This is a genomic window from Pseudarthrobacter sp. KH_020_B (assembly GCF_057840185.1).
Genome location: NZ_CM174506.1, coordinates 2,057,552 through 2,288,237 on the forward strand (window position 1 = coordinate 2,057,552; position 230,686 = coordinate 2,288,237).

Consider the following 230,686-nt stretch of genomic DNA (forward strand, 5'->3'; position numbering starts at 1 on the left):
ATCACTTCCAGCAGCAAGCAGCCCGAGGCTGCATGGAAGTTCATCTCCTGGGTCACCAGCCCGGAATACATCAAGCTCGCCGGTGAAAAGGCCGGATGGGATGCCATCCCCCCGGGTTCACGCAAGTCGACCTACGAACTCCCCGAGTACAAAGAAGCGGCAGACCAGTACGCGGATCTGACGCTGAAGTCAATCGAAGCGGCGAACCCGAAGCAGCCGACGAAGGACAAGGTGCCCTACACGGGCGTCCAGTACGTACAGATCCCTGAATTCGTCGACATCGGTGACTTCGTATCCCAGCAGGTCGCGGGCGCCATCAGCGGCACTCAGTCTGTAGAGGAAGCTCTCAGGAAGAGCCAGGAGTACACCACCAACGCGGTGAAAACCGCAGGATATCTCAAGTAGTAGGACAACTGCGCCGTCCGCGGGAATTCCCTCCCGGAGTTCCCGCGGACTTCGCTTAGCTACGATCGGACAATACCAAAATTGGCTAAGACCATCACCGCCCCCCGCCCCCCGGCCTTCGTCCGCGAGCTCACCCGGGGCGAACGCTGGAAGGTGCGCGGCCCGCTTCTGCCGGCTCTCATCTTCACCATCCTGCTCACGCAACTCCCGTTCCTGCTCACGCTCATCTACAGCTTCCAGAGCTGGAACCTCCTCAGCAACCAGCCCGCGCGCTTCAACGGTGGAGCGAATTTCCTGACCACCGTCCAGGACGAACTGTTCTGGCGCTCCATCGGCAACTCCGGACTCATGACCGGCATCTCCACGGTGGCTTGCATTGTGATCGGTCTGGGCCTGGCCATGCTGCTCAACCACTCCTTCCCCGGGCGGGGAATCGCGCGGACCCTGGCGATCACGCCGTTCTTTGTCATGCCGGTCGCCGTCACGCTGTTCTGGCGCTCCGCCATGTTCGACCCGGGCTTCGGGCTTCTGGGCTGGTTCTCCCGCCTGATCGGACTGCCAGCGGTTTCATGGCTCAGCGAATACCCACTGGCAGCACTGATCATCCTGCTGACCTGGCGGTTCACTCCTTTCGCTCTCCTAATTCTGATCGCCGGACTGCAGTCAGCTCCCCAAGAACAGCTGGAAGCGGCACGCATGGACGGGGCGGGACCCCTTCGGCAGTTCGGGTCGATCCTGCTCCCGCACCTGCGCCCCTACATTGAGCTGACCGCGCTGCTCCTGGCCATGAACCTCATCCAGACCTTTGGTGAGATTGCGCTGCTGACAGCTGGCGGCCCGGCATATCAGACCACCAACATCACGTATTACATCTACCTCAAGGGCTTCAACTCCTTCGACTTCGGCACCGCGTCCGCCCTCGGTGTGGCCGCCCTGCTGATCACCATTGCGCTTGTCCTGCCTGCACTTCGCCTACTCTCGGGCATCTTCCAGAAAGAAGGTCGTCGATGACCGCCACAACAACCCGGGCGGACGCGGGATCCCGCGCCGGCGGTCCTGTCGTGATCCGCCGCCGCCGACCCGCGAAACAGATTAAGAGCTCTCTCATGGGATTCGGGGGATGGCTGGGCAGCCTGATTTTGTTCCTGCCCATCGCGTACATGCTGCTCAAAAGTTTTCAGACCGAGCAGGATGCTGCCGCATCCACACCGAAACTGATCTTCACGCCCACGATGGAGAACTATGAGGGGGTCTTCCAGGCGGGATTCTGGGCGTATGCCATCAACTCGCTCATCGTCGTGCTCGTTTCTACCGCCGTGGTGATCATCCTCGCGGTCCCTGCCGCGTACGCCCTGTCGGTAAGGCCGGTCGAAAAGTCCCAGGATGTGCTGTTCTTCTTCATCTCCACGAAAATGATGCCCATGGCAGCGGCCATAATCCCGGTTTACGTCATTGCGTCCGCGCTCGGTGTCCTTAACACTCTGGGTATCCTCATCGTGATGCACATCGGGATGAACCTTCCGCTGGGCATCTGGATGATCCGTTCCTTCATGCAGGAAATCCCGGCGGAAATCATGGAAGCTTCCGCCGTCGACGGCGCGTCCCAGTGGCGGGCGCTGCGGTCGATCATTCTCCCGCTGATCCGGCCCGGCCTGGCCTCCACGGCGCTGTTGTGCGCCGTGTTCTCCTGGAACGAATACTTCTTCGCCCTGAATCTGACCAACTCCACCTCGACACTGCCGCTGTTCCTGCAGAAGTTCCTCAGCTTCGGCGAGCTCTACACCGCCCAGGTAGCCGCAGCAGCCACGCTCCTGAGCATCCCTGTCATTATCGCCGGCTGGGTCGCCCAAAAGTCCCTCGTCCGCGGGCTCCTCTTCGGAGCAGTGAAGTAGCCCGCCCGGCAAAGGAGTCGCCATCGCAATAGGGACTTACACCCCGGCCTACCGCCGGGGTGTAAGTCCCTTTCGCGGTCCGGGGGAGGCCCTGAAATAAACAGGCATAACCCCTCTATTGTACGTACTGTACGTCCGGTATGGACATGTGAGACGAATTACAGTACGCTTTGGATTCAACAGTCGTCTGCTCCGCCTTCCGGAGCATGAATCAGCCCTCACGGTCGAGGATATTCCTCCGCCGTAGGAAAACGGAGAGGAGCGCACATGCGCGCAGTAGTCCTGGACGGTAAAGGCTCAATTGAGGTAGCGGAGCTTCCCGCACCGGTCCCCGGCTCGGGGGAGGTCGTCATCGCCCCAGAAGCTGTCGGCATCTGCGGAACGGACATCCACCTCGCGTCCGGAGACTACCCGACCGGCACGTTCCCGGTCGTCCCGGGCCACGAGTTCGCCGGCACGATCGTGGAGGTCGGCCCGGACGTCGACGGCTTCCGTGTCGGTGACCGCGTCTGTGTGGACCCCAACGTGGCCTGCGGAACGTGCGACCAGTGCCTTGCCGGAGCCACCAACCTCTGCCGGAACCTCGTTCCCATCGGAGTCACCAGCAACGGCGCCGTCGCCGAACTGGTCAAAGTCCCGGCCTCGGTGGTCTTCGCCCTGCCAGAAGGCATCGACTGGACCACTGCCGCTCTCATTGAGCCGCTGGCCTGCGTCCTTCACGCCCTGGGCCGGGTCGCACCCGTCGAGGGACAGCGTGTCCTGATCTACGGTGCCGGGTCCATCGGCCTGCTGGCGGCTGCTCTGGTGCACGCCCGGGGCGCAGCGGCCATCGACGTCGTCGAACCCAGTCCCGTCCGCCGCGAAGCCGCCCTGGAATTCGGCGCCAACCACGCCTACGCGCCGGGGGAGCGCCCCACGGAGCGGGATGTGGACCTCGTCATTGAGGCCAGCGGACACCCCTCGGCCGTGTCCGATGCCATCGCCAAGCTCGCCGAACGCGGCACGCTGCTGCAGATGGGCGTCGTCAGCCCTGCATCGCACATCGACCTGTTCCCCTACGACCTGTTCGACCGGGAGCTGACCTTCGTCGGCTCGCAGTCCCTGGCCACCTCATACCCGGCGGCGGTTGAAGCAATCCGAGACCTTCCGGACCTCGCCTCCCGCATGGTGACCCACACCTTCGGCCTGGACGACTACGCAGCCGCGCTCGAAGCGGCACACTCTGAATCCGCCCGCAAAGTCCACATCCTGCCGCAGCGCTAGACCGACCAACCCAGCCAAGAAAGCACCCATGTCTGCATTTCATCCCCGCACACTTTCCGGACGCCCACCCCTGCTGGAGAGGCTCGGCCTGCCCAAGCCCCTCGCCTGGGGGTTCGTGGGCCTCCTGCTGTTCATGGTCGGAGACGGCGTCGAATCCGGCTACATCGCCCCATACCTGGCCGCCAATGGCGCCGGTACGGAAACCGGCGCAGCGGTGATTATCACCGTCTACGGCCTCATCGTCGCTGTCGGCTCCTGGCTGGCCGGGGCCCTCTCCGACGTGTGGGGTCCCCGCCGGGTCATGCTGTCCGGCCTGGCAGTTTGGGTGATCTTTGAAGTTGTGTTCCTCGCCGTTGCCGTGCCATCTCAAAACTTCACCCTGATGCTGATCTCCTACGGAATCAGGGGATTCGGCTACCCGCTGTTCGCCTACGGATTCCTCGTCTGGATCCTTGCCGGAAGCCCCGCCAACCGTCTGGGGTCCGCCGTCGGCTGGTTCTACTTCGCCTTTACCGGCGGCCTTCCCACCCTCGGTTCACTCATGGCCAGCGGCACACAGCCGATCATCGGCGAATACCTGACTCTCTGGGTCTCACTCATCATGGTCGTGGCCGGCGGGATCGTCGCCCTCGTCGGCATTCGCCACGCTAAAGGCGGCGGCCGCCTAGCCGCACCGGGAGTAACCGCAAGGCAGAGCATGCTCAGCAGCGTCGCCATTGCGTTCACGAACCCGCGCGTCGGTCTGGGCTGCCTCATCCGCGTGGTCAACACCGCCCCGCAGTTTGGTTTCCTCGTCTTCCTGCCGACGGTCTTCGCCACCGGGCTCGGCTTCGGCACGGCCGGATGGCTCCAGCTGATCTTCACCATGGGATTCGCCAACATCTTCGCCAACCTGTTCTTCGGAGTGCTCAGCGACCGTCTCGGCTGGCACCGCACCCTGCGGTGGTTCGGCTGCATCGGTTCGGCCGTCAGTTCGCTGTGCCTCTACTTCGTTCCACAGCTGACCGGCTCGCAGTACTGGGTCGCCGTTGCGTGCGCTGCCTTCTACGGCGTCACCCTTGCCGGGTTCACTCCGATCTCGGTGCTGATGTCCCTCATGGCGCCTGGGCAGAAAGGCAACGCCATCGCCCTCCTGAACCTGGGCGCCGGCGCAGCAACGTTCGTCGGGCCACTGATCGTCGCTGTCTTCCTCGGTCTCGTCGGACCGGGAGGAGTCACGATCATTTTCGCGTCGCTGTATCTCGCGGCCGGTGGGGCAGTCCGGTGGCTTCGGGTGCCCGATGAGGCGGAGGCCCTCAAAAGTTCAGCCCCTGCATCGGAACTGGCCGGGGTTTAGCCGAGCCCCGACTTTCCAAAACATGAAGTGCCTCCGTTTCAGTTTGTGAAACGGAGGCACTTCCATGCCCGGCTTCAGCGGCCGGTGCTGAGGTCCACGGTGCTGACGTTTACCTCGATGGGAACGATTTCGCTGCGGACCCACGTCTCATAGACATCGAAGCGTTCCCCGCCCGTGGTCCAGGACGTGGAGTGGATCCGGAGCAGGGGTGAGGAGTCCGTGACGTTCAGTGCTTTTGCGATTTCCGGCGTAGGGTTCACCGCCCGGATGGTCCGGTTGGCACCGCCCAGACCGTAGCCGGCACCTGTCAACAGCCCGGACAGGGAAGCCTGCCCGGCCAGGACATCGTGCGCGCCGGCGATGACCGGCGCTACGGCCGGCGGGCTGTAGTTGATGCTGTACAGGGCAGGAACGCCATCGAGGGACCGCACGCGGACCAGCTCGAAGCCCCTAGTCCCCTCAGGGAGTTCCAACGAACGGCAGGCGCTCTCGGGCAGGACGACCGGGCCTGAGCGCAATACCTGGGTGGTGACGGGCCTGTTCTGGTGGCCAATGGCGTTCTCCAGGAATCCCTGCTGGCCTTGAATCACCCAGCCCCGGTCCGCTGTTGGCTCGCTGGCAAAGACCCCTCTGCCTGGAATACGGTGGGCCAGCCCGCTGGATTCGAGCAGCTTCAACGCCTGGCGCACCGTCGCGCGGGACAATCCGAACTCTGTGCAAAGCTCATTCTCGCTCGGCAACCGCTCGCCGGATTCGATCTCTTTGGAGGCCATCCTTCGTTCGAGGACGTCGAACAGTTGGCGGTAGTAAGGTGTCGGGGACTGACGGTCGATCGCCTCAGAAGCTGCTAGTGACACGAGGCCCTCCTTCGTTGAGGTCTCAGCGTGGATACATTGTCTGGCTCATTATAGACCGACCGTACAGTACAGTCAGCTGAACCGCACACTTTTCTAAGACGTGAAGCGGTATATCTCGAATCGAACCCTCACCCTGCCCCAGTGCCCCTCACGATACGGCTGCGACGTCCGCATGACGATGGGGGAGTGAACGCTTCAAGAACGGGGACGGTCGCCAACTGGGCCTAATTTGCCCACTGGCGACATGGGGCACCAACCTATCTTGTGCCGTACTCGGCGCATGGCTCGGTCGCCGCGGGACTTGACGGCGTCCAGTGTCAGCGAATAGAGTTCATCCGTCCATACTGTACGTACAGATCGTGCAGGACGGCTTGGATCGACAATGGACGCTATTCATGTAAAAGCTCTTCGACAGCAACGTGGCTCGTCTACAGAAAGCAGGCTTCAATGTCCATGGTTTACCGTATGCGCCGTACGCTGCCGAGCAATCGCGTCGCAATCATCATGCCTGTTGACCACGGCCTGATTTTCAACCGCATCGAGGGCCTTGAAACCCCCTCGGCTCCGTTCGCCGCATGGGCTAACCAGGGTGTCACAGGTTTCATGATGACCCCGGGCCAGGTCAAGCAGACTGAGCGGTTCTTCGCTCAGAACCAGCATCTGAGCCGCGTGCTCACCCTCGATACCTATTACGACTACCGGGACATGGACGGCAACGGCGCACACGGGCTTGTCACCACGGTTGAAGAAGCAATCCGGATGGGCGTCGACGCCGTCAAGATGCTCTTCCCGTGGAACATGTCAAACGCCGAGAGGGTCGCCATGTGCACCCGAGTCGGACAAGTCGTGTCAGCCTGTGACCACTGGGATATTCCACTGGTTCTGGAGCCGGTTCTCATCGGTGCCCCGCGGACCGAAGAGGTCGCCGCCGAGGAGGAAAAGGTCGCCCGTATCGCCTACGACCTCGGCGCCCACATCATCAAGATTGCTTTTCCCGGTGAAGAGCGCACCAAACGCCTCGTCGATGAACTCGGTGTGCCCCTCGTCATCGCCGGCGGCCCCCTTGCTGGCGAGTCGGCAGATACTATCGACGCAGTTGCAGGAACCATCCGCGCCGGCGCTCGAGGTGTTATCGTCGGCCGGAACATCTGGCAGCGTGAACGCATCGTCGCCGAGAAGACTCTCGCCGAAATTTCTTCCCTGACCAAGAGCGTTTCCTTCAACGACTAGGCCGGCAACCTAATACCGCATCAACCAGGAGGATGGCGAAATATGGGCGGATCGAGCGAACGTACAGAGGTCGTCTGCGGCATCGATATCGGCAGCACGAACCTCAAGGTCGTCGCACTCGACCGCACCGGCCGCGTCGTCGCACGGGCACGGCAAGCGACACCTCGCAATCCCACCGACCTTTCAATCGACGCGCAGGGAATCCTGGACGCAATTGAAGACATGATCCTCGAGGCCTGCGGCGCCGAGTACATCGTTGCCGCCGTGGCATCAGCCGGCGTGGGAGAAGATGGCATTCTCGTGGACAAGGACCGCCAACCATTGGGCCGAGCCCTGGCATGGTTCGACCCACGCCGGACCCGCCTCTTCGAGGGCCTGGAGCCGCGTCTTCCCTCCGCGGAAGGGCTCGGTGTCAGCACTAATCCTTCCCACACCCTCACCGGCTGGCTCTGGTCCAGCGAACAGGACACCAGCGGCAAAGCCGCATCATGGGCCGCCATCGCTGACTACGCCTCGAGCTACTGGTCCCGCAGGTCGTTCATCAGCGACAGTCTCGCAGCACGCACCGCTGCCTGGGACGGACGGACGCGGACCTGGCTGACAGAGCGCGTCGAGATGACGCTCGGTTCGACCGAACTACTGCCAGAAGTCATTAGAACCGGAGAACTGATCGGACCACTGCATTCCCCTCGCCTGAGCCGCGCCGGAGTCCTCGCACCTCACGCCACCGTCGTCGCCGGCGGCCACGACCACCCCATCGGCGGGTGGGGCGTCGACCAGCTACACCCCGGCGCGATTCTTGATTCCATGGGCACCGCCGAAGTGGTGGTGGCCCAATCCCCGACCGCGAACGTACCCCGATTCGGCAGGTGCGATACCGCGCCAGGCATACTCAGCCAAGGAAGCACACTCCTGAACGTCACCGAGCTGGCCCGCAACGTCCACTGGACTTCACAGGACCCCGCCGTTGCCGCCGCGTTTCAGGCGATCATTGCCGGAAGCCAAAAACCGGACGAATACCTCCATTCAGAATGCTTTATTCCAGGCGGCCAAGGCGGCGTGCGGCCGCGGTATGCCAGCGACGCCCCAGCTGCCCCCTTGTCGCGCGCTTCGGCGGCGGCAGGTGCCCTGGCCCGGATGGGCGGGGCTGCCATCCGGGCCGTAGCTTCCAAAATGCCCCCCGGCGCTCCGGTTTATGTCGCTGGCGGCTGGGCCAGATCACAGGGCTGGATCGACATCAAAAAGACCGTCATCGGCACCGACGTGCGCATCGTACCCGAGCCGGAGGTCACCGCCGTCGGCGCGGCGCTGCTGGCAGCACGTGCCATCAACTGGCCCGATTCCGCCCCGACAGCCCTTTCATTGAAGGCCACCAACATCTAATCCCGCCCACACCCCTCAGCCAAGACGCCTTTCGGCGAGCCGCAGCAGGACTGCGCTAAGGAAATACATGACTGAAAACACTGAGTCCTCCTTCCTTCTGGAAGTCAGGGGCGACCAGCCACTCCACATCCGTGAAGACCTGAACGGCGCCGTGGACCGCGCAGTTAGCCACGCCCTGGAAATCGGTCGTCACGGTGTGCTGGTAACCCAACACTGTTACGCCTTCTACACGGTCGCCCTCAGCAAGGAAGTTCCATACGGACAGATCCAGGAACGGCGGCTGACGGAATCCGTAACTTCGGACTCAACCTGTCGTGATTGACCCAAATTGCACCCGACGAAGTGACCGGTCAGATGTCGTGGGATGAACTTGAGCTCCTGGTGCTCCTCTCCCCAGGAGACGCGATAGAGGCACAGGACAACGATGGAAGGGAACTACCCGGTTCGTGGGGTCGGCGGTTCTGTGGCTGGTCATGTGAGTCTGTACCGCCCGGCTCACAATCCGTCAGGGCAAAGAACAACCGCGCCCCTTCGTTGCGGGGAGCGGTCGTTGTCTAAAGAGCTTTGAACGGCGAAATCGGGGTGTGGACAGTGTCCACACTTTGGGCCTCGGACTGGGCCGTATAGGGGTCGGATCAGGCCGGATTCCGCAGGTTTCCGGGAGTTCCCAGTGTTCGCAAGGGCCGGAATACAGTTCGAGTCCCACCTCGGGCACGTGTTTCCCCTGTTCAGAGGCTTGTGAGCCTCTGAGTGTGCACAAATGTTCACATGTGGGCCCCTTCGGGGTCCTTTGCTATGGCCGAGCAGCTCCGTTCTAGGTGTGGCTGATGGTTCCGCGCTCTTTCCCTTTCATGGCCGGGTGGGGTCGCGGCTACATGACTTGTCTCAAGTTGGGGACGTGCGCAGTTGGCGTTCCTGCGCATACCAACTTCGTTGGATGACTTTCTTCTGGTTTCGGCATGGTGGCTTCCGCCGACCACAATGGAACAGTGATTGAAGACACTCCTGAAGCTGGTGGTCAAACTGCGTTGCCGGGCCTTTCCGCCGCGGCAGATAGGGCGCTGAGACGTGAGCTCGACGAATTGCGCCTCGATAATGCCAGGCTGCGGAAACTCTTGGAACTCACGGAAGGGGAATCAGAGGCAGCACACCTGGCCCAGGCAGCAATTCCTTCGGTGGTGCACCATGGTCCGGTAACCATGGAATCGACTCCGGAAGCGAAAGTCCGTCTGTTCCAGGACTTGTTCAGGGCGCGCAGGGATGTCTACGCAGTCCGGTGGGAAAACTCGCGGGACGGCCGCTCCGGCTGGGTTCCTGCGGTCGTCGGTGGTTGGCGCAAGGGCGCGAACATCGCGGGTGCCAATTTCCTGCCGCTTACTCCGTTCGTTGTTGCGGATCATTTGCGCGGAGTGCAGCACATTGGCCTCTATCCCTTGACTGAACAGGACACCTGTTGGTGGGTGGCGGCGGACTTTGACGGCGGCGCCGCAATGCTGGATGCGTTGGCGTACGTTAAGGCTGCTCGCTTTCGGGGAATTCCTGCAGCGTTGGAAGTGTCCCAGTCCGGACGTGGCGCCCATGTGTGGATCTTCTTCAGTACCGCCATACCGGCGTCCGCAGCACGCCAGCTTGGCACTGGTCTGATCCACGAGGCGATGGCATTGCGTGGCAGCATGAGTCTGGCCAGCTATGACAGGCTTTTTCCTGCCCAGGACGTTCATTCGGGCAAAGGCATGGGCAATCTGCTTGCTGCGCCGCTGAACGGCAAGCGCCGCCAGCACGGCACTACGTTGTTCCTCGACACTACGACTCTCGAACCATATGAGGACCAATGGGCGTACCTGTCCAGCCTGGATCGGCTTTCGGAGCGGGAAGTTAGTACCCACGTCCGAAGGCTGCCTGCCGTCAAGTTGGGACAAGAGGTTCGCCGGCTCGAACTGCCGCTATCGTCCAAGATCGTTCCACGCCCCTCTCTGATCGTCCGAGTCGCATTCGCATCACGCCTTACTATCAAGGCAGCAGACCTTGGACCAGCCATGATCTCAGCCGTCAAGCATGCCGCTTCCATGCCGAACCCGGAGTTCTATGAACGCCAACGCCAGAGGCGATCCACCTGGAATATTTCCCGATACCTGCGCAACTACGACGAAACCCTTGACGGCGACCTCATCCTGCCGCGTGGGTTGTTGCCCTTCTTGAAGCTACTGGTCGAATCAAGTGGCAGCGCGCTGCGCATCGATGATCAACGGTCGGAAGGCACTGCCCATAGCTTCGAGTGCTCGGCCCGCCTGCGCGGGGAACAACAAGATGCCGTGGACGCCGCTACTGCCGCCGAGCACGGAGTCCTGGTGGCCCCGCCCGGCACCGGAAAGACCGTTATGGCGTGTGCTGCGATGGCACTTCGTGGCGTCTCAACGCTCATTCTGGTTGATCGCAAGGCTTTGGCGGAGCAATGGCGCAGCCGCATCCGTGAGTTCTTGGACGAGAAGTGCGGCCAAATCGGAGGTGGCCGTGCCAAAACGACGGGTCGGGTCGATGTCGCGCTTTTGCCCACGCTGGCACGGCGGGAAAATGTTGCCGAGCTGACCGCCGGCTACGGTTTCGTCATCGTGGACGAATGTCACCACGTCCCGGCGGCAGCGTTCACCCACGTCCTGAACCAGATCCAGGCCCGGTACTGGCTGGGGCTGACGGCCACACCGTACCGGCGGGACAAGTTGGACTGGCTGATCTACCACCAGCTCGGCCAAATCTCACACACGATTTCCCCAGCTGTTCCGCAGCAGCTGCCAACGCACGCACAACAGATTGCCGAACCGACCCTGACTTTGGAACTGCACCGGACCTCATACGCGTACGACGGCGCCGCCGACCCCAGCGAACCAGGCGGGATCGCCGCCATCTACAAGGACTTGATCGCCAATGAGGAACGCCTACAGCAAATTTACGACGACGTCATTGAAGCTTACGAACGGAACTCCCGAATCCTTGTACTGACTACGTGGAAAGCCCATCTTGAGTCCCTGAGGTCCCGGTTTGAGGCGGCTGGTCTGAAGCCGGTGGCTTTCACTGGGGCGATGAAAGCCAAGGAACGACAGGCCGCCGTCGACCTTCTTGCCACCACCGATGATGCGCAGCCTCTGCTGGTCTTGGGCACCGGCTCATACATCGGAGAAGGCTTTGACTGCCCCAAACTGGATACCCTGTTCCTTGCAGCGCCTGTGTCGTTCAAAGGCAGATTGGTCCAGTACGTCGGCCGGGTAATCCGGCCATACCCAGGGAAAACTGTGGCGACAGTTCACGACTACTACGACGCATCAACACCCGTACTGGCCGCATCCCTGAACAAGCGGGCTCCGGGCTATGTCTCGCTCGGGTTCCCTGATCCGCGCAAGCTCATAAGCAGATGACATCGTTCTCAACATGCCGGCGTGCGATGAACGATTGCGTGAGTCCCGGGGCGAATTTGATGAGATCGTCCGCATTGCGGGCCTTCTCGACGGGCAATACAACACTTGAGTTGTAGCACCCGTGAGTTGTATGATGAACTCGATGTGGAATGTTGACGTGGGACTCGTGGAGCCGTGGCTGTTAGGTCTTGACCAAGACTCGTATGAGCAGATTGTTGCCGCATTAGAGCTGCTCGCCGATCGCGGACCTCAACTTGGCCGTCCATTGGTCGACACTGTGGTTCGTTCACGGCATAAGAACATGAAGGAGCTGCGGCCGGGATCGAGCGGGCGGTCGGAACTCCGAATCCTATTTGCCTTTGATCCGGAGCGGCGGGCGATCCTGCTTGTCGCGGGGGACAAGGCAGGAAGCTGGGCCAAGTGGTACAAGACGAACATTCCGGTTGCGGATGATCTGCTTGAGGATCATCTGAGGATTCTGAAAGGAGAGACGTAATGGCGAAGTCCATTGAGGAACTATTGGCCAAGCGTCCTGTTGACCGGATTGCTGTTGATGCCCACAAGAAGCGCATGGTCGATGAGGTCCGGGCCTACCGCCTCCGGGAGCTCCGTGAGGCCTCTGAGCTGACGCAGGTGGAGCTGGCTGGGCGCCTGCATGTCAGCCAGAACAGGGTGTCCCGCATCGAACACGGTGACATCGATCGTGCTCAGGTAGACACCTTGCGAAAATACGTCGAGGCGCTGGGTGGCCGGCTTCGTGTCGAGGTTGAACTCGGCGACGAACGAATCCAAATCGCCTGACATAGCGACTCGGCACGTCCGCCACAGCGGTCGTTTTGCCATGCCGACAGGGAGGTTCAAATGCGGGAGGAAGGGTGTCACGATGAGCACACCCCGGGCTTCCCCGTCCTGCTGCCCGACGGGTCCGGATTCCGCGTGTTTCCTGCAGAGTCCAGTGTTTTGAGTCTGGAAGCCCGTTCGAGTCCAACCTCAGGCACATTGTCTCTGCAGGTCAGGGTCGTTTCTTGCTGCTATCGCAGTAGGTTTGTCTTATGACAAACACGGAGGTCTTGGCCAACTGTCGACCCCCGGCGGTCATGAAGCAGGCTCGAGGAAACTATGAGGAGAGGTTTGGCATCGTTGCCAAGTTTCCCGGTGTCTGCGGAATTTGCGGAGGGACTGTCGTCCTAGGTGACAGGATATTTCAAGTTGCCTGAATCGCGCCGTTCTAATGTGAACCCCTGGGTCTGCCGCGGCTGTCGCTACCCGGAGAACCGCTCTGAGCCAACGCTCGAAGAGGTATTCGTTAAACTGAACCACCGCAACCACACCGGGCGGACACCTGGACTCAACCGACACGACGTTGGACATTTGCTCGCCCTGCACGGCACCCTCACTGTCGAAGCCGCGTCCACCTTTGAGGACATGCCGGCAATGCTTAAACTCCGACGAGCGCATGCAGAACGAGTCTCGGCGAACCTCAATCGCGCTGAAGTCCTGGATCTCCTCGAAGGCTTTGTCCGTCACGGCCTCATTAAGCGCGTCGGACGGAGTCGTTACTACAGCATCCCTTCGAAGGTCGGGTTGGCAGGTTCCTAGAATGGCCTTGGCAATTCGCCGCCGAGGTGGGTGGCGCCGTCATTGGGCTTGTGCTTCAGGGGCCGAGGCAGAGCTAGATCTGTGTGGCGTTGAGTTCTCCGCCGCTCATGCGTTAGCCAGGCTGCGTTCGCGGATGAAGACGTTCATGGCGGCGAGTTCCGGGGGTGTTTCGGAGATGGTGAGTTGCTTCATAGGTTCGCGGATGCCCCGGTAGGACTCGGCGGGCATCCATGCTGCGTTCAGGGGTTTGATGCGTCGGGTCCAGGCCGGCGCGGGCTGGCCGAGCCGGTGTGCGGTGTGGTTGGTGATGCCGGCCAGGGCTGCGGACCAGTGTGGTTCTTTGAGTCGGGGGCTGCGCTGAAGCAGCGGTCGGCCGGCCCGGAGGGATGCGGTGGCGTAGTCTGCGAGCATCTTGATGGCGAACTCAAAATCCCGTTCGCCGATCAATTTGGTGAAGGTCTGGGCGTAGTCGCGCCGTGCCGGGTCGTGGTCGCTGCCGCGGGGGATGGGGTCAGCGGCTTCCAGCGACAGGCCAAGGGCTGCCAGGATGGCCAGGGTCTTGCCGAGTTCGGCGCGTTCGTGGCCTGCTTCGAGAGCTATGAGGAATTTCCGTGAGACGCCCGTGGCTTCGGCGAGGGACTGCTGCGACAGTCCGCGGTCGTGGCGCCGGGCACGGATAATTGCGCCAACTGCCGCGGGCGAGTCGATACGGACTTCCAATGACATGGAATCCTCCCTTAATGACTCCATTATGTCACCGAACGGTGACAGGAGTACCGCTTTTGGCAGAGCCTCTGCATTTAGTCGGGCCGGTCATGTCTTCCGCCCTCGAATGACCGATGAAGAGGGAGATCGTCGACGGGTGAAAGGGAGGAGATGATGAACGTGGTTCCTCGATTCGTGCCCGAAAGTCATGATCCTGGCGAATCCGGATTGGTGACTGGTGTGGTGTCGCTTCTGCGGTCGGTATCGTCTGCTGCTGCCACTTCCAGCGAGCCGGTGTTGCCGCCGAAAGGCAAAAATGGGGGTGTGCACAATGTGCACACCCTGGGCTTCGGATCGGGTCGTACTGGGGTCGGTTCGGGACGGATTCCGCATGTTTCCGGGGGAGGCCAGTGTTTGCAAGGGCTGGAATGCAGTTCGAGTCCCACCTCGGGCACGTATAACCCCTCGTCAGAGGGGATTTTTGCTCTAACGTGTGTACAAATCATGTGGTCAGGTCCCTCTGACACTGGCCGCGGGCTGTGCCTGGCGCCGCAGTCGCCTATGAAGTTTTGTGGGTGGCGGGCTCATGACCCGGAGTAGGCCCTCCGCTTGCTGGGATGTGGGGGCATTTGTGTCTCCTTTCCGGTTGCTGTGGCGGCCGTAGTTGGTCTGTCACCTATTCATCTCTCGCGGTTGCGCTGATGACATGACCTGGACGAGATTTCTTGAGATCCTTTCCCTAGTTTCGCTCCATCTTGGAGTCTGGGGGAGCGGGAATGTGGCCGTTTGTCCGGCCAAAGGGGTGTGGACATTGTCCACACGGTGTCCGCGGGCGGTTGTTCACCTTGCATTACCGCCCGTTCCTGCAGGTTCTGCCAGCACCACTTCATGCGTCCGGACGTTCCATGCGACATGACCTGGAGAAAAAATCGGTGTCCCTCGCCTCTTGACGGTTTGATCGGCTGCCCAAGTGGCCATCTCGTTAGTCCTTTCCGCTGCTCGTCCGGTTCTGATGATACGTATCCATGTTCTGCGACGACGATTCTGATGTGACCCGCGGAGGAGACCGGGCGTGGAAGCCTGTCGTGGCCGCGGCGAGGGTGCCGTCGAGGGCGCCGGCTGGAACGGCGCGCGTGCCGGCGGCGGGGAGTTCGTAGCTGCCGTGCCCCGTTCGGATTATGCTCCGCGACCTCACGCTGTCACCTCTCCATGCCATCCGCCCGCGGTTCCGACATGACCCCGCGACGAGATGTTCGCGAATCTCTGCTCTGAGTCCGCAGGGATTTAGCGGAGAACGCGGGTTCGCAACGCACGGGTAATGGTGGTGTGTGGGGCTGCGACCCGCCAACAGGATCATGTTGTCGCAGTTCAGGGGCGTTTTGGACCAGAGTGTGTCGACAAGTTTCCGATAAAGTGTGGACACGCGCACACCTCTAATTCAAGTCGCCTCACGGGGGTGGCGGGACAGGCCTGTTCCGGTTGGCGGATCGCCTACATCTTGGTGTGGGACGGGGCAGGCTGGCGCGTAGCCGGGACAGCCCTGCCGCATGGCGACCGGCAAGCCTGCACTTAAGCCGGCGACCGGCGGGCGGTCCGAATAGCCGTACCGATCGCCACCTCGCCGTGAAATCGGCGGGGTGGATCCACCCCAACAGGTGGGGGCCGAGCATGCTTTCGAGGACGATCTCGAAGACCACGATGCGCACTTTGACCACCCGGTCAAGGAAGCGCGCCGCGGAAGCGCTGCGATGGCCAGCAAGGCGATCAGAATTAGTGACGTGGACAAGCCCTGCACCAGCGGTACCTCCGGTATTTCGGCTGCTTCGATGGAAAAGTAATCCGAAGCTACCGCCACCATTGGTGCTGGCGCCATAACAGCCAACCTCCCAAAAGGGGAACTCCCAGGGGTAGGGTTTGCCCTAGCCAACGAAGGGGTCACGATGAGCTACAAATATCGAACTGTTCGGGTGCGCGGTACCGAGCTGGTTGGAACAATTGCCAGGAAGCACGGGAGTGCGGCTGAGATCTACGAAACGTCCAAGGACCCGAGTACATCGGTGGTTCCGGTGTTCTTCGAGGCAACGGGTGAGGTCCGTTTTTTCGACAGGTCAGTGCTGGAGGACGTGGTGGCGCCAGCCAGGTGACCGCCCAGGCACACGGGCGCCGGCCACGCCGGACTGCCTGGTGGGACGGGTGGTCAGGTTGTTGACTGCCGCGCACGCGCGCCAGCCATTCGACAACGAGTGCGTGCACCAGGCCGGGTTGCTCGTGCAGCAGCGCATGGCCGGCGCGATCGAGCATGGCAAAGGTAGCGCGGGGGTAGTGGTCAAGCAGTTCCCAGGGGTCTGTGTACCCGGCCGTGGCATCCTGGCGTCCGGCAAGGATTAGCACTGGATGGGGATAGGATTTCGCGGCTGCCGGCCCGTCCGCCAGCTCCCAGTGGGAAAAGATCCGCATCAGGCCTTCTTCGTCAACGAGGGACGCAGAGGGAGCCACATCCTCCTGGAACCGGCGCAGTGTTTCCGCCGTTTGCACCACGAAGTAGCTGCGGTACGTGGCTTCGAGATCCGGGTCCAGTTCGCCGGCCGGATCGGCCATCGAAACAAGTTCTTGGTGCTCGGGCACGTCACGCGTCCGCGCGCCAACGCGGCAGATGAGCGCGAGCCCGAGGGCCCGGCCGCGTCTCCGGTTGGCGATCGCCCGGGCCAGGTACCCACCGTAGGAATGACCCAATACAAGAAATGGCTCATCACCGATGGTGCTGTCGATCAGGCCCAGCAGAGCGTCCAGCACGTCATTGTTGCTCTTGACCGTCCCGGGCGCGGGGGTGCGGCCCATCCCCGGCAGGTCCGGATACAAGCGTGAATTGGCCTGTCTGTGCTGATTTCGCAGGCATCCTTTTGCCTCATAAACGAGCACATCACGCCACCGATCCACACTCCTCCGGGAGTCGGGAAGAGCCTGCTGGCCGAGAAGGTCGTAGTACAGCCATCTGCACGGATTGTGTTGAGAGTGTCCTCTTGGCAGAAAGGGTTTCCGCCCACGAACAGGCACGGGCGATTGTATCGTCTCGGCGCCCGATGGTGATCCAAACGTTGGGGGCCAGGTTGGGGCGCTTTCTGGAAGGCGGATCCGGCAAATTAATCGTCGGGTTCGAGGGTGGTGGCTGCGTCGAGTGCGTCGTCGACGACGATGAGGTAATTGTCGCGGCCTGCTGCCAGGGGGATGGAGTGTTCGCCGTATTTGTTGTAGGCGAGGGTGACGGCGTCGTTGGCGTTGGTGATGTTCAGGCGGCGCAGGAGACGGGCGATGTCGAGGGTGTCTTTATCGCGTTCGGCGGCGATTTTCATGGCCAGGAGCGTTTCGGTGTCGGCCGCCTGGATGGTGAGTCCGTCGAGTTGTTCGAGTTCGACCCAGGTCGCGTTCTCGGGCACGAAGGCTGCGGCGTTGGAGCTGAGCCAGTCGGGCGCGAGGTCGTACTCCGCGGCCATTTCAGTGACGACAGCGTCGACGGCCGCTTGGTCGGCGTAGCTGGCATCGATGTCGGCGGTGGGGCGGTTGCCGATGCCCTGCAGGATGAGCGCGGCACCGCCGACAAGTTTCACGTCACCATGGACGCCTTCGGCGTGCAGACGCCGGCCGAGTTCCTGGAGGAGAGCACGAATTTGTGCGGCAGTGAGTTCTCCGCCGCTCATGCGGTGGCCAGGCTGCGTTCGCGGATGAAGACGTTCATGGCGGCTAGCTCCTCGGGTGTCTCGGACATGGTGAGTTGCTTCATGGTTTCCCGGACGTGCCGGTAGGACTCAGCCGGCATCCAGGCCTCGTGGAGGGGTATGATTCGTCGGGTCCAGGGTGGTGCGGGCTGGCCTAGCCGGTGCGCGGTGTAATTGGTGATACCGGCGAGGGCGGCGGACCAGTGGGGCTCCTTGAGCCGCGGACTGCGCTGGAGCAGGGGCTTGCCGGCTTTGAGGGATGCGGTGGCGTAGTCGGCGAGCATCTTGATGGCGAACTCGAAGTCCCGGTCAGCGATAAGCCGGGAGAAGGTTTGGGCGTAGTCGCGTCTTGCCGGGTCGTGGTCGCTGCCGCGGGGGATTGGGTCTGTGGCTTCCAATGACAGGCCCAGGGCTGCCAGGATGGCGAGCGTCTTGCCGAGTTCGGCGCGTTCGTGGCCGGCTTCGAGTTCCATGAGGAATTTCCTTGACACCCCGGCCCTGTCAGCAAGGGTCTGCTGCGACAGTCCGCGGTCCTGGCGCCGGGCGCGGATGATTGCGCCGACTGCTGCGGGCGAGTCGATACGGGCTTCAAATGACATGGAATCCTCCCTCGCTGGACACCATTATGTCACCGAACGGTGACAAGCGCATTCTTTGGCTGGCCGAAGCCCTTGGGCCTGCTCGTGTAGATCATGTCCTGTTCCTTCGGAAACGCGATGAACGGTGAGAGAGATCGTCAGCGGATGGAAAGGGGAGGTGTGGCGTACGTGGTTGCTGGTGAGCGACCTGACTTCCGGCTAGTCGCGACGTCCTCCTGAGAGCGGTAGGCGCTAGCTGTTGGAGGCCGGGGCGGTTGAACCGAAATAGCGGTTCAGGCCCCCACCGTGGGAGCCTGCTTACGGATACCTGGCCGGTCACTGCAGTCGCGAACTCAATTCCATTTCCGCGAGCAAGGGTTCCCGGATGCAGCCCGCGAATCCTTCAAGGAGGCCCTGCGTATTCGGTCCCGTCCAGCGGAGCTCCGCCAAAGGGCGTTGATTGAGCGGGCTCTGACCTAGCTGAATGGAGGCCAGCGGTCCCTGGCCCGCAAAGAATTCGAAAAGGTTCTCGCGGAGAACAGCAGCTACCCTGGCCTGCGGGAGCACCTGGCCAACTTCGAGGACTGACCAGGTCGCTGATGGCTGGCCTGCCGGATGCGTTCCGTCCGCCTATGCTCTGGCGATTGCCAAGGCTGCGGCAAGAAAGACCCGGCTGGAACGTTGTGCTGTCTGTGACCACGGCGCCCGCTCCAAGGGAATCACGGTTATCCGCATGAACCATCCACCCCCCGCGACGCACTCTTTTGCGGCGGGTTTGCCAACGGCAGCACTGCATGCCGGAGAATTCTCCATCAACCCATCCAACCTCGCAGAAATACGGCCGGGAAACAAAGAGGGACTAATCCGTTTCCGGACCCTCGCAATAGTGGCAGTTTTCTTCGCAACCACTTTGGGGATCGGTACTGGATCCAGCCGCTTGGAGAGGGCCGTCCCGGCTCGTTGTCTGCTGGTGGGTAACGCTTGTCATCATAAGTCCTCGGATGCTGGCCGTTTGGTTGCCGCCCGGGGGTCGGCGATGGCGACCTATCAAGGGATAGATCGCCCGCGATGCCATGGGAGCTGTGCTTTACGGCCCAGGCGAATGAAGCTGGGCTCGGGGTGCTGTGTGCGGAGCCTGCTGCTAGATGATCAGGGCCGTTGGGCCCGGTCGTGCTCACGGATGAGTCCGAACGGGACGTCCGGCGACAGAGCGACGGAAATATGGTGGAAATCGTGACGCGTCACGAGTACACCATGCGCTTTGTCGGCGAGACTCTTGTGGGCAGTTTCGACTGCGGCGTCTATCATCTCGTTTCACTCCGCCTTGTGCGCGACCCGGAATTCGGCGATCAGCTGCGTCATCGTATTGCGTCCTCTCGGAGATGTTCTGGGATTTCAGTTAGCTGGTGTAGGGGTCTGCGATGCCGATGTATTGGGTGGTGGTGTATTCGGCGATGCCTTCGGAGCCGCCTTCGCGGCCGAGGCCGGATTGTTTGACGCCGCCGAAGGGGGCTGCGGCGTTGGAGATGATGCCGGCGTTGAAGCCCACCATGCCGAACTCGATCTGCTCGGCCACGCGGAGGAGGCGGTTGAAGTCGCGGCTGTAAAGGTAGGAGGCGAGCCCGTATTCGGTGTTGTTGGCCAGCCGGATAGCGTCTTCCTCTGTTTTGAAGGTGGTGACGGGGGCGACGGGGCCGAAGATTTCCTGGCCCAGGATCGTGGCGTCGTTCGGGACATTGCCGAGGACGGTGGGCGGGTAGAAGTAGCCCGGACCGTCCGGGAGGGCCCCGCCGGTGACGGCGGTCGCTCCGGCGTCGACGGCAGCACTGACGAGGGCGTGCACGTCATCCCGGGCGTCTGCGTCGATCAGGGGCCCGACCTGGGTGGCGGGGTCGGTGCCGCGGCCGGTGGCCAGGGCGCCCATCGCGGCGGCGAACTTGGCGGTGAACTCTGCGGCGACGGATTCCTGGACGAGGAAGCGGTTGGCAGCCGTGCAGGCTTCGCCCATGTTCCTCATCTTCGCGGCCATGGCGCCGTCGACGGCGGCGTCGAGGTCCGCGTCGTCGAAGACGATGAAGGGTGCGTTTCCGCCGAGTTCCATCGAAGTCCGCAGCACGTTGTGTGCGGCATCGGCCATGAGGCGTTTGCCGACCGGGGTGGAGCCGGTGAAGGAGACTTTCCTTAGGCGGGAGTCCTTCAAAAGCGGTCCGGAGATCCCGGCCGCGGACGAGGAGGAGACGACGTTGAGGACTCCGGCGGGCAGGCCGGCTTCCATCATGGTTTGAGCGAACAGCTGCGCGGTGAGCGGCGTGAGTTTGGCGGGTTTGAGGACCATGGTGCAGCCGGCGGCAATCGCCGGGGCGACCTTGCGGGTGGCCATCGCCAGCGGGAAGTTCCAGGGGGTGATGAGCAGGCAGGGCCCGACCGGTTTGTGCTGCACCAGGATCTTGTTCTTGCCCTCGGGCGTCGTGAGATACCGGCCGTAGTCGCGGACGGTTTCCTCGGAGAACCAGCGGAGGAACTCGGCGCCGTAGGTGACCTCGCCGCGGGCCTCGGCCAGGGGTTTGCCCATTTCCAGGGTCATCAGCAGGGCGAAGTCCTCGGCGCGTGCGGTGACCAGGTCAAAGGCCCGGCGCAGGATCTCGGCCCGCACCCGCGGCGCGGTCCGTTCCCAGGACGCCTGCGCGGCGTCCGCGGTATCCAAAGCGGCAACCGCGTCCGCGCTGGTGGCGGAGGCGAGGGTGGCGAGCACCTCCCCGGTGGCGGGATCATGCACATCGAACGTGCCGCCGTCGGATGCGTCCACCCACCGTCCGCCGATGAGCAGACCGGTTGGCACCGAAGCAAGGAGCGTGGCCTCGCGGCCTGATAAGACGGCAGACTGGCGGGCGAAGGAAGTAGTCATGAAGTGTCTCCTAGAAATAGTGGCTTACGGTGGTGATCCTCTAAGGAAGTGAGGACCACCACCGTCGGCCCCGTGGTGGTTGTGCCGGGACGAGGTGGTCCCCGAATTAGGCGGTATTATCGCTGATAAATCGGGCGACTTCGGCAACTGCTTGCTCGCCACGACGGATCCGGCCGGCCGAGGTGAACAGCCCATGGGCGTAGCCGGGGAGGTGCTGGTACCGGACTTCCGTTCCTGCCTTTGCCAACGCCGCAGCGAAGTGCGCGCCTTCATCGACCAAGGGATCGTTGTCCACGGTGATGACAAAAGCCGGTGGAAGCCCTTCCGGGAGCTGAGCCAAGCCCGGGCTGATGTTGGGCGCGGCACGGTCGGCGTCCTCTGGAAGGTAGGTGTCGGCGAACCAGGCGATGGTGTCGGCGACCAGCGGGAAACCCTCCGTGACGCGTGCATATGAGGGCGAGGACATGGTCAGGTCGAGCATGGGGTAGATGAGAACCTGGCCTGCGACCGGCAGCGGATCGGTCCTTGCCGCGTTCTCAATTGCCAGGACGGCGGCGAGCTGCCCTCCCGCGCTGTCGCCGACCAGCACAGCCCTGGTTACGTCCAGGCCATGCTCGGTTCCGGACGAGAACAACCAGTTCAGGGCCGTGCGGCTGTCGTCGATAGCTGCGGGATGGGGGTGCTCAGGGGCAAGCCGGTAGTCCACAGCGACGACTGGCAGCATGGTGAGGGCGGCCAGACGCCGGCACAGCCCGTCATGGGTTGAGAGGCTGCCCATGACCCATCCGCCGCCGTGGAAGAAGACAACGACGGCGGTGGGTCCGGCGTAGGACCGCGGGTCATAAATCCGAACCGCGAATTCCTCAATATCGAAGTCGGCAACCGACGGCAGTGAATCACCGCTGAGGCCGTTCGCTGCGCACGCGCGCTCATAGAGCTCCCGGACCTCTTCGATCGGGTAGGTGTGGAACGGGCGCCCCCCGGACGCCCGGAACTCTTCCAGCGGAGGTGACGCGTCCGACGCGACCGGCCTCCGGCTGAATATATCGGGGGTGGTCACTTCCCGGGCCCTGATTCAGCCAGCTGCAGGTAGTCGTTGAGCTGAAGGTCGTGGGTGTGGGCCCGGTATTCTTCAACGGTTCCGCACCAGTTGTTGATGACGCGGCCATCCTCGTTCTTGTACCAGGAAGAGCATTCGGAGGAGAATGCGGACTTTCCAAGTTCTTCCTGGACGTGCGCGTTGAACTCTTCGAGCACTCCGCGGTCTACTTCCAGCAGCCGTGATTCGTCCGCTGCGATGTATTCCACTGCCTGGGAGATGTAGCGGTGCTGGGCCTCCAGCATCGAAACGACGGAGTTGTGGTTCAGGTTGGTGTTTGGCCCGTAGACCAGGAAGAGGTTGGGGAAGTTGTCCACGGTGATGCCAAGGTAGGCCTCGGGGGCGTTGCCCCACCTCTCGTCGAGGCGGATTCCGTCGCGTCCTGCCACGCGCATGGAACCTTGGAAAGCGTGGCTCTTGAAACCGGTGGCGTAGATAATCACGTCGAACTCGTGCTCGACGCCGTCTGCTGTCCGGAGGCCGCGTGGTGTGAACTCAGTGATTGCTTCTGTCACGAGTTCTACGTTCTCGCGGGTCAGAGCAGGGTAGAAATCGTCGCTGCGCAGGATGCGCTTGCAGCCGAAGTCGTAGTCGGGAGTGAGTTTGGCCCGCAGTTCCGGATCTGACACCTGGGCTTCGAGGTGTTCGCGCGCTTGCTGCACGCCTTCCTCTGAGGCTGCCGTGTGGCGGCGGGTCCGTTCGAATCCGGCTTCGCGGAATTCATGGATTTCCTGGCGGAGTTGCCGGTACGTGTCCGGATTTTCCTGGAAACCGGCGCTCTCTTCATTGGTAAAGATGTACTGGCCGCGGGGGAGGATGTAGTTCGCTGAGCGCTGGAACACAGTGAGGTTCGCTGCAATCTTGGCGACCTCCGGCACGTACTGGACAGCGGTGGCCGCTGAGCCGATGGATGCGACCCGCTTGCCCGTCAGGTCCAGGTCGTGGCGCCACTTAGAGGAGTGGAACGCGACCCCCTCGAATGTCTCCGCACCGGGGAAATTCGGGATGCTTGGATCGTTCAACTGACCCCACGCGGCCACCAGGGACCGGGCCAGGAACTGTGAGCCGTCTGCAGTGTGCACAGTCCAGAGGCGGCGGTCCTGGTCCCATTCGGAATCGGTGATGTTCTGGCCGAAGTGGATGTGCTGGCCAAGCCCGAACTTCTCGACCAGGGAGCGCAGGTAGCCCTGGAGTTCGTCCTGGCCGGCAAACATCCGGGAAACCTTCAGGTTGAGGAAGTAGCTGTAGCAGTATACGAGTGCCTGTGTGTCACACGCGGCGCCGGGATAAGTGTTCTCCCGCCAAACACCTCCGACATCGTTGCCGCGCTCGAGGATCAGGAAGTCCTCGATGCCTTCCTGGACGAACTGGGCTCCCTGGCCCAGGCCGCCGAAGCCGGCGCCGATGATGATGGCGCTGTAAACATGGTCATTTGTGGAAGTCATGATGTTCTCTCTTTAGAGCTGGAATATGGGTGAATCAGGAAAAGGTGATGATCTGGCGCAGCGCGTGGCCGCCGTCGAGCGTGTCCATGGCGCGGTTGATGTCTTCGAGCCGGATGGTGTCCGAAACGAGGCCTTCAACGGCGAGCTGTCCGGTTCGCCACAGCTCTTCGTAAATCGGGATGTCGTGTGCGGGAACCGCTGAACCGAGGTAGCTGCCAACGATGGAGCGCGCCTCAGCCGTGAGGGTGAGGGGATCGATGGTGACCGACTGGCCCGGCGCAGGCAGCCCGACGGTGACTGTGATGCCACCGGGCCTTGTCAGCGCGATGGCAGTTTCGAGGGCTCGCGGATGTCCTGCCGCTTCGATGACGGCGTCGAACTTTTCCCCGCTTGCAAGGGCGTCGGATGAGGTCATGGCGTCAGCGGCACCGAGGTTCCGTGCGGCTTCGAGCTTGGCCGGCAGTGTGTCGATGCCCACGACGTGTTCGACTCCGACAGCGATGGCCGTAATGAGCGCCGCCATGCCTACCCCTCCGAGCCCCACGATCGCTACCCGGGACGAGGGGCCTGGCTTTGCGACGTTGAGGATGGCTCCGCCTCCGGTAAGGAGGGCACATCCCAGGAGCGCTGCTATGTGCGCGGGGACGTCGGCGCCCACGGGCACAACGGAGCGGCGCGACACAACGGCATGGCTGGCGAATGCCGAGACTCCGAGGTGATGGTGGACCGGCTGTCCGCCACGGGAGAGCCTCCGGCTGCCACCAAGCAGGGTTCCTTCGGTGTTGGAGGAGCTGCCTTCCGCACAGGGTGTCTTGCCATTGGATAGGCATCCGGCACATTCCCCGCAGCGGGGGAGGAAGGTCATGACGACGCGCTCGCCCAGTGAGAGGTCATCGACGCCCTCGCCGAGTTCCTCAACGATGCCAGCCGCTTCGTGACCGAGCAACATCGGAACCGGCCGCGGTCGGTTCCCGTTGACAACGGAAAGGTCCGAATGGCAAATACCCGCGGCCTCGATGCGGACCAGGATTTCGCCTCGTCCCGGCCCTTCCAGTTCAAGGTGTTCCACACGGATGGGAAGTGTCTCCGCGTAGGGCCGCGCTGCCCCGGTGGTTTCAAGTACCGCACCGCGTATGGTCAGGGTGCGGGCGGCCCTTGTGATTGTGGTTGTGTCCTCGATGGTCACGGCTGTCCTCTCAGTGATCCAGTGAAGGTATGCAGGGAAGGGCGATCCGGGAGACTCTTGGGGTGCTGAGTGCCTTGGCGCCTGCCATGGGTGCAATCCGCTGCAGTAGTTGTCAGTCCAGCCAGGGAAATGATTGGTTCGGTGATGGACTGTCCATTGAGATTAGGCAGCCCCATAGAGCAAGTCACCGTGCAGAAAGTCGAATTAGGCTGGCTCGCTTGTACGATTCGCCAAATACGGCGTGCTTCAGTTCAGGGGAGAAGGCGCGTGGTGCGGTGTGGACCCGAGGCAGAGCGGTCTGGAGCCCTCGGGGGCGAGGCTGCAGGGTCTATTTTTTCTGGGTCGCTTGGGACTGGCTGCGGAGGGCAAGCCAGAGCTGCGCTGCAACATCAGGGTCGTCAAGGTCGACGCCGAGCAGTTCCTTGGCCTGGGTAATTCTGTAGCGTACGGAGTTTCGATGCACTCCGAGTTCGCGGCCGGCCGCTTCCCACTGCCCGCGGTGAGCCAGGTACGCGCGGACTGTCTCCAGGAGTTGGCCGGTGTGCGCCCGCAGTTCATCCACCCATTCATCGGCAGGGAGATCCAGGCCGTGCCCTACGCGGATGAGCTGCCCTGCCGGTGCCGTGGCGGCCACCTCGGTGACCTGGGCTGCAATCTCATGCAACCGACGAAGCGGCATCGGGCCACCCCACGCGCCGCGGACACCTTTCGGTAGCTTGGGGTGGGGGCTGGACGCTGCCTGCAGCACAAACGTGGAACCATCACGTTCAAGTACGAGGCCGGACAGTGGAGTTTGCCCTCCTGACTGGTCAAGATCCGGCAGAACGGCCACAAAGGCTGTTTCTGGCAGCGGCTCAGAGTCCATCTGCTTGGCAAGGACGCGGGCGGCATCGTCATGTCCTTCCAAGACAAGTGCCGCAAGCATGCCTTCGGCCCGGCGCCGCTCAGCTGCCGCCCGACGTTGTCCGGCCGCTCTGGCAGCAAGGAGCGTCGAGGCGGTCAGGAACAGATGGCGTTCCGCCGCAGCCAATTGCCCGCTTCGGCCCAGCGCCAGGTAGCCGGAGGAAGCCTGACCGTCGGATACGGGGTAAAGCGAAGCCGTGCCGGAACCAAGTTGAATATTTCCCGTGGCGCCTCTGCGTGCAGTGCGCAAGATAACGGATTCCCGCGTAAGTTCCGCCAACAGCCCGGACGGCAGTTCACCACTGCTCGCCGCGGACGAGGGAGTGCCGTCACCTTCGGGAAGGTAGGCAACCCAGGTACCCAGAGCGCGGGAAAGTTCACGGACGATCTCTGGCTCCGCGTCATCTTGGGCGGCCGCCCGTGTTAGAGCCACCTGGAGCCCCAACAAGGCGGTGAGTTCGGCCTCGCCGCCTTGCCTGACAAGCTCCCAGTATGCCCGCGAGACGGCCAGGAAGGGTGATTCCCGGGGTACTGTCAGAAGCGGAAGGCCAGCTTCGATGCAGGCGGCCCGGAGTTCGTCGGGAACCATGGCATGGCCTGAACCCAGGCCAAGGCCCAGTGCCGCCACTCGTCCTTCAACAAGTCGGCGCACATAATCTCTGGCCGCTTTTCCCCGTGCCTCACTATCGAGGCCGGTGAGCTGCATCCCTACGGTCAGGAGAAGCTCACCCCCATAGAGGAACGTCGTAGGATCCTCCAGTTCGGAGACGTGAACGCCCGTCAATTCGACGCGGGGGAGAGGGGTCGGCCAGAAGGGCGTGAGGTCCCGCCTTGCAGCCTCCACGAGCCTTGCGAGGGTGATCATGGGTATAGCATAGGGCACGGGACTTTGTACGTTGCGACCCTGAGGCGCCGGAAATTGGATAGATCATCCAACGACGCATGCTGGACCCTTCCCTATCGTGGAGTTCACCACACGAGGAGGACCCATGACAGTCATACCAGAACTTGCCACGAACCCGGCCAACCACCCGGCGAAGGTCAAAGCAACAGCGCGTCGCCTGCTGACCGAGCTCCCGGGCCCGCGCTCTCGGGAGTTGGAAGCTGAACGCCGCCAGCACGTCACCGACGCATTCGGCATCGTCATGCCGGTATTTATCGAGCGCGCGCTGCACGCGCTGCTCGTCGACGTTGACGGCAACCACCTTATCGACTTCGCCTCAGGTATCGCCGTAACGAGCGTCGGTGCGGCTAACCCCAAGGTCGCCAAGCGCGCCGCAGCCCAGCTGGAACGGTTTACGCACACGTGCTTCATGGTCACCGAGTACGCTTCCTTCGTCGACGTTTGCCGGTGGCTCAATGAACACACTCCGGGCGACTTCGAGAAGCGGACCGCATTGTTCACTACCGGTGCAGAAGCGGTTGAAAATGCCATCAAGGTCGCCCGGGCCGCCACCCGACGCCCGAACATCCTCGTCTTCGATGAGGCCTACCACGGGCGCACCCAGCTCACGATGGCCATGACGGCCAAAGAGAACCCGTATCGGCTCAACTTCGGCCCTTTCCCGGGTTCCGTTTTCCGTGGTCCGACGGCGCCAGCGCACTCATCGCCTGATGGACCTGGAAAGGCCCTCGAGCAGATTGAAGAACTCCTCGCCGAAAACGGGGCGGAGACGTTCGCCGCGATGGTCATCGAACCAATCCAGGGCGAGGGCGGCTTTATTGTTCAGGCGCCCGGATTCCTCAAAGGGCTCCGGGAAATCGCCACCCGGCACGGAATCGTTCTGGTCATCGACGAGATCCAGTCCGGCATGGGTCGCACCGGCACCCTGTTTGCTTCCCAGCAGGAAGGAATTGCCGGCGACATCACACTTACCGCAAAGGCCCTCGGCGCCGGTTTGCCGCTCTCAGCCGCAACAGGACGCGCGGAGCTCATGAATGCAGTCCACAGGGGTGGGCTTGGCGGAACCTACGCCGGCAATCCGGTGGCCTGCGAGGCCGCGCTGGCCGTATTTGAACTCCTCGAGGAGGGCTCCCTTCTCGAGAACGCCGCAAGCATTGAAGCCGCCGTGCGCCGCCGCCTGGAGCCTCTCGTGGTTCTGGACGGCGTCACGGATGTCCGCGGCCGGGGCGCCATGATGGCGATCGAGTTTGGTGACAGCTCCGGCCCCAGGGGAGACCTCGCCGCCGCGGCCGCGCAGGCAGCGAACGCTCACGGTGTCCTGACTCTGACCTGCGGTACCAACGGGAATGTCATCCGGCTGCTGCCACCTCTTGGGATCGAAGCTGACGTCCTCGAGGAGGGCCTGGCCGTGCTGGAGGCCTCCATCCGGTCTGTACTGTCATGACCGGACGGGGACGGTGGGCCGATCGGAGTCAGCCATGACACCGGCAGCGAGAGCCGGCGCGCCGCTGGAGGGGATTCTCGTCGCAGACTTCTCCCGTGTCCTCGCCGGCCCGCTCGCCACCATGACTCTGGCCGATCTCGGTGCACGCGTCATCAAGGTGGAGCGGCCGGGGACCGGGGACGACACCAGAGAATGGGCGCCGCCGTCCTCAAAAACAGGGGCCACCTATTTCGAAAGCGTCAACCGGAACAAGGAGTCCATCGCGCTGGACCTGACCGATCCTAAGGACCTGGAGCTCGCCCGGGAACTCGCACATCGAGCCGACGTATTGGTTGAGAACTTCAAACCAGGGGGGCTCGCCAAACTAGGGCTCGGATATGAATCGCTCGCTGAAGTAAACCCCGGACTCATCTACGCCTCCATCTCCGGATTCGGCTCGGAAGGGGGCCGTGATCTGCCGGGCTACGACTTTATCGTCCAGGCCGTCGGCGGGCTTATGAGCATTACCGGCGACGCAGAGGGTGGCGCTTTCAAAGTTGGTGTTGCGCTGGTCGATGTCCTGACGGCGAAAGATGCCACGATCGGTATCCTCGCCGCCCTTTCGGAGCGCCACTCCACGGGGCGGGGCAGGCGGGTTGAGGTCAATCTTCTCTCGAGCCTGCAGGGCGCCCTCGTCAATCAGGGTCAGGCGTATCTGGGAGCCGGTGTTCTGCCAACACGGCTGGGAAATGAGCATCCTTCCATCGTCCCGTACCAGCTTCTGGCTACCGGTGATGACCCGCTCGCCGTAGCCGTTGGTAACGACACCCAGTTCGCCAGGCTCTGTGAGGCGGTCGGGAAACCCGAGCTGGCCGCAGATCCACGGTTCGGCACCAACTCAGCACGGGTCAAGAACCGTCGGGAACTTGTCCAGCTGCTTGAAGCCGGGCTCGCAGGGGCCGGGGCGGAAGCATGGCAGAACAAACTGGTCGGCGTGGGCGTACCGGCGGGCCGCGTGGCCAGCATTGGTGAAGGCATTGCCTACGCGGAGTCATTGGGTTTGTCGCCGACCATTAAGGTCCACGACGCCGATGGGTTGGTGGTGGGATGCCAGATCCGCCACCCGATCACCTGGAGCCCCCCGCTGCCACCGCGCACGCACGCTCCGCCCGCTCTCGGTGAGCACACCCAGAAGGTCCGGGACTGGCTGCGGCAGCCCCGAAACTCAAGCTCTACCGACACCGATTCCATGCAGCAAACTACCCAAATCATGCACGCCCAGGAGGGACCACATCATGACCCTTGCTCCTAGCACCGCAGAGACCGAGGCGACCACCACACCGGACCCCTCAGACCTCATCTCCTTCGATACGCTCCTTACTGCTGAGGAAGTCGCCCTGCGTAACCGGGTCCGGAAGTATGTGCGGGAGGAGATCAAACCGAACATTGCGAAATGGTATGAAGAAGGCCGGTTCCCGCTCGAGATCGTTCCCGACCTGGCCCAGCTCGGCGTGCTCGGGATGCACCTGAAAGGCTACGGATGTGCCGGCGGAACGGCAGTTGACTATGGGCTCGCCGCTGCGGAACTCGAGGCCGGTGACTCAGGAATACGCACGTTCGTCTCCGTCCAGGGATCTCTGGCCATGTCTGCGATCTCAAAGCACGGTTCCGAGGAGCAGAAAGAGGAATGGCTTCCGCCGATGGCCGCTGGGGCGGCCATCGGATGTTTCGGTCTTACTGAACCCACCGCGGGGTCCGACCCTTCCTCCATGGCCACCTTTGCCCGCCGGGACGGCAGGGACTGGATTTTGAATGGGACTAAACGTTGGATCGGACTTGCCAACGTGGCGCATGTAGCAGTGATCTGGGCCCAGACCGATACCGGAGTTCGCGGATTCGTAGTGCCCACCGAAACGCCTGGCTTTACGGCCACACCCATTGAGCCGAAGCTGTCGATGCGGGCCTCGGTCCAATGTGAAATCACGCTGGATGACGTGCGCCTGCCCGGCGACGCGGTCCTGCCGGATGTCACCGGCCTTCAGGGCCCTTTTACCTGCCTCAACGAGGCCCGGTATGGCATCGCCTGGGGAACTATGGGCGCCGCACGGGATGCTTTTGAAGACGCCTTGGCCTACTCAAAGGAGCGGCTCCAGTTCGACAGGCCGCTGGCTGGGTACCAATTGACTCAGCAAAAGCTCGTGAACATGGCGCTGGAGATCAACAAGGGATTTCTTCTGGCTCTCCACCTGGGTCGGCTGAAGGATGCCGGAGAGCTGCAAAACCACCAGATCAGCGTGGGCAAGCTGAACAACTGCCGTGAGGCGATCGAGATATGCCGTGAAGCGCGCACCATCCTAGGGGGCAACGGGATAACCCTCGAACACTCACCCCTGCGCCACGCCAACAACCTGGAATCAGTGCGCACTTACGAGGGCACTGACGAGGTTCACACACTCATCCTTGGTCAGAAGCTGACGGGCCTGGGAGCATTTCGCTGAATTTCGCCGGTGGCCGCTTGGGCGCGTCTGGTGCAGGTCCCAATGGGAACCGGTGTTAGGCGTCGCGTTATTTGACGATGGCGGCGTCGGTTTTTGTGACGATGGGCCGTGCACGAAAACGCCCCGCGGGCTGTTTCCGGCGGGGCGTTCGTCGTCGGCCTGACGTGGTGGCCGTCATTGGTGACGGCGGGTTTTACTCGCTGTTCTCGGTGATCGCGGACTGCGTGGCGGAGAGGTCCACGATGGCCTTGTTGCCGGCATAGGTCGCGATCAGGGCGGAAACGGCGAGGTTGTTGACCGCCCGCGGGTAGCCGCGTGATGCCTGGTGGATCGCGGCGACGGCGTCGTCGGAGAACAGGGTGTCGGATCTGCCGGCGAATTTGAGGTGGTGGCGGATGTAGTCCGCGGTCTCGGCCAGGTCCATGCCGTTGATCGCGAACCTGGTGGAGATCCTTTGGTCCAGGGCGGCCAGGACCGCGAGTTTGAGCCGGCGGCGCAGGGTGGGCTGGCCGACGAGCAGCAGCGCGAAGTGCGAGCCGGTGTCCATCCCGGTATTGGTGAGCATCCGCAGGGACTCCAGCTCGGTGTTGCCGAGCAGGTGCGCCTCGTCGATCACGACCACGGGCAGGCGGGCGCGTTCGTCCAGTTCCCCGGCGAGCAGGGACGCGGTCTGGTGCGCGAGGACTCCGGAGTAGAACGCTGGCTGCCCGCCCAGGGCGGTGACGATCTGGGACTGGATGCCGCGCATGCCGATCGTGGGGTCCGCGATGTAGATGACCTGGTGGCGGGATGCTTCGAGTTGTGCCAGGGCTGCTCTGACGGCGACGGTCTTGCCGGCGCCGACCTCGCCGGTGACCACGCCCATCTGGCGCTGGGCGACGCACCATTGGATCCGGGCGACCGCCTCGCGGTGCCCGGGGTGGGGGTGCAGTGCCTGGACCGGGATGGAGCGGCCGAAGGGCATGGCTGTGAAGCCGTAGTGGGATTGCAGGTTTGAGATGCTCATTGGGGTCCTCCATTGGTTCCGGTCGCGCCGACGCCGGCGGCCATTTTCTCGAAGCTGATCGGGGCGCCGGTCAGGGTGGTTTTGTGGCGGGTTTCGACCAGGCGCAGGTAGTCGATCCCGGAGCCTGCGTTCCTCGCGCCGGTGTCGGCGTCTTTGGCGGCGTTGACGGCTTTGGGGTGGACGTGTCGGCGGATCTCGAGCAGGACCGCTTCCCCGGCAGGGATCCCGCCGGCGGCGGTCACCGCGACCGGGCCGGTCAGATCGAACGGGTCATAGACCAGCTCGATGCGGGTGCCGGCGAGCATGGGGTCGACCTGGTAGGTGTTGCCCTGCAGGGACACCGTCGCGGTCTTGGTGACCTTGCGGGTCACGGACCAGCGGAACGCTTCGGCGATCACGTCCGGATCCCGGCGGTCCGGGCGCCGGTTTTCCCAGCCCGCGTCCCAGCGGGCCAGCGGCGTCATCGCGGTGGTGGAGTGAACGGTGCGGTGGTAGACCATCTGCACCCAGGAGATGAATAAGGCGTTCAGCTCCGCCAACGAGGTGATCGCGGTCCCGTCGGGATCCTCTCCGGGGTTCCCGACCGGGCCGGTGCCCGGAACTTTCGTCTGGACCGGGGCGTCGATCACGGTGATCTCGGAGAGGAACTGGGAGCTCACGGTGTTGAAGAAGCGCTCGATCTTGCCCCTGCCCTGGGGCCGGTAAGGCCGGGAATGGATCAGCTTCATGCCCAGCCGGGCGCAGATCCTCGCCAGTGACGCGTCGACAAAGGCAGACCCGTTGTCGACATTGTGCCGACGTCGGCACAATGTCGATTATGCCGACCTTCGCGTTATGCCGATGTTTTCTCGTTGTCCCTGTTCAGCGGGGTGAGATTTCGGGAATTGTCGGCATAATCGCGAGGTCTGCGCGATCCTTCTTGCATCGATATCCGGATGAAGGAGGAAGTCATGGCCATGCCTGCAACCAAGGTCAGCAAGGTCCGAATGACGGGGCCGTTGGCCCCGTTCGCGTCTGCTTTCAGATCCAAGTTGAAGGACCTGGGCTACACGCCGTTAACGATCGCCAGTGAACTGAGGATGGTGGCCGACTGGAGCCGCTGGCTTCAGGAACGGTCAATGACAGCTGTGGATGTGACGGGCGGGTGCGTCCGCCAGTTCGTCGCGGCCAGACACTTCGCGGGGCGCATTTCGCCGTATCCGCCCCGCGTTTTCAACACCATGATCGAGGTCCTCGTTGAACAAGGCGTGGTCCAGGCCGAGATCGAGGCGCCTGTGCCGGGATCGCCGATCGATGTGCTCCTGTCCTCGTTCGAGAAGTTCCTGCTCTCCGAGCGGGGACTGGCCCAGTGCACGGCGGCCGCCTACGTGCTGCGGGCCCGCCGATTCCTAGCCCAGCAGACGCCAGCGGGCGCCCTGGCCGATCTGAGGACCAAGGATGTGACCGATGCCGTGCGCACCGAAGCCGCGAAGGTCTCGGTCGGTTCCACCCAGTTCTTCGTAGTGGCCGTGCGCTCGTTCCTGCGCTTTTGTTTCACCGAAGGACTGGTCTCCACCGACCTCTCGGGAGCTGCCCTTGCCATTACCGGACGCCGCCGTTCACCGTTGGCTGCGGGAATCAGCGCCGCGGATGCCCGAAGGCTCCTGGATTCCTGTGACCGGCGGGAAAACGAGGGCCGGCGGGACTATGCCATCCTGGTCATCCTCCTCCGCCTGGGCCTGCGGGCCAGTGAGGTCGCCGCGCTGAGCCTCGAGGACATCGACTGGCGCGCGGGGCTGGTCGTGGTCCATGGAAAGGGCCGCCGTGATGACCGGCTCCCGATCCCCGTTGATGTGGGCCAGGCGATTACCTGCTATCTCCGGCGGGGACGCCCGCGAACCTCTCATCGGGCGGTCTTCCTGCGATCGTTGGCGCCCGTTGAGGCCCTGGGCCGGGGCGGGATCTCGTTGGTTGTGCGCCGAGCCTGCCACCGGGCCGGACTCGCCCCGGTCGGTTCACACCGTCTGCGCCATACCCTGGCCTGTGAGATGGTCAACTCCGGCGTTCCCCTGCCCGAGATCGCCCAGGTGCTCCGGCATGGGAGCCTGACGAGCACCGCCCTCTACGCCCGTCTGGATATTGATGGGCTCCGGGCCCTGGCCCGGCCATGGCCGGGAGGTGAACGGTGATGGGAGAGCTCCTCGGCCATGCCAATGACTACCTCAGACTCCGGCGGGATCTGGGCTACAAGCTCAGGCAGGAAGGCTATGACCTGCCCCGGTTCGTGGCCTTCCTCGAGGCGTCCGGCGCCACCGTGTTAACGAGCGAGTTGGCCATTGCCTGGGCGCGGGACTGCCAGGGCGTCCAGCCCATCACCTGGGCCCACCGGCTCGGCTCTGTCCGCGGGTTCGCTCGCTACTTGAAAAGCATCGACCCTGCAACGGAAATCCCGCCACTGGATGTGTTCGGTGCCCGCCAGCAACGGCCCACCCCATACCTTTGGTCAGCCGAGGAGATTGGTGCCCTGCTGGACGGGGCGGGGCAGCTCCGCCCGGAACTGCGGGCCGTTACGCACGAAACCCTGTTCGGTCTCATTGCCGTGACGGGGATACGGCTCGGGGAAGCGCTCGGGCTCAACCGCGAGGACGTCAACCTCAGCACCGGCGTGCTCACGATCAGGCATGCCAAATTCGAATGGGCAAGGCTGGTTCCGCTGCATCCGAGCACCACGGCAGCTCTGGCCTCCTACGCCCAACGCCGGGACAGGCTCTGCCCCACGCCCCGGACCGCGGCATTCTTCCTCACGCCGGCGGGAACCGGTCTGAGCACAAGCAGCGTTGAGCACACCTTCAACGACATCATGACCGGGATCGGGCTGCGTACCGCCACCGTGAAGCCACGCATCCACGATCTAAGGCACAGTTTCGCCGTCCAAACCCTGATCGATTGGCACCGGGCCGGAGCCGATGTTGGCGCCGGCATGGCTGTTTTGTCGACCTATCTCGGCCATGTCAGCCCAGCGGGGACCTACTGGTACCTCTCAGCCGCCCCGGAACTGATGGTGTTGGCCGCCGAACGGCTGGACCGACGATTCGGGGCGCGGTCATGACCGCGCTGGCCCCCACCCTGCAGGCCTTCTTCACCGACCGGCTCCTTGGCCAGCGTGGCGCCAGCCCCCACACCATTGATGCCTACCGAACGAGCTTCCGGCTCCTGCTCCGCTACGCCAGCGATAAGCTACATAAACCACCCAGCGGACTCGATATCGGCGACCTCGACGCCCCTCTCGTGGCCGCCTTCCTGACCCATCTGGAAGCGGACCGGCACAACAGCGTGCGGACCCGCAACAACCGGTTGGCCGCCATCCATTCGCTCTTCACCTATGCGGCCCTGCGGCACCCGGAGCACGCAGCCTCAATCCAACGTGTGCTCGCTATCGGGCCCAAACGCTTCGACCGGAACCTGGTGACCTTCCTCAACGAAGCCGAGGTCGACGCACTCCTGGACTCGTGCAGCAAGGACACCTGGACCGGGCGGCGCGACCACGCCATGATCCTGCTGGCCATCCAGACCGGGTTGCGGATCTCGGAACTCGCCGGGCTCACCTGCGCCGATGCGTCTCTGGGTGCCGGGGCGAACATCCACTGCATCGGGAAGGGACGGAAAGAGCGGCGCACCCCGCTCGTGCCCTCCACCGTTAGTGTTCTTCGGGCGTGGCTGCGTGAACGCGGAGGGTCGCCTGCGGATCCGCTCTTCCCCGCAAGCACCGGCAGGAAACTCAGCCGTGACGCCATCGAACATCGGATCACCCGTTACGCCGCCACGGCAGGAACAACTTGCCTATCGATGAGGACGAAGCACGTGAGCGCCCACACCCTGCGCCATACGGCGGCCATGCGGCTTCTCCTCGCCGGGGTGGACGTCACGGTCATAGCGCTCTGGCTGGGCCACTCGCAAGTCTCCTCGACCAACGCCTACCTGCACGCGGACATGTCGCAAAAGGAACGAGCCATCGCCCGCGTCACGCCAGCGGACACCGCCCCGGGCCGCTATCGTCCTCCGGACCCGATCCTGGCCTTCCTCGAGGCCCTCTGATTATGCCGACAAATCCGCCCCTCTCACCTCGCTGAACAGGGACAACGAGAAAACGTTGGCATAACGCGAAGGTCGGCATAATCGACATAGGCCGCGTCGGGGATTCCGTGGGTCTGCAGGGCCGGGCGCAGCGCGGCCGAGAGCCGGACGGCGTCTTCGGCGAACGCCCAGCGGGCCGCGGTGACCAGGCGGGAGTGGTCGTCCAGGAACGCGAACAGGTAGGTTTTCCGGCCGCCGATCCGGGGACCGTGGAGCCCGTCACCGACCCAGATCTCGTTCGGCCGGGTTGCTTCGAACCGGCCGGTGGCCTGCGCGGGCGTGCCGGTGGGGATCTCCAGGGTGCGGAAGTGGCGCAGCAGTGTCGACTCGGACGGCGCGTCGCCGAGGGTCTCGGTCATGATCCGCCGCACCTGGGCCGCGGTGCGGTGCGGACGCTCCAGCTTCAGCGTCGCTGCCAGTGACAGCACGGTCTCCGGGGTCACCGGGCCGGCGGCCCTTTCCCGCGGCTTGAGTCCGTCGAATCCCTCGCGCTGCCAGGCGCTGATCCACCGGTCCAGGGTCTCGCGGGAGTAGCGCACGGCCTGCCCGGACGGGCCGGTGTGCTCTGCGGCAGCCAGGGCACGGACCATGGGCCCGCGCTGGCGGGAAGTCAGCGACGTGTCCGCGGCATCGCGGATGAGCTGATAGCGGAACAACGCGATCTTTTCCGCCCGGTCCTTGCGGGCCAGGGGACCGCGCTGCGGCTCGGATTCCGTCATGGGTCATTGTCCTTTTCAAGAGGTCAGGAAACGATGGCCCCGGCAGGATCAGCCGGCGCTCCTCCCACCCTTACCGCCCGGGGAACCAGGCATAAGGGCCAGCTCGTGTTGCTCCCGGTCCTGCCATCGGCCGGCGCTGAAGAAGAACGGACCCGCAACGGCGAGCCCTGCCGTTTGCCACGCCACGGTGGCGACGGAAAACCGGGCCGCGAGCACGCCCGCATACGCCGCCACCGCAGCCAGCGCCCGGCCGGCCGGTGCCGGGGCGGCCGCGGGCCAGAGTCCGGCCGCGTCCGCGCCGTCACGGTGGGAAAGGGCGGTGAACACTTCGGCGATCGGGCCGGCGGAAGCGGCGAATGCGCGCAGCCAGCCGCGCACCGTGGACGCCGGTCGGCCCAGCCGCGCCGCGATCACCCGGTGCCCTGCCCCGCTGACAGCCTTGGCCTCGATGGCGGAGGCGATCACTTCGGCCGTATCGGCCCGCCGGGCCGCCAGATCCACGCCCAACAGCACATGCGTGGCCGAACAATCCGCGCATCGCCCCCGGCGCGGACGCCCGCGCACCAGGGCCAGGTCCGTGCCGGTGCCGTGCCGGATCAGTCGTTCCCGTGCCCAGCCCCACGGCCGCAGCCTGCCCCTGCACCCCGGACAGGCCAACCGCCCGCCAGCCAGATCCGACTCGACAGAGACAGCCTCATGACTTACCGTGAGCATCGGCGCGGCCTTTACGCGTCAGAACGGCCGGCGTGGTGCTTCGAAACTCCCACACCGGCCGTTCGCCTTATCCGGACATCGTCAGCCTGACGCCGCCGACGGCACTAAATCAAGACACCACCGGAAAAACCTGCATCGTCATCGCCAGAGACGCCCCCACCGCCAAACACTGCGACGCGCAACAACCGGGTGGAGCGGCCAGCGACTTTCCTAAACACACGACAAGGCCTGCCTCAGGGGGTGGGAACGGAAGCAGAATCAGATGCCTTACAACTCGTCAGCAACAAATGCACTTACATCATCGCCGACCACTCCACCGGCACACCCCAAGGCCATAGAAGCATTGGGCGTCGTCGGTGCCGGCCTCATGGCAAGCCAACTCGCCCTACTGATCGCGGAGAAGCTCCGCATCCCGGTCCTCCTAAGCGATCTTTCAGCCGATAGGGTCTCCGCTGCTCTCAACCGAATTCGCGGGCACCTTGATCGGCAGGAAGTCAAGGGCCGGCTCCTGCCCGGAGAGGCGACAGATATCGCAGGACTGATCCGGGGCACGACGGATCCAGCACGCTTCAGCGACTGCGACGCGGCAATTGAGGCTGTATTCGAGGACCAGAAGACTAAACGGAGCGTATTTCGGCAACTGGAGGAGTCCATCGCTCCGGAAGCACTCCTGTTCACCAATACGTCCTCGCTCTCCGTTACTGGCATGGCACGCAATCTCAGGCACCCAGGGAGGGTGATCGGGTTCCACTTCTTCAATCCGATAGCTGTCCTGCCGCTCGTCGAAATAATCCGGACTCCCTTCACCACGGATACCGCTCTCGCGACGGCATGGAATCTCGCCGGAGGTCTGGGCAAGACCGCCGTAGCCGTCGCTGACACACCAGGCTTTGTTGTCAACCGTCTTCTCACTCGCCTCTTTTGCGAGATACTGGCTGAGATCGACGAAGGTTCAGACCCTGTAGCCGTTGATAACTCCCTGTCCCCATGGGGGCTGCCTATGACGCCCTTGAACCTGATCGGATACATCGGCCCCTCGGTGCAAAGGCACATCTCAGACAGACTTCACCGCGCGTACCCAGAACGTTTCGGCCGGTCAGCTGCTCTCACTGCGATCGCCGAAGCCGGACTTCCCGGCTTCTTCGACGAAAACGGCAATGTTCCATCCACTGCCCGGATCCTGCCTGCGGAACCGCATGGGGTGGATCCGGCCCAGCTACGAAGGCGTGTCCGCGAAGCCCTGGCGAAAGAAGCCCACCTCATGCTGGATGAGGGGGTGGTCGAAACCTGGGAGGACATTGACCGGTGCATGACCCTGGGCGCCAACTTCCCGGTAGGCGGTCTTACTCGCCTGCTGGGGGCATGATACATAACGGCCGAGACGTCCAGGGGACACAGCCGCAGGTGATCGGGTCGAGGCCAGTGATTCCATTGCCACTGTGTCGCCCCTTCCCTTGGTGCGGGACTGGCACTGGAGGATAGGGGGCAGTTTCTAGGGGCGTTGCCGCACGTAGACGCTCGGCTGGGTTTCCTGGCCGAGCGTTTTGCGTGGGGTCCGTTGACCTCTTGGGGACATGTTGGCGGTCTTAGGGTCCGTAGCGGGCAGGTCGGTGCCTTCGGAGAGGTACCGGCGCAGCAGCCCGTTCCCGATCTTGTTGCAGCCGCGGAGCCACGTGCTTGCCGGATTGCAGAAGTAGACCTTCGTGTCGGTGGCCGACGTGAAGGAACTTGTAGGCGGCATTTTCCTGCCCTGGTCCCGGGGCAGGGATTCGCAGGTGCGCCGGAAGGGTGGCCGTGTTGTTGACGGAGTACGTCGCGGAGTGATCCGGCGGTGTCGTCATTTGGCAGGTTGTCAGCCGTGAAATAGCGGGTCCTGCGTTCGACCAGGGTCGCGACAGCGTCGGCGGGCATTGAAATGACGGACGGCTTCCGATGTGGCTGGCAGCCAACGGCGCAGGCCAGAAGGCCTACTTCCGTCGGGGCAGGCGTAGAACTTTACGGGCCGGGACTAACTACGGCTGGCGCTGGTCGGGGTGATGCCTCCGCATTACTCTGTGAGCCGCCAGATGACAGGGGCCAGTGCTTCAGACGCTGAGCCGCGACCCGCGTGGATTCCATTCCATGCGCCAAACTCCACCGGACAGGTTGTCCGGTGGAGTTTGGCTGCCATTGCACTCTTGCGCTCACCTATTGCGTGATTGCAGGATCAAGATCCTCTGTGACCGTGTCAATACTCTCTTCGGAACTGACCAGAAGCGGCGGCGACAACTTGTAGGCGCCGTAGTAGGTGCCGGCGGCCAAGGCCATGGTGATCAAAGGCGTCAGCTGCGCCACGACCGGCCACATTGTTTGTTCAGTGAGGGCGATCCCGACTGCTGAAGCGAACACCCAAGCGACTGCTCCCGGGCTCATTGCCTTGAGATTGGCCGGTCGGATGTCTGGGACGAGGTGGGGCCTCTTCCAGTTCTGGCCAATGAATACCAGTGCGATGGCTACCCATGCGGTCACAAACACACCTTGCCAGGCCAGCGCTTTGAGAAGGTAGCTCAGAACGTCCGTAAGCATGAGCAGGAATGCCAGAACGCCACAGACAACGACCCAGATGGAGCGGGAGAGGTTGAGCTTGAAGACCCGGCTTGCAAAGGCGGACAGGTTTTCTGATGCCAGGAAGTAGTTTGCAGTGTTGATGCGTGTCTGTGAAACGAGGATGATGAGCAGCCCTACAAAGCCCAGGGAGGAAATGAAGGCCTGTACTACTCCAGTCTCGGAGGCTTCAAGCTTCCAGGCGCTCATGATGTAGATGCCCACGAGCCCGTTCAAACCGAAAGTGAAGGCGTAGAAGACCCAGCCGAAGGCCACCGTGCCCAGAAACTTTTCGTCTTTCTTGCGTCCCATCCGTGCGTAATCGAAGGTGTACATCATCATGATGTAGACGCCCATGTAGATAAGGTACGAGGTCAGCCAGCCGGGCAGAGCCGAAGAGGCGGCTGCATTACCGATCCAGTCGGTGGGGACGCCTTTGAGCATGGTGGCGGCCACGACAACGGCGATCAGGCCCGCCAGATAGAGCGGCAGCAAGAGTCCGTTGAGCTTGTCAAGCCAGTTTTGCACGCCGCCCAAAGCCAGGGGAACGGCGTAGATCACTACGACGCCGTACCAAACCACCATGCTGCCGCCGAAGAATTCATGGAATGCCACGGCGATAATGGAGCCTTCGAACACGGCGTAATAGATTGCCGTCGCCGCGAAGATCAGGGAAGCCAGGGCAGAGCCGCCCAAACCAAAGAGTGTGCGCGAGAAGAGGCTTACTGTAAGTCCCGTCCGCGCCGCATACCGGGAAAGCACAAGGTTAATGGCGCCGTAGGTCACGATGGTCAGGACCATTCCGATGATGGTGTTCACCACCCCTACTGCGCCTGCCGATGCCACAGCAACGTAAATCCAGAACATCGCGGAAAACACTGCCCACCATGCCATGGTGAGCGACCATTTTCCGGCACGTTTGGTGTCAGGTAGAACGTAGTTTGAATAGGACATTTTGGTGCCTTTCAGGTCTGTTCAAAGAAATTGGATACAGGCGGGCCCGCCGGCGCGATCAGCGCCTGCGGGCCCGGTGTTGGTCAGAATGCGCTTAGTGCCAATGGGACGAGGAACGCTTCTCCATGCTTCTACGGAACTCGTTGGTAGTTTCGGGGAACAGTTCGCCGGTGCCCCAGTCGAGGATGACGCCGTGGCGGCGGATTACGTCGAGCATGTCCACCTCTCCGGCTCGGTACTTTTCAGCTACGGCGACCGGGTCGGCGCTCAGCCATGAGGACCGGTCGCCGCGGATCTGTTGGCGCAGCAGGGTGCTGCCCGCCTCATCGATCTCGAACTGGTCCAATTCACGGTCGATTTCGCGGATGATGACGCCGTAGTCCTTGGCTGCCCGTTCGATAGACACGTACTCGTCGATCACGTCATCGAGTACTTCGTCGAAGGGGCGTTCCAAGGGATCGCCGTAGCCGCCGCCGCCAGCAGACGGGCGTGTGAATGAGTCCCCGGAGTGCAGCGGAACTGCCGAGAAGTTGGAGCCGAGGAACTTCTCCTGGTCGGTGCCCTTATTCATCCAGACCCCGTGCGGGATAGAAGGCAGACCGCCTTCGATGCCCCAGGTGATGGAGCGTGCCCGGTCGCAGCAGTAGCTCATGACAGTCTTCGTTGCATCGACCAGTGTTCCGCCCTTTTCGATGCCCAGTCCGCCGCGGAACCTGCCGGGTCCGCCGGAGTCGGTGCCGATCTGGTGCACGGTGGTCAGGACCGGCGAGAGGCGCTCCTGACCTTCAATGGGCTGGACCGCCAAACCGGGGCCGAAGACCGGGGCTGTCGCGCTGGCTCCGTCCTTGGACGCCCGGCCACCCCATCCGCCAGCCATCCAGTCGTACCACATGAAGTAAGGGTTGTCGTCGGTGCGGCCGTCGCGTCCGCCCACCAGGAGGTACTCGAGGTTGAACGCGCACGCCATGGCACGCTCGGGCATGATCTGGGACCACAGTTCGAAGATCCCGTTCATCAGCTTCTCGTAGGGACCGGAGCAGAACCCGGTCACAGCGTACGGCCATCCGGCATTGACCACGGTGCCCTCGGGGCCGATTTCCGCGTCGACGGCGGCGTAGAAGCCCGAGTTAAGGGGAACGTCGGGGAAGAACGTCTTTGTTCCGGCGTAGATGGCCGAGTGGGTGGTGCCGTAACCGGAGTTCAGGAACGTTTCGACGGCGGGGGCCGAACCAGTGAGGTCGTAGTGGATGCCCTTGCCGTCCAGCGTGAGCTTGATTTTGATGGGCACCAGGCCCTCGCCCTTGCCTGGATCGAAATCGATGTAATCGGTGGTCTCCCACACACCTTGTGGCAGGGATTCCAGCCGGCGCAGGACGATCCGTTCCACGTAGTCCTGGGTTTCCTGCATCGCGGCGACGACTGTGGATTTGGAGTACTTATCCACAAGCCGGAGGACTTCGCGCTCGCAGACGGCGGTCGCTTCCGACTGTGCTTGGAGGTCACCCATGGCCTGGCGCGGTGCGCGGGTGTTGGAGACCAGGAGCTGCGCGACGTCGTGGAGGAAGACGCCTTTGCTCCAGATTCGGACCGGCGTGATCCGCAGGCCTTCGCCAAAGTGTTCCTTGGCGTTGACATCGAATGAACCTGGGACGTTCCCGCCGATGTCCGCCCAGTGGCCCTTGTTTTGGGCGAAGGCGATCACCTCGCCCTCGGAAAAGATCGGGCGGATGAAGCTGACGTCGTTGAAGTGTGTGCCGCCCCGGTAGGGATCGTTGATGGCGAACACATCGCCTGGGTGGATGTCACTCTTGAACTCGTCGATGACGGCCTTGCACTGAAAATGCAGGGTGCCCACGTGGACTGCGATGTCGCCGCTGCCCTGCATAACGGTGTTTCCGTTCGCGTCACAGAGGGCGGAGGAGAAGTCGCGGGAGTAGATAACGAAGGAGTAGCAGGTCCGGAGGATCTGCTCGCTCATCAGGTCGACGCTGGTGACGAAGGCGTTTTTCAGCACTTCGAAGGTAACAGGGTCAAGGCCTGAGCCCTGCCGCGCACTGGTGTGTGCGACATGGAGATCTGGCATGGTGATCACGTCGGTCATGATTAGGCTTCCTGCTCGTCTTTGAACTCTGTGAGGTGGATCCGGATGTTGAGCCATTCATCGATCTCGGCGGTGGTCCGCGGGGGCACGACCGTAGTGGAGTCGAGTTGGTCGATGATGGCGGGACCTTCGAACGTCGCACCGGCGCCAAGCTTGGTGCGGTCGTAGACGGGAGTCTCGAGCCAGCCGTCATTTCCGAAGTAGACCTGGCGGAACGAATCGGGTTCTCCGGGCTCCGAGACACGTTTCGTGGCTGGAGCAAAGGTGGGCTTGGGTGTCTTGCCGATCGCGGACAGCTGGAGTTGATAGATCTCCACGGGCTGATCATCCTGGCGGAACGCGAATTCGCGTTCGTGCTGCTGATGGAAACTCTGGATGGCTTCTGCGAGGGCGCTGTCGCCCGTTCCCATGTTGACGGCCAACGAACGCCACTGGCCCTGGTAGCGCATGGAGATGATGCGCTGGAGGATGGAGTTCTCTTCGGACACGCCTTCGTGGCGGAGCCGGGCGGTTGCCTCCGTTTCGAGCGTCTTGTACTTGCTCTCCAGGTCATCGGGATCGGCGTCGGCGGCAACAGCCGTGTACATCGCCGATAAGTCGTGCCGGATGTCCACCAGGAGGCAGCCCAACGCGGACGTGACGCCGGGGTTGGGCGGTACGACGACGGTGGGAATGTTCAGTTCCCGCGCTACTTCTGCGCCGTGCAGGGCGCCGGCCCCGCCAAAGGCGATCAGAGCGAAGTCGCGGGGGTCATAGCCGCGACGGATCGAGATGAGGCGGACGGCGTCGGCCATGTTGGCGTTTGCAACCTGCAGGATGGCGTGGGCGGCCTCCGCTTCGCTCATGTCCAGGGGTTCAGCGATCGCACGCTTGATCGCCGCCTGCGACAGTCCGCGGTCAAGCGTCTTCGCCCCTCCGGCCAGCGTGGACCCAAGCCTGTTCAGGACCACGTTGGCGTCGCAGTTGGTGGGGTCCTGGCCACCCATGTTGTAGCAGGCGGGTCCCGGGTCTGCACCGGCCGACTGCGGCCCGTTGCGAAGTGAACCGGCAATGTCAATGTGCGCAATCGAACCGCCGCCGGCACCGATCGTCAGCACCTCGATGCTGGGGAACACGATGGGGTGGCCGTATTCGACCTGCCATTCCTTGGTGATGCGGAGCTCACCATCGGAGACCAAAGCGATGTCGGTAGACGTCCCACCCATATCCAGGCCCACGGCGTTCTCGAAGCCACACTGCTGGGCGATGTGCTTCGCCGCGATGGCCCCGGCCGCAATGCCGGAGGCCGCGAGGCGCACCGGGTAACGCTTGACCATGCGCGGGGTCATCGACCCGCCGCCGGAGTGCAGGAGCAGCAGGTCGCCGTCGTAACCGCCGTTCTTGAGTTCATCGGCGAGACGGCTGACGTAGCCGGAGACAAGGGGTCCCAGCACAGCGTTGGAGACGGCGGTGTTAAAACGATCGTGCTCGAAGATTTCGGGCAGGATCTCTGCCGAGGTGGAGACCGTGGCTTCCGGAAGTTCCTCTTCCAGAATTTTTCGCATCCGGATCTCGTGCTCGGCGTTGGCGTAGGAGTTGATGAAGCAGACAGCGATGGTGGTGACGCCGCGCTTGCGGAGCACGCCGGCCAGACGGCGGGCTTCTCCTTCGTCCAGAGGAGAGACAATGTTGCCGGCGTAGTCGATGCGCTCCGAGACTTCAAACCTGTCGCGGCGGCGGATGTAGGGACCGCTTACGTCGTTGTAGGCATCCCAAAGGTCGTCTTTCGTACCGTCCCGGATCTCGATGACATCCCGGAATCCCTTTGTCGTTACCATCGCTGCAGGGGGGAAGTTCCGGGTGATCAGGGCATTCGTTGCCACCGTGGTGCCGTGTGAGAACAGCGACACGTCTGCGAGATCGATCTCGGCGCGTTCGACGCCACTGAGTATCGCAAGCATAGGATCCGCCGGCGTCGACGGGACTTTGGTGACACGCATACGCTGTGTTTCTTCGTCGAATATGCAGACGTCAGTAAATGTGCCGCCTACATCGACGGCGACTCTAACATTGGACATCTTTGTTCCTCCAGGAAGCTGCTGATTGGGTACCACCAACCATCCGCTGTGACGTGAGTCTCTGTCACTGGCGAAACTAAAATTAATGGGAAGGTCCTTTGTGAGATTTACAATCAGCAGTTCTCCTGGCCTCCCTTACCCTCTTACTAGGAGGCAAGATGCCCGACAACTCACCCGTCACCCTCAATGACGTGGTTTCCGAAGCGCCCTTAGGCTTGGCCCCGGTTGTGCCTGGAAACCCCGGTACGGTCATCACGGGAGCCCACACGAGCGACATCCACCACCCCGCCGACTGGTTGGAGCCGAATACGGTTCTGCTCACAACGGGGTTGAGGTTCGTAAACGCCGAACGGGACGAACTGCTGGCCGTGAGGCTGGTGGAAGATCTGCGGAAAGCCCGGGTGGCGGCTGTGTTCTTCGGGATCGGAGTCTACTTTGACCAGGTGCCGGCCAAGCTGGTCTCGGCCTGCAAAAAGGCTGAATTTCCGTTGTACACCGTGGCCGCCGATGTCCCGTTTTACCGCATAGAGAACTTCATCAACCATTCGCAAGCAGCGCCTGATGCCTACGTCCAGAAGCGCGCGTTGTGGCTCAGCAATGACCTGCTGCAGAGCATGTCCGCCGATGACCCTGTGAAAGCTCTCATCATCAGGCTCGCGTCCGCCTGCCGGGGTACAGCTGTTCTATACGAAGAGTCCGGGCGGATTATTGAAGCCTCGGGAGATGGCCCGACTCACCTGATTTGGAAGGAATTGCATAACCGAAAAAACGAATCCGACGCCATCGTGATCGGCCGGTGGGAAGTCATGGCGCGGCCGCTGGTACTCCGAGGCGATGGCTATACATTGGCGGTGGCGACGAAAAACCACCGGGTTCTCCGGGACCTTGGTGAGGTGCTGCTTGAAACGACGCAGCGGCTTTTGGCGGCAGTTAACGGCATCGCCCAGTTCTCAAATACCAGAGAGCGGCATGAAAACACGCAGCTGCTGACCATGCTCCAAGACGGTGTTCCGGTGGCTCGAGAGTTCAGGCATTGGGAACGGATGCGCGTCTTCCGCTTTACTCCTTACGAGCAGATACGCGCCGTCGTGTCCGCAAATTTAGAGCAGGAGCCGCTGGACCGTTCATTTTCTGAACGGCTTTTGCGAGGCGCTGAAAGCAGCGGATTGGGACTCTTGCTGGCAGAGAATGGCCGGACGCCCGAGAGTCCCCCCGGCTTTCATGCCGTGGTCTCGAACTCGTCCGCCCTGGACGCCTGGTTAGATCTGACCGACAGGTCGGTTTTCGTCGGACTGTCTGAACCCTATTCCGACCTGGCTTCCACCCCCGACGCTTTTCGTGAGGCAGAAGCAGCAGCAGGAATTGCCCGCAGGCAGATCCAAGCGGGTGCCCCGGATAGCTCGGGAACCTACCGTGGCATCGTCCGGCTGGATGAGGTGGACCCGTCCACATGGCTCCTGGCACGCCGTCAGTCTCCACAAGACAAGGACAAGCTCAAAAAGTTTGTTGAACCTCTGAGCGGCGACAGCGAACTAAAGCAGACGGTCATCTCCTACCTCGTGAATGACCTGGATGTTGCCAAGGTCGCCAACGTGCTCTTCGTCCACCCAAATACCGTCAGATATCGTTTGAAAAAGGTGGAAGCCCTGGTAGGGGGATCCCTCTCCAGTTCCAGGATCATCGCCAACCTTTACCTCGCGTTCCACGACGAGATAGTTGCATCAAGCCAGTCCACCACCCAACTGCCGGATTAGTCAGACCTCTCAACAATTCGTACAAATCGACCCTCACTTCTTGACGTTCTGCCTCAAGACGGAGGCTTCGTGGCTGCCTACGCTTTTCATCAGGAACCGCATTGGGTTCCGGTTCCCCACTAGGACGCCTTCGGAAGTGCAACGAAGCACACCGAACGTTTAAAGAAGAGGCCCGAATGGAAATCTTGGCAGACTACCGCCGCGGATCGGATGTTAGAGCGGTTACGGGTCACCACGCCCCCACCAGTGGTTGGTGGCGACCCGAAGGCGACCCGCAACCATTCCGCTACCTTCAGCGGGGAGAAATCATGCCCCCATTTGAGGGGGCGCAGGCGCGGTGGGAACTCGTTTACGAAGTTGATCCCTCGCGGCGAGCCCGCATCCGGAACTAGCAGAGCTAGCCCTCAACCACATAACAGTCCATGCGGGATCACGCGCACCTCACAGACAAGGAAGTCCATGAAACGCATAACGCTCGTAAAGAGCAAGAACGAGAGCCGGCTGGTCGGCATGCCTGAGCATGGGCGGCATCCGCTGGGCGATCGGCAGCCGGCAATCTGGCAAAGCCCTGTTCATGAACAGGGCAACTCCGAAGCCCGGTCCGCAGGTTTGGCCTTATCGTCAGCGGTCCCTCGCCCGACTGAATGAACAGCCAGCAGGCCCCACGGGCCCCGCGTCTTTGAGCGGGAGGGCAACGCCCTGCGGCCGAGTGCCCTCCGGCGGTCAGTCTGCATAGTCAGGAACCCCCTTTCTGGACGATTCATCTAAGGCCTTCCAACCTCCCGTCCCGCACACTTACATCGGTTGTGCGTCACATCACACATACTTCAACCCAGGAATGGAGACCCGTATGCAGGATCCTGCGACACTTGCCACGCCCGCCCGCACGCCGGGAAAAAGGGACACATCGACGACGGCTTCGGCCCACGGGGGATCCCTCCGTCCACGGCATCTCACTATGATCGCTCTCGGCGGCATCATCGGCGCAAGCCTTTTCGTAGGGTCGGGAACGGTGATCCGTTCAGTAGGCCCCGCAGCGCTGCTCTCATACGCGCTCGGCGGAATCCTAGTCATCCTCGTCATGCGTATGCTGGGCGAGATGTCAACAAACCGACCTATCGTCGGTTCTTTTATGGAGTATGCCCGTGAGGGGCTGGGGGAGTGGGCCGGATTCACGATCGGCTGGCTCTATTGGTACTTCTGGGTGGGCGTCGTCGCCTTCGAAGCGGTAATTGTAGGCCGGATCCTCCACGAATGGATTCCCATCGTGCCGGACTGGAGTTTTGCACTCGCGGGCATGCTGATTCTGACCATGACCAACCTTCTGTCGTTGCGTTCCTTCGGCGAGACGGAGTTCTGGCTAGCGTCCATAAAAGTATCAACCATCATTGTTTTTCTGATCTTCGGTACGCTCTACGTCCTCGGTTTGCTGCCAAACTCCACGGGCTCCATCACTAACCTGACCTCTCACGGCTTCATGCCCAACGGATGGACGGCGGTCTTCAACGGTGTCACCGTGGTGATATTCAGCTACTTCGGAACTGAGATCGTCACAATGGCCGCAGCGGAATCAGAGCAGCCTGCGAAATCGGTCGCTAAAGCCACAAACACCATTGTTTGGCGAATTCTTTTCTTCTACGTTGGCTCGATCGCACTACTACTTATGATTGTTCCCTGGGACGAACTGCCTACCCAGACGAGCCCCTTCGCCTTCGCCTTTGGCCTCTTTGGTCTGCCAGCAGCCGACCAAGTGATGAATGCAGTGGTACTGACTGCTGCGTTGTCTGTTCTCAACTCAGGGTTGTACTCCGGATCTCGAATGCTATTCGCGCTCTCAAAGCACGGCTATGCGCCCCGCTGGGTTGAGGACCGCAACCGGTCCGGTGTGCCCTGGAAGGCCATTCTCCTCTCTACCGTGGTCGGCTACATTGCGATCGCTGCAAATTACGTCGCTCCAAAGGTGATCTTCGACTTCATCATGAATTCGGCCGGTTGCGTGGCCATGTTTGTCTACGCGTTCGTGGCCTTGACACAGTGGCGGTTACGCAACCGAATGAGTCCGGCTGAGCGGGCCACCTTGGAGCTCAAAATGTGGCTACACCCTTGGCTCAACATCGTTGTGCTTGCAGCTGTCGTCTTCATCGTTGTCCTGATGGCAACCAATCCAGCCAACGCCCCGCAGGTGTGGCTGAGTCTCTCTGCTCTTGCTGTGCTGCTGGTCGTCTACCCCTTCGTACGACGACGAGCGCTCACGAGGGTCCACATCACGACCCCTCACTGATGCACGGATTAGGGCAAAATATTAACAGCATGGATGCCAGCTCTAAGGTGCAAGCGGAGACTCGGCGGTAGCGAGAGTCGTGCGCGTGGGCAGCATCGAATCGCTGAGAGTCCGTCGGGGTCCTCCCCGACGGACTCTTTGCCTCCTGATAGGAATACGGGCTGCAGCTGAGCGAGGGGATGTAATTCCTTTAGTCAGGGCAGCGACACCCGGCGACCTGGACCTTTGTTTTGAGTTTTCGGTCCGAAGCGGAACTGATTCCTCCTGTACGGGTGACGACGCTGATGCTTTCAATGCAAGCTACGGGGAGGTTCTTGGGGTGTGGACAATGTCCACACTTTTCGCTTCGGACTGGGTCGAACACCGGCCGGACTGGCTCGGATTCCGCGTGTTTGTGGGACTTCCCATTGGTGGCAAGGCTGGAATGCAGTTCGAGCCCCACCTCGGGCACAGTGTTTTCCCTGGTCAGAGGGGGTCTTGCATTTAATGCGTGCACATTGACCCTCCGCGGGCCCCTCTGACACCGGCCGCGGACTGTGCCTGGCGCCGCACTCGCCTATGAAATTATGTGGGGTGGCGGGTTCAGAGCCCTGGCTCGTGGCCCTCCGCCTGCTGGGATCTGGGGTGATTGGGTCTCCTTTCTAACCTTTTTGGTGGCCGTGGTTGGCCTTCACCTATTCATGTCCCAGCGTGAGGTGAGGACATGACTTGACGGAATTTTATTGAGTATCATTCTCTTCGGTTGGCCTCTTTCTGTTGCCGCAAGGGGAGGGCTTGGCGCCGTTTGTCCGACCCAAGGGGTGTGGACAGTGTCCACACGTGGCCGCCGAGCCAAAACAGGGTGTGCACAATGTGCACACCCTGGCGCAAGGATGACCTCGAAGCGGGTGCGGGCCCATTCCAGGCCGCTGATGTCCCGGCCGTGCGGCGCGGGGTGCCGGCGGGCCGGGGTCCGAAGCGTTTGACCAGGGAGTCCATGACGCCGAAGACGGAGTCGCGGATCAGCCACCGTCCGGGTGCGGCGTGAAACCTGAAAGGTCCGGCATGGGTCCGCTTGAATAATCCCCGGTCATCCCCGCGGAGCCAGTCAGTGGCAGCAGGAATCGGCCATGGCTAACCTTGTGGCATTGGGACAGCCAGACACCATCACCTGCAGAACCTCCGTGGCGTAGTGGCAGCAGCACAGAGCGAACGACGTCGTTGGCCGGGACTTCACGCTTGCCGGCTTCGGGACGTGTTGGAAGCGACGACACTGTGGCGGGTGCTCGACAGTGCCGGGGGCATTGTCGCCGCCGGCAACCTTCAGGGCGGGGGAGCTTGGGGTTATCGGCGACTGCGGCCATCAGGTTTCCCGGGGGTGCTTCACGGCCCGCGCTGTCCACCTGATGCCTCAAGTCTTCGGCTAGGACGCGTCCGAAATCCATCCACCGGGGACAGATCTGAACGTCGTCCCGGTTACCGAGTTCACGGGGTATAGGGCTTCAAGCTCTACGACGTGGTTAGCGGTGGCAACCTCACCAAAGTCGCCAGGGAGCAGGGACAAAACACCACGGCCGACAAATATTTTCCAAGCCAACCGGGACCGAACCGGCAAACTGAACCTGATCTTTCCGGCCAGGTCTTCGGTATTCCACTCCGTGCCTATCCGCCGGGGAGCGCACCCGCTGTTGCCGACGACGGCGGTTGTCCCGCCGTCGTCGGCTCTTCGATTCGCTACTTGCGACCGAGTAGGTGAAGGGGCGTGCGGAACGTTTCTTTGGCAGTAGCGGCGGCGATGGCAGCCAGCACGCAAACTACGGCTGTGAAGGCTGCCACGGGAATCCAGTTGGATTTGTCTCCTCCGTTGAGCCAGGTGGCGATGGCCGGACTGAAGCCTGCGATGAGGAGGCCGAGCTGCAGGCCGATGGCGACTCCGGTGTAGCGCACCTTGACGTCGAACATCTCGGAGAAGAAAGCCGGGTAGAGGCCGTTGGCCGCGCTGTAGAACAGGGAAGTCGTCACCAGACCCGCAAGAAGGATGAGCGTAAAATTGCCGGTTGAAATGGCCTGGAAGTAAAAGAAGATACCCACGGCGCTGCCGAGGCAGCCCGTAATGAACACCGGCTTGCGGCCGATTCTGTCGGACAGCGCTGCGGTAAGGGGTTGCGTGAGTAGAGCGGCCACGTTGGTGCCGATGGTCACCCACAGCATGGCCGCCGTTGGGATTCCAACCGTCTGCGTGGCGAAGGCCAGAGCAAAGACCGTGACTATGGTGTTGGCAACGGTGAACAATGAGGCGAAGCCGACCCTGACCACATCCCAGCCGTGGTCCCTGACGACGGTGACCAGCGGCAGTTTGGCGGTCTCATGGTTTTCCTTGGCTTCTTCAAAGATCTCCGGTTCCTGTAGGGTCCGGCGGATCACATAAGCCAAAACCAACACCGCCAGTGAAGACCAGAACGGGACGCGCCAGCCCCAGCTCAGGAGGTCCTTCTCCGGCAGCGCGGCGATGGGGAGAAACACGAGGCTGGCAAGGATCAGGCCCGTGACGATGCCGTTAAGCGCCCACGAACCGTAGAGGCCGCGGCGGCCTTCCGGGGCCTGTTCGATGGTCAGGGTGCTGGCACCTGCCGTCTCGCCGCCGGCCGAAAGGCCCTGACAGATACGCAGGACCACCAGCAGGATGGGGGCCCAGATGCCAATGGTGTTGAAGTCCGGCAGGCAGCCGATCAGGAACGTCGATGCGCCCATCAGCACCAAGGTGAACACCAGGACGTTTTTACGTCCCAGTTTGTCGCCGAAGTGGCCCAGGATGATGGCTCCGAACGGCCGTGCCACATAGGCCACGCCGAAAGTTGCGAGGGAAGCCAGCGTAGCTGCGCCTCCCGCCGTGGGGAAGAAGATCCGTCCGAAGACCAACGCCGCGGCGGAGGCGTAAATGAAGTAGTCGTAGTACTCCAGTGTTCCGCCGAGGTAGGCGGCCGCGGCCGCGCGTTTGGCCTGGTTGGGGGTACGACGGCGCGCTGCCGCACCGACGGCGGGCAAAGTCTCCATTGACATTGTTGCCCCTGGTTGTGGGTAAGGAAGTTCAGGCTGGGAGATAGGGCAGGCTGCTCAGGCACGAGCGGGCAGCGGCAGCGCGGAAGGAACGAGGGTGGCAGCAAGATGTTCACCGACGGCGAAGGCCCGGGTGATGGCCGAGCCGAGGGTCGCGCCGCCGCCAGGGTAGTTGTTCCGGAAGACGCCGGCCGACACGTTGCCTGCCGCGTAAAGCCGTCGTATCGGCTGCTGGTGTCGGTCCAGGACCCGGCCATCGAGATCCGTCGAGAGGCCACCGGAGGTGCCCAGCACGCCGGCGTGGATGGGCACGGCGTAGAACGGAGCCTTGAGGAGCGGCGCCAGGCACGGGTTGGGCGTGTTTTCGGCGTCGCCGAGGAACCGGTCCTGCGGTGTGGCACCTCGCTGGAACTCCGTGTCCACGCCGGTGCCGACGTCGGCGTTGAACCTTCGGACCGTTGAGGTCAGCCCGTCGGGATCGACGCCGATGGCCTGTGCCAGCTCTTCCATCGTGGCTGCGCTTGCCATCCACTTCGCAGGCTGCCCCGGCGTGGACCCGGCCACGGGGTACTTCGCCAGGTAGGCGGCATCGAAGACCAGCCAGGCCGGGTTGTTGGCCTGCTGGCCGGTCTGCGGATCGATGGAGGCGAAGACCCGGCTGGCGTCGTGATAGTTGAGTGCCTCGTTGACGAACCGGCGCCCCGTGGCATTGACGGTGATGGATCCGGGGAGGGTCATTTCCACGTTGCCCATGCGGCCGGATTGCCCGCCGTCGTACTGCTGCTCCGGCGTCGAAATCACCGGCACACCCCAGACGGCGGACATGTCCGCGACGGTGGCCCCGGCCTTCAGCCCGAGCTCCAGTCCATCACCTTCATTGGAGGGGGCGCCGATGGGTGTCACGGGGAAGGGGATAAATGCTTTGCGGAGCCTGGGGTTCCATTCGAATCCGCCGGAGGCAAGCACCACGGCTGCAGCAATGATCCGTTTCCCGGCGGCCTGGCCGCCAAGGTCAACGGCCCATTTTCCTTCCGTCTCTTCGAGGCCCTCCACCGGGGAATTGACGGCAAGCTGCACTCCGCGGTCCAGTGCGCTGGCCAGCAGGCTGCCTACCAGTGCGCCGCCCATGGTCCTGACGCCCGTCGCGGCGCGCCCGGCCAGCAAGGCCGGGTCCGCGGCGCGGCCGTTCAGGTTGTCCCGTTCGGTCATGGTGAGCAGGGGAAAGTACGACGACGGCCGGATCAGGTCTGACAGGCCCGGATGGTCGGCGGGATCAAAGGGGCTGTTGTCCAGCCCACGGCCGCCGGGTGCGGAGCCTTTCCATTCCAGGTGGTAATCCGGGCGGGAGATAGGAACCATGGACACCTTGGTGCGCTCGTTCAGGTAGCTGACTGCCCGAGGCGCCGTGGCCACGTACCAATCGATCTCCTCCGCGCTGAGCACGTGCCCGGCCGCCTCGGTAAGGTAGGCGACGCCGTCGGCATGGCTGTCGGTATAGCCACCGGCCCGGGCCAGATGGTTGTTCGGCGCCCACATCACGCCGCCGCCGGCCGCCGTGGTTCCGCCCAGCAGTGCCGCCTTTTCGACGACGACGACGGACAGTCCGGCGTCTGCCGCCCGGACGGCTGCCACGAGTCCGGCCGCCCCGGTGCCCACCACCACCACGTCGCAGGCGCCCGACAGTCGGGCTGCAGGAGTAAGGATCGTTCCCGGGACGCCGTTCATGGCCGCGATCCTGCACCTACAGGCACGGCTGCGGTGCCTTGCGAAGCAGATCTTGCCTGCTGTGCGGCTGGCATCGCAATGACGATCTTGCCGACTCTTTCCGTGCGGTCCTGCATCAGCCGGAAGGCCTGCTGAAGATCCTCGAAGGCGAATCGGTGAGTCATAAGAGCCCGGGCCTGGTGCGGGTACTTCGCCAGCAAGGCGAGACCGTCCGGGATGAGATTGAGGCTGTTGCGGCTGCCCAAGAGGTCGAGTTCCTTGAACGGGAGGTCTTTCATAGAGACGGCGGCCTGCCGGGGAGAGATCCCCACCTGGACGATCCTGCCGGCGCTGGCAACCAGCCTGATGGCATTTTCCAGTGAGGAGGGAACACCGGTGGCCTCGATGACGAGTTGCGGGCCATAGCCATCGGTCAACGCGGCGAGACGGGATGCCTGGTCTGCATCGGGGAAAGGGGCGCCGGGGGTCACCAGAAGGGTGTCCACGGCGCCGAACCCGGTGGCAAGCTCCAGCCGGTCAGCTTCGGTGTCTGCGCAGATTACCTGCACTCCGAGGTCGGTCAGGTAGAGGGCGGCGAGCAGGCCGATGGGTCCGCTCCCTAGCACCAGGGCAACTTCGCCGGTGGCGGGGCGCCCGCGATTCACGGCCTGCATGGCGATGGAGGTGGGCTCACCCATCGCGGCCAGGTCCAGGGGGAGGGCTGCGGGGACAGGGCACAGCTTCCCCAGCGGCACACTGAGTACTTCCACCAGCGCGCCGTCGGAATAGCAGCCGATGCAGCCGATGTTCCGGCAAACGTTGGGACGCCCCATGCGGCACTGCCGGCATTCCCCGCAGTAGGTCATGGGGCTGACGGCTACCCGGTCGCCGACACGGATGCCGGCGTCGTTGGGCCCTACAGCTTCGATAACGCCGGAGAATTCGTGGCCCTGGACGATGGGAAGGTCTGTGGGGTAATCGTCCTACCAGATGTGAAGATCGGTGCCGCAGAGTGTGACGTTGTGGACTCGGACCAGGGCGTGACCCGCCACAAGTTCGGGGTGGGCCGATTCGTCGTAGTGGATGGTTTCTTTGGCGACGGTGCGGGCGGAAATCACGGCTGGCCTCAGTTCTTTTCGGCGTCGAAGAAGATGTTCCATTGGCGGATAGTCCGCTCCTGGATCAGGCCGGCCTGGTGGAATGGGTCCTGGTCCATGAGGTTTTCCACGTCGGCCCTGGACTCGCCGGCAATGATCAGCAGGGCACCCGGTGTTTCCTCCGGTCCGAACGGGCCGCTCTTGAGTAGGCGGCCGCCGTCGAACTGGGTCTCGAGAAATTCAACATGGGCAGGGCGGGTCTCATCCCGCTGGGCGGAACTGGAACCGGAGTAGGCATAGGTGACGGCAAACGTGGCCATGGGTAGTCCTCATCATTGAGTGGATGGTCTTGGGAGACTCCGACCCGGTTTCCAGCCAAGGGTCCGGAATCGTTCTGTGGGATTGATTACGTCCCCCACTGCTCAATGGTGGCTGCACTATTAGGACAAGTCCAATACGTAATTGATCAAGGACTGTGTGTTTTTGACACACAGTCTGGCGTGGGGAATTACTGTGCAGGCGTCGGCAGGATTTCCTGGGCGACGTCCAGCGCCACCCTCAGGGCCGGGGACATAGCGGACGGATTCCAGGCCAGACCCGAATACAGGGGGATGGTTCCCCCGGAGATCGGCAGGAAGACGGTGCCGCCAGGCATGATGCCGGCGATGGACTCGGGCATGAGGCTGACGCCGACACCCCCCGCCACCAAGGAGAGCGCCGTGTAGGGGTCAGCCACCTCCTGGCCGATGTGCGGCCGGAAGCCGGCGGCGTTGCAGGCCGCCACCGTTGTTTCCCGCAAGGTGGAGCCCTGGGCGGCGGGCATGGTGATGAACGTGTCGCCTGCGAGCTCGGCCAAGTCGATCGAAGCCTTGCCGGCCAGGGGATGGTCCACCGGGACTGTGGCGCCGAGCCCTTCTTTGGCAATGGCCCGGGTTTCCAGTGAAGGTGCGTCCACCGGGAGACCGATGAACGCCAGATCCAGTTGCCCGTGGACAAGCTGCTGCAGGGCTTCCTGGGTCAGGAGCCCGCCCTGCAGCGTGACATCAAGCTGGGGGTGGCGGTGGCGCAGTGCACGGGTCAGCGGCGGAAGGGTGCGGTGGTTCAGTGCACCGGAAAAGCCGATGCTCAGCCGGCCGTAGACCGTACCGCCGTCCGCGCGGACTGCCCGCTGGCCGAGGTCCACTTCCTCGAGGATCTTCCTGGCGTGGGGCAGGAAGGAGTGCCCGGCGCTGGTGAGGGCGACGGTGCGGGTATTCCGTTCGAAGAGTGCGGCGCCGAGGTTCTTCTCCAGTTTCCTGATGGTCTGGCTGAGGGGCGACTGGGCCATCCGGAGCCGTTCCGCGGCGCGGCAGAAGTGCAGTTCCTCGGCCACCGCCAGGAAGGCCTCAACCTGCCTGAACTCCACGTGCACTCCTTCGCCGCCCACCCGCTCGCGGCCGTCCGGCCGTGATACTGCAAGGCTATATTGGTTCTGGGATCCGCGGATTCCGGCCGGCAAAGGCATTGTTCCGGTCCTAGCTGCAGGAGGCATCGTGGCAAACTCGGCATCGGGGGAGTCCGTCATCGAGCGCGTAGTGAAGATCATGGAGGCCTTCTCGAAGGGCCACCCGCGCCTGCCGCTGCGTGAACTTGTCCGCCTGACCGGGATGTCCAGCAGCACCGTCCACCGGCTGGCCAATGATCTTGCGGCCAGCGGACTCCTGGAGCGGGATGCGTCCGGAGACTACGGCGTTGGTGTGCGGATGTGGGAACTGGCCTCCCGCAGCAACCCGCTCGAAGAATTCCGCCGGCGCGGGCTGCCGTTTTTGGAGGGTGTCCATGCCGCAGTTCGTGAGCATGTGTCCCTGTCCGTGCCGGATGTCGATTCCCGGAGCGTGCTGTACCTGGAACGCCTGGACCGGCACGGAACCGTGATGAACCTGGCCGAAGTCGCCGGCAGGCTCGATATCCACAGCACGTCTTCCGGTATGGCGATGATGGCCCATATGCCGGCCTACGTCCAGGAGCATTTCCTCGCGGGACCCCTGCAAAAAACGACGCCGGCCACCGAAACGGACCCGCTGCGCCTCCGGAAGCAGCTGGCCCTCATTCGGGAGCGTGGCTACGCGCGCCTGGCGGGCGTGCTGGTGGCTGAAAACACCGCCTATGCGGTTCCCGTCTTCGGCGAGGGCCACTCGGTGATCGGTGCGATCGCCGTCGTGGTCCCGTCACGCGAGGAGAATCCCAGCCTGATCCTGCCCGTCCTGGTGGCCGCGGGCCGCGGACTGTCACGCACCATGGGGGCCGAGCGCCGGCCTTACGGGACGAGGCCGTGGCTGGAGTCCCCAGGGGCCTGACCGGGCGGCTCGAGCGCCGATAACTAGTGGTATCTCGTTCAACGGGATGCCTGGCTCTGCGGTGTGATTTGCGTCCTACAGTCGATTCAAGAGGAACAACCGCTTATGACCTGACGCACACACCGTCAGAAGGCTTTCCATCATCGACGGATGTGGAGGTGGCGCTGACCGGCCGCCAGCCAGCGAACGTAACTCGGGCAGAAACTTTCAGGCAGGCCGCACCATGGCGGTGCCGGCCGCCGCTCTCAATGAGGAGACACTATGGGACACGTGCACCAGCACCCGCCCACGGACGTTCGCAACGATCCGACAGTACCCGGCGAACACATCAAGATGCCGAAAAAGGCCGCCCTGGCGTCCTATCTTGGATCCACCTTGGAGTACTACGACTTTTTTATCTACGGCACAGCAGCAGCACTGATCTTCCCCAAGATCTTCTTCCCTGCGGGGGACCCAGTGGTTGCCCTGCTCGGAGCCATGGCAACCTTCGGAGTCGGCTACCTTGCCCGCCCCCTGGGCGGTGTTGTTATGAGCCATTTCGGTGACAAGTTGGGCCGCAAGCAGGCGCTCCTGATCACGCTGGTGATCATGGGCGTCGCGTCGATCGGGATCGGTTTCCTGCCCACCTACGGGCAGATCGGCTATTGGGCCACCGCGCTGCTCCTGGTGGGACGCCTCGCGCAAGGCTTCTCCGCCGGGGCCGAGGCCGCCGGCGCCTCCACGCTGACCATGGAACACTCACCGGAAGGCCGGCGCGGGTTCTTCACCAGCTTTGTGATGACCGGGTACGCCTCCGGCATGGTCCTGTCCACGGTGGTGTTCATCCCACTGGCCGCCCTGCCCGAAGACCAGCTGCTCAGCTGGGGCTGGCGCATCCCGTTCTGGCTGTCTGTCGTGGTCCTGGGCGTGGCGTACTGGATCCGCACCAGGCTGGAAGAACCGCCCGTTTTCGAGGAAATCCTGGAACATGACAAACCGCGCGCCATCCCCGCCGCCGCCGTCCTCAGGACCCAGTGGCGGGATGTCCTGCGCGTCGCCGTTGTGATGCTGTTCTCCGTTATGCAGACCACGTTCACCGTCTATGCGTTGGCCTACGCCACCGGGCCGGCCGTCGGCCTGGACCGGACCCTCATGCTCACGGTCAATGCAGTGACGATCGGCCTGTCGATGGTGACCATCCCGTTTGCCGGTAGTCTCTCGGACCGGATCGGCCGCAAAAAGGTGCTCCTGGTGGGGGCCGCAGGATGCGCCATCACCTCATTTGGCTACTTCTGGGCCATCAGCGAGCAGAACGTGGCACTGACCTTCCTCTTCGGCTTCCTGAACATGTCCGTGTTCTACTCCTGCTGGAACGGGGTGTGGACCGTGTTCTTCCCCGAGATGTTCCCGGCCGCAGTCCGCTACTCCGGCATGGCGATCGGCAGCCAGGTAGGCCTGATCCTCACCGGGTTCGCCCCCGTGATCGCAACCCTTCTGGCCCAGCCCGGGCCCGGCGGCTGGATCCCGGTGGCAGGCTTCACCGTCGTCTGCCTGTTGGCGTCGTCCATCGCGATCATGACCGCCCGCGAAACCTACAACGTCCCGCTTGAGGAACTGGGCCAGCCCCGCCGATAGCCGGCGCCCTCCAGCAGTACGGGCTCGACGCACTGCGCCCAGCCGCCACACTTTGCAAGCGAAGCACAACACAGCGCTCACTTTTGCGCTCAGCACCGAAAGTTGGAACCGCCATGACCCCCTCAGCAGCAGCCCCCCGCATCTTCCATGTAGGAATCGCGGGCTGCGGCGCCATCTCCCGCAACCACCTCGAGGCCTTCGGGGCGTTGGATAACGTCCGGATCGTGGGCGTCTGCGACGTTGATCCGGCGCGCGCGCGGGCTACTGCTGAGGCGTGGGGTATTCCCAACACCGTCACCAGCGTGGAGGAGCTCCTGGCGCTTGACCTGGACATCATCTCCGTCTGCACTCCGCATCCCACCCACGAAGAAGTGGTGGTGAAGGCGGCAGCGGCGGGAGTCCACGCCCTCTGTGAAAGCCGATCGCCACCAAGCTGGATGCCGCCGAACGCATGGTGGACGCCTGCGAGAAAGCCGGGGTCCAGCTGGGCGTCCTGTTCCAGCGCAGGTTCTGGCCGGCGGCCCAACGGATCCGGACCGCGATCGACGACGGCACGCTGGGCCGGGCGATAATGGCCCAGTGCTCTGTGATGCTGCACAGGGAGCCGGACTACTACTCCCGTGACGCCTGGCGCGGCACCTGGGAGACCGACGGCGGCGGCGTGCTTATGTCCCAGGCCGTGCACCAGATCGACCTGCTGCAGTGGTACCTCGGCGATGTCGCGGAGGTCTACGGCAGGGTTAACACGTTCCGGCATGGCGACTACATCGAAGTGGAGGACTCCGCCACGGCAGTCATTACCTTCACGTCAGGGGCCATGGCCACCGTGGAAGCTTCCACTGCAGTCTCCCCGAACCTCGGCATCCAGCTCAGGATTACCGGTGAAACGGGGGCGTCGGCATCGCTGACAGAGTTCCCCGAAGGTAGCGACGGCCGGCTGGACCTGTGGGCCGTGGGCGGGACGATCGTCGAGGAACCCGTGCACCCCGAAGGTGTGGAGCCGAACGTGGACCTGTCCACCATCAACGGCCAGCTGATTCCCCACCACAAGAGCCAGGTGAAGGACTTTGTCCGGGCATTGGAATCTGGCGGGGAACCTGCCATCACGGGCAAGGATGCCCTGAAGTCACTGCGGATCCTCCTGGCAGTCTACGAATCCTCGCGGACCGGCCAGCCTGTCCGCTTCGTCCCTCGAGCGGGGAACGAGTCGTTGGTAAAGATTCCCGTCATGGCTTCGGCCGGAATTGGAGCCTAGGCGAATGACCACCGGACATTTTGCAGCCCGTCCCCTGACCCTCGGACGCAATGGCCGCACCCCTGTGACCCTCCGGAACCGGCTTGCTTCTGCACCGATGGAGCGGAACTATGGCACCGCCGAAGGGTTCATCACGGAGCAGTACATCGACTACCTGGTCACCCGGGCCCGTGCGGGGCTTGGGATGGTCACCACGGAAGCGACGTTCGTCCGGGCGGACGGAAAGGGCCGGACCCACCAGCTGGGGCTCCATACCGATGAGATGGTTCCCGGCTTGCGGCGGCTCACCGATGCCCTGCACGCCGAAGGTGCGCTGGCCGCCGTCGAACTTAACCACGGAGGCCGCACCGCGCAGACCGCAGTGTCGGGATTCAAGAACGTGGCACCCTCACCGGTTCCGTGTGACGTGGCGGCGGCGAGGTTCCGGACGAACTGACACGCAAGGGCTGCTTGGAATTGGTTGCAGCCTACGCCCAGGCCGCCCGCCGTGCCGTCGCCGCAGGCTTTGACGTCATCAACATCTGAAGGAAACGCTCTCACGCATGCAGGACACGGGCGTGACCGTTGAGGACATCGAGTTCCTGCTCCTGGACGGCAGCAACCAGCGGGAAGCCTGGCTGCAGATGATGGAAGCCGGGCAGGTCCTGGGCGCCCGGACCCTGACAGTGGCCTGCGCGGACCCCGACGCGTCCCGTTTCGGGGACACTTTGGCCCAGCTGACCATGGACGGACGAGGCTTCGGCATAGTCCCTACGCTGGAACCGATTTCCTACCAGATGGTCAGGTCCATCCCGGACGCCGCGGAACGCGCGCGCCAGGCAGGCTGCTGGATCGTGGTGGACTCGCTGCACTTCAACCGCTTTGGCGGCACGCTGGACGAACTGGAAGCCTGCACTGCGCAGGTGCCGCTCCTGCAACTGTGCGACGGCCCCGCCGAACGTCCTGCCGGCCGAGAGGGCCTGGTCCTTGAATCGCGCTCGGAGCGGCAGGTTCCCGGCGAGGGGGAATTCGACCTCGCCGCGCTCGTGGCGGCCCTTCCGGCAGGTCTTCCCGTGAGTGTGGAAACGCCGTCGGACCGCCGGGTTGCAGAACTTGGCGAAGCAGGGTGGGCGCGGATGCTCAAGAGCGGTGTTGACGCTATCCTGGCATCGGCGGCCGAACTCCAGAAAGCAAGGACGCGATGAGCGTCCTATTTCACGGTACGACGGCGGAGATCGCCCCGGGAGTCCACGTTCCACTGATCGGGCTGGGCACCTGGCCGATGGTGGGTGAGGAAGCCGCGGACGCTGTGGCACGGGCCATCGGTCACGGGTACCGCCACATTGATACCGCCGAAAAGTACGGCAACGAAGGGGCCGTGGGAGAGGGTATCCGCCGCAGCGGTGTTGCCCGTGATGAGATCTTCCTGACCTCCAAATTCAATAAGGAATGGCACAGCAGGGACGGCGTAGGGGAAGCCTTCGAAATTGCTGCCCGCAGATTAGGTGTGGACTACCTAGACCTGTTCCTGGTGCATTGGCCAAACCCCGTGCAGGGCCGGTTTGTGGAGGCGTGCGAAGGCCTCCAGCAACTCGTGGACAACGGCAGGATCCGCGCGTGGGGGGTATCCAACTTCACCGCGGAGCACTTGCGCCACGTTCAGGGCGCCGGGCTCGAAATCGCCCTCAACCAGATCCAGCTGGATCCCGAGACCGGCCAACGGGAACAGATTGCCTTCCACCGCCGGCATGGCATCGCCACCGCGGCCTACAGCCCACTGGGCCGCAACGGCGCATTTATGGAGTCGCAGGCCATCGTGGGTCCGGCTGCCGAGCTGGGTGTAACACCTGGCCAGGTGGTGCTGCGCTGGCATCTTCAGCATGGCCGCGTGGCGGTCCCCAAATCCGCTGACGACCAACGCCAGCAGCAGAACCTGGATGTCTTCGGGTTCTGCCTGACAGACCAGCAGATGGCAGGCATTGACGCCCTGGACCGGAACCTCCCGCCACGCCTTAACCCGGACGAATACGGCCACTGACATGACACCGACGGAGAGTCAGATGAATAACAGTAAGAACACCATCGAATGCGACGTGCTGGTGGTCGGTTCAGGGGCCGGCGGGCTGTCCGCAGCAGTCACCGCCGCCTACCACGGACTTAAGGTCATCGTGGTGGAAAAGGCCGCAGTCTGCGGCGGGGCGACCTCCTGGTCCGGCGGCTGGGCCTGGACCCCTGGCAGTCCCTTCGCCAAGGCGGCAGGAGTCAACGAGGACAAGGAAGTCTTCCGCACGTACCTTCGCCATGTCCTCGGCGCTGACTACCAGGCGGAAAAAGTTGAGGCGTTTCATGAGGCGATCCCGCACATGGTGGGATTCTTCGAAAACAAGACGTCGCTGCAGTTTGTGCCGGGGACCAAAATCAACGATATCTACGGCGACCAGCCAGGCGCTGGGACCGGCAACCGTTCAGTGGGCCCCAAGCCGTTTAACGCCAGGAATCTCAAGCCGGAGCTTAGGGCAAAATCCCGCCACCAGCTGTACGAAACGTCGTTCCTGGGTATGGGCATCATGGCAGGACCGGACCTGGCCAAGTTCCTCTCGGCTTCCCAGGGAAACCCGAGGGGACTCTTCCACGCGGGGTGGCGCTTCGGGCTCCACCTCCTGGACCTGCTGACCCACAGGCGGAACATGCAGCTCGTGAACGGAACGGCGCTCACCGGCCGCCTGATGAAGTCCGCTGACGATCTTGGCGTTGAGATCCGCGTCTCCAGCCCGGCCACCTCGCTGCTGACCGACACCGACGGAAAGGTGAGTGGCGCCGTCGTAAGCTCTCCGGAAGGCGAGGTCACCATTCGCGCTGCCCGCGGCGTGGTGCTGGCCACCGGTGGTTTCCCGCACGACCTCCGGCGGCGCAAGGAACTGTTTCCCAAGACCCCCACCGGGCGCGAACACTGGTCCCTCGCCCCGGAGGAAACCACCGGCGACGGGATCAGCCTGGCCCAGTCCGTGGGGGCCCGTTTCAAAACTGCGGTTAGGTCCCCGGCCGCCTGGTGCCCCGTCTCGCTGGTGCCGTACCGCAACGGGCGCACCGGCGTTTTTCCGCACATCATGGACCGCGCCAAGCCGGGCAGCATCGGGGTCCGCAAGGACGGGAAACGGTTCGTCAACGAAGCGAACGGATACTACGACTACGTCGAAGGGCTGCTGGCCGCCACCCCGGAGGGTGAAACGGTTGAGTCGTGGCAGATCGCTGACAGCAGGTTCGTCCGCAGGTTCCCGCTGGGGATGGCTAAACCCCTGCCCGTGCCGCTCTTCCCCTACCTCCGGTCCGGATACCTGAAGAAGGGCGAGACGATCGAGGAACTCGCCGAGGCGTGCGGCATAGATCCGGCAGGCCTGCGGGAAACGGTGGCGCGCTTCAACGAAAACGCGCGCCAGGGAGTCGACCCCGATTTCGGACGAGGCGGAACCGCGTTCAACCGCTACGGCGGCGATCCCACCCAGAAGCCCAACCCGTCCCTCGGCCCGCTCGAGAAGGGGCCCTTCTATGCCGTTCGTGTGGTGCCGGGCAGCTTCGGGACCTTCGCCGGCCTCGACGCTGACGGACGCGGCAGGGTGCTGTCCGAAAACGGCGAGCCCATTCCGGGTCTGTACGTCGCCGGGAACGATCACTCCAGCATCATGGGAGGCCATTACCCCGCCGGTGGCATCAATCTTGGTCCTGCCCTCACGTTCGGCTATATCGCCGGCCGCGATCTGGCCGCTGCAACGGCATATGAGGACGACGGGACGCTGCCTGAATCCCCGGAATCGCAGGCAACCGAAAGGCCACTCCCGGTCCGTCGGAGTTGACCCGCCACCGACACGGGTTCCGCACTCAAGCTGAAGGGCCCCCTGCAACGAGTGAATTGTTCCGCGTTCGACGTCGACCACGTCGATTCCTTGAAGGTTCATTCGTCGGTTTCGGGTTGGAGAACTGTGGCCGCGTCGAGGGCCGTCGACGACGATGGGTAGTTGTCCCGGCCGGCTGCCAAGGGGCATGGAGTGCTGTCCGTATTTGTCGTAGGCGAGGGGCAATGTTCATGGCAGCGTAATCGGCGAGCGTCTTGATGGTGAACTCAAAGTCCCCATCAGCGATCAGGCGCGTGAAGGTTTGGGCGTAGTCGCGGCGTGCCGGGTGGTGGTCGCTGCCGCGTCCGTGGCTTCCAGTGACAAGCCGAGGGCTGCCAGGATGGTACAGGTTTTACCGAGTTCGGCGCGTTCGTGGCGCCGAGGGTGGGTGATTGTGCCTACGGCCGCAGACGAGTCGATGCTGGTTCCCGATGTCATGGCTGGCGTCCTCCTTGCTGTATGAAGACGACGGCAGTCCAGGGCCCGAATCAATTACGGGAAATGGCGGCACCGCGGATACACACCTTGTCTCCGTGTGAATAGGAAAAACCCCTGGAAGCGAAAGCCTCCAGAGGCTCTTCTGGGTTCCTGCACCAATATCGCATGCTCGGAATGGGAAATATGATCCGTGTTTGTTAGTAGGACCATGCCTAAGACCGCCGATCACCGTAGTTCCTTGGGATGCGCCCGGTCATAATCATTGCTTTGAAGCTGACCACCAGTGGATGACCTTGCCGATATTGCAGCCAGGGTGAGCTCACCGGCGTCGGCCCGATCTCTGCTACACGCTCTGATGGAGCCCGCTTACCGCCAAGACCCCGGCTCCGGTCACCGCCATTTAGCAACGGACCGTGCGGTGGCCGGGACTTCGCTTAGTTGGCATGGGCGCCTGTCTGCACGACCGGTTAGGGGCCGGCCAGCTCGGTGTACGCGCAGGCACCCCGGAGTCGCGAAACGACCCCGGGGTTGCGACTCGTATTAGGGGAGTTGGATGGCTGCCTCGTGTCCGGTGTGCTGTTCCAGGCGCCGTGCTGTGCCTTCCAGGTAGGGGGCGCCCAGTTCCTCGATGGGGGTCTTGAACGTCTCACGGGAGAAGTACACCGAGACGGCCGCGATGAGCATGCAGACTGTGCCGAAGACGGCCACAGGAACCCAGCCGTTGACGCCCGGGGTCAGGAGCAAGCCTGCGATCATTGGCGCGAAGCCTGCCAGGACCAGGCCGAGCTGGTTGCCCATCGCCATGCCGGTATACCGTACCGGTGCAGCGAACTGTTCGGCGAAGAAAGAGGGCCAGATGCCGTTGAATCCCGAGTACAGCACCGTCATGTTCAGGAATGCGGCCAGGAAGACCAGCACGATGTTGCCCGAGGACAATGCAAGGAAGTACACGAAGATCGTGATCGAGCAACCGATTGCTGCCGTCAGCAACAAGGGGCGCCGCCCGATCCGGTCCGAGATCTTCGCCGCCAGCGGCATGGCGAACATCGACAGGCCGATCGCCACGGCGTTGACGGTGAGGATGGAGGCCCGGTCAAAACCAGCCGTGGAGGTCGCGTACGCCAGGCCGAAGACCGTGAAGATGGTCTGCATGACGGACATGATGGACATTCCCACAACGCGCAGCACATCGGGACCCTGGAACTTGAGGACTTCCTTGACCGGCATTGGGGTGACCTGATGCTGTTCCTTGGCCTCTTCAAAAACCGGGGTCTCATCCAGGTGGGTCCGCACCCAGTAGGCGATGCCTAAGACCACGATGGACAGCCAGAACGGGACGCGCCAGCCCCAGCTCATCATTGCTTCCTGCGGCAGAGCTGTGACCGGGATAAAGACCAAAGTGGCCAGTACCATGCCAGAGGCGTAGCCGGTCATCACGAAGCTGGTAAAGAAGCCGCGCTTGCCTTCCGGGGAGTGTTCCAGCGTGAGCGTGGATGCCCCGGCAGACTCGGCGCCGGCGGAGAAGCCCTGGGCGAGGCGCCCGGCCACAAGCAGGATCGGGGCCCAGACGCCGACCTGTTCGTATGTGGGCAGGAATCCGATGCCGAGCGAGGCCAGTCCCATGATGCCGAGGGTGAGTAGCAGGATCTTCTTGCGCCCCAGCTTGTCGCCGAAGTGGCCCATAACCAGCCCGCCCACGGGCCGCGCCACGTAGGCGACTCCGAAGGTGGCGAAGGCTCCGATCAGACCAATGGCAGGGTCGGCGGAGGGGAAGAACAGGTGCGGGAACACCAGGGCGGCGGCGGTGCCGTAGATGAAGAAGTCGTAGTATTCCAGGGTGCTGCCGAGGAACGATGCCAAGGCTGCCTTCCGCGGGGTCTTGCGTGCGGCCAGGTGTGGGGCGGGTGCGGTGTGCATGGGGATCTCCTTAAGACAACGATGTCTTAGCGGCAGCCGGCTGGGAATCCCCGAGGTGGAAGTCCACCGAAAGGATTTGCTGGCTATTGGGGAATGAATAGGCTTTGAGCGGCTCGTGCAGCGGATGGGTGTTGTACCCCGCGATGTCCTCGACTTTTTCGAAGTCCGCCACGATGGCGTAATCGAAGGAACGCTCGGTGTTGAGTATGTCCGGGCCGTGGGTCAGGCTGATCATGCCGGGGATATTCCCCGACATCTTGTTGAGTCCGGCGATCCAGGCCTGCTTGTCGGCGGACGGGAAATCCGGTTTGAACTTGAAGAGTACGGTGTGGCGGATCATGTCAGGCTCCTATCAGTTCAGCGGTGGCGTCGGCGGCTGCTTGGCCGGCGGTCGCGGAACCGGCGAAGTCTGGGTCCTGGCCGGCGATTGTGCGTCCGGCGAGGTAACCCATGGTCATGATCGGGCCGAGCGTTGCGCCGGCGCCGGGGTACCCGGCGGCGTAGGCATTTTCCGTCGTGTTGCCGGCGGCAAAGAGCCCTTCGATGGGCTCATTGTCCACGTCCAGGACGCGGGCGCGCCCGTCGGTGGCGATTCCGCCGTTGGTTCCGAACGCGCCATTGACCACCTCCATGGCGTAGAACGGCCCGGTCTGCAGCGGTGCCAGGGACGGGTTCGGGAAGGGGTTTCCGTCGTCGCCCCAGTATTTGTCGTACGCGCTTTCGCCGCGGCCGAAGTCGGGATCCTCGCCCCTGACGGCGAACTCGTTGAACCGGGACACCGTCCCTATGAGGTTTTCGGCGGGAACGTTGATCTTCGCGGCGAGCTCGCCAAGCGTCGCCGCCTCGGTCAGGTACCCGGGGGTGGGCTGGCCAGCGCGGTGGGCCAGGATGCCGTAGTGCTCCAGGTAGGCGTGGTCGACGATGACGTGGGCCGGGGTGTTCAGGGCCTGGTTTCCGGCGGAGTCCCAGGAGTGCAGGGAGCGGGCCAGGTCGTTGTAGTTCTGGGATTCGTTGGCGAAACGGTGGCCGTGCCGGTTTACCATGATCGATCCCGGGCCCTGGCGCTCGAAGCGGAGGAGGGTGCCCACGGGCTGCCCGTCGCGGGTGTCCCCGGTGATGGACATCGGGGCCCACCAGGCTTCGCGAGTGCCGCGGGTCTGGCCACCGATGCGCTGGGACATCCGTAGCCCGTCGCCTGTATTTGAGGGTGGCGAGCACATCGTGTACAGCCGCGATGCCAGCATCGAGTCGGCCAGTGCCTTGTCCCATTCGAAGCCGCCGGTGGCCAGCACAACGCCGTCGTTCGCGTGGAACACTTCGCCGGTTTCCAGTTCGACGCCGGTCACCCGGCTGCCGTCAGAGACGAGGCGGTGTCCGCGTGCCCCCGTGATGAGAGCGGCACCGTCCCGGACCAGGCTGGCCAGGAGCATGGACACAAGGGCCTGGCCCTTGGCCACGAGACCGTCGGCCTGGCGCCGGTTCAAATCCTCCCAGGGGAAATTCGTGAACGCGCCCCAGTTCTCGTACTCCTGCATCGTGAACGGCGCGCGGCCGTCAGTGCGGACGTGCGGAGTGAGCCCGCCCAGGGCTTGCCTGCTGTTGAACAGCTCGGGTTCCACCGTGCGGCCGCCCGGCAGGGCGCCGGGCAGGTCCTGGCGGTAGTCCGGGAATTTGTTCAGGAAGATGAAACGGACGCCGCATTCCTCTTCCACGAACTGAAGCATCTGGTCCCCGTACTCCAGGGCCGCGTTCAGGAGTTCCTCACGGCCGCGCCCACGGGCGACGGCGCGCACATATTCGGCGGCTGCTTCCTTCGAATCGGCGATTCCTGCTTTGCGGGCGTGGTGGTTGTCGGCCACCCAGAGCATGCCGCCGGAAACGGCCGAGGTTCCGCCCAGCAGGTCGCTTTTCTCGAGGACGACGACGGACTTGCCGGCACGCGCGGAGGTGGCTGCCGCGGTGAGGGCGCCTGCCCCGGAGCCGACGACGATGACGTCGTAGCGGTCCGATCCGGTTCCGTTAATAAATTTCATAGTGTGTTGCCCTTTCGAAGAAGAAGTTCCGGTGCGGCTGCGAGGCAGCCTCGCCGTGGAACAGATCCGGGGTGCGGTTAGACGGTGGGAGATCAGACTGCGGTGTAGCCGCCGTCGATCACGAGTTCCGAGCCGGTGGTGAAGCGGGATTCGTCCGAGGCCAGGTACAGGACGCCGTAGGCAATTTCGTCCGGTTCGCCCTGCCGGGGCAGCGGGTTGGAGCCGACGAGCTGCTTGTAGTATCGCTCTGCGCCGATGTCGGACTGTTCGGCGGAACGGCGGCTCATCCGGGTGTTCATCGAGCCGGGATGGATGGAGTTCACCCGGATGCCATGTCTGCCGTAGGCGGCGGCGTCCGACTTGCTCAGCAGCCGGACGGCGCCCTTGGTGGCGTGATACAACGGGACGTTCGGGCCGCCGGTGAGCCCGTGGATCGAGGAGAAGTTGACGATGCTGCCGGCGCCTTTCTCGATCATTCCGGGGATAACGAATTTGGTCATCAGCCAGACGCCCTTGACATTGACGTTGAAGAGGATGTCGAAGTCCGTGATGGAGGCGGTGTGGGACGCTCCGGCCGGGCCGATTATTCCGGCCGCGTTGACCAGGATGTCCGGGGTGCCGAGGTCCTCGGTGACCCGGCGGATCGCGTCCGCGACGCTCTCCTCGCTGGTTACGTCGACGTCGTATTCGCTGATTTTTTCGTGGGCGACGGCGGCAGGAATGCCTGCCACGTCCAGACTTGCGACCTTGGCACCGTGCTCGGCAAGCAGCGCGGCGGTGGCGCTCCCGAGGTCGCCCCGGCCGCCCGTGACGACTGCCGTCTTGCCGGCGACGCGGTTGTGTGCGCTGTTCATGTTCTCTGCTCCTCGTAACTCCAGCGGCCTCTTTGCCGCGTTTAGTCAGAGTGACAGGGGGGCTGTGAGCGGGACCACGTCATTGCCGATGAACGGGAACAGAAACTTAGTGGCTCTGGCGGAGGGCACCCTTGAGTTCCCCGCGCCAGCCCAGGGCGCGGGAAATGCCGCGGGCGGCCGCCATCAGGACCGGCACTCGGGCGGCCGTGTATTCCTCGGTCCGGGGCACCACCACGCTCAGTGCCGCGACAGCGGTATTCTCGGGTCCGAAGACCGGCACGGCAATACCTGCAGATTCCGGCACGATCACCCCGGGCATGGCGGCAAAGCCCCGCTGCCTGATTTCGGCCAGATGGCGGCGCAGCACCGCTGGATCGGTGAGCGTGGATTCGGTGTACTTGGTTAGGGGCCGGGCCAGGATGGTTTCCTGGTATGCGGCCGGTGAATGGGCCAGCAGTATCAGCCCGGACGACGTCGCGTGCAGCGGGAGACGGCCGGCAATTTTCGTGATGTCCACAATGGTCGCAGCGGAGCCGATGCGCTCGATATACAGGACTTCATCGGAATCGAGTATGCCAAGTGTGGTGGAGTGCTGGACCACGGCCTGGACGTCCTCCATGAACGGCAGTGCGGCTTCCCTCAAGCCCACCATCGTCGACCCGCGGGACACCAGCTCCCACATCCGGGTGCCGATACGCACGTTCCCGCCGGGTTCGCGTTCGAGGAGGCGCTCGAGCAGCAGGTCGTTGACCAGCCGGTACGTGGTCGTAACCGGAAGGCCGGTACGGCGGCCGAGTTCGGCGACGCTCATGGTCTTGTGGCGGTCATCGAAGGCGCTCACGATCTTGACGAAGCGTCCGATGATCGACTCGCCTGATGAAGAGTTGGCCACACATCCTCCTCCAGATTCCCACTCAATGGTAATCCTCCTCACGCCTGACCCGATCACCGGCTGTACTGGGGGTTTAGCCTTTCCCCACGGCTGCCGCGCTGATGCGTGCGGCCGACTGAACGGAGCAAGAAGCATGAGTAAAAGCGTCGCCTGTGATGTCCTCGTCATCGGATCCGGTGTGGCCGGCATGGCCGCAGCGTTGAAAGCCGCGTCGCAGGGATTGAGCGTGATCGTTGCCGAGAAGGACCAGTACTTCGGCGGCACGACGGCGATTTCCGCCGGCTGGGCCTGGGTCCCCGGCAACAAGCAGGGAATGGCGCAGGGCGACACCCGTGAGGAAACGGAAACGTACCTAAAAAACCTGGCGCCGGAGACGTTCAACGAGGCCGGCGTCCGGACCTTCCTGGACACCGTGCCCGAAGCCATTTCCTTCTTGGAGAACGAGACCGAGGTGAAATTCACCTACCCGGAGAAGTCCCCGGACTACAAGATGGACCTGCCCGGGGCAAAGCTCTCGGGCCGGGCGATCCTGCCGCGAGACGTTGACGCGCGCATCCTCGGGGACAAGCGCCTGTTGATGCAGCCTTACATGAGTTCCTACACCGTCTTCGGCTACATGCCGCAGGTCGGCCCGGACATCAACGAGTTCTTCCATGTCAACCAGTCGGTCAAGTCGTTCGTCTACGTGGCCAAGAAGCTGCTCCGGACCTGGGTCGATGCGGCCCGCTACCGGCGCCCCGTGCTGCGTTCCAACGGCAATGCGCTGATGACCCGGATGGTCAAGAGCGCCGACGACCTGGGCGTGCGGCTCTGGAATTCCTCACCGGCACTTTCCCTGACCCGCGACGACGCCGGCACCATCACCGGAGCGGTCATCGGCGGAGACCATGCCGCCGCCGTAACGGCACGTCTCGGCGTCATCCTCGCCGCCGGCGGTTTCTCGGGGAACAAGGAACTCCGGAAGCAGTACTTCCCCCACGACGCCGAGGGCGACGACCACTTTACCCCGACCCTGGGCCACGGCGGGGATGCCGCCAACCTGGCAATCAGCGCCGGCGGACACATCGACAACTCAGTGTTCAGCGTTGGCTCCTGGGCGCCGGTGACCGTCTTCAAGTACCTCAACGGCAAAGAGCGACTCTTCCCGCACCTGCGCGCCATCGGTCTGCCGGGGCTGATCGCCGTCGACCGTCACGGCAAACGCTTCGGCAACGAAGCCCTGAGCTACCACGACTTCGGCGGGGCGATGATCGGGCACAACAAGGACGAGGACAAAACGTTCGGGTTCGTGATCGGCGACGCGAAGACGATGCACAAGTACGGCATCGGCTACGCCAAGCCCTGGCCGATGCCGCGCGGCTACTTTTACAAGACCGGCTACCTGGTCAGGGGAGACACCCTGGAAGAACTGGCCGGCAAGCTCGGCATCGACGCCGAGGGCCTTAGGGCGACCGTCGCCGGGTTCAACCCGGCAGCGGAACGCGGCGAGGACCCGGCGTTCGGCCGCGGCTCCACCCTGTACAACCACTTCCGCGGCGACATGGAGCACAAACCGAACCCGAACCTGGCCCCGGTCGGCAAGGGCCCGTACTACGCGGCCAAGATCCAGATGGGCGATCTGGGCACCTTCGCCGGCATCGGCGTCAACGACCGCTCCGAGGTCATCACCGCTGAGGGCACCGCGGTTCCCGGACTCATCGCCGTCGGCGCGGCAGCCGTCAGCGTGTTCGGTGGCGGCTACCCGGGCTACGGCTCACACATCGGCCCAGCCCTCGTGTTCGGTTACCGGGCGGGGCGCGACATCGCCAGGCTCGCCGCCGAACGCGGCCTTAAGCGTGCCGAAGTGGTCTAAACGTGCGCATCAGGACGTGTCCCCGGAGAATCGAAAGGCAGGAAGAGACAGCATGCTGATTGGAAAGTCCGCGGTCGTGACAGGTGGAGCTTCCGGAATCGGGGAAGCCCTACGTGTCAGGCTGGAACGGTACCAAGGGCTCATAGCAAGTCCGCTTAATCGCGTGGGGCGAGAATCAGGAATCCAGTAATCATGTCCAGTCCAGTTTTGAGTGCCGTAGGCCAAGATGGTCCTATGAACAGTCCCGGACCGCGTTCCGGTGGACCGACCCCTCGCCGGTCGTTCACCCCAGTGCAGAAGCTCGAATATTTGGCCTCGTACGAGGCGGCGTGCCAGGGCAATGAAGGCGGTGCGTTTCTGCGCCGCGAGGGCCTTTATTCATCCCAGATGACTGAATGGCGCCGGCTCCGTGACGCCGGTGTCCTCGCTGGCAAGAAGCCTGGGGAGACAATCGGGAAACTGTCGTCGGACCAGGCTGAGATCGCGCGTTTGCGCCGCCAGTTGGAGGTGAGTGAGAGCCGGTTGAAACGATCCGAGGCAGCCTTGGGAATCATGGAAAAACTCTCGGCGTTCTTAGAGAACGCCATTCAGGAATCACCGGACGAGCCGAAGTCCAAGAAGAATTGATGGCCGCCTACCACGGCCTGCGCCAACAACAGGTCCCCACCCGGCAAGCGGCGGCCCTGGCCGGGGTCTCACGCACCACGGTGTACCGCAAGCCGGCCCCGCCCCGGGACCAGCCGGAGGCAGCTCCACCGAACAAGCTCAGCCCTGCCGAGCGGGCTGCGGTACTGGCGGCGTTGAACGCCCCGGAGTTTGTGGACCTGGCACCGATGCAGGTCTATGCGAAGCTCCTGGATCAAGGCGTCTATCTGGGCTCGTTGTCAACATTTTACCGGGTGCTGGAGGAGAACAAGCAGGTCAAGGAACGCCGCCGCCTGGCCAAACACCCTCCCCGGACCGTGCCCGAGCTCGTCGCCACCGCCCCGGGCCAGGTGCTGAGCTGGGACATCACGAAGCTGGCCGGGCCCGTGAAGGGCAAATACTTCGACTGCTACATGATGATCGACATCCACTCCCGCTTCATCGTCGGAGCGCACGTGCACGCCAGTGAATCCGCGGTTCTGGCAGTGGAGATGATGAGGGAAATCTTCGGGATCCACGGCATCCCGCAAGTCGTGCACGCGGACAGGGGCACGTCGATGACGTCTAAGACAGTGGCCGCGCTGCTCTCGGACTTGGAGGTCACCCGGTCACATTCCCGGCCCCGGGTGAGCAACGATAATCCGTACTCAGAAAGCCTCTTCAAGTCCATGAAATACGGGCCCATGTTTCCCGAACGCTTCGCTTCCCTTGGCGATGCCAGAGCCTTTATCAACGAGTTCATGGACTGGTATAACCATCACCACCAGCATTCCGGAATCGGCTTCCACACTCCCGCCAACGTCCACTACGGATTCGCCGTCGGCATCGCCAAGCAACGCTCGGAAACCCTCGCCGCGGCGAGGGCAAAACACCCCAACCGCTTCGCCAAAACCACCGACCCCAAAATACTGGCCCTGCCCGGGCCCGCATGGATCAACCAACCCAAGGAAAACACCGAACAGTCAGCCGCCTAACTCCCGTTGGTACCGTTCAGCTTGAAAAATTCCGAAGCCATAGCCCGCAAACTGGCGGAAGCCGGGTCTGCAGTCACCATCGGCGATATTGGGAGCAGCGGCTCTCACGTTGTGGAGGAAATAACAGCTCGCGGGGGCAGAGCCCAATTCATTCGCACGGATGTGACCGACGAATCTTCGGTACGCCGCCTCATGGACGGAGCAGCGCGCACATTTGGCGGCTTGGACGTCCTGGTAGCTAACGCTGGAATTCCCGAGGTAAAGACACCGCTTCATGAACTCGATATGTCCAATTGGCGACGTGTCATCGACGTCAACCTCACAGGTGTTGCCATATGCAACAAATGGGCCGTCTCGACGATCCTGGCCCGCCGCGGGGACTACACAGAACCTCGTACCGCTTCTGTAATCAACATGGCCTCGATTTTGGCCCACGTCGGCCAGGCCAACAGCAATGCCTACTCTGCAGCGAAGGCCGCCGTCGCTAACTTCACGCGTTCAGCTGCGCTTACGTACGCCCGACAGGATATCCGCTTCAACGCGGTGTCACCAGGCTACGTGGACACGCCGTTGCTGGCTAAACTCCCGGAAGAGACCCGCTCCCAGATGATTTCCAGACAACCCATCGGACGACTGCTTCGACCGGAGGAGATCGCTAGTGTTGTTCTGTTCCTGGCCAGCGATAGCTCGTCGGCACTGACGGGATCTATTATCAACGCCGATGGCGGATACACCTCTATCTAAGATCTACCGGGGCCAGAATCGTTTTCCTGGTCGGTCTTGCAGATTGCTGCACAGGCCGTCCATCCCCATGCCTGGGAACCCTGATCGCCGCGAGGTGCAGTGCGGGTATGGCGGAATTGCACTGGTCACTCCCTGATGGAGGCCGGCAAATTCCCGTAGATAAACTGATCAGCACCTATAAGTTGGAGGAGAATATCCAGGCCCTTGCGTACTGCCGCCGGTCATGTGGCTGTCCGCCGATCGGACCCACGAAAGGGCTGAAGGGAGGTGGAATCGCTATGAAGACACCACAGACCAAGAATGCCGCGTGGCCTGCACTGGCATCTGGAAACGAGCGCGGGCATGACCTGTTGCCGCCAAGCGTGGACCCTCCGGTCGGATCGTTTTTGTCAGGACAAAGAAGAAGCGCGCCCCGTCGACGCGGGGCGCGCTCGTTGGTCTGGGGACTTTGAGCCGGAGAATTGGGGGTGTGCACAATGTGCACACCCTGGGCTTCGGACTCGGTCGTACCGGCGCCGGACTGGGTCGGATTCCGTATGTTTCCGGGGGAGCCCAGTGTTTGCAAGGGCTGGAGTCCCGTTCGAGTCCCACCTCGGGCACGCATAACCCCTCGTCAGAGGGGTTCTTGCTTTAATGTGTGGACATTGACCCTCCGCGGTCCCTCTGACACTGGCCGCGGTCTGTGCCTGGCGCCGCGATCGCCTATTCGGTTGTGTGGGTTGCGGGTTCAGGGCATTGCCTGGTGGGCCCTCCGCGTGCTGGTATCTGGGTTTATTCGCCCTCTTCTCTGGCTTGTTCCGGTGGCCGGTGTTGGCCATCACTCATTCATGGCTGCGGGTTGTGTGGACGACATGACTTAGCCGTGATTTTCGACGACTTTCCGCTACGCGCCCAGCCGCCGTCGGTGATCACGTGAGCGGAAATGTGATCGGTTGTCCGACCAAAAGGGTGTGGACACTGTCCACACCCTGTACACGGTCGGGTCCGTCGACCTGCATTTGGTCCCTCCCTGGTTCATACCAGCGCATGGGTCCGAACGCTCTGTGCGACATGACGTGCGGGAAGCTCCATCGCCTCCGTCCCGTCAGATAGTCGGCTCTGCCGGTTGCCATCGTGTGTCTTCTCGGCCGCTTATCCCTTTTCTGATGACTTCCATACATGCTCCGCGCCGGCCCTTCAGACATGACCCGCGGGCAACCCAAGCGCGGCACGCCCGCACCGACGCGGCCAGAACCACGTCGACGGCAGAAGCCCTGATGGTACGACGTGCGAGCAAGCGGGGCTGAGACTGCTGGTGTGTGGGACTGATGACCACCTCGGACCGAGTGTTGTCGAAGGTCAGAGGCGTTTAGGGCCCAGTGTGTGTACAAACTACCCACGAAGTGTGTACACGTGTGCACATGGCTCTTAAGTCACTGCACAAGCCGCGTCAGGAAATTCACGGTGTTGTCCCTGTGAGAATTTGATCTTGGCCGACTACTCCGACAAAATGTTGAAGGGTGCTCATGGTTTGGGGACGGTGGATCGGCGGCCCGGTTCTGTTCTCTGCTCTAATGAGAGTTAGCAAGAACTGGGGTATTCATCTGAGCGGACTTACGCAGGTTAGGAGCCTCTCCATGGGTGAGCCGCCCGTGGCCTGTCCATGGTCGGCGGATGGCCTCGTCTTCCTGGCGGTGGGGGCGGGGTCTTCTTCGGTTGGGGGTCGGCGACCAGGTCGCGGTAGCGCACGGGAGCGTGGGCGACGGCGAGTTGGAGGATGCGGTAGAAGACCATGCCTCGGCTGCGCGATTGGCGTCGGTTGAAGCGGAAGACGAACTCGTCGAGGTAGCTCTGCAAGTGCGCTTCGTCGACCGAGCCCTGGTGCGTGCCCAGCAGCCAGCGCTTGACCAGCGAGGCCACCCGATGGACGCCGGGGAGCAGGTCGCCGGGGTCCTCTCCGCGGGCGCGGGCGGCGCGTTGGCTGTGCGGTTCGTAGGTGTAGCCGAGCTTGTCGATTCCGCGGTAGCCGGCCCAGCCGTCGGTGATCACCCGCGTACCCGGCTCGACGTGTTCGGTGACGAAGGCGTGCAGCGAGGCGGCCGACCCGTCGGCCAGGATCGCCATCCGGGCCCGCCCGAACCCGTGCGGTTCCTGGACCTCAACTGCTATGCCTACCAGTGCCTTCTTGCCCTTGGCGCGTCCGCCGCGCAGCCCCGGCTCCTCGCCGCCGATGTATGTCTCGTCCACCTCGACGGTGCCGGCCAGTCGATCTCGCCCCGGCCGCACCAGTACTGAGCGGAGTCGATGCAGCATCGCCCACGCGGTCGGGTACGAGCCGATCTCCAGCGACCGTTGCAGGCTCAACGCGGACATGCCGTCCTTGCCCGAGGCGAACATCCAGCAGGCCTCGAACCACACCGTCAGCGGTGTCCTGCGGCGGTCGAAGATCGTGCCCGCCGTGACCGACGTGCGGCCTGCGCAGGAGGCGCACCGGTACCCGCCATCGGCGACCGCCCAACCACCTGTGTGCCCACACCGCGGGCACACGAAGCCGTTCGGCCAGCGCAGCCAGTCCAGATAGTCCAAGCAGTCCGCGTCTGTGCTGAACCACGATCGAAACTCTCCGGCCGACCTCGGATAGTGCACCCCTGCCCGCGGTTGCACCAATTCCACGCACTCAGGATACTCCGCTCAGATGAATAGCCCAGAGCAAGAAAACTGTCGATATCGAAGTTGCGTGGGTAGTCGGCGGAAGTGGTCATAGACGTGTCTTTGATTACGGGGGAGGGGTCGTCCTCACCGTTGGCCCATAGACTGCGCATTTAGAAAAACGGGGATCATCCTTCCGGGCCGGCTAACAGTAGCAAGCGTGTAACCGACTTTCTCTCGGAATGCAAGCGGAGCCGGAATCGCGCTTGTGACAAGAGGTCGGGCGGATTCCGCTACGCGGCGGCAGGGGAAGCCTCAATTGCCGGGCCCAGGTGTTCCCTGAGTTCAGTGATGAATGCCTGGAGGTTGGCTGAGCGGCAGTCCCGGCGCCACATCAGCCAGGTTTCGGCCGTGCCGAGAGCGCCTGGTATCTCGTGGGCGTGGACCCGATTTGCGCCGGGAAGCGTCTCCAGAAGCGATTTGGGCATCATGCAGATGCCGCCGCCGGCGGCGACGCAGGCGAGCATGCTGTAGTACGACGAAATCTCGACAATCCGCCCGGGGACGATTCCTTCCGAATCGAGCCAGTCCTCAAAGCGCTGGCGGTAGGAGCAGATGGTGCCGAACATGAACGCCGTCGGGTGGGACGCCTTGAAATCGTCGTTGATCTCGTTCACCGTCTGCGGAGTGAGGATCACCAGTTCCTCGCTGAAAGCCCTGACGCCAGTTATCGATGGTACGGCCGGTTTTCCATCGGAGAATGCTGCCGTGAGTTGTCCGTTGAGCAAATGGTCAAAGAGTACTCCCGAGGACCCTGCTTCGAGTTCAACGTCGACCGCCGGGTAACGGAGGTGGAAGCTGGCAAGTATCGGCGGTATTCGAACGGCCGCGGTGCTTTCGAGGGCACCGAGACGGAATTTGCCCCGAGGTTCACCCTGTGCCGTGAAGGCTTTGGCGTCGTTACACAGGTCAATGATCTTTTGGGCATGTTCGCGAAAGGCCTCCCCATCCGCGGAGAGGGAGCTTTGGCGCTTGTCCCGTACCAGCAGCTTGACTCCCAGCTCGCGTTCGAGCTGCTGGATCCGCGTCGATACGTTTGAGGGAGCACGAAGCAGCTTGGCGGCTGCTTTAGTGATGCTGCCGGTCTCCGCTACGGCTAGAAAAATTTCGAGCTGTGAGATCTCCATTGTCCTCAGTTCTTCATTAGTGAAGCGATGCAGTCGAAGCATCACTCTCACAGAAGGATGACAGCACTCGGGGTGCTTTTCAACCCGTTTAGGTCAGCCGGCCGTATGCACGCCGATTTGAACAGAGCCTGATCGTTCTCTTTCAGAGAAGTGACACTTCGGAAACTTCTTATTTATCAAACTGTCCGTTGCTTCTAGAGTCGTTGTTAGCCCCATCACACGAACTTGAAGGAACACACTATGGGCACCATCGAAGTTGCCGTCGCGAAATCGACGAACCCGGCCACCGGCGAAGACGTGGCCACCTACCCTTACCTGGATGAGCAGGGCGTCTCAGACGTCGTCCGGTCCGCAGCCGAGGGTTTCGCCAGCTGGCGGGACACGTCCCCGGCCCGGCGCGCTGAGGTTTTCCGCCGGCATGCAGAACTGCTGCGGCGCGATACCGCGAAGCTGGCCGCCGTCATCACTGCCGAAATGGGCAAACCGGTCACCCAAGCCCAGGCCGAGGTCACCAAGTGCGCGAACATGCTGGACTGGTACGCCGAACACGGGCCGGCCATGTTGGAGGACACGGCAACGGCCATCGGCCCGGAAGCCTACGTCTCCTATCTGCCCACGGGTACCGTGCTGGCGGTCATGCCGTGGAATTTCCCGGTCTGGCAGATCTTCCGCGGGGCCGCCCCCATCATCCTGGGCGGCAACGGTTACCTCCTGAAGCCGGCTTCCAATGTGGTCGGGTGCGGGCTGGCGTTGCAGTCTTTGTGGGAGGAGGCCGGACTGCCGAAGGGGACGTTCGCGGTCGTGAACTGCGACCGCGATGAGCTCCCTGCCATCATCCACAACCCGGCGATCACGGGCGTGGCGGTGACCGGCGGCACCGTCGCCGGGCAGAGCGTCGCCGCCGAGGCGGGCCGTGCGCTGAAGAAGGTCATCCTGGAACTTGGGGGATCGGACCCGTTTATCGTCCTTGCCGACGCCGACCTGGACAAGGCCGTCGAGGCGGCAGCCACCGGGCGAATGGTGAACGCAGGGCAGGTGTGCATTTCGGCCAAACGGATTATCGTCGAACGCTCCGTGTACGCGGAATTCACCGAAAAGCTCACCCGCCGTGTGGAGAGCTTGAAAGTCGGGGACCCGACCGATCCGGAAACCTTCGTCGGCCCGATGGCCAAGGAAGAGGGCCTGCTCGACGTCGATGACCAGGTCAAGCGGTCCGTCGCAGAGGGTGCAGAGCTCCGCACCGGCGGCTACCGGCTCTCCGGACCCGGCTCGTTCTATGCCCCCACGGTCCTGGCCGGTGTCACCGAAACCATGACGGCCTTCAAAGAGGAAATTTTCGGTCCTGTCGCAACCGTCATCGCTGCAGAGGACGCCGACGATGCGCTGGCCAAGGCGAACAACTCCGAATTTGGCCTCAGCGCCGCGATCTGGACCGCCGACAGCGCCAAAGCCCGTGCCATGGCCCGCAGGATCGACGCCGGCGGCGTCTTCATCAACGGTCTGTCCGTCTCGGACCCCCGGATTCCCATTGGCGGTGTCAAGAAGAGCGGCTTCGGCCGTGAACTTTCCTACCTGGGCGTCCACGAGTTCACCAACATTCAGGCGGTCTGGGACAAGACACCCCTCAACGCCGCCGAAGAAGCAGCAAAAGGAGAGTAATCCAGTGAGCACCACAACCATGAACCAGGACCTGTTCGACAAAGGCCTCGCCACCCGCCGGGAAGTCCTCGGCGACGCGTACGTCCAGCGCAGCCTGGACAGCGCCGACGAGTTTTCGATGCCGATGCAGGAACTCGTCACCCAGTACTGCTGGGGTGATGTCTGGAACCGGCCCGGTCTGGAACGCGCCCAGCGCAGCCTGATCAACCTGGCCATGATCAGTGCCCTGAACCGGCCGCACGAGCTGAAGGTCCACGTCCGCGGCGCCATCCGCAACGGTGTGACCAAGGAACAGATCAAAGAGGTCTTCCTCCAGGTCGCCATCTACTGCGGCGCCCCCGCGGCCCTGGAAAGCTTCCGCCTGGCCCGCGAGGTCTTCAAGGAAATGGAGGCGGAAGCATGAGTACCATCGGCTTCATCGGCCTGGGCAACATGGGCTTCCCCATGGCCGCACGCCTCGCCGACGCCGGCCACCGGCTGATCATCAGCGACCGGGACCAAGGCGCCGTCCAGCGCTTCCAGGACGAACATCCGGGCGCCCGGACCGCCGCAGACGCGGCCGCCTGGCAGGAAGCCGATGTCATCATCACGATGCTGCCCAACTCCGACATCGTCGAAGGAGTGCTCACCAACGGCGTGGCCGCGGCCGCGTCCCTGAACACCCTGTTCATCGATATGTCATCTTCCGAACCCATCCGCTCCCGCGACCTGGGCAAACGGCTGGAACGGCAGGGCATGCGCTACCTTGACGCACCGGTTTCCGGCGGCGTCCGCGGAGCCCGGAACGGACAGCTCGCGGTCATGGTCGGCGGTCGCTGGCACGACCTGGACCAGGCCAAGGACATCTTCGACGTCCTCGGAAAATCCGTCATCCACGTCGGCGACGCCGGCTCCGGGCACGCGGCCAAGGCGCTGAACAACCTCGTCTCCGCCGCATCCGTCGTCGCCACCGTCGAGGCGCTGCGTGTGGGAGAACGCTTCGGTATCGACCCCGCGACGATGACCGAGGTCCTGAACGCCTCCTCCGGACGGAGCAACACGTCCGAAAACAAGGTCGCCCAGTTCATGCTCAGCGGAACCTTCGGCTCCGGGTTCCCCATCGGACTGATGACCAAAGACATTAAGATCGCCACGGCCCTGGCCGATTCCCTGGGCATTGAGGCCCCGTTCAGCCACGACTGCGAAACCGTCTGGCAGTCCGCCCTCGACGCCGGCCACGGCGCCGAGGACCACACGAGGATGTATGAATACCTCGCCACCACCACTCAGGCTTTCAACGATGAAAGGCAAATCCATGCATGACTTCGCAGAGGTGCTGCACACCGCGACCGAAGACTTCGAGTTCAACCGCGAGATGCGCTACTACACCGGCAAACTCCACGTCGCCATCGGCGACAATGCCTGGCTCGCCGCCTACGACGACGGCAAACTCCTCACGGTCGAACCCTCCGGCACCGACCCGCAGGATGCCGCCATCTGGATCAAGGGCACCGACGAGCAGTGGAAGGACATGACCGCCGAGCACCCGCGGCCGTTCTTCCAGTCCCTGCAGAGTTCCTCCGCTAAGCACGGCGTGTTACTCAGCAACACCAACCAGCTCTACGCCTACCTGCCGGCACTGAACCGGCTCATGCAAATCTTCCGCCAGCTCAACGTCGAAGGAGCGTAAGTCATGGCAAAGTTCGAACCCATCAAGGGCGGTTACGTCTACCTCACCGTCGAGGACATTGAATACCGGGTCTACTACGAAGAAGCAGGCCAGGGCATCCCGCTGATCGTCGGGCACACCGCCGGCTCCGACGGCCGCCAGTACCGGCACCTGCTCAACGACCCCGAGGTCACCAGCAGGTACCGGGTCATCTCCTTCGACCTGCCCTTCCACGGCAAATCCCTGCCTCCGCACGGGGACAAATGGTGGACCCGTGAATACAACATGACCAAGTCACGCATGATGGCCTTCCCCAACGCCCTCTCCGAAGCCCTCGAGCTGGACCGCCCCGTCTATCTGGGCAGCTCCATGGGCGGGCACCTCGCCATCGACCTGGCCTCGAACTTCAACGACCGCTACCGCGCCACGATCTCCGTCGAAGGCGCCCTGCGCTCGGCAGCCGAATACGTGGAAGTCGGCATGGACGGGATCCGCCGCGAGTTCGATAACCCCAACGTCTCCCGCAACTCCATCGGCGCGGCCATGCTCCTGAACATCTCCCCCTACTCCCCGGAGGCGAACGTCCGCGAGATCCAGTGGGAGTACCAGTCCGGCGGCCCCGGCGTCTTCGCCGGCGACCTGTACTACTACTACTACGATCACAACGTGTCCCCGGAAGAGGCCGCCGCGATCGACACGAGCAAGTGCATGCTCTACTTCCTCACCGGCGAATACGACCCCAACACTTCCCCGGCCGACACGAAGGAAGCAGCGAACCTGGTCAAGGGTTCCAAGTTCTGGGAGATGCCCAAGCTGGGCCACTTCCCGGTCACCGAGAACTACGACGAGTTCCGCAAGTTCCTCCTGCCGATCCTCGAGGAAATCGAAGGTAAGTCCGCCTAGGACCCACCTCACGGCGGGCCGGGCAGACCGGCCCGCCGGACACGGTGCCACCTTTCCCGGCGCACCATCGCACTGCAGGGCCCTGCTGCCGCCAAGTCCGTAGGCAGTCACGCCCAAAAACAGTTGTAATCCACATCACATTCCTCCGCACCCATCAATGGAGCTGGATCATGTCCTCAATAAACAGCACGGCTTGGCGGCCGGCGCACGTCACCAACCGGCAGATCAAATTCGCGACCATCCTGGCCTTCCTGGCCTGGGCATTCGCGGTCTACGATTTCATCCTCTTCGGCACACTCCTGCCCGAACTTGGCAAGGAACTCGGCATGAACGAAGCCGAGCAGGCCACCATGGTCACCTGGATGTCCGTCGGCGCCGTCGGCATGGGCCTCCTCGCCGGGCCCGTCGTCGACAAGTTCGGCCGCAAGGCCGGGCTCGCCTTCACCACCGCCGGAGCAGGCATCGCCTCGGCCCTGACCGCGCTCGGCGGAGTCGTCCCGGTCGCCGTCCTCGTTGCCATCCGGTCCCTCAGCGGCCTGGGCCTGTCCGAACAGGGCGTGAACGGCGCCTACCTCAGCGAGCTCTACGGCGCGTCCGATGACCCCCGGATCAAGAAGCGCCAAGGCTTCATCTACTCCCTCGTCCAGGGTGGCTGGCCCATCGGCGCCATCCTCGCCGCCGCACTGACCGCTGTCCTGCTCCCCACCATCGGCTGGGCCGGCTGCTTCGTCTTCGCCGCCGTTCCGTCCCTGATCGTCGCGGCGCTGGCCCGCAAACTGCGCGAATCCCCGCAGTTCGAATCGATCCAGAAAATCCGGCAACTCCAAAAAGCCGGCCAGCATGACGATGCGGAAAACCTCTCCGCCGCGCTCGGGATCGAAGAGCACGAAACCCGCAGCACCCTCGCGGACGTTTTCCGCGGCCGGAGCCTGCGCACCACCCTGGCCCTGGGCCTGGGCCACATCCTGAACTACTTTCCCGTCCAGGTCTTCAGCGTGCTCGGCACCACCGTCCTGGTCAGCGTCCACAACGTCTCCTTCACCAACTCCCTGGCCATCCTCTTGATGTCCAACCTGATCGCCTACCTCGGTTACCTCACGCACGGATTCCTCGGCGACAAGTTCGGGCGCCGCAACGTCATCGCCTTCGGCTGGATCACCGGCGGCATCGTGTTCACCGCCATGATCTTCGGACCCAGCGACTTCTGGACCGTCGTCGCCCTCTACAGCCTCGGAACGTTCTTCCTCATCGGACCGTACTCCTGCGTGCTGTTCTTCGTGGGTGAAAGCTACGACACCCGCATCCGCGGCCGCGGCGCAACCTTCGTCGCAGCGGTCGGCCCCATCGGCGCGATCCTCTCCAGCGCACTGGCCGCCACCCTGCTCTCCAACGGCGGCAACTGGGCGATGGCCGCGTTCCTCTTCGGAGCTATTCCCTGCGTCCTGTCCGGCGTCGCGGTCCTGTTCTCCCGCAAGTACCAGCACGTCGCGGACCCCGTCCACATCCCGGCCGCCGCGGGGGGATCCCCGGCCGACGAGACAGCTCACTAACAACCCCACGACCAGGCAGTTGCCGGGGCGCCGACGTGCCCCCGGCAACTGCCTTCCAACGGAAAGAGACCCTCGATGCCTGACACCGCCTACGGCCGCGTGGCCGTCATGACCAGCCCCCGGGAACTCGATTACGCCGAGTATCCCCTCCCCGCCCCGGGTCCCGGTGCGATCCTGATGAAAGTGACCCGCGCTAACGTCTGCGGCTCCGAACTGCACATCTGGAACGGCAAGCACCCCGTGAAGAAGAGCGGAGGCCTCGGCCACGAAATGGTCGGCACTGTCGCCGCCATCGGCGAGGGCCGCCCCACCGACAACGCCGGCCAGCCCCTCAGCCCCGGAGACCGGATCGTCGCCACCTACTTCCAGACCTGTGACCGGTGCGCCCGCTGCCTGGGCGGGCAGCCGAACCTTTGCGACAACGCCTACGAATTCTTTGGCAAACAGCCGTCCGAAGCACCCCATTTCCACGCCGCCTTCGGCACGCACTATTACATCCACCCTGTCGTAAACGCCAACCCAGCGCCTGACTCTCGCCCAGCCCCGCCGGCCGGACTTTTCGCACCAGCAGGAAGTGACGTTCTAGACTGCCAGACGGGTAATCTACTGGTAGTCGGCGAGCCACAGGTCCGGACCGAAGACTTCGTACTGGATGTCCTTTGGCGGAACACCGCGTGTGATCAGAGCTGTGCGTACGGACTGCATGAAGACCACCGGCCCGCACAGGTAGTACTCGGCGTCCTCGGGCAGGTCGACTTCACGGACGTCCATGAAACCCGAGAACACGTCGCGGTCGCCGGCTGCCGTTTCGATCGGACCGGGCGCGGTCAGGAGCCAGGTGGCCATGTGGGCGTCCGGCAGCTTCTTCAGGTCCTGTGTTACCTGCTCCTGCAGCGCGAAGGACTCGGCGGAGTCGTCGGCATGGAGGAACAGGACCCTTCGCTGCGCACCCGCTTTCGCCAGGTGGGACAGCATGCCTGCCATCGGCGTAATGCCGATTCCGGCGCTGGCGAGCACCACGGGACGGTCGGTGTACTCCAGGACCACGTCGCCAAACGGTGCGGAGAGAACCACCTCGTCTCCAACGTTCACGGAGTCGTGGAGGAGGTTGGACATCTCTCCGTCGGGCGCACCGGGCGTCCGGACCCGCTTGACGGCGAACTGGCGGTGGAGTCCGTCGTCGGCTTTGGTGAGGCTGTACTGGCGGGGCTGTTGGACGCCGTCGGGCATCTTCATCTTGACGGTCACGTACTGGCCCGGCAGTGAAGGCTTGACGTCACGTTCATCCGTGCGTTCAACGATGAAGGTGGCCACGTCCGCGGTTTCCTGGATTTTCTGCGCTACCCGCCAGGTCCGCCAGATAGTTTCGGGGCTGAGCCGGAGTGCGCTGTAAAGGCCGCGCTCCTTGTTGATCAGCATGTTGGCCATCAGCCAGTAAACCTCATCCCAGGCCGCCGCGACTTCGGCAGTGACAGCATCGCCGAGCACGTCCACAATGGCCCACATCAGGTTGTCGTGGACTACCTGATACTGTTCCGGGTGCAGGCCCAGGGATGCGTGCTTGTGGGCGACCCGGGACAGCAGATGGTCCGGAAGGTGGGTGGGGTCGTTGACGAGGAAACCGGCGAAGGCTGCAATCGACCCGGCCAGAGCCTGCTGCTGGCGTCCGTCGGCCTGGTTTCCGCGGTTGAACAGCCCGTCCAGCAGTTCCGGGTGCCCTTCAAACATGTGGGTGTAAAACCGCGAGGCTATCTCCTGGATGTGCTCGCCCACCACCGGAAGGGTGGCCTTGATGACGGGAAGGGACGTATCAGACAGCATTTCCTGGCCTCCTCCGGCGCGGGGACAATGACGGCGGGTGGCGCCTGCTTCAACCTAACATCGGACCGGCAGGGCGAACAGGCCTTGAAATTTCCGACCAACGGTACCCGGTACATGTTAAGACCGTGTCGCCTGTTGGAAGGCACCCGACTTCCGCCGGGTGGCGACGCTGGCGAGGGCCGGCTTCGCTCCGAAGCTCCTGGCCGGGGCGGCCAGGTCCTGCCGACCACCGCACAGGCACGACGTGCCCTCCCGGCGATGAGGCTCCAACCGACGCGCTCCTTGCAGCGACGAGGAGCGCAGGGCACTGCGACGCCTGCGTCATGGCAGCGGGTGATCGCGTGGAAGTTCTCGCTGAAGGTGGCGACCTCGCCTGGTTGTGAGAACTGCTGGTGGGGCCACCGGGACGGTTATAGCTGGCCCCTGCGCTTAGACGATATGAGGTGAGGGTGGTTGGGTTTCCTGTCCGTCCGGGGCGGCCATTGTCGCCGGGCCGGTCCTGCGGCGCCGGCTTGATGCTGGCGGGTTTCCGTCGTGTTGGTGGGCGGCGCCGCGGGGCCTATCGCCCGGCGGAAATGTCCTTGTATCCGGACGACAGGGAGCCGACTCCCGGCTGGTGAGGGCCGGGGCCTTCTGTTTCACAGCGTCCGTGGGTTGCCAGTGAACAACCTCTTGGCTTGAGGCCTTCGTGAGAGTTGCATTGGTAGTGCCACATGTGAGTTTTGGGAGGTCCCGGCTATGTTTCAGCATACGTTTATTGGGCTCGATGTTCACGCAGTTTCCGTTGTCGGCTGTGCCCTGAATCCTGACACCGGAGAACTGGTCCGGATGCAGATGGACTCGGACCCGGCGGTCGTTTTGGATTGGGTCCGCCGCTTCGAGCCGCCGGTGAAGACCGTGTACGAGTCGGGCCCGACCGGGTACTTCCTGGCCCGTTTCCTGCGGGAGGCCGGCGTTGACTGTGTGGTGGCTGCGTCCTCGAAGCTGCTGCGTGCACCGGGAGACAAGATTAAAACGGACAAGCGAGACGCCCGGCTTTTGGCGGAAATGCTCGCCCTGGGCCAAGTCACGGAAGTGCGGGTCCCGACGCGGGAGCAGGAGGACCTGCGGGATTTGTCCCGGCTGCGGGCCACGGCAGCGAAGAACCTCGCCCATGCCCCCGCCAGCACGTGAACGCGATCCTGCTCCGCCACGGCATCCGCTACCCGAAGGAGACGAAGTGGACCCAGGAGCACCAAGCGTGGCTGCACCGGCAGCGTTTCGACTCCCCGGTGCTGCAGTTCACTTACGAGGACAACGTGGAACAGGCCGAACTGCTGGCCGCGCACCTCAAGCGCATCGACCAGCGCGTCGCAACGGTCGCCAAGGACTGCCACTACACGCCGGTGATCAACGCGTTGATGTGCCTGCGCGGTATCGAGGTCACGACCGGGTTCGGGCTCGCCGTGGAGATCGGCGACTGGACACGCTTCACCGGCGCCACCATCGGCTCCTACCTGGGTCTCGTGCCCAGCGAGCAGTCCTCGGGTCAATCCCGGCACCAGGGCCCGATCACGAAGGCCGGCAGCAGATACGCACGCAAGCTCCTGGTGGAGGCAGCCTGGCAGCACCGGCGGCCCTATGCCAGGCCGGGGCTGCGCCTGCTGCGGCAGCTGGACCTGGTCGGCCCGGCCACCCGGATCCGGGCCCTGGAAGGCAACCACAGGCTCCACCACAAATGGGAAGTCTTCGACGCCCGCAAGAAAAGAACCGTCACGGCCAACACCGCGATCGCCAGGGAACTCGCCGGCTGGTGCTGGTCCCTGGCCGCACCCCTCCAGCAAGGCGACCACGCGCAGGGGGAGCGCATGAACGCGGCGTAAAGAACGTGCCCTCCGGACGCGTGGCGGGCGTGACGTGGCAGCATTTTGGGGCTAACTCGAGACCCAACTATGAGCACACGGCCCATGGTGTTACGCGTCGCAGTGTTTGGCGGTAGGGGCGTCTCTGGCGATGACGATGCAGGTTTTTCCCGCGGTGTCTTGATTTAGTGCCGTCGGCGGCGTCAGGCTGACGACGTCCGGATAAGGCGAACGGCCGGCGTGAGAGTTTCGAAGCACCACGCCGGCCGTTCTGACGCGTAAAGGCCGCGCCGATGCTCACGGTAAATCATGAGGCTGTCTCTGTCGAGTCGGATCTGGCTGGCGGGCGGTTGGCCTGTCCGGGGTGCAGGGGCAGGCTGCGGCCGTGGGGCTGGGCACGGGAACGACTGATCCGGCACGGCACCGGCACGGACCTGGCCCTGGTGCGCGGGCGTCCGCGCCGGGGGCGATGCGCGGATTGTTCGGCCACGCATGTGCTGTTGGGCGTGGATCTGGCGGCCCGGCGGGCCGATACGGCCGAAGTGATCGCCTCCGCCATCGAGGCCAAGGCTGCCAGCGGGGCAGGGTACCGGGTGATCGCGGCGCGGCTGGGCCGACCGGCGTCCACGGTGCGCGGCTGGCTGCGCGCATTCGCCGCTTCCGCCGGCCCGATCGCCGAAGTGTTCACCGCCCTTTCCCACCGTGACGGCGCGGACGCGGCCGGACTCTGGCCCGCGGCCGCCCCGGCACCGGCCGGCCGGGCGCTGGCTGCGGTAGTGGCGTATGCGGGCGTGCTCGCGGCCCGGTTTTCCGTCGCCACCGTGGCGTGGCAAACGGCAGGGCTCGCCGTTGCGGGTCCGTTCTTCTTCAGCGCCGGCCGATGGCAGGACCGGGTCCAACACGAGCTGGCCCTTATGCCTGGTTCCCCGGGCGGTAAGGGTGGGAGGAGCGCCGGCTGATCCTGCCGGGGCCATCGTTTCCTGACCTCTTGAAAAGGACAATGACCCATGACGGAATCCGAGCCGCACCGCGGTCCCCTGGCCCGCAAGGACCGGGCGGAAAAGATCGCGTTGTTCCGCTATCAGCTCATCCGCGATGCCGCGGACACGTCGCTGACTTCCCGCCAGCGCGGGCCCATGGTCCGTGCCCTGGCTGCCGCAGAGCACACCGGCCCGTCCGGGCAGGCCGTGCGCTACTCGCGCGAGACCCTGGACCGGTGGATCAGCGCCTGGCAGCGCGAGGGATTCGACGGACTCAAGCCGCGGGAAAGGGCCGCCGGCCCGGTGACCCCGGAGACCGTGCTGTCACTGGCAGCGACGCTGAAGCTGGAGCGTCCGCACCGCACCGCGGCCCAGGTGCGGCGGATCATGACCGAGACCCTGGGCGACGCGCCGTCCGAGTCGACACTGCTGCGCCACTTCCGCACCCTGGACATCCCCACCGGCACGCCCGCGCAGGCCACCGGCCGGTTCGAAGCAACCCGGCCGAACGAGATCTGGGTCGGTGACGGGCTCCACGGTCCCCGGATCGGCGGCCGGAAAACCTACCTGTTCGCGTTCCTGGACGACCACTCCCGCCTGGTCACCGCGGCCCGCTGGGCGTTCGCCGAAGACGCCGTCCGCCTCTCGGCCGCGCTGCGCCCGGCCCTGCAGACCCACGGAATCCCCGACGCGGCCTATGTCGACAACGGGTCTGCCTTTGTCGACGCGTCACTGGCGAGGATCTGCGCCCGGCTGGGCATGAAGCTGATCCATTCCAGGCCTTACCGGCCCCAGGGCAGGGGCAAGATCGAGCGCTTCTTCAACACCGTGAGCTCCCAGTTCCTCTCCGAGATCACCGTGATCGACGCCCCGGTCCAGACGAAAGTTCCGGGCACCGGCCCGGTCGGGAACCCCGGAGAGGATCCCGACGGGACCGCGATCACCTCGTTGGCGGAGCTGAACGCCTTATTCATCTCCTGGGTGCAGATGGTCTACCACCGCACCGTTCACTCCACCACCGCGATGACGCCGCTGGCCCGCTGGGACGCGGGCTGGGAAAACCGGCGCCCGGACCGCCGGGATCCGGACGTGATCGCCGAAGCGTTCCGCTGGTCCGTGACCCGCAAGGTCACCAAGACCGCGACGGTGTCCCTGCAGGGCAACACCTACCAGGTCGACCCCATGCTCGCCGGCACCCGCATCGAGCTGGTCTATGACCCGTTCGATCTGACCGGCCCGGTCGCGGTGACCGCCGCCGGCGGGATCCCTGCCGGGGAAGCGGTCCTGCTCGAGATCCGCCGACACGTCCACCCCAAAGCCGTCAACGCCGCCAAAGACGCCGACACCGGCGCGAGGAACGCAGGCTCCGGGATCGACTACCTGCGCCTGGTCGAAACCCGCCACAAAACCACCCTGACCGGCGCCCCGATCAGCTTCGAGAAAATGGCCGCCGGCGTCGGCGCGACCGGAACCAATGGAGGACCCCAATGAGCATCTCAAACCTGCAATCCCACTACGGCTTCACAGCCATGCCCTTCGGCCGCTCCATCCCGGTCCAGGCACTGCACCCCCACCCCGGGCACCGCGAGGCGGTCGCCCGGATCCAATGGTGCGTCGCCCAGCGCCAGATGGGCGTGGTCACCGGCGAGGTCGGCGCCGGCAAGACCGTCGCCGTCAGAGCAGCCCTGGCACAACTCGAAGCATCCCGCCACCAGGTCATCTACATCGCGGACCCCACGATCGGCATGCGCGGCATCCAGTCCCAGATCGTCACCGCCCTGGGCGGGCAGCCAGCGTTCTACTCCGGAGTCCTCGCGCACCAGACCGCGTCCCTGCTCGCCGGGGAACTGGACGAACGCGCCCGCCTGCCCGTGGTCGTGATCGACGAGGCGCACCTGCTCGGCAACACCGAGCTTGAGTCCCTGCGGATGCTCACGAATACCGGGATGGACACCGGCTCGCACTTCGCGCTGCTGCTCGTCGGCCAGCCCACCCTGCGCCGCCGGCTCAAACTCGCGGTCCTGGCCGCCCTGGACCAAAGGATCTCCACCAGGTTCGCGATCAACGGCATGGACCTGGCCGAGACCGCGGACTACATCCGCCACCACCTCAAATTCGCCGGCAGATCCGACACCCTGTTCTCCGACGACGCCGTCGCCGCGATCCACCAGGCATCACGCGGCTACCCGCGGGCGGTCAACAACCTCGCCGTTTCCGCCCTGATCGCGACCTACGCCGGCAACAAGGCCATCGTGGACCTCTCCGCCGCCCAATCCGCGATCACCGAGAACAGCGAGTAGGGAAACCCGCCGTCACCAATGACGGCCACCACGTCAGGCCGACGACGAACGCCCCGCCGGAAAAGCCCGCGGGGCGTTTTCGTGCACGGCCCATCGTCACCGAAACCGACGCCGCCATCGTCAAATAACGCGACGCCTAACACCCATGGGGCCGTTGCTGCCCGAGCTTAGACAGCGATACGCCCCAGCCGAACAATCGTCATGCGGTAACCCAACCCGCGAATATCAGTCTGACACTGCCAGTCGAATACAAGACTCGCCAGCACGACCGCCACACCCGGACGGGCACCCCAACCAGCGGCCCCCACCAAAGAAGTTGGGAGCCGCTCACCACTGCCCCTTGACAAACCTTCCTACATATCAGTTGATGAGGGCGGTGGTGTCCGCCAGATGGTGTTTGTTACGTGGCGGTGTTTGGTGTTTGCTGTCCCTCAGCAGTTCAGCTCATTTTGGCTCACACCATCGTGAACGACCCGGACACGCCGGGGGCAGGCATGTGGGCTTCGCTCCTGGTCGTGCCCGTGGCGGTGGTCCCGAGCGAAAGGGCGTCTGGAAGGACCGGGCGGTCAGTGTCACTCCGTCTGGTGTCCCGCCACAGGGACATAGCCGCGGTCGAGCCGTGCCCTACCGCGTTCGGTGCCGCAGTCCGGGGCGCACGAGTGTGGCCCACAGGTGCCAGAGCATCCCGGCAAAGGTGGCGAGGAAGGCGGCGCCAGCCACCCACAGCCCGGCGCGGCCGATCACAGCGACAATGGGCAGATGCTCCGTGCGCCCCAGATAGATGCCTGCCACGGCGTACATGCCAAGGGGAAAGATGACGCTCCAGAGCCCGGGCTCGAAGGCCAGCGGCACGCGGTGGATCACATGCCTCCACCACCCCGCCGCGACGAGCACGGGGAGGAGCCACGAGGCGAAAGACCAGAACACCACGGACGAACCGGCCACGAGCCCCCGCGTCGCGTCCACCATGGGTGCGCCGGCCATCTCGACGATCCGCGCGCCGGCGAGGACGCTGATCGCCATGGCACCCATGGCCACGAAGTACTGCGGGCGGAGGTCTTCCGGCCTGATGGGGTAGGTCTTGAGCCGCAGCGAGACGAAGATCCCCGCAGCAGCGTACAGGATGAGCCCCACTGACCAGGCCACCACGGCCACGAGCGCCAACACCGCGCGCCAGTGCGTCCCGGAGAGGGGCTCGACGGATGCCGCCGCGACCGCCACGGACTGGCTCGCCACGCACCAGATGAACCACGTGCCGTTGGCGTCCTTGACCACGGGCCTCTTGTCCCGGCCCAGTACAGCCGTCCACGGCACGATGTAGCCGAGCACCACCCAGGCGAGCACTGCGACAACGAGGAGCAGCGCTGCCGCAGCCGGCCACCCCGACATCCCGAGCCGCACGCCGAGCACATTCGTCCCGGCGATGAAGGTGAAGAAGCCGAACGCACGGCCGGGGTCCATGAAGTCGCGGCGCATATCCTCGCGGAACCTGACCAGACGCACCAGGCTGAGCACGAGAATCACTGTGTAGGAGACCGCGCAGACCACGAGGAGTGCGGCCGAGAGCGCATGGAAGCCTTCGAGTTCGAGCCCCACCGAAATGATCCCGCTGGCCATAGTGAGGGCGAAATACCCCGGAGTGAGGGTCTGCACTGCCTCGGCGACGCGGGAACCGAAGGAACTCGGGGCGTGTGCGGCCGGGGTCATGGCCCCAAGCTTAGGTGGCATCCCGCATGTGTGACGAGGCCCGAGTCCCGTCGTGTCCGGGCTGCCACGTAGCCTTGGAGCACCACCGGAAAGCCCCCATGTCCACCCCCGGCGATCTGGATCATCAATGACAGGGCGGGAAATTCCCCGAGGGGACAGTGGAAACGGCGGTGTGTCCGGCCCAACATGATCTCAGACGAAGAACTGGGCCAGGTTGGTTGTCGACTGTTGGTGGGCCTTTCGGGATGGGTATATGCGGCCCTCCGTGGGAATGCTAGCCGCCGGCCGGCAGTGTCGGCTCACTGGGGCGGGGAATGGTATGGGACCCATGGTTGCCTACTCAGTGGCTGAGCGCTTGGCGCCTTCATTAGGGGTCCACCACATGCCGGGGGGCGCGACGGTAAATCGGCGTCCTGAGATGGAATGCGGCACCACACGCACGAAATGGTCCTTCTTACCGGCTTGCCATGGAAAGAGAGGCAGTGAGAATGTGCTGAGAACATCATCCGTTGTTGTCAGAAGCTCGGCCTTTCCACGGATCACCACGCTCCAGGCCACTCCTGTCTCCGGATTAACTCCGTCAGCTTCCATGGCCACCGGAAAACCAGCCAGAGCGGCATTAAGCTTTGTCCCCGTCCCTGTCCGGAAAATTACCGTTCCATGATCAACGGTGTAGTTGACAGGAAAAATACCCGGTCCGTCGTCAAGCCACACTGCCAAGCGGCCCACGGACACCTGTCGCAAGAGTTTCAAGCACTCCTGATTTTCCAGCACCTCTGTCATCGGCGCCGCCTGCTCATTCTCCATACCGTCGATCCTAAGCTCACTAGCTCCGAAGTGACAGGGCGGAGAATTGACTGTTCGGGGGGCGGGGTATCCTCGAAATCAGGTATCCAATCCGGCCGGCCCCGAATTCCCCGGGTGCGCAAATCCTGCGCTTTTAGTGCTGCTTACCTCGCAGAGTGTGCTGCTCCGAATGGGATACCACGGAATCTATCTGAAGACGCCGGGACGGAGGTCGCGGTGAAGCTGAAGATCACTCAGAAAACCGGGCAGAACATCCAACACGGAGCGGGGCAGTGGTGCGGGTCAGATGCGTTCTGGCTGTTCACCTAGGTTGAAGTGCCGCCCGCTGACATGCGACGGCTTGATTTCCACATAGAAGTCCTTGAGCGTTGGGATCCATGTCTTGAGGTTCAGTGCCTCTGCGGCGGCAATGTCCGAACTGTGCTCAAGGACCCGGGCTCGTCCCTTGACTACTACGCTCCAGGCTTCGTCAGAGGTGATGCCATCGGCCTGGAATACCACGTTCTCGTTGATGGTCAGCTCGGCAAGCTTGGTGCCAGGTGCCGTGCGCAGCAGCAGGAGGCCGTCATGTGCGCGGTAGTTGATGGGAAAGATATCGGTCTCACCGGCGGCGTTAAGGACCAGGCGCCCGTGCTGGGTGTTCTGCAGCAGCTTCCAGCACTGCTCATCATCAAGGACAAGGACGGGGTCTTCATTGGAGAACATCATGGTTACATCCTTCTAACCTTGGCCGAGCAATGTAAAGGAAAATGGTGCTTCCACTTACACTTTCTCCTTCGGCTACCGGCACGTGTTTGTATTTGTTGTCCCCAAACCGTGGCACTCCGGCCCGGTTGCCCCTAGGGTGTTGGCATGGTTGCCGAAGACGTTGGGGCGGGGTTGGATGGACCCGCATCGGATGCATTGCTGAAGTTCGGCCGTTTTTTCACGAAATGGGATGAAACCGACGATGGCCGTGCCGTGTTCCGCCAGGGCGGCCGGAAGGGCGATATCTTCTACCGCGACCGGTGGAGCCACGACAAGGTGGTCCGCTCCACCCACGGGGTGAACTGCACGGGCTCCTGTTCCTGGAAGGTGTACGTCAAGGACGGCATCATCACCTGGGAATCGCAACAGACCGACTACCCCACGGTCGGGCCGGACAGCCCTGAATACGAGCCGCGTGGCTGCCCGCGCGGGGCGGCGTTCTCCTGGTACACCTACTCGCCCACCCGCGTCCGGTTCCCCTACGCCCGGGGCGTCCTCGTGGAGATGTACCGTGAGGCCAAGGCCCGGCTGGGTGACCCGGTGCTGGCCTTCGCCGACGTCGTGGGTGACCCGGAACGGCGCCGCCGCTACCAGCAGGCCCGCGGCAAGGGCGGCCTGGTCCGGGTCTCCTGGCAGGAAGCCATTGAAATCGCCGCCGCCGCGCACGTGAACACCATCAAGGCCTACGGGCCGGACCGGTGCGCCGGCTTCTCGCCGATCCCCGCGATGTCCATGGTCTCGCACGCCGTCGGAACCCGCTTCATTCAGCTGATCGGCGGGGTGATGACGTCCTTCTACGACTGGTACGCCGACCTCCCCGTGGCCAGCCCGCAGGTCTTCGGCGACCAGACCGACGTCCCGGAATCCGGCGACTGGTGGGACGCGGGCTACCTCATGATGTGGGGCTCCAACGTCCCCGTGACCCGGACCCCCGACGCGCACTGGATGGCCGAGGTGCGCTACCGCGGCACCAAGGTGGTGACGGTCAGCCCGGACTACGCGGACAACACGAAGTTCGCCGACGAATGGCTCCCCGCACAGGCCGGCACCGACGCGGCGCTGGCCATGGCGATGGGGCACGTCATGCTCAAGGAATTCTTCATCGACCGTGAGGTGCCGTTCTTCTCCGACTACGTCCGGCAGTACACGGACCTGCCGTTCCTGGTCCGGCTGGAACGGCGCGACGACGGCTCCCTCACGCCGTCGAAGTTCCTCACCGCCAAGGACCTCCCGGCCGAGTCCGGGGCCGAGGACGCGGCGTTCCGCACCGTCCTGTTTGACAAGAAAACCGGCCTGCCCGCGGTGCCCAACGGCTCCATGGGGTTCCGCTACTCCGGCAGCGGGGAGGGCAAATGGAACCTGGACCTCGAGGGGATCGAGCCCGCACTGTCGCTGCGCGAGGTCTCCGGGGAAAGCGCGGAGATCCTGTTGCCGTGCTTCGAGGACGCCGGCGGGGCCGGCAGCGTGCTGAGGCGCGGAGTGCCCGTCCTCGAGGTCGAGGGCCGGCTTGTCACCACCGTGTTCGACCTCATGCTGGCCCAGTACGGCGTCGGCCGCGAAGGGCTCCCGGGGGACTGGGCCGCCGGTTACGACGACGCCTCGACGCCCTACACCCCGGCCTGGCAGGAGGAGATCACGTCCGTCCCGGCGCAGGCCTGCATCCGGGTGGCCCGCGAGTTTGCCCGCAACGCCGAAGAGTCCAAGGGCCGGTCGATGATCATCATGGGCGCCGGAATCTGCCAGTGGTTCCATGGCGACACGACCTACCGGGCGGTGCTGGCCCTGGTGATGCTGACCGGTTGCATGGGCCGCAACGGCGGCGGCTGGGCGCATTACGTGGGGCAGGAAAAGACCCGGCCCGCCACCGGCTGGGTGTCGCTGGCGAACGCGCTGGACTGGTCCCGGCCGCCGCGGACCATGATCGGCACCGGCTACTGGTACATGCATACGGACCAGTGGCGCCAGGACGGCTACTCCGCGGACGCGCTGAAATCCCCGCTCTCCACGGGAGCCCTGGACGGCATGCACACCGCGGACGCGCTGGCCCAGTCCGCGCGGCTCGGCTGGATGCCGTTCTACCCGCAGTTCGACCGCAACCCGCTGGACCTCGCGGACGAGGCGGAGGCCGCCGTCGCCGCCGGCACCGCGAAGGACACCCCCAGCTACATCGCGGACGCGCTCAAGAACCGTAGCCTGAACCCGGCGATCGAGGACGTGGATGCCCCGGAGAACTGGCCGCGGACCCTCGTGCTGTGGCGCTCCAACCTGTTCGGCTCCTCGGCCAAGGGGAATGAGTACTTCCTGCGGAACCTGCTCGGAACCCACAACAACGTCCTGGGTAAGGACCACGCCGAAGGGCTCAAGCCCAAGGACGTGAAATGGCATGAGCAGGCCCCGGAAGGAAAGCTGGACCTGCTGGTCTCCGCGGACTTCCGGATGACCTCCACCACGCTGCTGTCGGACGTCGTGTTCCCGGCCGCCACCTGGTACGAGAAACACGACCTGTCCTCCACCGACATGCACCCGTTCGTGCACGCCTTCACCCCCGCGATCGACCCGCCGTGGGAGACCAAGACGGACTTCGACATGTTCCACCTGCTGGCCGAGGAGTTCTCCCGGATGGCCAAGATCCACCTGGGTGTCCGGCGGGACCTGGTCAGCGTGCCGCTGCAGCACGACACCCCCGGCCAACTCGCCCAGCCCGGCGGGATCGTCCGGGACTGGCGGGACACGTCCATCCCTGCGGTGCCGGGGCAGAACATGCCCATTTTTTCCGTGGTGGAGCGGGACTACACCGCCATCGCGGACAAACTCGCCGCCGTCGGGCCGCTCGCCGACAAACTGGGCTTCACGGTCAAGAACGTCACCTACAAACTCCAGGGCCCGTTGGAGAGGCTCAGCCGCTCCAACGGGGTGATGCTCGGCGGCGCCGCTGACGGCCGACCCGCGATCGACACCGACGCGAAAATGGCCGAGGCCATCCTGGCGTTCTCCGGCACCACCAACGGCGCGCTGTCCGTGCAGGGCTTCAAGGACCTGGAGCTCCGCACCGGCCGGAAACTGGCGGACCTGTCCGAGGGCTCCGAGGAAAAATTCATCACCTTCGCCCAGACGCAGGCCGGCCCGGTCCCGGTGATCACCTCGCCGGAATGGTCCGGCTCCGAGACCGGCGGCCGCCGCTACGCCCCGTTCACCATCAACGTCGAACGGCTCAAACCCTGGCATACCCTGACCGGGCGGATGCACTTCTTCCTGGACCACGACTGGATGATCGACATCGGCGAGGCCCTGCCGATCTACCGGCCGCCCCTGGACATGCACCGGCTGTTCGGTGAACCCAAACTGGGCCAGGACGGGGCCATGGAGGTGGTGGTCCGCTACCTGACCCCGCACTCCAAGTGGTCCATCCACTCCGAATACCAGGACAACCTGCTGATGCTTTCACTGTCCCGCGGCGGCCCCACCGTCTGGATGAGCCCCGCGGACGCCGAGGCCATCCAGGTCAAGGACAACGACTGGGTGGAGTGCCTGAACATCAACGGCGTCCTCGTGGCCCGGGCGATTGTCAGCCACCGGATGCCCGCCGGCGTGGTCTACGTCCACCACGCGCAGGAACGCACCATCGACGTGCCGAAGTCCGAGGCCACGGGACGGCGCGGCGGCATCCACAACTCAGTGACCCGGCTGCTGGTCAAGCCCTCGCACCTGATCGGCGGCTACGCCCAGCTGGCCTACGCGTTCAACTACCTTGGCCCCACCGGAAACCAGCGCGACATGGTTGCCACCGTCCGCCGTCGTTCCCAGGAGGTGCAGTACTGATGCGTGTCATGGCTCAAATGGGCATGGTCATGAACCTGGACAAATGCATCGGCTGCCACACCTGTTCCGTGACCTGCAAACAGGCCTGGACCAACCGTGCGGGTACGGAATACGTCTGGTTCAACAACGTCGAAACCCGCCCCGGGCAGGGGTACCCACGCCGCTACGAGGACCAGGACAAGTGGCAGGGCGGCTGGGAGCTGAACAAGCGCGGCAAGCTTGTCCTCAAGGCCGGCGGCCGGGTCAAGAAGCTCCTCGGGATCTTCGCCAGCCCGGTCCAGCCCGAGCTCAAGGACTATTACGAGCCGTGGACCTATGACTACAAGACCCTCGTGGACGCGCCGCTGGGCGACGATTTTCCGGTGGCCCGGCCCAAGTCGCTGATCACCGGCAAGGACACCAAGATCACCTGGTCCGCGAACTGGGACGATGACCTCGGCGGCTCCACCGAGAACGGCCACCTGGACCCGATCGTGGAGAAGGTCCGCCGGGAGTCCGAGGACAAGATCAAGTTCGCGTACGAGCAGACGTTCATGTTCTATCTGCCGCGGATCTGCGAGCACTGCCTGAACCCCTCCTGTATGGCCTCGTGCCCGTCCGGCGCGATCTACAAGCGGGTGGAGGACGGGATTGTCCTGGTGGATCAGGACAAGTGCCGCGGATGGCGCCAGTGCGTCACCGGCTGCCCATACAAGAAGATCTACTTCAACCACAAGACCGGCAAGGCCGAGAAGTGCACGTTCTGCTACCCGCGGGTGGAGGTGGGACTGCCCACGGTCTGCTCGGAAACCTGCGTGGGCCGGCTGCGGTATCTGGGGCTCTTCCTGTACGACGCCGACGCCGTCACCGCGGCGGCGTCCGTCACGGACCCCCAGGAGCTCTACGACGCCCAGATGGACGTGCTGCTGGACCCGAACGACCCCGCCGTCCAGGCCGAGGCCCGGGCCCAGGGTATCCCGGAGGACTGGATCGACGCCGCCCGGCGCTCCCCGGTCTATGCCCTAGCCAAGGTCTACAAGGTGGCCCTGCCGCTGCACCCCGAATACCGGACCATGCCGATGGTCTGGTACGTTCCGCCGCTGTCCCCGGTGGTGGACCTGCTGCGGGACCAGGGGCACGACGGCGAGGATGCCGGCAACCTCTTCGGCGCCATCGACGCGCTGCGCATCCCCGTGGAATACCTCGCGGAACTCTTCACCGCCGGGGACGCCGACCGGGTCACCGCGGTGCTGAAGAAACTCGCGGCCATGCGCTCCTTCATGCGCGGCATCAGCATGGGCAACGATCCCGACGACTCCATTCCGGAAGCCGTGGGCATGGACGGGCAGACGATGTACGAGATGTACCGGCTGATGGCGATCGCCAAGTACGAGGAGCGCTACGTCATCCCGAAGGCACACGTGGAACAGGCCCACGACCTAGAGGAGATGGGCTGCTCACTGGACTTCGACGGCGGCCCGGGCATGCAGGATTCCTCCCCGTTCGGGGAAGCCAGCGGCAGGCCCGTCCCGGTGGCGGTGGAAACCTTCAACGCGCTGCGGGACCGGCAGACCTCGGGCTCCGCGACCGGCGAGACAACCCTGCGCGGCAGGGTGAACCTGCTGAACTGGGACGGCACTGGGGCTCCGGCCGGGCTGTTCCCGGAAAAACCATTGCCCGTGAATCCCGGCAGCCCCGCGGCGACCCCGCCGGCCGGGGGACAACCATGACTCGGCGCCAGCAGGTCGTCTACCTCGCGGCGGCCTGGTGCCTGTCCTACCCGGACGACGAACTGATCGGCAGGGTGCCGCTCATGCGAGCCGCGCTGGCCGAGTTCCCCGGGGCGGTGGCTGACTTCGCGGAGGTCCTGGACCGGCTGGAGTCCACGCCGCCGATGGAGGTCCAGGCCCACTATGTGCGCGAGTTCGACCTCGGCAAGCGGCATGCCCTGCACCTGTCCTACTGGACGGACGGTGACACCCGGCGCCGCGGCGAGGTGCTGGGCAACTTCAAGAAGACGTACCGGCAAAGCGACATCCTCGTGGACACCCACGGGGAACTGCCCGACTACCTGCCGATGGTCCTGGAGTATGCGGCCGTGGTGGACCTCACGGCCGGCCGCGAGCTGCTGACCCGTTTCCGGGCGAGCCTGGAGATGCTCCGCTTCGGACTGCTCCGGGACGAGCTGCCGCACGCACGGATTCTGCAGGCGATCTGCGCCACCCTGCCCGGGAAGTCGCCGGCGGACGAACAGGCCGTGATGCGGATGGCCGGCTACGGGCCGCCCACCGAAGCGGTGGGGCTGGACCCCTACGATCCCCGCCTGCTGCCCGTGAAGGGGGCCTGACCATGCTCGCGTCCCAAACTGAAGCCGCCGCCGTCGAACTCTCCGCTCTGGACATCGTGCTCTGGGGCGTCCTGCCGTACGTCATGTTGGTGGTACTGGTTGGCGGGCTGGTCTGGCGCTACAAGTACGACCAGTTCGGCTGGACCACCAGATCCTCCCAGCTGTACGAATCGAAGCTGCTGCGCATCGCGTCGCCGCTGTTCCACTTCGGCCTGCTGGCGGTCATCGCAGGGCACTTCTTCGGCCTGGTCATCCCCATGGCATGGACCCAGGCGGTGGGGATGAGCCAGGACTTCTACCACTTCAACGCCCTGTTCGTGGGCGGGATAGCGGGGGTGGGTACGCTGGGCGGCATCATCCTACTGATCTACCGCCGCCGCACCACCGGGCCGGTCTTCATGGCCACCACCAAAAACGACAAACTCATGTACGTCGTGCTCACGGCGGCGATCATCTTCGGGCTCTGGACCACCCTGGCCAGCGTGTTCCTGGGCGGACACGGCCACAACTACCGCGAAACCGTCTCGCCCTGGTTCAGGTCCCTGTTCATCTTCCAGCCCGACATCGCCGCGATGGCCGCCGCGCCCTTCTCCTTCCACCTGCACACCCTGGTCGGCATGGCCCTGTTCATGATCTGGCCCTTTACCCGCCTCGTGCACGCCTTCACCGCACCGCTGCACTACCTCTTCCGCCCCTACATCGTGTACCGCACCCGGGACGCCGGCAGCCCGGCGAGCACACCGGTCAAACGCGGCTGGGCACCCGTGGGCACCAAGGACCGCGACTCCCGGGGAAGGTAAGGGACCGCAACCATGGCAGACCACACCTCCACCAGCCAGACACGGACCGGCAAGGGCCGGAACCTGGCCCTGGCCACGGGCGCCTCAGTGACGGCCTTCTGGGCCTGGAACATTGTCGCTCCGCTAAGTGCCCGCTACACCCAGGAACTGGAACTGGACCCCACGTCCACGGCCGTTCTCGTCGCCATGCCCATCTTCGTCGGTTCCCTGGGCAGGATAGTGATGGGGGCCATGACCGACCGCTTCGGCGGACGGATCATGTTCACCCTCGTGCTGCTGGGCAGTGTCCCGCCCGTCCTGCTCGTAGCCCTCGGCGGCATTCTCGGCTCCTATGCCGTGGTCCTGGGCGCCGGACTGCTGCTAGGGATTGCCGGTACCGTGTTTGCTGTTGGAATCCCCTTCGTGAGCGCCTGGTACGAGCCTGCCCGGCGCGGCTTCGCCACCGGCGTTTTCGGCGCCGGGATGGGCGGTACGGCCCTCGCGGCCTTCCTCACCCCACGCTTGGTGAACTGGATCGGCTACCTGGCCACGCACCTCCTGATTGCCGCACTTCTGGTTGCCATGGCGGTCCTGGTCTGGTTCAACCTGAAAGAGGCCCCGGACTGGCACAAGAACACAGCCCCGGTGCTGCCCAAACTCAAAGAGGCGGCAGGGCTGGCCGTCACCTGGAAACTGTGCTTCCTGTACGCCCTGGTCTTCGGCGGCTTCGTCTCCTTCGCAACCTATCTGCCGACCTACCTGCGGGACATCTACGATTTCGACCCCACCGCCGCAGGCACCCGCACCGCCGGTTTTGCCCTGGCCGCAGTCATCTTCCGCCCCGCAGGCGGCGTCCTGGCGGACCGGTTCGGATCCAAACCTGTCGTTCTCGTCTCACTGGCAGGCGTCGCCGTCCTCGCCTACATCGTGAACCTCAGGCCTGGCGGGGAAATCCCGGCCGGCCTGACCTTCGTCGCCATGGCCGCCGCCCTCGGTCTGGGCGCCGGCGGCGTGTTCGCCTGGGTGGGAAGGCTCGCACCACCGGGCAAGGTCGGCAGCATCAGCGGCATCGTCAGCGCCGCCGGCGGCCTGGGCGGCTACTTCCCACCGCTCATCATGGGCGCCACCTACAACGCCCAGGACAACAGCTATTTCATCGGACTCATGCTGCTCGTCGTGACAGCCCTGATCGCGTTCGCCTTCACCATCGTCAGCGTCCGCTCCCCGCCTCCACCCGCAACCGCGGAGGGTTTGAAAGGCGCCGGCGGCCGGCGACAATAGGGGATCGACAGCGCAACCGAGGCACGACTTCGAACATCGGGGTCATTCATGACCTGCTTGACCGATGATTCAGGTGTTAAAAGGCGCCGAGGTCCCAAAGCAATTGAACTCAGATCCATGATTGCCTGAATTCTCTCTCTGCCGCAGATTTCCATGGGCGGGTGCAGGTATCGTGGCATTCATGGAGACCCGTAAGCCCTCGGAGGGCAACCTTAGCTACGACGATTGCTGGGAGCTGTTGGCGGCCGGCATCGTCGGGCGGCTCGCTCTGATTGTCGATGATCACCCGGAGATCTTCCCTGTGAACTACGTCCTGGAGCGACGGAGCATCGTTTTCCGAAGCGCCGGCGGTACCAAGCTATGGGGTGCAGATGCAGGCAGGCCAGCAGCTTTGGAGATCGACGGCTACGATTCCCGGAACGAAGAGGCCTGGAGCGTTGTCGCGAGGGGCGAAACGGAAGTTATCAGCAGCCAGGAAGAGAAGGCAGCGGTGGACGCACTCCACCTTGAGCCGTGGCAACCCGGAGCCAAAGACAACTACATCCGGTTGACGCCGCGGGCACTGACCGGACGCCGCTTCAAGGTGAAAAAGCCCGACCTGTGGAACACGCGACAGAACGATTCCCGGCGCTCCTCCTTCGAATAGGGGACAGGAAGCCCTCCTCCTGCCGGGGCTGCCGTGCTCCCGGCCAGGCGGCGGTATCGGCGCCCGTCGGACGATCGGGCCGAATGAGCTCGCCAACGTTGTCCATGGCATCATCCTGCCCGACATACATTTATCGCCCCGAAACCTGAGGCTGGGGCCGCATCATTACTTGCTGACGGGCTATGAACCGAATGCCAACCTCGGAGAGCACCTGAAACGTTGAACAGCTGCACCAGGCATTAAGGAGTGGCTGGGCCGGGACTGCATCGGCGGGCCTCGCGGGATGCATAGTAGATGATGAAGGCGCCGGTGAACAAATCGGTGGTGTAGGAGCTTCGCGGCTGGCCCAAGGGATCAGGCGGCGCAGCACGAGAGCTTGGAGACATCGGTAGTGAACGACTGCGCGGTGATTTTGATGCCTTCGGCCATGGTCAGATAGGGGCTCCAGAGGTTCGCGACGTGCTCGACGGTCATTCCGGCCTCGAGGATGTAGACCCCTGCGGCGGCGATGTCCCCGGCTTCCTTGCCGACGGCGGTGATGCCGAGGATCCGTCCGGTATCGGCATCGGCGACGATCTTAATGAAGCCTCGGGTGTCACGGTTCACCAGGGCGCGGGGGACATATTCCAGGGGCAGGACCTGGCAGGTGCACCGGATGCCCGCCTGGTTGGCTTCCTTGTCGGTCATCCCCACGGCCGCAAGGGCGGGGCCGGTGAACGTAACCCTGGGCAGATGCCGGTAGTCCACCTCGCGGCCGGCATGGCTAAACGCGTTCTCCACCATCAAGGTTCCGTGGGCGGCGGCGACGTATACGAACTCACGGTGGCCGGTCACGTCGCCGGCGGCCCAGATCCTGGCCCCGGTCATGAAACCTCCAGTTGTCCTGACGCCGGCTGTCCGTGCGATGCCCGACGCTGCCCCCGGATACTTTTCGCCCCCACCCTCAGCCGAAGGCAGATGCCTGCCTCTCATTCTCAACCTTCCCCTACACTGGAATGTCAAGGCAGGCAGGTTCGCGGCTCCACGGACAGAGGTCCATGATGCGTATAGGTGAGGCGGCGGCAGCGGCCGGCATGACGGCGAAGACTCTGCGTTTCTGTGAAGAAAGCGGCCTGCTGCCTGCCGGAAAGCGCTCCAGCAACGGATACCGGGACTACAGCCAGGAATCCTTGACAAGGCTTGAATTCATCCGCCGCGGGCAAGCAGCAGGGCTGGCCCTGGCGCAGATCCGGGAGATTCCGGCCCTCCGAGACGCCGGAGAGACTCCGTGCACTCACGTCCAGGAACTGCTCGCCGGGCAGTTGGCCGACCTTGATGACCAGATTACCGAGCTGAGGGCGCTCCGTTCCGCCGTCGCCGGGCTCCAGGCCAGCGCCGCGGCCGGGACCGCCGCAAGCTGCGATCCCGGCCGCATCTGCAGCTACCTCTGAGAACCACCTCCACCGCCTGTCAGTCGGCCGGGACAGTCTGCGACCGCACCAGGGATTTCGCTCCACTCCTCGGTCGGGGTACTCGGACTGCGAGCTGGCAAGAATAGTTGCTGCCGCTCGGAGGGAGGTTGCTGCCCTGCGGGACCGGCTCGCCGCCCCACCGCCTGACCTCAACGAGGAGGAGCGGCGGCTCATTGAAGTTGCTCGCACGACAGGCAGAGTTCCATTGCAGGACGTTCCAGCGCCGCGGCTAACCGAAGCGAGGAGAAGGGTCGCAGAGCAGGTCTTTGTCACCCGCAGGGATCTAACTCCTCTCCTCGTCCTGTTGGTCGCGATGACGGGCTGGAACATCGAGGTGATCAAAGACCTCCCGGCGCAGCACCGCATCATCGACGGGCTTGCGGTGGAGGTAGAAGTAACAAAGCGCCGGCGTGGCGCTGGGCGCTGGCACCAGACCGCGACGTGGGAGATCGGGCCACCCCGGAAGGAACTGACCACGCCCGGAGGGGTATACCTCCTTCTGCATCGACTGATGGCCCCAGCGCGGGAACTCATCGATGAGCATTTGTCGTTCTGGGCGGTCTGGTACCACCACGGGCCAGGCGTTGGAGAAGGCTGCCGCAGCCCATTCGCGGCGGCCTTGGATGCCAGCCTGCGACACCAGCGTTGGGTGCGCGAGCTGGGCATCAAGGCAGACCCGGCAATAGGTGACGCGGCAGAAGAGTCTCCGCTCCTAAGACTGGACTTCAACCGGCTCAAAACGAGCGTCGATGTCCGCCGCACCCGACAGATGGGCGGCCACTTGCCCTCGGCCGCGCGTACAAATACGACAGGGGTGCTGTTCAGCAGCTACCTCGCCGGCGACCACAGCACGATCGATTGGGCCCGCGACCTCGTCGCAGAGACCCTTGTCGAAGTCGAGCAGGCTGCGTGGTCGGCACATCGGCGCGCACTGGCTGCCCACGGCGCGACGACCTTGCAGATTCGCGTGAAGTCGGTCGACGGCGATCAGCAGTCTGCTACGGATGGGGTCGGTACCGCGTGGACAAGCTGTTCGGACCATGAGCACCACCCATTGACAGGGAGGCGCTGCGGAGCATCGTTTCTGGATTGCTTCCATTGCGGCAATTGTGTGGTCACTGACGACCACTTACCGAGGCTGCTCAGCCTTCTCGATGCCCTTGAAACTCGTCGCAGTCAAATGAGCGAGGATGCTTGGTGGAAGCGATACGGATCGAGTTGGGCGGCGATCCGCTATGAGGTGCTGCCGAAGTTCACCGAGGCGGAGGTCCACCGGGCCGAACAGTCGAAACCCAGCGACAGCCTCCTCGATCTCGTCGAGCCCACATGGGAGCATCCATGAGTACACGCACCAATCTGTCACCCGCACGCACACCACTGGACGGCACGTTAATACTGCGAAGTCGTCAACTGCGCCCGGGCGCGAAATTGATCGAAACAGCCCGGTTCGAGGACGACACTTGGCCACTGGCGCCAGCCGCACTCCAAGGACAAGAGCGCGGCCTAACCCTCCGCTTCGATAGCGTCCCCTCCCGGCACCGCCACATCAGTATCCCAATCAGGTTGACGGAAGAAGCGGACGACGGCGGGAGGCCCGCCGTCGTCCGCTTCTGTCTGGAGACGGGTGCCCGGGCGTCAGGCCAGGGCGGCGACCTCGTTGCCAAGCTCAGCGGCTTCACCGGCGTCGGTAGCCGAGGCGGTCAGGCTGACGGGACGGGCTCAAATCCGTCAGCGCTGATGTGCACGGTGATCGCGCCCGCTGCGGTGGGCCTGACCACGGCCAGCAGTCGGCCGTCGAAGGAGGTGTGGCTCGCCGCGGTGTAGCTCCCTCGTGTGTCGGGACGCGCACTGCCAAGGCCCTGCAAAACCCCAGCGCCATCCACCGTCACCGTGACAAGGCGATCCACGTGGCTGGCGAGGTTGCCGTCGCCGTCGCGGAATTCGATCTCAAGGTAGCTGAGGTCCGAGTGGTCGGCCCGCAGTTCCGAACGGTCCGCTGCCGCAGCCAGGCTGATGGCACCGGCCGCCGACTGGAGCATCGTGCGGCCCTTTCCGACACCGTCCACGTAGACGACGGCGAGCAGCTCACCGGGTTCGTAGCAGAGCTCGAAGTCCGCACGGAACGAGTGTTCGCGGCCAGCGGGCACACGGCCGATGGTGCGTCCGTTGAGGCGAAGCTCCACCTCGTCTGCGTCGCTGTAAACCTCCGCCCTGACGGGGGGGGGGGGGGGGGGGGGGGGGGGGGGGACCCTGCAGGTACGTCCCAACTCCAAGTGGCGATGGAGTCGGTCCAGGTCCAGGGTCCTGAGTTGTACTCGCGGTCGTAGTTCTGGGGGCGCTGGACTGCGATGTAGGGCTCGTTCCGGAGGCCGAAGACCGTCTCGCGGTAATAGGAGGCGGGTCGACGGTGGCCCGTAATGTCGATGTCGCCGCACCACGCCGCCAGCCACGGGTAGGGCGCGCAAAACGAGGGTTTGCCGTCACTTTCGTCGGCGTAGCTCACCCGGCCGATGCCGGATTCGCCGAGGTAGTCCCAGCCGGTCCACGTGTAGTCGCCGATGACGTGCGGGTTCTCTTCGACGAGCTTCCAGTTGACGTCGATGTGGCTGGGGTAGGTTTCGGTGCCGACGATAACCCGGTTGGAGAACAGTTCCTTGTCCATGACGTAGCGACCGTCACCGTAGTTGATGCCGACAAGGTCCACGATCGCGTGGGATTCGGCCGTCCGTTCCGTGACGAGGGGAGATGCCGCGATCCGGTCGATAGCTGCCATTGCCTGGCTCATCATCGCGTTGACGCCTTGTCCGTCGTTGCGTGCGCCGCCCTGTTTCATCATGGCGGCCGCATCCGCGAGGACGGAAACGAACCCGTTGATCCCGTTGGTGGTGTAGCGGGTGGCGTCCATGGACCTGATCTTTTCGGCGTTCTGCCGCCCCCCCCAACTGGAGCCGAGCCCGCTACCCGTCTCGGGGATCTCGTTGCCGATGGAGTAGAGCACCACGCTCGAGTGGTTAAAGTCTTTGGCCACCATGGCCTCGACGTCGCGTTCCCACCACTCAGGGAAGGACAGCGAGTAGTCGAAGGACGACTTTCCTTCGGTCCAGACATCAAACGCCTCGTCCATGACCAGCAGGCCGTGCTTGTCGCAGGCGTCCAGCATGGCCTGGCTGACGGGGTTGTGGGCACTGCGGATGGAGTTGAAACCGGCGGCCTTCAGCAGTTGGACCCAGCGCCAAGGATTCCGTTGTCGTGGTGGATGCACGCGCCGCGGAGCTTGACGGTCTCGCCGTTAATCTGCGGGGCGGTAGGTCTGCCTGAGGTCTGCGATCCCGCGGGAATTGCCGCGTCGTGCGGGGCAATTCAGGACCTTTGGCGCACGGTCTGCGGGAAAAGTTTGCGGACCTTGACGGCTTGCCTCGGGCTTGGCATTGTGGAAGTCGGATCGAGGAGGCGGGCACCATGCAAGAGAAAAGTTGGTCGGTGAACATCGTTATCGACGAACATGAAAATCAAACGCGGGCCACGGCGCGATTGAGGGCCGAGAACCGGGCTGAACTGGAAGGTGTCGGGTTGGCCAGGCTGAATCCGGTAGACTCCGACGTCCCCGAGATCGGGGACGAGTTGGCGACCGCGCGCGCCCTGGCGGACTTGGCGCATCAGCTGATCGAAGTCACCGCGGCCGACATCGAGAAAATTACCAAAGAACCTGCGCATCTCCGCCCTTGAGCCCAATGCCGTTCGGTTAGTTGTCTGGGTCGGGTGTCAAGATTCTCGTGGTGAGTGTTGCGGGGTAGGTTCGGCGGTCGACGTTCCGTTCCTTGGCGCGGTATTTGGAGATCGCGCGTTTGATCACGCGGGGCCGGGTGCGTGTGCGGCGGTCGGGGATGAGGTCGGCCCGTAGCGCGGCTCCGATATGGCCGACCAGATCGACCGTGGTAGCGGCGATGATCCCGGCGGCTTGGATGATCTGGTCGCGGGCGGTTCTCAGTGCGGTGGTGAACGATGCCCGGTCGGGATCGATGTCGGGGGTGTCAAGGAGCGCGTCGGCCATCGCTGTGCGCAGCACCTGGTAGGCCGTCAGCAGAGCCCAGACTTCCTGCTCAACCCCGGCCGGGTACCGGCTGCGGAGCACGCGCCCGCCCAGGATCGTGGATTTGAGTTCGCAGTACGCCGTCTCGATCTCCCACCGCTCGTGATACAGGCCCATCAGCTGTTTCGCAGGAGCTTCGGCGGGGTTCAGCAGCGTCGTGATGAGCCGATACTCGCCGGTGCGGGTCGATGCCTCGGTCGTGATCGTCACTGCCGCGTCGATGACTCGAACCGGTACCCCGGCAGCGACGGAGAGGAACGAGCCATCGCGCAGGCGGGTCAGGATGGGAAGGTTCATCGCACCGTTTCCGTTCTTGGCCCGGATCAGGAATTCCGCCCCGGTGCCTGCGACAGTGGTGAAGAACTTATAGGTGGCGAAGTTCCGGTCCCCCAGCAGCAGCATCCCCGGCCGCAGCGCGGTAGCGACACGCTCTGCATAGGTGAGCTCGCCGATCTTGTCGGTTCCGAAGACAGCCTCGATGATCTGGCGGGTACCGGCGGTAACGATCGCGACCAGCCGGATCATGGGGTATCCCGCTTCCCCGTTCGGGCCACCGCGCGGTTTGGGAAACATCACCCGGTTCGCTTCGGTATCGGCGACCGGGATCTGGGTGCCATCGATCGCGACCACGAGGCGCCCTGCGAACCTGACTCTCTGATGGGCGCACGTCACCGCGGAGCCCCTGAAGAACGTGAACAACTCGCGCAATGGTTTCGGCCCGACGCGGCGCATCGCCTCGGTGATCGCCGCACCCGAAGGCCGAACCACCGGGCCGGGAAGGCCCGCGGTCAGGCGCGAGAAGACATGCCGCCATCCCTGACCGGCGAACAGGGCCCCGGCAAGGAGGACATACACCACCACCCGTGAGGGCAGACGCCTGAGACGTTGTTCCTTCCCGCCAGCTGTTGCGAGAGCGGCATCGATCATCTCGGGCGGGACGATCTGGGTGAGTTGCCCAAGATGCCCGGGCGCGAAGACATCCGACGCCGGTGCGGACGAGTTGGTGGCAGAATGAGACATCGCAGCCCTTGTTGTTGAAGCGGAATCAAAAGTCCGGCAAGACTTGATTCACTTCTAACAAGGGCAGCGCCTATTCACCTGAACGCAACGCCGGGAAACGGGTTGACATCACCGTGCAGACCCTAACCGAACGGCATTGGGGCTATTCCTCGGCAGCCAATACTGAGGTGGTGCTCTCGAGCAGGCGCGATATGCCATAGCCAACGACCACGCCCCAGAACGCGGCATGGATGTTGAAGAGATCCAGGCCGGAGATCGTGACGACGAAAGTCACCAGGGCTCCCAGAGTGAAGTTCGTGGCGAAGGCGGTGACGAAGGCCTGTTGGAGGGCACGCAGCATGGCGATTCCTCCCAGGGCCAGAACGAAAGCTTCGGGGGTGGCCAGCATGAGGCGGGTGAGCATGGGAGCCAGCAAAGCGCAAAGCAGGGACAGTAGTCCGTAGATCACTGCGGCCGTGTACTGGCGCTTTTTCTGCCCGGAGGCGGTCAGGAGGGCGTTGGTAGGTCCAGTGACGCAGGCGGAGACAGCGCCGAGTGTGGCATTGAGCAGTGAGAAGACGCCCGAGCTCATCGCGAAGACATTGATCGGAGGCTGGTGTCCTGCGGCCCGGAGCACAGCCGCGCCTTGTCCGTTCTGTACCACGAGGACTGTGAGTGCCAACGGGATCACCAGTTCCAGTTGGGCGGCCCAGGTGAACTGGGGCGCAGTGAACACGGGCACCGCCAGGATCGGTCCTCCCTGGGACATCGCGAACCGGCCGCTGATCGCGACGGCGACGACGCCTACCGCCAGGGTGCCGAGTACCGGCGGGAGGCGTTTGCCCAAAGCCGGCACGGCGGTGAGCACAAGGAACGCCAGCACCATGGGTGCCGCCACTGCGGGGTCGCCCCGTGTGGAGGAGACAATGTCTGTCCCGAACCGCAGGAACACGGCGGCAACCATGGCCATGACAATCGGAACGGGAATCGCGGCCATGATTGGACGCACCACTCCGGATAAACCGAGGGCGAGAATCAGAACCCCGGCGGAGAAGAACGCCCCTACCACCTCAGGAAACGACAGATGCTGCAGCGAAGGCCCCAACAGCACGGTCCCTGGAATGGACCAGGCGAAGCCCAACGGCTGGCGATAAACCAGAGACATGAGCAGCGTCGCTGCACCGGCGGAGAGGAACATGGCGAAGACCCACGACGCGAGCTGGGCCTCTGTCAGACCGCCCACCGACCCGACGGTAAGAGTGACCGCTACCGGCCCGGATGCGGAGAAGGCCAGTCCGACGACGCCGTTCGAGGCGTAGTGTGGGCCGATGTCCCGCAGGAAGTCGCGCGGGCCGGCCGGACGGAGCGTGGGCCGTTCGAAGCGTGGTTGGGCTCCATGGCCCGGGCCGGTTCGCGATCCGGTGGTCACAGATGCGGCCATTCGGGCGCGGGGCATGATGTCTCCTGAGCTATAGCGGAGGTGGGATCCTGGTGACTACAGAGGTCGCCCCAGTGGATGTCTAGATTCCTCAGCGGACGGAGTTGGGGTGCTTGGCCAATGGTGTGACCTTGATTTTCATGAAGGGGTACATCGGGAAGCTGCTCAGGATCTGGTGCAGTTCGTCGTTGGATTCGACGTCGAACACCGAATAGTTCGCGTACTCGCCGACCACTCGCCAGATGGAGGCCAGACGGCCGTCCTGTTGCAGGGCCTGGGAATACTCCTTCTCCAACCTCTGCATGCGGGTGACGTCCTCGGCGGAGAGGTGCGCCGGAAATTGCACGTCCATGCGGGCCAAAAACAACATTATTCTCCTTGATGGTCGGGCTAGGACAGACGGTAGGCCGCGAGCTTGTCTTCGTCGATCTCCGCTCCGACCCCCGGCAGATCGCGCACGCGGATCGTGCCGTCGATTATCCGGAGCGGATCAGCCAGCAGGTCGTCGGCCATGTCGAGGAAATTCGACAGTTCCCCTGCCCGGCGGCTCGTGGCCTCGTGAGCGGCGCCGAAGGTGACCGTCGCAAGCGAGCCGACCTGGGTGTCGATCTGGTTGCCCATGGTCACATCCACACCGAGACCGGTGCACAGCCCCAGTATCTCGGTGGCCTCGGTAAAGCCCGAACGGGCGGTTTTGATACAGATGGCATTGCAGCCACCGGAAAGCAGTTCCCGGGATACGTCCCCCGCCGTGGGGACGGATTCATCGCCCACCACCGGGATTGACGATTTATCGACCAGGCGGCGACGGCTCAGCGTTTCCTTGGCATCGCATGGTTCCTCGAGCATGGTCAGCCCAAGCCCCTCAGTCCTCCGGAGCACCTCAAGGGCCTCGTTCGCAGTCCAGCCGCGGTTCGCGTCAAGGTATAGCTCCACGTCTTCGCCCAGTCCCTCGCGCAGCACATGGCAGGCCTCCACATCCAGCGACAGCGGACGACGGCCCACTTTCAGCTTGAAGGTGGTGATGCCGTACTGCTCGCCGAAACGCAGGGCCTCGTCGAGGAGTTCCTGCGCCGGCCGGAAGCCGAGCATGTGACTGACCCGCATTCGGTCGGTATACCCACCCAGTAGCTTGTGCACCGGAGTTCGGAGTGTTTTGCCGATCGCGTCCCACACCGCGATGTCTACGGCGCCTTTCGCCACCTGGTTGTGAATGGTCCGGCGCATCACCGCATGGATCTGCTCCCGGTCCACAATTTCTAGGCCGATCAGCTGCGGGGCGAAGGTCTTCTCGATGATCGTCCCGATGGACTCTTGTGTCTCGCCGTAGGTATAAGGACGGGGAGGTGCGTCCGCAACTCCTACGACGCCGTCGTCGGTGTACACGCGCACCAGAATGTGGTCAGCGTTTGCCACCTCGCCGCTGGCGAACTTCAGGGGGTGCGTGTACGGGATGGAGTACGGGATCACTTCGATCCGCTCGATCTTCAACGGCTCGGTTCCTTTCGATTGTGCCAGGCAGTCCAGTAGTGCTGGGAAGAACGGTGCCCCAGGGCTCATTGCCCTGGGGCACCTATTGGACGGAAATCATGAACCCGCCATGTCAAGGAACCTCTTACTTGGACTGTCCCACTTTGGCGAGGACGTAGTCATAGGAGGCTTCTTCGCCGGCAGCGCCGTCTGTACGCGGTGTGGTGTTCAGCATCAGCTCCGGCTTGACAGCCGAAGCAATGTCGTCCGCATTGTGCGGGTCACCGGGGAAGTAAAGCTGCTGGGTCACAGACTGGTAGCCGGGAGCTGAGACCTTGATGTGAATGTGGGCCGGGCGCCAGGCGTGCCAACCCGCAGCACTGATCAGCTGTCCACAGGCTCCATCAGTGGGAATCTGGTACGGAGCCGGGCGCATGGTGTGGAGGACGAATCGTCCATTGCTGTCCGCCCGCACGTTGGCGCGGAACAGCCAGTCCGGCAGACCCGGGGCGTACTGGGAGTAGAACCCCGCCGAGTCCGCATGCCAAATCTCGAGCTGTGCACCCTGGATCTGGTTGCCGTCGGTGTCGGTGAACCGGCCGCTGAACTGCAGCGGAACGCCATCTTCGTCATCACGCATCTCAACCGTGGCGGGGGAATCCAGCACAGGGGAGTCCGGGACGTAATAGGGTCCCTCGATGGTGCCTTTCGTACCGGGCCGGTCCTGGGAGTTGACATCCTCAACGGTGTGCTCAAGCCACACGTCGAGGAACAGCGGCCACTCGCCATCGTTGCCCACCTTGATCAGCCACGCTTTCAGGGCGTTGTACTCCTCGTAGGTGACTTCGTGTTCGACGACGATGTCGTTGGCCGCTTTGATGAGGGCACCTGCGAGCAGGCTCACGCGCTCCTTGGGAACCCCCGCGCCCGTGGGCTTGCCCGACGCGGCGAAGCGCTCGGTCGCCTTCGAACCGGCCTCCACAGCCGTACCCTCATTTTCCTGCCGGGTGTCCAACTGATTCTCAGTCATAGTGATCTCCACACTCCTCTGTGCAACGGGAACGGGAAATGTTCCGTTCCCTGAAACGCGCCGGCCGCAGGCTGTGCACCCGCAGGTTCACCGGCCTTCACGTGACGTCCATCTCATGCTAATCAGTCGATAAGGACGAAACAAGGACTCATATACCGCTGATTATGTAGTCCCATGTACATAAAAGCACCCTTGGTTCATACTAGGGTTTTGCCTGATGTGAGCGTTGTCACCCTGCGCCACACTTGGTGGGACACAATCATTCCGCCCGAGGGGTTGAGCGGAGCCGCACAGTCGCTGCCCGCCCACCCTCACCCTCTCCAAAGAAGGAGCACACCATGACCGAGAATCTGACACGTGTCCGTGAAGTCCTGGCTGACGCCGTCGTCGATGATCGAGAGAACGGCGTTATTCGGGCGAAGCGTGAAATCTTCACCGACCAGGAAATCTTTGAACTGGAGATGAAGCACATTTTCGAGGGCAACTGGGTTTACTTGGCCCATGAATCCCAGATCCCCAACGTAGGGGACTACTTCACCACCTACATTGGCCGGACTCCCGTCGTCCTTACCCGGGACAAGGACGAGAAGATCAACTGCATCGTCAACGCCTGCTCCCACCGGGGCGCCATGCTGTGCAGGCGCAAGACCGATAACAGGACCACTTTCACGTGTCCATTCCACGGCTGGACATTTAAGAACTCCGGCGAGCTCCTGAAGGTCAAGGACTCCCGCAACGCCGGATACCCCGAGACCTTCAACAAGGAGGGCTCACACGACCTCACCAAGGTAGCCCGCTTCGACTCCTACCGGGGCTTCCTGTTCGGCTCCTTGAACGCTGACGTCCTCCCGCTGGAGGAACACCTGGGAGATGCCACCAAGGTCATCGATTCGATTGTGGACCAGTCCCCGGAGGGGCTTGAAGTCCTGCGCGGATCGTCCACCTATACCTATGACGGGAACTGGAAGGTCCAGGCGGAAAACGGCGCCGACGGCTACCACGTCACCGCCGTGCACTGGAACTACGCTGCGACGACAGCCCGCCGCAGCGCCGGTGATTCCGCCAACAAGACCAAGGCCATGGACGCCGGCAAGTGGGGCAAGGTTAAGGGCGGCTTCTATTCCTACGATCACGGGCACCTGCTGCTGTGGCAGGAGTGGACCAACCCCGAGGACCGTCCTCTGTGGGACCGCCGCGATGAGCTTGTCGAAAAGTACGGCGAGGAGATGGCGAACTTCATGATCAACATCTCGCGCAACCTGTGCCTGTACCCGAATGTCTACATCATGGACCAGTTCTCGTCGCAGATCCGTCACTTCCGTCCCATTTCAGCGGACCAGACCGAGGTGACGATCTACTGCATCGCGCCAAAGGGTGAATCGCAGGAAAACCGCTCAAAGCGCATCCGCCAGTATGAGGACTTCTTCAACGCAACCGGCATGGCCACACCGGACGATCTCGAGGAGTTCCGGTCGTGCAATAAAACCTACTGGGCCACGTCCGCGCCGTGGAACGATATGACGCGCGGCTCCACCCACGAGATTGCCGGGCCCGACGAGCAGGCCACAGCGCTGGGCATGACGCGGGTGATCGCCTCCGGTGTGCGTACCGAAGACGAGGGGCTCTACCCGATCCAGCACGGGTACTGGAAGGAAGTCATGGACAAGGCCCTTGCCGACGCGGAATCCGTTGCCCAGGAATCCATGCCGGTCACGGCGTAATCGAAACGTCCGTCCATACAGAGAGTGCTGAAAACCCATGGCCAACCTTATTAATTCCGTGACCGCGCTCAAGAGCGCCGATGAAATCGCAACCCTTGAGACAGTTCGCGCCTTCCTTTACCGGGAAGCCCGGCTACTGGATGACCGCCAGTTCGACGAGTGGCTCGAGTGCTACCACCCGGACTCCGAGTACTGGATGCCGGCGTGGGACGTCGACGACCGGCTCACGGTGGACCCCCAGAACGAGATCTCGCTCATCTATTACGACAATCGTGGCGGCATCGAGGACCGGGTTTTCCGGATCAAGACGGACCGCTCCTCCGCTACCTCGCTCCCTGAGCCGCGCACCGGGCACAACATCACCGACGTTGAAGTCCTGGAGCACGACGGCGGGCAGGTCAAGGTGCGCTTCAACTGGTTCACCCTGTACTTCCGGTACAACACCACCGATACCTATTTCGGCACGAGCTTCTACACCATCGACCTCTCCGGCGAGCAGCCGGTGATCCTGAAGAAGAAGGTTGTACTGAAGAACGACTACATCCACCACGTGGTGGATGTCTACATGATCTGACGGCTCGGCATCCCGGCATCCCGGCATCCCGGCATCCCGGCACGCTCACGGCGCCGCCAGGAGCGGCCCGCCGCTAGATCTGCTCCCAAGAGATAACCGCACTAACTTTCCGGGGGTTGCGAGGATGCGACCCCCAACCAGGAGGAATCATGGGCCATCAGGTAGCCCTCAGTTTCGAAGATGGCGTCACCAAAGTCATCAAAGTCGGCGACTACGAGACCGTCATGGACGCAGCGTACAAGGCGCGCATCAACATTCCCTCAGACTGTCGGGATGGCGCCTGCGGTACGTGCAAGGCGTTTTGCGACTCCGGCTCGTTCGACCCCGGAGACTATATCGACGACGCAATGACAGAAGAGGAGCTTGAGAAGGGCTACCTCCTCACCTGCCAGGCCGTTCCGGAATCGGACCTCGCCATCCAGATCCCGGCCACCTCCGAATCCGCGAAAACCTCAGCCGCCACTTTTACTTCCACGCTGAAGGAACTCAACAAGCACTCGGAGTCCACCATCTCCTTCGCTCTGGAGGTGCAGAACCGGGAAGCCCTGGCTTTCCTGCCCGGCCAGTACGTCAACATCAAGGTCCCTGGCACCGACGCGGAGCGCTCGTACTCGTTCAGCAACGGCCCCGAAGTGATGGACGCGTCCTTTATGGTGCGCATAACGCCTCAGGGCGAGATGTCTGAGTACCTCCGTGACCGCGCGGCGGTCGGGGACGCCATCGAGTTCACAGGCCCGTACGGCTCCTTCTTCCTTCGCGAACCCAAGCGCCCCCTGCTCTTGCTGGCAGGCGGAACCGGCCTGGCCCCGCTCCTGTCTATTCTGGAGAAGTTGTCCGAGAACCCGCCGGCCACGCCGGTCCACCTGATTTATGGTGTGTCCCGTGAAGCCGACATTGTGGGACTCGACTGGCTGCGCACCTACGAAGCGACGTTGCCGACCTTCACCTGGGATTACATTGCCTCTGAGCCGGGGACTTCGGCACCGCACACGGGATACGTTACGCAGATTATCCAGCCGTCCCACCTCAACGATGGCGATGTCGATATCTACCTTTGCGGCCCGCCGCCCATGGTCAATGCCGTCTCCAAGTGGCTGGACACCGAGGACATCCAGCCGGCCAACTTCTATTTCGAGCGTTTCGCCCCCAAGGAAGCTACGGGTGGAGACGCCGAGACGGGTGCGCCCGCTTCCGTGGAGACACTGGAAAGCGCGGGCGACACAATCAGCCGCGTGGAAGCCATTTCGTCCATGGAGACCGGCCGGCTCGAGTTCCGTAAGGAAGACAGTTTCGCACACCTGGACGCCCGCATGGGCCTTGAACTTGCCGTGACCGAACTGATGTTGGACCGCCTTAGCAAGGAGCAGTTACACCAGTTCCGTCGTCTTGCCGAAGCGACCACACGTGCGGTGGACGCTGGAAGAGTTCTTGACCCCGAAGAGTATGTCAGGACCAACGAAGAGTTCCACGAGTACCTGTTTGTACTCTGCGACAACCCCATGCTGCTGGAGTCATACCGCCGGCTCGACGTCCACGCCCAAATGGCCGCCACTTTTGTGGTCGGCACCCGGATCTTTGAACGGGTTGCCCAGGACCACCTGGACATCGTGGATGCGTTTGAGCGCGGCAATAAGGAGCGGGCCCGGGACATCATCCTGGCTCACGCCCGCGATGCGAAGGGCACCATGGCCGAAGCCATAACCGCTGTGGAAAAGGGGTTGTAAGGGTGTCGGCGTACGCAGGGCAGTACATCACGCCCGGCCGGTTCGCCGGCAAAGTGGCGGTCGTCACAGGCGCGGCCCAGGGAATAGGGCAGAAGGTTGCGGAGAGGATCGGGGCGGAAGGCGGCGCCGTGCTCCTTGTGGACCGCGCCGACGTCGTCCAGGAAGTTGCCCGGGAAATCCAGAAAGCCGCGCTGCAGACCGGCTCCGGCGGGTCCGCCAGCTACATCACGGCTGACTTGGAACGCTATGCGGGAGCCGAACAGGCAGTGAACGAGGCCCTGGCCCTCCACGGAAGGATTGACGTACTCGTCAACAACGTGGGAGGGACCATATGGGCCCGCCCCTACGAAGAATACGACGAGGAGCAGATTGAAAAGGAGATCCGTCGTTCGCTCTTCCCCACCCTGTGGTCATGCCGCGCCGTCCTCCCGGCGATGCTGGCCCAGGACTCGGGCACTATCGTCAACGTCTCCTCAGTGGCCACTCGCGGAGTGCACCGTGTCCCCTATGCCGCGGCGAAGGGAGGCGTCAACGCCCTGACCCAGTCCCTGGCCATGGAGGTTGCCGGGCGCGGCATCCGGGTTGTCGCTACCGCCCCAGGCGGCACGGAAGCTCCGCCCCGAAGGGTCAAGCGCGGACCGGAGGCCGAGTCCACTACCGAAAAGGCGTGGTATCAGGCCATTGTGGACCAGACCGTTGAATCGTCCTTTTTGAAGCGGTATGGCACCCTGGACGAACAGGCTGCGCCGATCGTTTTCCTGGCATCCGACGAAGCATCGTATGTCACTGGCAGCGTCCTTCCGGTAGCAGGCGGAGACCTGGGTTGAGCCTGCTGTGACTGATAACCGCCGGCGGGGCCGGGATGTGCGGTCGAGTAAGCTTGCCAGCATGATTCCGGGCCAGCACCGCGGCAACCCTGAGGAAGATCTGGCGCTGCTCGGCCGTGCCGAGGTTTTCGAGGAGTTACTGGAGACGCTCCGCACTGTTCGTAAAGGCAACGTGCGTACGGTGGTACTGAGCGGCCCGCGGGGATCCGGGAAGACGGCGGTGTTGGATCTTTTCCTGGAGCACTGCCGTGGAGTCGCGCGTGGCGTGCGCGTGTTGTCCGCCACTGGCGACGAATGGGAAGCGCAGCTCCCGCTCGCCGGCTACTCCCAGCTCATGGTCTCCCCGCCGCTGCGCTCGGCAAAGGACCCTGGCAAAGAGGGCGGCCGTTCCGTGGACCTGGCCGGTACACTCAACCCCTCCCAAGCCGCCAACTATGCGTCTACCCTCGGTGCGCACCTCGACGGGCTTCAATTGCACGGGAGCGTGGTGGTTGCCGTTGATGACGTCCAGCATCTGGACGCAGAAACTCTCCACATCCTTGTCTTCGTCATGCGCCGGCTGCGCAGCAAGAGAATCCTGTTCCTCGTCACCCTGGATCCCGCACAGGCCCGGCTCGTGCCAGCGGGTGTGTTGGCCTTCCTCACCGGCCATCAGGTTTCCCGCCTTCCACTGGACCCCCTGTCACCGCAGCGGGTCCAGGAGCTCGCACGACGGTGGTTCGGCATCGACCTGAACGCGACGGCCGCCCACGAGATCGTGCGGCATACCGGGGGATGGCCCCAGCCGGTTGTCGAACTTCTCGGCGAGCTTCCTCCGGAAACCTGGCAGACATGGTTCTCGTCCCTGCCTCCGAGCTCACGCGTGCGGGCCCAAGTGCGAAGTCTCCTCGGAGCCGCCTCACCCGATCTGGTAGCTGTGGCTGAGGCCACGTCCGTGCTCGGCCGCAATGCCGGGGTAGCTGAGGTAGCCCGTGTCAGTGGGGTCGAATCCGTGATGGACGCCCTCGACGAGGGCCACAGAGCCGGACTGCTGGGCCTGTCAGTGGACCAGGCCCACTCGCTGGTGAAATTCTTCGAAGCGGGATCCACCGAGTCCGTCTACGAGCAGATTGCACCCGGCCGGCGCATTCGCCTGCACCGTAGGGCTGCGGACTCGGTTCAGAATGAAGGCGACCGCCTAGGTCACCGGGTGTCGGCTACTCCGGGACCGGACGAGGCCCTTGCCGAGGAGCTTGAGGAGTACGCGCGGCAACAGGCCCTCGTAGGTGCCTGGCACGATGTATCGACCGCACTGTTTTCCGCGTCCCGGCTCTCGGGTGAGATCCGCGTCGGAAACGATCGCCAACTGAGGGCAGTAGATGCCCTCGTGGGCTCCGGCAACATTGCCGAGGCACAGATGTGGGCTGCCGCCGTCGACGCCATGGCGCCCTCGCCGCTGCGTTCCTCGGTTCTGGGCTACCTCTCGACGGCGTCCGGACAGAACCACAGCGCCCAAACCCAGTTGGAAATGGCCTGGAGAACAAGCAACCCGCAGCGGGACCCGGCGGCTGCCGCGCAGGTTGCCCAGCGCTTGGTCCTGCACGGGGTGGCCTCCTGGGATGGTCCCGTCATCACGCGTTGGGCGGAGCAGGCTATGTCACTGACGCAGGTGGGTACGCCTGCGTACATCGAATCGGAAGCCATCTATGGGTTGGGGCTTTACGCCCAGGGCAGGCTGTCGGAAGCCGAGGCCTCTTATCGCCGGGCTTTCGAACACGCGTCCGAGAACGCCCAAAAGCAGCGCGTGCAGATTGGTGCGGGATGGCTGGCTCTGCGACTGGATGACGCAGAGACGGCGCTGGTGAATTTCGAAGCCGCTGCCCCGACTGAATTCCGCGGAGGCTCGTTGCGGATCTCGCTATGGGCAGAGGCGTGGTTGGCTCGCACGCAACTTGTGCTCGGCAACTGGGATGCGGCAGCGGCTACGGTTGCACGCGCCTCGGTTCGGCTCGAGACCTCCCGGATGCCGCTGATCCGCCCCTTGTTGTATTGGACCGCCGCAGAGCTGTGGTCCTTGCGTGGGGATTGGGACCGTGCACGGTACTACGTCTCCCAAGCGGCAGTGCAGCCGGGCACCTATCGCGCCATGCAGGTCCCTGCCAGCCTGGCCCGGGCGCGCTTCCATGAGGCACGGGCGGACTATGAAAGCGCATTGGCTGTGCTGCAGCCGCTGACGGAGCTGGACCCCTGGACAGAGAACAGAGTGTCGTTTTGGCCGTGGCAGGACTCCTACGTTAATGCCCTCGTCATGACCGACCAGCTGGATACCGCCGACGCTTTCCTTACCGCCTTCGAGCAGGTGCCGCGGGAGCGGGCCGTGCCGTCAGATCTAGCAAGAATGGCGTGGGCGCGGGGCCGCCTCGTTGCCGCCCAGGGGTATCCTGATACCGCCCGGGAGCATTTCGAGACGGCACTGGGTCATCTGCGCGGGCTCAACCGTCCATATCTGCGGGCCAGGGTGAGCTTCGCCTTCGGGCAAAGCATGCGGCGTGCCGGCAAGAGGCGCTTGGCATCCTCAGTGCTTCGCGTGGCCAGGGATCTCTATGATTCCCTGGGCGCTGCCACATATGTCGACAGATGCGATCGGGAGCTGAAGGCGACGGGCCTTGATGTCGGCAACATGTCCGACCCATCTGACGCGGTCCTCGCAGCCGTGACGGGACCGCAGGTCCAGCTCACGGCCCAGGAGCAGTCAGTGGCGGAACTCGTGGCGGCCGGGGCCACCAACAAGGAGGCGGCCCGTGCACTTTTCCTGGCCGACAAGACGGTGCAGTACCACCTGACCCGCGTCTATGCGAAGTTCGGAATCCGCTCCCGCAGCGAACTGGCCGCACGTTTCCGTCCCACGGACTAAGGCGCATACCACCTGGCACTGCACCGCCGGCGGCCCGTATCAGGTTCCGGGAGGGCTGGGATTACGGTTGGGTAGGTTTTTGGTCGCGGAGTCCACGACATCCAGGAAGCTTTGGAGCAGTGATGAGCGGTCCTCACGCCGCCAAGCCACGGCCAGCTCCACTTCGGGGGCCTGTTCGATATCGCGGTAAACGACGCCCTCGAGCTGCAGGGCACGGACGCTCGCTGGAAGGATGGCAACGCCACTACCGGCTGCCACAAAGGAGAGCATCGTGGACGTCTCACTGATTACTTGGGTGATGCGTGGCTGGAAACCTGCCTCGCGGCAGAGTCCTGCGGTTGTCCGGTATAGCACCGACTCCGGCGGGTAGGAGACAAATTCCTGGTCCTGGAGTTCGTGTACGGCCACTGGCCGGTCCATGGCCAGAGCGCTGAAGGACGGCAACGCCAAGATGAGCGGCTCGCGTGTAACGATGCGGTATTCGATGTCCTGGGAGGCGATGGGCGGGCGCAACAGGGCCGCATCCAAGGTGCCATCCCGCAGGCCGGCCTCCATCGCAGGGGTGAGCATCTCGCCGTGTAGATTCAGCGACAGCCCAGGGAGTACCTGCTTGGCGCGTCGGACGATAGGGGGCATGACTCCGTAGGTCGCTGAGCCGGAGAACCCCACGCGAAGAACACCGGATGCGCCTTGTCCGACCTGGTATACGTCAGCACGGAGAGTTCCGACCGCATTAACGATCTGCCGCCCCCGGTCCAGCAACGCCTGCCCGGCGGCCGTAAGTTCCACCCTCCGGGTGGTGCGGTTCAGCAAGCGCACACCCAATTGCTCTTCCAGCTGCCGTATCTGCTGGGACAAGGGTGGCTGGGCCATGTGCAGGCGTTTGGCCGCACGGCCGAAGTGGCGTTCCTCCGCAACGGCAATAAAGTAGTTCAGCTGCCTGATCTCCATTGGTTTGCCGTCCCTCCGTATGGCGCCTCCGGTCAGGCGCGGACCCCATTGATTCCCGAATCAAGTATAAAGCCGACCACTCTTGTATTCATCAGACATAATGGCAGGCTCGGCACGCCTGCCCAGCACGAAAGCAACGGAGAGGGTGCCCAGACCTGGCCTGGGCACCCTCTCCGTGGACCTCGACTTTTTTATGGCAGCGGCCGGCCGCGCTGGGTCAAAGGCGGACCGGGGGAGTGGCGGAGCTGAGCTCCCCTTCGGCGGAGTACTCCACAATCTCTTCGGCCTTGTGCTCTGCTTCTTCCAGCTTTCGCTGACGGGGGACCAGAACCGTGACGACCGCTCCCAGCAGGGCGACGCCGCCGTAGATGTAGAACGCGGTGGCGCCTCCGATTCCCGCCGCTGCCAGCCAGCCGCCGATGATTGGTCCGAGAATGCCGCCCAAGCGGCCCACGCTGGCACACCAGGCCACACCGGCCGCCCGGGCGTTGGTGGTGAAGTAGTTGGACTGGAAACCGTAAACCAGCACCTGGGTGCCGAGGGTGCCCACTCCGGCGATGGCGATGCACAGGAACAACATCGGCAGTGGGAAGCCGAAGGTCATCAGCACCAGGGTGATCGTGGCCAGCACGAAGGTGCTGGCTATGACCCGCTGGGGACCCGCCTTGTCAGCGAAGCGCGAGAGCAGCAAACCTCCCGCCACAGCGCCGAGGTTCAACGCCAAGGGGAAGAAAAGTGCGTATGTCCGCCCGTAGCCGTATCCCTCCATGATTTTCGGCAGCCAGGTGTTCAAGCCGTAGGTCAGCAGCAGGCCGGAGAAAGACATCAAGCCCAGAAGTACGGAAGCCACTGCGAACTGTTTGGAAAACACCGCCGCGAAGCCAGACTTCTGCGGGGCTGCGCCTAGCTGCCGAATGACCTGTTCTTCAAGGAGCGAAACGCCGGTCCGCTGCGCAGCAGCCAGGGCCTCATCCTCACGGCCGCGGGCCAGCAGCCAGCGAGGGGACTCCGGAAGCTTGAACCAGGCGATGGGCACGAGCAGGACGAGGGGGAGCGCGCCGATCATGAACAGTCCGCGCCATCCAATGTTATTGAGGAGCAGAATGCCCATGACGGAGGCGAACACACCGCCAGCGGGGACACCAGAGTAGACGATCGCGTTGTAGAACTGTCGCCGGCCGGCTGGCGCGAACTCTGCCATGGTGGCGCCTGCGGTGGCGATGACGACACCGAGGCCCACGCCCGTGATGAAACGCAAAGCGCCGAAGGACGCTACGGTTGTGGTCAGCGCCGTGACGAACATCCCAACCGAGAACCAGGCGATGCCTAGGAGCATGAGTCGGCGGCGGCCGAAGAAGTCGCCGACCGCGCCGCAGATCAATGATCCGACCAGCACGCCAACGAGCGCCCACGATCCCAAGAGACCGGCGGTAGCGGCATCGAAGGCACCAATCTGGCTTGGGTCGGCGAGCAGTCCCGGCAGGACCGTGCCGTACACAACAAGGTCGTAGCCATCGAATAACAGTGCGGTGCAGATGACGAAGGCCACCCAGTTTGCGGTGCGCGCCTCTTTGCGCGGGTCTTCGGCGATGACGGTGTGGAGCGTAGCCATATGCCTGTCCTCTCTGACGGAGCATGGAAGTAATGCCGTGGGGTGAACCTGCATCCCTTGGCTTTGCTCCAGTGTTCCAGAGGTGTGACGGCCGCCATATGCGGCAAATACCCGGGATTGGGCCGGGGTGTGATCCATACTTTCAAGATATCAATCAGATATGTCTAGCCATATTTCGGAAAGAGTAGGTGCTGCTGCCAGCGAAAGACTGCGTCTACAGCGCAGATTCGCTGTTTGTACGCGCCACGAAGGCTTTGCGGAACTCCGACGGCGACATACCGAACTCGGATTTGAAAGCCCTGGCGAGCCACTGGGCGTCGTGGATGCACCATCTCGCAGCTACTTCTGCGATGGTGATGTGGGTATTGCGGTAATCAGCAAGGTCGCGATGGACGGACTGCAGGCGACTCTTGCGGATCAGCCCGGTCAGCCCCGTGCCGCTTCCTGCGAACAGCCGCTGAACCGTACGCACGGAGACGTGATGCGCGGAAGCGATCTGCTGCAGGCCCAGGTTCGGGTCCTGCAGGTTTCGATCGACATAAGACTCGATTTCATGCCGGAGGAACTCAGCCATGTCCTCGGAGCCGGGTTCATAATCCTGCAGGACTACACTGGCCAGCAGTGCTTCACCGGCCGAGGCCAGGTGGTTCCACGCTGCCGGTGCGGGGACAGTCATGGACGTGCAGGCACTGATGAACTGCGCCAGCACCGTCCCGGCCCCCGTCATGGCCGACCAGGGGTGCGACCGTGCTTCGTCAACGGCTGCACGTGGCGCGCCCAGGGACGCTGAAGGAGCCGTCATGACCTCGCATTGCCAGACGTCTTGGAAGGTGAGGCGGTAGGGCACCGCCGTGTCGTAAAGGCCAAATTCCCCGGGTGCGACCGTCAGCTCGCGTCCAGACTGCTCGATGATGCAGCGCCCGCGGCGCATCGCGCACACCTTGAGTAACTCCGTTGGAGACTGGCGTACTGCACGGGGTGACCGGACGAGTTGCTGTGGGGTGCCCGAAATTCCGTATATGCCGACCTTGCCCAGTTCCTTCGCCGCCAGCGCACCGGAAACCTGCCCAGCGGAACCCCCAAGAGCCACCACCTCAAGCCCGCCGAACGTCGACTCCATGTCGTGATACCACGCGTCAGCTATCAAACCCACCGTCATGCACGGCACCTCCTTGTGTGCGGCGAGGATGGCGTCAATCGACAACCTGCATGTCGCCTGGGGACAACCCCGCCCGTTGTGCTACGTGTCACAGTATAGGCACCGCTCCGGATACACGGACTCTCTGCGGCAACCGAACGCTTGACGACTGCAAGGCCCAGCGTCGGGTCCTTGGCCCCGAAAGCCGCTCACCGCCGTCGACCCAATCCCGTGCGCCGCACGTGTCAGCTTCCGCCTATTCAAGCCTTACCCCTGAGGAGCCATTCCAATGAAGGTCACTGCTGCCCTCGCTACCGCGCCCAAAGCCCCTTTCGAGATCGTCCAACTCTCCCTGGATGAGCCCCGCCCCGACGAGGTCAGGGTGAAGCTCGTCGCAACCGGCGTCTGTCACACCGACGCGATCGTCCGCGACCAGGTCTACCCCACGCCGTTGCCGGCGGTTCTCGGGCACGAGGGGGCAGGGGTTGTAGAGGCGGTCGGCTCCTTGGTGACCTCCGTCGCCGTCGGAGACTCTGTGGTTCTTTCCGCCAATTCCTGTGGAGTATGCGGGCAGTGCCTGACGGGGCGCCCCGCGTATTGCAGCGAGTTCTTTGGCCGCAATTTCGCCGGCGCACGTCCCGACGGTTCCACCGCCTTGAAGGACGGCGAATCCGCCGTCTCCTCGCACTTCTTTGGTCAATCGTCCTTCGCCACCCATGTCAACGTTGCTGTCCGCAGCGTCGTAAAGGTGGACAGGAACCTTCCGTTGGAGTTACTCGGACCACTTGGTTGTGGCCTGCAGACGGGGGCTGGCGCTGTTATCAATTCTTTGGACGTTCGCCCCGGTTCCAGCATTGTTGTTTTTGGCACCGGTGCTGTCGGCTGCGCAGCTCTTATGGCCGCCGCCGCTCTGGGTGCGACAACCATTGTTGCGGTCGACATTGTTGAGTCCCGGCTTGCCACCGCAAAGGAGTTGGGGGCCACCCACGCCATCAACAGCCGCTCGATGGACGTGGCAGCGGAGATAGCCCAGATCACCGGCGGGCTCGGTGTCGATTATGCCCTGGACACAACTGGTATTCCCGCCGTCCTGCGCCAGGCTGCAGACATCCTGGGGACCGGTGGAACGGTTGCGCTCGTTGGTGCCCCGGCACCGGGAACGGAGGTGTCCTTCGAAATTGGTGGTTCGTTGCTCAAGGGATGGAACTTCCGCACCATCATCGAAGGAGACTCCGTGCCCCAGGTGTTCATTCCCCAGCTCATCCGGCTCTGGCAGCAAGGAAAGTTCCCGCTCGAAAAGTTGACCAAAACGTTTGCATTTGCCGACATCAACGAGGCTTTTGACGCCTCCGAATCCGGCGAAGTCATCAAGCCTGTCCTGGTCTTCTGACCAGCGGCGGACCCCACCCAGGGGACGCCCCCAGCCCGCGTTTGCCAAAATACGAATCCTTCAGGAGCAAAACCATGACGACAACCACCTTGGAAACCACAGCAACGTTTGCCGGCCAGCCCGTCACCCAGCAGTTCATCGGCGGGACGTGGCGTGACGGAAGATCCGGGAACACCCTGACTGTCACGAATCCTTATGACGACTCAGTGCTGGCTTCCATCCGCCAGGCCAACAAGCAGGACCTGGACGAGGCATATCGGGCTGCCGAAGCCGCCCAAAAGGAGTGGGCCGCCCAACCGCCCGCCGCCCGCCGCCAAGTAATTCTCCGGGCAGCGCAGATCCTGGAGGAGCGCCGCGAGGAAATTGTCGAATGGCTCATCAAAGAGTCAGGTTCCACCGTGGGCAAGGCCCAGGTCGAGGTCTCCCTGGCCGCCGGGATCACGCTGGAGGCGTCTTCCTTTCCCACCCGCGTATACGGTCGCATCGTCGAATCCAATACGCCCGGCAAAGAATTGCGCGTCTACCGCCGCCCCATCGGCGTCGTCGGCGTCATCAGCCCGTGGAACTTCCCGCTCCACTTGTCCGAGCGTTCAGTTGCCCCGGCCCTCGCCCTCGGCAACGCCGTCGTCATCAAGCCGGCCAGTGACACTCCCGTTACCGGCGGGCTGATCCTCGCCAGGATCTTCGAGGAGGCTGGATTGCCGGCCGGAGTGCTGAATGTGGTGGTGGGCGCCGGTTCCGAGATCGGCGATGACTTCGTCACCCATCCCGTGCCCGGGTTGATATCCTTCACGGGTTCGACGCCGATCGGGCAGAATGTTGGCAAACTCGCCGCCGGTGGAAAGCACCTTAAGCACGTGGCTTTGGAACTCGGCGGTAACGCACCCCTGGTGGTCCTGGCGGATGCCAATCTGGATGCTGCAGTGGAAGCTGCCGTGTTGGGCAAGTTCCTGCATCAGGGACAGATCTGCATGGCGGTCAACCGGATCATTGTCGAGGCCCCGCTCTACGATGAATTCGTCGCGCAGTTCACCGCCGCGGCATCCAGTGTCCCCTTCGGCGACCCAGCGTCCGAGCAGAACTTGGTGGGGCCAGTGGTCAACGACAGCCAGCTCGAAGGGCTGAAAACGAAAATCGCAACAGCCAAAGCCGAGGGCGCCCGCACCGTCCTTGAAGGGGAAATCACTGGACGGATTGTCCCGCCGCACGTGTTCGCCGACGTCAGGGCCGACATGGAGATCGCCCGCGAGGAGATCTTCGGCCCCTTGGTGGGCATCATCAAAGCCAACGACGAGGACCACGCACTGGAATTGGCAAACGCCAGTGAATTTGGACTCTCGAGTTCCGTGTTCACCCAGGACCTCGAACGCGGCGTGCGGTTCGCCCTGGGCATCAAGGCCGGCATGACCCATATCAATGAGATGCCCGTCCACGACGAATCGCACGTGCCGTTCGGCGGCGAGGGTAACTCCGGTCTGGGCCGGTTCAACGGCGACTGGGCCATAGCCGAGTTCACCACCGACCACACGGTTGGAGTCAAGCGCCTCTGATGCCGGTTGCCCCGCCGATGCATGCTTTAGCATGCACCGGCGGGGCACTTCCCGTTTTCACAGTGCCACAGTCAGCCATCACGAACCGTATGGATCGGTACGATTTCAGTATGAATCAGCGGCCCGGATTGCCAGCCGGCACCCAGGCCAATGGATAAGGTGAATTCATGATCAACCCCGCACACCTGCACTCGGACCTGTCCCGCCTCGGCCGGGAGACCGACATGTTCATGGCCACCCTAGAGTCTCTGTCCGACGACGAAATGGCCGCTCCATCCTTGTGCAAGGGTTGGACGCGGGCAGATGTCATCGCCCACATCGCCTCGAACGGCCAGGCCTTGGTCAAGCTCATCGACTGGGCAACCTCCGGCGAAGAGCAACAACTTTATGCCTCGCAGGAGGCCCGCGCCCGGGAGATAGCCGAGCTGGCCAGCCTGCCCCGCCAGGAACTGCTCGGCAAAGTCCGCCAGTCCTCCGCCTATTTCGCCGAACAGGCCCTCCGGCTCGGCGGGGAGATCGCCGTCGAGGAAGTGCACCTGAACGGCAAGCAGATTCCCGCGACGTCCATTGTGGCGTTGCGGATCGCCGAGGTCGTGGTGCACCACCACGACCTCGACACCGCATGGACCATAGAGGAAGCGGACCCGGACTCGGTACTCAACGCCTTGGAAGCCGCCGTGCGAACGATGCGCGCCCAAGGGGCGCCGGGGATGACCCTCATGACGGAGGAACGCGACGAGTGGGTGATCGGCGACGGCGCCCTGCACGTCTCGTCCGACAGAGAGGGATTGCTCGAATGGCTGGCCCGAGGTGTCACCGACAACGTAGAGGCTGACGGACCACTGCCCATCCTCCCGTCCTGGTAAGCCCCGTATCCCGAGTGCCCATCTTCAGCTCGCCCAGCATACAGACCACGGCCGGGTCGGATCAGCCCAAAGACTCAATGCCTGGGACGTGCCGGCGACTGGGCAGTCTTGACGGCGCACGCGTGGGCAGTGAATAGAAGCTGGAATAGATCCGGCCTTGAGTCTTGGGAGCGAAGCTCACAAAGAGACGGACCTACCACGCCACGGCGTCCAGCCAGATCCACCCGGACATTCTTGGATACACGTCTCAGGGAATTCAATGACGGACGCGACGCAGGCCGTTTCTTCCTCAGCCAGCTGCGAATGCGATGCTTCGTGGTTTCCCTAAATTCAGCTCGTATCGGTATCTTTGCCGTTTGGCCGGCCAGTTCGGGGTCAGTGCAGTGCGAGGCTGGAGTCCCTGCGGACTCGAGCACACATACACGGCACTGACGCGTTCTGGACAAATTCATGCCTCGGTTGGGTTTCAGCCGCCAGCGGTGCGCGGATTGTGCTACTGGATCGGCGCGGACGCGAGTGTTGTCAGTGCGTTGAGCACGGGAGCAGAGACGCCTGATTGCTCGCCGAGACGAACAATTGCCCCGCCGATGTAGTCAGCCTCCGTACGGCGCCCTGCCTCCCGGTCTTGGAGCATAGAGGTCTTATGCTCACCTCGCTCTGTCAAGGGCCATTACTTTCTGCCCACCAGCGGCCAGGTCTTCTGCCCGCTGGTGGCCAATATAAATGCCCGGACATGGCCATGAGATCTGCCCGCAAATATAGGTTTGTGGGTGGCCATTCCGTTCCAGTGATTTAACTCAGTTGTGTCACTCCCTTTCCGGCCAGGGCCTGCGTCAGCCTGACGGAGTCGCCGCTGGTCTGGCAGATGTGGGCGTGGTGCAGCAGTCTGTCCACGGTTGCCGTCGCCAGGGTTTTGGGCATGAGCTCGTCAAAGCCGGCGGGGTGCAGGTTGGAGGAAATCGCGATGGAGCGTTTCTCGTAGGCAGCGTCCACGACCCGGTAGAGTCCCTCGGCGGCGTCCGCACCGACGGCGAGGAGCCCGATGTCATCGACCACCACCAAATCGGCACGTAGCACCCGGTTGATGGCCCGGGTGACGGAGTCGTCGGTGCGGTGGGCGCGGATGAGTTGGCCGAGGTCCTCGAGCCGGAACCAGGCCACGCGCAAGCCTTCTTCCACGGCTTGCTGGCCCAGGGCTTCAAGGAAGAACGTCTTTCCTGTCCCGGAGGGCCCGCAGACGACGAGGTTTTCCCCGCGGCGGATCCATTCCAGGGTCCGCAGGGCCTGTTGCGTCGGCGCCGGGATCGAGGAAGCGCCGGGGTCCCAGGCATCGAAGGTTTTCCCGGTCGGGAACCCGGCGGCCTTGCGCCGGGTGGCGAGCATGGAGCGCGCCCGGCCGCTGACTTCCTCGGCGAAGAGGGCCTTGATGACTTCCACTGGTTCCCAGCGCTGGGCGCGGGCCGTGGCCATCAGTTCCGGCGCCAGGGCACGGGCGTGGGGCATCTTCAAGGAACGCATCATGGCTTCAACGTCCGCGGGCAGGGGCGCGGCGGTGGTGTTGATCGGGGTCACTGCTTGTCCTCACTGACGATGGTGGTGGTGGTGATGGCGGCCCAGGCGCCGGTGCCCTGGGTCAGGGAGGTTTCCTCCCTGGCCGCGTGCGTGATGGTGCTGGCCCGGCCAGCCTGCAGGATCGAGGAGAGGTCGCCGTGAGCGAAGCGGCCGTGGATCGCGGCCGTGCCCAGGGCCCGGTCAACGTCGATGACGCCGGCGATCTTTGCCAGGGACACGGCCTCGGCCATCTTCACGTTCATCCGGGACGTGCCGACCGCGGCGGCTTCCTTCAGCCAGGCCACGGCGCCGCCGCCGATGGCCAAAAACTCTGCCTCGGCCCCGGTGCGGGCCCGTGGCGTGTAGTCCCCGGGGATTTTCTCCACATATCCGGGAAAATGCTCGTCGTTGACCGCCGGGCTCCCGGGCCGTGCCCGGCCATGGCGTGCCACCTCAACGGGGCCGTGCGCGCCGTGGTGGACGATGATGACCTGCTCGTCCGGGCCGGTGCCGTGGGCGCGGACAAACACCCGCGCCCCGAGCAGATGGGACGGCACGGAATACATGGCGTTGTTGAAGGTGACCATGGGCGTGTTCGGCGGCACGGTCCGGGCCAGGCCGAAGGAGACCGTGTGCGCTGTTTCCGGGACCCGGTGCAGGCGCAGGGCCTCCTCGGCAAGCATGACAGCGGGCTTGCGCTTGGTCGTCCGGTGCTCGCGGGCGTTGATGTGGGCCATGAATGCCTCGCAGGCGGCCTCCACCTCGGCGAAGGACCCATACTCCGGGAGCAGGTTCGTGTCCTTGGGCACGAGATCGGCCTTGGCAACCTTCACCGACGACTCCACCCCGCCCTTTGAGGCAGGATCCGCCGGCTGGCAGGTCAACACCGTCACCCCGTAGTGGCGGGCGAAATCAACGGTCTGCTGGTTGCGCACCGGAACGCCGGCGACATGGGAAACCGTCACTGTTTTCTCGTTGTCAGTGAGGATGTAAGTCGTGACACCCCCAATCAGCCGGAAAGACCGATCCAGGGCGGCAAACACAGACGGCGCCGTCCGGTCCCGCAGCGCGATCACAATCCTGAACCTCGACCAGGCCAGCCAGGCCACGAACAACACGGTCTTCACCCCGTCAATATAGGGGCCGTCCCCGAAATCATATTGCAGCCAGCCGCCTGGCTCGGTCACCCATGGCCGGTGCACCCGCACCCGTCCCAGCTTCCATGCCGCCTTGACCTGGGCCACCGCCCGGCGGGTGGAGCGCTCCGATCCCTCATAGCCCATCCCGACCAGTTTTGCGTGGGCGATATCAGCCCGGATCCGGCCCTTCGTGGCATCGACCCACTGCTCGATCTTGGGCAGGAATTCATCGGTAACCCTGTCCCGGGCCACCGGCTCCGCCAGCGGCCGCCCGGCGTCACGGGCGGCGACGTGCTTGGCCACCGTGTGGTGGGAACAACCCGCGAGCTGCGCCGCGGCGCGCAACGACTGCGTAAGATCGTACGCTTCAAGAATTTCCATGATTTCTCCGTCAGACTTCATACAGAGCCTCTTCCTGATGTGGTTTGGTGCGACTAGACACCGACATCAAAACCCCAGGAAGGGGCTCCCGCCGTTAAGAACACGGCGATGCTAGAAAAAAGAATGGGCAGATCTCATGGCCACCAATGGGCACTTTTGCTGGCCATCAGTGGGCACTTCCGTGGCCGCCTATGGGCAGTTTTTCATGGCCGCTAACATCGCTCCAATTTGGCCTACGGTTTGTCCGGTCACGGCGCTAAGGGTATTCAGGGCGGCGTTGAAGGCAAGCTTTTCCCAGATGGGTTCCTGGATGGCTTTCTCGGCGGAAGCATTCAGTCCTGCTTTGTTCAGGATATCCACCAGCCTTTGGAGGAACGGTTCTTTCGTGCCGGCCCAGGTGCCTACCCGCACCTTCCCGCCGGGTCCGGTGATGATGTGGCCCGGCTGTTCAAGATCAGCGGGAAAGTCAGTAATTCCGGCCAAGGTGCGCTCAGGCGTGAATGCCCTCGCCAAGATGTCGGCATTTCCAAGGCCGTTTTGGAGTGTCAGACCGTACGTTGTCCCGGAAATCAGGTGCCGAACGGAATCGACAGCAGCCTCGGTGTGAAAGCTTTTGGTCAAGACGATGATGAGCTCGAGCGTTTCACTGAAGTCCGCCGCCGTTCCTGCCCTGACAGGTGTGTGGCTGGCTGCTCCCTCTGATTCCACCGTGATGCCACGGGAATTGAGCGCTTGAATGGTTGCAGGTGCCGCGTCAATGAAGTAAACATCGTTGCCTGACAATTGCAGCCGGCCACCAAAAAGCTGGCCCATTGCACCTGCACCAAGAACACCTATTTTCATCTGACTTACCTTTGCTTCGTAATGCTTGATTTTGAGAGTATTGATTCCGGCCCAGCGCTGCGGCGCTCAGTGCCGTCAGGCCACAAGTCCCGCGTGCTGCGGAGTCAGCCTTCGAATTGGGTATTTATCTCGATGAGCGAGGGCCGGTTGCTCTCGAGGGCTTTGTTGAGCGCAGTTCTAAGCGAGGCTGTGGTGCTCACCGATTCGGCGGCAACGCCGTAGCCATTGGCGATCTGGACAAAGTCCAGTCCTGGTACGTCCAATCCAGGAGTCTCCCCTGTACCGAGCAGTTTGGAGAAGCCGCGAAGCGCCCCGTACGTTCCGTTTTTCATGATGAGGAAAATGCACGGGACGTTGTACTGGGCTGCGGTCCAGAGTGCAGTGATGCCGTAGTTGGCTGAGCCATCACCAATGATGCCGATGACTCGGCGTTCCTTGTGCGCCAGTTGGGCGCCGACAGCGGCCGGCAACCCGAATCCCAAGCCACCGGATGCCGGGAAGAAATAGCTGCCTTGCCCATCGAGGTCCATCTGCTGCCAGAAGGCTGCCGAAGTCGACGTCGATTCCTTGACATATACAGTGTCCTTTGGCGCGGTGGTGCGCAGTGTCTCGAACACGGCCTCCGGATGTACAGCGTTGAACGATCCCTCGGAGGCTGCCGGGATGGCGGCCAGGTCAGGCAGTTGAGGGCGGCCTGTCTGCTGTACGGCTTTCGCCAGGGTGCGCAGGCTGCCGCGCACTGAGGTGACAATCGAGTCGCCCATGGGCGCCCGGGCAGCTTCGCCTGCATCCCCGGACAGGTGGATGATGCGGGTACCGGATTGCAGATATAGCCCCGGCACGTACTGGTGGTAGCGGAATACGGGCGCGCCGACGACCAGCACCAGGTCATGATCTCCGAGAATATGTGAGATGTCTTTAATGGAGGCTGGCAACGCACCGCGGAAACTTCGGTGACGCGTGGGAAAGGGGCACCGCGAAGGTGACGGGGCGATCCAAACGGGTGCGGCAAGCTTCTCAGCAAGCTCGATGGCAAATTCGTTAGCGTTGTCGGCGTCCACTTCCGGGCCGAGAACCAAAACCGGGTTCTTGGCATTGTTCAGCTGCTCCACCAGGTCCTGGGCGAGTTCGGCCGGGAGTTCCTGGGCAGCCACAGAAGTACGTCCGGCCAGGTGCCGGGTCTCCGCAGGTGCCTCCTTGTCCCAATCGTCGTAGGGAATCGACACGTACACCGGTCCCTTGGCCGGCAGCAACGCTGTGTGAATGGCCTGGCTGATGGACCGGGGTACATCCTCAGGACAGAGCGGCTCGGCGCTCCACTTCACCAGCGGCTTCGGCAGGGACGGCGCGTCGACGCTGGCCAGCATCGCCTCCAGCCCAACCATTGACCGCACCTGCTGGCCGGCGGTGATGACCAGCGGAGAGTGGGAGTAGACGGCGTTGGTCAGTCCACCCATCGCGTTGCCGGATCCGGACGCCGCATGAAGGTTCACGAACGCCGCACCCCCGGAAGCCTGCGCGAACCCATCCGCCATCGAGATCACGGCGCCCTCATGCAGCCCGAGAATGTATTGGAAGTCTTCGGGGAAGTCCTGCAGGAAGGGCAGCTCGTTGGAACCAGGGTTGCCGAAAATTGTCGTCAGGTTGTTCCGCCGCAGGATCTCCATCGTTTCGCTGCGTACCGTCTTCTTCACGTTCAGAAACCTCATTTCCATGCTGGTGGGCATCGCACCCCAAAAGCCTACGAACGGCGACTCCATAAAGCCAATAAATAAATTTGATAGTTCCATAGACTGGATCTATGAAAGAACCGATCGAGTCTTACGACCTCAATCTCCTGCGGACCTTCGCCCACATTTATGACACACGCAGTGTCACGAAGGCAGCGCAGGAGCTGTACGTCAGCCAGCCGTCCGTGAGCTATGCCCTGGGTAAGCTCCGGAAGCTCTTTCGCGACGAACTTTTCCTCCGGAGTGCCCAGGGGCTGCAGCCCACCCAGGTCGCATCGCTGGTTTACCCGCAGGTGCGCCTTGCCCTTGGATCGTTAGATGACGCCGTGGGTCGTGTCACAACGTTCAGCCCGGCCACATCCACGCGTCATTTCCGCCTGCTCATGACAGACATTGGGGAAATTGCACTTCTTCCCGCCGTCCTGAAAGCGATTCAGAAGGCGGCGCCCGCGATCTCACTTGAAGTCGTTCCGCTCGATTACGGAACCGCGAGGGAAGAGCTGGTGCAAGGAAAGGCGGACGCCGCTATTTGCACCCCTCGGATAGACGCGCCGGACCTGTTTCGGGACCATCTGCTGGAGCAGTTGTACTGGGGCATCTGCTCCGCTGAACATCCACGCATCGGGGATGAGCCGGACTTCGATCAGTTCTTCCGGGAGCGGCAGGTGGTAGTCAACGAACAGTTGGGCCATGAGCACATCCAACAGCGGATGAGGGAGTTGGATTACGTTCAGCCGGCAGCAATCAAACTTCCACACTTTTCCGCACTGCCCCAGGTGCTGGCAGCCACCGACTATCTGAGCATCGTGCCGGAGCTCCTTGCCCAGATCTTCGAAGCTGACGGGCGGATCAAGAAGTTCAGACTCCCATTCGAAGCCCCCACGGGTGACGTCGCGCTGTACACATACCGCCGCACCACTCCTGGGCCGGCGATGGAATGGTTTAGGGCCATCATCCGTGACACGCTCCAAGAGGTGCAGAGCTCTAGTTAGGCATTGAGCTGCAGGCCAAATCGCCGGCAGAGTTCGCCCACCAGCCGGAGATGGCACTTCAAGGCCTTGTCGCACTGGTGGGCGAATGCGTTACGCCGATGCCCGGAGGGGGCAGGAGGTGTCTGTTTCCCCGACGATGACGTGACCGTCGTCCCAGGAGACGGTGACGATTCAGCAGTTCGGAAACCCGGCAGCAGTAGATGTGTCGGAGCCACGTGGCCGGAGCAGGGTCCCTAAGACGGCGCCGTGAGTCACCACCAGCACGTCGCCGGATTCGGCGCGCGCCGAATGCTCAGCTGCCGCCACGACAACGTCGAGTCCTTTTGCGAGCCGGACGCTCACCTGCCTGGACGTTTCCGCCCGGCCGCTCGGATCATGCCGGTGAACCGCGTCAATGACGCTGTCGAAGCCGTTGGCTGTCATACGCAGCCAGTCTGGTGACGCTGGTGCGTACGTGTATCCGTGATCCCCGAAGACCGGACCCCAGAGGGAGGCATTTGGTTGCCTTCCCAGCTTCCGAAATTCCCTTCCCGCAACTCGTGCATCTGTGTGGGGGAGAGATGCGGATTCGACGTTGGCAGAGCCTGATGAGTTCCTGGTGTGTGAAGCGTGTGCTGGTGATGATGGAGTAGGCGTCGAGATAGTCGCGGGCGTATCCGCGCGAGTAAACGGCGAGCAGCTTGGATGCTACCGAGTCCTTCAGGGAGAGTATCGGTCCGATATCGATGATGGCGGGTGAGTTCTCCCACCAGTCCAGGCCAAGATCCATGACGACTGCTTCCTCGTCATGTCCTACGGTGACGCTGGCGAACTCGTCGTACTGTCGGGTGATCTCGACCTTGTATCCGGATGGCGTGCATTTTGTGCACGGTTGCCTCCTGCTTTGGTTCCGGGAGGTGTGCGGGGACCCGGCGGGCTATGGCGTTGTCCGGTAGGGGGAGTCCTTGGCCTGCCCGCGGCGGTCCCGGTTGCGGTGGGACCGTTGGTGGTGCGGCCCTGGTGAGCAAAATGGCAGGGGTGCTGAGATGCTGCCGCGTACGGGGAGCCGCTGGCCATCCTTGCCCGGCAAGCAACGGGTGATGCCCACGCTCTGGACGTCTCTCGGCCGCACGGCCGGCTGGGGGCCTCCGTGGTCCGGGCGGAGTTCCTGCTGACGAGGCGGCCTCGGAACGAGAGTCGTCTCCCCGGGATGTCTGGGCAGCTGCAGGAGTCGTGTTGTCGAACCTGGCCTCAACCGTCCTGTGCCTGGGCGTCCCAGGCGTCAGTCCTGCTGATTCGGCGATTGTCGGGACCAGCCGAGCACGGCGGTAGTCGAGCTGCTAAAAAGATTCGCCGGGGAAGGCACGGAATGCCGGTATCACGGTGACTTTGATTGGGCAGGTCTACGGATCGCCCGCTCCCGCAGCGCGTACGTGAAGTGGATGCCGTGGCGCTACACGGACGCCGATTACGGTGCCGCTGTGCGAGACGGGAAGCCTTCGCTTCGTCTGGCGGGACACCCAGCCGAATCCTCGTGGGATCCGAAGCTGGCGGTCGCCATGGCCGAATGTGGCCTCGCCCTCGAGGAGGAGGCTGCGGCGAACTTGCTTGCCGCGGACGTGTTGGCGGCAAGCGCTCGTGGGTATGGCCGTGACCGCGAGAGCAAAGGGATGTGGGCCCCAACGGTTTTCAGCCCCGACCCCAGTGGTCGAGCACCTCGCCTACTTTTCCACGGACCCGCTCGCGGGCCTCGTCCCGCGGCACGCCGGCCATGAGCAGTGCGTCGTAGTCGGTGTCTTGGTGGCGTATGGAGGCTACGACCGCCAACTCCAGCGCCTTTTGGTCAAGGCGCTGGCCCGCAGCGGTGCGGCCGACCCGGCCGCTGCCCCGTGCCGCGGTGTGTGCGGCGATCGCGGCAGCACGCTGAGGGGGACATCCGGGCAGCAGTCGGCTGATCTCCCCGGCCATCCGTTCGGCGAGCTCGCTGTCAGCCTCGCGGCGTCGCTCCTCATCGCGAGCTCGACGGCGGGTGCGCGCCTCCGCGTCGGCCAGGCACGATGCCTCGGCATTCACCAGCGCCTGCTCCTCGACGAGGACGCCTTGTCGCTCGTAGCGCCGTCGGGACCGCACGACTACCGCCGACAGGCCGCTGGCCTTGCGCGCCCGGCGCGTCAGAGTGGTAATGCCGGACGGCAGGTACGTGAGGTGGTCGAGATCGGCGCACCTCATGCACAGCGGCGCCTCGTCTTCCATTAGCAGCAAGTCCCCGTGTCCGCCGCACGCCGTGCATGTCCAATCCTTCAGCGGCGAGACAACGACGAGGTCCGGCGGCCGGCTGGCCTGCTCCTGGACGCGTTCGCGTTTGGCCGCTGACAGTGTCGGGGAGACCCAATGCGTACGGTATGCGCGCTCGATGGACGGGCTGCCGCTGGCGGAGAACCGCAGCGTCTTGCGGCCGCGGGTCCGGGCGACGTAGTCGGTCTCACTGGGCTGCAACCCCTGCTCATGGGCCCAGCGAGGCAATGCCCGCATCGCCGTCGAGACCTTGCCCAAGCCGACCTGCACCACCAGTTCGAGATAGGGTATGCGTCCCTGGCGCCAGTGGTCTCGGTGCACCGGCTGCAGCCAGCCCATTCCCACGAGCACGTCGACCGGCGCAACGTAGCCGTGGTCCTGCAACGCCTCCCCAGCCGCCCGGGCGACCCGCTGCTCGATTGATTGCGCCATGCTCTCCCATCACCGCCTCGCGAGCTCCCGCGCCCCCCGTTTTTGATCGGACCTCCGCTGAGTTGTTCGTACGATTGACCTCCGCGCCGTAACAGGGCTAAATCCTACTCCTGGTCCCAGAGGGCCGCGAGGCGGACCCTCGGCCGCCGTCGGCGCTGCCGGAACGCCGGCCCTCAGGTTCACTTCACTGATGCGGCGGCGGTTATGATGGGGTGCAGACTGCCCTGAGGTGCCACGTTTGGCCTGAGTCACTGTACTGAAGTTGCGGTGTGCACCTTAGAGGCTGGTGGCGCACTCAGCGCCGAACGTCTCCTCCAGGAAAGGCAACATACTTGCTGGTGCTCCACGCATTCTGGTCGCTTGACCGCGGCCTCGGACTGTGGGCTGAAGACTCCGAAAGGACCGTCAAGAGCCCTAACCAGGCGCTGAAGGCGGCGAGGCCGCACCCCTTTGCAGCCCCAGCCGGCGTCGTCGCGGAAATGCAGACCGGCGACCTCGACAGCACTACGTTGCTGCTGCCCTCGCTCCGGCGCTCGCCGCTGGACTCTCCCGAACTCGTGCGCGTCACGCCCCGGCCGCCGAGTTCGACCGATCCGTCGCTGTTGCCGTGGACGGTGCCCGTCGTCTGGGTCCATCCCACGACGCTCACTGGTTTCGCCGATGGACAAGGTGGGGCCGGTCTGGCTTCCGTGCTGTTCCCGGAGCAGGCCGCGGACGATGATTCAGGGCCGCTGAGCGAAGTACGGATCGCGCCGTCCGTGCGGTTCCTCGGCGAACTGACGCGTTTCGCCCGCGAGCTCGCGGAACGAGGCCGCGTGCTCCCGGGGATCACCTGGGTTTCCGACCCGACCGATGAATCCGCCGTCGCCAATGCGCGATGGCGGGCTGTGCTCCGCGGGCCTGACGCGCTCGCGTTCGGCGAGCTCACAGCCGCCACACCTGCCTCGTTCCGTGCAGAACCAGGCTCCGAGAACGCCGGTGAATTGATCGCCGCCGCCCTCGACGTCCTCACCGACGCCGCGGTCCGCGATAGACTGCCGCGCGAGGCGCCGCTGCCGCCCCGCCGCGGCCGCAAGCCCCTGCAGCCGCGCGCAGCCGAAGCCTGGCTTGAGGCGCTGCACGGGCCGGACGCGCGCATCCCGGTGCCGGAGCCAGCGCTCGCCGAGCTGGAACATGCGCTGGCCTCTTGGTCTGAATACTCGCGGGAAGCCAATGCCCCTGCCCGAGCAACATTCCGGCTCAGCGACGCATTCAGCACAGGGTATGCCGGAGAAGACGGCCTCGATTCTCCCGGCGAATCTGATGACGCATCCGCCTCGGCTGCGCTCGTGGAAGTGCCGCAGTGGCGGCTGGAGTTCCTGCTGCAGTCGTCCGCCGACCCCAGCCTGATCGTGCCTGCCGAACAGGTATGGCGCGACGACGGCGCGCTGGCCCGGTGGCTCGGCCGGCCGCAGGAGCTGCTGCTCGCGGAACTGGGCAAAGCCGTACGTGTCTACCCCGCGCTGGAACAAGGACTGCGGCAGCCGCGCCCCACAGCGCTCGACCTTGACGCGGATGCTGCGTTCGCCTTCCTGCGCGATGCGGCGCCCGCACTCGACGAAGCCGGGTTCGGGGTGCTGCTGCCCTCATGGTGGGATCGCCGCGCAAAGCTGGGCCTCAAGCTGTCCGCGTCTACGCCCATGGGCGACGACACCGGCCGGGCCCCGGCCTTCGGCCGGGAACAACTGTGCGACTTCGAGTGGAGCATCGCCGTCGGGGACCAGACCCTCACGGGGGAGGAGATCGCAGCGTTGGCCGAGGCGAAGGCTCCCCTGGTGAGGCTGCGCGGACAGTGGGTGACCGTCAACACGGAACAACTGCGCCGCGGCATCGAGTTCCTCAGGACTGGGGGGTCGGGGCAGGGCACGGTCGCGGATGTCCTGCGCCTGGCCGCCGCTCATCCCGACGACCTTGAACTGCCGTTGGAGGTTGCCGGCGTCGCCGCTGACGGCTGGCTAGGTGCCCTGCTGGACGGTTCGGCCGACACGATCATCCAGCCGGTCGCTGTGCCGGAGAGCTTCCAGGCCACGCTGCGCCCGTACCAGGAGCGGGGCGTGGCGTGGTTGAACTTCCTCGCCACTCTGGGCATCGGCGGTTGCCTGGCCGACGACATGGGACTCGGGAAGACTGTTCAGCTGCTCGCACTGGAGTCAGTGCACCGGCAGGAGCATCCCGACGCCGGCCCCACCCTGTTGGTCTGCCCGATGTCACTGATCGGCAATTGGGAGGCGGAGGCCGCGAAGTTTGCGCCTGACTTGCGGATGGGGGTGCATCACGGACCGGACCGGCTGCGCGGCGAGGATTTCGACGAGGCGCTGAACGGCGTCGACATTTTGATCACCACCTACACAACGCTGACCCGCGATCTGGAGCAGTTCAAGGCCATTGACTGGACCCGGATCGTGCTCGATGAGGCGCAGGCCGTGAAGAACCGGCTCTCCCGCACGGCGAAGGCCATCAAACGGCTCCCCGCCGCCCACCGGATCGCGCTCACCGGCACCCCGGTGGAGAACCGGCTCGGCGAGATGTGGTCGATCATGGATTTCCTGAACCCGGGGATGCTGGGTACGGCCGAGCTCTTCCGGACCCGGTATGCGATCCCCATCGAACGGCACGGCGACGAAGCAGCCGCCGAGCGAGTGCGCGCGGTCACCCGTCCGTACCTTCTGCGAAGGGTCAAGACCGATCCGGCCATTATCGACGACCTGCCGGAAAAAATCGAGATCAAGCAGTACTACACGCTAACGAGCGAGCAGGCATCCCTGTACCAGTCGGTCGTCGACGAGATGATGGAGAAGATCGAGGATTCCGACGGAATCGAACGCCGCGGAAATGTCCTCGCTGCGATGGCCAAGCTCAAGCAGATCTGCAACCATCCAGCGCAGCTGCTGCACGATCGCTCGGCCATCGGCCGACGCAGCGGCAAAGTGATCCGGTTGGAGGAGATTCTGGACGAGATCCTGGCCGAGGGTGACAAGGTATTGTGCTTCACGCAGTACACCGAGTTCGCCGAGATGCTGCTGCCGCACCTCGCCGCGCACTTCGATACCGACGTCGCCTACCTGCACGGCGGCACCTCCCGGCAGAACCGCACGGAAATGGTGCGCCGGTTCCAGTCCGACGACGGCCCACCGGTCTTCCTGCTGTCGCTTAAGGCCGGCGGTACAGGACTCAACCTGACCGCTGCCAACCACGTCATCCACCTCGACCGGTGGTGGAACCCGGCGGTCGAGAACCAAGCCACCGACCGCGCATTCCGCATCGGGCAGAAACAGCGCGTTCAGGTGCGCAAGTTCATCTGCCGCGGCACGCTGGAGGAGCGGATCGACACCATGATCGAGGAGAAGACAGCGCTGGCGAACATGGTGGTGGGCGACGGCGAGGGGTGGCTCACCGAGCTTTCGACCGCGAGCCTGCGGGACCTCTTCGCCCTGTCAAAGGAGGCCGTCGGTGACTAGGCGCCGCTACGAATCGCCGTTTTTTCCGCCGTCCGTTCCGCGCAGCGTCGAGGGCGGCGTCAAAGCCCGGAGTGTGCGGGGTGCCATCGGCACGAGCTGGTGGTCCGCCCGGTTCATCCAGGTGCTTGAGGGCCTGGGCGTGGGCGGACGCCTGCAACGCGGCCGCAATTACGCCCGCCGGGGGCAAGTGCTTTCGCTCGACATTGACGCTGGCGCAGTGACCGCGAGCGTCCAGGGTTCGCGCGCGAGGCCCTACCGGGTACGAATCGGCATCACCGCGTTTGGGAAGGCCGAGTGGGCGGCGGTGGAGGAGGCGCTCGCCGGCAACGCCTGGTATGTCGCGACCCTGCTGGCGGGAGAGATGCCCGCCGATATCGAAGAGGTATTCACTGCGGTCGGCCTGTCGCTCTTTCCCCGCAACCCCAGTGAGCTGAGTCTGGACTGTTCCTGTCCCGATTGGGAAGTGCCGTGCAAGCATCTGGCGGCGGTGTTCTATCTGCTGGCTGAGCAGTTCGACGACGACCCGTTCCGTATTCTTGCATGGCGTGGCCGCGAACGCGAGGATCTGTTGGGACGAATGCACGAGGCAGGCGCGGGCACCGGGCACGAGGCCCGGACTGGCGCCCCGCTCACGGAGGTGCTGGATACGTTCTTCGAATCTCCCGCTCCGGTTCCCGTGCGACGCAGCCCGGCAGGCGGGGCACTGCTGGTGGATCAGCTGCCGACGGTCGACGTCACGGTCCGTTCGCGGCCGCTTGCGGAGGTTTTGCGGCCGGTCTACGCGGCGCTCCGGGCTTCCGCGACGGATCCTGAGCGCGGCGCCACTTCGTGACAAGGATGGATTGACAACTGATGGGCGACTGAAGGATGTCCCCTGGGCTGCAGAACCGGCTGCGTTACCGGCGCTTAAATCAGACAACGGGCGAAGTCCACTGACACACCAGAACGGGTTGCAGCACAGTACGACGCACTCCCTGGTCGCGAGCTCGTTATCAATTACCCCAACGGTAGCTTTGTCGTCAAGGTGGACGTAAATTCAATACTGCTTCGCTAATGTCTCTTGAGCAGCTGTCGTGAGCGACAAGTGTAAATGGCCTCGCTCCGACTGTCGCTGACGGGGATTCCTACGAGTCGAATTATCCGTGAACAAATGGCTGAGGGCCCCACAGCTCCTGGCTGTGGGACCCTCAGTAATCCATAACAGGGAACCTGCCTCTGTCTTCCTCTGCATTTTACTACCGTGGCCAAGTCTGAACCTTTCCCGGTGGAGCGGGGGCGATTGACGGCGGGAGCTGGTCCTAGTGTGGTACTGGTTTGGTACCATGGGGTATGGCCATGAATCTGCGCGTTCCCGAGGAGCTTGACCGTCGGCTTGAGCAGCTTGCCGCCGAGGAGCACACCTCCAAGTCGGCGTTGCTCCTTCAGGGGGCTGAACTGGTTTTGCAGCGCCACGCGCGCCGCCGTGAGATCAGTGCGGGTCTTGACTTCGTCATGAGCCATGACGCCGCGCTGTTGACGCGACTTGAGGACGCGTGACGGCGTACCTCGACATTGAGGACGCGCTGCAGGGGGTCGACCGGTACGGGTTCCATATCAGCGACGTCGGTTTGCTCGCCTCGGCCCTCGCCCGGCCCGCAACAACAGTCATGGGCGCGGAGGCCTATCCTGAATTGGCGATGAAGGCGGCCGCACTTCTGGAGTCGGTGGCCCGTTTCCATCCGCTCATTGACGGAAACAAACGCACCGCCTGGACGCTCATGGTCCTGATGCTCTGGATCAACGGCCACCGCCACGACTTCAGTACCGACGAGGGTTTGAATCTGGTCGTGGGCGTGGCTTCCGGCAGCACAGGCCTGAAGGTGTGTGCCACCTTGATTTCCAAACATATGGTCCCGCGGTAGGAATCCGCGGTGCCTGCCGCGACAAAACGGGTGTGCACAATGTGCACACCCCGGGCTTCGGACTCGGCCGTACTGCTGCCGGACCCGGCCGGATTGCAGATGTTTTCGGGACTTCCCAGCGTTTGCAGGGGCTGGAGTCCGGTTCGAGTCCCACCTAGGGCACAGTGTTTTCGCAGGTCAGAGGGGTTTTCTTCATTCAGTGCGTGCACTTTGTGCACTGTTCCTTCTGGCCTGGGTGCCTTGAGGTGTGCGGGATCCCCGCGGGCTATGGAATTGTCAGGATCGGGGCCGGACGCCTCACCGGCGTCCCTTCGTAGTCAGCGGGTGAATCCTTCCTGTCCTGCCGCCGCAGACCGGTCCGCAGTGAACTGTCCCGGGTATGATGCCGATTTCTTTCACCGCCTTCACCGGGCCGGCAGCAGTCGATGGTCGCCGGGCTCGTCGCCGGCAGCTGGGCGCGCACGCTGTCCACGAGCCGGTCCGCCACCGGGGCCAGTTCCCCAAGCGCTCCAGCGACTCGTGGGAATTGGCCATGACTGGGGCTAGGTACTTGCCGCAGGGTTCGCCGACCAGCGCCCAGACCAACTGCATGACCTTGAGCGTGCCATGGCCGTACTGCGCGGCCTCGGTTTCCGCTCCATGATGCTCAGATGCCCGCCCGGTTGAGGCGTTCGATAAGACTGGGTTTGCGCGCATGCGTTTGCCGCAGTGCGATGACGCGCGCCTACTCCCGGCGTGCCTCGTCTTCGGCGCGTTGTGCGGCCAGGCGACGCTCACGGTCGGTCCGTCGGCGTGCTGCGTCGTCGAGCAGGCCAGCCACCGTCCGGCGGGTTGGGACGGGGATGGTTGGGGCGGTGTCGCCGCGGTAACGGCGCAGCAGTTCCATCCGCACCCGCGCGGCCTCACCCTGGACGACCAGCGCCAGGAGCCGGTTCTTCTGGGCAACAGGCAGGCGGGTCAGCCAGGCTGCCAGGTCGCCGGGATCGGCCGCAACCTTCTCGAGCGGCGGAGAAGTCTGAGCCGCGATCGCGAGCAGGTCCTCGTCGAGGCGGAGGAAGTCGGCCAATGCCCGTTGTGGCGCGGTGAGAAAGCCCAGCCCGGGTGGAACTGGCGGTTCGAGATAATGGTCGGCATCGCGGTCGAGGACGTTCTCGTCGCGCTCCCAAGTTCCGTAGACGGCGAGCCAGGCGAGGTAGAGCGGCCGGAGATCACCGGCGGCGAGTTCGGCACGAACTCCGACGATCGCCGACAGCAACGCCTCGGCATCGTAGTCGAGGTCAAACTCACCGCCGTGGTCCTCGCTGGTGAAGTCGAGCACGATGAAGTCGGCCGCGACCCAGGCACTCACATGGTCGTCGACGCAGAATTCCTCGACGACATCAGGATCGAGCAGATCGCATGGCAGGCGGAACATCACGCGGTGCGTGCCCCAGTTGGCCACGTACAGATGCGCGTCGTAATAGTGCTCCACCAACCGGCTCGGCTCACCCTTGAAGTCAGCCCAGTGGTACTCGTTGACGAAACTGGTGGCCGTGATCCTCGCCCGGGTGGACAGCGATCGAACCTCAGCCTGCTCGTCATCGTCCAGCGGCCGGTCGATCGCCAGGAATTCGTAGTACTGGTACTCGCTCACTGCCCATCCAGTTTATCGTCGCCGGTAAAGGGCTTTGCTCGGAAACTCGAGTCGTCGCCCATGTAGAAGAATAGATGACCCTCGATCGTCTCGTCGTCGACAAGAGCCGCCCAGCCACGTCCGCTGACCTGCTCGCCCTCGTCATCACCCTCCCAAGCGAACTCGACACCGGGACGACCGTCCAGCTCGATCCGGCGGTAATCCAGCCAACCGCGGACGGCGATGAAATAGAACTGTCCAGTCCCGTCCCCGGCGAACTCGATGAATCCGGGCTCGACCAAGTCGATGGCGTCGCGGTCCCACCCGCTCATCTCCACGATCCGCCACCGACCGGTCAAGCGCGCCCCAGACCTCTGAACACTCCTTTCCATGGACATTAGAATAGCCATCGCATGGCGAATCGGTTCGAGGCGCTGTCACTTCAGAGAGCAGCGGCGAACGGCCGAGACAGTTCACTCTGCTACCTCTGGTGACCGAGTGGGACAGCCCTGACTTTGATTGGCTCCTGACCAGCGAAGATTCGTCTTCGCTGGAACGATGTCACTGTTCATGGGGTTGTTCGTGGGTTACAGCATGACGAGGAGCCATTCCGCCATTCTTTACGTGGCTTTATCTGGCCGGGTCAGGAGCAGTACGTGACCGTGAGCCTCCGTTCAGAGCTGGTTTCGGCATGGTGGCCTCTGCCGACCACAATGGAACCGTGACTGAAGACACTCCTGAAACTGCTGGTCAAACTGCATTACCGGGCCTTTCCAATGCGGCAGACAGTGCGCTGAGACGTGAGCTCCATGAACTGCGCCTCGATAATGCCAGGCTGCGTAAACTCCTGGAACTCACGGAATCGGAATCAAAGGCACCACACCTGGTCATGAAGCGGGCCTCCGCCATCGTCACCAACCGCGGCGGACGCACGTGCCACGCGGCCATCATCGCCCGCGAACTGGGGATTCCCGCCGTCGTCGGAACCGGAAGTGCTACGGACACCCTGACCGACGGGCTTGAGGTGACCGTCTCCTGTGCGGACGGCGAGACCGGCACCATCTACGAGGGGCTCCTGGACTTCAGCGTCGAGGATACCGAGATCACCCAGCTGCCGGAGGCCCCGGTCAAGGTCATGATGAACGTGGGTACTCCGGAGCAGGCGTTCACGTTCGCGCAGCTGCCCAACCACGGCGTGGGCCTGGCCCGGCTGGAATTCATCATCAACCGCCAGATCGGCATCCACCCGAAGGCGCTCCTGAACCTGGACAGCCAGCCGGCGGACGTGGCCGCGGTCATCCGGGAACGGATTGCCGCGTACAGCAGCCCGCGCGATTACTACATCAAGCGGCTGGCCGAGGGCGTGTCAACGATCGCGGCGGCGTTCGCGCCGGAGCCGGTGATTGTGCGCATGTCCGACTTCAAGTCCAACGAGTACGCCAACCTCATTGGCGGTCCGGCCTACGAGCCGCACGAAGAGAACCCGATGCTCGGTTTCCGCGGCGCCTCCCGGTACCTGGAGCCGTCCTTCCGGGACTGCTTTGACCTCGAGTGCGAGGCCCTGTCCTTCGTCCGCAACGAGATGGGGCTGACCAATGTCAAGCTCATGATCCCGTTCGTGCGGACCCTGGACGAGGCCCGCGGCGTCATCGAGCTGCTGGCGGAGAACGGCCTGGTCCGCGGCGAGAACGGCCTCGAAGTGATCATGATGTGCGAGATCCCGTCCAACGCGCTGCTCGCGGACGAATTCCTGGACTACTTCGACGGCTTCTCCATCGGATCCAACGACATGACCCAGCTTTCCCTGGGCCTGGACCGGGATTCCGCGATCGTCTCGGGCGGCTTCGATGAGCGCGATCCAGCCGTCAAGAAGCTCCTGAGCATGGCCATCAAGGCCTGCAAGGCACGCGGCAAGTACGTCGGCATCTGCGGCCAGGGTCCCAGCGACCACGCGGACTTCGCCGAGTGGCTGGTCGAGGAAGGCATCGATTCCGTCTCCCTGAACCCCGACACCGTGGTGGACACCTGGCTCCGGCTTTCCAATACCTTCGCCGCGAAATGACCGCCTGACTGAGGACTAAGGCAGCGAGGGCAGCCGCCACGGCAGCACGGACAGGGGAACCCATCCGCGCTGCCGTGGCCCCCTCAATGGCAGGGACGGCAGACACCGGCCTGGCAGACAGACACCTACGCTGGCATTACCAGTCGATTCTTCGTATGCAGCTACCCAGGCATCTTCGATGAATCAACGCGACTGGTTGTGACTGACCCCGGACGGGGGCACCATGATCGTATGGATCCTCAAACACCTAACGCCGAGGAACTGAGCCTTCCACAGGCCTTCCTCCTCCTGGCAACGAACGAGATCGACGGCGAACCGGAGCTGCCGGCCTATCTACTCAGGACCACTGTGGCGGGGGCAATCCTGGCCGAACTGGACCTGCTTGGCGCAATCGAACTGCAGGGCAAGAATGTCCGGGCCACCGGTACAGAGCCACAAACGCACCTCCAGCACGAGCTCGAGATCATCCGCCACAAATCCCGTCCGCACTCTCCAAAAAGGTGGGTCTCCATGCTGGAGGGCCGCGCTGAAGTGCAGCGTGTCTACGAGAGCATGGCCACTCGCGGCATCCTGGATCAGGTCGGCGAAAAGCACCTCGCCGTGTTCAAGAGCGTGCGGTACCCGGAGAAGGACCACGCTCCAGAGGCGGCGCTCCTGCAGAAGATAGAGGCAGCGTTGAGCGGTGGCCGGCCCGGGCCGACGTCCCGTTCCTCTGCCGCGGAGTCGGAACCCGCGGCAACTGAGCGTGAGGAAACCGATCACAGGACCAGAGCGCTGATAGCACTCCTGCACGCGGCAGGACTGCTTGAGAAGCTCTTCCCGGCAACGGATCGAAGCCGGATTCAGGACCTGACTGGTGACCATTGGCCGTCCCGTGCTGTGGAGGACGAAATTCGCGAGCTCAGGGTGGCAGCTGAACCGCTCGTCTAGGAGACTGTGCCGCCGCTGGTAACGGCAGGGCGTTGAATCATTGCCGGCGGCCGTCCTATTCCCGGCGTCGTTGATGGGCTGTTTGTCACGGTGACGGTCCGGGGTGCTTGGAACGACAGGAGCCGGATCCACTCGGGCTGGTACTCCTGCAGATGCACTTCCGGCAGTGCAGCAGCGGCCTCCTGGACAATAATGGCGGCCTCCAGCTCGGCGAGCTTGGCGCCGAGGCAGCGGTGGATGCCGGAGCCAAAAACAAGGCCATAGCCAGCGGATTGAGCGCGCCGGACCGCCTCCGAAGGCATGGACTGGCCGGCGAGTGCGGCCGGTGCGGTAATGTGATTCCCGCTCAGTTCGAGGAGGATTTCGGTGCCCGCCGGGATCAGGTCGCCGTCGAGGTTCGTGTCGTGGGCTGCCACGCGGCGCCAGGTGGGGACGGACGATTCGGTTGTGAGTACGTGGCGGACCATGGTCTTTGAGCCCGTTTCGGTGGCAGCGTCGTCCCAGCCAACGGACGCGGATCGTTCCAGGAGGCGGAAGAGTGTGGTGCTGATCAGCTGCGTGGTTGTTTCCTGTCCGGCGATCAGCAGGAAGTAGCCGAGCGAGCACATTTCCGGTGTGGACAGGCCGTGGTCGGCCAGGGATTTGAACAGGTTGCGTCCGGGCGCCGCCCTGGATTCCGCGACGAGCTTCCGCAGCCAGACGTAGAAATCTGCGGCGCTGTGGGCCAGTTCGAGTTGCCGGTCCTCGTCTGGCCAGCCCCAGAACAGTTCCATGGAGTCAAGGCCCCACCGTTTGAGGTCTGCAAGATCCCGGGCGGGCAGGCCGAGGAGTTCGAGCATCACCACTACCGGGGGAAACGCCGCGACCATCTGCACGAGGTCCACTTGGCCGGAAGACTCGAGTTGGTCCGCGGCGTTCCGTGCCGCTTCCCTTGCGAGTTCCCGGATCCGCGGCTCAATGGCTGCGACTGTGGCGGGTGTGAAGAAGCCCGCCACGACTTTGCGGATCCCGGCGTGTGTCTCCGTGTCGTTGCTGGCCAGGACGGGCGGCAGCGCAAAGCACACGCGCTGGAGCACGCGTAGGGCGGGTCCTTTCAGGGGTGTCACGGCGACCAGCGAATTCGCGGGGCTGAAGTCGGCAGGCCGGTGCAGCACTTCACGGACCACGTCAGGATCACGCACCACGAAGTACGGGCAGCGGGCCTGGCCGGAGCTTCCCACTTGGTGAGGGGCCTCCGCCTGTCCCGGACCTCCCAGCCGCGCCTCCGCGGATCCCGCGGCCGTCAAAGCCGGGTTCATGCGGGCAGGCCGTTCAGCCAGTCAGCGGCTCCGGCTCGGAAGTCCGCCGGGGCCAGTTCCGAGGCCTGCTCGGGAAGGGCGCCAATAAAGGGTACTCGCAATGATCCGAGCACCTGCCGGTTGCTGTGGTGTAGGAAGGATGGGTTGTGTGGCCAGCTTCCAAGCACGACGCCGATGACCGGCAGGTCCCGGACCTCCAGCGCTTCGAGGGTCAGCGCCGTGTGGTTCAGGGTCCCGAGTCCAGGCCGGGCGACGAGCACAAATGCCGCTGCCAGGAGGGACCCGAGGTCCGCCACGGTGCCGCCGTCGGAATCCAGCTCCACCAGCAGGCCGCCGGCGCCCTCCACCAGGACGTGGTCGTGGGACGCGGCGAGCTCGCGAATTTTCTCGGCGTGCGCGGCGACCGTTGGTAGCGGTGTTCCGTCGACGCCGGCTGCGGCGACGGGGGCCAGCGGCTGCTGCAGGACGACCCCGGTTTCTGCTGTCGCAGCACCGGCGAGCCGGACAATTTCGGCGGCGTCGGAATCGCCGTCGGCGGCTCCTGACTGGCACGGTTTGTACACCGCGACGCTGCGTTCGGTTCCGTGGAGGACGGCGGCGAGGGCCGCCGTCGTGATGGTTTTTCCGACGCCGGTGTCTGTTCCGGTGACCAGGACGATTCCGGGCAGGTTCATGGAATTTCCTCCAAAATGACGCGCAGCACTGCGCAGCTGTCTTCGATTTCTTTGGGGGTGAGGGTGGCGCGGGCGGTGAGCCGAAGCCGGGAGATCCCGTCCGGAACGGATGGCGGTCGGAAGCAGCCGATCCTGACGCCGGCGGTGCGCGCGGCCGTTTCGGCGGCCAGCGCTGATTCGGCGGACGGCATGGCGATGGATTGGACCGCCCCCGGTGCCAGGTCGATATTGGCGCCGCGGGCCGCAAGGGCCGGGGCGAGCCCGGCTGCCAGCGCCGCAGCGTTGCTTCGCACGGATCCCGCCCACCACGGCTCATCCCGGATGATCCGGACCGCGGCAAGGGCCCCTGCGGCGGAAGCGGGCGCCAGGCCGGTGTCGAAGATGAAGCTGCGCGCCCGGTTGACGAGGTGCTCCCGCAGCAGGGCCGATCCCAGGACTGCTCCGCCCTGGCTGCCCAGTGCCTTGGACAGCGTCGCCGTCACAATCACGTTCGGATGCCCTGCGAGGGCTGTCCCGGCGACCGAGCCGCGGCCCTGGAATGCGCCGGTGCCGGTGACTCCGAGGCTGTGGGCCTCGTCGATGAGCAGCACGGCGTCGTACTGCTCCGCTAGACCGAGAAGTTCCGCAAGCGGGGCGTCGTCGCCGAGGACGCTGTAGACGGATTCGACGGCGATGAGGGCGCGCGGCTCAGGCCGGTCGGCCAGCAGGCGGCCGGCTTCCTCCACACTGTTGTGCGGGAACGATTCTGTGCGCGATCGGCTCAGCCGGAAACCGTCGATCATCGAGGCATGGCAGTGCTCGTCCGCCACGATCAGGGTCCCTGGGCCGCCCAGCGCCGTGATCACACCGATGTTTGCCAGATAGCCGGAGGAGAACACAAGCGCCGATTCCATTCCGGCGAGCTTGGCCAGTTCCCGTTCAAGGTCCAGATGCAGTCGGGTGGTTCCGGCGACCAGCCTTGAGGAGGTTGCGCCCGCGCCCCATTGCAGGGCGGCCGCCGCAGCTGCCTCGGTGACGCGCGGGTCGGCCGCGAGGCCCAGATAGTCGTTGCTGGCCAGGTCGATGAACGGTTCGCCCGCGGCGCGGGGGAGCGGGCGGCGGACCAGACCCCGACGGTCCCGGACCGCGGCCTGCAGCTCGAGCCACTGGATCATTGAGCTGCTCATGCCGCACCTCCCGCCCGTGCCGGGACGCGCTCATGGATTTCGGTGACGGCGGCCGTCATGCCCGCGGTGATCTGTTCAACGTCCGCCGCGGTGCTGATGTACGGGGGCATGGTGTAGACGAGGTTCCGGAACGGCCGGACCCAGACCCCGCGCCGGATGGCTGCGCTGGTGACTGCGGTGACGTCGACGGCGTCGTGCAGTTCGATGACTCCGACGGCGCCGATGGTGCGGATATCCCGGACGGCCTCAAGGTCCAAAGCGGGGGCGAGCCCGGACGCCAGGCCAACGTTGATCCGGCGAACGTCGGCTCGCCAGCCGCCGTCGGCGATGATGCCGAGGCTGGCATTGGCGACAGCGCAGGCCAGCGGGTTTCCCATAAACGTGGGGCCATGCAGCAGTGCACCGGCCCGGCCAGCGGAGACGGTGGCCGCGACCTCAGCCGTGCAGAGGGTGGCCGCTAGGGTCAGGTATCCGCCGGTCAGGGCTTTCCCAACACACATGATGTCCGGTACGACGCCGGCATGATTGGCCGCGAACAGCTCGCCGGTCCGCCCAAAGCCCGTGGCGATCTCATCGAAGATGAGCAGCAGCCCATGCCGGTCCGCCACCTGCCGGAGCACCGTCAGGCATTCGGCCGGGTAGGCACGCATGCCGCCGGCACCCTGGAGGACCGGTTCCACGATGATCGCGGCGAGCTCGCAGGAATTTGCGGCCGCGATCTCTTCGAACTCCGAGACCCATGTCAGTACGCTTTCCGGCGAGGCGAAGGCCGCCGCCGGTGGCCGCGGCGCGAAAACGTTGCCGGCCAGCATGCCCGGGAAGGCGGAGTGCATGCCGTCCACGGGATCGCAGACCCCCATCGCCGCAAAGGTGTCGCCGTGGTAACCGCCGCGGATGCTCAGGAACCGCTGCCGCTGAGGGTGCCCGGAAGCAGTCTGGAACTGCAGCGCCAGCTTCAGCGCCACCTCCACGGACACCGAACCCGAGTCCGCCAGGAACACCCGCTCCAATCCCGGCCGCCCGGGTGCCGCCGGGGCCAGGTCCACCAGCCGTTCGGCGAGTTCCACGGCCGGGGCGTGTGTGAGGCCGCCGAACATCACGTGGCTGAAACTCTCCAGCTGCCGCGTTGCGGCGGCGTCGAGCACCGGGTGGCGGTAACCATGGATCGCGGACCACCAGGACGACATGGCGTCAACCACCTCATGGCGTGTGCCGTCCTCGCCCCGAAGCCGCAGCCGCACGCCGTCGGCCGCCTCCACCTCCCACAATGGAAGATCGGGGGAAGCCGGCGCGTACGGGTGCCACAACCGGGCGCGGTCCCGCTGGATCAGGCTCATGCTGTGCGCCTGCCGTGGCGGGAGCATTCGGCGGTCCAGCCCAGCGGAGTCACCTGGACTTTCATACGCCGACGGCAGGCGGCGCAGTACCGCGGTGGCTCCAGCGCGAGATGCTCGGCGCAGCGGTGGTGAACGTCCGACGCCGGTCTGGTCCCGTCGTCGGACGGTTCGCCGCAGTGCCCGCAGAACCCAGCCGTGGTTGAGCCTGCTGCGTCGGCGGTGGTTGAGGGGTGGGGGAGCGAGACCCGGTTCATAGCGTTTTCTGGAGTTCCTTGATGGGCATGTTCAGTTCGACCAGCAGGTTAAGGTCGGCGTTGGCTGGGCGGCCGAGGGTGGTGAGGTAGTTGCCGACGATGACGGCGTTGATGCCGCCGAGGAGGCCTGCCTTGGTGCCGAGGTCGCCGAGCGTCAGTTCGCGGCCGCCGGCGTAGCGGAGCACGGTGCGGGGCATGGCGAGGCGGAACGCGGCGATGGCGCGGAGGGCGTCTTTGCCGTCCATGAGGCCCTGGTTTTCCAGCGGGGTTCCGGGGCGGGGGTTGAGGAAGTTGAGCGGAACTTCGTGGGGTTCGAGGGCTGCGAGCTGGGCGGCGAGTTCCGCGCGCTGTTCCAAGCTCTCGCCCATGCCGATGAGGGCGCCGCAGCACAGCTCCATGCCGGCGGCCTTGACCATGGCGCAGGTCTCGAGGCGCTCCTCGTAGGTGTGCGTGGTGACTACCTCGGAGAAGTAGCTGCGGGCGGTTTCGAGGTTGTGGTTGTAGCGGTGGACGCCCCATTCCGCGAGCTGGTCCACCTGGCGCTGGGTGAGCATACCCAGGGAGCAGGCAATGTTGATGTCCACGGCTTCGTTGATCCGGTCGATCGCGAACTTGATCTGGTTCATGAGCTTGATGTCGGGTCCGCGGACGGCGGCGACGATGCAGAACTCGGTGGCTCCGGTGGCTGCCGTTTCCTTGGCGGCTTTTACCAGTTCGGGTATGTCGAGCCAGACGCCGCGGACGGGGGAGTCGAACAGGCCGGACTGGCTGCAGAAATGGCAGTCCTCGGGGCAGCCGCCGGTCTTGATGGAGATGATGCCCTCCACCTCGACGTCCTCACCGCAGTGCTTCAGGCGAACTTCGTGGGCCAGTTGCAGGGCTGCGGGCAGATCCCGGTCCGGAAGCCTGAGGACTTCCAGAAGTTGATGTTCGGAGAGGCCGATTCCCTGCTCCAGAACCTGGGTCCGGGCCGTCTCGAGGATGGTGCCGGGGTTGGCCTGGAGCTCTGAGTGCATCGTCATCGATAGTCCTTCGGGGGTGTAAAGCTGCGGATGTTTCCTCCGAACAAACGCTAGGTCCCAGTTCGAGGCGAGATTTTGTCGGGTTCCGACAACGTGATGAAGCTGAAATTGGAACACAAGGCGGACGACCGGAACCCTCGGCGTCGCTGGCACAGTCTTCGAAGCGTGGCGCGCCCGCCTCGCTAGTCGCCGCGAGCGAAGGCGCGGCCGTCATTAGCCGGACGTATTGGGCTTGGATTGGCGGCTTATTCCTCGGGAAGAGCGGCGAAAGCCTTCTTGGTGTCGCGGTACCAGCCCATGCCCTTGATCGGGTTCTTCCAGCGGCCCTTCATCGCGTCACGGGCCTCTTGATGGGCCGAGTCACCGGCCCGGACGGCTTCCTTGAGGTGCTGGTCCTGTGCGTTGATGATCTCGTCCGCTGTCTTGCCCCGGAACGTGAGGTCGCAAGGGCCACCGAGTTGCTTGCAGGTCATGCTTTTCATGGCTGTTTCCTCTTTGGTCGTGCATCGAATTGTGGAAACTCAACGCGGCGAACGTTCCTGACGTGCAAGTTTAACCTTTCGACCGAGGTCCCGGCGTAACCCTCGGCACCGCTCGCACGGCGCGTGGACCCCCGCACTCCGCCGCCGCCCTATCTGGGTGGCCTGACGGCTGACTCGGATGGCGCACCCAGCGTCGCGGAAAATTCCATGGCGACTTTGGCGGCGAGGGCTCCTGCCTGCTCGAGATGACGTCCGAATCGCTGTTTGGGGGCGCTGACGTTGAAGGCGGCGACAATTCGCTGCTTGAAGTCATACACCGGTGCTGAAACACCGACAACCCCCAGCTCGAATTCTTCATCCACGACGGCATATCCGCGCCGTCGGATGAGGGCGATCTCTTGGCAAAGGTCATTAAACGTCTTGATTTTGGACGGAATGTGTCCAGTCGCCGGGCCCTGACCTGCCTCCAGCGCCAGGGGGGAAAGCTCCTGCTGTGGCGCTCTTCGCTCACCCGCGGCCTGGGCGGCGTGGTTGTCGTACCAATCGCGGAGAGCGGTGCGGTCCCAGTCGCTCACGAGAACCCTGCCGGCGGACGTTCCCCAAGCGTCGACGCTGACGCCTTCCCATCCCAGAGCGCGATAGGTGTGGTTGGACATTTCGCTCTTCAGTGTGAGCACAGTGCCGCCGCGCAGTACGCAAAGGTGCGTCGTCTCGTGCGTGGCTGCGGAAACCCGTTTGAGGTACGGCGCAGACGCGCTGACCATCCGCGCCTCCGCGGTCCTGGCCGCCAGGGCATAGAGTCCGTAGCCCAGGGTGTACAGGAGGCTCTCCGGATCCCTGTTGACCAGTCCGGCTTCAGCAAGCGTGGCGAGGGTGCGGGAAACCTGGGCTTTGTCGCGCCCGGCAATTTCGGCGACTTTGCTCACGCCTAGGCCCGAGGCGGCGACGGCTTCGGGGGACCCCAGAATTTCCAGCAGTTCGAGGTCGCGCCTGAGTCCGGAAGAGTTACGGCGCACGGGGCGGGCAGTTGTTCCAGGGGCGCCGGTCGCGCCGTTCAATGAGTCAGTCACAGCACGACCATAACAAGGCCGCGTTGACATATCAACAACCGGCATTGCGCAAAAGGGAACGGCGGCCCTACGGTTGTGGCATGGCTCACGCAGATGTAAGCCACGATCCTTGACCCGACGAAGTGAAAAGGAGGATCACGTTGAACGACTCGTTCATCTCGGACTTCGGTACGTTCCTCACGAAGAGATCGGCAGACATCGCCGAATCCGCCACCGAGCACCTTGTGGTCGTTTTGGTTTCCCTGCTGATCGCCACGGTAGTCGGTGTCGGCATCGGAGTGCTTGTCTGGGACAAGCCGATTTTCCGCTCGGTCGCCATTGCCGGAGCGGGCGTGGGCCTGACCATCCCGTCCATGGCCTTGCTGGCAATCCTTATCCCGGTCCTTGGACTCGGCTGGACGCCCACGGTGGCGGGTCTCGCGTTCTACGCACTGCTACCCATCATCCGTAACACTGTGGTGGGGCTGCGTGAAGTACCGCCCGCCGTCTCTGAATCCGCCCTAGGCATGGGCATGGGCAGGGTCAAAACCCTCTTCCGCGTCCAGCTGCCCATGGCCTGGCCCGTTGTCCTCACCGGTGTGCGGGTTTCCGCGCAGCTTTCCATGGGAATCGCCGCCATTGCGGCCTACGTGGGCGGCCCCGGCCTGGGCGAAATGATCTTCAAGGGCCTGTCCAGCCTCGGCTCCAAGAACGCCCTCAATTTCGCGATCGTCGGCACAGTCGGCGTGATCGTCCTTGCACTCCTGCTGGATGGAGCGTTTGTGCTCATCCGCCGCCTCACTACCTCAAGGGGACTTCGTGTCTGAACCAATCTCCCGTCCGGCCGCCGGCGCCCGGATCGTCCTGAAAGACGTTACCAAGACCTACCCGGGCCAGGCAGGCCCCGCCGTCGAGTCCTTCTCCATGGACATCGCGCCCGGCGAACTGATCATGTTCGTGGGACCGTCCGGCTGCGGCAAGACCACCACCATGAAGATGATCAACCGCATCATCGAGCCCACGTCCGGGTCCATCACCATTGACGGCGAAGACATCCTGTCCCTGAACCCGAACGAACTCCGGCGCCGGATCGGCTACGTGATCCAGCAGATCGGGCTGTTCCCGCACATGACCATCGCCGAGAACATCTCCGTGGTCCCCAGGCTGCTCGGCTGGGACAGGAACAAGACCCAGGCCCGCGTCGAAGAGCTCCTCTCCGTCGTCGAACTCGACCCCAAAACGTACGCCTCCCGCTACCCGAGGCAGCTCTCGGGCGGCCAGCAGCAGCGCGTCGGCGTGGCCCGTGCCCTCGCCGCCGATCCTCCCGTAATGCTCATGGACGAGCCCTTCGGCGCCACAGACCCCATCACCCGCGAAAAGCTGCAGACCGAATTCCTCCGGCTGCAGGAAAAACTGAGCAAAACCATCGTTTTTGTTACGCACGACTTCGATGAGGCAGTCCGGCTCGGAGACCGGATCGCCGTGCTGTCCGAACGCTCCCAGATCGAGCAGTTCGACACCCCGGCGAACATCCTGGCCAACCCCGCCAACGACTACGTCTCCCAGTTCGTGGGCCACGGCGCCGCCCTGAAGCGCCTCGGCCTTATCCCCGTCCATCAGGCCGCCTTGGGACCCAACGTCCCCGTCCGCGGAGCCATCGAAGTCAGCCTCAACGATTCCCTCCGCGACGCCCTGGACTCCCTGGTGCTCTCCGGCGGAACCCCGGTGGCCGTGGTCAATGGGCAGGGCCGGGTGGTGGGCTCAATCGACATCGAAAAGATCTCCGCCGTCCTGGGCGCAGAGATTCTCCCGCCGACACTTGCCGCGGGTGCCCTTGCCGGGGGAGTCCGGCCATGACAGCCCAGGCCACACGCGACCTTTCCACAGCCTTTGGAACAGCGTCCAACCGCCGCGGGAAGTACTTCTCCTTCAAACGGTTCGGCACCCCGATCGTCATAGCCCTGGCACTGCTCGCCCTGTTCCTGTGGATCTCTTCACTCTCCCTGGACTCCATCGAACTGCGGACCCTGAACTGGCAGTACCTGCAGGACCGGACCTTCGAGCACCTGCGGCTGACGGTGGTGGCTTCGGTGATCGTGGCGGCCATCGCCATCCCTGCCGGCATCGCGCTCAGCCGAATCCACTCCAAAGCCGTCCACGCCGTGGTCTTCGGCATCGCGAATGTGGGCCAGTCCACGCCGGCAATCGGCCTGGTGATCCTGTTGGCGATCGTCTGGAAACTCGGCTTCGAAGTGGCGCTCGTGGGCCTGGTGGCCTACTCCGTCCTGCCAGTCCTGCGGAACACCCTCGTGGGCCTGGAACAGGTCGATTCAAGCCTCACCGAAGCAGCCCGGGGGATGGGCATGCGCCCACTGCAGGTCCTCACCCGGATCGAACTGCCACTGGCCATCCCCGTGATCGTGGCCGGACTGCGCACCGCCCTGGTCTTCTGCGTGGGCGTAGCCACCGTTGCCACCTTCATCAACGCCGGCGGCCTGGGCGACATGATCGTCAACGGCCTCAAGCTCCAGCGCTGGCCGGTCCTGATCACCGGCGCCGTGGTGGTCTCCTGCATCGCCCTCACCATCGACTGGCTTGCCGGCCTCGCCGAGGACTTCCTCAAGCCCAAAGGCACCTGACCCTTGCTTCCAATCACACCAAAGGACCCCATCATGAAGAAACCCGTTCTCGCCCTCCTGGCCGCCGGCGTCGTCGCCGCGCTGGGCCTCACCGGCTGCGGCTCCGCCACCTCATCCACCAGCGACGGCAAAGGCAAGGAGCTCGCGGGCCTCACCGGCGTCTTCGGAGCCAAGGACTTCTCTGAGCAGTTCATCCTGTCCCACATCACCAGCCAGGTGCTTAACGCCCACGGCGCCCAAACCACCACCAACACCACCGTGGTGGGCTCGGCCAACGTCCGCACCGCCTTTGAAACGGGGCAGTTCGCCGGCTACTGGGAGTACACAGGTACGTCCTGGATCACCTACAACAAGCAGACCACCCCGCTGAAGGACAAGAAGGAGATGTTCGACGCCGTCAAGGCCGCCGACGCCAAAAAGGGCATCGCCTGGCTGGACCCCGCGCCGCTCAATAACACCTATGCCTTCGCCGTCCGGGAAGACAAAGCCAAGGAACTGAACATCAAATCCCTCTCCGACGTCGCCAAACTCCCGGCAAAGGAGCAGACATTCTGCCTGGAGAGCGAATTCTCCACCCGCGACGACGGCTGGCCGGGACTGCAGAAAGAGTACGGGCTGAGCCCGGAGGCGAAGGTCTCCATGCTGGACACCGGCGTCATCTACACCGCCACCCAGAAGGGCCAGGACTGCAACTTCGGCGAAGTCTTCGAAACGGACGGCCGTCTCGCGGCTCTCAAGCTTCAGGTAATGGAGGATGACAAGCACTTCTTCCCGATCTACCAGGGCGCCCTGACCATCAAGGCTGACGTCCTGGCCAAGTACCCGGCCATCGCCGACATCATGGCCAAGGTCTCCCCGAAGCTCACCACCGAGGTCATGCAGCAGCTCAATGCCAAGGCTGACGTCGACGGCGACGATCCGGACCAAATCGCCAAGGAATGGCTCGAATCCGAAGGACTGATCTAACCGTGACCACCAAAACACAGACCGTTGACCAGGCCCAGGTGCGCCATCGGGACCAGACAGATGTCCAGATCGGCGAGTCGTTCATTGGCGACGGCGTCAACGCAGCCCACGTCAACACCGTCCTGGGCCACCGCAACGGTCCCGCCGGCACCGCATGGGCCACAGCACTCGCCACACCCAGCGCCGGCCACGTCCCGTTCGTCACCGTCCTCCGTCCGTCCCTCCCGGTCAAGCCGTTGACCCTCTTCGTCACCAAGGCCGCCCCCGCCAGCGACCAGCACGGCCTCCTGATCTGGGGTGCCGCCCAGGCCGGCATCGCCGCCGGCGTCGCGGACGCCCTGGCCAACGGCACCGTCACCGAAGAGCAGGCCGACTCCCACGTGATCATCGCCGCCGTCTGGGTCAACCCCTCCGCCGACGACGAAGACGCCGTTTACCGCAACAACCGCGAATCCGCCCGTACCGCACTGGAAAACGGTGCCCGGCACCTGCCCTCCACGGCGGCCGTGATCGAGGCACGCAACTCCCCGTCCAATCCCTTCTTCACCCCGCGAGGCTGACAGCAATGAAGATCACCGCAATCCGGCTGACCCGCATGGTCCTGCCGCTGGACCCGCCGTTCAACGCCGCCTGGGACCCGGAGCCCCGCACCTCGTTCCCGGCCACGCTGGTGGAGGTGGAGACGGACGAAGGCATCACCGGCGTCGGCTCCGGCGACACGATGGACGGATTCGAAGCCTACGAGCACCTGTTCATCGGCACCGACCCGATGGCCATCCTTAACCAGGTCCGCCGGATCGAAACGATCAACTTCCATGGCGGCCGCTACTGGCCCCTCGAAGCAGCGTTCTGGGACATCATCGGCAAAGTGGCCGGCCTCCCGGTTGCCACCCTGTTCGGCGGTGCCAGCGACCGGCTGGTGGCCTACGCCTCCTCCGGGGAATTGAAGGCCCCGGCCGCCCGTGCCGAGTCGGCGCTCGCAGCCAAGGACCGCGGCTTCAAGGCCATGAAGATCCGCATCTCCCGTGACCGCCTCGAAGAAGGCGTCGAATCCGTCCGCGCCGCCCGCGAAGCCGTGGGCAGCGGCTTCGACCTCATGGTGGACCTGAACCAGATGTGGCGCATGAGCGGGGACATTGAACCGGCCCTGGAACTCGCCAAGGTCCACCGGCTGGCCTCCCAGCTGGCCGAACTCGACGTCCGCTGGCTGGAAGAGCCGCTCCCGCAGGCCGACATCAAGGGCGCGCAGCGGGTGCGCGAACAGACGGGCATCCAGGTGTCCGGCGGCGAAATGGTCCGCAGCATGGGCGAAATGATGGCCCTGATCGAAGCCGACGCCTACGACATCTACCAGCCCGACGTTTCCCTCGCCGTCGGCATGTACCGTGCCCGGCAGGTGGCCGAAACCGCCAACCTCAAACACCGGTTCTTCACCCCGCACACCTGGAGCAACGGCCTCGGACTGCTGGCGAACCTGCACGTGGCTGCCGGCGTGGACGCCGGACCCTATCTGGAGTTCCCCTATGATCCGCCCGGCTGGACCCCGGAGCGCCGCGACTTCTTCATGGAGCCGCTGGACATCGACAGCGACGGTTCGCTGCGGGTTCCGGACCTGCCGGGCCTGGGCGCCGTCATCGACTACGACGCCGTCAAGAAATACACGGTCTAAGGAACAGGCAATGACAGCAACCAAGAACGACTGGATCGCACGGGCCGCCGCCCAGCGCCCGGCCACGGGACTGTACATCGACGGCGGTTTCCGGGACGCCCGCAACGGCGACACCTTCCCCACGGTGTCGCCGCGGGACGGTTCGGTCACCGCCCACGTGGCGGCCGCGGGCGAGCAGGACGTCGACGACGCCGTGCAGAAGGCCCACCGGGCCTTCGAATCCGGGGCATGGTCACGAACCGACCGGCGCCACCGCCAGCAGGTCCTTACCCGGCTCGCCGACCTGATTCTCGAAAATCTCGAGGAACTCGCGCTGCTCGAATCCACCGACAGCGGCCACCCGATCAGCGACGCCCTCGGCGTCGACGTCCCCAGCTGCGCCCGCACGTTCCGCTGGTACGCCGAAGCCCTGGACAAGGTCTACGACGACGTCGCGCCCACCCCGCGCAACGCCCTCGCGATCATTTCCCGCGAACCGCTCGGCGTGATCGGCGCCGTGGTGCCCTGGAACTACCCGCTGATCATTACCGCCTGGAAAGTTGCCCCGGCCCTCGCCGCAGGCAACTCCGTGGTCCTCAAACCCTCGGAACAGACCAGCCTCAGCGCACTCCGCCTCGCCGAACTGGCCACCGAGGCCGGCGTCCCCGACGGCGTCTTCAACGTCACCCCCGGCCTTGGCGAAGTGGCCGGCGCCGCCCTGGGCCGCCACCCGCTGGTGGACAAGATCACCTTCACCGGGTCCCCGGAGGTGGGCCGGTACTTCCAGCGCTACGCCTCCGAATCCAACGGCAAGCAGGTGGCCCTGGAGCTCGGCGGCAAGTCGCCGCAGGTGGTCCTGCACGACGTCGGCGACATCGCCGCGTGCGCGTCCGCCGTCGCCTGGGGCATCTTCTACAACGCCGGCCAGACCTGCCACGGCGGCTCCCGCCTGCTGGTGGACGAACGCGTCCACGACGAACTGCTCGAAGAGGTCATCAAGGTGGGCCGCTCGCTCCAGCTCGGCGACCCGCTGGACCCCGCCACCCAGATCGGCGCCATCATCGATGACCGGCAGCTCGAGAGCATCCTGGGCTACTACGGAATCGCCGAATCCGAAGGCATCAGCGTCGCCACCGGCGGCACCAGAGTCCGGCCGGCCGGCGTCGAAAACGGCTTCTACCTGGAGCCCACGGTCCTGGACCGCGTCAACAACGCCGGACGCATCGGCCAGGAGGAAATCTTCGGACCGGTCCTGGCTGTCAGCACCTTCCGCGGTGCCGCCGAGGGAGTCCGGATGGCCAACGACACCAAATACGGGCTCGCCGCGAGCGTCTGGACCCAGGACATCACCAAGGCGCACACGGCGGCGCGCGAACTGCGCGCCGGGACCGTCTGGGTGAACACCTTCGACGTCGCGGACATCATCACGCCCTTCGGCGGCTTCAAGGAATCCGGCTTCGGCAGAGACCGCTCGCTGCACGCCCTGGACGCCTACTCCGCCCTCAAAACCACCTGGATCAACCTGGGCGACGCCGCCCTGGACGACGCCTGACCTCCCGGAAGCGAGACCCCCACAAATGACTGCAACAACCCACACCCTCTCCGCCGCCGCGGCACCAGCCCAAGCGCCCCTGCAGCCCGGAACCGCCCGCATCGGCTTCATCGGCCTGGGCAACATGGGCTCCGGCATGACCCGGAACCTGCAGGCCGCCGGCTTCCAGCTGATCGTCAACGACGTCCGCAAGGAATCCGCCGCGGAACTCCTCGCCAACGGCGCCGAGTGGGCGGACAGCGCCGCGGCCGTCGCCGCCGGCTCCGACGTCGTCATCACCATGCTGCCCACGCCCAAGCACGTCGAGACGGTGGCCCTCGCGCCGGGCGGCATCCTGGACGGACTGCCCGACGGCGGCACCTGGGTGGACATGTCCACGTCCGTCCCCGACGTCGCCAACCGCGTCCGCGAAGCCGGCGCCGCCCGCGGCATCCGCGTCCTGGACGCCCCCGTGAGCGGCATGTCCGTGGGCGCCGCCAAGGGCATGCTGCAGATTTTCATCGGCGGCGAGGGCGCCGACGTCGAACGCCTCCGCCCCGTGTTCGAAGCCATGGGCGACCCGGAACGGATCCAGCATGTGGGCGGCCACGGCGCCGGCTACGCCGTGAAACTCATGATCAACCAGCTGTGGTTCTCCCACCTCGTGGCCACCACCGAGGTCCTGAGCACCGGAGTCAAAGCCGGCGTGGACCTCGAAGTCCTCCGCCAGGCCCTCATCGCCAGCCCGGCAAACTCCAACTTCGTCGAAAACGACGTCCTGTCCATCCTCAACCACGGGGACTACGACGAAGGATTCGCGATCGGCCTCGCCTGCAAGGACCTGGGACTCTCCGTAGACCTGGCCCGCTCGGTGGGCGTCCCGGTGGAACTGTCCTCCCTGGTGGAGCAGCTCTACCGCCGGGCCAAGGCCCTCTACGGCGACAAGGCCGGCGAAATGACCCCCGTAAGACTTTACGAAGACGCCATCGGCGTCCAGCTGCGGACCGCGGCTGCTGACGCAACCCCGGCAGAAGGAGCCTGACATGCACACCCGGATGCAGATCCACGCGGAGCTCGCCTCCACCGAACTGACCCTGGACCCCAAGCCCACCGCGTACTTCGGCCGCGGCCGCGTGGCCGAGGTGGGCGGCATCGTGGCCGCGCTCGGCGGGAAATCGGCGCTGATCGTCACCGACCCGTTCCTCGCCACCACCGACGTTGTGGCGGCCGTCCGCGCCTCGCTCGAGGCCGCGGGACTCTCGGTCACCGTGTTCGACGGCGTCACCCCCAACCCCACCACCACGTGCGTGGACGCCGGCTCCGACCTGGCCGCGGAATCCGGCGTGGACGTACTGGTGCCGGTGGGCGGCGGTTCCTCCATGGACGCAGCCAAGGGGATCTCCCTGGGCGCCGTGAACCCCGCCCGGGGCGCCGGCCTGGACTACAGCAACCACTTCGCCAACCCGGCGCTGCCCATCGTGGCGGTTCCGACGACGGCAGGCACGGGCGCCGAGGTCAACGCTTTCGGCGTGGTCACCGACGTCGAGGCCCACCGGAAGTTCTACGTGGGCCACGAATCCGCCCTCCCCAAGGCTGCCGTGCTGGACCCCGAGCTGACGCTGGGCCTGCCGCCAAAGGCCACGGCCGCCACCGGCATGGACGCGCTGACGCACGCGATCGAGTCCTACTCGTCCATCCGGCAGAACCCCTACTCCGATGGCATCGCCCTGCAGGTGGTGGCCATGGTGGCCGAGTTCCTGCCCCGCGCCGTCGCCGACGGAACCGACATCGAGGCCCGGTCCCAGCTGCTCCTGGCCTCCCACATTGCCGGCGTCGGATTCTCCCACACCGGGCTGGGCCTGGTCCACGCCATCGCCCACCCGCTGGGCGGCCGGTTCAACATCCCGCACGGACTGGCCCTCTGCCTGGTGATCGAGGATGTGCTGCGGCTGAACTTGCGCAACCGCCTCGACCGGACCGCCCGCCTGGCCTTCGCGCTGGGCGTGGGGGAGACCGCGGCCAGTGTGGAGGCCAACGCGGAGGCAGCCGTCGCCGCCGTCGCCGCCCTGGCCCGCGAAGTGGGCATGACCGCACGCCTGGCCGATTTCGGCGTCAGGGCAGCGGACCTCGACTCACTCGTGGAGGACACCCTGGCCGACGCCGTCATCAACAACGCCCCGGTGCCGCCCACCGCCGTCGAAATCCGCACCATCCTCGAGAAAGCGCTCTAAGTGGAAAACACCCTTGCCACCACCCTGATCGAAACCGGCGTCACCGACGCCGAGCGCGCGTTCGTCGCGACACTGCCCACGCAGCTGTTCATCGACGGCGAGTGGACGGACGCGTCCGACGGCGCCACGTCCGCCGTCGAGGACCCTTCCACGGGTGCCACCCTGGCGGAGATCGCCGACGCGTCACCGGCCGACGGCGAGCGTGCCCTCGCCGCCGCGGCCCGGGTCCAGGACGGCTGGGCGGCGATACCGCCGCGCGAACGCGGCGAGATCCTGCGCCGCGCCTTCGAACTGGTCACCGCCCGCGCCGACGACTTCGCCCTTGCCATGACCCTGGAAATGGGAAAACCGCTGGCCGAATCCCGCGGCGAAGTGGCATACGGCGCCGAGTTCCTGCGCTGGTTCTCCGAAGAAGCAGTCCGTGTGTCGGGCCGCTACTCCACGGCACCGGACGGCAAGTCCCGGCTGCTGGTCACCAAGCGCCCCGTGGGCCCGTGCCTGTTCATCACGCCGTGGAATTTTCCCCTCGCGATGGCTACCCGCAAGATCGCACCGGCCATCGCGGCGGGCTGCACCATGGTGCTCAAGCCCGCCAACCTGACCCCGCTCACCGCGTTGCTTCTGACCGATATTTTCCGCGACGCCGGCCTGCCGCCGGGCGTCCTGAACGTCATCCCCACCACGCGTCCGGGCGAGGTGACGGGGCCACTGATCCGGGACAGCCGCCTGCGCAAACTCTCATTCACCGGGTCCACAGGGGTCGGCCAGCAGCTCATCGCCGACTCCGCCCACCAGGTGCTGCGGACCTCCATGGAGCTCGGCGGCAATGCCCCGTTCCTGGTGTTCGAGGACGCAGACCTCGACGCGGCGCTGGACGGGGCGATGCTGGCGAAGCTGCGGAACATGGGCGAGGCCTGCACGGCCGCCAACAGGTTCATCGTGCACGAATCGCTGGCTGCGGAGTTCAGCCAGCGCCTCGCGGACCGGATGGCTTCCCTGAAGCTGGGCCGCGGCTCCGCGGAAGGCACCACCATCGGGCCGCTGATCGACGCCAAGAGCCTGGCCAAGGTGGACGAACTCGTCCGGGACGCCATCGCCGGGGGAGCGACAGCCCTCACCGGAGGTGAGCCTGCCGGAGGGGAGGGCTACTTCTACCCGCCCACCGTCCTGATCAATGTGCCCGGCACGGCGCGGATCCTGCACGAAGAGGTCTTCGGCCCGGTCGCGCCCGTGGTGAGTTTCCGGACCGAAGCGGAGGCGATTAGCCTGGCCAACGACACCGAGTACGGGCTGGTGGCGTACGCGTATACGCGTGACCTCAACCGCGGCATCCGGCTCTCCGAGCGCGTGGATGTGGGTATGTTCGGTCTGAATACGGGCATCGTATCCAACCCGGCGGCACCATTCGGCGGCGTCAAGCAGTCCGGGCTGGGGCGTGAAGGCGGAACCGAAGGCATCGAGGAATTCCTGGAGACCCGATATGTCGGCATCGCGGACCCGTCGTGACGGCACCTCGTCGCCGGGGCGGCGCCTGATGCGGATCCTCGTCACGGGCGGCACCAGCGGAATCGGTGCCGCCCTGGTGCGCGAGTCCCTCCGCGCCGGACACTCCGTGTTTACTACAGGGCGCGACGCCGGGCGGTTGGCTGAGTTCGTTGACTCGTGCTCGGCGCTGGGGAACGTCAAGGGAGTTGTGGCCGACGCGGGGGACTGGGAGCAGACCCGCGGCGCGGTGGCCGTTGCCGTCGAGGAGATGGGTGGGCTGGATGTGGCGGTTGCCAATGCCGGGTTCTCGGCTCCCGGCGACCTGGCCGACGGGGCCCCGGAGCGCTGGCGGGATATGGTGCTCACCAACGTCTACGGCCCGGCGATCCTGGCGAAGGCAGCCCTGCCGGAGCTCACCGCCAACCGCGGCCGCTTCGTGCTGATGGGCAGCACCGCCGGGCGCAAGGTCTATCCGGGCAACCTGTACACGGCCACCAAATGGGCCGTGACCGGCTACGCCGAATCGCTCCGCCAGCAACTTGTCGGCACCGGGGTCCGCGTGCTGCACATGGCTCCGGGCCACGTGGACACGCCGTTGTGGACGGAAGCGCCGGACGCCGCCATTGCACCGGAATCCGTAGCGGCGGCGTTCCTTTGGGCTTTGTCCCAGCCAGCCGGCGTCGACGTCTCAGAGGTGGCGATCCGCGCCACCGGGCAGGCGTTTTAGGACTCCCGCCCGCCCAGCAGCCACGCGATGCGGCGGGCCGATGCTTGCCAGGGATGTTTAGGGCAGACTGGTGGCGTGAGTGGAATCCGGTGGGTGCTACACGTCGATCTCGACCAGTTCATCGCGGCGGTCGAAGTGCTCCGGCGGCCGGAGCTTGCGGGTAAGCCGATCATTGTCGGCGGTCGGGGAGACCCCACGGAACGTGCTGTGGTGTCGACCGCATCGTACGAAGCCAGGGCGTTCGGCGTGGGTTCCGGCATGCCCTTACGCATTGCGGCCCGGAAAGTGCCCGACGCCGTGATCCTGCCCGTCGACCAGCAGGCTTACCTCGCGGCGTCTGAAACGGTGATGGCTACGCTGCGCGCGCAGCCCGGTGCCACGGTGCAGGTGCTGGGTTGGGATGAAGCCTTTGTGGGCATTGAGACAGAGAATCCGGAAGCCTACGCCCGGCAGGTGCAGGCAGCTGTCCTGGAGCGAACGCAGCTGCATTGCAGTGTGGGCATCGGCGACACCTTGGTCCGGGCCAAGGTCGCCACCGGTTTCGGCAAGCCGGCCGGCGTCTTCCGTCTCACTGCCGGGAACTGGCTCGAGGTCATGGGCAGCCTGCCCACCAAGGACCTGTGGGGCGTCGGAACCAAAGTGTCTGGCCGGCTGGCCAAACTCGGCATCAACACAGTCGCCGAGCTCGCCGCGTCCGACCCCCAAAACCTGGTCCCTGAGTTCGGCCTCAAGATGGGTCCTTGGTACGCGGAGCTCGGACGCGGGGACGGCGCCAGCGTTGTGGACGACACCCCGTGGGTTGCCCGCGGGCATAGCCGGGAGACCACCTTCCAGCGGGACCTGACGGAGCCCGCCCAGGTGGACGACGCCGTGAGGGAGCTGGCAGCGCATGTCCTTCAGGATGTTGTGGCCGAAGGACGGCCCGTGGTTGGGCTGACCCTGAAGGTTCGGTACGCACCGTTCATCACCAAGACCCACGCGAGGAAGATTCCCGAGACCTTCGACCGAAACGAAGTCCTTGCGCAGGCCTTGGACCTGGCAAAAGTAATCGAGCCGGGCCGTCCGATCCGGCTCCTGGGCCTGCGGGCCGAAATGGCAATGCCCGACGACGCCCGAAGGGGACATACACCGACGCGCGGCGGTTGGTGACGGCGTCGGGCCCTCAGCTACCAGCGGCCAGCGGGTCCGGATCCTTCGCCACAACCAGCTTGTCAACGGTCCACGACTGAATGAGGCGGGGGAGGGGTTGGCCCATGGCCGTGGTGATCGTGATTTGTGCCTGCCCGTTTCCGAGTTCCTCCCAGCGACCGGGAATGGCCTGCCCGCGGTCGTCCGGGCCGCTGCCGTGCCAGATGCAGGTGCCGTCTGCCCGCAACTCAAGGGCGTCCCGCCAACGGGCGGGCCGCAAGGGGTAGTCGCGGGGGCGGAACACCATCGTCGCGGGGGTATCTTCTTCGTGGCAGTGCAGCCAGATACCGGTGATCTCAGGTGAAGGCCCGGTCGCGGCTTTCACCGCCCGGCCGGTGTCATCATCACCCCATCATCCACCCGTGGGGTTGACGCTGTCACTGCTCAGCGCCGCCCGGATGCCGTCCAGGATCAACATGGCCCGTTGGTTGTCCTGGCGGAGCCGATCCACCTCCTGCCGGAGCAGGACCAACTCACTGTCCCCCTGCGCCTGAGGCGGAGCGGACAGTGCCGGCGCACCAGAGGGAGCTGTCCCCGCCCCGGCGCCAGTCAGCGCGAAGGCCGGGGCCGCCAGGAAGGAAGCCCGGGCACCCTCCAGGCATGCGTCCATCCGCCTCGACTGGCCCTGGGTAAACATAAACATGGCCACGTCATCGGTGTAGTCCATGTAGTTCATGAACATGTTGCCGTTCGGTCCGTTGTTGCAGCTGATTTGAGGGAATGTCGGAGCGTTGAACGTGGCATCGGCCTGGTTTGGCGTGTCCTCGACCATGTCGCTGCCGCTGCACGAGCCGCGGTCGTCGCCCCAGATGTGCCGCAGGTCCAACCAGTGGCCGATCTCGTGGGTCGCTGTCCGGCCGAGATCGAAGGGGGCTTGCGCCGTGCCACCCTTGCCGAAGCAGAAGTTCGCGACCACAACACCGTCGGTTGTCGGCGGGCCGCCGGGAAACTGCGCGTAGCCGAGGATGACCCGGCCGATCCCGTCCCGGAGGTCGTTGCAGACCCAGACGTTGAGGTAGTCGTCGCTGGGCCAGGCGTCCGCCCCGCCGGTTGCAACCGACTTGACGTCGTCCAGCTCAGTGGTAAAAAACGGAACCGTCGACGCGGTCCGCGTGATGCCATCGGTCGGGTTGCCGTCCGGGTCCTGGGACGCGAGCCGGAACTCAATGTTGCAGTCGGCTACGAGGTTCGTCCACACGGCCGGCACTAGGGACACATCGGCGTTGCCGGCCCGGAAATCCTCATTCAGCACGTCGAACTGGCTCTGGATCTGTGCCTTGCTGATGTTCTGGGCAGGATTGGCCGGGTTGTGCACCACGTGGACAACGACCGGAAGGGTAAGCAGCCCGCTCCGCGCAACACTGCGCGACCGGTCCTCGTATGCCAGGGCACGGTTGTCGATCAGAGCCCGGCGTTCCTGGTAGGTGACGCTTTCGTTCAGCAGCCGGCGGTGTACTTCCATGGTTCCGCACAGTTCACGGCTGCGCTGCTCCGGGAGGTTTAGTGGGTTGGTCTCGTTCATCGCTGGTTCTCCTTCACCTGATGGGTCGAGCAATACTGGTGTCTCTATCGAGCGCCTGCGCCACGAACAGGATGTTCATCCGCAGGATCTCCAGGGCGAGGCTGATGTCGAGCGTCTCGAGCGTGTCCCGTTCAGTGTGGACCCGGTCATTGGCCGAGTCGGTTCCCTCGATCGTCAGAACGGCGGGAATGCCCAGGTCGATGAAGGAAACGTGGTCGCTGTTGAACGGCTCGAGGCTGGTCTGAACGGCGAGCGAAGTATTCGCCTGGGCAATGTCTGCCAAAGAGTCGATCATGCCCTGCGACACGGGGGCTCCCTCAAGCAGCACGGTGGCCGTGCCGGTATTTCTGCAGGCAATCATGTCCATGTTGATGACGGCGCTGATCCGCGCGCGCTCGTCGCCGTCGAGGCCGTTCACGTAGTGGCGGCTGCCGAACAGGCCCTGCTCCTCGCCCCCGAACAGGATGAGCCGCAGGTCGTGCCTGGATGACCGGCCCGCCAGCGCCTGGCCGATGGCCAGCACGCCCGCGGTGCCCGACGCATTGTCATCCGCACCTGGGGCGGCCGCTGCAGGCCCCTGGATATTGACGGAATCCAGGTGCGCGGTGACCAGCACCCGCTCCCGGTCCTCGCCATCCCCGGGACTGTCGGCAACCAGGTTTCGGCTCGTTCCGCCAGGCACCGCCACAGTCTGGATATGCGTTGCATAGCCAAGGTCCGCCAGCCGGCTTTCGGCCCACTCCAGTGCGCCGAAGAACTCGGCGCTTCGTGAGTGCCGGGTGCTCAGGCGGGCCAGCTTGCCGACGTCGTCCTCAAACGTTGCGCGGGACAGTTCGACGGCGGGAACGCCAGCTCGCGTCGCAGTCCGCCCCGGCCCAGCTGCCCGTTGATCAAACACCACAGTGTCGGCCGGAAGGAGGCGGACCGAGTAACAGGACGCATGCGGCCCGTCGACGGGAGAGGGCCCGCCGGGATCGAAATCGACCACCAGGTAGCGGCCTTTGTCCACCACGACCCGAACGTCGGGGTGATCCTCCTGGAAGAGACGGGCGGTCTGCGTGACCAAGTGGAGATGCTGCTCGGGCACAAGCAGGCGGCGCTCGGCCACCGCCGTTTCTCCACGGGCGCGGCGCTGTCCGGGACGGGTGGCGGAAGCGGCGGGGGAGCGGACCACCAGCACGTCCCCGAGCCGGGTCCACGTCGTGTCCTCGGCTCCCATCCGCCTCAGGGCCTCGTCTGGCGCCTCCAATGAAACGTCCAGGACGACGGTTTCAACGGGTTCCCCGCCGTCGAGGAACGCCTGCACCAGCGGAACAATCCCGGCCAGCGTGTCCACTTCACCGTGCGGTTGCCCCGGCCCGCGGACGTGCACAGCCACCAGCCCCAGACGGCGGGCGGCGAGCACATGGCCTCGGTTCTCGGTGACAAACAGCACGTCGGCGAATTCGACGGCGGGACCGGCCTTCGAAGCCGCAGCCCGGAAGACCGCCTCGTCCGGCTTGAACACGCCCACCTCCGTGGACAGGGTGACGCGCTCCGCTACGGGCTCGAAAAACGGCCGGATGCCGAGGTCGTCAAGCAGGTTGTAGTACTGCTCCTGGATGTCGGCTACGTCCGATGGCTCGGTCGGCATGTGAAAATCTGACACGAGACCCAACTGCGCCGCCGGGTGCCCTCCGGTGCTCATGGAAGCAATAGTTTCCAGCGTTTCCAGCGCGCCGGGAAGAAGGACACCATCGCTTTCCAGCGTGTCGCCGAGATCGAACAGGACGAGTTTCACAACCGGCTCCCCCAAAATTCTGAACTCACCGCAAGAAGAGTCCTTGGCGGCCTCTTGATCCTGATTCTTGGGCATCTCGCGTTACTCGGGCGTTACTGCTGCCCTGAAGTCGGGAGTAACGGACCAGTAACGAGGCGATCCTAGACTCGGCCCGGAAGGATTACCGGGGCCACGGACCGAGCAGGAAGGAGCAGGAGATGTCTGAGTCATTGCAGGGGCTTCATTATCACGCCGGGGAGGACAACACGGCCGCGCGTTCTCCTGAATCCTTTGGCCGCTCACCGGCCGGGGACGAAGGCGCACCGGCGCTGACCTTCAACAGCAATGAGGGGGCGGCGAGGTTCTACCTCGACCAGCTTCTTCAGCAGGACCGCCGTGCAGGCATGCGGTCACTGGTCGAACCTGAGCGGCCGGAGCGCGTTCCCAGCCTGGTGGTCGAGAGTGAGCGGGACCTGCCGGCCTTGGGAACCCATGCTTTGCGCTTTTCGCAGACGTACCGGAACATCCCGATCTTCGGTGCCATGGCACTGGTCGAACTCACGGCGTCGCGGGACCTCGTGAGCGTGAACGGGCAACTCGGTGAAGCCCCTGGGGTAAGTCCCGTCGAATCCCTCAGCCGTGCGGAGGCGCTGGCGAAGGTGGCGGACTTCACGGGAGCGGACATTCCTGCCGATGCCGGCATCGGCGCGAGACTGAACTTCTACAAGAAGGACGACGACGGGTCCTGGCATTTGGCGTGGTTCTTCCATGAGCTCCCCGCTGAGCCGCCTGCGAACGACGACGACGCCGGCGCCGATGACGCGGCCCTGCTTGGCCACGGACTGGGACGGCGGCCGGTCCCGCCCAGCTTCAACTACCTTGTGGACGCACACGACGGCGAGATCCTGTTCTGTTACAGCGCCGCGCCGACTGCGCTCGCGATCCCGGCCCGGTGCACCGGGATCGATGAGAACGATGACCAGCAGGCGTTCTTCGGGGAGTTGGTCGCACCCACGGCTACTACGTGCCGACTGAACGACCCCAGACGCATGGTCCGCACGTACGACCTGCAGTTCGCTGACATCGATGACGATCCTCCCGACCCCGACGTCCCGGTGGAGGCACCGGACAGTGACTATGGGACCACGAACCGGGCCGCCGTTTCCGCTCACGCCAACGCCTCCCGGGTGCTGGACTTCTACAACGTCGTCCTGCAGCGCAAGGGGATCGACGATAACGGGATGGACCTCGTCTCCCTGGTCAACGTCACGGCAGCCAGCATGCAGCCTCCGCCCAGCCTGCTCAACGCCTTCTGGTTCAGGCATCGCATGTGGTACGGGCAAATCAGGCAGAACGGCCGCCTTGTCAGCCTCTCGCGCTTCCTGGATGTCATCGGACATGAGCTCACCCACGGCGTGATCGAAACGACGTCCAGCCTGGTCTACGCCACTCAGTCCGGCGCGCTGAACGAGTCCTTCGCGGACGTTGCCGGGGTCATCATCAAGAACTGGTACGAGGCGCCGGACCGCGCGGATGTAGCAACCTGGGATTGGGAGATCGGCCCGGGGCTCAGGGCGGACGGCCGCCCGCTGCGGGACTTCGCTGACCCGTCCCGCACAGGGCACCCCAAGCACATGGACGACTTCCGTGCCCTGCGCCCCGGCGAGCTGCCCAGCCGATCCAACGACCAGGGCTGGGTCCACTTCAACAGCAACATCCACAACAAGGCGGTGCACAACCTGCTGACCATGGCCAAAGCCGGGGCCAGGGTGTTCAGCGTCGAAGACGTGGCGGTGCTGGCGTATCTGGGCATGGCGCGGTTGACTCCCCGCGCGACGTTCCCTGAGGCACTCCAGGCAGTGGTCGACGTCGGGCAAACGTACTTCGGCGGCGACGTCCGCAAGACGGAGAAGATCGAGGCAATCCGGAAGGCCTACCAGCTTGTCGGCATCACCTAAATCGGATCAGCTAAATCGCGGAGGCCACTGCGTTCTTCACCATTGGATGTCGCCAACACCATTGAGCGGCTCGCGGTCCGCGGCCGCTGAGCGTGCCCTAAACGTATCCGCGGTGCGCAACTTGTCTGCGAACTGCAGCTGTGTGCGCTGTTCCAGTTCGGCCGTGCTGACCTGAAAGGCACGGAACTCGTCGAAGTCGATTGCTTCGAAGGGGTTCAGGTTTTGTGTCAGCAGGAATGCATGGCTCTTGAATTCACCCCGCTCCACATACGCGAGTACCTTCCAATATTCGCGAGGAAGCTGCGTCTCCCGGTACACGCGGTCGTCATCGTGGAAAACCGGTCCACCGAACGCGCTCACCTTAAGATCCTGGACCTCAACATCGGCAAAGACCGTGTCTTCCAGCCGCCCCCACACACCGTCCTTGCTGCTCTGATTAAAGTCATCCATCTGGGGAGTGATGTTGGTGAAAAAGAACGAATCGCTGTTGGCCCTTTCCGCTTCGGCGAGAGGACCCCACAACAGGTCGGCGCGGCGCGCGAGGTGGCCCCGGTCAAGGCGATTGCCGCTGTACAGCTCGTCGCCATTCTGAAACCCGGCGGGGATCCGGGGGTCTTTGACAAAGGGAATGCCGGTACGGCTGATCCTCTTCAGCGTGCCGCCGTCGATGTTCCAGGCGACCCATCGGGCGAATCCCCGTGATTTGCTGAGCGCGAGCGAGAAGTGCGTGTACGGAATGATCTCTGAGCCGTCGAGCCGGACGGTGTCATCCTGCAAGGCATCGTCGATCGTCGGAGGGTCTACCCGTTCGCCCAGGAACTCGGCCGAGTATCCGCCGGTCCCCGCCACGGCCTGCGCGGATATGTCAGTAGTCATTGGATTTCCTTCCGAACTCGTTGGGAACATTGGCGCGGCACCGGTTGGCCGACCACCCCCGAAGGGGACGATAGATCCGCGCCGTTACTGGGGTGTTACCAGTCGGAACCCTGCCAGCATACGCAAACCATTGACAGCCTGCTCCCGACTGCGGAAAGTGGTGTTAAATCTGCTCCAGCATTTGAGGGCCACGCTGGATTTCGGGGGTACCCATGGGCAATGACGGCTATGGTTTTCAGTTGAGGCTGCTTCAATCGTGGCAACTTCGTCGGGATACCGACGTCGTACATGTTGCGGCGCGGCAACAGCGGCTCATTTCTGCGTTGGCCGTGAACGGTCCGCGGCCCAGAAGCTATCTCGTTGGCCTGCTGTGGCCGGACACCCCGGAGACCAAGGCGCTCGAAAGCCTACGCGTGGCCGTGCATCTCATCTCGCGGCAGGTCCCCGGCCTGCTGATCAACGGCGGGACCCAGCTCGCCCTGAGCGAACGTGTCGACGTGGACCTGCACCGGCTCCGCGCCCAGCTCCGGGAGCTGAGCCGGGCTGGACTTAACGGAAATGTCGCGTCATGTCTGGAGCAGTTACGGAACTCCGACTTGCTGCCGGGCTGGTATGACGATTGGGTGCTTTTTGAACAGAGCAGGTTGCAGCAGGACCGGCTCCACGCCTACCACATCATTGCTCGCGAGTCGCTGGCACGTGGTGATTATGAGTCTGCCCTGGAGGCCGCCGAGGCGGCATTGGAACTCGAACCGCTCTATGAAAGCGCCGTTGGGCTGCTCATTCAGGCTGAACGGAGGCGAGGCAACAATGCTGCCGCGCTTCGCGCTTTTGGAAAATACGCGGCGAAACTGAAAGAGGACATGGGCCTGCTGCCATCGGAGACCATTTGGCGCCTCTTTTCGGACCTTTCGTGAGAGTCAGGCCGCAAACGGGCGGAATACACCTAAGCCTCGCGTGAAGCTCCCGGTTGGGCAACGAGCCATTGGCGGACCAGACTCAGGACCTCATCCGGATCGGCAGTGGAGATTGTGCCGGGCTCATCGTCCGGTGCCAGGCTGAAGGTCAGCCTGGCGCGGAAACCTGGCACCTGATCCGGCTCGATCCAGGTGCGGATAACCAGGGCGCCCATCGATGGCATCGCAGGGTCCGAATCATCTCCGGCGGAGATTCCTGATGGAGGATCACCCATCGTCATTGCGCGTCACCCTGCTTTCATTCTGCGGGCACCCATTGGCTGGAAGCCTGTGGAGGCTGCCTTGATCCTGCAGCACCAGCCTCAGAAATCAACCTAGCTTTGCCAAAGGTTTGCTCAAGATCGCCCGTTGCAGGGTTGTGATCCCGGATCAGAAGAGGCCGAGTTCGGCGAACGCGCCCGTGAGTCCTTCCTGCCGCGGGCCCGCAGCGGTGCGGTCCGCAATGGCAAGCACCTCGGGGGCAGATCCTTCGATGGCGACGCCGATCCCGGCGTAGGCGATCATCTCCAGGTCGTTGGCTCCGTCGCCGATCGCAATGGTGTCTTCGCGGGCGATGCCAAGATGCGCGCTGACGGCGGCGACGCCGTCGGCCTTGCTGATTCCGCGCTGGAACAGTTCACCCGCGTGCCGCCCTTCGTCCGCGACAGAGTTGGCGACGACGGCAATGTCACTGCCGATCTCCTTCACCAGCAACTCCATGGCGACGGGGGAGTCAAACACGGAGACCTTGGCGAAGGGTACGGCCGCGCGGTCCGCCGTTTGGCGTACCGCGTCGAGGATGGCGGACGAGCCGACGGGGCCTCCCGGTGCCTGACTGAAATGGGCGTCGATAATGGCCCGCAATCGGTCCGCCGCCGCCGGTGAAACGTGCAGGGCCTCCTGCGCCTCGAGGATATACACGGCGTCGTGTGCGTCCAGCGCTGCAACCGTTCTGGCCGCGAGGTCTGCCGGGAAGCGCCGGTCCACGAGTACGGTCCCGGACACCTCCACGTAGGCTCCGGCGCTGGCCACCAGGCCGTCGAAGCCCGCACCGAGAATGCTCGCGGGCAGCATGGATACGGGGCGGCCGGTGCACAACAGGACCCGGTGGCCGGCCGCCCGCGCCGCGCGTACTGCCCGCACATGACCCTCGGGGACAACGCCATAGTCGGCGTAGGTCCCGTCCACGTCGAGGAAGACAGCCCGGGCAGTTTTGGCGGCAGTTGGCTTTGCACTCATGATCTGAGACCTTACCGAAGTAACTCCGCCACGCCTCAAACGGGACGACTCCGGGAGGACGAGGCAATGGACGCCGCCAGCATCCTCCCGCTGAGGAGGCCCTGGACAAGCTGGTAACCAAAGGATCTAGGGGATTTCCTTCTGCCGGGTTGGCGTCCCCGACGGCTTGCGTTGATGCTGCCGGAGTGCGAGCAGCGGAAACAGGAGTACCGAGAGCATTCCCGCTCCTACGAGCGCGGATGAGATTCCGCTTGAGATCAGCCCCTCGTTCCGGCCAATGGCTGTCACCGCCACGATAATCGGCAATCCCGTTGCGCCGAAAAGGATGATGGCCCGTTTGTCGGCAGGAGTGGAGTTGCGGGGAGCGGCGAGCAACGACGGGAGGCCGCGGATGATGAGCAGGAGGAGCAGGAACAGGGGGACCAGCGCGAGGGCGGCCGGGCTGGCGGTGAGCGCGCGCAGGTCGAAGTCGATGCCGGTGTCGATAAAGAAGATCGGCACAAGGAATCCGAATGCGATGGCGTCGATTTTCGCCTCGATGACCTTCCGGTCCTGTTCGGGAGCGCGCGCGATGGCCACCTTCCAGAGGACTCCGGCGGCGAATGCTCCCAGCAGCATGTCGAGTCCCAGCACCATGCTGAGCACCACAAGCACGGTAAGGATGAACATGATGGACCGGACGGCGAACTGGCCGCTGGTGTGGAGGGTCCTGGTGACCTGGGAGTGGAGCAGTGAGTGCCGGGCCCGCGAGGCGAGATAAATCGCCAGGCCGGTCAGGAGAACAAACCCGAGAAGTACTGCGGTTGCCGGTCCCAACTGCCTGCCGCTGAAGAACAGCGAGATCGCAACGAGCGGACCAAACTCCCCGGCCGCCCCCAGGGCGGTGACGGCGATGCCGATCGGGGATTTCGATTCGCCGGCGTCGCGAAGGATGGGCAGCAGCGCGCCCAGAGCCGTGGAGCAGAGGGCGACGCCGATAATCACGGCAGCTTCCGGTGTGGGTGCCAGGACCAGGCCGGCGCCGATGCCTGCCGCCAATGAGATGACCCAGCCGGCAGACGCACGGTTGGCGGGCCGCCCGCGGATCAGGGCGAAATCAATTTCGTGGCCGGCAACAAAGAAGAGCATGGCCAGCCCGAACTGGGCCAGCGTATCCGTGAACTCGGCGGGTTGGATCCACCCCAGCAGGCTGGGGCCGAGCATGATTCCGAGGACAATTTCGAAGACCACGATCGGCACCCTGACCACCCGCTCCAGGGAGCGGGCCGCAAGGGGCGCTGCGATGGCCAGTAAGGCGATCAGAACCAATGACGTGGACAAGCCCTGCATCAGCGGTACCTCGCCGGGCGCCCCGGCCACTGTTTGCCGGCCCAGGGGTCGTAGTCGGCGACGAGTTCCTCGTGCGGCGGACGTTCCGCTTCGGGGACGTGCTGCAGGTTCACCCGCACCCGGTACCAGAGTGAGCTTGATCCGCGCATTCCGTCGATGAGCACATCGGCGGGATGCAGGGCAGGGACGACGTCGGCATGCTGGGTCTTCCACTCGTCGAGCGCCGCCAGTGCCTCGGGCTTGGTCCGGGTGCGGGCCACCTCGATGAGAGGCATCAGCGACTGCCGGCGGCCGGCGCCGTCGCCGATGCGCGGCGGCTTCTCGGCGGGGCCGAGCTCGGCCGCCAGTGCGAGGAGCCCGTCGAGTGTGCCCACCGCGTCGTCGATGCCGGCGTGGGGGTCGCCCATGTCAGCAAAGCGCTGGGGCACCGTGCGCACGTTGAACTGTTCCGGCCGGATGGAGCGGACCTCGTCCCAGGTGAGCGGCGTCGAGACCCGGGCGTCGGGGAGGGGCCGGATGGAGTACGCCGATGCCACGGTGCGGTCCTTGGCGTTCTGGTTGAAGTCGACGAATACACTCTCACCGCGCTCCTCCTTCCACCACCGCGCGGTGGCAAGTCCCGGAGCGCGGTTCTCGACCTCGCGGGCGAGGGTCTCCGCGGCGAGCCGCACGTCGCGGTATGACCACTGCGGCGCGATGCGCACCAGGATATGGAGCCCACGCGACCCGCTCGTCTTGGGCCACCCCACGAGCCCGACGTCGTCGAGCACCTCCCGCGCGACATACGCGACGTCGACGATCTGGGACCAGCCGACGCCCGGCATCGGATCGAGGTCCACCCGGAGCTCGTCCGGATGCTCAAGGTCCTCGGCACGCACGGGATGCGGGTTGAGGTCGAGGCAGCCAAGATTCACCACCCACGCCAGACCCGCAGCATCCCGGATGACCGCCTCCTCAGCCGACGTCCCCGACGCGTAGTGCAGCGTCGTTGTGTCGATGAAGTCCGGGTGGTTTTCAGGCACGCGCTTCTGAAAGAACGGCTCAGCGTCGATGCCCTTCGGGAAGCGCTTGAGCACCATGGGCCGGCCGCCGGCGCCGCGCAGCGCACCATCCGCGACGGCGAGGTAGTAACGCACCAGGTCGAGTTTCGTCAGCCCGGGCTCGGGGAACACCACCTTGTCCGGACTCGAGATGCGCACCTCGGTGCCGGCAATGTTGAGGATCTCGGCCGGGGTCTTCGACGGGCTCATTCCGCCACGCTAGCAACGATCGGATGTTCCAACCAGACCGGCTGCACGGCAACCGTAATTGCCCCAAGAAGGAGTGAGGTCTTGAATAATGCGTTAGTGGCGACTAACGTATTAATTGTGTTGGATGCCTTGGAGATTGCTGCGGAGCCAAACCGGCGCCGGTTGCTGCAACTGCTGGCTCAGCGCGAACAGTCGGTGGGGGAGTTGGCCGCTCACTTCACCGTCAGCCGTTCCGCCGTCTCCCAGCATCTGCTCCTGCTCGAGCAGGCCGGCTTGGTGGCCGCGCGGAAAGAGGGCAGGAACAGGTACTACAGGTTGGATCCCCAGGGCATGGGCCGGCTCCGCCAACTGGTTGAACAGTTCTGGGCCGACGAGCTGGACCTGTTGGCTTCCGATGCAGCCACGCTGGCCGGACAGCGTGGCGGACCCATGCAACACCACACGACCGAGCCGAACATTCCGCTTCAACATAAAGGACCGCTCCCATGAGCTTCGATAAAACCATTCACTTGCCCGTCGGCACCGACGAGGCATTTGCCCTCATTACCGAGCCGGAGCGGCTGCGGCGCTGGAAGACCGTGGCGGCGAGGGTGGACCTTCGGGTCGGCGGCGAGTACCGCTGGACCATCACGCCCGGGCACCACGCCGCAGGAACGTTCCAGGAGATCGAACCCGGAAAACGCATCGTCTTCACGTGGGGCTGGGAGTCGGGGATGGACCTCCCGCCCGGGGCGTCCACCGTGACCATCACGCTGGAGCCCGACGCCGGCGGCACCTCGCTGCGGCTCGTCCACGAGGGGCTCACCCCCGACCAGGCCGCGGCCCACGCTGAGGGCTGGAACCACTACCTGGGCCGCCTGGTCGCGGAAACCTCGTCGGCGGCCGGTGTCGGTCCGGACGAGTGGTCCGCCGCCCCGGATCCCATCGACCACCTCAGCTCCGCGGATGCATCGCTGGCAGTGCTCTTGGGTGTGCTGCGCAAGCTCACCCCGGCCGACCGCGACAAACCCACGCCCTGTGAGGATTTCTCGGCCCACGAACTCCTCGAGCACTTGGCCGGTTCCCTGAAAAGCATCGGCGGCGCCCTCGGTGCAGACGTCACCGACCGTGCTGAGGCGGCCCCCGAGGCCCGCATCGCTGAACTCGCCCAGCCCACCCTGGAAGCGTTCGCCCGCCGCGGCCTCGATGGCACCGTCGACATGGGTTTCGCGGAGCTCCCCGCGACCGTTGTGGCCGGCATCCTGAACCTGGAACTGCTGGTCCACGCATGGGACTTCGCGAAAGCTGCCGGCCAGGAGCTGACGGTGTCTGAGGTCGTCACGGACTATGTCGAGGGCCTCGCCGTGGCCACAATCTCTGACCAGGTCCGGTCCGGCGGCAGCTTCGCCCCGGCTCAGTCGGTGGCCGAGGCCGCAGGCAGCCTCGAGCGCCTCATCGCTTTCACGGGCCGGACCGCCGGCGTCTGATCGCTTACCCACCACAAAACAACTAGAAAGCAGGGAACGAAATGTCTAAGTTCGTCTTTATCTACCACGCGCCCATGACTCCCGCGGAGGCCACGCCGGCGTCGCCCGAGGACATGGAAGCAGTCATGGGGGACTGGAATGCCTGGGCCGCCAAAGTCGGCGACGGCCTGGTTGACTTCGGCACGCCGCTGGCCAACGGTGTCCGTGTTTCGCCTGGTGGGGCCACGGCTCCCAGCCAGCGTGAGGTCGCGGGATACAGCATCATCGAGGCCGACAACCTCGACGCTGCCGTCGAACTGGCCAAAGTGCACCCCCACCTCAATATGCCCGGCGGATGCGAAATCGAAGTTCACGAAGGCCAGGAAATCCCCGGAATGTAGGTGCGCTCCGGTCCGGCCGCAGCAGGTAGTCCGTCGCTGCTCCACAGCAGCGGCGGGCTGCCGCTGCGTCGTCCCATCGGATGGGGTGGCATCACGGCTAGACTCTGATCGGACGGCCCCGACGGCCATCAGCAATGGGCACATACCGAATGAGGAGTCGCGATGGCCGGCGGCAGCCGCGAGCCCGGACGCACCGTAACGTCGAAGGTGCTGGCAATCCTGGAGGCCTTCGAAAAGTCCCGCGGCGCCCTGAGCCTGACGGATATCGCCGAGAAATCCGGGCTGCCCCTGAGTACCACCCACCGGCTGGTCAACGAGCTGACGGACTGGGGCTTCCTGACGCGCGAATCGAACGGCCGGTACCAGTTGGGCATCCGGCTCTGGGAGCTCGCGCAGAACACCGGACGGCAACTGCGCGATGCTGCCCGTCCCTACGTCCAGGACCTCTTCTCCCTCACCGGCGAGACTGCCCACCTGGCCATCCGAACGGGGAATGAAGTCCTCTACATAGACAGGGTCTACGGATCCAAGCGGGTCCCCCGGGCATCCCGGGTAGGAGGCAGGCTGCCGATGCACGCCACCGCCGTCGGGAAGGTCATCCTCGCCTTCGAAGACGACTGGGTCCGGGACGCCTACTTGAACCGGGAGTTGGAGCGGCCCACCGCCCACACCCACGTTGACACCCGGCGGCTCGCCGCCGAGCTGGACCAGATCCGTGAGCAGGGCTACGCCACCACCCTGGAGGAAGTGCGGCTGGGCTCGTGTTCCATCGCGGTTCCCGTGTTCCACACCGGCAGGATCGGCGGCTCGATTGGCCTGGTGCTGCCCACCTCCCACGCGGCCACAATGACCAGGCACCTCCCCGTCCTCAAGGGAATTTCCGCACAGATCGAACGGGCCACCGCGTGGATCCCGCTGGAAACGCTGATCGGTGTGCACCGCGGCGCCCGGGACTGATACTGCTTTCCACTGAGTGGAAGTTTCCACTATCGCGGTCCGGTGATGTGGAACACACTGGTCACTAAGAACCCCCGCCACCGTGACGGCGCCGGGCGGAACCAAAGTCACCAGGAGTCAAGATGTCATCGTCGACAGAAACGGCCGGCCGCTGTCCCTTTGGGTACGGCGCCGAAGCCCCCGCCGGGCACCATGGCTATGAGCCTTTCCAGATGAAGGACCCCTTCACCGCCTACGCCGAGCTCCGGGCCGAGCAGCCCATTATGTTCGACGAGCGCGTGGGCCTGTACGTCGTTTCCCGGTATGACGACATCAAGGCGGTGTTCGAGGACTGGGAGACCTTCTCCAGCCAGAACGCCCAGGCTCCCGTCCGTGAACGCGGCGCCGCAGCGAAGAAGATCATGGAAGACGGCGGCTTCACGGCCTACTCAGGCCTGTCCGCCCGCCGCCCGCCGGAGCACACCCGGATCCGTGCGGTAGTGCAGAAGGCATTCACGCCCCGCCGCTACAAGGCGCTGGAACCCTTCATCCGGCAGAACGTCACAGAACTCGTCGAGAAGATGCTGGCCCGGCCGGAACGCCGCGGCGACCTGGTCAAGGACCTGGCCTACGACGTCCCCACCATCACCATCCTCACGCTGATCGGCGCGGACGTTTCCCAGGTGGACACGTTCAAGCGCTGGAGCGATTCCCGCGCCGCCATGACCTGGGGCGACCTGAGTGATGAGGAGCAGGTCCCGCACGCCCACAACCTGGTGGAGTACTGGCAGGAATGCCTGCGCCTGGTGAAGGTGGCGCACGAACAGGGCGGCGACAACCTCACCGGCGACCTCGTGAAAGCGCAGCAGGACGGCGCGGAAATCTCCGACCACGAGATCGCCTCCGTCCTCTACAGCCTGCTCTTCGCCGGCCACGAAACCACCACCACGCTGATCTCCAACGCCCTGCGCGAGCTCCTCGCCCGCCCCGAACAGTGGCAGCAGCTGGTCGAGGAACCCAAGAAGATCCCCGCCGCCATCGACGAGGTCCTCCGCTACGCCGGCTCCATTGTCGGCTGGCGCCGCAAGGCCCTCAAGGACACCGAGGTGGGCGGCGTGGCCATCGAGGAAGGTTCCCAGCTCCTGCTCCTGATGGGCTCCGCCAACCGCGACGACAGCAAGTTCGCCGCCGGGGACGACTTCGACATCTCCCGGCCCAACGCCCGCGAGCACCTCTCGTTCGGATTCGGAATCCACTACTGCCTGGGCAACATGCTCGCCAAGCTCCAGGCCAAAATCGCGCTCGAGGAAGTGGCCCGGCTCGCCCCGGAGCTGCGGCTGGAGGATCCGGACGGCATCGCCTTCCGCGAAAACCTCTCCTTCCGCGTCCCCGAGACCGTCCCTGTCAGCTGGAAGGCCTAAGCACCATGCAAAGCAACGATTATGTCCAGTTTTTCGACGGCGGCATCGAACCGAAGCTTGAAAACCTCGGCGGCAAGGGCGCGTCCCTGGTCACCATGACCTCCGCCGGCATGCCCGTCCCGCCCGGCTTTGTGGTCACCACCGCCCAGTTCAATGTGTTCATGGACGAAGCTGGGATCACCGGGAAAATCAACCAGCTGCTGGCCGGCCTCGACCCCGAAGACATCAGCCAGGTGGACAAGGTCTCCGCGGCCATCCGCGAGGACATCTGCTCCCGGCCCGTGCCGCAGGCAATGCGCGAGTTCACGGTGGGCGCCTACGAATCCCTCATGGCGCGCTTCGACGCACCGGTGCCGGTGGCGGTACGGTCTAGCGCCACAGCCGAGGACCTGCCGGACGCCTCCTTCGCCGGCCAGCAGGATACGTATCTCTGGCTCGACGGCGTCAAGTCAGTCACCGAGCACATCCGCCAGTGCTGGGCCTCGCTCTTCACCTCCAGGGCCATCATCTACCGGCTCAAGAACAGCATCCCCAACGAAGGCCTCTCCATGGCCGTGGTGGTGCAGAAGATGGTCAACTCCCGCGTGTCCGGCGTCGCCATCACCATGGATCCCACCAACGGGGACCGCTCCAAGATCACCATCGACTCCTCCTACGGGGTGGGCGAGATGGTGGTCTCGGGCCAGGTCACGCCGGACAACATCGTCCTGGACAAGGTCACGCTCGCCGTCGTCGCCGACCACCTGGGCGCCAAGCACGCCGAACTGGTCCCCGCCCCCGGCGCCAAGCGACTGGTGGAACGCGAGGTCGACGCCGAACGCCGCGGCCGCCGCAGCCTCACCGACGCGGAACTCACCGCCGTCGCCCAGATGGCCAAGCGGGCCGAGAAGCATTACAAGTGCCCGCAGGACATCGAATGGGCCTTCGATGCGGACCTGCCGGACGGCGAAAACCTGCTGTTGCTCCAGTCCCGACCGGAAACGGTGCATTCCTCCAAACCGGCACCCCAGACCGCCCCGCAGCCCGTCATCTCCGGCGGCTTCTTCAGCGGACTCAGCACCCCGGCGCTCAAGCCGTCCGCCTAACACCCCACTCGTAAGGCCCCACCAAGGCTCACTGCCGAGCCCTCCTGAAAGGACCGCCATGTCCCTGAAGTCCTTCCCCAAACCCTCCGAGCTCGCGGTCCCCGCCGGCGCCGAAGGGTGGGAAAAGATCTACCCGTATTACCTGGTGTTCCAGGACAAGCTCAAGGAGCAGGAAGACGCCAAGTTCTGGTTCTGCGACAGCCAGCACTGGCCCACGGTCTTCAAGCCGTTTGAGACCATCGGCGGCGAATTCGCGGTCAAGTGCCTGGGCCAGTACAACGCCCGCCACCTGATGATCCCCAACGCCAACGGCATCGAGTTCCGCATCCACCTGGGCTACCTCTACATGTCGCCCATCCCGGTGCCGGAAGACCAGATCGCCGCCCGCGTGCCCCTGTTCGAGCAGCGGGTGGGCCACTACTTCCAGAACTGGGAGCAGCTGCTCAAGGAGTGGCACGTCAAGGTCAAGGGCACCATCGCCGAGATGGAAACCATCTCCTTCCCGAAGCTCCCGGAGCTGGTCCCCATGGAGGACATCACCTCCGGCAAGGGCAAGGACGGTTCCGAGAAGCTGCTGGAAAGCTATGACCGCCTCATCCAGTTGGCGTACCAGAACTGGCAGTACCACTTCGAGTTCCTGAACCTGGGCTACATCGCCTACCTGGACTTCTTCAACTTCTGCAAGCAGGTTTTCCCCAACGTTCCGGACCAGTCGATCGCCACCATGGTGCAGGGCGTGGACATGGAACTCTTCCGCCCGGATGACGAGCTCAAGCAGCTGGCGAAGCTCGCCGTCGAGCTCGGGCTCCAGACTCGTTTCAGCAACACGGACGACGTCGATGCCACCCTGGGTGCCATCGCCGCCGCTCCGGGAGGGGGACGCTGGATCGCCCAGTACGAAGGTGCCAAGGATCCGTGGTTCAACTTCACCGTGGGCAACGGCTTCTATGGCCACGACAAGTACTGGAACGAGCACCAGGAAATCCCGCTGGGCTACATCGCGGATTACATCCGCCGCGTGGACGAGGGCCAGGAAATCATGCGGCCCGTGGAGGCGCTCATCGCCGAACGCGACCGGATCATCGAGGAATACCGCGACCTGCTCGAAAGTGACAACCAAGCCATCTTCGATGCCAAGCGTGGCCTCGCCGCCACCGCCTACCCGTACGTGGAGAACCACAACTTCTACATCGAGCACTGGACCATGGGCGTCTTCTGGCGCAAGATCCGTGAACTTTCCCGCATGATGCAGGCGGAGGGCTTCTGGACCGAGCCCAATGACCTGCTGTACCTGGGCCGCAACGAGGTCCGCGACGCGCTCTTTGACCTGGTGACCGGCTGGGGCGTCGGCGCCAAGCCTATCGGCCCGGACTTCTGGCCCGAGGAAATCGAACGCCGCCGCGGCATCGTCGATGCACTCAAGACTGCCCGCCCCGCACCGGCCCTGAACACCCCGCCGGAGTCCATTACCGAACCCTTCACCCGGATGCTCTGGGGCATCACCACCGAGCAGGTCCAGCAGTGGCTGGGTGCTGGCGAAGAGGTGGCAGGCGGCGGCCTCCGTGGCATGGCCGCATCGCCCGGCGTGGTGGAAGGACTGGCCCGCGTAGTGACCGACGCCGATCAGCTCTCCGAGGTGCAGCAGGGCGAGATCCTCGTGGCAACCGTCACCGCACCGTCCTGGGGCCCTATTTTCGGCAAGATCAGGGCCACGGTCACGGACATCGGCGGCATGATGAGCCACGCCGCGATTGTTTGCCGCGAATACGGGCTTCCTGCCGTCACGGGGACAGGCTCCGCGTCCACCACCATCAAGACCGGCCAGCGGCTCCGGGTGGACGGCACCAAGGGTACGGTGCAGATCCTCGACGCCGAGACTCCCGACGACCTGCTCGTCACCGGCCCCGGCGCCCACAGCCACAGCCATGTCTGACCAGACCGGGCCTGCAGCGCCGAACGCAGCAGGGAAAACCGTCCTGATCACCGGCGCGGCGGGCGGGCTGGGCCGGGCGTTTGCGCTCGGCTTCGCCAGCCGCGGCTACCGGGTGGCGGTGGCCGACATCAACTTTGAGGGTGCCGAGCAGACCGCCAAGCTGGTCCGCGAGGCCGGTGCCGAAGCGGCTGCTTTCGTCGCGGACGTCACCAGTGTGGACTCCACGGAGGACCTCGCGAAAAGCTGCGCCGAGTTCGGGAACGGCAGCATCGACGTCGTCCTTAACAACGCCGCCGTGTACGCGGGGGTGACCCGCAGCCCGTTCGAGGACATCGATCCGGCCGAATGGGACCTGGTGATGAACGTGAACCTCAAGGGCCCCTGGCTGGTGACCCGCGCGGCGAGCCCCTACCTGCGCGAGGGCGGCCGCGTCATCAACCTCTCCAGCGCCACCATTTTCAGCGGCTCGGAACAGTGGCTGCACTACGTTGCCTCCAAGGGCGGCGTGGTGGCACTGACCCGGGTCATGGCCAAGGAACTGGGGCGGCGGGGGATCACGGTCAACGCGATCGCCCCCGGCTTCACCCTCACCGAGGCCAGCTACGGGCTGATGGAAAACGCCGAGAACTACGGCGTGGACCGCGGCGCCATCAAACGGGCCAGCCAGCCCGAGGACATCGTGGGTGCCGCGCTGTTCCTCGCCGGGCCGGACAGTTCCTACTACACCGGCCAGACCATGGTGGTCGACGGCGGCCGGCAGTTCATCTGATACTTCATCCAACTTCAATCCAAGGAGGACCAATGCCAACGGTTCACTTTACCGACGCCGAGGGCGCTGTCCGCGACGTCCAGGGCAACGCGGGCGACTCGGTCATGGAAACCGCCGTGCGCAACGGCGTCCCCGGCATCGTGGCCGAGTGCGGCGGCTCGCTGTCCTGCGCCACCTGCCACGTTTTTGTCCGGGAAGACTGCGCTTCGCAGCTCCCGCCCATGGAGGACATGGAGGACGAGATGCTCTACGGCACCGCGGTGGACCGTGAAGGCACCTCCCGGCTGTCCTGCCAGCTGCGCCTGACGGACGGGCTCGAACTGTTCGTCACCACCCCGGAAACTCAGGTGTAGCCATGGGCACGCACGCAGTGGAACAGGCAACCGACACAACCGGCCCCGCCACCGTTCCCACGCGCACCGGGCTCCTCATCATCGGCGCCAGCCAGTCGGGGGTGCAGCTCGCGGTCTCGCTCCGGGCGCTGGGCTTCGATGAGCACATCACATTGCTCGGGGACGAGGACCACCGCCCGTACCAGCGGCCGGCGCTGTCCAAGGAATTCCTGCAGGGCACGGTGGAGAGCGAATCCCTGATCTTCCGCTCCAACGACTACTGGGCCGAGCACAACGTGGACCTGGTCAAGGGCGAATACATCGTCCGGATCGACAAGGACGCGGACGGTTCCGGGGTGGCGCATGCGTCCTCCGGCCGGGGGTTACCGTTCAAGCGGCTGGCCCTCACCGTGGGTGCCGGTGCCCGCAAGCTGGACATCGACGGCGGCGACCTCGACGGCGTGCTGTACCTGCGCAACGCCGACGACGCCCTGGCGCTCAAGGCCCGCGTGGGCGACGCCATGGATGTGGTGGTGATCGGCGGCGGGTTCATCGGCCTCGAAGCGGCGTCCAGCCTGCAGAAAATGGGCAAAAACGTCACGGTCCTCGAATTCGGGCCGCGGCTGGTGGGCCGGGCCGTGGGGGAGGAGACTGCCGAGTACTTCCTGCAGGCGCACCGCTCCCGTGGCCTGGATATCCGGCTCAACACGAGTGCTGCGCGCTTTACCGCTACCTCCGCCGCAGGTGAAAAGCAGACGCGAGTCGCCGCCGTCGAGCTTCAGGACGGCACTGTGCTGCCTGCCCAGATCGTGCTGATCGGCATCGGCGTCATCCCCAACACCCAGCTGGCTGAGCAGCTCGGGCTGGACGTCAGCAACGGGGTGGTGGTGGACCGGTTCGCGCTGGCCTCCGACGGCACCACGGTGGCCGTGGGGGACGTGGCCAACATGCCCAACCCCGTGCCCGGCTCGGAGCCGGGCGAGCGGATCCGGCTGGAAAGCGTCAACAACGCCATCGAACATGCCAAGGTGGCCGCCTACTCGCTCACGGGCCGGCGGGAGGAATACGCCGGCATCCCGTGGTTCTGGTCCAACCAGGCCGACCTCAAGCTGCAGATCGCCGGCCTGTGCAACGGCTTCGACCAGACGGTGCTCCGGCGCGATGAGGAGCGCGGGAAGTTCAGCGTCCTCTACTACCGCCAGGACCAAATCATCGCCGCCGACTGCGTCAACGCGCCGCTGGATTTCATGGCCGTGAAGAACGCCTTGGTGAAGGGCCAGAACATTCCGGCCGATGCCGCGGCGGATCCCGCCACACCACTCAAGACCATCAGCACGGACAGCTAGCCGCCAGGCCGGCCCACCCGAAGGAGCATTATGAGCACCCCCAAGACCCCGGTTGCCGCGGCGGGCCCCGGCGATGCCGGCGCCGATACCGCCGATACACACGCCGAGGCGTTCGCCGCCGAGTACAGCGTCCGTCCCATCCCTGCACCCGGCCCGGTGGACACCACCGCCATCTGCAATACCCCCGCTGCCCTTGGGGAGCTTGACGCGCTGTGGAAGGCCATAATCCACGAGACCCGGACACGCGGAAACGACATCCACCTACCGATTTCCCTGGCCTACGCCGAACGGCTGTGCCGGGCCCACCCCGATGCCGACGCCGAACTGGTGCGGGTGGCCACACTCCTGCATGACACCGGCTGGGCCCACGTGGATGAATCCCGCATCATCTCGGAGGGGTTCGCGGGGGACTGGCGCAAGGCCGCCATCCGCTACGAGCATGAGCTGCAGGGCTGCGATGTGGCTCGCCGTGTACTCCCACCGCTGGGCTATTCGCCGGCGTTTGTGGAACGCGTCTGCGAGATTATCGACGGCCATGACACACGGCCCCTGGCGCGCTCGCTGGAGGATGCTTTGATGCGCGACGCCGACCGGCTGTGGCGGTTTGACCGCGCGGGGATCGCGCTGGCGTCCTCGTGGTTCGGCATGGACCCGGCCACCTACACCGACAGGCTGGCCACCGAGATCGTGCCTGAACTCATCACTCAGGCCGCCCTGGAGATAGCGACGGCCGACCTCAACCGGTCCAACGCCCTGCTGAAGACGGCGGTGATCCGATGACATCCGCTACTCATGATGCCCCCGCCCTGAATGCCCGGTCCGGGCTTGCCTTGCCGCACACGCACGTGGACACGATTTTCGTCGGCGGCGGCTGGCAGCCTTCCCGGGGCACCGGCCGGAACCCGGTGACCGATCCGGCCACGGGCGAAGTCTGGGGCTCCGTACCGGACGGAACTCCCGAGGACGTGGACGCCGCCGTCGGCTCCGCCCAGCGGGCGTTCGACGGCGAGTGGCCCCGGCTGGCCCCCTCGGAACGGGCTGCCTACCTGGTCCGGATCGCCGAGGAGGTGGAAAAGCGGGCTGAAGAACTGTCCCTGACCAACTCGCGCGAAAACGGCTCGCCGGTGGCTGAATCCTCCGGCGCGGCCGCCAACGCGGCAGGGATCTTCCGCTATTTCGCCACCCTGGCCGAGTACCTGGAGCGTGAGGACGTCCGTCAGTTCCCGCGCGGCGGCGGCGAGTCGGTGGTCCGCCGCGACCCCCTCGGAGTGTGCGCGCTGATCGCCCCGTGGAACTTCCCCATCAACCTGGTGGTCATCAAGCTGGCGCCGGCGCTTCTGGCCGGCTGCACCGTGGTGATCAAGCCGGCGTCGCCCACACCGCTGTCCATCCGCGTCATCATCGACGCGATCGCCGCGGCCGGGGTGCCCGCCGGCGTCGTCAACCTGGTCACCGGCTCCGGCCGGCTGGGCGACGTCCTGGTAAAGCACCCCGGGGTGGCCAAGGTGGCGTTCACGGGCTCGACGCCGGTGGGCCGGAAAATTGCCGCCGCCTGCGGCGAGCTGCTGCGGCCGGTCACCCTGGAGTTGGGCGGCAAGTCCAGTGCCATTGTGCTGCCCGACGCAGACCTGGACGCCATGTCCCAGGTGCTGATCCGGTCTTCCATGCGCAATACGGGGCAGACCTGCTACATCGCCACCCGGATCCTGGCCCCCGCCAGCCGCTATGACGAGGTGGTGGACATGGTCACTGCCACGATCGCCGCCGGGAAGCAGGGCGATCCGCTGGAGCCGGACACGGTGTTCGGCCCCTGTGCCACGGAGTCCCAGTACCGGACAGTGCTGGAGTACGTGGACTCGGGGCTGGGCGAAGGTGCCCACGCCACTACGGGCGGCCGGGCCGCCTCACTGTCCGGCGGGTTGGAGCACGGCTACTTCGTGGAACCCACGGTGTTCGCGGACGTCACGCCGGACATGCGGATCTCCCGTGAGGAGATCTTCGGGCCCGTGATCTGCATCCTCAAATACGACGACGGCGGCGGCAGCGTCGAGGAGGCCGTGGAGTTGGCCAACAACACCGAATTCGGCCTCGGCGGGCTGGTGTTCGGCAAGGATGAGGAGGCTGCGCTGGCGGTGGCGGATCGGATGGATTCGGGCTCCGTTGGCCTGAACTTCTTCGCCTCCAACCATGCGGCGCCCTTCGGTGGCCGCCACGACTCCGGCCTTGGGACGGAGTATGGAATCGAAGGCCTCAACGCATATCTGAGCTATAAGTCGATCCACCGCCGAGCGTAAGTACCTTCTACCGCTCGGCTCGTTCCGAACGCGAGGTACCATTGAATGGAATGAAGGCGTCAGATAGAGGAGCCGCCCTGTGGCCAATTCAACATCGGGTGACTCCGTGGTGGACCGCGTGGTGCGGGTCATCGCGGCGTTCCCGGAGGGCGTTACGGTCCTGCAGCTGTCCGACCTCGCGGAACGCGCAGAACTTCCCCTGAGCAGTGCGCACCGGTTGGTCCGCCAGCTCGCGGACCACGGGCTCCTGGACCTCGGCGCCGGCGGAAACGTCCGGCTGGGTATGCGGCTGTGGGAGCTCGTCAACCGCAATTCGCCCACGCTGGTGCTACGCCAGGCGGCCCTGCCGTTTATGGAGGACATCCAGCAGGTCCTGAACCAGAACGTGAACCTGGCAGTCCTTGACGGCTGGGAGGCATTGTTCGTGGAACGCCTGTCGCGGCGCGGTTCCGTGGCCAACCGGGCCCGCATCGCCGGCCGCATGCCCGTGCATGTCTCCTCGGCGGGACTCGCGCTGATGGCGAACCAGCCGAGGGAACTCCAGGCCGAGTACCTCGGGCAGTTCAGCGACCCCAGCGGCAAGGTGAGCGTCGACGTCGTACGCCAATTGCTTGCTGAAGCCGCCCAACAGGGCTACGCGCAGCTCGCCGGCGTAGTGGACCCGGATACCTGGGGCATTGCGGTGCCCGTCCTGGATGCCAAGCGGCGGACGGTGGCTGCCCTCGGCGTCGTGGTGCCTTTGAAGGAGATGCGCCTGCAGGCGCTGGTTCCTGCGCTTCAGACCGCGGCGCGGGGGATTGGCCGGCAACTGGGCGGCTGAGCCCGGCTTCCGTTCAACGGAATTCTTATAACGCCAATCAAGCAGCGCACGCCACACTTGATTACAGACTCATCCCGCGCCCGAACGGGATCCGCAACGAAGCGAGGAACACCATGGCACGCACCACCATCACCACCCAGGTGGCCATCATGGGCGCCGGCCCCGCTGGCCTTATGCTTTCCCACCTGCTGGCCACGCAGGGCATCGAATCAGTCGTGGTCGAGATCCGCAGCCGCAAGGAAATCCAGGAGACCGTCCGCGCAGGCATCCTGGAGCACGGCACCGTGAACCTGCTGGTGGACTCCGGTGTGTCGGACCGGGTGCTGCGCGAAGGCGACCGCCACGACGGCATCGAGCTGCGCTTCAACGGCGAAAGCCACCGCATCAACTTCAAAGAACTCGTGGGGGAGTCCGTGTGGCTTTATCCGCAGACCGATGTGTTCGCAGACCTTGCCGCACGGCGGGAGGCCGACGGCGGCGACGTCCGGTACAGCGTCACGGAGACCACAGTTCATGATCTCGAGGGCAAGCCGAAGGTCTGGTTCACCGACGGCGACGGCCGGGATTTCGAGATCCAGGCGGACTTCCTGGTGGGCGCCGACGGTTCCCGCAGCCACTGCCGCCGCCAGGTGCCGGAGGCCTCGCGGACCCAGTACTTCCACGAGTACCCGTTCGCCTGGTTCGGCATCCTGGCCGAGGCTCCGCGCAGCGCCGACGAATTGATCTACGCCAACTCCAAACACGGCTTCGCGCTCATCAGCCAGCGCACCGAGACCGTACAGCGCATGTATTTCCAGTGCGATCCCAAGGAAAACGTGGCCGACTGGGACGACGAGCGCATCTGGTCCGAGTTCCGCAAGCGCGTCAACGGCAATGGCTTCGAGCTTAAGGAAGGCCCGGTCCTCGAAAAAATGGTCCTGCCGTTCCGCAGTTTCGTGCACACGCCCATGCGCCACGGCAACCTCTTTCTGGCCGGCGACGCCGCCCACACCGTCCCGCCCACCGGCGCCAAGGGCCTCAACCTCGCCATCCACGATGTGAAGGTGCTCTTCGAAGGCCTCGACTCCTTCTACTCCAACGGCTCCACCGCGCTGCTGGACTCCTACAGCGACCGCGCCCTGGACCGCGTGTGGAAGGCCCAGCACTTCTCCTACTGGATGACGTCCATGCTGCATACCGTGCCCGGCGCCGACGAGTTCGACCGCGCACGCCAACTCGGCGAGCTACACTCCGTGGTCTCATCGAAGCACGCCAAGGCCTACCTGGCAGAGTCCTACACAGGCTGGCCGGGCTCGCGCTAAGCCGCGCACGCCAGCTGCTGGCGTGACGCCGGAAGTCGATGTCAGGAAAGGCCGGTTGCGTGAGCGAACCATTCATCGCCGATGCCCAAGCGATGTCGACCTTCGGGCGTATCGTCATAGACACGCCATTCGGTTAGCTCCTGCTGGGATGCGGTGGCCGTCCACAGCGCAGGTCCCTCGAGAGCGGGGACTCCTGGACATACGCTGTGGCCGACGATGGTGGCCCGGTCACCGAGGGACAAGACGGCTTCGAAGATGTTTCTGTACTCAGGATATGAATCGAAGAAGCCGTGCCAGGCTTCGATGCAGGCCGCTTTGCCGGTGATGGCGTTTCCGGCCGTGTCGATGAAAGTATGGCTGTTGGCCATGAGCCGCTCAAGCGCATTCAGGTCTCGCGCGTTGATGCAGTCGTTGAACTCAATGGCCAGCGCCCCCGCGTCCGGGTGGCGGCTGGCCTTCACCGCAGCACGGCGGCGACGGCGCTGATCTCGATCAGTGCGCCGGGCACGCCCAGCGCGGCGACACGCGCTCCGGTCACCAGTGCCGGTTCCTCGGACGCGAGTTCCGGTGCGATGGCGCCGTACGCGGCTGCGAGGTCGACGCCGTCGACGAACAGCACCGTCCATTGCACGACGTCGTCGAAGGTTGCGCCGGCCGCGGCGAGAGCGGTCCTCGCGTTCTCAAGGGTGCGGGCAGACTGGACGGCCACGTCGCCCTCTCCGACGAGTGCGCCGTCGGCGTCGACGGCGTTCTGACCGCCGACGTAGATGGTGGTCGCGCCGGGCGGCACGATGGCGACGTGGCTGAAGGCCGGGCTCGAGATGAGCCCCTGGGGGCGGATGCGCTGTATGGATGCCATGCCTGTATGGTCTCACCGACGGCGAGCCAGGGCGAGGCTACACCGCGTCGCCGCTGGGGAATCCGGTGCTGGATCAGGCCGTGGCGTGGGTGGACTGCGAGCCGCATCAGCAATACGACGGCGGCGACGACAACACCATCGTGGTGGGGCGGTACGCAAGCCACGCCCGGGACGGAGTTCACGTCGACGGCGGAGGACGCCATATGCCGAATGCGGGACTCCTCAGTGGTCACGGAAGCCGTTCCTCCCTCAAGGTTCGAACGGGTCACGGAGTCCGCGCTGGAGTCCAAGAAGAATGGGACGCAGGCGGACTGGCTCCTGGTGCACCGGTACGAAATACGGCCGGACGGAAACCAGAGCGACGTCACCTACACGTGCAGGCTGGTCCGCGCGAACGCACTGCCCGGTGCCCTGGCAGTGTTTGGCATTCCCGTCCTGCGGTCACTTGCCGCGATTGAGTGGGCGCGGGCAAGCAGGGCAGGCCTGCGCCGGCTCATCGTGGCGGCGGAAACCACACCGCGGGCATAACCCGCGCAAGAGACAAGATAAGGAACAAGACGATGGCAAAGCTATCAAAAGATGACGAGACCGCCCGCGTGGAGCGCTTGACCGGCTACGAGGGCCGTTACCGGGAGGCCGACGGCTACACAATCGCTTTCGAAAAGTTCGAAGACGGAGGTGACTTCACTCCGTTCTACCAGGGCTTGCCGGATGACCTGTGCCAAAGCCACCACTGGGGATACATCGTGCGGGGCCGGCTCACCATGCACACGCCCGCAGGAGACGAGGTTGTGGAAGCCGGCGAGGCATACTACACAGCCCCCGGCCACACCGATGAGCTTGATCCCGGGACGGAGCTGGTGGAATTCAGCCCGACTGACGAACTTGCGCGCACCCTGGCGGTCGTAGCCCGGAACTTGGAATCCGGCGCAAGCTGAGTCCCGAAACGGTCAGCCAACGCGGCCCCCTTGAACGTCTGATCGCTCCAGGGCTAGCATTGCCGGCACGGGCGCCGATGGGCACCATGTCCACCGTGGTGCCGACGTCGAACAAATCGAGGGGACGGCCATGGGCGAGACAACTGCAGAGGCGTCATCAGCGGACCTGATGGTTGACCTGATCATTTCCTTGGACGGGTATGCCTCGGCCGAGGGGTGGCCCGGCTGGTGGGGGCTGGAGGGGCCGGAATACCTGGCCTGGCTCGGGCAGGAGGGGGAGAAGGACTACACCTTCCTTCTCGGGGCGAACACATACCGGCTGATGTCCAGCATGTCCGAGGAGGCCGCGGCCAGCGACTCCGGATTCACCGAAAATGAAGGGGCCAGCCTGACCGGCCTTGCCGCCGTGCCCAAGGTCGCCTTCTCCTCCACGCTGCAGGCGCCGCTGACTTGGCCGAACTCGGAGCTGGTCACCGGGGACGCGGTCGAGGCCGTGAGGGAGATGAAACGGACCAGGACCGGGACCTTGAGTACCCTCGGCAGCCTCAGTCTCTGCCGGTCGCTGCTGAGCGCCGGCCTGGTGGACAGGTTCCGGTTGGTCGTCTTCCCGGTGATCACGGGCAGCACCGGGAGGGAACGGATCTACGACGGCTATCCGGACATATCGCTCGAAATGGTGAGCAGCAGGACCTTCGACGGCCGGCTTCAGTTGCTCGAGTACATCCCCACGGTACTCACCGGTCCGCCGGGCACCGGCCAGCCCTGAGGACGACGGCGGCACGCGAGGGGCGTCGATCACGGCCATAGAATGTTGGACACACCTTGTCCTCCCACCGAAGGGTCCCTTGCATGGGCAACAGCATTGACCGACGCCTGCCACGCCTGGAAGACGTGGCAGCCCTGGCCAAGGTGTCCCACCAGACGGTCTCACGCGTCATTAACAACCACCCCAACGTCAGCAGCGGCACCAGGGAGAAGGTGGAGGCGGCCATTGCCGAGCTCGGCTACCGGCGCAACACCGCTGCCAGGAGCCTTGTCACCCGGCGTTCACAAACCATTGGTGTGCTCGCGGCCGAGTTGGGCCAGTACGGCCCGGCCAACACCCTCCTCGGCGTCCAGCAGGCTGCCCGGGAGGCCGGCTATTTTGTGAGCATCGAGGCCATCAAGGAGGCCAGCGCGGATGCCATCTCTGACGCCGTCCGCCATCTCACAGACCAGGGCGCGGACGGGATCATCGTCATTGTTCCGCGCGACGGTACCGTTCAGGCCCTGGAAGGCCTGACCCTCGATGTTCCCGTGATCCTTGTAGGCGCGGCCGGTGGGGGGCTCTTCAGCGGAGCGTTGGTGGACCAGAAACTGGGCGCGCGCCTGGCGGTCTCGCACCTGATCGACCTGGGCCACCAGCGGATCGGCCATGTGTCCGGGCCCCAGGACTGGGTCGATGGCCGGTCGCGTGCCGAAGGGTGGGGTGAGCGGCTCCGCGAAGCCGGCCTGCCGGACGACCTCCTGATCGAAGGGGACTGGAGCGCCGGCAGTGGGTACCGGATTGGCCGGCAGCTTGCCGCTGAGCGCACGGCGACGGCCCTGTTCGTGGGCAACGACCAGATGGCGCTGGGCCTGCTGCGCGCCTTCAATGAGGCGGGGGTCCGCGTGCCCGACGACGTCTCCGTAGTGGGTTTTGATGACCAGCCAGAGTCGGGCTACTTTACCCCGCCGCTGACCACCGTGCGCCAGGACTTCGAGGAACTCGGCCGGCGCTGCATGAACGTTATGCTGAGCGCCCTTGAAGGCGGCGCGGGCGGAGCCACCACCGTGGTGGAGCCGGAGCTGGTAGTCCGCAGCAGCACCTCAGCTCCCGCCTGATCCTTTACTGATCTTCCCGGCTGGGGCCCGGCACTTGACGTCCGAATTGTTAGCGCTCACAATTGAATCAATCCGGGCACACCGGACCAGCTATTGGAGGACTTCATGGACGTCACAGTGGACGCCACAGACAACTACGTCATCGGCGTGGACTACGGAACACTTTCGGGGCGGGCCGTTGTGGTCCGGGTCCGTGACGGCAAGGAACTGGGCAGCGGTGTTTTCGACTACCCGCACGCGGTGGTTACGGAGGAGCTGCCGGCGGACGTCACGGATGAAGCGGACGACGGCGCCGCCCGGCTTCCCGGGGAATGGGCGCTCCAGGTCCCCAACGACTACCGCGACGTCCTCCGCCATGCCGTTCCTGCGGCGATCGTCGACGCCGGGATCAACCCGGCCGCCGTCGTCGGCATCGCCACGGACTTCACGGCCTGCACCATGGTGCCGGTCAAGGCCGACGGCACCCCGCTCAACGAACTGCCCGGCTTCGCCAACCGCCCGCACGCCTATGTGAAACTGTGGCGCCACCACGCGGCGCAGCCGCAGGCGGACCGGATCAACGCCCTGGCCGCCGAGCGCGGCGAAGCCTGGCTGCCGCGCTATGGTGGGCTGATTTCCTCCGAGTGGGAGTTCGCCAAGGGCCTGCAGCTGCTGGAGGAGGACCCCGAAGCCTACGCCGCGATGGACCACTGGGTGGAGGCCGCCGACTGGATCATCTGGCAGCTTTGCGGCAGCTACGTGCGGAACGCCTGCACCGCCGGCTACAAGGGCATCTACCAGGACGGCCGTTACCCCTCCGAGGACTTCCTCGCCGCCCTGAACCCGGCGTTCAAGGACTTCGTCAGCACCAAGCTCGAGCACACCATCGGCCGGCTCGGCGACGCCGCGGGATCCTTGACCGCCGAGGCCGCCGCCTGGACCGGACTGCCGGAAGGCATCGCTGTGGCCGTGGGTAACGTGGACGCCCACGTCACCGCTCCGGCCGCAAAAGCAGTGGATCCGGGGCAGCTGGTGGCCATCATGGGCACCTCCACTTGCCACGTGATGAACGGCACCGAACTGCGCGAAGTGCCGGGCATGTGCGGCGTCGTCGACGGCGGGATCGTGGACGGGCTGTGGGGTTACGAGGCCGGACAGTCCGGCGTTGGCGATATCTTCGGCTGGTTCACCAAATATGGTGTCCCGCCGGAATACCACCAGGCGGCCGACGCCGCCGGGCTGGGCATCCACGAATACCTCACCGAGCTCGCCGCAAACCAGGCCATCGGCGCGCACGGACTCATCGCCCTGGACTGGCACTCCGGCAACCGCTCGGTGCTGGTGGACCACGAACTCTCCGGTGTGGTGGTGGGCCAGACCCTCGCCACGAAGCCCGAAGACACGTACCGCGCCCTCCTGGAAGCCACGGCCTTCGGCACCCGCACCATCGTGGATGCCTTCCGCGACTCCGGTGTGCCGGTGAAGGAGTTCATCGTGGCCGGCGGGTTGTTGAAGAACAAGCTCCTCATGCAGATCTACGCGGACATCACCGGCCTGCAGCTCTCCACCATCGGCTCGGACCAGGGCCCGGCGCTCGGCTCGGCCATCCACGCCGCCGTCGCGGCCGGAAAGTACGCAAATATCCGCGAGGCCGCAGCAGCCATGGGCTCCGAACCCGGCGACGTCTTCACGCCGGTCCCGGAAAACGTGGCCGCCTACGACGAACTGTTCCAGGAGTACCGGGCCCTCCACGACTACTTCGGCCGGGGAGCCAACGAGGTAATGCACCGGCTCAAGGCCATCCAGCGCAATGCCACCAAGTCACTCGTTGCTGTTGGTGCATCCGCATGAGCACCACGACGGCAAGCACCGTGGAAGCCATCGCGCGGATCCGCAGGGATGTCTGCGATCTCCACGCGGAGCTGACTCGTTACGAACTCGTGGTGTGGACGGCGGGAAATGTCTCTGCGCGCGTCCCCGGCCATGACCTGATGGTGATCAAACCGTCCGGGGTTTCCTACGATGACCTCACGCCCGAACAGATGGTGGTCACCGACCTCCATGGGGTACCCGTGGCGGGCGACGCCGACGGTGAGTGGGGCAACCCGGGGCTGTCGCCGTCGTCGGACACGGCCGCGCACGCTTATGTCTACCGGCACATGCCGGACGTCGGGGGAGTGGTCCACACCCACTCCACCTACGCCACGGCCTGGGCGGCGCGGGGCGAAGCGATTCCGTGTGTGCTGACCATGATGGGGGACGAGTTCGGGGGCACCATCCCGGTGGGCCCGTTCGCGCTGATCGGCGACGACTCGATCGGGCAGGGCATTGTGGAGACGCTGAAGAACTCCAACTCGCCCGCGGTGCTGATGCAGAACCACGGCCCGTTCACCATCGGCAAGGATGCCCGGGACGCGGTCAAGGCCGCGGTGATGTGCGAGGAAGTGGCGCGGACCGTGCATATTTCCCGGCAGCTCGGCGAGCCGCTGCCGATGGAGCAGGCCAAGATCGAATCCCTCTACGCCCGCTACCAGAACGTCTACGGCCGCTAGGCCACCGCAAACTTTCAGGAGAACTTCCATGCCCAACGCCAACAACACCTCCCTGCAGCAGTACGAGGTATGGTTCCTCACCGGCAGCCAGCACCTCTACGGCGAGGATGTACTCAAGCAGGTCGCCGCCCAGTCACAGGAGATCGCCGCCGTGCTGAACGCCTCCTCGGATGTCCCGGTCAGGGTGGTCTGGAAGCCGGTCCTCACTGATTCTGACGCCATCCGCCGCACCGCGCTGGAAGCGAACTCGGACGATTCCGTGATCGGTGTGACGGCGTGGATGCACACCTTCAGTCCGGCCAAGATGTGGATCCAGGGCCTGGACCTGCTGCGCAAGCCGCTCCTGCACCTGCACACCCAGGCCAACGTCGAGCTGCCCTGGGCGGACATCGACTTCGACTTCATGAACCTCAACCAGGCCGCCCACGGCGACCGCGAGTTCGGCTACATCCAGTCGCGTCTCGGCGTGCCGCGGAAGACCGTGGTGGGCCACGTGTCCAACCCCGAAGTCTCGCGGCAGGTGGGTGTGTGGCAGAGGGCGTCGGCAGGCTGGGCCGCGGTCCGGACCCTGAAACTGACCCGCTTCGGTGACAACATGCGCAACGTGGCCGTCACCGAAGGTGACAAGACCGAAGCGGAGCTGCGCTTCGGCGTCTCCGTGAACACGTGGTCCGTCAACGAGCTCGCCGCCGCCGTGCACGGCGCCGCAGAGTCCGACGTCGACACCCTGGTTGCGGAGTACGAGCGCCTTTACGAGGTGGTCCCGGAGCTGCAGGCCGGGGGAGCGCGGCACGAGTCGCTGCGCTACAGCGCCCGGATCGAACTGGGCCTGCGCAGCTTCCTTGAGGCCAACGGATCCGCCGCGTTCACCACCTCGTTCGAGGACCTGGGCGAACTGCGCCAGCTGCCCGGCATCGCGGTCCAGCGGCTTATGGCCGACGGCTACGGCTTCGGCGCCGAGGGCGACTGGAAGACCGCCATCCTGGTCCGCGCCGCGAAGGTCATGGGTGCGGGCCTGCCCGGTGGCGCCTCCCTGATGGAGGACTACACGTACCATTTGGAGCCTGGCGCCGAGAAGATCCTGGGCGCCCACATGCTCGAGGTCTGCCCGTCCCTGACGGCCACGAAACCGCGCGTCGAAATCCACCCGCTGGGTATCGGCGGCAAGGAAGACCCGGTCCGGCTGGTGTTCGACACCGATGCCGGCCCCGGCGTCGTGGTGGCGCTCTCGGACATGCGCGACCGTTTCCGGCTCGTGGCGAACACCGTGGACGTCGTGGACCTGGACGAGCCGCTGCCGAACCTGCCGGTGGCCCGCGCCCTCTGGGAGCCGAAGCCCGACTTCGCGACCTCGGCCGCCGCATGGCTCACCGCCGGCGCCGCGCACCACACGGTATTGTCCACGCAGGTGGGTCTGGAGGTGTTCGAGGACTTCGCCGAGATTGCCAGGACCGAGCTCCTCACCATCGATGAAGGCACCACCATCAAGCAGTTCAAGAAGGAACTGGCGTGGAACGCCGCCTACTACAAGCTGGCCGGCGGGCTGTGAACGGCGTCGAACTTCAGCTTGTTTCGGGGGACTACACCGCCGCCGTTGTCCAGCGCGGCGGTGCCCTGCGGCGGCTCGCCTTCGACCGTTTGTGGTCCACTGAACGCAGCGGTACCGACGCGCTGAGCCTGTCCTGTGAGATCGCCGGGGTCCCGGGGTATCCGTTCCACCTTGGGCTCAACGTGGTCTACAGGCTGGACGACGCCGGGCTGCACACCACTGTCACGGCAAGCAACGCCGGCGATGAGACGGCCCCTTATGGCGTTTGCCCGCATCCCTATCTGTTGGCCGGAGCCGCGCCGTTGGATGAGTGGACCGTCCGGATCCCCGCGAATTCTTTCCTCGAAGTCACACCGGACCGGCTGCTGCCTGTGGCCACCCGGCCGGTCGAGGGCCATCAGTTCGACTTCCGGACGCCACGGGCCATCGGCGGCACGCAGATCGACCACGCCTTCACGGACCTTGAGTTCGACGACGGCGGCCGCGCGCAGCTGATCGTCAGGGACCCTGGCGGAACCGGAGTGGGAATGGCCTGGGACCGGGCATGCCCTTGGGTGCAGGTACATACCGCAGACAAGCCCGCGCCCGCGGCCAACAGGCTGGGCCTGGCGGTTGAGCCGATGACCTGTCCGCCGGACGCCTTCAACAGCGGCCAGGACCTCGTGCAGCTGGAGCCGGGCAGCAGCCACCAGGCTGGCTGGAGCATTTTCGCCGCCTGATGCCGAGTGGTTGTGTCGTTGACGCACTGAAGCGGCCGACCCGGCAGTGTGCCGGGTCCGCCGCTTCAGTACACGCGCAGGTCAGTGCGCCAGCAGCGTCTCGAGCGGTTCTCCTGCGGCGATCCGTGCAAGCAGCTCCGGCTCCGCCTCATCCGAGGCGAGCGCCTGCTCCAGGACGGCTGCCGCTTCCTGCGGGGACAGTACGATCACGCCGTTATCGTCCCCCAGCACCCAGTCGCCGGGGGCGACATCCACACCCCCGCATGTCACAGGAATGTTGACCGCGGACTCAGTGCCGTGCAGGCGCTTGGTGGTGAGGCACGAGGTGCCGCGGGCGAAGACCGGCAGCCCGGTGCTTCGCAGCTCCAGCACGTCCGTGGCCACGCCGTCCACCACGATGCCGGCGGCGCCCTGGGCCTTGGCGGCCGCCGCCGTCACCGCGCCGACGGGGGCGTGGCGGCGATCGCCGTCCATGTCCACCACCAGCACGGCTCCGGGGTACAGCTCCAGCAGCGCCCGGTTCATGGCGATGGCATCGTTGCCGACGATCCGGACGGTGACGGCAGGCCCGGCCACCTTCACGCCGGCCAGCAGCGACTGGATGGCCGGATCAAGGAAGCCGTCTTCGAGGAAGTGCCCGATGGTGGGGTAGCTGACGGCCTCCAGGCCGGCCAGGACCTCCGTGCCTGCCAGGACTTTCGTGCTCACTGGCCCGCCTCAGCCAGCACCGCAACACATTCGATTTCCAGGGAGACTCCCCAGAGGCTGACGCAGACCGACGTGCGTGCCGGCCTGGCGTCGCCGAAGAACTCCGCATAGACGCGGTTGTACTCCTCCAGCTGCCCCGGGTCGGTGAGGTAGGTGTTGACTTTGACCACCTGGGCCAGCCCGGAGCCGGCGGCCTGCAGCACTGCGGTGAGGTTCCGGAGTGTCTGGCGGACCTGTTCCTCGAACGTTTCCGGCTGGTGGTCCAGTCCCGTGATTGCGGGGATCTGCCCGGCGGTGAACACGAACCCGTTGGCGACCACTGCCTGGGAGAAGGGCCCGACGGCGGGCGCCCCGCCGGGGATCTCAGTGATCCGCCGGATGGTTTCCGCGGGGGAGGCTGCCGTCACTTCGCTGCCGCTTCAACGGGGGACTCGTCGACGGCGTCGATGTTGCCGTAGCGGGTTTCCGTCAGGATCACGAGCGCCGTGAGGGAGACCAGGGAGGCTCCCATGATGTACCAGGCGATGGACGAACTCTGGTGCGTGACGCCCAGCAGCCATGTGGTGACGAACGGGGTGGCGGCGCTGCCCAGGAGACCGGAGAGCATGTAGGCCACGGACAGGCCCGAGTATCGGACCTTGGAGCCGAACAGCTCGGCCAGGAACGTCGCGATGGGGCCGTAGTTGGCGCAGAACGCCGTCATCATGGCCAGGTAGGCGACGAAGAGCAGTGCCACGGACTTGGTGTCCATAAGCCAGAACATCGGGAAGGCCAGGAGTGCCTCGGCGGCAATGCCGGCGAAGATGATGGGCTTGCGGCCGAACTTGTCCGAGAGCCTGCCGAAGAACGGGATGAGGAACAGTCCCAGGATGCAGGAGACCAGCACCACCCAGAGCATCAGGCTCTCGGAGTGGCCCAGTTCCTTCTTGCCGTACGAGACGCCGGAGGCCACCAGCAGGGTGAAGGTGCTGCCCGTGGAGAGGGTGGCGATGCCGCCCAGGACAACCTGCTTCCAGTACTTGGCCATGAGCGCGGCAAAGGGCATCTTTGCCTTGGCGCCGGCGGTCTTGACGGCCTGGAACGAGGGGGTTTCCTCGATGTTCAGGCGGATGTAGATGCCCACCGTGACCAGGAGAACGGAGGCCAGGAACGGGATGCGCCAGCCCCAGGAGTACAGGGCCTCGGTGCTGACGGTGGAGGCCACGATCAGGAACGCGACGTTGGCGATCAGCGTGCCGGCGGGGACGCCCACCTGAACCAGGGAACCGAAGAAGCCGCGGCGGTTGGCAGGGGCGTGCTCCACGGTCATGAGCACCGCGCCGCCCCATTCGCCGCCCAGGGCCAGGCCCTGGATGACGCGGAGGAACAGGAGCAGCAGCGGGGCCATGATGCCGATGCTGTTGTAGTCGGGCAGCAGCCCGATCGCGAAGGTTGCCGCGCCCATGGTCAGCAGGGATACCAGCAGCATGGACTTGCGGCCCAGGCGGTCGCCGAAATGGCCGAAGATGATGGCGCCCACCATACGGGCAATGTAGGCCGAGGCGAAGGTGCCGAACGCGAGCATGGTGCCCACGATCGGATCGAAGCTGGGGAAGAAGATCTTGTTGAAGACGAGCGCGGATGCCGTGCCGAAAACGAAGAGGTCGTACCACTCGACGGTGGTGCCGATGACGCTGGCGAGGGCGATTTTGCGCATTTTTGTGAGATCCAGCCGTGCCGTAGCAGCGGCGGCGGTGGTTTCTACCGTGTTGGCCATCAGTTCTCCAGATGGGGTGCGGGGACGATTGTCCGATGCAAGGTAGTTACCAACTATTCTGTGTCAGCCATCACAGTTCAATGGCAAAAAATCCACCAGAAAACGCCGATAAATGTGAGTTCACACAAAACACCCCTGAGGGTGTTAATGGGCGGCGACGCGCAGGCCGCCACCAGTCGGGCGGCCTGCGCCGGATCAGTGCGTCACACCTGGGCAGAAAGTTCGTGCCGGGTCAGGTTCAGGTACACCTTTCCGTCTTCGACCCGGTTGATGGCGTCCGCAGCCGCATAGGAGTCGCTGGCCCAGAATCCGCGGGCATCGATTTTGATGTAGCCCGCATGGAACAACCGCCGGGCCATCAGCTCGGGTACTTTCGGTTCCCTGCCGAAGACAGCACTCAGCCCGAGGTTGAGCAAATCCTGTTGGGAAGCCGTGGCGGCTTCTTCGAACACTTCTGCCTTCGTGTTGGCCGGAACGATGCGCTCAACGGCACCGATATCATCGCCCGACGCATCCACAACGCGCATTCCCCTGGACACGGATTCCAAGACGTCCACGATCGTCCTCCTCCACTCAACTTCATTACGGCACCGTTGCGCCCCACGGTCAAGGGGGGTGTGGCTTGGGCAGGCGTCGCCAATAGGGGCGCTCGCAGACGTTAAGCCCACGCCACTACGAGCCTGGCCACCTGGGCGGGAACGGCGAGGTCGATCCCGGTCAGGTCCTGGAAGCGGTTGAGCCGGTTGAGGATGGTGTTGCGGTGGCAGAAGAGGACCTGGGCCGTGGTGGTGATGTTGCCGGTGGACAGGAAATGGCGCACAGTCTCCTCGAGGCGTTCGCGTTCTCCGCCTCGGCACGGCGCGAGTGCCGCGTCCAGATCCGCCCACAGGTCCAGGCCAGCATCCTGGAGCTGTTGCTTGGCCAGCCGGGCCCACGCCGCGGCGGCCGTCAGCGGTCCCCGGTCCGTCGGATGGAGCAGCAGGGCCAGGCGCTCAGCGGTCCGGGCGGCCGGCGGGAGGCCGCGCAGCCCGGAGAAACTCTCCACATAGCCGCAGGGGATCCCGGCGATGCCGGCCGGGATAAACGGCGCCGCGGGTTGCCGCACGCCGACCGTGGCCTTACCCAATGCCCAGAAGACATACGTACTGCCTCCGAATTCGTGGACAAAAAGCCGCTGTGAGGACTGGGGGCCCTGGGCAAAGGCGCGGAGCTTGGTGGCCGCCTCCCCGCTGGCGGCCACAATCGAGTAGCGGGCGTCGGGGTCGGTGACCAGGGCGGCTGATGCCTGGCTGATGGTGTCCGCCGAGAGTTCGGATTTGCTGAACAGCCGGGCGATGAATTCGCGCCGGATGTTGGATTCCTCCTGGGCCATGCGGACCCGCTCGGCCGAATAGCTCGAGTGCGTGTGCGCGGCGAATTCGTCCACCACACCCCACACCCGGTCCACCCGGGACGTGAGCAGCGCCGCATCCTGGGGCTCGGAGATCTGAAGTAAATCCTCCCACAGGATGCTGAAATCAAGCCGCACAGCCGAGGTGAGGGCTTCGGGTGAGATCCCGGCGCGTGCCCTCTTCGCTCCCAGCTCCAACGAGAACCGCACCAGCGAGTCCTGGTCGCCGTTGCGTCCGGACCGCTGCAGTTCCTTGTCGCGCAGCCCGTCCACCAGCCGGTGGAACGTTTCGCGCGCCGTATCCCGCAGTTCCGTCATGTCCACGGTGCTGCCGGAGTATTCGGGAATCTCCTGCACCCGCGCTAAAAACAGCTCAGTCAGTTCGTGGACACGGCCATGCAGCCGCTCAACCAACTCTCCCCAGCGGGCGCCATAGTCCTGATCATTGTGCATTCCCACATTCTAGGACCAATATCCCGTGGTGCATTGCTAGTTTTTTTGGACGAACCTACTGGAAGAATGGATTCACGTTCAAGGTGCGCCGCATCACCTGACAAGCGGCCAGCAGGCTGTAGGCCCGCACCATCCGGTCAGTATCTATCTGGAGTATTCATGGCAATCAACGACAGCACGGCGACAGGCGTGGACCAGCAGGTCCCGCGCATCGTGGATGAGAGTGTCACCCGCAAGGTGGCCCTGGCAGCCCTTGTTGGCACAGCCCTTGAGTGGTACGACTTCTTCCTTTTCACCACCGCCGCGGCACTGGTGTTCAATGCCCAGTACTTCGTGTCCGAGGACCCGTTCGTGGCCGCCATGAGCTCCTTCGCCACCCTCGCTGTCGGCTTCGTGGCGCGCCCCATCGGAGGCTTCATCTTCGGCTCGCTCGGGGACAAGATTGGCCGGAAGAAGATCCTCATGGTCACCATCGTGGGCATCGGCGTTGTGACCGGCCTGATCGGTCTCCTGCCGAACTACATGACCATCGGCGTCGCAGCCCCCATCATCCTGGTAGCACTGCGCATCCTGCAGGGCCTGGCCGTGGGCGGCGAGTGGAGCGGCGCGGTGATTATCGCCGTCGAAAACGCCCCCGTCGCCAAGCGTGCACGCTCTGCGGCGCTGCCGCAGATCGGTTCGCCGATCGGCACCATCCTGTCCTCTGGAGGCTTCTTCGGAATGCTCTATCTGGTGGGCCAGACCAACTTTGACGCCTGGGGCTGGCGCATCCCCTTCGTGGCGGCCATCCCGCTGCTGGCCATCTCCATGTGGATCCGGAGCCGCCTCAGTGAATCCCCCGAATTCGAAGCCCTGATGGAAGCCGGCGAGACCGAACATGCGCCCATCCGCGGTGTCCTGACCAAGAGTTGGCGCCAGATCATGGTAGGCATGTGCTCCGCGCTGCTGGGCATCGGCGGCTTCTACCTCATCACCAGCTTTGTGGTCTTCTACGGCACCAAGATCCTCAAGATGCCCTACGAAACCCTCCTGCTGGGCTCGCTCCTCGCTGCGGTCTTCGAGATCTTCGTCCTCATCTGGGCCGGACGCATGGGCGAGAAGTACGGTGCCAGCAAAGTGATCCTTTGGGGCGGCGTGGCTTCCGCACTCGTGGCCGTCCCGGTCTTCCTGGCCATCGACACGGCAAATCCGGTGCTGGTCATCGGCGCCATGATCATCGGCGTGGCCACCCTCTCCGTTCCCTACGCTGTCTCGGGCACCGCCCTCACGGCACTGTTCGCCACCCGTGTCCGCTACACCGGCGTAGCCATCACTTCCAACAGCGCCGGCGTTATTTCCGGCTTTGTTCCCCTGATCGCCACAGCCCTCGTGGCTGCCAGCGGCAATTCATTCTGGCCCGGGGCCATCATCCTGCTGGTTGTGTCGGTCCTGACCGCACTCTCAGGGTTGGTCCTGCCCGCCCTCAGTATCGAAGAAGAAGGTATGAAGCATTGAGCACAACAACCACCGCCGGCCACCTGATCGTCGCCCAGCTCGAACGTGCCGGCGTCAAGCGTGTTTACGGCGTCCCCGGCGAAAGCTTCCTGGATGTCCTGGACGGACTGCACGGTTCCTCGATTGAAACCGTCGTGACCAGGCATGAAGGCGGCGCCGGATTTATGGCCCTCGCGGAAGGCCGCCTCACTGAGCTGCCCGGCGTGGCCATGGTGACCCGTGGCCCCGGAGCGGCCAACGCCTTCATCGCCATCCACACGGCCCACCAGGACGCCACCCCCATGATCCTGTTCGTGGGCCTCATCCCCGTGGCGGACCGCGGCCGCGAATCCTTCCAGGAATTCGACATCAACGCCTGGTTCGGCAGCACCGCCAAGAAAGTAGTAACGCTCGACGACGCCGCGTCCGCCGCCCGCGTGGTGGACGACGCCATCTTCACCGCCCTGAGCGGCCGCCCAGGACCCGTGGTCATCGGACTTCCGGAAGACGTGCTGGTCCACGCCATTGCATCCGGGACGGTGGAACCGCGCAAGGTCTCCCGCCCGGCCCCGGCCGCCCCGGACCTGGCCGAGCTCGAAGCCCGGCTCGCCGCCGCCAGCAAGCCCCTCATCGTCGTGGGCGGCGAAGGCTGGACCCAGGAATCCGGCGAAGCCCTGGCCGGCTGGGCCAACCGCCACGGTGTTCCCGTCGTCGCGGATTTCCGAGCCTACGACGCCGTGCCGCACCACTCTGACGCCTACGCCGGTTTCCTCGGCTACGGCCGCAGCGACGCCAACGCCGAACGGCTTGACGCGGCGGACCTGATCGTCTTCCTCGGCTGCGTCCGCGGCGACGTTCTCTCAGACGGTTACACCCGTGGCCTCGACGCCGTGACCGTGGTGGTCAATGCCGACGCCGACCTCCTGGGCCACTTCGGCCGCATGGACCAGCACATCACCGCCGACGTCACGGCCTTCTCCACGGTTCTGGCAGGCGTGGAATCCGCCGTGCGGCCAGCCGCTGGCTGGTTCGCCGACGCCCGCGCCGAGTACCTCAAGTTCTCCTCGGCCCAGCCCGACGGCGGCACGGGCGTGGACCTCGGCGTCGTGATGGAAATCCTCAAGCAGGAAATGGCCGATGACGCTGTCCTCACCTTCGGTGCAGGCAACCACGCCCTGTGGCCAGCCCGCTACCTGCAGCACAACAGCGCCAACTCCCTGGCGGCGCCCCGGAACGGCGCCATGGGCATGGGCATCCCCGCCGCCGTCGCAGCGTCCCTCGCCTACCCGGGCCGGCAGGTCATCTCGGTGGCCGGCGACGGCTGCTTCATGATGAACGGCCAGGAAATCGCCACCGCCATGGGCCACGGCGCGAAGTTCATCGTGCTGGTGGTGGACAACGGCATCTTCGCCACCATCCGCGAACACCAGGAAGCCCACTACCCGGGCCGCCCCTCCGGCACGCACATGACCAACCCGGACTTCGCCGCCCTCGCCCGCTCCTACGGCGGCTACGGCGAGCGCATCGAGAAGGCCGAGGACTTCGCCGGTGCCTTCCGCCGCGCCGTCGAGTCCGGTTTGCCCGCCGTGCTGCACCTGCCGCAGGATCCCACCACCCGTTCCCCCAAGAGCAACTGACTGGAGCCCCACGTGATCACGCTCAAGAACATCATCAACGGCCAGGCCGTTGACGCCTCGGCCAGCCTGCCCTTCTTCGACCCCAGCACGGGACTCCAGATCGGCACCGCCCCGGACAGCGACGCGGCCGCCGTCGACCTCGCCTTCCAGTCCGCGCAGCAGGCATTCAAGGGCTACAGACGCACGACGCCGGGCGAACGCCAGGCCATGCTGCTCAAGCTTGCGGACCTCATCGACGCCAACGTGGACCGCCTGCTGGATGCTGAGGTGGCGTGCACCGGCAAGCCCCGGGCAGCGACCCGCGAGCTGGAAATCCTGCGCGGCGCCGATCAGCTGCGCTTCTTCGCCGGCGCCTGCCGGGTGGTATCCGGCACGGCGTCCACGGAGTACGTCGAGGGCTTCACTTCCTCCATCCGCCGGGAACCGCTGGGCGTGGTCGCGCAGATCACCCCGTGGAACTACCCGTTCATGATGGCCATCTGGAAGATCGGCCCGGCACTCGCCGCCGGCAACACGCTGGTCCTCAAGCCGGCTGACACCACGCCGTGGTCCACGGTGATGCTGGGCGAGCTGGCCCAGGAAGTATTCCCGGCCGGCGTCGTAAACGTTGTCTGCGGCGGCCGCGACGCCGGTGCCGCCATGGTTGACCACGAGATCCCGGAAATGGTGTCCATCACCGGATCCACCCGCGCCGGAGCACAGGTGATGTCCGCGGCGGCCAAAACGCTCAAGGACGTCCACCTCGAGCTCGGCGGCAAGGCACCCGCGATCGTCTTCGCCGACGTCGACATTGCCCGCACCGCCCGGGAGATCGCGCTGAGCGCCTTCTTCAACGCCGGCCAGGACTGCACGGCAGTCACCCGCGTGCTGGTGGAGCAGTCCATCCAGGCCGAGTTCGCCGCTGCCCTTGGAGCCGCGGCGGCCGCGCTGACCGTGGGCGGCGACGACGCAGACCTCGGGCCGTTGAACAGCGCCGCGCAGCTTGAACGGGTGGAGGGGTTTATGTCCCGGCTCCCGGCGAACGCCACGGTCCTCTCCGGCGGCAAGCGCACCGGCACCGGCTATTATTTCCAGCCCACCGTGATCGACGGCGTCTTCCAGAGCGACGAGGTGGTGTGCGACGAGATCTTCGGTCCCGTGCTCACCGTGCAGCCCTTCGCCACGGAGGAAGAGGCCATCGAGCTGGCCAACGGCACCAAGTACGCTCTGGCCTCCAGCGTCTGGTCCGAGAACCACGGCGTGGTCACCCGGGTGTCCATGGAGCTGGATTTCGGCGCCGTCTGGATCAACTGCCACCAGGTGATCCCCGCCGAAGCCCCGCACGGCGGCTTCAAGCATTCCGGCACCGGCAAGGATCTCTCCGTCTACGGACTTGAGGACTACACCCGGATCAAGTCCGTCACCACGTCACACCGGTAGGCCAGGAATCCGATCATGAAACTCGACCTCCTGCTGCGCAACGCGGACATCATCACGATGGACGCGGACCGTCCGCGCGCCACCGCGCTGGGTGTGTGGCAGGGGCGCATTGTGGGCTTCGACGGCGACCTCGACGGGCTGGCTGCCTCCGAGGTCCGGGACCTGGACGGTGCCACTGTGACGCCGGGCTTCATCGACGCCCACTGCCACACTGCCTGGTTCGGCCTCGGCCTGGCGGAACTGGACGTGTCCGGTGCCCGCGGGCTGGACCAGCTGTACGCGCTGCTGGAGGCGGAAACGGCTGTGGACTCCGGACAGGGCGGGTCCGGACAGGGCGGTGGCTGGCTCCTGGCCAACGGCTTCAGCCAGCACCACCATGGCGGGGCTTTCCCCGACATCGCGGTGCTGGATCGGATCACGGGCGGACGTCCGCTGCTCATCCGGCACAACTCCGGGCACATGGCGGTGGCCAACACCGCGGCTTTGCGGCTGGCAGGTGCCCAGGCGCCGTCGTTCCCGGATCCCGACGGCGGGCTGATAGTCCGCGACGCCGGCGGCAGGCCCACCGGCCTCATCCAGGAAACGGCGCAGCAGCTGATCCAGAACCTTATCCTGCCGTACTCCCTCGACGCCCTGGAAGATGCCCTGGACCGTGCCACCCTGCACTATGCCGCGGAGGGCATCACGAGCTTTACGGAAGCGGGCATCGGCGGCGGCTGGATCGGACACAGCCCCGTTGAACTGGCGGCATACCAGCGCGCCCTGGCCAACGGCAGGCTGCATGCCCGTGCCCAAGTGATGCCGGTGCTCGATGTCCTGCATGCGTTGGACGTGCACGCTTCGGACAGCCCCGGAACCATGCCCGCCGGCCTGGATTTGGGGATCGCCAGCGGCTTCGGAAGCGACTTCCTCTCCCTCGGGCCCGCCAAGGTTTTCCTCGACGGCTCGCTGCTGGGGGAGACGGCGGCCGTCAGCCAGGAGTTCTGCAGCCACGGCCAGCGCGACAACACCGGCAACAGGGGCTACTTCCAGGCCGATCCGGACCAGCTCAGGGACAGGATCGAGGCCGCCTACGCCGCCGGGTGGTCAATCGCCGCCCACGCCATCGGCGACCGCGCCGTTGACCTGGCCATCACCATCCTGGCGGACTGCACCGCCAAATACGGGCGCAGGGCACTGCCGAACCGGATCGAACACGCCTCCATGGTCAGGCCCGAACAGCTGGCCGCCCTGGCGTCGGCAGGAATCGCGGTCACCCCGCAGGCAAGCTTCTTCCGGGACGGCGGCGATGGCATGACGGAATCGCTGGGCCCCGCAAGGCTGGGCTGGGCGTACCGGGCGGCGACGTTCCTGGCGGCCGGCGTGACGCTGGCCGGCAGCTCGGACCGGCCCGTGGCCGACGGCAACGTGCTCAAGGGAATGCAGGCCTTTGTGGACCGCCGGATGGCCTCCGGCGGCGTGTTCGGCAACCTGGACGAACGGCTCACCCCGCTCCAGGCCCTCGCCGCTTACACGACCGGTGCGGCCGCAGCCACCGGCGCCGGCGCCCTGAAAGGGTCACTGACGCCCGGCAAACTGGCGGACTTCACCATCCTGTCCGGATCGCCCCTGACCGCCGCCAACATCGCAGACCTCCGGATCCTGGGCACCGCCGTCGGAGGTTCCTTCACTTACCGGGCGGATGCGCCGCCGGCCGCCCGCACCAACGCTTTACCAACCACTGACCACCACCATTCCGACCAGCATCGTTCATAGGGGAACACCATGACTACAACACCCACCTTCACCGCCCCCGACGTCGCCTTCGTTGAAGACTTCCGGACCATGAGCCGGTTCGGCGCCACGGAAAACGGCGGCGTGGACCGCCAGGCAGCCACGGCCGCGGACGGCGAGCAGCGCCGCTGGCTGACCGGCATGCTGGAGGTCCGCGGGTTCACCGTGAAGTTCGATCGCGCCGGCAACCAGTGGGGCCTTTTCGAGGCCGTGCCGGGGGCGCCCTTTGTGGTGGTCGGCTCGCACATGGATTCGCAGCCGACGGCGGGCCGCTACGACGGCGCCTTCGGCGTCCTGGCCGCGGCCCACGCAGCCTTCCGGCTGGTGGAGAAGTGGGCGGGCGGCTCCGCGACTCCGAAATTCAACATCGCGGTGGTGAACTGGTTCAACGAGGAAGGTTCCCGTTTCAAGCCGTCCATGATGGGATCCTCCGTCTATACCGGCAAGCTCGCCCTTGAAACGGCCCTCGACACCACGGACACGCAGGGGATCAGTGTCCGCGAGGCGTTGGACGGCGTCGGCTGTCGCGGCGACTACGACGGACCAGCCGCTGCCTCCTGCGCCGAAATCCACATCGAGCAGGGCCGCAGCATGGAACGCGACGGCATCACCATCGGCCTGGTGCAGTCCAGCTGGGCGGCCAACAAATACGAGTTTGTGGTCCACGGCGAACAGGCCCACACAGGTTCCACCGTGATCGCCGACCGCAAGGACGCCCTCCTCGGCGCCGCCATGCTCGTGGTGGCGGCCCGCGAACTGGCCGACAGGTTCCCTGGCGTGCTGCACACCTCGGTGGGCGAGTTGACCGTGTACCCCAATTCGCCCGTGGTGGTTCCGTCCCGGGTCAACCTCCTGCTGGACCTGCGCAGCGCGGACGAGTCCGTCCTGGCCGAGGCCGATGCCCTGCTTCACGAACGGATCCCGGCGATTGAACGCGCGGCCAACATCAGCGTGGAGCGGAACCATTCGCACTCCTGGCCGGTGACCCCGTACCAGACCGAAGGCGTGGAGCTCGCAGCCAAGGTGGCCGCGGACCTGGGCCTGTCCAGCACGCAGGTCATGACTCTCGCCGGGCACGATTCGATCAACATGAAGGACCTGGTCCCCACCGTGATGCTGTTCGTCCCGAGCGTGGACGGAATCTCCCATAACGAACACGAATACACCACCGACGAGGACATCGTGGCCGGCCTCGCCATGCTCACCGAAGTGGTCAACCGCCTCTGCAACGGCGAGCTGGAGGGCTAGGGGAGCGGCAGGCTAAGCCTGTCCGCCCGAGGCCCGCACTGGTCCCGTCGACTCCCGCATGACCAACTCCATGGGGTCCAGCACCAGGGTTTCGGTCGATGTGTTAATGCCGCGAATCCGCGCGATGAGTTCCTTCATGCTTCGGGCGCCGAGCGTTTCAAGGTCCATGTGCACAGTTGAAAGGGACGGAATCAGGAATGAGGATTCGGACATGTCGTCCCAGCCGAACACGCTGACTTCCCCCGGTACCGGTATGCCGCGCTCGTGCAAGGCACGGATGACGCCAATGGCCATCTGGTCGTTGCCCGCTACAACGGCCGTTACGTCCTTCAGGCCGGCAATCTTCTTGCCGGCAGCGTAGCCGGACGCCGGGGACCAGTCACCGGCCGCGATGCCCACGGACGTCAATCCCAGTTCCGCAATGGCTTCCTCGTAGGCTGCCTTGCGGTTGCGGGCGGACGGCCAGGCGGCGGGTCCGGCAACGTGGAAGAAATTCCGGTGCCCCAGCGAGGCCAGGTATTGGACGATTTTTGCTGCGGCCGTGCCGTCCGCCAGACTGCCGCGGGCGCGCATTTTGTTGTCGTACTCGCCGGCCACCATCAACGGGACCGATGATTCGCCATCGACGGCCACAGCGGACTTTGGCCGGGGCACAAAAGACAGGATCCCGGCGATGTCCTCTCCGGACAGCAGGTTTCGCAGCTGTTGTGCGCGGGCCTCGGCGGTTCCCTCCATGGCGATTACGTCTACGCGGTAGCCCGCAGAATGGGCCGCACTGGAAGCGCCGTTGAGCATGCGCGCCGGAAAGTACAGGGAGGCCTCGGGAACCACCACCACGACTCGGTAGAGCTCACGCGATCGCAGCGACCGCGCTGCGAGATTCGGTGTGTAGTTCAGCTCCGACAACGCCATTTCAACGCGCTCCACCGTGGCCGGCTTCAGTTTCGACTTGTCACGCAGATAACGGGACACAGTCTGATGGGATACACCGGCCAGGTCCGCCACGTCATAGATAGTGGGTGCCTTTGACCGGCCCGGTCCTGCAGCTGATTGCACCATGGTGGCGTCCCTTCAGATTTTCGTCCTGCGATTGTCGCGGGAGGGATCCGGTCCAGCCTAATCCCTCCCGCTTTGCCGCGACCGCACCCGCATCGGTGGCTCAGGCGGGTCCGCCGGAGTCCCATTTCTGCAGCATCCCGCACATGCCGAAAACCAGGTCCGGGTTGACCGGCGCCGTCCTGGACACGGCGGCGTCCTTAAAGTGGCCGAACCGGCCCTCTGCCAGGTCGGCCAGCCACTGCTCCGTCCGCGCCGCCTCGGGCGCGATCCTCTCGTTCCAGAGTTCCCGCCACCCCGGGACCCGGGACTGGACCAGCCTGACGGCGTCTCGGTGGAACTGTTCGACGGCGTCGAAGTCGCCCGCCAGCGCGGCGTCCTTCAGCAGCCGGTAACCGGCCAGCGCCGCGTCCCGCCGGGTGAGGGCAGCGGAAGCCAGCGAGTCCGACGCCGGGCCAGGCCCGCCGTCGAGCGCTGCGGTCCGAGCGTACCGGCCAGCGTCGGCCACGATGTCCGCCTCGAATGTGAGGACCGCGTCGCCGGCTTCCGGCAGCCCGCCGTTCTGCATGATGGCCAGGACGTCCAGGCCTCCGGTGTTTACGATCCGGTGGATCGTTCCGGGACTGAACCACAGGAGGTCGTTGGGGGCCAAGTCGTGGGACTCGTAGCCGGACACTGTGATCGTTTCCACCCGCCCGGTTCCCGCCAGCACCAGGTAGGCCTCGGTGGAGGCCGTGTGCATGTGCGGGGAACCCCCGCACACGCCATCGGACGCCTCCCAGTCGTAGACGCCAAGCCGCGTGAGGGCCACCGCGCCGGGGAAGGGTGCCGTCTGCCGGGTTGCCGTCATGCGTGCGACGCCACCTTTTGTTGCTGCAGCGAGGCGGCGGCTGCTGCTGCGAGGGCGTCGAGCCGCTCCCCGTCGGAGTCGCCGTCGGCGATCACCACGGCGTACCGGTTGACCATGGTGGCGCCGGCGGCGAAGGTGAACTCCTCGCTGAAGAACGGGGCGGGGCCGAAGCAGGCGAAAGGCTCGGACCGGGCGAACCACTCGGGCGGGTGCTGGGCGTTGTTGGTGTCGTCGGCGATCAGCACGGTGGAGAAGCGGCAGGTGTCATCGTGCTGGCCGACAAACGCGAGCCACGGCCCGCGCGTGCCGCGGAGTGCTTCGCCGCTGGCGCCGCCGGGGCCGGCGATCCGGCCGCCGGCGAATTCGCGGGGCCCGCGCCAGAACAGGCCGCCGTAGCCGGCGTTTTCGCGTCCTTCGGTGGTGGGGGAGCCGATCCGGATGTCGCTGCCGGAGACGTTGGTCATGGCCGTTTCGAAGACCAGGTTCCAGGAGCTTTCGTCAGCGCCGGGGCTGATCCGGATGCTGCGGACCTCGTCCACAACCTTCTTCCCGCCCTGCGTCCACCAGCTGAGCGCATGAGTGAAACGGAAGGCGCCGCCGTCGAGCCCGGCGTTGATGACGCGTTCGTGCCGCATGCTTCCGTTGTTGGGGAGCCATTTGTAGTCTTCCCCGCGGCGGTAGCTGGGCCCGCCCCAGAAGTTGTCGTCGCCGAAGTGGGGCAGGGACCAGGCGATGCCTTTGTGCCACACGTGGTCCCAGGGCCGGTACACGCTGACGGTTTCCCCGGCGGTGGTGCGCAGCGGGTGGAAGAACGGCCGCGGTGATTCGCGCTGTTCGTCGGTGGCGTCGTAGGTGTAGGTGGCGATTTCCAGGTCCCCGAGCGAGACGGTCAGGGACTGGTTGTCATCGCGCCAGGTGAGTGCTGTTGATGTGCTCATGCGTTGAGTGCTTCCTCTTGCTTCCAGGGTTCAAGGTGGCCGTCCATGCGGGTGAAGAACGGGCTGGACTCATCGATCTGGCCGCGGGCGATGGTGGTTCCGCTGACGCTGGACGCGTAGATGGCGGCGGCCAGCTCCATGGTGGCGTAGGCGTCGGTGATGGAGACGGGGGCGGCTTCGCCTCCCTGCAGGCTGCGGATGATGGCCGCGTACTGCGCCGCGTGGCCGCTTTGCTGGTCCTCGCCCTGGGCCCAGAGGCCGACGACGGTGTCCTGGCCGGGTGCCGGCGTCACCGTCCAGTTGTGGTCGGTGTAGCCGTAGAGATGGTCCAGTTCGACGGTCGCGTTTTCGTAGTCCAGCCGGAGGTAGGAGGCTTCGCGGGGCGAGATCACGGAGTTGATGATGGTGGCGATGGCGCCGGATTCGAAGCGGACCACCGCGGCGGAGGCATCCTCGGTGTCGGTCTTCCGGGCAAGCTTGCCGGCGAAGGCCGTCAGTTCGGACCACGGGCCCCAGAGGTGCAGGAGCAGGTCGAACTGGTGGATGCCGTGGCCCATGGTGGGCCCGCCCCCTTCAACGTCCCACAGTCCCCGCCAGGGCACATCGAAGTAGGGCTGGTCGCGGAACCAGAGGGTGTTGCAGGTTCCCACGAGCTGCCTGCCGAGGGCGCCGGAGCGCTGCAGGGCGAGCAGCCGCTGGGCGCCGGACCCGAACCGGTGCTGGAAGATGCAGCTCAGCGATCCTGCCGATCCTGCCTCGGCGGCTTCGAGTTCGCGCATCTGGCTCAGGGAAAGCGCCGGGGGTTTTTCGATGACTGTGTGCAGGCCGAGCGAGAGCGCCTCCAGTGCGAGTGGAAAGTGGCTGGACGGCGGTGTGCAGATGGCTACGAGATCCAGCCTGCCGCCGTCGGCCGCTTCTTGGAGGTTCGCTGCGGTGCGGGTGACGCCCCACTTGGTGGCGAAGGCCGCCGCGCGGGACGGGTCGATGTCGATGGCGGCGGCGAGTTCCACGCCCGGCTGCTGCTGCAGGGCCTGCGCGTGGGCGTTGGCGATGCCGCCGGTGCCCACGAACGCCACGCGCAGTGGCGTGCCGTCGTCGTGATTGTTTTTGTCAGTCATGTCTACTTCCGGAGTGAGGAGGAGAGTTCGTCGATGAAAGGCTGTGCGGCCTTTTCGGGGGTAGTGCGTTCGAACAGGATGTCGGAGGTGTAGCGGCTGAGGATGTCCAGGATGGTGCTGCCGCCGGCGGGCGTGATGGGCGGGGCGGGACGGACCTCGTCGGCGATGGCGTCGGTGAAATCGATGGCGGCCTTGTCCGTGGCGTTAAGCTTGGGCGCGATGGCCTCACGGATTTTGGTGTTCGCCGGGATCCCGCGTTCGGTGAGCATGATGTCCGCGGCGGTCTGGCTGTTGGTCAGGTAGTTGAGGAACTTTTCGGCGGCCTTTTGGTGCTTGGTGCGGGACGACACGGACCAGAACATTGACGGCTTGTAATAGGCGCCGCGTTGCTCAGCACTTGATTCGCCGGGGAGGCGCAGCAGCTTAAGCTCCTGGCCGCTTGCCCCCGAGAATGCCGTGAGCTGCGTGCTGAACACGCCGGCGAAGCCCATCTCGTTCTTGGCCAGGGCAGTCTGGTTCAGCGAGGCCGAGGCGTTTTCAATGATCGCGGAGGGCTTGGGTCCGGCGCCGGACGTCGACAGCTCCAGTGTGTTTTTCCAGAAGGCAGTGAGGGTCTCGGGCTTGATAACCACCTTGCCGGAGTCGTCGTAGAGGCGGTCGCCATTCTGCCGTGCCCAGATGTAGAGGTCCTGGTCGCCGTACTGGACACCGACGCCGGTGGCGCCGGCTCCGCTGTCACTGATCTGCTTGCCGAGCTTCTGGTAGTCCTCCCACGTCCAGGTGGTGTCGTCGGGCATGGCCACGCCAGCCTTCGCGAGGACGCCGGGGTTGGCAGCGATGCAGAAAGTGGCCACGCCGGTGACCAGGCCCACGAGCTGGCCGTCCACCTCGCCGCTCTTAAGCGTGTCCGGTTCAATGCCGGAGGTATCCAGCCCGCTGAGTTTCTTGATGTCCAGCAGAGCGCCTCGGTCGCCATATTCGCGGACGTACTTCTCGTCCATTTGGATGATGTCGGGGGCGTCGTTGGCGGCCACCTGGGTGGCGAGCTTGTCCCAGTAGCCGTTCCAGTCGCTATATTCGCCCACCACCGTGATGTTCGGGTTTTCAGCGTGGAAGGCGTCGATGACTTTCTGTGTTGCCTTCTGGCGGGCATCACCGCCCCACCAAGTGAACCTGATGGTGACTGGGCCTGTCTCGTCCGCGGCTGGTGTGCCGGCGGCGCATCCTGACAAGGCCAGGACGGATGCTGCGACGGCGGCGGAGAGCTTTAGGTAGCTTCGGCGGGTGGGCGTGTGGTTCATGGGAGTCCTTTCGTGAGTGGCGTCGTCGTCGGCGCCACGTCTGATGGGGGCTATTTGATGCCGGTGGTGGCGATGCCCTTGACCAGGAACTTCTGGCCGAGCAGGAAAGCGATAAACACGGGAAGAAGGGAGACGATGGACATGGCGAACAGTGACCCCCAGGAGGTGGAGGCGGTGGCATCGATGAAGGCTCGCAGTGCCACCGGCACGGTGAACATCTGTGGATCCGTGAGGTAGATCAGCTGGCTGAAGAAGTCGTTCCAGGTCCAGATGAAGGTGAAGATCGTGGTGGTTGCCAGCGCCGGCACCATCAGAGGAAGGATCACCTGGAGGAAGATGCGCGGGTGGCCGGCGCCGTCGATCCGTGCAGCTTCGTCGAGGTCTTTCGGGATGCCGCGGATGAACTGGACCATCAGGAACACGAAGAACGCATCGGTGGCCAGTAGCTTCGGGACGATGATGGGCCAGAACGTGTTCACCCACCCGATCTGCGAGAACAGGATGTACTGCGGCACGATCACCACATGGAATGGAAGCATGATGGAGATCAGCATCGCTCCGAACAGCCATTTCTTGCCCTTGAAGTTCAGGCGGGCGAAGGCGTAGGCGGCCATGGAGCAGGACACCAGGTTTCCGAGGATGCAGCCCAGCACCAACACCGCTGAGTTCAGCAGGTAGGTGGAAAACGGGCTTGCCAGTGCGTTCCAGCCCTCGCTGTAGTTGCTCGCCTCGAATGTGGAGAGCAGTAGCCCGGGTTCCCGGAAGATCAGGTCGTTGGGCCGTAGCGAGGAGGCGATCATCCAGAGCAACGGGTAGATCATGGCCAGGGCGGACACGGTCAGGATAAGGTGTTTGGCCAAGGCGCGGAGGCGGATGGCGGAGGGCGACTTGGAGCGTTGGCGGGAGTTCCTGCGCTGCCCTGGATCGGTACTGGAGGCGGTTAGGTTGCTGAGTGTGATGGGCCGTGGCCGGATTTCAGTCGTCATAGAACACCCAGAACTTTGAGGCGTAGAAGTTGATGGCGGTGAAGGCACCGATGATGAGCAGGAGCACCCATGCCATGGCCGAGGCGTAGCCCATGTCGAACTGGCCGAAGCCCTTCTGGTACAGGTACAGCGTGAAGAACATCGTTGAATCCGAGGGGCCGCCCGTGCCTCCGGAGACAATGAATGCCTGCGTGAAGGACTGGAAGGCGCCCACGATCTGCAGCACCAGGTTGAAGAAGATGATGGGGCTCAGCAGCGGCAGCGTGATCCTGAAGAACTGGGCCGCCTTGGAAGCACCGTCCACCTGCGCCGCCTCGTAGTACATGTGGGGGATCTGCCGGAGGCCCGCCAGGAAGATGATCATGGGGCTGCCGAAGGTCCAGATGTGCAGCAGGATGATGGTGCTCAGGGCCGTGCTGGGGTCCGAGATCCAGCCCAGGCCTTCGATCCCGACGATCGCCAGGAACTGGTTCACCAGGCCGGTGGTGCCGAAGATCTGCTTCCACAGGATGGCTACGGCGACCGATCCGCCGAGCAGTGACGGCAGGTAGAACACGGACCGGTAGAACGGGAGGCCGCGGATGCCACGGTCCAGGACGATTGCGATGAGCAGGGCGACGGCCAGTTGGAGGGGGACGCCCACCAGAACATAGATGAACGTGACCTTGAGCGAGTTCTGCAGGCGGGAGTCCTCAAGCATCCTCGCGAAATTCTCGAAGCCTACTAGGTTCGGTTCCTGGAGAAGGTTGTAGTCGGTGAAGGACAGGTACAGCGAGATCAGCATCGGGCCGAGCGTGATGGCCACCAGGCCCACCAGCCAGGGGCCGAGGAAGACCATGGCGGCCTTGGTGTCCCGGGCTTCAGCGCCCAGGCCGTTGCCCTTGAGCCTGCTGAGCTCGGAGAGGGCGCTCATGGCGCAGCCTGCGATCGCGGAGCCCGGTAGGCGGCATCTCTGGTGCCCGGGCGGAGTGACAGTTTCATTGCTTCCTAACTGGGACGTTGGGCCCACTGCGGCGTGGCACAGGAACGTCCGCGATGTATGGAGGAAAACGGTGTCGACCGGGGCCATCAGATGATGACGCTGCAGAATGGAGGTGTTGGCTCTCAATCCCGACTAAAGTGATCGATAACACAAGTATTAGTTATCGATCACTTTCTGTCAACGGATTAGTGGCGGGAAGAATTGCCCGGGAGTCAGATCCAGCAGGAAACACTAATAGCCCGGTGCGCGGCAACTGCCGCGCACCGGGCCATTACTTGGAAACTAGCGCTTGACGGCGTCCAGCTTGAGCATCTTGGCGATGACGCCGTCCAGCTCGGAGTCGTCGAAGATCTTCTTCCAGTCGTCCTTGATGATGGTGTCCTTGCCATACTGGATGGCGATTTCGCAGGCCTCCGAGAACGGGTTCGAGCCGCGCAGCGCGTTGGTGAGGGCGATCTGGACGTGGCCGAACAGCATGGCCTTGGCCGCTTCCTCGGGAACGCCGGCGGTGTGCACGGTCTCGTACAGCGCCTCGTTGAGGAGGGTGCCGATCATGCAGGCCACGGTTTCCACCAGGGTGGGCTCGAGGATGGCGAGCTGCTTCACGGTGACCCAGTGGACGTCGATCACGGGTGCGTAGATGATGCGAATGGTGGCCTCGGCGGCTGCCTTGGAGTCTTCCGGGGCGTCCTCGTCGATCGCGGCAACCACGTTCTGCGGGGCGCCCTCGCCGCCGAAGGTGTCGGCCCATTCCTCCTTGCTGGTGCGCTCCAAGAACACGGACGGGTGGCACGGGTGCGCCACCGCCTGGACGACGTCGTCGCGCTTTGCCAGCAGCCCGGCGTAGGCGGCGGCGGGGTCCAGGGTGAGCAGGATCGCGCGGGCCTTCATCTGGGGGACAACACCCTCGGACACCACGCCCAGGACGGTGTCCGGGACGGCGAGGATGACCACGTCGGCGCCCTTGACGGCGTCCTCAGTGGAGGTGATGTCGCGGCCTTCGGAGCGGACGCGCTCCTGGCCGGCGGGGGAGTTCTCGCTGTAGAAGACGGTGTGGGCGCTCTTCTGGAGGTTCCGGGATACGCGCATCCCCATTTTGCCACCGGCTCCGACGACGGCGACGGTCAATTTTTCTGCTGACATTTCACTTGCTCCTTAGGAATTCGATGCTGTGCTGGGTCCACTGGTTTTCGAGGCGGATGGTTTCCGCTTCGGAGTCCTGCCATGGCAGCCAGTGTTCGACGATCTGGTTGATGTTTCTTTGGTGGGGCTGGAATTTGGTGACCATGTATTCGTAGTCGAGCAGGCCTTCGCCGAGCGGTGCACCCGCGTACGTGAACCCGACCCAGCCGTCCTTGCGGCTGAACGCAAAGTCCTTGATGTGCATGTTCAGGACATACGGGGCGACGGCGTCAATCACCTCGCGCGGCATTTCCAGGGCCGCGACGGTGTTGGCCGGGTCGCTGCAGATGCCGAGGTACGGGCTGTCCACTGCCCGGATCACGTCCAGGATCCGTGTGGTGGGCACCTGCTCATAGGTTTCCACCGCGATCTTCACCCCGGCAGCCTCAAATTCGGGGAGCACTTCGGTGAAGATTTCTACGGCTTCCTCGTTGTCCGGCGTGTGGCCCGGTACGTTAAACATGGTCCGCAGCAGGGGAGAGTCCAGGATGCCGGCAATGTGCAGGAACTTGCGCAGGTGCTCCGGGCGGATGCCCTTCGTCCCGACTTCCAAGGTGATGCCCAGCCGGTCAGCTGTGGCCCGGACGGCTGCCAGTTCGGAGTTCGTCATGGCTTCTAGCGGGGCGTAGTCGCAGACCTGGAAGAGGTCCACGCCCAGTGCCGCGGTCCGCTCCAGCGCCTGGTGGATGCTGAGCGGTTCGCTGACTTGGTCCGAGAGCTGCCAGAAAAACGCATAGCTGCTCAATCCAATCCTGCTCATGCCGCCACCGCCTTCGCAGCCAGACGCCCAGCCGTCTCGTCCAGGATGGTCTTCAGCGCCTTCGGATCGTGGGCGAAGCGGCCCAGGAACAGGCCGGCGACGGCGGAGTCCAGTCGGGTGATCAGGCCGGGGCCGGCGCTGCCGCCGTAGATGACCCGGCTGTCCGCCTGGCCGGGCAGGGTGCGCAGGTGCGCGTCCAGACCGGTGATGACGGCGCTGATGTAGTCCGGGGTGGCGGGTTCCGGGGCGCCGATGGCCCATTGCGGCTCGTAGGCCACGATGGTCCGGCCGACGGGTCCCAGCGACTGGGCGCGGGTGAGGGCGGCGTCGATCTCGGCGGTGCACTGCGCGATGGCTTCTTCCGGCGAGCCGGCGTGAAGTTCGCCGACACACAGGATGGGCGTGAGGCCGTTGCGGTAGGCGGCGGCCGTCTTCAGCCCGATGATGCCGTCGTCTTCCCCGAAGATCCGGCGGCGTTCGGCGTGGCCCACCTCGGCGTAGCGGCCGCCGAGCTCAGCCACGGTCTTGCCGCCGACTTCACCGGTGAATGCGCCTTCGTCTTCCCAGAAGATGTCCTGGGCCCCGGTGGCCGCCCCGGCAGTGCCCAGGATGCGGGCAGCTTCGGGAAGCGCCGGGAGGCTGGGCAGGACGAACAGCTCAATGTCGCCGCTCTGGACCGCCGGGTGCGCGAACGAGATGGCGGCCACGTCGCGGCAGTAGTCCACCGAGCGGGCGTAGCCGAAGTACATCTTCAGGCTGACGCCGATGATGGCCTTCGGTTTTGCCATGCCGTTGCCGGCGGGGTTAGCAGGAAGTGACACCCTCGTAGTCCTTAATCAGCGTGACTTTCTCTGCGGAGGCGGAGGTTTCGTCGAAGGTGTAGGTGAGCCATTCCTTGGCGAGCCGGCGTGCCAGCTCCAGGCCGACGACGCGCTGGCCGAAGGTGAGGATCTGGGCGTTGTTGCTCAGGACCGAGCGTTCCACGGAGAAACTGTCGTGGGCGGTGACGGCGCGGATGCCTGGGACTTTGTTGGCTGCGATGGCCACGCCGAGGCCGGTGCCGCAGACCAGCAGGGCGCGGTCGGCCTTGCCGGCGGCGATGAGTTCTGCGGCGGCGATGGCCACGGACGGGTAGGGCGTGTGGCTGGTGGCGTCCACTCCCACATCGGTCACGGACTCAACCAGATCCGAGGCCAGCAGGTCTGCCTTCAGGGCTTCCTTGTATTCGAATCCGGCGTCATCGGCTCCGATGACCAGGCGCAGTTTGGCGCTCATGCGTTCTCCTTGACTGTGTTGTTGCTGGGGGTGTTCCCGGCGAAAGAGTTCTCGCCGAAGGTGTTGTGGATGGCCCGGACGATCAGGGCCATGGATACCGCGCCGGCGTCCGGGGTGCCGAGGCTCTTCTCGGCGTGCGGGCGGGCGCGGCCCATAAGCGGCAGCAGTTGGGCGGTATCGTCGGCGGCTTGCTGCGCAACCGTGGCGGCGGCGCCCCACGCGTCGGTGAGGGACTGCCCGGCGTCCACGCCGGCTGCCAAGGCGTCGCGGAACGGTACCAGGACGTCCACCAGGGTTTTGTCTCCGGGCTTGGCTTTGCCGAAGTCCATGATCGCGGCCGCGGCGCCGGCGACTCCGGCGGCGACAGCTCCGGCGTCGGGGGCTTTGGTGTCCCTGACCGCGTCACCGACGGCCCGCAGGGCCATGCCCCAGAGAGCCCCGGACGTGCCGCCGGCCTTGTCGGACCAGGCGTCTGCCGCGAAGTGCAGCGTGGTGGCGGCACCTGCGCCGCGGGCGACGGCGTCCGTGGCGGCCGCGACGGCGGCGCGGACACCGCGTTCCATGCCGATGCCGTGGTCACCGTCGCCGGCGATCGCATCGATTCGGCCCAGTTCGTCGGCGTTGGCGTCCACCACGGCTTTGGCGGCGCCGAGCGCGGCGAGGATGCGGAGGGCGCCGGCGCGGGACTCCGCCGTCGCGTCAGGAATGGAGAGTTCGACGTCGGCCGCCTCGCCGGCGTCGTTCGGCTCAAGGGCGGCGGCCGTAATGGCACCGCGGCGGAAGGCCGGAGCGTCGGCAGGGGCGTTCCAGAGGGTCTCGAGTTCGTCGTCGAGCCAGAAGAGGGTGAGGGAAGTGCCGGCCATGTCGAAGCTGGTCACCAGTTCGCCCACCTGCGGGTCCACCGTTTCGAAGCCGGCGTCGGCCAGGAGCTGGGCGACGCGGCGGTAGACGACGAAAAGCTCCTCGTATTTGACGCTGCCCAGGCCGTTGAGGATGGGGACAACCCGGGCGCCGCTGGTCTCCAAACCGTCGGGGATTTCGGTGAGGAGCTTGGTGACCAGCAGCTCGGCGAGCTCATCCGCCGTCGGGATGTCCGTCTCGCCGATCCCGGGTTCGCCGTGGATGCCCATGCCCACGGCCATCCGGCCCTCGGGGACGGAGAACAGCGGGTGGTCCGCGCCCGGCAGGGTGCAGCCGGTGAACGCGACGCCGAAGGAGCGGGTGCGGTCGTTGGCGCGCTCGGCGACGGTGACGACGTCGTCCATGGGGTAGCCGGCTTCCGCGGCAGCGGCGGCCACCTTGAAGACGGTCAGGTCGCCTGCTATGCCGCGCCGCTTGGCGCGCTCAGCCAGCGGGGCGGAGGAGACGTCGTCGGTGACGGCAATGCTGCGGCAGTCCATGCCTTCCGCCCGGAGGCGGTCCTGGGCCTGGTTGAAGTGCAGGACATCGCCGGCGTAGTTGCCGTAGCCCAGGAGCACGCCGGCGCCGTTGTTGGAGGCCTTCGCCACGTTGTAGACCTGCTGCGCCGAGGGGGAAGCGAACAAGTTGCCCATCGCGGCGCCATGCGCCAGGCCCTGTCCCACCAGCCCGGCGAAAGCGGGGTAGTGGCCGGAGCCGCCGCCGATCACCAGCGCCACCGTGTCCGGGGTGCTCTTGGTATTGCGGACAACGCCGCCGGAGACGCGCTTCACCCAGCGGCCGTGGGAGGCAACAAAGCCTTCGATCATCTCGTCAGCGAAGGCTGCTGGTTCATTGAAAAGGCGTGTCATGGGGAGCTCCTGGGCCTAACTGCGGGGAAGTCGGTTCGGGTGGTGCGGGGTGGGTTGGCCCCGGTGGTTGGGGAGCGAAATCGGTCTCGCCAGGCTCGACCACCGGATTGTTGAGGTGGTGCGGAGGCGTCCCCGGGTAAGGGGGACGCCTCCGGGCCTGTTACGGCTCGGCGTGGTGTCCGGCCCCCGCAGGGTCCAGGGCTTCCGCCGGGACTCCGTCGCTGACCTTGCCGGAGCGGCTCAGCGCCACCATGAGGATGGAGGACAGGAGCATAAAGCCGCCGACGACGAACATCGGTACCGTGTAGCTGCCGGTCAGGTCCTTGAGCCAGCCGGTGATGTACCCGGCGCTGAATCCGGCAAGGTTGCCCACGGTGTTGATCAGGGCGATGCCGGCAGCGGCTGCTGCTCCGGTGAGGAACTGGGTGGGCACTGTCCAGAAGTTAGGCAGTGCCGCGAAGATCGACATGGCCGTGATGGTGATGACGGCGATCGTGGCGGCCGGCGAGCCGGCGAACAGTGCCAGCGGGATGCTCAGGCCGCCGATGAGGGCCGGGAGGGCGATGTGCCAGGTCTTGACGCCACGTTTTGTGGCGTCCTTGGACCAGAAGTACAGGGCGAACGCCGCCGGCAGGTACGGGATGGCGGTGATGAGGCCCTTCTGGAGCACATCGAACTTGGCGCCGTAGATGCCTTCGAAGCCGGCGATGATGGTGGGCAGGAAGAACCCGAGGGCGTACAGGCCGTAGATGAAGCCGAAGTAGATGGCGGACAGCATCCAGACGCGGCCGTTGCCGAAGACGGTGCGGACGCTGACGTGCTTGTTGCTGGCGGTGGTTTCCTTTTTTTCCTTCTCCAGGGCGCCGGTCAGCCAGGTCTTTTCCTCGGCGGTCAGCCACTTGGCCTTGGCGGGGGAGTCGGCGAGGTAGAACCAGGCGATGATGCCGACGATGATGGCGGGAATGGCGACGCCGAAGAACATTACGCGCCAGCCTTCAAGCCCGAAGAGGCCGTGCTGCTGGATGAGGAGGCCGGCCAGTGGGGCACCGATCACGGTGGTCAGCGGCTGGGCCAAGTAGAAGAGGGCCAGGATTTTGCTGCGGTGGCGGGACGGAACCCAGAGGCTCAGGAAGAGGATGGCGCCCGGGAAGAAGCCGGCTTCTGCTACGCCCAGGATGAAGCGCAGGATGTAGAGCTGCTCCACGTTGCCCACCCAGGTGAACAGGAGGGAGACGATGCCCCAGCTGACCATGATGCGGGCCAGCCAGCGGCGCGCACCGAACTTGTGCAGTGCCAGGTTGCTGGGAATTTCCAGCAGGATGTAGCCGATGAAGAAGACGCCTGAGGCGAAGCCAAACTGGGCTGCCGAGAGGGCAAGGTCCGTATTCATGCCGTTCGGACCGGCAAAGGAAATAGCCGTGCGGTCCAGGTAATTGATGAAGAACATCAGGGCAACGAACGGAACAAGCCGGATCGCCACTTTCCTGATTGCAGATTTTTCGACCACCGATTGTGTGGTGTCCACGTTGACTCCTAGATGTTGATGTCCCGGCCGCATCCTGCGCTGGAGGCGTGGGGCTGGTTTCGAGGCTTCGCGGCATGGTGCTTGCCGGAGGGGCTAGGCCTGTGATCTCAACCTTAGGACTCTTCGCTAAATTGGTCAACCGGTTGACTGATTCAATTTTTGGCGCTGATGGTTGAGCCTGTCGAAATCCAGGGCCCGGGATCTCGACGAGCTCGATCACCGGTGCGGTTGCTACGCTGTGACTGTGTCCCTAAACTCCGCCGCCTCGACGGCCAAAATCAGTGCAGCTCTCGGTTCCATGGGGCAAGGCTCTGTCGTATCCGAGGTGGCCGAACGGCTGATGGCCTACTTCACCAGCGGTGACATCGCCGCCGGAACCCGTCTTCCCGCCGAACGCCAGCTGGCGGCCTCGCTCGGCGTCGGACGTTCAGCCGTGCGCGAGGCGCTGGCCGCCCTGGAAATCCTGGGCATTGTCATCGTGCGCCCGGGGTCGGGAACGTACCTGCGCGACGGCGTCTCCGAACTCCTGCCGCGGACCCTCAGCTGGGGGCTCATGCTGGGGGAGCCGCGGACCCGTGAGCTCATTGAGCTGCGGAGTGGCTTGGAAGTGCAGGCCGTGCAGCTGGCTGCGACCAGGATTACCGACGAGGCGCTGGCGCGCATGCGCGTCAATCTTGAGTCCATGGAGAAGAACCTGGACGACCTTTCGGCTTTCGTCGAGGCCGACGCCGCCTTCCATAGGGAAATCGCTGCCGGCTCGGGGAACCAAGTGCTTCAGGAGCTGCTGCAAAGCATCCGCTCCCTGCTGCGGATCTGGGTGGACCGCGCGCTGACCGACGAGGGGCATGCTGCGGCCGCCCTGAAGGAGCATGCCGAGATCTTTGCCGCCCTCCAGGCCCGGGATGTCGCGGCCGTCACGGACACCATGCGCTCGCACATGGAAACCGCATCGCGGCGTCTGCTCGCCGGCTTCGACGCCGCGCAGTAGTAGCTGCGGCCGGCAGTTCATCGCGGTCAGGATCTGCGCCGTCAGCTGACCGGGCGCAGAAGCGCAACACGACAGGTGAGACGCACGACGGCGGCTGTTCCGCCGTCGTACTCGCTGCTGGGAAACCGCGATATCCGGGATTCCCAAAGGACCGGAACTAGACTCCCTCGGGTACGGATTGCACACAATGGAGTGGTAGTCCACCGTGGCTGGCATAGTTCTGACGAACACCGGAACCGAAGAACGCGGGCTAGCCAAGGGCTAGCCAAGGGCTAGCCAGAGTCGCCCATCGGATGGCGGCCTGGACTGAGAAGTGGTTCCCGGCTGCCTACATCTTTGCCTTGGCGCTCCTGGGCCTGGGGACTATCGCCCGGCTGGGGAGACACTGGCGGTAGTCGCCCAGAACCTGCAATCCGACCCAACCTGAATACCCCGCTGGATCAGTGGCTCGTCGGAATGTCCTGGGAGGCGGCCCACTCGCCCACATCCCGCCGTTCAATGGCCGCCGCCATCAAATCCGGGAACAGGTCCGGCGTGCAGGCGAAGGCCGGGACGCCGATTCCGGCCAGGGCAGCAGCATGGTCCGAGTCGAATGACGGATGGCCGCTGTCGCTTAACGCCAGGAGCGCGATCATGGTCGTCCCGGACCCCACGATCGTGGCCGCGCGCCGCAGCATCTCCTCCGCAATGCCGCCTTCGTAGAGGTCGCTGATGAGCACCAGGATGGTCTCGGCGGGCCGGGCGATCTGGTCCTGGCAGTATGCCAGGGCACGGTTGATGTCCGTGCCGCCACCGAGTTGCACACCAAACAGCACATCAACCGGATCGTCCAGTTCGTCCGTCAGGTCCACCACCGCGGTGTCGAAGACCACCAGCCTGGTGCGCACCGACCGCAGCGAACTGAGCACAGCCCCAAACACGCTGGAATACACCACGGACTCGGCCATCGAACCGGACTGGTCGATGCAGAGGATTATGTCCCTCTGGATCTCCGTGCTTCGCCGGGCATGGCCCACCAGCCGCTCCGGCACGATCGTCCGGTATTCCGGCTGGTAGTGCTTGAGGTTGGCGGCGATGGTCCGGTTCCAGTCAATGTCCCGGTGCCGTGGCCTTCGTGTCCTTGCCGCCCGGTTCAACGCTCCGGAGACGGCCTGGATGGTCCGCGCCCGCAGACGCTCTTCAAGTTCATTCGTCACCTGACGGATGACGGCCCTGGCCGTCTCGCGTGAATGCTCCGGGATCACCCGGCCGAGGCCGACCAGCGTACTTACCAGGCCGACGTCGGGCTGTACGGTTCGCAGCATCTCCGGCTCCAGGAGCAACTGCCTCAAGCCGAGGCGGTCCATGGCGTCCGCCTGCATCACCTGCACCACGGTGGACGGGAAATAGCCACGGATGTCGCCGAGCCAGCGGGCCACCCGGGGACTCGACGCGCCGAGGCCGCCGCGGCCGTGCTTTTCGGCTCCGTACAAGTCTTCCAGTGCCTGGTCGCGGCGGGCGTCAGCGGTGGAGAGCACCACATTGTCGCCTTCCGCTGTGATGATGCCGTCGGCCTCATGCCCGCCGAGCACCAGGCGCCAACGGGGCAGCCGGCCACGACTGTTTCTGCCATCAGCGTCCGCGTCCGTCATGCGATCGCCTCCCATCCGAGATACCGGGCCATCGTGCGGACCGCGGGGCCCGCGGCCGCCAAGTCGAGCGCTGTTGGGCCGGCGATCGGGGCGACGCCGCCAATGCGGCTCACCTGTTCGCCGATCTCCCGCCGCTCCGGCCGGCTGAATGCTGAAAAGGTCCTGCGAAGGAGCGGCAGGACATCGTCGAAGATCCCGTCGTCCACGCTGGCGACCCAGTCGTCCACGATCTGCAGGAGCCGACGATCGTAAATCAGCAGCGTCGCGTCGCCGGAGAGCAGGCCATCCAGCCAAGCGGCGGCCTCCCGCGCAGGAGTGGCGATTGACAGCCGGCGGCTGAGCCTGGCCGCTACGTCGTCGCCGTCAACCAGGCCCGCGTCCAGGAGCAGCCTGGTGGCCCGGCCAGCCACTGAGCCATGGATCCGGTCAGGCCCCGCGACGGCGGCGAGCGCCCGGTGCCAGTCGTCCAGCTGCAGGTCAGGCAACAAGGAAAGTCCTTGCTGGGCTGAATCGACGGCCCGCCGCATGGCGTCCGCGGCCTCGTCGTCCAGCCCGGCACAGGCCGTGGGCAGCCCCACGCAGGCCCGCACAACCGTGGTGTCCAGAATCTTCCGTACGCCCGTGACATCAACGCCGCGCACGTTGCCGTACCGGCAGGTCTGGGCAAGGGGCGCGATGGTTTCCAGCAGCGGCGCGACGTCCTGCTGCAGGGCAGTGCGCTCGGAAAGGACGGACACGACGCCGCCGATGCCATCGGGAAGGTCGGCGAGCAGGCAGTTTGCGAGAAGTTCGCTCAGCTCGGCCAGGCTGCCCGAGCCCTGGGCGCGTTCGGATACGCGGGCCGCGGCAGCCGAGGCAACCGTGGTGCCGTAGCGGCTGGCTTCCACCACCGTGACAGCCAGCTCCGGATGCCACTGGAGGGTCCACACCTCCTTGAACGTGCCGGTGGTCCGGCCGGTTTCGGTCTGCAAACCCCACTCCACGCCGAGCAGCGCCAGCCGGTGCAGCAGAACCGAGCGGGCCAGCTGGTTGGGCTTGCGCAGGTCAAGGGTGAGGACCTCTTCCATGGCGCTGGGTTTCCACCGGAGCCTGCGTTGGGTGGCGGCGAGGTCGGCGGCCAGGGGGAGGGTCGGCGCAGACTCCGGCACGTTCCCCAGCTCAAGTCCGACGGTGAGTTCGCGCTGCACGAGGGCCAGCGGCAGGGATGAACCGTCGCACAGGACGGCCTGGGCGGCGTCGTCGAGTTCCGACAGTCCCGGGCTGGGCCGTCCACGGACGGCGGCAAGGGTCGTTGCCATCCTGCTTGCCTCCACCACGGAGGCAGTCGACGCGTCGAGACTCTCCCGGCGCAGGGCATGGGCTACCCG

The 230,686-nt window shown here is 64.7% G+C and carries 201 protein-coding genes and 4 pseudogenes (2 of these 205 cut by a window edge); 111 read left to right on the top strand and 94 right to left on the bottom strand.

What is annotated here, in order from left to right; translation table 11 throughout:
* From AC3IT0_RS09485 to AC3IT0_RS09505, 5 genes are all read left to right on the top strand, one after another.
* Positions 1-405, top strand: partial view of an ABC transporter substrate-binding protein gene (locus tag AC3IT0_RS09485; RefSeq protein WP_489323444.1) — the 3' end only. Its footprint begins 978 nt before the window's first position; the window shows 405 of its 1,383 coding nt (coding positions 979-1,383); its start codon lies beyond the left edge, outside the window; it ends in the stop codon at positions 403-405.
* Between the two features lie 81 nt (positions 406-486).
* Complete coding sequence (locus AC3IT0_RS09490; RefSeq protein ID WP_489323445.1) at positions 487-1,416, top strand: carbohydrate ABC transporter permease; 930 nt, start codon at positions 487-489, stop codon at positions 1,414-1,416.
* Positions 1,413-2,297 (top strand): carbohydrate ABC transporter permease, encoded by an 885-nt coding sequence (locus AC3IT0_RS09495; RefSeq protein ID WP_489323446.1) that lies wholly within the window; start codon positions 1,413-1,415, stop codon positions 2,295-2,297. The genes AC3IT0_RS09490 and AC3IT0_RS09495 overlap by 4 nt, the downstream gene beginning before the upstream one ends.
* A gap of 267 nt (positions 2,298-2,564) precedes the next feature.
* Positions 2,565-3,560, top strand: a complete 996-nt coding sequence (locus AC3IT0_RS09500; protein ID WP_489323447.1) for an alcohol dehydrogenase catalytic domain-containing protein — start codon at positions 2,565-2,567, stop codon at positions 3,558-3,560.
* A gap of 28 nt (positions 3,561-3,588) precedes the next feature.
* The gene (locus tag AC3IT0_RS09505; protein WP_489323448.1) at positions 3,589-4,896 is read left to right on the top strand and encodes an MFS transporter; all 1,308 of its coding nucleotides are present in this window, start codon (positions 3,589-3,591) and stop codon (positions 4,894-4,896) included.
* Positions 4,897-4,970: 74 nt separating this feature from the next.
* Here the strand turns inward: AC3IT0_RS09505 and AC3IT0_RS09510 are convergent, their stop codons facing one another.
* Entirely contained in the window at positions 4,971-5,753 is a 783-nt protein-coding gene (locus tag AC3IT0_RS09510; protein WP_489323449.1) for a GntR family transcriptional regulator, read from the bottom strand.
* Positions 5,754-6,200: 447 nt separating this feature from the next.
* On the opposite strand from AC3IT0_RS09510, the gene AC3IT0_RS09515 reads away from it, so the two are divergent.
* The 6 genes from AC3IT0_RS09515 (at position 6,201) to AC3IT0_RS09540 (ending at position 12,577) form a co-directional block, all read left to right on the top strand.
* Positions 6,201-6,983 carry a class I fructose-bisphosphate aldolase gene (locus AC3IT0_RS09515; protein WP_489323450.1) on the top strand — a complete coding sequence of 261 codons (783 nt, stop codon included), beginning with the start codon at positions 6,201-6,203 and terminating at the stop codon, positions 6,981-6,983.
* Between the two features lie 42 nt (positions 6,984-7,025).
* Complete coding sequence (locus AC3IT0_RS09520; protein WP_489323451.1) at positions 7,026-8,366, top strand: FGGY-family carbohydrate kinase; 1,341 nt, start codon at positions 7,026-7,028, stop codon at positions 8,364-8,366.
* A gap of 67 nt (positions 8,367-8,433) precedes the next feature.
* On the top strand, positions 8,434-8,688 hold the full coding sequence (locus tag AC3IT0_RS09525) for a hypothetical protein (protein ID WP_489323452.1): 255 nt from the start codon (positions 8,434-8,436) through the stop codon (positions 8,686-8,688).
* A gap of 667 nt (positions 8,689-9,355) precedes the next feature.
* A complete protein-coding gene (locus AC3IT0_RS09530; protein WP_489323453.1) occupies positions 9,356-11,776 on the top strand; it encodes a TOTE conflict system archaeo-eukaryotic primase domain-containing protein in 2,421 nt (806 codons plus the stop codon).
* Between the two features lie 142 nt (positions 11,777-11,918).
* Positions 11,919-12,272: a type II toxin-antitoxin system RelE/ParE family toxin gene (locus AC3IT0_RS09535; RefSeq protein ID WP_489323454.1), complete on the top strand. Its 354-nt coding sequence runs from the start codon at positions 11,919-11,921 to the stop codon at positions 12,270-12,272.
* On the top strand, positions 12,272-12,577 hold the full coding sequence (locus AC3IT0_RS09540) for a helix-turn-helix domain-containing protein (RefSeq protein WP_354242930.1): 306 nt from the start codon (positions 12,272-12,274) through the stop codon (positions 12,575-12,577). Before AC3IT0_RS09535 ends, AC3IT0_RS09540 begins: the two co-directional genes overlap by 1 nt.
* A 903-nt stretch (positions 12,578-13,480) precedes the next feature.
* On the opposite strand, the gene AC3IT0_RS09545 is transcribed toward AC3IT0_RS09540, so the two are convergent.
* Complete coding sequence (locus AC3IT0_RS09545) at positions 13,481-14,101, bottom strand: helix-turn-helix domain-containing protein (RefSeq protein ID WP_489323455.1); 621 nt, start codon at positions 14,099-14,101, stop codon at positions 13,481-13,483.
* Between the two features lie 1,616 nt (positions 14,102-15,717).
* Here AC3IT0_RS09545 and AC3IT0_RS09550 point away from each other — a divergent pair.
* Complete coding sequence (locus AC3IT0_RS09550; RefSeq protein ID WP_489323456.1) at positions 15,718-15,918, top strand: hypothetical protein; 201 nt, start codon at positions 15,718-15,720, stop codon at positions 15,916-15,918.
* A 97-nt stretch (positions 15,919-16,015) separates the two neighbouring features.
* Here the strand turns inward: AC3IT0_RS09550 and AC3IT0_RS09555 are convergent, their stop codons facing one another.
* The 8 genes from AC3IT0_RS09555 to AC3IT0_RS09590 all read right to left on the bottom strand — a co-directional run bounded on the left by AC3IT0_RS09555 (position 16,016) and on the right by AC3IT0_RS09590 (position 26,774).
* The gene (locus tag AC3IT0_RS09555) at positions 16,016-16,939 is read right to left on the bottom strand and encodes an alpha/beta fold hydrolase (RefSeq protein WP_489323457.1); all 924 of its coding nucleotides are present in this window, start codon (positions 16,937-16,939) and stop codon (positions 16,016-16,018) included.
* A 281-nt stretch (positions 16,940-17,220) separates the two neighbouring features.
* Positions 17,221-17,775: a DUF6036 family nucleotidyltransferase gene (locus AC3IT0_RS09560; protein ID WP_489323458.1), complete on the bottom strand. Its 555-nt coding sequence runs from the start codon at positions 17,773-17,775 to the stop codon at positions 17,221-17,223.
* Complete coding sequence (locus AC3IT0_RS09565; RefSeq protein WP_489323459.1) at positions 17,772-18,392, bottom strand: helix-turn-helix transcriptional regulator; 621 nt, start codon at positions 18,390-18,392, stop codon at positions 17,772-17,774. Before AC3IT0_RS09565 ends, AC3IT0_RS09560 begins: the two co-directional genes overlap by 4 nt.
* Positions 18,393-19,770: 1,378 nt before the next feature.
* Positions 19,771-21,276, bottom strand: coding sequence for an NAD-dependent succinate-semialdehyde dehydrogenase (locus tag AC3IT0_RS09570; protein WP_489323460.1), 1,506 nt, complete (start codon positions 21,274-21,276; stop codon positions 19,771-19,773).
* A 106-nt stretch (positions 21,277-21,382) separates the two neighbouring features.
* On the bottom strand, positions 21,383-22,336 hold the full coding sequence (locus AC3IT0_RS09575; RefSeq protein WP_489323461.1) for an alpha/beta hydrolase: 954 nt from the start codon (positions 22,334-22,336) through the stop codon (positions 21,383-21,385).
* Entirely contained in the window at positions 22,333-23,820 is a 1,488-nt protein-coding gene (locus AC3IT0_RS09580) for a flavin-containing monooxygenase (protein ID WP_489323462.1), read from the bottom strand. The genes AC3IT0_RS09575 and AC3IT0_RS09580 overlap by 4 nt, the downstream gene beginning before the upstream one ends.
* Before the next feature lie 34 nt (positions 23,821-23,854).
* Entirely contained in the window at positions 23,855-24,961 is a 1,107-nt protein-coding gene (locus AC3IT0_RS09585; protein ID WP_489323760.1) for an alcohol dehydrogenase catalytic domain-containing protein, read from the bottom strand.
* 373 nt (positions 24,962-25,334) lie between these two features.
* Complete coding sequence (locus tag AC3IT0_RS09590; protein ID WP_489323463.1) at positions 25,335-26,774, bottom strand: PucR family transcriptional regulator; 1,440 nt, start codon at positions 26,772-26,774, stop codon at positions 25,335-25,337.
* A gap of 124 nt (positions 26,775-26,898) precedes the next feature.
* Here AC3IT0_RS09590 and AC3IT0_RS09595 point away from each other — a divergent pair, with 124 nt between their 5' ends.
* The 3 genes from AC3IT0_RS09595 to AC3IT0_RS09605 are packed head-to-tail and all read left to right on the top strand — an operon-like array spanning position 26,899 to position 30,734.
* On the top strand, positions 26,899-28,257 hold the full coding sequence (locus AC3IT0_RS09595) for an aminotransferase class III-fold pyridoxal phosphate-dependent enzyme (RefSeq protein WP_489323464.1): 1,359 nt from the start codon (positions 26,899-26,901) through the stop codon (positions 28,255-28,257).
* Positions 28,258-28,291: 34 nt separating this feature from the next.
* Positions 28,292-29,548 (top strand): CaiB/BaiF CoA transferase family protein, encoded by a 1,257-nt coding sequence (locus AC3IT0_RS09600; RefSeq protein WP_489323465.1) that lies wholly within the window; start codon positions 28,292-28,294, stop codon positions 29,546-29,548.
* A complete protein-coding gene (locus tag AC3IT0_RS09605; RefSeq protein ID WP_489323466.1) occupies positions 29,532-30,734 on the top strand; it encodes an acyl-CoA dehydrogenase family protein in 1,203 nt (400 codons plus the stop codon). Before AC3IT0_RS09600 ends, AC3IT0_RS09605 begins: the two co-directional genes overlap by 17 nt.
* A 193-nt stretch (positions 30,735-30,927) precedes the next feature.
* Here the strand turns inward: AC3IT0_RS09605 and AC3IT0_RS09610 are convergent, their stop codons facing one another.
* Positions 30,928-31,740 carry an ExeA family protein gene (locus tag AC3IT0_RS09610; RefSeq protein ID WP_489321636.1) on the bottom strand — a complete coding sequence of 271 codons (813 nt, stop codon included), beginning with the start codon at positions 31,738-31,740 and terminating at the stop codon, positions 30,928-30,930.
* Positions 31,737-32,549: a Mu transposase C-terminal domain-containing protein gene (locus AC3IT0_RS09615; protein ID WP_489323467.1), complete on the bottom strand. Its 813-nt coding sequence runs from the start codon at positions 32,547-32,549 to the stop codon at positions 31,737-31,739. The genes AC3IT0_RS09610 and AC3IT0_RS09615 overlap by 4 nt, the downstream gene beginning before the upstream one ends.
* Before the next feature lie 141 nt (positions 32,550-32,690).
* Here AC3IT0_RS09615 and AC3IT0_RS09620 point away from each other — a divergent pair, with 141 nt between their 5' ends.
* The 3 genes from AC3IT0_RS09620 to AC3IT0_RS09630 are packed head-to-tail and all read left to right on the top strand — an operon-like array spanning position 32,691 to position 35,814.
* Positions 32,691-33,908: a site-specific integrase gene (locus tag AC3IT0_RS09620; protein ID WP_489321640.1), complete on the top strand. Its 1,218-nt coding sequence runs from the start codon at positions 32,691-32,693 to the stop codon at positions 33,906-33,908.
* On the top strand, positions 33,908-34,828 hold the full coding sequence (locus AC3IT0_RS09625) for a tyrosine-type recombinase/integrase (RefSeq protein ID WP_489321639.1): 921 nt from the start codon (positions 33,908-33,910) through the stop codon (positions 34,826-34,828). The genes AC3IT0_RS09620 and AC3IT0_RS09625 overlap by 1 nt, the downstream gene beginning before the upstream one ends.
* The gene (locus tag AC3IT0_RS09630; RefSeq protein ID WP_489321638.1) at positions 34,825-35,814 is read left to right on the top strand and encodes a tyrosine-type recombinase/integrase; all 990 of its coding nucleotides are present in this window, start codon (positions 34,825-34,827) and stop codon (positions 35,812-35,814) included. The genes AC3IT0_RS09625 and AC3IT0_RS09630 overlap by 4 nt, the downstream gene beginning before the upstream one ends.
* Positions 35,815-35,837: 23 nt before the next feature.
* On the opposite strand, the gene AC3IT0_RS09635 is transcribed toward AC3IT0_RS09630, so the two are convergent.
* Together AC3IT0_RS09635 and AC3IT0_RS09640 are read right to left on the bottom strand one after the other, a co-directional pair.
* Positions 35,838-36,572 carry a DDE-type integrase/transposase/recombinase gene (locus AC3IT0_RS09635; protein WP_489323468.1) on the bottom strand — a complete coding sequence of 245 codons (735 nt, stop codon included), beginning with the start codon at positions 36,570-36,572 and terminating at the stop codon, positions 35,838-35,840.
* Positions 36,573-36,620: 48 nt separating this feature from the next.
* Complete coding sequence (locus tag AC3IT0_RS09640) at positions 36,621-37,085, bottom strand: hypothetical protein (RefSeq protein WP_489321642.1); 465 nt, start codon at positions 37,083-37,085, stop codon at positions 36,621-36,623.
* 463 nt (positions 37,086-37,548) lie between these two features.
* Between AC3IT0_RS09640 and AC3IT0_RS09645 the strand changes: the two genes are divergently transcribed.
* Positions 37,549-38,652, top strand: a complete 1,104-nt coding sequence (locus AC3IT0_RS09645; RefSeq protein WP_489323469.1) for a 3-hydroxyacyl-CoA dehydrogenase — start codon at positions 37,549-37,551, stop codon at positions 38,650-38,652.
* 126 nt (positions 38,653-38,778) lie between these two features.
* Here AC3IT0_RS09645 and AC3IT0_RS09650 read toward each other — a convergent pair whose 3' ends face one another.
* The 4 genes from AC3IT0_RS09650 to AC3IT0_RS09665 form a co-directional block, all read right to left on the bottom strand.
* Positions 38,779-39,027 (bottom strand): hypothetical protein, encoded by a 249-nt coding sequence (locus AC3IT0_RS09650; RefSeq protein ID WP_489323470.1) that lies wholly within the window; start codon positions 39,025-39,027, stop codon positions 38,779-38,781.
* 446 nt (positions 39,028-39,473) lie between these two features.
* Positions 39,474-40,688: a purine-cytosine permease family protein gene (locus AC3IT0_RS09655; protein ID WP_489323471.1), complete on the bottom strand. Its 1,215-nt coding sequence runs from the start codon at positions 40,686-40,688 to the stop codon at positions 39,474-39,476.
* Between the two features lie 229 nt (positions 40,689-40,917).
* Positions 40,918-42,924: a hydantoinase B/oxoprolinase family protein gene (locus tag AC3IT0_RS09660; RefSeq protein ID WP_489323472.1), complete on the bottom strand. Its 2,007-nt coding sequence runs from the start codon at positions 42,922-42,924 to the stop codon at positions 40,918-40,920.
* A 2-nt stretch (positions 42,925-42,926) separates the two neighbouring features.
* A complete protein-coding gene (locus AC3IT0_RS09665) occupies positions 42,927-44,981 on the bottom strand; it encodes a hydantoinase/oxoprolinase family protein (protein ID WP_489323473.1) in 2,055 nt (684 codons plus the stop codon).
* A 158-nt stretch (positions 44,982-45,139) separates the two neighbouring features.
* On the opposite strand from AC3IT0_RS09665, the gene AC3IT0_RS09670 reads away from it, so the two are divergent.
* Together AC3IT0_RS09670 and AC3IT0_RS09675 are read left to right on the top strand one after the other, a co-directional pair.
* Positions 45,140-46,735 carry a helix-turn-helix domain-containing protein gene (locus AC3IT0_RS09670; protein WP_489323474.1) on the top strand — a complete coding sequence of 532 codons (1,596 nt, stop codon included), beginning with the start codon at positions 45,140-45,142 and terminating at the stop codon, positions 46,733-46,735.
* A gap of 958 nt (positions 46,736-47,693) precedes the next feature.
* Positions 47,694-49,016 (top strand): amino acid permease, encoded by a 1,323-nt coding sequence (locus AC3IT0_RS09675; RefSeq protein WP_489323475.1) that lies wholly within the window; start codon positions 47,694-47,696, stop codon positions 49,014-49,016.
* A 1,713-nt stretch (positions 49,017-50,729) separates the two neighbouring features.
* Here AC3IT0_RS09675 and AC3IT0_RS09680 read toward each other — a convergent pair.
* The 6 genes from AC3IT0_RS09680 to AC3IT0_RS09705 form a co-directional block, all read right to left on the bottom strand.
* Positions 50,730-52,055: an MFS transporter gene (locus AC3IT0_RS09680; RefSeq protein ID WP_489323476.1), complete on the bottom strand. Its 1,326-nt coding sequence runs from the start codon at positions 52,053-52,055 to the stop codon at positions 50,730-50,732.
* A gap of 54 nt (positions 52,056-52,109) precedes the next feature.
* Positions 52,110-53,777, bottom strand: coding sequence for an FAD-dependent oxidoreductase (locus AC3IT0_RS09685; RefSeq protein WP_489323477.1), 1,668 nt, complete (start codon positions 53,775-53,777; stop codon positions 52,110-52,112).
* A complete protein-coding gene (locus tag AC3IT0_RS09690) occupies positions 53,774-54,715 on the bottom strand; it encodes a zinc-binding dehydrogenase (protein WP_489323761.1) in 942 nt (313 codons plus the stop codon). Before AC3IT0_RS09690 ends, AC3IT0_RS09685 begins: the two co-directional genes overlap by 4 nt.
* Before the next feature lie 24 nt (positions 54,716-54,739).
* Positions 54,740-54,874 (bottom strand): hypothetical protein, encoded by a 135-nt coding sequence (locus AC3IT0_RS09695; protein ID WP_489323478.1) that lies wholly within the window; start codon positions 54,872-54,874, stop codon positions 54,740-54,742.
* A gap of 8 nt (positions 54,875-54,882) precedes the next feature.
* Positions 54,883-55,173 (bottom strand): YciI family protein, encoded by a 291-nt coding sequence (locus tag AC3IT0_RS09700; protein ID WP_489323479.1) that lies wholly within the window; start codon positions 55,171-55,173, stop codon positions 54,883-54,885.
* A 188-nt stretch (positions 55,174-55,361) separates the two neighbouring features.
* The gene (locus tag AC3IT0_RS09705; RefSeq protein WP_489323480.1) at positions 55,362-56,258 is read right to left on the bottom strand and encodes a LysR family transcriptional regulator; all 897 of its coding nucleotides are present in this window, start codon (positions 56,256-56,258) and stop codon (positions 55,362-55,364) included.
* Positions 56,259-56,385: 127 nt separating this feature from the next.
* On the opposite strand from AC3IT0_RS09705, the gene AC3IT0_RS09710 reads away from it, so the two are divergent.
* From AC3IT0_RS09710 to AC3IT0_RS09745, 8 genes are all read left to right on the top strand, one after another.
* Complete coding sequence (locus tag AC3IT0_RS09710; RefSeq protein ID WP_489323481.1) at positions 56,386-57,189, top strand: IclR family transcriptional regulator; 804 nt, start codon at positions 56,386-56,388, stop codon at positions 57,187-57,189.
* Between the two features lie 261 nt (positions 57,190-57,450).
* Positions 57,451-58,803, top strand: a complete 1,353-nt coding sequence (locus AC3IT0_RS09715) for an MFS transporter (protein WP_489323482.1) — start codon at positions 57,451-57,453, stop codon at positions 58,801-58,803.
* Between the two features lie 113 nt (positions 58,804-58,916).
* The gene (locus AC3IT0_RS09720; protein WP_489323483.1) at positions 58,917-59,375 is read left to right on the top strand and encodes a Gfo/Idh/MocA family protein; all 459 of its coding nucleotides are present in this window, start codon (positions 58,917-58,919) and stop codon (positions 59,373-59,375) included.
* A complete protein-coding gene (locus AC3IT0_RS09725; protein ID WP_489323762.1) occupies positions 59,375-60,058 on the top strand; it encodes a Gfo/Idh/MocA family protein in 684 nt (227 codons plus the stop codon). The genes AC3IT0_RS09720 and AC3IT0_RS09725 overlap by 1 nt, the downstream gene beginning before the upstream one ends.
* Positions 60,059-60,062: 4 nt before the next feature.
* Entirely contained in the window at positions 60,063-60,494 is a 432-nt protein-coding gene (locus AC3IT0_RS09730; RefSeq protein ID WP_489323484.1) for an oxidoreductase, read from the top strand.
* A 106-nt stretch (positions 60,495-60,600) separates the two neighbouring features.
* The gene (locus AC3IT0_RS09735; RefSeq protein WP_489323485.1) at positions 60,601-61,242 is read left to right on the top strand and encodes a sugar phosphate isomerase/epimerase family protein; all 642 of its coding nucleotides are present in this window, start codon (positions 60,601-60,603) and stop codon (positions 61,240-61,242) included.
* Complete coding sequence (locus AC3IT0_RS09740) at positions 61,239-62,075, top strand: aldo/keto reductase (protein WP_489323486.1); 837 nt, start codon at positions 61,239-61,241, stop codon at positions 62,073-62,075. Before AC3IT0_RS09735 ends, AC3IT0_RS09740 begins: the two co-directional genes overlap by 4 nt.
* A gap of 22 nt (positions 62,076-62,097) precedes the next feature.
* Positions 62,098-63,888 (top strand): FAD-dependent oxidoreductase, encoded by a 1,791-nt coding sequence (locus AC3IT0_RS09745; RefSeq protein ID WP_489323487.1) that lies wholly within the window; start codon positions 62,098-62,100, stop codon positions 63,886-63,888.
* A 285-nt stretch (positions 63,889-64,173) separates the two neighbouring features.
* Here the strand turns inward: AC3IT0_RS09745 and AC3IT0_RS09750 are convergent, their stop codons facing one another.
* The 6 genes from AC3IT0_RS09750 to AC3IT0_RS09775 all read right to left on the bottom strand — a co-directional run bounded on the left by AC3IT0_RS09750 (position 64,174) and on the right by AC3IT0_RS09775 (position 70,061).
* Entirely contained in the window at positions 64,174-64,365 is a 192-nt protein-coding gene (locus AC3IT0_RS09750) for a hypothetical protein (protein ID WP_489323488.1), read from the bottom strand.
* 540 nt (positions 64,366-64,905) lie between these two features.
* Positions 64,906-66,282: an MFS transporter gene (locus AC3IT0_RS09755; RefSeq protein WP_489323489.1), complete on the bottom strand. Its 1,377-nt coding sequence runs from the start codon at positions 66,280-66,282 to the stop codon at positions 64,906-64,908.
* 10 nt (positions 66,283-66,292) lie between these two features.
* The gene (locus tag AC3IT0_RS09760; protein WP_489323490.1) at positions 66,293-66,622 is read right to left on the bottom strand and encodes a Dabb family protein; all 330 of its coding nucleotides are present in this window, start codon (positions 66,620-66,622) and stop codon (positions 66,293-66,295) included.
* Between the two features lies 1 nt (position 66,623).
* Positions 66,624-68,315 (bottom strand): 4-oxocyclohexanecarboxylate 2-dehydrogenase, encoded by a 1,692-nt coding sequence (gene chcC1, locus AC3IT0_RS09765; protein WP_489323491.1) that lies wholly within the window; start codon positions 68,313-68,315, stop codon positions 66,624-66,626.
* Between the two features lie 92 nt (positions 68,316-68,407).
* The gene (locus AC3IT0_RS09770; protein WP_489323492.1) at positions 68,408-69,169 is read right to left on the bottom strand and encodes an SDR family NAD(P)-dependent oxidoreductase; all 762 of its coding nucleotides are present in this window, start codon (positions 69,167-69,169) and stop codon (positions 68,408-68,410) included.
* 106 nt (positions 69,170-69,275) lie between these two features.
* The gene (locus tag AC3IT0_RS09775; RefSeq protein ID WP_489323493.1) at positions 69,276-70,061 is read right to left on the bottom strand and encodes an IclR family transcriptional regulator; all 786 of its coding nucleotides are present in this window, start codon (positions 70,059-70,061) and stop codon (positions 69,276-69,278) included.
* 133 nt (positions 70,062-70,194) lie between these two features.
* Between AC3IT0_RS09775 and chcC2 the strand changes: the two genes are divergently transcribed.
* From chcC2 to AC3IT0_RS09790, 3 genes are all read left to right on the top strand, one after another.
* Entirely contained in the window at positions 70,195-71,913 is a 1,719-nt protein-coding gene (gene chcC2, locus AC3IT0_RS09780; RefSeq protein WP_489323494.1) for a 4-oxocyclohex-2-ene-1-carboxylate 5-dehydrogenase, read from the top strand.
* Positions 71,914-72,147: 234 nt separating this feature from the next.
* Positions 72,148-73,532 (top strand): IS3 family transposase gene (locus tag AC3IT0_RS09785; protein WP_489323349.1). Its coding sequence is split into 2 segments (ribosomal slippage): positions 72,148-72,466 and positions 72,466-73,532, totalling 1,386 coding nucleotides; the frame shifts between segments, so codons are not numbered across the junction.
* 21 nt (positions 73,533-73,553) lie between these two features.
* Entirely contained in the window at positions 73,554-74,276 is a 723-nt protein-coding gene (locus AC3IT0_RS09790) for an SDR family NAD(P)-dependent oxidoreductase (protein WP_489323495.1), read from the top strand.
* Between the two features lie 1,602 nt (positions 74,277-75,878).
* On the opposite strand, the gene AC3IT0_RS09795 is transcribed toward AC3IT0_RS09790, so the two are convergent.
* Positions 75,879-76,922, bottom strand: a complete 1,044-nt coding sequence (locus tag AC3IT0_RS09795) for an IS1595 family transposase (protein ID WP_489323763.1) — start codon at positions 76,920-76,922, stop codon at positions 75,879-75,881.
* A 275-nt stretch (positions 76,923-77,197) separates the two neighbouring features.
* Positions 77,198-78,091 carry a LysR family transcriptional regulator gene (locus AC3IT0_RS09800; protein ID WP_489323496.1) on the bottom strand — a complete coding sequence of 298 codons (894 nt, stop codon included), beginning with the start codon at positions 78,089-78,091 and terminating at the stop codon, positions 77,198-77,200.
* Positions 78,092-78,331: 240 nt separating this feature from the next.
* On the opposite strand from AC3IT0_RS09800, the gene AC3IT0_RS09805 reads away from it, so the two are divergent.
* The 7 genes and pseudogenes from AC3IT0_RS09805 to AC3IT0_RS09835 all read left to right on the top strand — a co-directional run.
* Positions 78,332-79,750, top strand: a complete 1,419-nt coding sequence (locus AC3IT0_RS09805) for an NAD-dependent succinate-semialdehyde dehydrogenase (RefSeq protein WP_489323497.1) — start codon at positions 78,332-78,334, stop codon at positions 79,748-79,750.
* Positions 79,751-79,754: 4 nt separating this feature from the next.
* On the top strand, positions 79,755-80,153 hold the full coding sequence (gene pcaC / locus AC3IT0_RS09810) for a 4-carboxymuconolactone decarboxylase (RefSeq protein ID WP_489323498.1): 399 nt from the start codon (positions 79,755-79,757) through the stop codon (positions 80,151-80,153).
* Positions 80,150-81,052: an NAD(P)-dependent oxidoreductase gene (locus AC3IT0_RS09815; RefSeq protein WP_489323499.1), complete on the top strand. Its 903-nt coding sequence runs from the start codon at positions 80,150-80,152 to the stop codon at positions 81,050-81,052. Before pcaC ends, AC3IT0_RS09815 begins: the two co-directional genes overlap by 4 nt.
* Positions 81,045-81,419: a hypothetical protein gene (locus AC3IT0_RS09820; protein ID WP_489323500.1), complete on the top strand. Its 375-nt coding sequence runs from the start codon at positions 81,045-81,047 to the stop codon at positions 81,417-81,419. The genes AC3IT0_RS09815 and AC3IT0_RS09820 overlap by 8 nt, the downstream gene beginning before the upstream one ends.
* Positions 81,420-81,422: 3 nt before the next feature.
* On the top strand, positions 81,423-82,301 hold the full coding sequence (locus AC3IT0_RS09825) for an alpha/beta fold hydrolase (RefSeq protein WP_489323501.1): 879 nt from the start codon (positions 81,423-81,425) through the stop codon (positions 82,299-82,301).
* 170 nt (positions 82,302-82,471) lie between these two features.
* Positions 82,472-83,851: an MFS transporter gene (locus AC3IT0_RS09830; RefSeq protein WP_489323502.1), complete on the top strand. Its 1,380-nt coding sequence runs from the start codon at positions 82,472-82,474 to the stop codon at positions 83,849-83,851.
* Between the two features lie 177 nt (positions 83,852-84,028).
* Positions 84,029-84,235: pseudogene (locus AC3IT0_RS09835) on the top strand (alcohol dehydrogenase catalytic domain-containing protein); the annotation flags it as partial.
* A 219-nt stretch (positions 84,236-84,454) separates the two neighbouring features.
* On the opposite strand, the gene AC3IT0_RS09840 reads toward AC3IT0_RS09835, so the two are convergent.
* Positions 84,455-85,672, bottom strand: coding sequence for a globin domain-containing protein (locus AC3IT0_RS09840; protein WP_489323503.1), 1,218 nt, complete (start codon positions 85,670-85,672; stop codon positions 84,455-84,457).
* Positions 85,673-86,410: 738 nt separating this feature from the next.
* Between AC3IT0_RS09840 and AC3IT0_RS09845 the strand changes: the two genes are divergently transcribed.
* The 5 genes from AC3IT0_RS09845 (at position 86,411) to AC3IT0_RS09865 (ending at position 90,793) form a co-directional block, all read left to right on the top strand.
* The gene (locus tag AC3IT0_RS09845) at positions 86,411-86,845 is read left to right on the top strand and encodes an IS110 family transposase (RefSeq protein WP_489323504.1); all 435 of its coding nucleotides are present in this window, start codon (positions 86,411-86,413) and stop codon (positions 86,843-86,845) included.
* Positions 86,842-87,534 (top strand): transposase, encoded by a 693-nt coding sequence (locus AC3IT0_RS09850; RefSeq protein ID WP_489323505.1) that lies wholly within the window; start codon positions 86,842-86,844, stop codon positions 87,532-87,534. The genes AC3IT0_RS09845 and AC3IT0_RS09850 overlap by 4 nt, the downstream gene beginning before the upstream one ends.
* A 272-nt stretch (positions 87,535-87,806) precedes the next feature.
* Positions 87,807-88,472 (top strand): helix-turn-helix domain-containing protein, encoded by a 666-nt coding sequence (locus tag AC3IT0_RS09855; RefSeq protein ID WP_489323506.1) that lies wholly within the window; start codon positions 87,807-87,809, stop codon positions 88,470-88,472.
* Between the two features lie 48 nt (positions 88,473-88,520).
* Positions 88,521-89,984, top strand: coding sequence for a DDE-type integrase/transposase/recombinase (locus AC3IT0_RS09860; RefSeq protein ID WP_489323507.1), 1,464 nt, complete (start codon positions 88,521-88,523; stop codon positions 89,982-89,984).
* Positions 89,981-90,793 (top strand): ExeA family protein, encoded by an 813-nt coding sequence (locus tag AC3IT0_RS09865; RefSeq protein ID WP_485838618.1) that lies wholly within the window; start codon positions 89,981-89,983, stop codon positions 90,791-90,793. The genes AC3IT0_RS09860 and AC3IT0_RS09865 overlap by 4 nt, the downstream gene beginning before the upstream one ends.
* A 624-nt stretch (positions 90,794-91,417) precedes the next feature.
* Here the strand turns inward: AC3IT0_RS09865 and AC3IT0_RS09870 are convergent.
* The 3 genes from AC3IT0_RS09870 to AC3IT0_RS09880 form a co-directional block, all read right to left on the bottom strand.
* Complete coding sequence (locus AC3IT0_RS09870; protein WP_489323508.1) at positions 91,418-92,500, bottom strand: tellurite resistance/C4-dicarboxylate transporter family protein; 1,083 nt, start codon at positions 92,498-92,500, stop codon at positions 91,418-91,420.
* A 336-nt stretch (positions 92,501-92,836) separates the two neighbouring features.
* On the bottom strand, positions 92,837-93,307 hold the full coding sequence (locus AC3IT0_RS09875) for a pyridoxamine 5'-phosphate oxidase family protein (RefSeq protein ID WP_489323509.1): 471 nt from the start codon (positions 93,305-93,307) through the stop codon (positions 92,837-92,839).
* 282 nt (positions 93,308-93,589) lie between these two features.
* A complete protein-coding gene (locus tag AC3IT0_RS09880; protein ID WP_489323510.1) occupies positions 93,590-94,015 on the bottom strand; it encodes a pyridoxamine 5'-phosphate oxidase family protein in 426 nt (141 codons plus the stop codon).
* A 144-nt stretch (positions 94,016-94,159) separates the two neighbouring features.
* On the opposite strand from AC3IT0_RS09880, the gene AC3IT0_RS09885 reads away from it, so the two are divergent.
* The 6 genes from AC3IT0_RS09885 to AC3IT0_RS09910 all read left to right on the top strand — a co-directional run bounded on the left by AC3IT0_RS09885 (position 94,160) and on the right by AC3IT0_RS09910 (position 102,905).
* Positions 94,160-97,873: a nitrate reductase subunit alpha gene (locus tag AC3IT0_RS09885; RefSeq protein WP_489323511.1), complete on the top strand. Its 3,714-nt coding sequence runs from the start codon at positions 94,160-94,162 to the stop codon at positions 97,871-97,873.
* The gene (narH, locus tag AC3IT0_RS09890; protein ID WP_489323512.1) at positions 97,873-99,582 is read left to right on the top strand and encodes a nitrate reductase subunit beta; all 1,710 of its coding nucleotides are present in this window, start codon (positions 97,873-97,875) and stop codon (positions 99,580-99,582) included. The genes AC3IT0_RS09885 and narH overlap by 1 nt, the downstream gene beginning before the upstream one ends.
* On the top strand, positions 99,579-100,199 hold the full coding sequence (gene narJ, locus AC3IT0_RS09895) for a nitrate reductase molybdenum cofactor assembly chaperone (protein ID WP_489323513.1): 621 nt from the start codon (positions 99,579-99,581) through the stop codon (positions 100,197-100,199). The genes narH and narJ overlap by 4 nt, the downstream gene beginning before the upstream one ends.
* A 2-nt stretch (positions 100,200-100,201) precedes the next feature.
* Positions 100,202-100,999 (top strand): respiratory nitrate reductase subunit gamma, encoded by a 798-nt coding sequence (narI, locus tag AC3IT0_RS09900; protein WP_489323514.1) that lies wholly within the window; start codon positions 100,202-100,204, stop codon positions 100,997-100,999.
* Positions 101,000-101,011: 12 nt separating this feature from the next.
* On the top strand, positions 101,012-102,259 hold the full coding sequence (locus tag AC3IT0_RS09905) for an MFS transporter (RefSeq protein WP_489323515.1): 1,248 nt from the start codon (positions 101,012-101,014) through the stop codon (positions 102,257-102,259).
* Positions 102,260-102,440: 181 nt separating this feature from the next.
* The gene (locus AC3IT0_RS09910; RefSeq protein WP_489323516.1) at positions 102,441-102,905 is read left to right on the top strand and encodes a pyridoxamine 5'-phosphate oxidase family protein; all 465 of its coding nucleotides are present in this window, start codon (positions 102,441-102,443) and stop codon (positions 102,903-102,905) included.
* A 354-nt stretch (positions 102,906-103,259) separates the two neighbouring features.
* On the opposite strand, the pseudogene AC3IT0_RS09915 reads toward AC3IT0_RS09910, so the two are convergent.
* A pseudogene (locus AC3IT0_RS09915) lies at positions 103,260-103,760 on the bottom strand (NAD(P)/FAD-dependent oxidoreductase); the annotation flags it as partial.
* A 185-nt stretch (positions 103,761-103,945) separates the two neighbouring features.
* Between AC3IT0_RS09915 and AC3IT0_RS09920 the strand changes: the two are divergent.
* The gene (locus AC3IT0_RS09920) at positions 103,946-104,335 is read left to right on the top strand and encodes a heavy metal-responsive transcriptional regulator (RefSeq protein ID WP_489323764.1); all 390 of its coding nucleotides are present in this window, start codon (positions 103,946-103,948) and stop codon (positions 104,333-104,335) included.
* A 325-nt stretch (positions 104,336-104,660) separates the two neighbouring features.
* Positions 104,661-105,698, top strand: coding sequence for a hypothetical protein (locus AC3IT0_RS09925; RefSeq protein WP_489323517.1), 1,038 nt, complete (start codon positions 104,661-104,663; stop codon positions 105,696-105,698).
* A gap of 358 nt (positions 105,699-106,056) precedes the next feature.
* Here the strand turns inward: AC3IT0_RS09925 and AC3IT0_RS09930 are convergent, their stop codons facing one another.
* Positions 106,057-106,806 (bottom strand): DUF4982 domain-containing protein, encoded by a 750-nt coding sequence (locus tag AC3IT0_RS09930; protein WP_489323765.1) that lies wholly within the window; start codon positions 106,804-106,806, stop codon positions 106,057-106,059.
* A 491-nt stretch (positions 106,807-107,297) separates the two neighbouring features.
* Positions 107,298-107,618, bottom strand: a pseudogene (locus AC3IT0_RS09935) (glycoside hydrolase family 2 TIM barrel-domain containing protein); the annotation flags it as partial.
* A gap of 197 nt (positions 107,619-107,815) precedes the next feature.
* Between AC3IT0_RS09935 and AC3IT0_RS09940 the strand changes: the two are divergent.
* On the top strand, positions 107,816-108,082 hold the full coding sequence (locus tag AC3IT0_RS09940) for a DUF1876 domain-containing protein (protein WP_091256422.1): 267 nt from the start codon (positions 107,816-107,818) through the stop codon (positions 108,080-108,082).
* 16 nt (positions 108,083-108,098) lie between these two features.
* On the opposite strand, the gene AC3IT0_RS09945 is transcribed toward AC3IT0_RS09940, so the two are convergent.
* From AC3IT0_RS09945 to catA, 5 genes are all read right to left on the bottom strand, one after another.
* Entirely contained in the window at positions 108,099-109,466 is a 1,368-nt protein-coding gene (locus AC3IT0_RS09945; RefSeq protein WP_489323518.1) for an IS4 family transposase, read from the bottom strand.
* A 142-nt stretch (positions 109,467-109,608) separates the two neighbouring features.
* On the bottom strand, positions 109,609-110,901 hold the full coding sequence (locus AC3IT0_RS09950; protein ID WP_489323519.1) for a benzoate/H(+) symporter BenE family transporter: 1,293 nt from the start codon (positions 110,899-110,901) through the stop codon (positions 109,609-109,611).
* 73 nt (positions 110,902-110,974) lie between these two features.
* The gene (catC, locus tag AC3IT0_RS09955) at positions 110,975-111,253 is read right to left on the bottom strand and encodes a muconolactone Delta-isomerase (protein WP_489323520.1); all 279 of its coding nucleotides are present in this window, start codon (positions 111,251-111,253) and stop codon (positions 110,975-110,977) included.
* A gap of 20 nt (positions 111,254-111,273) precedes the next feature.
* Positions 111,274-112,374, bottom strand: coding sequence for a mandelate racemase/muconate lactonizing enzyme family protein (locus tag AC3IT0_RS09960; protein ID WP_489323521.1), 1,101 nt, complete (start codon positions 112,372-112,374; stop codon positions 111,274-111,276).
* Positions 112,375-112,498: 124 nt separating this feature from the next.
* Positions 112,499-113,383, bottom strand: coding sequence for a catechol 1,2-dioxygenase (gene catA / locus AC3IT0_RS09965; RefSeq protein WP_489323522.1), 885 nt, complete (start codon positions 113,381-113,383; stop codon positions 112,499-112,501).
* Between the two features lie 338 nt (positions 113,384-113,721).
* On the opposite strand from catA, the gene benA reads away from it, so the two are divergent.
* From benA to AC3IT0_RS09990, 5 genes are all read left to right on the top strand, one after another.
* Positions 113,722-115,104: a benzoate 1,2-dioxygenase large subunit gene (gene benA / locus AC3IT0_RS09970; RefSeq protein ID WP_489323523.1), complete on the top strand. Its 1,383-nt coding sequence runs from the start codon at positions 113,722-113,724 to the stop codon at positions 115,102-115,104.
* Positions 115,105-115,141: 37 nt separating this feature from the next.
* Positions 115,142-115,678 carry a benzoate 1,2-dioxygenase small subunit gene (gene benB / locus AC3IT0_RS09975; RefSeq protein ID WP_489323524.1) on the top strand — a complete coding sequence of 179 codons (537 nt, stop codon included), beginning with the start codon at positions 115,142-115,144 and terminating at the stop codon, positions 115,676-115,678.
* A gap of 149 nt (positions 115,679-115,827) precedes the next feature.
* A complete protein-coding gene (gene benC, locus AC3IT0_RS09980) occupies positions 115,828-117,402 on the top strand; it encodes a benzoate 1,2-dioxygenase electron transfer component BenC (RefSeq protein ID WP_489323525.1) in 1,575 nt (524 codons plus the stop codon).
* A gap of 2 nt (positions 117,403-117,404) precedes the next feature.
* Positions 117,405-118,229, top strand: a complete 825-nt coding sequence (gene benD, locus AC3IT0_RS09985) for a benzoate diol dehydrogenase BenD (protein WP_489323526.1) — start codon at positions 117,405-117,407, stop codon at positions 118,227-118,229.
* Between the two features lie 61 nt (positions 118,230-118,290).
* Entirely contained in the window at positions 118,291-121,122 is a 2,832-nt protein-coding gene (locus AC3IT0_RS09990) for an AAA family ATPase (RefSeq protein ID WP_489323527.1), read from the top strand.
* Between the two features lie 39 nt (positions 121,123-121,161).
* On the opposite strand, the gene AC3IT0_RS09995 is transcribed toward AC3IT0_RS09990, so the two are convergent.
* The 3 genes from AC3IT0_RS09995 to AC3IT0_RS10005 form a co-directional block, all read right to left on the bottom strand.
* Positions 121,162-122,073, bottom strand: coding sequence for a LysR substrate-binding domain-containing protein (locus AC3IT0_RS09995; RefSeq protein ID WP_489323528.1), 912 nt, complete (start codon positions 122,071-122,073; stop codon positions 121,162-121,164).
* Positions 122,074-122,290: 217 nt separating this feature from the next.
* Positions 122,291-123,685 (bottom strand): MFS transporter, encoded by a 1,395-nt coding sequence (locus AC3IT0_RS10000; protein ID WP_489323529.1) that lies wholly within the window; start codon positions 123,683-123,685, stop codon positions 122,291-122,293.
* Positions 123,686-123,899: 214 nt separating this feature from the next.
* Positions 123,900-124,889, bottom strand: coding sequence for a helix-turn-helix domain-containing protein (locus AC3IT0_RS10005; protein ID WP_489323530.1), 990 nt, complete (start codon positions 124,887-124,889; stop codon positions 123,900-123,902).
* A 223-nt stretch (positions 124,890-125,112) separates the two neighbouring features.
* Between AC3IT0_RS10005 and AC3IT0_RS10010 the strand changes: the two genes are divergently transcribed.
* The 3 genes from AC3IT0_RS10010 (at position 125,113) to AC3IT0_RS10020 (ending at position 128,629) form a co-directional block, all read left to right on the top strand.
* Complete coding sequence (locus tag AC3IT0_RS10010; RefSeq protein WP_489323531.1) at positions 125,113-126,213, top strand: NAD(P)-dependent alcohol dehydrogenase; 1,101 nt, start codon at positions 125,113-125,115, stop codon at positions 126,211-126,213.
* 74 nt (positions 126,214-126,287) lie between these two features.
* The gene (locus AC3IT0_RS10015; protein WP_489323532.1) at positions 126,288-127,763 is read left to right on the top strand and encodes an aldehyde dehydrogenase family protein; all 1,476 of its coding nucleotides are present in this window, start codon (positions 126,288-126,290) and stop codon (positions 127,761-127,763) included.
* 167 nt (positions 127,764-127,930) lie between these two features.
* Positions 127,931-128,629 carry a maleylpyruvate isomerase family mycothiol-dependent enzyme gene (locus tag AC3IT0_RS10020; protein ID WP_489323533.1) on the top strand — a complete coding sequence of 233 codons (699 nt, stop codon included), beginning with the start codon at positions 127,931-127,933 and terminating at the stop codon, positions 128,627-128,629.
* Between the two features lie 493 nt (positions 128,630-129,122).
* Here AC3IT0_RS10020 and AC3IT0_RS10025 read toward each other — a convergent pair whose 3' ends face one another.
* The 5 genes from AC3IT0_RS10025 to mdlC form a co-directional block, all read right to left on the bottom strand.
* Positions 129,123-129,263 (bottom strand): ketopantoate reductase family protein, encoded by a 141-nt coding sequence (locus AC3IT0_RS10025; RefSeq protein WP_489323534.1) that lies wholly within the window; start codon positions 129,261-129,263, stop codon positions 129,123-129,125.
* A 158-nt stretch (positions 129,264-129,421) separates the two neighbouring features.
* Positions 129,422-130,201 (bottom strand): IS21-like element helper ATPase IstB, encoded by a 780-nt coding sequence (istB, locus tag AC3IT0_RS10030; RefSeq protein ID WP_489320623.1) that lies wholly within the window; start codon positions 130,199-130,201, stop codon positions 129,422-129,424.
* Complete coding sequence (gene istA, locus AC3IT0_RS10035) at positions 130,198-131,721, bottom strand: IS21 family transposase (RefSeq protein WP_489323535.1); 1,524 nt, start codon at positions 131,719-131,721, stop codon at positions 130,198-130,200. Before istA ends, istB begins: the two co-directional genes overlap by 4 nt.
* A gap of 168 nt (positions 131,722-131,889) precedes the next feature.
* On the bottom strand, positions 131,890-132,543 hold the full coding sequence (locus AC3IT0_RS10040) for a ketopantoate reductase family protein (protein WP_489323536.1): 654 nt from the start codon (positions 132,541-132,543) through the stop codon (positions 131,890-131,892).
* Between the two features lie 104 nt (positions 132,544-132,647).
* On the bottom strand, positions 132,648-134,237 hold the full coding sequence (mdlC, locus tag AC3IT0_RS10045) for a benzoylformate decarboxylase (RefSeq protein ID WP_489323537.1): 1,590 nt from the start codon (positions 134,235-134,237) through the stop codon (positions 132,648-132,650).
* Between the two features lie 107 nt (positions 134,238-134,344).
* Here mdlC and AC3IT0_RS10050 point away from each other — a divergent pair, with 107 nt between their 5' ends.
* Positions 134,345-135,265 carry a LysR family transcriptional regulator gene (locus AC3IT0_RS10050; protein WP_489323538.1) on the top strand — a complete coding sequence of 307 codons (921 nt, stop codon included), beginning with the start codon at positions 134,345-134,347 and terminating at the stop codon, positions 135,263-135,265.
* A gap of 171 nt (positions 135,266-135,436) precedes the next feature.
* On the opposite strand, the gene AC3IT0_RS10055 is transcribed toward AC3IT0_RS10050, so the two are convergent.
* The gene (locus AC3IT0_RS10055) at positions 135,437-135,688 is read right to left on the bottom strand and encodes a histidine phosphatase family protein (protein WP_489323539.1); all 252 of its coding nucleotides are present in this window, start codon (positions 135,686-135,688) and stop codon (positions 135,437-135,439) included.
* An 893-nt stretch (positions 135,689-136,581) separates the two neighbouring features.
* On the opposite strand from AC3IT0_RS10055, the gene AC3IT0_RS10060 reads away from it, so the two are divergent.
* Positions 136,582-137,019 (top strand): DUF2399 domain-containing protein, encoded by a 438-nt coding sequence (locus AC3IT0_RS10060; RefSeq protein WP_489323766.1) that lies wholly within the window; start codon positions 136,582-136,584, stop codon positions 137,017-137,019.
* On the opposite strand, the gene AC3IT0_RS10065 is transcribed toward AC3IT0_RS10060, so the two are convergent.
* Positions 136,934-137,971 (bottom strand): DUF2293 domain-containing protein, encoded by a 1,038-nt coding sequence (locus AC3IT0_RS10065; protein ID WP_489323540.1) that lies wholly within the window; start codon positions 137,969-137,971, stop codon positions 136,934-136,936. The genes AC3IT0_RS10060 and AC3IT0_RS10065 overlap by 86 nt on opposite strands.
* A gap of 338 nt (positions 137,972-138,309) precedes the next feature.
* Here AC3IT0_RS10065 and AC3IT0_RS10070 point away from each other — a divergent pair, with 338 nt between their 5' ends.
* The 4 genes from AC3IT0_RS10070 to AC3IT0_RS10085 all read left to right on the top strand — a co-directional run bounded on the left by AC3IT0_RS10070 (position 138,310) and on the right by AC3IT0_RS10085 (position 143,369).
* The gene (locus tag AC3IT0_RS10070) at positions 138,310-141,468 is read left to right on the top strand and encodes a DEAD/DEAH box helicase (RefSeq protein WP_489323767.1); all 3,159 of its coding nucleotides are present in this window, start codon (positions 138,310-138,312) and stop codon (positions 141,466-141,468) included.
* Positions 141,461-142,300: an SWIM zinc finger family protein gene (locus AC3IT0_RS10075; protein ID WP_489323541.1), complete on the top strand. Its 840-nt coding sequence runs from the start codon at positions 141,461-141,463 to the stop codon at positions 142,298-142,300. Before AC3IT0_RS10070 ends, AC3IT0_RS10075 begins: the two co-directional genes overlap by 8 nt.
* A gap of 503 nt (positions 142,301-142,803) precedes the next feature.
* A complete protein-coding gene (locus AC3IT0_RS10080) occupies positions 142,804-143,004 on the top strand; it encodes a hypothetical protein (protein ID WP_489323542.1) in 201 nt (66 codons plus the stop codon).
* Positions 143,001-143,369: a type II toxin-antitoxin system death-on-curing family toxin gene (locus tag AC3IT0_RS10085; protein ID WP_489323543.1), complete on the top strand. Its 369-nt coding sequence runs from the start codon at positions 143,001-143,003 to the stop codon at positions 143,367-143,369. The genes AC3IT0_RS10080 and AC3IT0_RS10085 overlap by 4 nt, the downstream gene beginning before the upstream one ends.
* 724 nt (positions 143,370-144,093) lie before the next feature.
* Here the strand turns inward: AC3IT0_RS10085 and AC3IT0_RS10090 are convergent.
* Both AC3IT0_RS10090 and AC3IT0_RS10095 read right to left on the bottom strand, forming a co-directional pair.
* Positions 144,094-145,002, bottom strand: a complete 909-nt coding sequence (locus AC3IT0_RS10090; RefSeq protein WP_489323544.1) for a hypothetical protein — start codon at positions 145,000-145,002, stop codon at positions 144,094-144,096.
* Positions 144,999-145,373 carry a hypothetical protein gene (locus AC3IT0_RS10095; protein WP_489323545.1) on the bottom strand — a complete coding sequence of 125 codons (375 nt, stop codon included), beginning with the start codon at positions 145,371-145,373 and terminating at the stop codon, positions 144,999-145,001. Before AC3IT0_RS10095 ends, AC3IT0_RS10090 begins: the two co-directional genes overlap by 4 nt.
* 494 nt (positions 145,374-145,867) lie before the next feature.
* Between AC3IT0_RS10095 and ppsA the strand changes: the two are divergent.
* Positions 145,868-147,043: pseudogene (gene ppsA / locus AC3IT0_RS10100) on the top strand (phosphoenolpyruvate synthase); the annotation flags it as partial.
* Positions 147,044-147,274: 231 nt separating this feature from the next.
* Positions 147,275-147,973: a GOLPH3/VPS74 family protein gene (locus AC3IT0_RS10105; protein ID WP_489323546.1), complete on the top strand. Its 699-nt coding sequence runs from the start codon at positions 147,275-147,277 to the stop codon at positions 147,971-147,973.
* Here the strand turns inward: AC3IT0_RS10105 and AC3IT0_RS10110 are convergent.
* From AC3IT0_RS10110 to AC3IT0_RS10145, 8 genes are all read right to left on the bottom strand, one after another.
* Positions 147,970-149,271, bottom strand: coding sequence for a cytochrome P450 (locus tag AC3IT0_RS10110; RefSeq protein WP_489323547.1), 1,302 nt, complete (start codon positions 149,269-149,271; stop codon positions 147,970-147,972). The two genes, AC3IT0_RS10105 and AC3IT0_RS10110, sit on opposite strands and share 4 nt — an antisense overlap.
* Complete coding sequence (bioD, locus tag AC3IT0_RS10115) at positions 149,268-149,945, bottom strand: dethiobiotin synthase (protein ID WP_489323548.1); 678 nt, start codon at positions 149,943-149,945, stop codon at positions 149,268-149,270. Before bioD ends, AC3IT0_RS10110 begins: the two co-directional genes overlap by 4 nt.
* Positions 149,942-151,099, bottom strand: a complete 1,158-nt coding sequence (locus tag AC3IT0_RS10120; protein ID WP_489323768.1) for an 8-amino-7-oxononanoate synthase — start codon at positions 151,097-151,099, stop codon at positions 149,942-149,944. The genes bioD and AC3IT0_RS10120 overlap by 4 nt, the downstream gene beginning before the upstream one ends.
* An 8-nt stretch (positions 151,100-151,107) precedes the next feature.
* Positions 151,108-152,448, bottom strand: coding sequence for an adenosylmethionine--8-amino-7-oxononanoate transaminase (locus AC3IT0_RS10125; protein WP_489323549.1), 1,341 nt, complete (start codon positions 152,446-152,448; stop codon positions 151,108-151,110).
* A complete protein-coding gene (bsaP, locus tag AC3IT0_RS10130) occupies positions 152,445-152,702 on the bottom strand; it encodes a biotin synthase auxiliary protein BsaP (RefSeq protein WP_489323550.1) in 258 nt (85 codons plus the stop codon). Before bsaP ends, AC3IT0_RS10125 begins: the two co-directional genes overlap by 4 nt.
* Entirely contained in the window at positions 152,699-153,724 is a 1,026-nt protein-coding gene (gene bioB / locus AC3IT0_RS10135; protein ID WP_489323551.1) for a biotin synthase BioB, read from the bottom strand. Before bioB ends, bsaP begins: the two co-directional genes overlap by 4 nt.
* 245 nt (positions 153,725-153,969) lie before the next feature.
* Positions 153,970-154,206: a DUF1059 domain-containing protein gene (locus AC3IT0_RS10140; RefSeq protein ID WP_489323552.1), complete on the bottom strand. Its 237-nt coding sequence runs from the start codon at positions 154,204-154,206 to the stop codon at positions 153,970-153,972.
* Between the two features lie 149 nt (positions 154,207-154,355).
* Complete coding sequence (locus AC3IT0_RS10145; protein ID WP_489323553.1) at positions 154,356-155,276, bottom strand: IclR family transcriptional regulator; 921 nt, start codon at positions 155,274-155,276, stop codon at positions 154,356-154,358.
* Positions 155,277-155,416: 140 nt separating this feature from the next.
* On the opposite strand from AC3IT0_RS10145, the gene AC3IT0_RS10150 reads away from it, so the two are divergent.
* The 12 genes from AC3IT0_RS10150 to AC3IT0_RS10205 all read left to right on the top strand — a co-directional run bounded on the left by AC3IT0_RS10150 (position 155,417) and on the right by AC3IT0_RS10205 (position 167,631).
* The gene (locus AC3IT0_RS10150) at positions 155,417-156,082 is read left to right on the top strand and encodes an ABC transporter permease (protein WP_489323554.1); all 666 of its coding nucleotides are present in this window, start codon (positions 155,417-155,419) and stop codon (positions 156,080-156,082) included.
* Positions 156,075-157,112, top strand: coding sequence for an ABC transporter ATP-binding protein (locus AC3IT0_RS10155; protein WP_489323555.1), 1,038 nt, complete (start codon positions 156,075-156,077; stop codon positions 157,110-157,112). Before AC3IT0_RS10150 ends, AC3IT0_RS10155 begins: the two co-directional genes overlap by 8 nt.
* On the top strand, positions 157,109-157,894 hold the full coding sequence (locus AC3IT0_RS10160) for an ABC transporter permease (protein WP_489323556.1): 786 nt from the start codon (positions 157,109-157,111) through the stop codon (positions 157,892-157,894). The genes AC3IT0_RS10155 and AC3IT0_RS10160 overlap by 4 nt, the downstream gene beginning before the upstream one ends.
* Positions 157,895-157,927: 33 nt before the next feature.
* Positions 157,928-158,860 carry a glycine betaine ABC transporter substrate-binding protein gene (locus tag AC3IT0_RS10165; protein WP_489323557.1) on the top strand — a complete coding sequence of 311 codons (933 nt, stop codon included), beginning with the start codon at positions 157,928-157,930 and terminating at the stop codon, positions 158,858-158,860.
* A 2-nt stretch (positions 158,861-158,862) separates the two neighbouring features.
* Positions 158,863-159,420, top strand: coding sequence for a formaldehyde-activating enzyme (fae, locus tag AC3IT0_RS10170; RefSeq protein WP_489323558.1), 558 nt, complete (start codon positions 158,863-158,865; stop codon positions 159,418-159,420).
* A 5-nt stretch (positions 159,421-159,425) separates the two neighbouring features.
* The gene (locus AC3IT0_RS10175; RefSeq protein ID WP_489323559.1) at positions 159,426-160,529 is read left to right on the top strand and encodes a mandelate racemase/muconate lactonizing enzyme family protein; all 1,104 of its coding nucleotides are present in this window, start codon (positions 159,426-159,428) and stop codon (positions 160,527-160,529) included.
* 10 nt (positions 160,530-160,539) lie between these two features.
* Complete coding sequence (locus AC3IT0_RS10180) at positions 160,540-162,060, top strand: aldehyde dehydrogenase (protein WP_489323560.1); 1,521 nt, start codon at positions 160,540-160,542, stop codon at positions 162,058-162,060.
* Between the two features lie 25 nt (positions 162,061-162,085).
* On the top strand, positions 162,086-163,081 hold the full coding sequence (locus tag AC3IT0_RS10185; protein ID WP_489323561.1) for an NAD(P)-dependent oxidoreductase: 996 nt from the start codon (positions 162,086-162,088) through the stop codon (positions 163,079-163,081).
* A 1-nt stretch (position 163,082) separates the two neighbouring features.
* Entirely contained in the window at positions 163,083-164,270 is a 1,188-nt protein-coding gene (locus AC3IT0_RS10190; RefSeq protein ID WP_489323562.1) for an iron-containing alcohol dehydrogenase family protein, read from the top strand.
* Complete coding sequence (locus AC3IT0_RS10195) at positions 164,271-165,776, top strand: NAD-dependent succinate-semialdehyde dehydrogenase (RefSeq protein ID WP_489323563.1); 1,506 nt, start codon at positions 164,271-164,273, stop codon at positions 165,774-165,776.
* Positions 165,751-166,482, top strand: a complete 732-nt coding sequence (locus AC3IT0_RS10200) for an SDR family oxidoreductase (protein WP_489323564.1) — start codon at positions 165,751-165,753, stop codon at positions 166,480-166,482. Before AC3IT0_RS10195 ends, AC3IT0_RS10200 begins: the two co-directional genes overlap by 26 nt.
* A 75-nt stretch (positions 166,483-166,557) precedes the next feature.
* Positions 166,558-167,631 (top strand): DNA polymerase IV, encoded by a 1,074-nt coding sequence (locus AC3IT0_RS10205; protein ID WP_489323565.1) that lies wholly within the window; start codon positions 166,558-166,560, stop codon positions 167,629-167,631.
* A gap of 13 nt (positions 167,632-167,644) precedes the next feature.
* Here AC3IT0_RS10205 and AC3IT0_RS10210 read toward each other — a convergent pair whose 3' ends face one another.
* The 3 genes from AC3IT0_RS10210 to AC3IT0_RS10220 are packed head-to-tail and all read right to left on the bottom strand — an operon-like array spanning position 167,645 to position 170,972.
* Positions 167,645-167,995, bottom strand: a complete 351-nt coding sequence (locus AC3IT0_RS10210) for a hypothetical protein (RefSeq protein WP_489323566.1) — start codon at positions 167,993-167,995, stop codon at positions 167,645-167,647.
* Between the two features lie 27 nt (positions 167,996-168,022).
* Complete coding sequence (locus AC3IT0_RS10215; RefSeq protein WP_489323567.1) at positions 168,023-169,192, bottom strand: zinc metalloprotease; 1,170 nt, start codon at positions 169,190-169,192, stop codon at positions 168,023-168,025.
* 13 nt (positions 169,193-169,205) lie between these two features.
* Positions 169,206-170,972 carry a M20/M25/M40 family metallo-hydrolase gene (locus AC3IT0_RS10220; protein WP_489323568.1) on the bottom strand — a complete coding sequence of 589 codons (1,767 nt, stop codon included), beginning with the start codon at positions 170,970-170,972 and terminating at the stop codon, positions 169,206-169,208.
* Positions 170,973-171,169: 197 nt separating this feature from the next.
* Here AC3IT0_RS10220 and AC3IT0_RS10225 point away from each other — a divergent pair, with 197 nt between their 5' ends.
* Positions 171,170-172,909, top strand: coding sequence for a M4 family metallopeptidase (locus AC3IT0_RS10225; protein ID WP_489323569.1), 1,740 nt, complete (start codon positions 171,170-171,172; stop codon positions 172,907-172,909).
* Between the two features lie 36 nt (positions 172,910-172,945).
* Here AC3IT0_RS10225 and AC3IT0_RS10230 read toward each other — a convergent pair whose 3' ends face one another.
* Entirely contained in the window at positions 172,946-173,785 is an 840-nt protein-coding gene (locus AC3IT0_RS10230; RefSeq protein ID WP_489323570.1) for a DNA/RNA non-specific endonuclease, read from the bottom strand.
* Between the two features lie 212 nt (positions 173,786-173,997).
* Here AC3IT0_RS10230 and AC3IT0_RS10235 point away from each other — a divergent pair, with 212 nt between their 5' ends.
* A complete protein-coding gene (locus AC3IT0_RS10235; protein WP_489323571.1) occupies positions 173,998-174,702 on the top strand; it encodes an AfsR/SARP family transcriptional regulator in 705 nt (234 codons plus the stop codon).
* A gap of 29 nt (positions 174,703-174,731) precedes the next feature.
* Here the strand turns inward: AC3IT0_RS10235 and AC3IT0_RS10240 are convergent, their stop codons facing one another.
* From AC3IT0_RS10240 to ligD, 4 genes are all read right to left on the bottom strand, one after another.
* Complete coding sequence (locus tag AC3IT0_RS10240; protein ID WP_489323572.1) at positions 174,732-174,983, bottom strand: hypothetical protein; 252 nt, start codon at positions 174,981-174,983, stop codon at positions 174,732-174,734.
* Positions 174,984-175,131: 148 nt separating this feature from the next.
* On the bottom strand, positions 175,132-175,980 hold the full coding sequence (locus tag AC3IT0_RS10245) for an HAD-IIB family hydrolase (RefSeq protein ID WP_489323573.1): 849 nt from the start codon (positions 175,978-175,980) through the stop codon (positions 175,132-175,134).
* Positions 175,981-176,106: 126 nt separating this feature from the next.
* Positions 176,107-177,309, bottom strand: a complete 1,203-nt coding sequence (locus AC3IT0_RS10250; protein WP_489323574.1) for a cation:proton antiporter — start codon at positions 177,307-177,309, stop codon at positions 176,107-176,109.
* Positions 177,309-178,559: a non-homologous end-joining DNA ligase gene (gene ligD, locus AC3IT0_RS10255; RefSeq protein ID WP_489323575.1), complete on the bottom strand. Its 1,251-nt coding sequence runs from the start codon at positions 178,557-178,559 to the stop codon at positions 177,309-177,311. The genes AC3IT0_RS10250 and ligD overlap by 1 nt, the downstream gene beginning before the upstream one ends.
* A gap of 96 nt (positions 178,560-178,655) precedes the next feature.
* Between ligD and AC3IT0_RS10260 the strand changes: the two genes are divergently transcribed.
* From AC3IT0_RS10260 to AC3IT0_RS10325, 14 genes are all read left to right on the top strand, one after another.
* Positions 178,656-179,048, top strand: coding sequence for an ArsR/SmtB family transcription factor (locus AC3IT0_RS10260; protein WP_489323576.1), 393 nt, complete (start codon positions 178,656-178,658; stop codon positions 179,046-179,048).
* On the top strand, positions 179,045-180,025 hold the full coding sequence (locus tag AC3IT0_RS10265; RefSeq protein ID WP_489323577.1) for a TIGR03086 family metal-binding protein: 981 nt from the start codon (positions 179,045-179,047) through the stop codon (positions 180,023-180,025). The genes AC3IT0_RS10260 and AC3IT0_RS10265 overlap by 4 nt, the downstream gene beginning before the upstream one ends.
* Before the next feature lie 41 nt (positions 180,026-180,066).
* A complete protein-coding gene (locus tag AC3IT0_RS10270) occupies positions 180,067-180,405 on the top strand; it encodes a YciI family protein (RefSeq protein ID WP_489323578.1) in 339 nt (112 codons plus the stop codon).
* Between the two features lie 162 nt (positions 180,406-180,567).
* The gene (locus AC3IT0_RS10275; RefSeq protein WP_489323579.1) at positions 180,568-181,362 is read left to right on the top strand and encodes an IclR family transcriptional regulator; all 795 of its coding nucleotides are present in this window, start codon (positions 180,568-180,570) and stop codon (positions 181,360-181,362) included.
* Between the two features lie 122 nt (positions 181,363-181,484).
* Positions 181,485-182,762 carry a cytochrome P450 gene (locus tag AC3IT0_RS10280; RefSeq protein ID WP_489323580.1) on the top strand — a complete coding sequence of 426 codons (1,278 nt, stop codon included), beginning with the start codon at positions 181,485-181,487 and terminating at the stop codon, positions 182,760-182,762.
* Positions 182,763-182,767: 5 nt separating this feature from the next.
* Positions 182,768-183,847, top strand: a complete 1,080-nt coding sequence (locus AC3IT0_RS10285; RefSeq protein ID WP_489323581.1) for a PEP/pyruvate-binding domain-containing protein — start codon at positions 182,768-182,770, stop codon at positions 183,845-183,847.
* A 58-nt stretch (positions 183,848-183,905) separates the two neighbouring features.
* Positions 183,906-185,780 carry a PEP-utilizing enzyme gene (locus tag AC3IT0_RS10290; protein WP_489323582.1) on the top strand — a complete coding sequence of 625 codons (1,875 nt, stop codon included), beginning with the start codon at positions 183,906-183,908 and terminating at the stop codon, positions 185,778-185,780.
* On the top strand, positions 185,773-186,549 hold the full coding sequence (locus AC3IT0_RS10295) for an SDR family NAD(P)-dependent oxidoreductase (RefSeq protein ID WP_489323583.1): 777 nt from the start codon (positions 185,773-185,775) through the stop codon (positions 186,547-186,549). The genes AC3IT0_RS10290 and AC3IT0_RS10295 overlap by 8 nt, the downstream gene beginning before the upstream one ends.
* Positions 186,550-186,581: 32 nt before the next feature.
* Positions 186,582-186,902: a 2Fe-2S iron-sulfur cluster-binding protein gene (locus AC3IT0_RS10300; RefSeq protein WP_489323584.1), complete on the top strand. Its 321-nt coding sequence runs from the start codon at positions 186,582-186,584 to the stop codon at positions 186,900-186,902.
* A 2-nt stretch (positions 186,903-186,904) separates the two neighbouring features.
* The gene (locus AC3IT0_RS10305) at positions 186,905-188,227 is read left to right on the top strand and encodes an NAD(P)/FAD-dependent oxidoreductase (RefSeq protein WP_489323585.1); all 1,323 of its coding nucleotides are present in this window, start codon (positions 186,905-186,907) and stop codon (positions 188,225-188,227) included.
* Positions 188,228-188,257: 30 nt separating this feature from the next.
* On the top strand, positions 188,258-189,007 hold the full coding sequence (locus tag AC3IT0_RS10310) for an HD domain-containing protein (protein WP_489323586.1): 750 nt from the start codon (positions 188,258-188,260) through the stop codon (positions 189,005-189,007).
* Entirely contained in the window at positions 189,004-190,521 is a 1,518-nt protein-coding gene (locus AC3IT0_RS10315; RefSeq protein WP_489323587.1) for an aldehyde dehydrogenase family protein, read from the top strand. Before AC3IT0_RS10310 ends, AC3IT0_RS10315 begins: the two co-directional genes overlap by 4 nt.
* Before the next feature lie 79 nt (positions 190,522-190,600).
* A complete protein-coding gene (locus tag AC3IT0_RS10320) occupies positions 190,601-191,341 on the top strand; it encodes an IclR family transcriptional regulator (RefSeq protein ID WP_489323588.1) in 741 nt (246 codons plus the stop codon).
* A gap of 113 nt (positions 191,342-191,454) precedes the next feature.
* Entirely contained in the window at positions 191,455-192,642 is a 1,188-nt protein-coding gene (locus AC3IT0_RS10325) for a 4-hydroxybenzoate 3-monooxygenase (RefSeq protein ID WP_489323589.1), read from the top strand.
* A gap of 41 nt (positions 192,643-192,683) precedes the next feature.
* Here AC3IT0_RS10325 and AC3IT0_RS10330 read toward each other — a convergent pair whose 3' ends face one another.
* Entirely contained in the window at positions 192,684-193,103 is a 420-nt protein-coding gene (locus AC3IT0_RS10330) for a nuclear transport factor 2 family protein (RefSeq protein ID WP_489323590.1), read from the bottom strand.
* Positions 193,100-193,501 carry a RidA family protein gene (locus AC3IT0_RS10335; protein WP_489323591.1) on the bottom strand — a complete coding sequence of 134 codons (402 nt, stop codon included), beginning with the start codon at positions 193,499-193,501 and terminating at the stop codon, positions 193,100-193,102. The genes AC3IT0_RS10330 and AC3IT0_RS10335 overlap by 4 nt, the downstream gene beginning before the upstream one ends.
* Positions 193,502-193,711: 210 nt before the next feature.
* Here AC3IT0_RS10335 and AC3IT0_RS10340 point away from each other — a divergent pair, with 210 nt between their 5' ends.
* The 8 genes from AC3IT0_RS10340 to AC3IT0_RS10375 all read left to right on the top strand — a co-directional run bounded on the left by AC3IT0_RS10340 (position 193,712) and on the right by AC3IT0_RS10375 (position 201,101).
* Complete coding sequence (locus AC3IT0_RS10340) at positions 193,712-194,029, top strand: hypothetical protein (protein ID WP_489323592.1); 318 nt, start codon at positions 193,712-193,714, stop codon at positions 194,027-194,029.
* Between the two features lie 32 nt (positions 194,030-194,061).
* Positions 194,062-194,439 carry a hypothetical protein gene (locus AC3IT0_RS10345; protein ID WP_489323593.1) on the top strand — a complete coding sequence of 126 codons (378 nt, stop codon included), beginning with the start codon at positions 194,062-194,064 and terminating at the stop codon, positions 194,437-194,439.
* A 130-nt stretch (positions 194,440-194,569) separates the two neighbouring features.
* Positions 194,570-195,205 (top strand): dihydrofolate reductase family protein, encoded by a 636-nt coding sequence (locus tag AC3IT0_RS10350; RefSeq protein ID WP_489323594.1) that lies wholly within the window; start codon positions 194,570-194,572, stop codon positions 195,203-195,205.
* A gap of 83 nt (positions 195,206-195,288) precedes the next feature.
* Positions 195,289-196,302, top strand: a complete 1,014-nt coding sequence (locus AC3IT0_RS10355) for a LacI family DNA-binding transcriptional regulator (protein ID WP_489323595.1) — start codon at positions 195,289-195,291, stop codon at positions 196,300-196,302.
* Positions 196,303-196,407: 105 nt separating this feature from the next.
* Positions 196,408-198,132, top strand: a complete 1,725-nt coding sequence (gene araB, locus AC3IT0_RS10360; RefSeq protein ID WP_489323596.1) for a ribulokinase — start codon at positions 196,408-196,410, stop codon at positions 198,130-198,132.
* The gene (locus tag AC3IT0_RS10365) at positions 198,129-198,833 is read left to right on the top strand and encodes an L-ribulose-5-phosphate 4-epimerase (RefSeq protein WP_489323597.1); all 705 of its coding nucleotides are present in this window, start codon (positions 198,129-198,131) and stop codon (positions 198,831-198,833) included. Before araB ends, AC3IT0_RS10365 begins: the two co-directional genes overlap by 4 nt.
* Before the next feature lie 28 nt (positions 198,834-198,861).
* Positions 198,862-200,382 carry an L-arabinose isomerase gene (gene araA, locus AC3IT0_RS10370; RefSeq protein WP_489323598.1) on the top strand — a complete coding sequence of 507 codons (1,521 nt, stop codon included), beginning with the start codon at positions 198,862-198,864 and terminating at the stop codon, positions 200,380-200,382.
* Entirely contained in the window at positions 200,343-201,101 is a 759-nt protein-coding gene (locus tag AC3IT0_RS10375; RefSeq protein WP_489323599.1) for an aldose epimerase family protein, read from the top strand. Before araA ends, AC3IT0_RS10375 begins: the two co-directional genes overlap by 40 nt.
* Before the next feature lie 81 nt (positions 201,102-201,182).
* Here the strand turns inward: AC3IT0_RS10375 and AC3IT0_RS10380 are convergent, their stop codons facing one another.
* The 5 genes from AC3IT0_RS10380 to AC3IT0_RS10400 all read right to left on the bottom strand — a co-directional run bounded on the left by AC3IT0_RS10380 (position 201,183) and on the right by AC3IT0_RS10400 (position 205,408).
* Positions 201,183-201,809 carry an RraA family protein gene (locus AC3IT0_RS10380; RefSeq protein WP_489323600.1) on the bottom strand — a complete coding sequence of 209 codons (627 nt, stop codon included), beginning with the start codon at positions 201,807-201,809 and terminating at the stop codon, positions 201,183-201,185.
* Positions 201,806-202,216: a RidA family protein gene (locus tag AC3IT0_RS10385; protein WP_489323601.1), complete on the bottom strand. Its 411-nt coding sequence runs from the start codon at positions 202,214-202,216 to the stop codon at positions 201,806-201,808. The genes AC3IT0_RS10380 and AC3IT0_RS10385 overlap by 4 nt, the downstream gene beginning before the upstream one ends.
* A complete protein-coding gene (locus AC3IT0_RS10390; RefSeq protein WP_489323602.1) occupies positions 202,213-203,565 on the bottom strand; it encodes an MFS transporter in 1,353 nt (450 codons plus the stop codon). The genes AC3IT0_RS10385 and AC3IT0_RS10390 overlap by 4 nt, the downstream gene beginning before the upstream one ends.
* 203 nt (positions 203,566-203,768) lie before the next feature.
* Positions 203,769-204,122 carry a hypothetical protein gene (locus AC3IT0_RS10395; RefSeq protein ID WP_489323603.1) on the bottom strand — a complete coding sequence of 118 codons (354 nt, stop codon included), beginning with the start codon at positions 204,120-204,122 and terminating at the stop codon, positions 203,769-203,771.
* A gap of 101 nt (positions 204,123-204,223) precedes the next feature.
* Positions 204,224-205,408: an RsbRD N-terminal domain-containing protein gene (locus AC3IT0_RS10400; RefSeq protein WP_489323604.1), complete on the bottom strand. Its 1,185-nt coding sequence runs from the start codon at positions 205,406-205,408 to the stop codon at positions 204,224-204,226.
* A 159-nt stretch (positions 205,409-205,567) separates the two neighbouring features.
* On the opposite strand from AC3IT0_RS10400, the gene AC3IT0_RS10405 reads away from it, so the two are divergent.
* From AC3IT0_RS10405 to AC3IT0_RS10425, 5 genes are read left to right on the top strand one after another with little or no spacing between them, the layout of a single operon-like run.
* Entirely contained in the window at positions 205,568-206,902 is a 1,335-nt protein-coding gene (locus tag AC3IT0_RS10405; RefSeq protein WP_489323605.1) for an MFS transporter, read from the top strand.
* Positions 206,899-208,518 (top strand): thiamine pyrophosphate-dependent enzyme, encoded by a 1,620-nt coding sequence (locus AC3IT0_RS10410; RefSeq protein ID WP_489323606.1) that lies wholly within the window; start codon positions 206,899-206,901, stop codon positions 208,516-208,518. The genes AC3IT0_RS10405 and AC3IT0_RS10410 overlap by 4 nt, the downstream gene beginning before the upstream one ends.
* Before the next feature lie 12 nt (positions 208,519-208,530).
* Positions 208,531-209,937 carry a gamma-aminobutyraldehyde dehydrogenase gene (locus AC3IT0_RS10415; protein WP_489323607.1) on the top strand — a complete coding sequence of 469 codons (1,407 nt, stop codon included), beginning with the start codon at positions 208,531-208,533 and terminating at the stop codon, positions 209,935-209,937.
* A gap of 15 nt (positions 209,938-209,952) precedes the next feature.
* The gene (locus AC3IT0_RS10420; RefSeq protein WP_489323608.1) at positions 209,953-211,692 is read left to right on the top strand and encodes an amidohydrolase; all 1,740 of its coding nucleotides are present in this window, start codon (positions 209,953-209,955) and stop codon (positions 211,690-211,692) included.
* 9 nt (positions 211,693-211,701) lie between these two features.
* Entirely contained in the window at positions 211,702-212,958 is a 1,257-nt protein-coding gene (locus AC3IT0_RS10425; RefSeq protein WP_489323609.1) for a M20 family metallo-hydrolase, read from the top strand.
* Positions 212,959-212,970: 12 nt separating this feature from the next.
* Here the strand turns inward: AC3IT0_RS10425 and AC3IT0_RS10430 are convergent, their stop codons facing one another.
* The 13 genes from AC3IT0_RS10430 to AC3IT0_RS10490 form a co-directional block, all read right to left on the bottom strand.
* The gene (locus AC3IT0_RS10430) at positions 212,971-214,017 is read right to left on the bottom strand and encodes a LacI family DNA-binding transcriptional regulator (protein ID WP_489323610.1); all 1,047 of its coding nucleotides are present in this window, start codon (positions 214,015-214,017) and stop codon (positions 212,971-212,973) included.
* A gap of 100 nt (positions 214,018-214,117) precedes the next feature.
* The gene (locus AC3IT0_RS10435) at positions 214,118-214,864 is read right to left on the bottom strand and encodes a cupin domain-containing protein (RefSeq protein ID WP_489323611.1); all 747 of its coding nucleotides are present in this window, start codon (positions 214,862-214,864) and stop codon (positions 214,118-214,120) included.
* Positions 214,861-215,802 (bottom strand): DUF6807 domain-containing protein, encoded by a 942-nt coding sequence (locus tag AC3IT0_RS10440; RefSeq protein ID WP_489323612.1) that lies wholly within the window; start codon positions 215,800-215,802, stop codon positions 214,861-214,863. The genes AC3IT0_RS10435 and AC3IT0_RS10440 overlap by 4 nt, the downstream gene beginning before the upstream one ends.
* Entirely contained in the window at positions 215,799-216,920 is a 1,122-nt protein-coding gene (locus tag AC3IT0_RS10445) for a Gfo/Idh/MocA family protein (protein WP_489323613.1), read from the bottom strand. Before AC3IT0_RS10445 ends, AC3IT0_RS10440 begins: the two co-directional genes overlap by 4 nt.
* Positions 216,921-216,922: 2 nt before the next feature.
* On the bottom strand, positions 216,923-218,221 hold the full coding sequence (locus tag AC3IT0_RS10450; protein WP_489323614.1) for an ABC transporter substrate-binding protein: 1,299 nt from the start codon (positions 218,219-218,221) through the stop codon (positions 216,923-216,925).
* A gap of 50 nt (positions 218,222-218,271) precedes the next feature.
* Positions 218,272-219,207 carry a carbohydrate ABC transporter permease gene (locus AC3IT0_RS10455; protein ID WP_489323615.1) on the bottom strand — a complete coding sequence of 312 codons (936 nt, stop codon included), beginning with the start codon at positions 219,205-219,207 and terminating at the stop codon, positions 218,272-218,274.
* Positions 219,197-220,120: a carbohydrate ABC transporter permease gene (locus AC3IT0_RS10460; RefSeq protein ID WP_489323616.1), complete on the bottom strand. Its 924-nt coding sequence runs from the start codon at positions 220,118-220,120 to the stop codon at positions 219,197-219,199. The genes AC3IT0_RS10455 and AC3IT0_RS10460 overlap by 11 nt, the downstream gene beginning before the upstream one ends.
* 351 nt (positions 220,121-220,471) lie before the next feature.
* Positions 220,472-221,332 (bottom strand): phosphogluconate dehydrogenase C-terminal domain-containing protein, encoded by an 861-nt coding sequence (locus AC3IT0_RS10465; RefSeq protein WP_489323617.1) that lies wholly within the window; start codon positions 221,330-221,332, stop codon positions 220,472-220,474.
* Position 221,333: 1 nt separating this feature from the next.
* Positions 221,334-222,131, bottom strand: coding sequence for a sugar phosphate isomerase/epimerase family protein (locus AC3IT0_RS10470; protein ID WP_489323618.1), 798 nt, complete (start codon positions 222,129-222,131; stop codon positions 221,334-221,336).
* The gene (locus AC3IT0_RS10475; RefSeq protein ID WP_489323619.1) at positions 222,128-222,952 is read right to left on the bottom strand and encodes a triose-phosphate isomerase family protein; all 825 of its coding nucleotides are present in this window, start codon (positions 222,950-222,952) and stop codon (positions 222,128-222,130) included. Before AC3IT0_RS10475 ends, AC3IT0_RS10470 begins: the two co-directional genes overlap by 4 nt.
* On the bottom strand, positions 222,936-223,406 hold the full coding sequence (locus tag AC3IT0_RS10480; RefSeq protein ID WP_489323620.1) for a ribose-5-phosphate isomerase: 471 nt from the start codon (positions 223,404-223,406) through the stop codon (positions 222,936-222,938). Before AC3IT0_RS10480 ends, AC3IT0_RS10475 begins: the two co-directional genes overlap by 17 nt.
* Positions 223,403-225,175 (bottom strand): dihydroxyacetone kinase family protein, encoded by a 1,773-nt coding sequence (locus tag AC3IT0_RS10485; protein ID WP_489323621.1) that lies wholly within the window; start codon positions 225,173-225,175, stop codon positions 223,403-223,405. The genes AC3IT0_RS10480 and AC3IT0_RS10485 overlap by 4 nt, the downstream gene beginning before the upstream one ends.
* 160 nt (positions 225,176-225,335) lie before the next feature.
* Positions 225,336-226,700, bottom strand: coding sequence for an MFS transporter (locus AC3IT0_RS10490; protein ID WP_489323622.1), 1,365 nt, complete (start codon positions 226,698-226,700; stop codon positions 225,336-225,338).
* 244 nt (positions 226,701-226,944) lie between these two features.
* Between AC3IT0_RS10490 and AC3IT0_RS10495 the strand changes: the two genes are divergently transcribed.
* Positions 226,945-227,688, top strand: coding sequence for a FadR/GntR family transcriptional regulator (locus tag AC3IT0_RS10495; RefSeq protein WP_489323623.1), 744 nt, complete (start codon positions 226,945-226,947; stop codon positions 227,686-227,688).
* A 440-nt stretch (positions 227,689-228,128) separates the two neighbouring features.
* On the opposite strand, the gene AC3IT0_RS10500 is transcribed toward AC3IT0_RS10495, so the two are convergent.
* Entirely contained in the window at positions 228,129-229,319 is a 1,191-nt protein-coding gene (locus AC3IT0_RS10500) for a VWA domain-containing protein (protein ID WP_489323624.1), read from the bottom strand.
* Positions 229,316-230,686, bottom strand: the 3' portion of a protein-coding gene (locus AC3IT0_RS10505) for a DUF5682 family protein (protein WP_489323625.1). 930 nt of this gene lie beyond the right edge of the window; the window shows 1,371 of its 2,301 coding nt (coding positions 931-2,301); the start codon falls outside the window, past its right edge; it ends in the stop codon at positions 229,316-229,318. The genes AC3IT0_RS10500 and AC3IT0_RS10505 overlap by 4 nt, the downstream gene beginning before the upstream one ends.

Bases quoted from the DNA above. Each gene is read 5' to 3' on its own strand.
- AC3IT0_RS10290 (WP_489323582.1), top strand. From the start codon at position 183,906: ATGTCCCTGAAGTCCTTCCCCAAACCCTCCGAGCTCGCGGTCCCCGCC.
- AC3IT0_RS10000 (WP_489323529.1), bottom strand. From the start codon at position 123,685: ATGGCTACGCTCCACACCGTCATCGCCGAAGACCCGCGCAAAGAGGCG.
- AC3IT0_RS10200 (WP_489323564.1), top strand. From the start codon at position 165,751: ATGTCGGCATCGCGGACCCGTCGTGACGGCACCTCGTCGCCGGGGCGG.
- AC3IT0_RS10110 (WP_489323547.1), bottom strand. From the start codon at position 149,271: ATGAACCCGGCTTTGACGGCCGCGGGATCCGCGGAGGCGCGGCTGGGA.
- AC3IT0_RS09505 (WP_489323448.1), top strand. From the start codon at position 3,589: ATGTCTGCATTTCATCCCCGCACACTTTCCGGACGCCCACCCCTGCTG.
- AC3IT0_RS09645 (WP_489323469.1), top strand. From the start codon at position 37,549: ATGCCTTACAACTCGTCAGCAACAAATGCACTTACATCATCGCCGACC.
- AC3IT0_RS09995 (WP_489323528.1), bottom strand. From the start codon at position 122,073: ATGGAGATCAGGCAGCTGAACTACTTTATTGCCGTTGCGGAGGAACGC.
- AC3IT0_RS10390 (WP_489323602.1), bottom strand. From the start codon at position 203,565: ATGGCCAACACGGTAGAAACCACCGCCGCCGCTGCTACGGCACGGCTG.
- AC3IT0_RS10460 (WP_489323616.1), bottom strand. From the start codon at position 220,120: ATGAGCGCCCTCTCCGAGCTCAGCAGGCTCAAGGGCAACGGCCTGGGC.
- AC3IT0_RS09820 (WP_489323500.1), top strand. From the start codon at position 81,045: ATGCATGACTTCGCAGAGGTGCTGCACACCGCGACCGAAGACTTCGAG.
- AC3IT0_RS10020 (WP_489323533.1), top strand. From the start codon at position 127,931: ATGATCAACCCCGCACACCTGCACTCGGACCTGTCCCGCCTCGGCCGG.
- AC3IT0_RS09770 (WP_489323492.1), bottom strand. From the start codon at position 69,169: ATGAACAGCGCACACAACCGCGTCGCCGGCAAGACGGCAGTCGTCACG.
- AC3IT0_RS10350 (WP_489323594.1), top strand. From the start codon at position 194,570: ATGGGCGAGACAACTGCAGAGGCGTCATCAGCGGACCTGATGGTTGAC.
- chcC2 (WP_489323494.1), top strand. From the start codon at position 70,195: ATGAGTAAAAGCGTCGCCTGTGATGTCCTCGTCATCGGATCCGGTGTG.
- AC3IT0_RS10190 (WP_489323562.1), top strand. From the start codon at position 163,083: ATGCACACCCGGATGCAGATCCACGCGGAGCTCGCCTCCACCGAACTG.
- AC3IT0_RS10065 (WP_489323540.1), bottom strand. From the start codon at position 137,971: ATGGCGCAATCAATCGAGCAGCGGGTCGCCCGGGCGGCTGGGGAGGCG.
- AC3IT0_RS10275 (WP_489323579.1), top strand. From the start codon at position 180,568: ATGGCCGGCGGCAGCCGCGAGCCCGGACGCACCGTAACGTCGAAGGTG.
- AC3IT0_RS09725 (WP_489323762.1), top strand. From the start codon at position 59,375: ATGGCCCAGTGCTCTGTGATGCTGCACAGGGAGCCGGACTACTACTCC.
- AC3IT0_RS09880 (WP_489323510.1), bottom strand. From the start codon at position 94,015: ATGATGTTCTCCAATGAAGACCCCGTCCTTGTCCTTGATGATGAGCAG.
- AC3IT0_RS09560 (WP_489323458.1), bottom strand. From the start codon at position 17,775: ATGAGCGGCGGAGAACTCACTGCCGCACAAATTCGTGCTCTCCTCCAG.
- AC3IT0_RS09700 (WP_489323479.1), bottom strand. From the start codon at position 55,173: ATGGCCACGTTTGCCGTCACCTATGCCTACTCCGGTTCCAGTTCCGCC.
- AC3IT0_RS10140 (WP_489323552.1), bottom strand. From the start codon at position 154,206: ATGAAAAGCATGACCTGCAAGCAACTCGGTGGCCCTTGCGACCTCACG.
- AC3IT0_RS10010 (WP_489323531.1), top strand. From the start codon at position 125,113: ATGAAGGTCACTGCTGCCCTCGCTACCGCGCCCAAAGCCCCTTTCGAG.
- AC3IT0_RS10325 (WP_489323589.1), top strand. From the start codon at position 191,455: ATGGCACGCACCACCATCACCACCCAGGTGGCCATCATGGGCGCCGGC.
- AC3IT0_RS09495 (WP_489323446.1), top strand. From the start codon at position 1,413: ATGACCGCCACAACAACCCGGGCGGACGCGGGATCCCGCGCCGGCGGT.
- AC3IT0_RS10430 (WP_489323610.1), bottom strand. From the start codon at position 214,017: ATGGTGCAATCAGCTGCAGGACCGGGCCGGTCAAAGGCACCCACTATC.
- AC3IT0_RS10335 (WP_489323591.1), bottom strand. From the start codon at position 193,501: ATGGCATCCATACAGCGCATCCGCCCCCAGGGGCTCATCTCGAGCCCG.
- AC3IT0_RS10265 (WP_489323577.1), top strand. From the start codon at position 179,045: ATGAGCTTCGATAAAACCATTCACTTGCCCGTCGGCACCGACGAGGCA.
- AC3IT0_RS10500 (WP_489323624.1), bottom strand. From the start codon at position 229,319: ATGACGGACGCGGACGCTGATGGCAGAAACAGTCGTGGCCGGCTGCCC.
- AC3IT0_RS09565 (WP_489323459.1), bottom strand. From the start codon at position 18,392: ATGTCATTTGAAGCCCGTATCGACTCGCCCGCAGCAGTCGGCGCAATC.
- AC3IT0_RS10465 (WP_489323617.1), bottom strand. From the start codon at position 221,332: ATGTCAGCAGAAAAATTGACCGTCGCCGTCGTCGGAGCCGGTGGCAAA.
- AC3IT0_RS09605 (WP_489323466.1), top strand. From the start codon at position 29,532: ATGACCCTTGCTCCTAGCACCGCAGAGACCGAGGCGACCACCACACCG.
- AC3IT0_RS10245 (WP_489323573.1), bottom strand. From the start codon at position 175,980: ATGAGTGCAAAGCCAACTGCCGCCAAAACTGCCCGGGCTGTCTTCCTC.
- AC3IT0_RS10235 (WP_489323571.1), top strand. From the start codon at position 173,998: ATGGGCAATGACGGCTATGGTTTTCAGTTGAGGCTGCTTCAATCGTGG.
- AC3IT0_RS09595 (WP_489323464.1), top strand. From the start codon at position 26,899: ATGACAGTCATACCAGAACTTGCCACGAACCCGGCCAACCACCCGGCG.
- AC3IT0_RS10230 (WP_489323570.1), bottom strand. From the start codon at position 173,785: ATGACTACTGACATATCCGCGCAGGCCGTGGCGGGGACCGGCGGATAC.
- AC3IT0_RS09920 (WP_489323764.1), top strand. From the start codon at position 103,946: ATGCGTATAGGTGAGGCGGCGGCAGCGGCCGGCATGACGGCGAAGACT.
- AC3IT0_RS09515 (WP_489323450.1), top strand. From the start codon at position 6,201: ATGTCCATGGTTTACCGTATGCGCCGTACGCTGCCGAGCAATCGCGTC.
- AC3IT0_RS09830 (WP_489323502.1), top strand. From the start codon at position 82,472: ATGTCCTCAATAAACAGCACGGCTTGGCGGCCGGCGCACGTCACCAAC.
- AC3IT0_RS10485 (WP_489323621.1), bottom strand. From the start codon at position 225,175: ATGACACGCCTTTTCAATGAACCAGCAGCCTTCGCTGACGAGATGATC.
- AC3IT0_RS09990 (WP_489323527.1), top strand. From the start codon at position 118,291: ATGATTCCGGGCCAGCACCGCGGCAACCCTGAGGAAGATCTGGCGCTG.
- AC3IT0_RS10480 (WP_489323620.1), bottom strand. From the start codon at position 223,406: ATGAGCGCCAAACTGCGCCTGGTCATCGGAGCCGATGACGCCGGATTC.
- narI (WP_489323514.1), top strand. From the start codon at position 100,202: ATGCTCGCGTCCCAAACTGAAGCCGCCGCCGTCGAACTCTCCGCTCTG.
- AC3IT0_RS09940 (WP_091256422.1), top strand. From the start codon at position 107,816: ATGCAAGAGAAAAGTTGGTCGGTGAACATCGTTATCGACGAACATGAA.
- AC3IT0_RS09680 (WP_489323476.1), bottom strand. From the start codon at position 52,055: ATGTCAATGGAGACTTTGCCCGCCGTCGGTGCGGCAGCGCGCCGTCGT.
- AC3IT0_RS09650 (WP_489323470.1), bottom strand. From the start codon at position 39,027: ATGCCGCCTACAAGTTCCTTCACGTCGGCCACCGACACGAAGGTCTAC.
- AC3IT0_RS09590 (WP_489323463.1), bottom strand. From the start codon at position 26,774: ATGATCACCCTCGCAAGGCTCGTGGAGGCTGCAAGGCGGGACCTCACG.
- AC3IT0_RS09855 (WP_489323506.1), top strand. From the start codon at position 87,807: ATGCTCACGGTAAATCATGAGGCTGTCTCTGTCGAGTCGGATCTGGCT.
- AC3IT0_RS10055 (WP_489323539.1), bottom strand. From the start codon at position 135,688: ATGACAGCCAACGGCTTCGACAGCGTCATTGACGCGGTTCACCGGCAT.
- AC3IT0_RS10080 (WP_489323542.1), top strand. From the start codon at position 142,804: ATGAATCTGCGCGTTCCCGAGGAGCTTGACCGTCGGCTTGAGCAGCTT.
- AC3IT0_RS10315 (WP_489323587.1), top strand. From the start codon at position 189,004: ATGACATCCGCTACTCATGATGCCCCCGCCCTGAATGCCCGGTCCGGG.
- AC3IT0_RS10445 (WP_489323613.1), bottom strand. From the start codon at position 216,920: ATGACTGACAAAAACAATCACGACGACGGCACGCCACTGCGCGTGGCG.
- AC3IT0_RS09630 (WP_489321638.1), top strand. From the start codon at position 34,825: ATGACCGCGCTGGCCCCCACCCTGCAGGCCTTCTTCACCGACCGGCTC.
- AC3IT0_RS09545 (WP_489323455.1), bottom strand. From the start codon at position 14,101: ATGTCATTGGAAGTCCGTATCGACTCGCCCGCGGCAGTTGGCGCAATT.
- AC3IT0_RS09610 (WP_489321636.1), bottom strand. From the start codon at position 31,740: ATGAGCATCTCAAACCTGCAATCCCACTACGGCTTCACAGCCATGCCC.
- AC3IT0_RS09885 (WP_489323511.1), top strand. From the start codon at position 94,160: ATGGTTGCCGAAGACGTTGGGGCGGGGTTGGATGGACCCGCATCGGAT.
- AC3IT0_RS09805 (WP_489323497.1), top strand. From the start codon at position 78,332: ATGGGCACCATCGAAGTTGCCGTCGCGAAATCGACGAACCCGGCCACC.
- AC3IT0_RS09620 (WP_489321640.1), top strand. From the start codon at position 32,691: ATGGCCATGCCTGCAACCAAGGTCAGCAAGGTCCGAATGACGGGGCCG.
- AC3IT0_RS09540 (WP_354242930.1), top strand. From the start codon at position 12,272: ATGGCGAAGTCCATTGAGGAACTATTGGCCAAGCGTCCTGTTGACCGG.
- AC3IT0_RS09745 (WP_489323487.1), top strand. From the start codon at position 62,098: ATGAATAACAGTAAGAACACCATCGAATGCGACGTGCTGGTGGTCGGT.
- AC3IT0_RS09950 (WP_489323519.1), bottom strand. From the start codon at position 110,901: ATGCCCCGCGCCCGAATGGCCGCATCTGTGACCACCGGATCGCGAACC.
- benC (WP_489323525.1), top strand. From the start codon at position 115,828: ATGGGCCATCAGGTAGCCCTCAGTTTCGAAGATGGCGTCACCAAAGTC.
- AC3IT0_RS10420 (WP_489323608.1), top strand. From the start codon at position 209,953: ATGAAACTCGACCTCCTGCTGCGCAACGCGGACATCATCACGATGGAC.
- AC3IT0_RS10450 (WP_489323614.1), bottom strand. From the start codon at position 218,221: ATGAACCACACGCCCACCCGCCGAAGCTACCTAAAGCTCTCCGCCGCC.
- AC3IT0_RS10470 (WP_489323618.1), bottom strand. From the start codon at position 222,131: ATGAGCAGGATTGGATTGAGCAGCTATGCGTTTTTCTGGCAGCTCTCG.
- AC3IT0_RS10295 (WP_489323583.1), top strand. From the start codon at position 185,773: ATGTCTGACCAGACCGGGCCTGCAGCGCCGAACGCAGCAGGGAAAACC.
- AC3IT0_RS10440 (WP_489323612.1), bottom strand. From the start codon at position 215,802: ATGAGCACATCAACAGCACTCACCTGGCGCGATGACAACCAGTCCCTG.
- benB (WP_489323524.1), top strand. From the start codon at position 115,142: ATGGCCAACCTTATTAATTCCGTGACCGCGCTCAAGAGCGCCGATGAA.
- AC3IT0_RS10185 (WP_489323561.1), top strand. From the start codon at position 162,086: ATGACTGCAACAACCCACACCCTCTCCGCCGCCGCGGCACCAGCCCAA.
- AC3IT0_RS10040 (WP_489323536.1), bottom strand. From the start codon at position 132,543: ATGAAAATAGGTGTTCTTGGTGCAGGTGCAATGGGCCAGCTTTTTGGT.
- bioD (WP_489323548.1), bottom strand. From the start codon at position 149,945: ATGAACCTGCCCGGAATCGTCCTGGTCACCGGAACAGACACCGGCGTC.
- araA (WP_489323598.1), top strand. From the start codon at position 198,862: ATGCCCAACGCCAACAACACCTCCCTGCAGCAGTACGAGGTATGGTTC.
- AC3IT0_RS09500 (WP_489323447.1), top strand. From the start codon at position 2,565: ATGCGCGCAGTAGTCCTGGACGGTAAAGGCTCAATTGAGGTAGCGGAG.
- AC3IT0_RS09660 (WP_489323472.1), bottom strand. From the start codon at position 42,924: ATGACCGACGTGATCACCATGCCAGATCTCCATGTCGCACACACCAGT.
- AC3IT0_RS10025 (WP_489323534.1), bottom strand. From the start codon at position 129,263: ATGCTCCAAGACCGGGAGGCAGGGCGCCGTACGGAGGCTGACTACATC.
- AC3IT0_RS09665 (WP_489323473.1), bottom strand. From the start codon at position 44,981: ATGTCCAATGTTAGAGTCGCCGTCGATGTAGGCGGCACATTTACTGAC.
- AC3IT0_RS09870 (WP_489323508.1), bottom strand. From the start codon at position 92,500: ATGACCCCGGCCGCACACGCCCCGAGTTCCTTCGGTTCCCGCGTCGCC.
- AC3IT0_RS09625 (WP_489321639.1), top strand. From the start codon at position 33,908: ATGGGAGAGCTCCTCGGCCATGCCAATGACTACCTCAGACTCCGGCGG.
- AC3IT0_RS10120 (WP_489323768.1), bottom strand. From the start codon at position 151,099: ATGATCCAGTGGCTCGAGCTGCAGGCCGCGGTCCGGGACCGTCGGGGT.
- AC3IT0_RS09720 (WP_489323483.1), top strand. From the start codon at position 58,917: ATGACCCCCTCAGCAGCAGCCCCCCGCATCTTCCATGTAGGAATCGCG.
- AC3IT0_RS10050 (WP_489323538.1), top strand. From the start codon at position 134,345: ATGAAAGAACCGATCGAGTCTTACGACCTCAATCTCCTGCGGACCTTC.
- AC3IT0_RS09800 (WP_489323496.1), bottom strand. From the start codon at position 78,091: ATGGAGATCTCACAGCTCGAAATTTTTCTAGCCGTAGCGGAGACCGGC.
- AC3IT0_RS10400 (WP_489323604.1), bottom strand. From the start codon at position 205,408: ATGCACAATGATCAGGACTATGGCGCCCGCTGGGGAGAGTTGGTTGAG.
- AC3IT0_RS09840 (WP_489323503.1), bottom strand. From the start codon at position 85,672: ATGCTGTCTGATACGTCCCTTCCCGTCATCAAGGCCACCCTTCCGGTG.
- AC3IT0_RS10405 (WP_489323605.1), top strand. From the start codon at position 205,568: ATGGCAATCAACGACAGCACGGCGACAGGCGTGGACCAGCAGGTCCCG.
- AC3IT0_RS10240 (WP_489323572.1), bottom strand. From the start codon at position 174,983: ATGACGATGGGTGATCCTCCATCAGGAATCTCCGCCGGAGATGATTCG.
- AC3IT0_RS10225 (WP_489323569.1), top strand. From the start codon at position 171,170: ATGTCTGAGTCATTGCAGGGGCTTCATTATCACGCCGGGGAGGACAAC.
- AC3IT0_RS10015 (WP_489323532.1), top strand. From the start codon at position 126,288: ATGACGACAACCACCTTGGAAACCACAGCAACGTTTGCCGGCCAGCCC.
- AC3IT0_RS09730 (WP_489323484.1), top strand. From the start codon at position 60,063: ATGACCACCGGACATTTTGCAGCCCGTCCCCTGACCCTCGGACGCAAT.
- AC3IT0_RS10300 (WP_489323584.1), top strand. From the start codon at position 186,582: ATGCCAACGGTTCACTTTACCGACGCCGAGGGCGCTGTCCGCGACGTC.
- AC3IT0_RS10345 (WP_489323593.1), top strand. From the start codon at position 194,062: ATGGCAAAGCTATCAAAAGATGACGAGACCGCCCGCGTGGAGCGCTTG.
- AC3IT0_RS10180 (WP_489323560.1), top strand. From the start codon at position 160,540: ATGACAGCAACCAAGAACGACTGGATCGCACGGGCCGCCGCCCAGCGC.
- AC3IT0_RS10310 (WP_489323586.1), top strand. From the start codon at position 188,258: ATGAGCACCCCCAAGACCCCGGTTGCCGCGGCGGGCCCCGGCGATGCC.
- bioB (WP_489323551.1), bottom strand. From the start codon at position 153,724: ATGACGATGCACTCAGAGCTCCAGGCCAACCCCGGCACCATCCTCGAG.
- AC3IT0_RS10175 (WP_489323559.1), top strand. From the start codon at position 159,426: ATGAAGATCACCGCAATCCGGCTGACCCGCATGGTCCTGCCGCTGGAC.
- AC3IT0_RS10435 (WP_489323611.1), bottom strand. From the start codon at position 214,864: ATGACGGCAACCCGGCAGACGGCACCCTTCCCCGGCGCGGTGGCCCTC.
- ligD (WP_489323575.1), bottom strand. From the start codon at position 178,559: ATGAGCCCGTCGAAGACCCCGGCCGAGATCCTCAACATTGCCGGCACC.
- AC3IT0_RS09635 (WP_489323468.1), bottom strand. From the start codon at position 36,572: ATGACGGAATCCGAGCCGCAGCGCGGTCCCCTGGCCCGCAAGGACCGG.
- catA (WP_489323522.1), bottom strand. From the start codon at position 113,383: ATGACTGAGAATCAGTTGGACACCCGGCAGGAAAATGAGGGTACGGCT.
- AC3IT0_RS10160 (WP_489323556.1), top strand. From the start codon at position 157,109: ATGACAGCCCAGGCCACACGCGACCTTTCCACAGCCTTTGGAACAGCG.
- bsaP (WP_489323550.1), bottom strand. From the start codon at position 152,702: ATGAACCGGGTCTCGCTCCCCCACCCCTCAACCACCGCCGACGCAGCA.
- AC3IT0_RS09875 (WP_489323509.1), bottom strand. From the start codon at position 93,307: ATGGAGAATGAGCAGGCGGCGCCGATGACAGAGGTGCTGGAAAATCAG.
- AC3IT0_RS09815 (WP_489323499.1), top strand. From the start codon at position 80,150: ATGAGTACCATCGGCTTCATCGGCCTGGGCAACATGGGCTTCCCCATG.
- AC3IT0_RS09685 (WP_489323477.1), bottom strand. From the start codon at position 53,777: ATGAACGGCGTCCCGGGAACGATCCTTACTCCTGCAGCCCGACTGTCG.
- AC3IT0_RS09525 (WP_489323452.1), top strand. From the start codon at position 8,434: ATGACTGAAAACACTGAGTCCTCCTTCCTTCTGGAAGTCAGGGGCGAC.
- AC3IT0_RS09945 (WP_489323518.1), bottom strand. From the start codon at position 109,466: ATGTCTCATTCTGCCACCAACTCGTCCGCACCGGCGTCGGATGTCTTC.
- AC3IT0_RS09740 (WP_489323486.1), top strand. From the start codon at position 61,239: ATGAGCGTCCTATTTCACGGTACGACGGCGGAGATCGCCCCGGGAGTC.
- AC3IT0_RS09905 (WP_489323515.1), top strand. From the start codon at position 101,012: ATGGCAGACCACACCTCCACCAGCCAGACACGGACCGGCAAGGGCCGG.
- araB (WP_489323596.1), top strand. From the start codon at position 196,408: ATGGACGTCACAGTGGACGCCACAGACAACTACGTCATCGGCGTGGAC.
- AC3IT0_RS10455 (WP_489323615.1), bottom strand. From the start codon at position 219,207: ATGACGACTGAAATCCGGCCACGGCCCATCACACTCAGCAACCTAACC.
- AC3IT0_RS10125 (WP_489323549.1), bottom strand. From the start codon at position 152,448: ATGAGCCTGATCCAGCGGGACCGCGCCCGGTTGTGGCACCCGTACGCG.
- AC3IT0_RS09600 (WP_489323465.1), top strand. From the start codon at position 28,292: ATGACACCGGCAGCGAGAGCCGGCGCGCCGCTGGAGGGGATTCTCGTC.
- AC3IT0_RS09675 (WP_489323475.1), top strand. From the start codon at position 47,694: ATGATCGCTCTCGGCGGCATCATCGGCGCAAGCCTTTTCGTAGGGTCG.
- narJ (WP_489323513.1), top strand. From the start codon at position 99,579: ATGACTCGGCGCCAGCAGGTCGTCTACCTCGCGGCGGCCTGGTGCCTG.
- AC3IT0_RS10340 (WP_489323592.1), top strand. From the start codon at position 193,712: ATGCGGGACTCCTCAGTGGTCACGGAAGCCGTTCCTCCCTCAAGGTTC.
- AC3IT0_RS10305 (WP_489323585.1), top strand. From the start codon at position 186,905: ATGGGCACGCACGCAGTGGAACAGGCAACCGACACAACCGGCCCCGCC.
- AC3IT0_RS09715 (WP_489323482.1), top strand. From the start codon at position 57,451: ATGGGACACGTGCACCAGCACCCGCCCACGGACGTTCGCAACGATCCG.
- chcC1 (WP_489323491.1), bottom strand. From the start codon at position 68,315: ATGAAATTTATTAACGGAACCGGATCGGACCGCTACGACGTCATCGTC.
- AC3IT0_RS10365 (WP_489323597.1), top strand. From the start codon at position 198,129: ATGAGCACCACGACGGCAAGCACCGTGGAAGCCATCGCGCGGATCCGC.
- AC3IT0_RS09580 (WP_489323462.1), bottom strand. From the start codon at position 23,820: ATGACTTCCACAAATGACCATGTTTACAGCGCCATCATCATCGGCGCC.
- AC3IT0_RS09910 (WP_489323516.1), top strand. From the start codon at position 102,441: ATGGAGACCCGTAAGCCCTCGGAGGGCAACCTTAGCTACGACGATTGC.
- AC3IT0_RS10425 (WP_489323609.1), top strand. From the start codon at position 211,702: ATGACTACAACACCCACCTTCACCGCCCCCGACGTCGCCTTCGTTGAA.
- AC3IT0_RS10280 (WP_489323580.1), top strand. From the start codon at position 181,485: ATGTCATCGTCGACAGAAACGGCCGGCCGCTGTCCCTTTGGGTACGGC.
- AC3IT0_RS09520 (WP_489323451.1), top strand. From the start codon at position 7,026: ATGGGCGGATCGAGCGAACGTACAGAGGTCGTCTGCGGCATCGATATC.
- AC3IT0_RS10105 (WP_489323546.1), top strand. From the start codon at position 147,275: ATGGATCCTCAAACACCTAACGCCGAGGAACTGAGCCTTCCACAGGCC.
- benA (WP_489323523.1), top strand. From the start codon at position 113,722: ATGACCGAGAATCTGACACGTGTCCGTGAAGTCCTGGCTGACGCCGTC.
- AC3IT0_RS10355 (WP_489323595.1), top strand. From the start codon at position 195,289: ATGGGCAACAGCATTGACCGACGCCTGCCACGCCTGGAAGACGTGGCA.
- AC3IT0_RS10250 (WP_489323574.1), bottom strand. From the start codon at position 177,309: ATGCAGGGCTTGTCCACGTCATTGGTTCTGATCGCCTTACTGGCCATC.
- istA (WP_489323535.1), bottom strand. From the start codon at position 131,721: ATGAAGTCTGACGGAGAAATCATGGAAATTCTTGAAGCGTACGATCTT.
- AC3IT0_RS09865 (WP_485838618.1), top strand. From the start codon at position 89,981: ATGAGCATCTCAAACCTGCAATCCCACTACGGCTTCACAGCCATGCCC.
- AC3IT0_RS09535 (WP_489323454.1), top strand. From the start codon at position 11,919: ATGTGGAATGTTGACGTGGGACTCGTGGAGCCGTGGCTGTTAGGTCTT.
- AC3IT0_RS09570 (WP_489323460.1), bottom strand. From the start codon at position 21,276: ATGACTACTTCCTTCGCCCGCCAGTCTGCCGTCTTATCAGGCCGCGAG.
- AC3IT0_RS09760 (WP_489323490.1), bottom strand. From the start codon at position 66,622: ATGATCCGCCACACCGTACTCTTCAAGTTCAAACCGGATTTCCCGTCC.
- AC3IT0_RS10285 (WP_489323581.1), top strand. From the start codon at position 182,768: ATGCAAAGCAACGATTATGTCCAGTTTTTCGACGGCGGCATCGAACCG.
- AC3IT0_RS09735 (WP_489323485.1), top strand. From the start codon at position 60,601: ATGCAGGACACGGGCGTGACCGTTGAGGACATCGAGTTCCTGCTCCTG.
- AC3IT0_RS09750 (WP_489323488.1), bottom strand. From the start codon at position 64,365: ATGACATCGGGAACCAGCATCGACTCGTCTGCGGCCGTAGGCACAATC.
- AC3IT0_RS10165 (WP_489323557.1), top strand. From the start codon at position 157,928: ATGAAGAAACCCGTTCTCGCCCTCCTGGCCGCCGGCGTCGTCGCCGCG.
- AC3IT0_RS09755 (WP_489323489.1), bottom strand. From the start codon at position 66,282: ATGCACACCGCACCCGCCCCACACCTGGCCGCACGCAAGACCCCGCGG.
- AC3IT0_RS09670 (WP_489323474.1), top strand. From the start codon at position 45,140: ATGCCCGACAACTCACCCGTCACCCTCAATGACGTGGTTTCCGAAGCG.
- catC (WP_489323520.1), bottom strand. From the start codon at position 111,253: ATGTTGTTTTTGGCCCGCATGGACGTGCAATTTCCGGCGCACCTCTCC.
- AC3IT0_RS10095 (WP_489323545.1), bottom strand. From the start codon at position 145,373: ATGGAAAGGAGTGTTCAGAGGTCTGGGGCGCGCTTGACCGGTCGGTGG.
- AC3IT0_RS09860 (WP_489323507.1), top strand. From the start codon at position 88,521: ATGACGGAATCCGAGCCGCACCGCGGTCCCCTGGCCCGCAAGGACCGG.
- AC3IT0_RS10270 (WP_489323578.1), top strand. From the start codon at position 180,067: ATGTCTAAGTTCGTCTTTATCTACCACGCGCCCATGACTCCCGCGGAG.
- AC3IT0_RS09845 (WP_489323504.1), top strand. From the start codon at position 86,411: ATGTTTCAGCATACGTTTATTGGGCTCGATGTTCACGCAGTTTCCGTT.
- AC3IT0_RS10215 (WP_489323567.1), bottom strand. From the start codon at position 169,192: ATGAACGAGACCAACCCACTAAACCTCCCGGAGCAGCGCAGCCGTGAA.
- AC3IT0_RS09825 (WP_489323501.1), top strand. From the start codon at position 81,423: ATGGCAAAGTTCGAACCCATCAAGGGCGGTTACGTCTACCTCACCGTC.
- narH (WP_489323512.1), top strand. From the start codon at position 97,873: ATGCGTGTCATGGCTCAAATGGGCATGGTCATGAACCTGGACAAATGC.